We start from the raw sequence: 230686 nt of genomic DNA on the forward strand, positions 1-230686 counted from the left end.
AAATCGAAACGAATAGCAAGCGAAAAACCTTACAAATTAGCCGTTATTTAAGGGCTGCGCTATGGAAACCAGCGTATATCTGGATTCGAAAAATTGAAGGAAAAGCAGTCCCTTAATAAACAAATTGTCGTCGTTACTTATGCTCAATTGTAAAAAAAATCCAAATGGATGGAACCACCTTTGGTTAGGTATTTCCTTTTTTGGCTCTAAGCAGAGAAAACATTAAAACTGAAAATTCCAACAATATTTATGCAACACTAGTGATAATCAATATAAAGAAAAAGACTGCGGATTAAGTCCACAGCCCCTTCATTCATACTTCTATTTTCTTATTACTGCTTTTTCTACTTCTTCATATGCCCAATGATTTAATGTAACATCTGGGAAAGTTGGTATTTCAACGCTATACGGACTAATGTCGAATGCGTTGTTTAAAATAACGACCGATTCTGCTCTCGTTACATTTCCATTTGGACGGAAAGTTCCATCGTTGTAGCCACTTACAATATCTGCTTCTTTTACAGCTGCGATTTCTCGAACTGCCCAGTGTCCTGTAATGTCTTGGAAGGCATTTACACTATCATTCACTGTGCCTAGCTCTAGCTCAAGATACCTTGCCACAACAGTCGCAATTTCTGCTCGCTTCATTGGAGCATTCGGGTGAAACTGACCTTCAAGGTCTCCTCGCATTAAGCCTACATTTTTTACAAATTCAATCGAACCTGCTGCCCAGTGAGAAGTTGCTACATCTGGGAATGGCTTTTCTGTTGCAGTTTGTGAATCAACGAAGCCTAAGTTACGTGCAAACATCATCGCCATTTCAGCTCGAGTGATTGAATGGTTTGGTCTAAACGTTTCATCTTCAAAGCCTTTAATGTAGCCTCTTTCCATTGAATCATCGATCAATTCTTCCCAGCCTTCTAAATGAAGAATGGTAAACGTACTGAATTTGTTAACACCAAATTCTAAGCCTAATTGATCTTGCTTATAATCTACAACATTTGCACGAATGAGCTTTCTTTCACCATCACTGTGCTCTGCGAAAATCACCAAATTATTCAAGAAACGAGTTCTTTCTTGTTCATTCGTTGGTAGCTCTACATCACGTAATGGTAAAACAAGTGTGACTGGACGATTTTGCATATTCGTTTCAATCGTCATAGGACGCGCAACTACATTTACATCACGGTCTCTTGTAACTTCTTGAACTATCTGTTCGACTCGTGCTCGATTTTCTACTTCTTGGCGCTGATCCACTCCTTTCACAGGAACTAAACGGAAATAGAGATCCTCATCAAAATCATCTAGAGAAGACTCTGGAATGGTAATTCGGACATTTTCTGTAGAAATCTCTAAGTTTACATCTGAGTCTCCTAAATCTCTCATTGCCTCATTCGGAACAGAAAATTCGATCTCAGACACTTCATCATTTGCATCTGGTATCACAATCCGTGCTGTGTTTTGTTCTGCCTCTCTCACGGCTTCTATCGTTTCTCGGACTCTTTCTGATGTAAAACTGACTTGATCTCGTACTCTACCGTCTGTTTCTCTTGTTCTCGTAATCGGTGTTTCATTAACAACTATACCCTCATTCACAAGACCCGTTTCAACGGGAACTGTGATTTGTTCAGTGGTAGGTGCTGTTGTTCCACCACCTCCTCCTGAGCTTCCACCAGAAGACTGGTTCATTGTCCATTTCGCATAGATCGCTGTATCCCCAGTAACCGTAGTATCGAAATCAAAGGCTGTGGTATGCGTATTATCTGTAAACCAACCTTCAAACGTGTGGTTTGCTTTTGTTGGATCTGCGGGCTTACTAACTTTCTCACCATGTGCTACCGTTTGATCTGCTACTGTACTTCCACCGGATACTTCAAACGTCACTATGTGATTTACTGGTTTATCACCACTAGATACAGCTGCCGGTCCCGACACAAAGAACGTCAATGGGAAATCTAACGTTGATGAAGCACTTGAGCTAAAAGTCGATGTCACAATAATATATCGAGTATCTGCTGTTAATTCTAACTCTACAGCTGGACACCGATCTCTAGCTCTATCTGTATTCGTTTCTGTTTCTGGTGCACAGAACGCATCTTCTGGAACGTCACCACTCTGAAATTCAGGTGATGGATTATGATTATCATCATTAAATCCTACGAAATTATTTGCTGGTTGTTCGGGATCAAATTCTCCTTCATACACCAACATAACTGTATCGATAGATGCTTGACTATTTCCAAAATGATATATTCCCGATACAGACGGGATAAATTCTTGAGTAATATAACGAAACTCATTATCCCCTGAGCTTAATGTACTTGCGTTGGTATTACTTCTTCCTAAGGTGCTATTGCTTAAACTCATTGTGTCAATTTCTGCATCTCCACTATTTAAAACGAATGTAGTGGTTACCCACGTTTGAAACTCCGCAGTAACGTTAACATCTTCATTTACATCTGTATCTGTTCGTGGGTTATCTGTTATACCATCACTCCACCGTATAAAACGATAATTTTCGTTGGGTACAGCTGTAACCTCTGTTCCATTCCCACCTTGATTCACTGCTTGTGATGTTTCGCCTTCGATCGTGCCATTCTCAGGAGCAGAATAGACTAAAATAAATGTAGAATTAAGGTTTGCATTTACTGTATACGTTTTACTAGCAGTCCCATTCTGTGCCGTAACTACAACTGGAATCGAATTGTTTCCTGCTTGCAACGAAATTGTATCTGAGGTGGTAGGAGCTCCATTTATTGTAACACTAGCATTTGGCTCTGCTGGGATTGCTGTAATTGTTAACTGTGAAGTGTTTAAGTTAATTACATCATACGTTGTAGTATTTGCATCGAACTCAGAACTCAACTCCCCAGCACTTACCGTTAAGCTAGACAAGTTAGCATCATTAGAAAGTAGAGGTTGAGCAGATGGTGATAATTGCACCCCAGCTTCTGGTACATTTTCCATTCCTTCAGCTAATACACTTCCTGGCATCATGGAAATTTGAAACATGCTAACTAACATTATTACGATCAAAAACCATGTAAAACCTTTCTTGTTTTTCATTACATGTTATACCTCCATACCTCATTAAATTTTAACCAATATTTTGATAATACCCTTCTTTTATCTAGTTGCCTAGTTACTTTTAGTCATAATTTTATTTAATCGCATTAAATAAAATTCCATAGTCCCCTGAATGTCATCGATACCATAATAGTGATTTCACACTCAAAGGAAACTAACTCGACTTAATTTGCGACCATGGTGCTGCGAATGTATGGAAAAAGTGCCGAAATCGAACGTCAACCTTATCCAAAAGGAACGTTAAATTATCTATTTTTTATGAACTACCCTTTTTCTTCAAGTACGCAGACCATATTCACTCGTGTTCAAGTGGCAGAACTTATTTCAGGCAGTCAAGGTGTGAATTTAAAAGGTGACGATGCCATTAAATTCTTACTCGTAAATGATATAACCAGAGGAAAAGTAGAAAGTGCTCCAACAGTAGCTAACTACAAAGGTGGAGAGCGCCTAACAAGCGGTGGAGCAGTAGCATTCCTATTAAACGCTCGTAATAATGGAACAGCGGACTTGCAGCGTAAGCCAGAGCTTACTACTGATCTAACAGAAATCCACAAAAAATATATAACGAAATGATTCAAAGAATTATAGGCATTAAAAAAGTAAAGCGTTTTCCAATGGAAAAATAGACTATTTCCGCTCAGTTGCTTCAAAGTATAATTTAAGAATATAACCTTACACATCAACTTCATCTGCAATAATCGTTAGAAGTGGAGAGTCTTATATTATCTTAGACAATGCAACTACTCATATAACTATTGATAACCCAAACAAAGCTATGGCTGACGCTGTTCAAGAATTGTTAGAAAGACAAGGAATAGTATTCCTAGATAAGTTTTTATACGAAATGACGAAAGTAAATAGAGGTCACTTTATGGAAGCAAACACTGGCTCAGGCTTTTTCGTAGTTTCAAAGAGAGACAACATATCAACAATATATATTATCCGCGTTTTAAATGAAATTAGCATGATATTTTTTGGGAACAAAACCTAAATTTTTCTACGGTAAGCAGCAGAATTAGGGTACTATATCCCCTTCTTGTTTTCTAACTTTTCAATTTTTATTATACTAACTCACCATTCCTAAAAAAAACCTTACTGCTATTTCTAATTTATAATTTTCGAACTTCGTCTTTAAGATTTTCAATTTTTTGTTGCAGTTTTTTCACTGGCTATGAAATCCTAAAATTAAGCTACCAATAATTTCTACAATTCCACTAGTAAAATACAATAACAATGCATTATCAAACACATAGAACAACTACTAAGTTAAATTTCCTATACTTTGTATAAAATTCTACCAAAAAGGTTCATGTCTTCGACAATCTGGACCTATTGTTAAAGATCTTATAAACCAGCAACCCTATAATAAGCATTTTAATTTGAACCATCGGCTCTTCTTTTCTAAAAAAACTTTTGACTTTGACTGTTATTGATGGGGAAATACCCATCAATAACAGTCATTTAACCCATGAATACCCTAGGTTAAAATTATCTAATGGATCAATATTGTTTTCTTCTAAGTAATTTTTTATATTGGGTATCGATATATCAATTAACTGGTTGTAAAAACCGATTGGATAAAATATTTGCCAAGGTGCTCTTTGGGATTTTAGTTCACCTGATTCCAAATATATTTGTCTAAGTGGTACATAATGAGGCTCAGAGTTATCAAATAATTTGATTGAAATACCTGATGGTCTCATTTCATGGACTAAACTATTTCTTAACCTCCACATTAAATTACAATGTTTAAAATGACTTAATGTAATTTTCTTCACCATATTTCCTTTTAGCACTAACCCTTGAGGCCACAGGTTCTGAACTTCTTCAAATAAAGGATCGTATTTGAACGAGATCGGTTGAGACCTTGGCCAATCCAACATTTTATTTTCACAAAAACTTTTCAATGGACTTAATTTAGGACTATTTTCTACTTCTAAAGTTAATATAATTTGTTGCATACTAACTCTATTGGCATCTTCCCATTCACTAAAATTTTCAATGAAATGCAGAAACCTTTGTCGCTTACTTAAATTTTGACTACCATAAATTCCATTTGCTATCATCTCAATCAAATTAAAGAGTAATGACTTTTGATGATTTTCTAAATGCTTATCGCCCTTTAACAAGTTTATCGATGTTTGATATTCCTCAATTGCAGAAAAGAACCTCTTCCTATTTCCAATCAAAGATTATTCCCCCTAACCAATTGAAAAATAATTAAGGAAAAAGTACAACTCATCCTTAACTAAAGATTACTTCACCTGCTCCTCTAGCACCTCTTTTAAAAACTCGATCGTACTTTCTTCACTCGGATCATTAGTGCCAAGTTCGTCGCAGAAGCTTGGGAGGTGACGGACTGTTTATCAGTACTACTATTCATTTTACGTATTTTTACCAATACATTACCCTACAAGTCCTAACTTTTTCGCTTCTTTCTCCTGCCACTTTACTATTCGATCCACAACCCAATTTTCGCCTCTACAATTAATTTTAAATTTATCCGCTTCTTTCAATGCTTCTTTTGTATAGCCTGTTGTTGTAATGAACATAGCAAGTGGACAACTATGGTTACGCTTGGCAGAATTAAGTTCTCTAATTTCTTTAACTGTTATTTGATTACCTGAATTGATGTAGTGTTTTATCTGAATAGCCTCGTCTGCTTTGTCTCGGAAGTTATAAATGATTAAATCGACTCCACCATCTGCCCCTTCGGAAGTTTCCCTTGGTTTATATCCTCTCGCCTTAAAGTAGTGAAAACAGAGACGTTCAAATTCTCTCCATGATAATTTCTCTAAAGGGGTTATTAAAATCTCATTATCTGAACGTAACCGTTTCTGGGAGCTAGTGCTGGCTGAACTCTTTTTATTTTGGGATGCTTTTTTCTTTTTCTGTTTTTTTCAGGTATCAATTGGTGTACTAACAAGTGAATAATTAGAGGGCCCACAATTACTAAACCGAAAAAGAGAAATAAATTGTTACTCTCTAGAAGAAACCAGTACGTTGCAAGAGCAATAATCATGTATAGTCCAGTCAAAACATTTGAAAGGTTATTTTTTTCTTTTTTCGTCATCAAATCATCCTCCATATTGCTTTAATTTATTTCTGATTAATAAAACATCAATTACTTCCTTACACTTAATTCGACAATATCTCCCATAATCCTCCATATATTATTCTCTAAAATATAGTGACACCCAATAACCGAGAAATCCCACTCAAAAACTTTTTCTCCCCACCCAATCGCCGAGACGTTTATTCCCCTGAACAATTGACCATAATAACAAATAAAGGACTTGTCCAATGTTCTCAAGGGACAAGTCCAAATCCAGTTATATTACACTCGGTTATAAGGTAAATGCGCTATAGCGCATTTACCTTATGACCGAGAAAATTATTCTCGGTTATTTTTATTTTTGCCGAATAACCGAGAAATTGTTGCATATAAATAGCCACCATTTTAACAGGTGGCTAAAGAGGTAATGTTAATTGGTTTGACGCTTTTTTACGTTTGCTGTCAATTCGAAGTTGATATTCAACCTTATGTTCAGAATCAATTGTGATTCTCTTAACTAACGGAAGGAACAAACGCCTTAATGCCATTGAATCAATTTTATTTCGGTCAATCATGACATCATCAAGGATGACTTTCCAAGCTTGCCGTTTTAGTTCAGCATTTTGCTTAAGTTCAATTTCTTTATGCTTACTTTCCATAATATTGTTTGTATTGTCAATACGTCTGCTGGTGTCTTGGTTTAAGATGGACAGAATTTTAATTATCTTTTCTTGCTCATTATATTTGTCCTTATCTTTTGTTTCTCTATTTATTCTCATATAGTTTTGTAGGTTAGTTTTAACTCTTGATTGTTTTACTACATAATCAGACAGTTGCTTTTCTAGACTTTTAATATCTTCCTTAAGTTTGATAACTTCATTTTGAAGCTGAGTGCTAACTTGATTGTACACTTGTTCAAACGTCATTGTTCGAACGTCTAAAAGAATAGGGTCTGTAAGCTGTTTATCGATAGATGATGCATCAACCTTTAGTCCACAAGTGGAGCAAATGTAGAATTTACCTCCATAAACTTTACCCTTATTACTTTTTGTCCGTTGATCCTTTGTAGTAAATGTACAATTACATTTTCTACAGACTAAAAGATCCTTTAGCAAATAGCTTGTTTTTAATGATTTTGGACTGACCTTATTTTTTCTACGGTCCTGATAGATGTTCCAACAAAGTCGCCACTCTTTTTTTGTTATAACAGGCTCGATATAACTAGATGGTGATAAAACCCATTGGTCAAAGTCATTAATGGATGTTGTACTCCATTTACTTCGCTTATTCCAACTTACGTATCCAGCATAGAAGGGGTTAATGACAATGCTTTTTACTTTATCTTTAGTCCATTCCTTGCCTTTGTTAACTTCTGGTGGAAGTATCTTTGCTATTGAAGCAAAACCTTCACCTTTTTTATAAAGGTTGAATATTTTCTTTACTATTTCTAACTCTTCTTCATATGAATCAAATGCTCGCTTTTCTTTATTGTAACTAAAACCATATGGTGCATTACCGCCTGAGAAGTAGCCTCGTGCTACACGCTTTTCTAATCCATTATATGTGCGAGTTCGAATATTTTCTGCTTCGTACTTAGAAAAGCTATCCTGTAGTAGCTGCGAAAGGCTATTGATTTTAGTGTCATATTGAATTTCTGGTGTACTCATAACAATGGGGATATTGCAGTTTTGCATAATTAACTTTATTTGAATGTGTTCTAGTGGATCTCTTGCTAGGCGGTCAGAGTTTTGAACCGCAATAAAATCAAATTTATTAAATCTTGCATCTGTTAAAAGTCTCTGTAGTTGCACTCGTTCCTCTATCTTGTTGTTCATTGCTGATACACCAGCATCTAAATATCTTTCAATAATGGTGCATTTATATTTATTTACTAACATATCAACCGAATACATTTGTGTATCCATATCTTGCTGTTTAGTAGAATGGCGCCCATAAAAAGCACCTTTCATACCTGGTTTAAGAACGTCACTCAGCATCTTCTCTCGCCTCTTTCACTTGGAGAAATGGGTGTTTGAAGGTGATATCAATTGAAAATGGGCTGACTACTACTTTGTAAACAAGCTCATGTAGTAGTTCCAACTTTTCTTCAAATTCTAATTCTAAGAAGGAGGGGCGTATAGTCACGGTCCTATGTATAGAAGTTATCCTTTCTTTGACATCACCTTCTTTACTGAGCTGATTAAATAAATTCTCTTGACTAGCTTTTTCTAAAAGAAGTTTATCGTATAAGACCATTAACTTTGATTGATGAGATTGCTTGACTTGTTCGTTCATATCATTTTCAATCCATTTCTCAGCTTGCCTAACAATCTGATTATTAATCTTGTTAACCGTATCATCATGCTTTTTTAATGTCTGTTTCAAGGTAAGGAGATAATTTGCGTGGTATCTATCAAATAGTCCTTTAAAGTTTGATCTAATAAGACTTTCAAAAAAGTCGATGCAAGCAGCATACACAGTTTCTTCAATCTGCTCTTTATTAACTTTTACTTCTTTATGCTTACCGTTCTTACATTTATAAAGGATGTTTTCCTTTTTCCTTGCTTTATTAGGGATAAGGGGCTTATTACACTCTGAGCAAAACAGAAGATCTTTGAGAAGATAGTCTACTGATTTCGTATCATAGTTCATTTTGTTTGTTGCAGGAGAGATTGTCTCTAAAATCTCATTAGCCTTCTGCCATTCATTTTGAGTAATGATAGCTAATTCCTCGATGGGTTTTTCAAGTTTAACATTATTGATATTTAAAGTACGCAGTCCCATATATGTCGGGTTCATAATGACTGATTTAATCATTTGTACAGTCCATATATCACCATTCTTTGTAATACCAAAGTCACGGATCACTTTTTTGAGTTGATTTAAATTTTGATATTTTCCACTTAGTAGTTCTTTATAGATTTGCTTAATATCATTTAGCTCTTCTTCGTTTCGAATAATTACATCCTTTTGTTTGTCATGTGTATACCCATAAGGCAGGATTCCAATAGTTTTACCTGACATGAAATTTGCTTTTTTTGTAGCAATAAGACGTTCAACAATCTTGTCTCCTTCTTCGTGAATCATACTGCCCATAATCGTTTCAAGTATTTCACCAACAGCATGATAAACCATCGGTGGCTCATTATCAGCCGTAAAAATTACTTCAACATTATTCAGTTTTAGAATTCGATAAATTTTTAGGTATTCTAGTATGTTTCTAGCCAAACGGTCTCTTTTATAAACGAATAAGGTCTTCACTTTTCTTTTTTCAATGTCAGTTAATAATCTAGATAACTCTGTTCGTTTATTCATCGGTACCTTTCTAGCTGATACATTCCTATCTGTATAGTGATCATCAATAGGAAGTAATCGGTCAATTGCTTTATCTAGAGCCATTTGTTTTTGCATATCAATTGAGTTCTCTTGCAAATTAATCGAATTACGGTAATAAGCAACAGTTTTCATAGCATCCTCCGTTTGAAATTCTGATTAATAAAACCTATGCACTAGAAATTTGACTAGTCCTTATCTTTAGAAATTTGTTCCAGTAGTTCTTTTTTCACTATCTCCATGTAAGTTTCAAACCATTGCTTAGCTGCATCTGGGTCATGTACATAGCTGATTGTTTCAATTGTTATTTCTTTTTTTTGATGTTTTTTCACAATAACTCACCCTTTCTGGAGGTTCAAAAGATGAAACACATAGGACAAAAAATACGTACAATACGAATTCAAAAAGGAATCGGATTAAATGCATTGGCAGGAAAGCTCGAAGTATCGCCTGCGTATCTCAGTAACCTTGAAACGGGCAAGACAGAAACGATTCATTTAGAGTTCCTTGAACGATTACAGAAAGAATTAAACTGCACTCCCATGGATTTATTTACTGAGGTAAACAGTTCATTATCACAAGACTACAGTGAGTTTGATTATCGAATGGAACGGTCCAAACAGCTCCTTAAACAACTTCAGCAAACTGAGCCTAAATTTGCTGATTACTTGCTAGCTGTTATGGAAAAAGGGCTAGACCTATACTCAAAGAAGGAACTACTACAACCTGAAGAGCAGATTAAGGATTGTGATTATCATTAACGAAAATGAAGGGAAGTATTCATTAAAATAAATGAGTGTTTGTTTGAGAGAATAGGGTGGTGGGGAGTTATGTAAGAAAATAAAATTAGACCAAGGTAAATTAACCTTAGTCTAATTTTATGTTTAATTAAAAACGTTTGTATGCTATTTTTAGAGACACTTTTTTGTTTATAAATTACCAAGTAATATGAAATTGGAATTCATCTATATTTATCTCCCAATCATCTGAAGATCCATCTAAGTATAAAGTAAGTTCATTATGATCTTCGAATTCTGTTACAGGGAATGAAAGTATACCTTCAGAAGATACACCTGGACGAATATCAGACTGTAATTCAGGATAATCAGAATCCCAGTTATACTCTGTATCATATTGTTTACCATCTTGAACTAACTTAGCACTATGTGACCAAAAACTAATAGATGAATCAGAATCATTTTTAATAGTTACATAGACGCGAGTATCTTTTTCTCCAAATTCAATTTTATCAATAAGTACTGTATACCCTGACTGTTCTTGTTCTTGGTCTACAAGAACTTCATATCTTGTTGGAGAAATCGCATTAATATAATCTGTAATTTCATATTTGTTTGCTTCTATTAAAGGAACAATAAGTTCAGCTCCAAATGCATTTTCACCTTTAAACTCATCCTTCACCATACCAGTTATATGAATGTAATCTCCATCAGACACTTCAAAATTTGGATCTGGTATACCAACAATAGTGTTATGATCATTTTTCTCTGGGTCAGCCCATATTTGCAGATACGTACCATCCGCATCATGTTCGACTATAAAGACTCTCCCTATGTAGTCAACATATGAACCTTTGAAATTACCTGGATTACTAAGCATTTGTGAAAATTCTTGTGGACTTAATACTTCATCTAATTCAGCTTCCACTTTTCCATTGCCTTCAGAATTTACTTCGTTATCCTGATCCCCAACAGACGGATCAACTTCTGTGCTTGTATTTTCCCCACAGGCAGTTAAAAACAATAAAGCGGCTAAAGAAAACATAAATAGTTTTAGATAGTTCATTTGACACAAGCTCCTCCCCATAATTTACCATTTCATCATACCACAGTTTGGATTTATTTGGTATTTGTTTTGTCGATAAAAACCTTTACTTACTCGTCATATATCCCAACTCCATCGAACACATCCCACATATTAGCACCTTTTTAAACTCGACATTCCCCTCTGTATCTGGATGTAGAATATGAAACGCATCAAGCTCCGATTTACTAAAATAGTTGTTATTACGGTCAACATAATAATTTTCAATGTATGAATCAAATGAACCACATTTATTGCATTTTGTCATAATAATCACCTCTAAAACTTTTATTCTTTAATTATAAGGAATACGCAAACAAAATTACATATGTTTTCCAATTAAAGTCGATAATAGTGCCCATTTATTACAAAAAACAATTATTTATCCAAACGAATAATTTCACAAAAGAAAAGAGAGCCTAACCAATAATCATATTGGCAGGCTCTTTTGCTAATCTACATCTTTGTCATCTGTCTTACATAGATGACAAGCTACAACAGCATCAACAATCGTTCTTAACACAGGGTTTTTCCTCTCCCATTCTTGTTTATACCATTCTTTCTGTTCATCCTTGTCCATTTGGGCTAGTGGAGAGTGGATAATGACGGTCGAGTTGCCAAACTGGTACTCCTTCATATGAATTCCCCCTTGCTACATTGTATGCAGCTCGTTTGTTGGGACAACCCATAGAAATTCACGAGATAACCGACGCAATAAAACGAAATCAAGACGGAATTTCAACGAAAGAAAACGATTCTTACGCATAGTTATGGTAGTACATCCTTTATAGCTGACATATACCAGTATTTGAAACTAGCGATAGTAGGTGAGTAAATGTACCGTAAATACGACCTTGATGTCTTTTTATATCTTAGAAAAAGTCGAAAAGACCTTGAAGAAGAAAGGAAAGCACAAGATGAGGGGAGAGGGTTTGATACCCTTGATAAACATCGAAAGCAGTTACTAGATTTAGCAAAAAGAGAGCGTCATAACATTATCGATATATACGAAGAAATCGTTTCTGGTGAATACATTTCTGAACGACCTATGATGCAGAAGCTCCTTCGAGAAGTTGAAACAGGTATTGCTGATGCTGTCCTTGTGATGGACATGGACCGTTTAGGGCGTGGGGATATGGTTGACCAAGGTACCATTTATCGTGTGTTCCGATTTTCTGAGACTTTAATTGTAACACCCACTGAAATTATCGACCCAAATGATGAAAATCAGGAACTAACATTTAGTATTAAGTCACTTATTGCTCGTGAAGAACTAAAAGCTATTGTCAAACGGATGCAGCGTGGGAGGAGGGCATCTGCAAATGAAGGGAAATCAATTACAAAAGCACCTCCCTTTGGCTATCTTCGAGATGAAAACTTAAAACTATATCCAGACCCTGAAAAAAGCTGGGTAGTTAAAAAAATATTTGAAATGATGGCTAGTGGTCACGGGAGACAGAGTGTGGCACAGGAGCTTGACCGTTTATCTATTAAACCACCAGAGGGTGAATACTGGAATCCATCGACTATCTCTTCTTTTCTAAAAAATGAAGTCTACCTCGGTCATATCATATGGGGGAAAATAAAGTACATTAAACGTGATGGTAAATATGAAAAAAGAAAAGTTCCTACTGAACGCTGGCAACGACATGACAATGCCCATGAACCTATTATCTCAACAGAACTGTTCGAGCAAGCTAATACTGCTCACAGCAAACGCTGGCGTCCACCAACTGTTACAACGAAAAAACTATCTAATCCATTAGCAGGAATTCTTGTCTGTGAATTATGCGGACACTCTATGCTCTATCAACCAAGAAAAGACCGTCCAAACCCACAAATTCGTTGTGTACAACCATCCTGTAAAGGAGTACAAAAAGGAGCTTCTCTAAAACTTATTGAGGAGCGAATCATTCAAGGGCTGAAAGAAATAGTTGATGCCTTTGAAATAGACGCGAGTATGATTGAGAAGAAAAAACAAGTTACCAATGAAGCACCTTTAAAAGAGAAAGCTTTAGAAAAGAAATCAGCTGAATTCGAGGAGCTTCAAAAACAAAAAAGTAGCCTCCATGACTTTCTCGAGCGTGGAGTCTACGATATTGATACATTTATGGAGAGACAGAAAGCAATAGTTGAAAGAATTAAAAAGTCTGAAGAAGAAATTAGTCAACTACAAGAGGAATTAAACAAAGAAAAACAGCAAGAAGAGAACATTAACGAGTTTGTCCCTAAAATTAAAAGTGTTCTAGATGCTTACCATGCTACAGAAGATATAGAAAAGAAAAATCACCTTCTCAAGTCTGTACTGGAGAAAGTGACTTATTTGCGGAAGAAAGAGTGGACGAAAAAGGATGAGTTTACAGTTCAATTATTTGTAAGAATCTAAATAGGATTATTATTTAGGTTGGCACTATAAATATTTAACAATATAGCTAACGAGAACTTTCCGATATTTTAAAGACTTATAGCATAAAATATAGAAGGAACTAGGAGACTTTATCGTCTTAGTTCCTTCGCTTTTAAAGTTCTATAGTATCAAGTATTCAATTTAACAAACAATTTTTTCTTGAGTATAGGTATTTTACAAGTTTGCCTTAATAAACAAGAAACCCACCAACAAATCTACTTACGTTTTCTTCAATTTTGGGGATAATAGATTCATCAATAATCGGGTTATCTTGGACATTTACCTCAGCCAAATGCGGTAAACCGAGTAAAGCTCTTAGGTCACCAACCTCATTTTTAGACATTCCTAAGATCTGTATTGAATACAATTGACTTAAGGGACTAATATCGCTAATTTGGTTGTTAGAGAAATAAAGTGTATTCAAGTTTGACAAACCTCTAATAGGGCTCAGATCTCTCAACTGATTATTACTTAAATTCAGTCTAAAAAGCTCGGTCATTCCTGAAACAGCACTGATATCACCAATTTGATTATCCGAAATATTTAGTCTTGTTAATTGCCTCATTCCAGATAATGGTTCAATGTTATTGATTTCATTATTCGATATACCGAGTTCTTTCAGCCTCCCTAAATTTCTCAGTGCATCTATTACCTGAATATTATTACTTGCAAGGTCAAGAGATTCTAACTTTGTAAGACCTCTTAGATTATCAATATTTGATATCTTATTCGAATCTAATGAAAGAGTTTCTAAGTTAGTCAAATTTTTTAAAGGACTTATATCATCAATTTGGTTGTTGAAAAGCTCCAAGTGTTTTAAACTATTAAGCTCTTCTAATACACTAATATCTTTAATTGCATTCCCACTTAAATATAGGTTTTCAATACTCTTTACATTTCCTAAGGCACTTAATGAATTTATTTCAGTAATACCTAAGTTTGATAACGTAAGTACACGTAAATTTTGTGATTCTTTTAATGCTTCACTTAACATATCTACTTGGTGAAGTTTGCCACCTACTATTTTTAATTGTTCAAGGTTTTTTATATCTTCTAACAAACTGTAATCATCAATATACTCATTATTCAAACTCAAATCAGATAAACCTTTTATTTCTGTTATGACAGAAAGACCATTAACTGAACTACTATCTAAATAAAGACTTTCAAGATTTTCAGCGTACTGTAATCCTGAAATATCACTGATTGAAATAGAATCAATTGAAAAACCAGTGAGTCCCTTTAGATGCTCTTGTGTTATTGGACCCGAATGTCCTGTATGTGGGTTTGGAGTGTATACTCCCATGCTATCAAAAGACCCTGCCGGACCAAATAACTGATTTTTAATCATATCCTCCAAATGTGGATCAGAAAAATGAATGATTAATTTATTTCCTTGTTTTGTAGCGTTAACATGGACGGTCAAGTTTAATTCTTCTTTAGAAATTTGTACGACCCGCTTTTCTCCATCCCATGAAACATCTGCACCCAATGTTTCACTTACAAACCTAACTGGTACTCTTGTCCTTGAATGAAGTAACAATGGCGGTACATCAACTTCAATACTTTCCCCATTTACTAAGACATCCTTAGAACCAATTTGAAGTTCTACTACAACACCTTCTTGCTTAGCAGTTATAGTTTGTGTCGACTGATCCCAATTTACTGTCGCTCCTAATTGTTCAAAGATTTCTCTCATCGGTAACATAGTTCTATTGTCGATAGTAATACCATTATGTAATTCAACATTCTCAGCTGCTGAACTAGAAGAAGGGAACAGCATAGATAGAACTGACATACTGAATACTACATATAAAACTATTAGATTCTTCATAACATTACCTCCATTTATTTATTCATCAAGTAAAGATGCTACCCTATGGTATGTATTCTATTTGCATATCAAATTGTTTTACCTCTACTAAAAATCATTCTAAGATTAGTGAAAAGCTTTATGTATTAAATACCTCCTCTATACCACAATTGAATAAGAAACTATTTCTCGCATTATATACAAATAAATTTTTTTATTCTGAAATAGTATCTTATTGTTTAGGCGTAGTAATGCTTGTATACTTTTTTAATTAAGTTTAAAATCTAAATCCACTACTACTCTACCATATTTAGCCAAACAAAAAAACACTTCCTCCCAGAAAGTGCTCCCCGCCTAATCTCATATTCTATTTTGGGTATATGCTAGTTAACTATACTGATTCACTTCCCCATACCCAAACATGCTCGATACCTCCATCAGTTCATTCACTAGCTTTAAGCAACGTGCATTATCTGATGTTAGGTTATCCCCATCTGAGAAGTGGAATGGGTAGACATTATAACGTTTTGGATCATATTTATTCTCTATTAGTTCTAATGCTTTTCGGTAGGCTGATGAACAAATCGTACCACCTGATTCACCTTTAGAGAAGAAATCTTCTTCTGATACTACTTTTGCTTCGGTATGGTGAGCGATGAATTCGATATCGACTGTTTCATATTTCGTTCGTAGAAAACGTGTCATCCAGAAGAAGAAGCTACGTGCCATATATTTTTCCCAACGGCCCATTGAACCACTTGTATCCATCATTGCAAGAACAACTGCTTTTGATTCTGGACGCACTGTTTCATTCCATGTTTTAAATCGTAAATCATCATTATAAATTGGATTGAGGCCTGGTTTTCCTTCCAAGGCATTTCTCTTAATTGCTGTAAGAATCGTGCGGCGTTTATCAATATTACCCATTAGACCCTTTTTCCTAATATCGTTGAATTCAATATCTTCAACAATAATTTCATCCTGCTCTTTCTGTTGCAAATTAGGGAGCTCTAGTTCTTTAAATAACATTTCCTGTAGCTCAAGGATAGAAACCTCTGCTTCATAATAATCTTCACCTTTTTGATTACCTGCTCCTTGCCCTTTGCCTGGACCTTGCTGTCTGTTTTGTGGTGCATTTGGGTCTTTAGCTACTACATCCCCTACTTTACTGTCACCTTTACCTTGACCTACATGTTTGTTTTTGTCATAGTTGTAACGGATTTTATATTCGTCTAATGAGCGAATTGGTATTTTAATTACTTCTCTTCCATTAGACATGATGATATTTTCTTCACTCACAAGGTCTGGAAGGTTCCCTTTTATCGCATCCTGTACCTTTTCTTGGTGTCTTCTCTGGTCTTGGTATCCTTTACGATGGAGGGACCAATTCTCCTGAGAAATGACATAATTACTCTCGTTGTTCTTTTTCATAGCCTTTCCCCTCCTTAAGAAGAGTTGTATGATGGTGTCTTCTCTCGAAATAAGCTTTCCGTAATATCGAGAGAAATCTTTCTGAGCAAAAAGAGTCCTAGAATCGATTCATAGGTAAAAAAACAACCTCTTTGAATAACTTTAACTATTCACGCTTTTGAAGACTTTTCATATACTACTCTCGAGTCGACGGCTTAAACTTATAAAGGCTAAATCCAAATTAGAAAGTTTTAATAAAAGTAGAAACAAGTAGCTCTTACTCTATCCTATGCAGTGTACGAACAGAGTTGCTAATAAATTCTGACAAATTATCACTTATCCACTATTTGTACATGCCTAATTTTAACTGAAACTACTGTGTTGTCGTATGTTTCTACTGTTAGAATCTTTTACAAAGAAAGTATCCTATAAACAAGAGTTATTTATAAAAATAGAAAAGCCACTTCAACAGTGAAGCGGCTTTTCTCATCTATCCTCTATAACGATTAATACTGTGATTTGAACGGCATATCTGGTATGTTCTCTAATAAAAACGCTGTCACTTTTTCTACTTCTTCTTGACTACATACCCCAAGTAAGGAACATAGCTTCTCAGGTTCGTGAATGTCCTCTGAATCAAGGAGAGCTGAACGACCTGACTGTATACAAACGACAAGTGTTTTTCCAAAAAATAATGTTGTAAACACAATCGCAAAGTCATACCGCTTGTCATTGGAGATAAAACCAACATGATGCATATTCACTTCTTCGTGTTCAGCATACAATTTTTCATACATAATGACTTCCTCCTATTCTCAGGTTACAGGTTAATTACCCAATAGTAGACAAGCCTAAACATTTCGGTTAATAGATGGAGAGAAATTATATCGATAGTTAAAGGACTTTGGAATGTGCATGTTGTAATTAAATAGTGAAAGAATTATGTAACTTTTTCCTTTAAAGAACGTCTTATTATATTAATGGTCTATTATTACACATATTTTCATATAGTTTGTCGTTATCATATCAAAGAACTTAAGGATGGGATTTAAATGAGACTCTGTGTTTCAATTCTAATAGTCTTTTGGGGCTTATTTACACTTGGAGGCCTAGTCAGTCATGCAAATACAATTACTGAAGATGTTACATATTTGATAGAAGATGAAGAAATTAAATTATCATGGGGGGAGAAGCCAACAAGTGGTTACGATATTCAAATTCTTGACCTAGAATTTGAAGAGAATAACCTTTCTATACTTTACCGGTTAATAGAACCAAACCCTGATGAGCATCATCTAACAGTCATTACTTATCCTACAGCTACAGCAAAGCTACCTGTTGATAAAGAAAAAATAACACAGATCACTTTAATGGATGTGGCAGACTTTATTGAAAAAGCACAAACAAAAAATGTAGAAGCCTACAAAACATGGTCAATTACCTTCAACCAAGAATTAGATTATCGAGCAGTTACCCAAAATACATTATTTGTAGTTGATTCTGAAGGTGAAAGAGTCGACAATTTAGTCATTAATGAAGGAAAAACAATTCGAATTCATCCTCCATTTGACCATTATGAATACGGAGAAACATATACGTTATATGGCACGCAAGGATTAACGTCAGTATCTGGTAATCAACTAAATAATGGCTTTCGAATGAGCTTCACGATTCGAACTCCAAAACCAGTTCCATCAGAAGATGATGAAAATACTATTGTTCTTACCTATTCCTTTAATGATTCATTAGATGGATGGATTAGTGGGTTTTCTGATTTACCTGTGGATTATAATGAAGAATTATACGATTTACGATCGGGTCACGAAAAACTGCCAGAAGAGCTTCAAAAAAATAAGTATGGTTTCTTAATTAGCGGTCAAAATGCCAGTGACGATTTGTTTATGTTTTTAAAAAGAAAGGTAGGTAAAGATGAAGGGTTAGAGCCTCATACGACCTATGATGTGCGCTTTGAAGTACATTTTGCTACAAATGCCCCTGCTAATGCCTTTGGGATAGGCGGTGCCCCTGGTGAAAGTGTTTACGTAAAAGCTGGAGCCACAGTTGAGGAGCCTATTGTTGAGGCAGTAAATGGCTATTATGAACTATCTATTGATAAAGACAATCAAGCAGGTTCAGGAACAGATGCTATTGTAATTGGGAATGTCGCTAAACAAAGTGAAGAATTCAATGAATTGTATGAGCTAAAGACAACGGAAAACTTAACTTTACCAGTAACACTCACGACAAATGAAGATGGGGAAGCATGGATTATTGTAGGAACAGATTCTGGATTTGAAGGGACTACCGCCCTATACTATACAACAATAAAGGCTCTATTCACGAAAATTGAACCATCCTCAGTCAATTAAGGCTGAGGTTTTTTCTAGCAACAACTAAAAAGCGACCTTCTATCTTATTGCAGATAAAAGGTCGCTTACCCTATTTCTTCTTCAACCATTCTTATTTAAATTCCTTTCTTCTCAATTATGAGATTATTTTCAATGCTGCTCGGTTCCCGTGTATCAAATCTTTATGATACACTTCGCTCACCTACTTCATTGGATTCACACCCTTTCTTATCACTGATTTATGTACTACCGAAGAGGAACAAGCACTTCATCTTCTTTCTCCTCCCTTCGTTTATTATAGTTGTTGTTCTGGCTTGTCTTTATATTACTGAATATTTTATATTTTGTAAATATTCAAATAACTTATTTTTAGTCAATATTCCAATGATATCACTCTTATACTTCCTATTCCTTCAACTATCTAACTATTTCACAAGAACAAAATCCATAAAGTAGAATTTGTTGATGCTAAACAACAAAAATAAAGGATAGTCTCCTCCTTAACAGGTAGAAGCTATCCTTTATTCTATTACCTATTTAATAAACTTCCAACATAACGAATCAATTCATTAGCTGAGACAGAGTTGTAGCCATGCTCATCAATTAGTCTAGCAATAACTTCATTTACTTTCTTCAGCTGTGACTCGTCTGGAGTCTTTGATGACGTTGTAATCTTTACAATATCCTTTAAATCTGCAAATAGCTTCTTCTGAATTGCTTCACGTAATCGCTCATGAGAATTATAATCAAATTTCTTCCCTTTTCTCGCATAGGCAGAAATTCGAATTAAGATTTCTTCACGAAACGCTTTTTTCGCATTTTCAGAAATACCAATCTGTTCTTCAATTGAGCGCATAAGCTTCTCATCTGGGCTCATTTCATCACCTGTTAATGGGTCACGTAATTTGTTCTTATTACAATATGCTTCCACATTATCAAGATAATTTTCCATAAGAGTTTTTGCTGACTCATCATAAGAGTAAACAAACGCCTTCTGCACTTCTTTCTTCGCAATATCATCGTACTCTTTTCTTGCTACTGAAATAAAGTCCATATAGCGGTCTTTGTCTTCTTTAGAAATAGAAGCGTGATGGTCTAACCCCTCTTTAATGGAACGTAAGACGTCAAGAGCGCTAATAGACGTAAGCTGTTTACGAATGATAGCTGATGATATTCTATTAATGACGTAACGTGGGTCAATCCCTTCCATACCCTCATCAGAGTACTCCTTCTTCAGTTCCTCAACATCCTGGACATTGAATCCTTCTACCATTTCACCATCATAAAGTCTCATCTTCTTCACTAAATCTATACCCTGCTTCTTAGGGTCTTTTAACCTGGTTAAAATAGTAAAGATAGCTGCAACCTTTAACGCATGTGGAGCAATGTGTACATTCGCAAGGTCACTATCTTTTATCATCTTCTGATAAATTCTCTCTTCTTCCGATAACTTTAGATTATAAGGAACTTTCATAACAATAATACGAGAATGAAGCGCTTCATTTTTCTTGTTAGAGATGAAATTCTTATACTCCGATTCGTTTGTATGGGCAATAATCATTTCATCTGCTGAAATTAAAGCAAAACGCCCCGCCTTAAAGTTACCTTCTTGTGTAAGAGAAAGTAGATGCCAAAGGAATTTTTCATCACATTTAAGCATCTCCTGGAATTCCATAACCCCACGGTTTGCCTTGTTAAGCTCCCCATCAAAGCGATACGCTCGTGGGTCTGATTCAGAACCAAATTCGGCAATGGTTGAAAAGTCAATACTACCTGTTAAGTCTGCAATATCCTGTGATTTAGGATCTGATGGGCTAAACGTACCAATCCCTGTTCTCCTATCTTCAGAGAAGAAGATTCTTTCTACCATCACATCTTCAATCCTACCACCATACTCTTTTTCTAAACGCATCATATTTAGAGGTGACAAGTTCCCCTCTATTTTAATGCCATACTCTTCGTAAAATTCTGCTCGTAAATGCTGTGGAATTAAGTGTAGTGGGTCTTCATGCATTGGGCACCCTTCTATTGCATATACAGCTCCCTCATCAGTTCGAGAATATTTCTCTAATCCCCTTTTGAGCATTGTTACTAATGTTGACTTACCACCACTTACAGGCCCCATTAAGAGTAAAATCCGCTTTCTTACATCAAGACGTTTTGCTGCCGAGTGAAAATACTCCTCAACAAGCTTTTCAATCGATTCTTCTAGCCCATAAATTTCTTCACTAAAGAAATTATATCTTTTAACACCATCTACCTCTTCAACACCTGCATCTTTAACCATATTATATACACGTGAATGTGCAGTTTGAGCTACATTTGGACTTTCTCTAATAATTTCTAAATACTCCGCAAAGGTTCCACGCCATGTTAACCTTTCTTCTTCTTCCCTAAACTCTCTAACCTTACCTAGAATATCCATGTGTGTGCTCCTCCTTTCAAGTCTCCTCCAATGGGCTAGGCTTATTAAATCCTATGCACTAATACCCCTGAACATGCTCGAACTTTCTTGTAAAAAAAGTAAAACTCATGTAACAACCTTGATTCTCCATTTATACGTGATAGAAACGAGATATATAACTATTTCCAACCAAATAGTAATGACGGTATTTTTATTAAAATGGTAAAATAGAGTTATAGAATGTATTCAATTAGTGTTAAATTAACTGTTTTTATACGAAAATAAATTCTATTTAAACGAGTTCTATAAATAATTAATAAAGAAGGTTTGCTTGTGCGGATTTGGACTGGAGTTATTGTTACAATACTTTTTCTTTGTGGATTTTCATTTGTACTACTACAAGTGACTGCAGAAATGTCTCACGTAAAATCAATTAATCAAGTACTGGATGACCATGTGAAAATTGAGGATGTTCATCTATCCACTAATAGCTATATACTCGATCGTAATAATGAATTAATTTCAGAGATTTATCGGGATTACAACAGAATTTACTTACCAATAGAAGAAATCCCCCCTCTAGTCATACATGCTTTTCTTGCTACTGAAGATAGACGTTTTTTTGAACATAAAGGCTATGATGCATCGGCAATATTTCGAGCTTTCTTTACAAACCTACGAAGTAACTCAATTGAACAAGGAGCTAGTACTGTTACCCAACAGCTAGTTCGCAACTATTATTTAGGTCATGAGCAGACCTATGACCGAAAGTTAAGTGAGCTTCTTTACGCATATCAATTAGAAAAAGTTTATGACAAGGAAGAAATTATTGAATTATATATTAATACAATATTCTTTCAAAATGGCATTTACGGATTTGAAGCAGCAAGTAGATTTTACTTTAATAAGCCAAGCAATGAACTAACACTTGGAGAAATTGCTTTTCTAAGTGCGATCCCAAATAACCCTACTCACTATAACCCGTTAAAGCATAGTGATAGAACGATTGAACGTCAAAAATGGATTCTAAATAAAATGCTTGAAGTCGAAGTTATTTCAAACGAGGAATTCAATCTCGCATTAGAGGAAACAATTGAATTAAGCGTTACTAGAAAAGTAGATATGTATCCTGATTACGTAACCTATATTCATCACGAGTTTACACAGCTAGTGGCAGAAATAGACGGGTTCAATGAAAAATTACGTTCAGCAGCTACTGACGAGTCACGTAATGATATTCAACAAAAACTAACAATTCGTGTTAATGAACTACTAGAGTCTGGAGTAACGATTCACACAGCGTTAGAACCATCTATGCAGCAAAAAGCAATAAGTACAGTAGAAAGATACCTCCCACAAGGCGATATACAAGGTGCTGTTACTGTTATTGACCATCACGCACATGAGATTGTCGCGATTACTGGTGGGAAAGATTATAAAAAGTTTGATTTCCATCGTGGCTTTCAATCATTTAGACAACCAGGCTCATCAATCAAACCACTACTTTCCTATGGTCCCTATTTGGCTGAATATGATGTTCGACTACAAAGCCCTATTAATGCCAACAACTTTTGTAAAAATGGGTATTGTCCTAGAAACTTTGGTGGGGGACAGTACGGTGATGTGACATTAGAGACAGCCTTTAAGCATTCGTATAATACTCCAGCAGTTCGAATACTAGACCGAATTGGGATTGAAAATGGTTTTAGCTATTTAGAGAAGTTTTCTTTCAGTCAAGTAGAGTCAGGAGATTATCGACTCCCAGCTGCTCTTGGTGGCTTCACATACGGAATGTCATCTCTTGAAATGTCCAATGCCTATACAACCTTTGCAAATAATGGACAATTTCAGCCCTCTTACGGAATTCGTAAAGTAACAGACTCCATGGGAGATACCATCTATGAATGGAATCCAACTAGTAAAGAAGTTTGGGACATAGCAACAAACGATAGAATGAGAACCTTGCTGTCAAAAGTTCTCACCGAAGGTACTGGTCGAAATGCAGCAATTTCAGGAGGATATGCTGGAGGAAAAACAGGAACAACCAGCAGTTACCAAGACCTTTGGTTTATTGGTTTAAACGATAACTATACAACTGGAGTTTGGGTCGGGAAAGACAAACCCGCCAGCCTCCAAAACATCTACAGCCAAACCCCTCATTTATCGATATGGAGAGAAATCATGAGGTGAAGAGACAATTTTGAGTTATGAGTTATGAGTTATCAATTACATTAAAAAAAGTAAGCCAACTGGCTTACTTTTTTTGTTTCTATAATTCATCAATCATAAATCATAATTTATAATTCACTAAAGCGGTAAGCTCGCTATGAAGCTATTGTAAAGCTTCAATAGTGCATAGACTACAGTTAAAGTAAATGTAAACCAAAAAAGTATATGGAAGAAAATCATACCAACAGTTCCTACAAACGTTAAAGAGTCACTTACTCTGTATACAAAGTAAATAAAGTAAGTAAACGTACAAATTGCAAAAAGCGCTACGAGTAATGTTATGTTTTGAACAAGAGCTAAAGAAAGAGCACTTGAAATTAAATAAATCCATGAACCAGAACGAATTTTATGTAAATCATTTCCTTCTTCATCCTTTGAGAAAAATAGGAGAGAAATTTCTATCGTCGTATCAGCAATTAATTTTAAAGCAGAAAAAAGCATAAAAAAGAAAAGCCATAATAAAAACAAGAAGGTTAGTTTTATACCACCTTCAGAAAAGAACTCCATCATTCCATCATAAATCCCTAATTCTATTAGTATTCCAACAATATACCCCTCTGTAAATAGGGCAAATGAAATACTAAATAAGACAATTGAAAAAAGCGGGAAATGACTTGTTAAATAGGCATTTTTCATAATAATATTTCGTCTCCCACGTACATCATGTTATATTTTATCTATTATACTGCATCAACTAATTTTACATACCTAAATCATATGAGGCCGCTGAAAAAGTGTGATTTTCACTTATTTCAGCGGCCTTTAAGTAATGCGCGAAGCGTTGCCTCTTTTCAAAAGCGCGCTATGAGTGGTTTTCTCATAGCAAGCGCGCAACGTGCGGAGCCATTACCACTTCTCGAATCGTCTATATTGGACTTTTTCAGTGCCCTCAAATCATATAAGTGTCATTTCTCAAAAAATCAACAGGCATAATACTACGCCTGTTGATTTTTTAGATTATACTATTTCGACATTTGATAAACAACTTCATATGAATTTAATTCACTACTTGAAGCTGGTCCTTTTTCCTTTGATTCACGCTTTTCTTGATGTGCTCTTTTAAAGGAATCACTTTCCACCCATGCTTGGAATGATTCTTTAGAATCCCACTTTGTTAAAACAACTTGCTTTCCATCTTCATTTTCATTATTTAAAAATAGATATTCAATACAACCAGGAACCTTCTTCATATTCTCTGCACTTTTTTCAAAGCGCTGAATCATTACATCCTTACCTTCTTTTGGTACATTCAACTCATTCATAACAACATACATGCATTCTTCCTCCTTTATGTAACTTACCTTCATTATACACAAGCACAGATTCTTCACAAAATGAATAACGTTTTGCATTCACAGCCCAATCATAATACACTATAATAAAGATGGACTATTTTTGGACTAACTATGTAACAAGGGAGGCAGACATTCATGGGCACGTTATTAATTTTAGGTGTTTGTGTGGCGTTTTTATCAGCTATCTTTACTGCTGGTTATGATACTAACCCACGTAAAAATTAAATAAGTAAAATGCGTAGCATCATTTCTTAAAAACAATAAGTGAAGCCACTACTTCCTTTGAGCCTAACAGCAATTACTTTTTGCTGTTAGGCGTGTAGTGCGCGGATCCGTTTTCCCTTTTAAACTTATCTTCACGCCAAAGTCAAATCTCCTACTCTAATCCTTCAAACCCCTGTTGACGTATTGCCTCATAAATTACAATTGCAGCTGTATTTGATAAATTTAAAGAACGAACTTTATCAGTTTGTGGGATCTTTAAGCAAAAATCCTTTCTTTCCTCAAGTATCTCATTCGGTAATCCTGTCGTTTCCCTACCAAATATAAAGAAAATTTCCTTGTCCTTATCACTATAATCAAAGTCACTATAATACTTTGTCCCAACTGTTTCAATAAAGTAAAAGATCCCCTTTTTATACGTAGAAAACAGCTCGTCCATCGAATCATAATAATGAATTTTCACATCTGGCCAGTAGTCACAGCCTGCTCGCTTTAACATCTTATCGTCCGTCGAAAAGCCTAACGGTCGTATTAAATGTAGTTGTGTATTCGTTCCTACACACGTTCTAGCAATATTTCCTGTATTTGCAGGAATTTCAGGTTGATACAATACAATATGTAATCCCAATCTATTACACCTCTATTTCATTTCAATAAGTATTAATTTTACTAAACAATTTCCATATAACAAAATTATTATAGCACTGTTCTTATTAATTGTCGTAGGTCAAAGTAGACATCGAGGTTGTTTCGCAGTGAAACAACCTCGAAAAGCTAGACTATTTGAAAAAATTTATATTTAATATTTGGAGTCCATGCTGTTGAGTCTTCATACTTCCAGTAACGCATTCGGCTATTAGTCGTTTGTGCATTGACTAAAGGCTCTCCATTCGCATCTTTGTCTACGACAATCGTTGTATGTTGCCATCTGCCATCTCCATTAAAATCATAGCAAATCACATCACCTGGAGATAATTCCTTAGCAGAGTGCATTTCCTTTCCTCTTAACCCTGATGTAGCACCACTTAAATACCATCGTAACGAATGTGCCACAGACCAGCTAAAGCTCCAGTTATTATCTCGATACCACCATCCTTTAGAACGATTGGGATACCCTGTCATTGGTGCTCCACCAGCTCGTAAACATTGAGAAATAAAATTTGTACAATTATCCTGAAATTTTCTATACTGTGGATTATAATCATTCCACCAACGTTCTGCATATCTTACAGCTTCTCTTCTATCATAAGTGAATCGCTCTAGTCCCTCTTCAAAATCTTCCCTTTCAATCGTTCCTATTTCCTCGTCATACTCTTTAATAACTTCAATATCATCTTTTAGCTCACCATTCCTGAAAGTTGCTTTACGCTCTTGTTGGTATTCTTCAATATAATGTTGTTCATTTTTTTCTTTAATTAAATGTTGAAAATGAAGCAAATAACTTAACACTGTCTCATTATCAGTATGCTGTTGTGAAATAACCTGACCATTGACAATCGACTTAACAATGTTTGCATTCCTATTTCTACATTGTTTCTTTTTCCGAAGAAGACATTCATGCTCAGCTATATTTACATGCCTACACCTCTCTTCACTTTTATTAACAAACCATTGATTTCGTTCCTCAGCTAATTCTTTAATGATTCGTATATTCTGACTCATTCTGCCCCTCCATTCAATCATACTCATTACAAGATATGTAGATCTCTTCATAAAAAGTAGTCTCCTACAAAAAGAGGAAAAGCTCTAGATTATTCAATAGAACAAAATCCGCAGAGAACTTTTGAAAATTTTTCCTAAAGCAAAAAAGCCAACTCAACTTATTACGTTGAATCAGCTTTTCCTGTTACGATATTTTTTCTAATGCCCCTTCTAAATGAAGAAGCGTTTGCTTTTTATCAAGTCCACCACCATATCCAACCATCGCACCATTGCTGCCAATAACTCTGTGACACGGTATTATAATTGGTAATGGATTTTGGTTATTTGCACCACCAATTGCTCTCACTGCTTTAGGTGCACCTATGTTGAGTGCCACTTGCTTATAAGACTTTGTTTCGCCATATCCGATTTCTTGTAATGCTTTCCAAACTGTTTTTTGAAAATTCGTTCCAATTATATCTAATGGAAGGTCAAAGGAATATCTACCACCTAAAAAGTATTCATTCAGCTGTTGAATGACTGAACTATTTTTTTCAAAGTCTCGAATCATTTCTCCTTTGATTCCATGTTTCTTAAACCTGCCCTTAATTGTTGGAATTGTACATTCAGCCATACCAAAATGAATATGACAAAGCCCTTTTTCTGTGGACACAATCGTTAACTTTCCTATTGGGCTATCCATTTCTTCATAGTATAGAAATGACTGTTTTGTCATCCTACATCCCTTCCTTCCAAATCCTGTTTCCATGTTTCCATTTCATTCAGCTATTCGTCTATTATAGAAAGTCCCTTTTCAATTTCTCTTAGGACTTCTTCGTCTTTTTCTGTAGTCCTAGCTTCGTATAATGCTTCTTTAACCCCTTCACCACCAATAGTTCCAAGCGCCCACGCTGCTGTTCCTCTTATAACTGGTCGTGGATCTTTCTTTAATAGATCTTGAAGTGGGTTGATTGCATTTCTATCTTTATAATGAGCTAAAGCAATTATCGCATTTCTTTGAATTGGTTTCTTTCCTCTCCATGATCCTGATATATGCCCAAATTTCTCTTTAAATTCCCGGTTACTCATGGAAAGTAGTGGAATCAATACCGGTTTTGCTATTTCAGGATCTGGCTCCATTTCTTTATGAAGATGATAGTCCTTTCCCTTATTTTCTGGACAGACCTGTTGACATGTGTCACAACCATATAATCTGTTCCCTAACTTCTTTCGATATTGCTCTGGTAAAAATCCTTTTGTCTGTGTTAAAAAAGCGATGCATTTAGTAGAATCCAATTGTCCCCCTTGGATTAAAGCACCTGTTGGACATGCGTCCACACATCGATTACACGTACCACACTGTTCTGTCACTGGTGTATCTGGAGCAAAAGAAATCGTCGTTATTAGCTCTCCTAAATATACATAGCTTCCGAATTCTGGGGTTATGATGGCGCAATTCTTTCCACTCCAACCTATCCCTGCACGCTCTGCTACTGCCCGGTCTGCTAGTTCACCTGTATCAACCATAGAAGCTACTCTAGCATTTGGGACACGTGAAATGATAAACTCCTCAAGTAATTGAAGCTTCTCTCTCAATACGTGGTGATAGTCCCTACCCCATGAGGCCCGACAAAAAACTCCTCTACGGGATGCTTTCGTACTTTTCGGTGCATCATACATTTTTGAAGGATATGCTAATGCGATTGAAATGATTGATTTAGCCTCTTCTAAAATTTTTTCAGGATGAGTTCTCTTTTCAATATCTGGCTCTTCAAACCCTGATTGATAGCTTAGCTCCTGCTGTGTCTGTAAACGACTTTTTAATTGTATGAAAGGATCTGCACTGGCAAAACCAATTTTATCGATTTCAATACTTTTACTATATGCAACTATCTCTTCTTTTAATTGGGCATTCATCATTTCTTCTCCTCCTTTCACAAAAAATATTTATATTAGTACATAAATATAAATTAAAGGATTGTTCACTTTATATGGTAAAATAATGTCACAAAATTCTAATGAGGTGACACAATGCAAGATGTTTCTATAGGCAGTAAGCTTAAAGAGCTTATCCCTGGCTTCAAAATTGGATTTATTTATTATCATGATATCGTTATCGGAGCATCACCACAAATGTTAAAAGGAAGACTCCTTTTCTTTCAAGAAGAATTAGCTCTAACGCTACAGGACAAAGAACTGGCAAGTTTTAATGGGATTAATACTTGGCGCTCTATTTTTAAGAAGGTTGGTACGGATCCAGCTCGCTATCGTCCTTCCTCAGAAGCGTTATACCGACGAATAAAAAAAGGTCATACATTAGCTCCAATAAACTCAGCAGTAGACTTAAATAACTTCTTCTCATTAAAATACGAAATACCTTTTGGAATTTATAATCTTGATAAGATAACAGCACCTATTGAGGTACGTATTGGTTCGGAAAACGACCAGTATCTTGGTATCAATGAGCGAACAAATGATATGACTAACAAAATAGTATCAGCAGATGACAAAGGAGCATTTGGAAGTCCAATAGTTGATTCCCGAAAAACAATGGTCACTGATGAAACAACGTCTGCCTTACATATCGTCTATTTACAGCACACTATGGACGCTGTCGAAGCAAATGAATTATTGACTTCTGTTGCGAAAATGTTCACAGATGTACATGGTGGAAATTACAATATTTTGTTAAAATAAACCTATAGATTAAATGTAGCGTTATTCTCCCTACATGTTTACCTATAACCTTTTATGAAAAGTTGATTATACCATGTTTAACAATGCTTAATTAAGGTAAAAGTAAATTGAAAGTAATGGAAGGAAAGGTGATTATGATGAGTCAAGAAAAAGTATCTACAGTCATTAACAAACAAATCGCAAACTGGAGTGTTTTATTCACAAAGCTTCACAACTATCACTGGTATGTAAAAGGTCCTGCTTTCTTCACTTTACATGACAAATTCGAAGAGCTTTATAATGAAGCGGCTTTACACATTGATGAATTAGCAGAACGTTTACTTGCTTTAAAAGGAACACCTGTTGCAACTCTTAAAGAGTTTTTAGAGACTGCATCAGTTCAAGAAGCAAAAGGTGGAGAAACAGCTGATGATATGGTAGGTGAAATTGTTAAAGACTTCGATACAATGATTGAAGAACTAAAAGATGGTATGGAAGCTGCTGACTCTCTTGGAGATGAAACAACAGCAGACATGCTATTAGCTATCCATCAATCATTAGAAAAACACAACTGGATGCTACGCTCATTCCTAAAATAGAAAACAACTCGTTTTCTATTTGGACAAGCTACACAACTAACAAATGCCCCTCAGGATTTTTAATAATCCTAAGGGGCATTTTTATATCCTACTTACGCTCATATGAAAATTCACTCGTCGTAATTGTCAACTGTTCAACTGTTCCTACCATCTCCTGCATTCCTCCAGAAATTTGATTAAGAACAGAAGATACAAATTCTAACTCATCTTCAAGCATAATATTTTTTTCTTTATTGTTTTGCATATTATCTACTATGTTTTCAAAGTATTGATTAATCTCACGAATGCCATTTGTCCCCTCATCAATACCATTATGAATTAGATGAATTGAATTTGAAACATTAGATACTTGTTTAGTTGTCGTTTCACAGTATAGAACTATAGTCCCTACCTCTTTATATATTTGAAAGCTAATGAAAGTAATATTAAGATACATAATAGAAGGTTTTATTAGGAGGTTGGTTGAAATGAACAAACAACAAATTGGAGATTCAAGTTTATATGTAAGTGAAATCGGACTTGGATGCATGTCACTCGGTACCGATGAAGAAAATGCAAAAAAAATTATCGATACAGCTATTTCTAATGAAATTAATTATTTAGACACTGCCGATTTATATGATCAAGGTGTAAACGAGGAGCTTATCGGTAAAGCAATCAAAGGGAAGAGAAATGACGTGATCCTTGCAACTAAAGTTGGAAATCGTTTTGAACGAGGAAAGGATGGATGGGAATGGGATCCTTCAAAGACGTATATCAAATCTGCTGTAAAAGAAAGTCTCCGACGTTTACAAACAGATTATATTGATTTGTATCAGCTTCATGGTGGTACGATAGACGATCCAATCGATGAAATCATAGAAGCATTTGAAGAATTAAAAGAAGAAGGTATTATTCGCTATTATGGAATCTCGTCCATCCGTCCAAATGTTATAAAGCAATTTTGTAAGCAATCCTCTATAATCAGTGTCATGATGCAGTACAGCATTCTTGACCGACGGCCTGAAGAGCTATTTACATTCCTTAAAGAACATAATGTAAGTGTTTTAGCTAGAGGTCCTGTCGCAAAAGGAATATTGACTGATAAATCAAGTAATAGGCTAGGTAAAGACTATCTATCTTATTCTTCCCAAGAATTAAAAAACATTAGTTCAAGCATTAAAAACATTAGTAATAAGCATTCCCTTACATCAACTGCTCTACATTACTGTCTACACGATGAAGTTGTCGCCGCTGCAGTTGTTGGTGCAAGCTCAATAGAACAAATTGAAAAGAACATCAATGCTATTAACACGCTTACACTTGCTGACGATGAGTTAAACAAAATTAAAGAAATATCGAAAGCTTCTCTTTACGAGCAGCACAGGTAAATTTCTCATAGGCAGTTGACCAAATTAAATAAAATTAGGATAGATGCCTAACCATATGACGTAGTTCTACATAGACTTATAGTGTAGCTACTAAAAAAAGGAGGCATCCATTATTATGACATTCTATGGAGCACCACAACAATTTCACGGGTATCAAGGGTACACTGGTTTTCAAGGTTATCCAACTTACTCAGGAAAGGGAAGTAGCTTTACTTTAATTGTTGTACTATTCATCCTACTAATCGTAGTAGGCTCTGCATATGGTAAATAAGTCCCGATAATATATCGTTTAATAGGCCTCAGCAGATTGCTGGGGCCCCTTTTGTAATGAGTAAGTTGGTTAGGAAACAAAGCCATTTGTAGCTACTCTGTGTAGCTTTTTTTAGTCAATTGAGGGGAATACATAAAGAGCCGTCCTTCAAATTAGAAGAACGGCTTTACATCCAACAAAGACCGCTTTGCGGTTTTTGTTCCATAATATTTATAAGTGATTCTTATTTAAAAGAAAGTATAAAACTGTTGGTAGCTTATCCAAAGAAGGGCAATGGCGTCGCACACTACGCGTCCAGCGGGAAGGACACCCACTGGACTTAAAAGATGTAGTGGCTTTGCTCATTGGATTTATTTATTTCTTCGCTGGAGGGCTGTGGATTGCTTGATCCGACAATCCTTCAACTGCTTCTAAAAATGCTTCATTAAAGCTTGGGTGAGGATATAATGGGAATGTTAAGTCCTCATCACGTCCTACCATTTCTAATGCAACTGTACCTGTACTAATCATTTCAACTGCACCAGCACCAATTGCATGGAAACCAAGTAACATATCTGTTTTGCTATCTTTGATCACTTTTACGAAACCATCTTTTTCGCCAGTAATCATCGCATAGCCGTTTCCACCAAGTGCAAATTGACCAGTTTTCACTTCATAGCCAGCTTCTTTAGCTTCTTTTTCTGTTAAGCCTACTGTCGCAATTGGAGGGACAGTATGTACAACAATCGGTAAGAATGTAAGATCTACTTCACTAGCTTCTCCTGCAATTGTTTCTGCAGCAACTTTACCTTGCTTGATTGCTTTAATAGCAAGTGATTCTCCTTCAGTCGTATCACCGATAGCAAAGATATTATCTTTTGACGTTTTCATTGTAACATCCGTTACAACATATCCAGCTTCAGATACATCTACACCAATGCGGTCTAATCCTAATGAAGAGATATTTGGTTGATTTTTTGTTGAAAGGAAAGCGTGCGTTCCTGAAACAGTTTCAGCATCCTCACCTTTTTTACAAACAAACTCAACTCCAGTATCACTACCAGAAATCGTCTCAATTGTATGGCCTCTAAGAACTTTAATTTTTGATTTCTTTAACAGACGCTTTAACTCTCTGTTAATTGAGTCATCAAAGTTAAAGTCATCTTTCGCATCATCAAGAACGATTGTTACTTTCGCTCCAAGATAATGATAGCTAGATGCTACTTCTAATGAAAGATAGTCACTTCCATAGACAACTAAGTGTTCCGGTACTTCTGATAAGCTGTAAATTTCATGAGATAAAAGAATACGCTCATGAGATACATCTAAAGGACCCTCAGCAACTGGAGTCGCACCTGTTGCGATAATCGCATGCTTAAATTGAATAATATCAAAGTTATGACCTTCTTCTACTCCAATACGCACTTCAGAGATAAAAGAAGCTGCTCCCTTTAAAATTTCAATTTTATTTGCTTGGCATAAAGATTCTACACCTTTACGTAAGTTTGTAACTACTTTCTCTTTGTATGAAGAAAGCTTACCGAAATCAAAAGATGATTCTTTAGTTGAAATTCCAATATCCTCAAGCTTCGATAATGTTGAAAGTTGTTTTGCCGCATGAGTGTGAACTTTTGATGGAATACAACCTTTGTTTAGACAAACTCCACCCATATCAGCTTTCTCTACAAGTGTTACTTGCAAACCTAATTGAGCTGCACGGATCGCCGCATTGTAACCACCCGGCCCACCACCGATAATGACCAAGTCGCGCTCTTGTACGATATCACCTACAACCATTTATACCAACTCCAATAATAGCTTTTTCGGATTTTCGATTAGATCCACGAAACGATTTGTAAATGCTACAGCCGTTGCTCCGTCAGCTACACGGTGGTCAAAGCCCATTGACATTGTCATCATTGAACGAATCGCAATTTCATCATTCTCGATAACAACTGGCATTTTCTTCGTTTTATGGAAAGCAATGATTCCAGTTTCAGGGTGATTAATGATTGGAGTTGCTCCAATACTTCCAAGTGGTCCAACATTACTAATTGTAAATGTTCCACCCTTCATTTCATTACCTGATAACTCACCAGCGATTGCCTTCTTCGTTAATTCTTTCATTTCATCATTAATTTGTTTTAATGACTTTTGGTTTACATTGTGAAGAACTGGTACAACTAATCCGTCTTCAGTATCTGTAGCTAAACCGATATTGTAATCCTTCTCTAGCTTAATCACTTCATTTACTTCATCTAGTTTCGCATTGAATACTGGGAAGTCTTTCAATGCAATAGCAATTGCTTTAATGAAGAATGATACAACTGAAATATTTACGCCAGTTTCCTTTAATTCACTTCTGAACGCTAGTAAGTTCGTTAAATCAGCTTCTTCAAAGTGAGTAACGTGTGGAATTGTAAATGCTGATTGCGTCATCTTCTTCGCAATTTGTTTTCTTCTTCCACGGAACGGAATTGTTTCTACTTCTCCTGCAGTTACAGGTGCTGTTGGCGCTGACACTGATGGTTTTGCCGTAGTTGTTGCTGTCTTCTCAGTTGCTACTTCTTGTGCAGGAGCTGCTTGTTCACCGTTAATAAAACGTTGAACATCCTCATCGGTTACGCGTCCTGCTGGGCCTGTACCAGCAACTTGCTCAATATCTACACCATTTTCTCTTGCAATTTTACGAGTATATGGTGCAGCAAGAACTCTACCTGATCTTGAAGCTGGTGCTTCTACCTTTTTCGTATCTGTAACTGGCCCTTTATTCTTCTCCTCTGATGGTGCTTCTGAAGCCGCTACTGGAGCAGGTGCTGCAGCACTACCTTCTGCTTCAACAATTAACAAAGTTGTTCCTACTGATACAGTTTCTCCAGTAGGGATAATAATTTCTTTTATCGTACCAGCCGAAGGTGACGGAAGTTCAGCAACCATCTTATCTGTTTGTACTTCAACAAGTGGTTGGTCCACTTTAACTGTATCTCCTACTTTTACAAAGTAATGGATAATTTCGCCTTCTGTCATTCCTTCACCGATATCATGAAGCTTTACTTCTACCATTTTTTCCCCTCCTAAAACTCTACTACTTTCTTAATTGCATGCATTACTCTTTTTGGTGTTGGCATATAGTGATCCTCTAATGCGAAGAACGGTACTGGTACATCGTAACCTGTTACACGTTCGATTGGTGCTTTTAAGTATAAGAATGACGTATCATTAATAACTGATGCGATGTCATTGCTTAAACCACCAGTTTCATGTGCTTCATGAACGATTACGACACGACCTGTTTTTTGTACTGATTCAGCGATGATGTCTTTATCTAATGGGTAAAGTGTACGTAAATCAATTACATCACACTTAACTCCTTGCTTCTCATATTCCTCAGCTGCCTTAAGTGCTACAGGCATCATTGCTCCCCAAGAAATAAGTGTTACGTCTTCACCTTGTTTTACATACTTACCTTTACCAATTTCAACTGTGTATTTTCCTTCTGGAACCATTTCACGAGTTGCACGGTAAGTTCTCATTGACTCTAAGAATAGTACTGGATCCGGATCCTCAATTGCAGCAATTAAAAGTCCTTTAGCATCATATGGTGTTGATGGACAAACAACTTTAATTCCTGGCATATGAGTGAATAAAGCTTCCGTACTATCTGAATGAACTTCAGGTGCTCTAATCCCTGCACCATAAGGAGCACGAATTACCATAGGAACTGTGTAATGCCCCATCGTTCTCATACGAATTCTTGTTACGTGAGTCATAATTTGCTCATAAGCTGGATAAATGAAACCTAAGAATTGCATTTCAACAATTGGCTTAAATCCATTAACTGCCATACCTACTGATGTACCAACAATACCAGCTTCACTTAATGGTGTATCGACCACTCGATCCTCACCAAATAATTCCTGTAAACCGTCGGTAGCACGGAATACCCCTCCGTTTTTACCGATATCTTCACCTAGTAAAAGAACACTTTCATCTTCTTGTAGCATTGTTCTTAAACCATCCGTTACTGCTTGAACAAGCGTCAATGAGTTTTCTTTTCCTTGAGATTTCACATTTTTCAACTCCTTTTCCTTTTGAGCCAACATTTAAGCCTCACCTCGTAGCATTTGGAACTCTTCTTTTTGCTTTTTAATTGTCCACGTTGGTTCAGCAAATACATGATCAAATAAATCGTTAGTATCTGGTTTAGGGAATTTCTCCATATCTTCTACAGCTTTTTGAATTTCTTGCTCTAATTCTCCCATGATCTTGTTAACCCATTCTTCATCCCAGAAACCGTTCTCTTTCATAAAACGTTCTAATCTTCCAACTGGGTCTTTCTTTTCACGAGAATTCTCATATTTTTCTTGGTCACGATATTTCGTTGGGTCATCTGCTGTAGTATGTGCACCAAAGCGTTGTGTAACAGACTCAATTAATGTTGGACCTTCACCATCACGAGCTCTTTCTAATGCTTTCTTAACCGTGAAATAAACTGCAAAAATATCGTTACCATCAACACGCTCGCCTGGCATACCATATGCTACGCTCTTTTGAGCTACTGTTTCTGAGTTCATTTGTTTTGTAATTGGTACTGAAATTGCATACCCATTGTTTTGGTTAAAAAATACAGCTGGTGCTTTGAATACACTCGCAAAGTTTAACCCTTCATGGAAGTCACCTTCAGATGTTGCACCATCTCCAAAGTAAGCAATTGCTGCGTTTTTTGTACCTTTACGCTTTTCAGCTAAAGCAGCACCTGCAGCATGTGGTAATTGTGTTGCAATTGGTACAGCTGGAGGGAAAATATTCTTTCCTTCAGGTGGTACACAACCTTCAATACGACCATTCCAGTATAGGTACGTTCTTGCCATATTAGCACCGAACGTTAGCGTAGCTCCATGATCACGATATGTTGGGAACAACCAGTCGTTTTCTCCTAAAGCTAGCGCGCTTCCTACTTGTGAAGCTTCTTGTCCTTCAAAAGGAGCATATGTCCCTAAACGTCCTTGACGTTGTAAAGCAATCGCCTTTCTATCAAAGGTACGAATTCTCATCATGTTAAAATAAAAATGTTTAACAAGCTCTTCAGTTAACTCTGATTTAAAATCGTCGGAAACTAACTTTCCTTCTTCATCAACGATTTGAAAAATTGGGTAATCCTTTTCACTCATGCTTGTTCACCTCTCATTGAATATTTATCTTTTTAATATCTCTCTTACAAACCTTTTACATACAGTCACCATCTAGCAGTTTTACAGTCATTTTATGCATATAGTAATTTAAATAGATAATATTTTACTAGTTTAACTATTGTGATGTTTTTCTAAAATTCAAAATTATCTCTCTTTTACCACTTTAACATACTAAAAAGCGTCACTGTATATCTGGTTTAACACTGTAAAATTTAGAGACTTTACAGTATAAAAGCGATAAAGTAAACGCTTACAACGCGTGCATAAAAATACCTCCAAAACGGTCATACAGCTAGACTTTTCTTCTTGAGGGTAACATAGTTATAATCTTAATATAACAAACTTATCATCTATTTTATAAATTATCAACTACTTTCTCACGTTAAAGTAACTCAAGTATAGTAATAAGTACGTTAAACGCAAAAAGTTCTTTTTTTCTAAAAATACAGACTATTAACTAAGGAAAAATGACACCACAATTGATGTCATTTTAGGGATTTTTTTCAATTGGGATTTTGGTAGTAATTCCCTTCTTCTTCACCAGATAATACCCTTAAGGCACCAAACGCTAACGCTTCTAACTCCTCTTCCCCGGGTTGAACAAAAACAGGTGCCAAAAATTGTATTTTCTTTCTAAGGCGATTAATAATAAACTCTGAGTAACTAACTCCGCCTGTTAGTATAATTCCATCTATTTCACCATTTACTACAGTAGACATTGCCCCAATCTCTTTTGCTAATTGATATATCATTCCCTCAAGTATTTTTTGAGCGTGTATATCACCTTGTATAGCTCGCTCTTCAGCCTCTATTACACTTTTTGTTCCGAGGTACGCGTATAGGCCACCTTCCTTTGTTACTTTGCTTATCATTTCTTTTTCCGTGAATTGACCTGAATAGCAAAGGTGTATAAGCTCTTTAGATGGCAGACCTCCAGCTCGCTCAGGTGAATATGGCCCCTCATTGTTCCCATTGTTTACATCAATAATCCTGCCTTTTTCCATAGCTGCGATAGATATACCTCCACCTATGTGAGCAACTATAAAGTTAAAACACTCATATGGTCTACCTATTGTATTTGCTACTTTTCTTGAGACCGCCTTTATATTCAACGCATGGAGATGGCTTTTCCGTTCAAGCTCAGGAATACCAGAAAGTCTCGCCATATCTGTAAGCTCATCTACAACAATCGGATCGACAATAAAAGCTGCTATCCCAACACTACTTGCCAAATCATAAGCTATGATTGCCCCTAGATTAGAAGCATGTTCTCCATACTTTGCTGTTTCTAAGTCATGAATCATTTCGTTATTTACAATATACGTACCACTCTTTAATGGAGATAAGAACCCACCACGCCCAACAATCCCATCAAATTCTTCTAATAAATGGCCTTCATGGACCAGTAATTTCTCTAACTGCTGCATCCGATAGCCCTTCTGTTCTATTACTGAAGAAAAACCAGCTAACTCCTCATCTTTATGGCGAATTGTCTCATTTAAAATGATGATTTCTCCATGATAAATTGCCAGCTTGGTAGAAGTGGAACCAGGATTTATCGCTAATATTTTTAATGCATTCATGTTAGTATTTTCCTCTCTGCCGTTTATGATTCAACTAATTGATTGGAAACTGCCGTAGTCGCAAGAGCAATTGAAGCTAGTTTCGCTAACGATGAGTCAGATCTCGAGTTTAAAATTAATGGTACTCTAGCTCCTAAGACAATTCCCGCCATTGTACCACCAGCATAATACGTAATCGCTTTTCCTAATATATTACCAGCCTCGATAGTGGGAACGACCAACAAATCCGCCTCCCCGTCCACTTTACTTTCAATCCCTTTGTGGTGTAGTGACTTTTTGCTTATCGCTAAATCTAACGGTAGCGGGCCGTCAATTATTGCATTAGGATACTTACTAGATAACGTCTTTACGAGTTGAGAGCTATCCTGAGTCACAGGCATCTTTTCATTAATTCTTTCATTTGCAGATAAAAGAACGACTTTTGGTTCCGCTAACCCTAAATCTGTTAAAAACTCAATTCCATTTGAAACAATGGCTTCTCTCTCTTTTTTATTTGGAGCAATATTAAGCCCACCATCAGTCATATACGTTAGGTGGTCAACACCTGGTATTTCAAATGCAGACAAATGACTTAATAATTTATCAGTGCGTAATTTAAAATCAGGGTGCAGTACTCCCCTTAGAAATGGGGTACTATTTACTAACCCTTTCATAATAATCTCTGTCTTACCTTGTTCAGCAAGACTTGCTGCTAAGAGCGTCATTTCTTCTTCTGACTCTGTATGATGTATTTCATAAGAACTAATATCAAACTCTAGCTCCCTTGCAATTTCTTCAATTTGAACTTTGAATCCTATAAAGAACGGAGTAATCATGCCCAAATCAACAGCATCTTTCACTGCCTTCATTACATCTTCATCATGTGCTGCAGCAATACTTATGTTTACAGGAGTCCCCTTCTGCGCTTCTTTAATTACTTGTTTAAAGTTTGCATACCTCATATTCATCTCTCCATTAAATTAATTCTCTTTTGACTTATCTTACTGTACCTCCTTAAGCCTTTGCTATGAGATTTATCACACTAAAAAAATACAAGATTCATAGTTTAAAAAGTAAATCTACGGGTAATAATAGTTAGTATAAAAGAGATTAATATAAGATGACTTACATATAAAACAAATAAAAGGAGGACTTAGATATGAGTTTACAGGAGTACATAGCTAATATTAATAAGATGTTAGAAGAGGCTAAGGAGCAACTCTCTCAATCAGCAGAGCTAGACGATTATTGTAATTCATAAACTAAGCACTTACGTTCCTGTATATAAAAAATCCCCTAGAAGAGTCTAATTCTAGGGGATTTCTTTTTATATTACATCAATTGTCAATTTACCTATTTTCGTATCTTTATCATAATCAATCAATGTAATTTCCTTTCCATTTATTCTGACACTCGTCACTTCTTCTAACTGATGAATAACTAATTTCCATTCTTTCCATGATGGAGTGAAGGTTGTGTTTACATTCTCAAGTGTAATTTCAACACTTTGTTTAGAAGCTATACAACGAATCGTACTTTCGAACGACTTTCCTTTTTCATAATCAAAGGTCTTGCCATCATCTTCATAGAAATGATAACTTATTTCTTCACCCTGTTTTGGATATATATGAATCGTTACTTTCTTATCTGGGACCTCAGTTGAACGCTTAACTGAACCATGTGGAAGAATAGCACCTTCCTTCACGAAAATTGGTAATGTTTCAATGTCTGCATTTATGAGATGATGTTGCTTTCCTGTAAGCTTTTCATCGGTCCAGTAATTAACCCAGTTACCTTCAGGCAAGTAAACAACACGGTGAAAAGTATCTGGCGTTAAAATCGGTGCAACAATAACTTGCTCACCAACCATGAATTGATCAGATAAGTTAAATGTATTTTCATCTGTTGGGTATTCCATTACTAGTGGTCGCATAACTGGTACACCTGTTTTACTTGCTTCTTTAAAAAGTGTATAGAGGTGTGGCATCCAAACATACCTTTGTTCAATATATTTTTTTACGTTTTTCTCTACTTCTTCTCCAAATGACCAAGGCTCTTGTCTTACTGTATCTAGTGCACTATGATTTCTAAAATAAGGGGTAAACGTACCAAACTGTGTCCAACGTGCTAATAGCTGCCCTGTAGCATCATGAGCAAAGCCTCCTACATCAGGACCACAGAACGGAACACCTGACATCCCCAGGTTCATACACATCGGCAGTGCCATTTGCAAATGCTCCCAGAAGCTTCGGTTATCACCCGTCCAAACTGTTCCATAACGTTGAACACCAGCATAACCAGCACGTGTTAATAGAAATGGACGCTTTCCGTTTAACTGTTTTTTCAACCCTTCGTACGTGGATTCGCCCATAAAAAATCCATATACATTATGTAGCTCACGATGTGTTTTTGGTTGGCCATCGTTTCCATGCATCACTTTTACATCCATTGTTTTTGTTTCGTTAAACACAGCAGGCTCGTTCATGTCATTCCAAATGCCCTCTATTCCTAACTCAGTATAAAATTTATGCTTCTCTCCCCACCATTTTCGCACATGTGTATTAGTGAAATCAGGGAAAGCACTGTTACCAGGCCACACCTCACCAAAGTAAATATTTCCTTCGATATATTTACAGAAGTTATCCTTCTGAATTCCCTCTTGATAGATTGAATACTCAGGATCCTCTTTCACACCAGGATCTACAATCGGCACAACATGAATTCCTATATTCTGTAAATCTCGAATAAGAGCTTCTGGATTAGGAAAACGCTCTTCATCAAATGTAAACACACGATACCCGTCCATATAATGAATATCTAAGTATACAGCATCAATAGGAATTTCTTTTTCAAGAAATTGACTTACAAGTTCACGTACTTCCTTCTCCGTTTCATAGCTATAGCGTGATTGATGATAGCCAAGAGCCCACTTAGGAGGAAGAGGCATTCTACCTGTAATCGTAGTATATTGTTCAAGCACGTCTTTTGGACTTGGACCTAGAAAGACATAATAATCTATCTGACCACCTTCAGCCCAAAATGAGTACATTTCCGTAGATGTTTTCATATCAAATGCTGTTTTAAACGTGTTATCAAAGAAAATTCCGTGTGCTTTTCCATCCCTCACCGTCATAAAGTATGGAATTGATTGATATAATGCATCAATTTCAGGATTATGTGGTGCAAATACATCCGAGTTCCACATCGTCATTTTCTCCCCACGTTTATCAAGAAAACTCGTCTTCTCTCCAAATCCATAGAAGTGGTCATCCTCGTCCATTTCTTTAAAACATATTACTTCCTTCTTTTCATTAAAGCCCATCCCGTGCTCATTCTCACTTACTAATAGCCTACAAGCATCATTATATATTGAAATTCGTAGAGGAGACTTTGTTACTGAAAGCTTTAATTTTTTACTATGAATTTCGACTAAACCTTTGTCTTCTTGAATAGAAAAGCCAATACTCTCTGGTTCTTTAATTACGGCAAAACTCGTAGCTAACGATGGCTTTTCTTTTGGGTTCATGATAATACGTACAATGTCAGCACGAATAAAGAAAATTGTAACAAACCCATTCTCACATACAATCTGAACGGACTGATTTTCTTTTTTATACGAAACTAATGCTCCAACATCCTGATAATTAGTTCCTTTAAGCTGCTTTTTCTTTCCTGGGTGTATGGCGAAGCTTGAATCTTCCATTGCAGTTCCTCCAATCACATCACTTACATAGTAATTTACACATAGTGTATTCGATTACCTTGTTAAATAATTACTTTAGAAAAGAAAAGAGGCTAGGACAAAAGATTCTTTTGACCTTTTGTCCTAGCCTCGAAGCGATTAGCGGAGTCTCTACATCTTTTAAAAGGCTTGAAAGGAGTGATTTTCTCCTTTCAAGGCGCGTAGTGAACGGAGTCATTGCATCCTCTATTGAAGACTTGTGTCCCAACCTTTATTAGCTTGAATGCTAGTTTTATTTGTCAGAATATACTTCTTCAAATATTCCTACTACATCTTCAACTGTTAGTGAATGCGTACCTGCTAAGACCCCCGATTCACCCCCACCGATACGAATCGTTTCTTCTGCCATTAGGCGAATGTCGCTAAGGTTTATACCTACATTTTCAAGCGTATCATATCCATTCAATTCCTTAAACCAATGAACAACCGCTTCAATTGTTTTTTCTGCAGCCTGTTCATCGTGTTCAGCACTATCACAGCTATGTGTAAGATATCAAATTCAACTACAAGAGTAAAATAACATGTTTTTTACAATTCAAAAGGAGAGTAGATCACTACTCTCCTTTTGAACGATTATTTTAAAATGTCATGGTCAACATAACGTTCTCCATTAAGCTGACTAACTACATTAAATGCAACCTTTGCTCCATCACCAGCAGTAATGATTGTGTGAACACTAACTCCTGCTACTGTACCCGCTGCCCAAATTCCTTCAACATTAGTTTTACCTTCAGAATCTACATCAATTACAGTCTTTATTCTTGGTTCACTACCATCTTTCGTACTAACTCCTACTGATTCTGCTAGATTAACTGCAACACCAGTAGCTATAATTACATGCTTTGCTTCGTACGATTGGTCTTCTGTTTCTACTTTAAATCCACCGTCTGTTTTTGAAATTGATTCAACAGTTGTCTCTACTAATTCAGAACCAAACTTAGTTGCTTGTTTCTTCCCTGTTTCAAGTAAATCAGGACCTGAAACTTCCATTACTCCATAATGATTTTCTACCCAAGCTCTTGCTGTCATGCTTTTGTTATTATCAACTAATAAAGTCTTCTTTCCTGCCTTTGCAGTAATAAGTGCAGCACTTGCCCCAGCAGGACCTGCGCCAATAATTGCGATATCGTACATAAACTAACACTCCTTTTTCTTAATAAAGTGAGATACTATAATTAAAACTTAGCAGCTACTTTTGCTGCAGTTTGTAACCCTTCTTCAATAATTGCTTCTGCTTTATCAGGGAACTGATTATGACCTTCAATAATTACATCCGTTGTCTCTTGAACTCCCCAGAAGTTAAACATAGTTTTCACAAAATTTACTGCCATTTCTGCAGATTGAGCAGGACCTTCTGAGTACACTCCACCTCTTGCATTTAATAGAGCAACCTGTTTATCAGGTATTAGACCGACTGGACCTTCAGCTGTATATCGGAATGTCTTACCAGCTTGAGCTAAATAGTCTAAATAAGTGTGTAATACAGCAGGCACCGTAAAGTTCCATAGCGGGAATGCAATTACTACCTTATCTGCTTCAAGGAATTGATTTAAATATTTTATTACTAAATCAGTTGCTTCCTTCTCTGAAGAAGTTAAATCTATCCCATTAGCAAGCTTATACATACCATTAATCTTATCTGTATCATAGTAAGGTAGATTTTCTTTAAATAAATCAAGTTCAGTTACAGTATCTTCAGGGTGTGATTCTTTATAACTTTCAAGAAAAGCTTGATAAAGCTTTACACTCACCGCTTGTTCAATTGGTCTTGAATTAGCTTTAATAAATAATACATATGCCATTAAAAATACCTCCAGTAATATAATTAAGTTGTTATAGCAACCTTATAGCTCCATTAAGTTGTCATAGCAACTAAAATAGATAAATGTCCAATTATCTATTAGTTTGGACATTTATATTAATTTTTGAAAGAATTCGTTCTAATTCATCTAACTCTTCTTTTGAAATACCATTACAAACTACCTCATTAAACTCTTCTGCGATAGGAATTATTTCTTCACCAAGTTCTTTACCACTTGGAGTAAGATAGAGTCTTACAGAACGACGATCATCTTGACAATTGCTTCTTCTAATGAAGCCTTTTTTCTCAAGACTAGAAGCCATTCTTGCAATATTCGTCTTATCCTTAGCAAGCTTTTCTACAAGTTGATTCTGAGTCAAGCCATCCTTTTCCCAAAGAAGCATCATAATCAAATTCTGCTCTGGAGCCAGATTGAATTCAGCTAACTTACTTTTAATAAAGCTAGTAAGGAACAAATCTGTTTTATGAATTTTAATACTTATATAGTCTTGTAAAGATAATTTCAAATGAATCCCTCTCTAAAAATAGTTGCTATACATACTATTTATATGGTTTAGTATAATTAATGGCAATACCGTTGTCAATTAATAAGACTCTCGTAGTGTTTTCTGTTTTTTTAATTACCTAGTTCCACTGTTTTATAAAAGCAAAAAAACCTCTAAGCAATAACTTTATCGGAAATAAAATTAGTTCAGGTATGAAAAATAGTACATCTAGGACCCAATCCCATTTCCCTTCCTTCCTATTTTTCCTTTTCATTATCTCACCCCAACAGATGATTTATTCTCCAGAATAAGCTCAATACTACCTAATTATATTACCATTTATAGGTTATTTTAAATAAAAAAGAGCCTCAGCAATATCCTGAAACTCTTACTTTTAAACAAAATTTATTTAAAAATTTAAAAATGAACAACCTTTTGAATTCCTTTTTGGATACGAGCAGCTGTCGGTATATAATGTTTCTCTAATGCCCAAAAAGGTACATGAACATCTGCCCCAGTTACCCGCTCTACTGGTGCTTTCATATATAAGAATGACGTGTCATTGATAATAGATACAATATCGTTTCCAAGGCCACCCGTTGACTGTGCCTCATGAACGATAACACAGCGTCCTGTTTTTTGAACTGATTCTGCAATTATGTCTTTATCAATTGGGTACAATGTACGTAAATCGATTACATCGCAAGATACTCCACCTTTTTCCGCCTCTTCGGCAGCTTTTATCGCAATTGGCATCATCGCACCCCATGCGATAATAGTTACATCTTCGCCTTCTTTTACTTTTTCTCCTTTTCCAATTTCAATAGTATACTTCCCTTCTGGAACATCCCCACGTACTGAACGATAAGAATGAAGTGCTTCTAAAAACAATACCGGGTCAGGGTCTTCAATCGCTGAAATTAATAAACCCTTTGCATCATGGGGAGTTGATGGACAAACAACTTTAATTCCCGGCATATGAGTAAATAAAGCCTCCACACTATCAGAGTGAATTTCCGGAGCACGTACACCAGCTCCATAAGGGGCACGAATTACCATAGGAACTGTAAATTCTCCTAATGAACGATAACGCATACGTGTTGCATGAGTCATTATTTGTTCGTAGGCAGGATAAATAAAGCCAGCAAATTGTATTTCAGCAATTGGCTTCATTCCATTCATCGCCATTCCGATCGATGTACCAATAATGCCTGCTTCACTTAATGGCGTATCAAATACTCGCTCCTCACCAAACTCTGCTTGAAGTCCATCAGTTGCACGAAATACGCCCCCATTCTGTCCAACATCTTCACCTAAAATGATTACTTCTTCCTGTTCTTGAAGCATTACACGCATACCATCTGTAATTGCTTGAATAAATGTTAGCTGTTTCGTCTTTGCCATCGTTACCATTTATACTTCACCTCGCAAATGCTTTAAGTACTGTTCCTTTTGCTCTTTGATAGTCCAAGTAGACTCTTCAAACATATAATCATAGATATGATTTATATCAGGTGGTGGCATCGTTTCCATTTCTTTAACCGCAGCGTCCACTTCTTTTGTCGATTCATCTTGTACTTGTTGTGCGTAAGCTTCTTCCCAGTACCCGTACTCTTTCATGAATAATTCTAGGCGTGTAATTGGGTCATTTTCTCTCCGCTTTTCACTTTCATCCTGGTCACGATATTTACTAGGGTCATCTGCCGTTGTATGCGCACCATATCTCCAAGTCATCGCTTCAATAAGAGTTGGACCCTCACCATTACGAGCACGCTCCACTGCCTTCTTCGTTTCAAAATAAACAGCAAAGATATCATTACCATCAATTCGAACACCAGGAATTTCATAAGCAACTGACTTTTGTGCAATCGTACTTGAATTCATTTGCTTCCAGATTGGCAGTGAAATAGCATAATTATTGTTCTGATTAAAAAATACAACAGGTGCTTTAAAGACACTAGCGAAATTTAACCCTTCATGGAAATCACCTTCAGATGTAGCTCCATCACCAAAGTAAGAAATAGCTACTTGACCAGTACCTCGTTTCTTCGCTGCCATTGCCGCACCTGTTGCTAATGGTAATTGAGTCGCAATCGGAACAGATGGAGGTAAAATCTTCTTTCCTTTAGGTGGTACATTCCCCTCTACTCTTCCATTCCATGAAGATAAAATAGAATAAGAGTTTCCAAATGTAATACTTGCAGCATGGTCTCTATAGGTAGGAAACATCCAATCATTTTCATCTAATGCATAGGCACTACCAACCTGAGCTGCCTCTTGCCCTTCAAATGGAGGATATGTACCAAGACGTCCCTGACGCTGAAGACTTTTTGCTTTCCGATCGAATATTCTCATACAAACTAACTGACGGTAGAACTTTTTAACTAACTCCTCAGAGATAGCGCTTTTATATAAATCTGTGACAAACTTACCTTGATTATCAATAACTTGAATGATAGGAAATTGAGTATTATAATCTGTACTATTTGTAGCCGGTCGAATTTTTGTTTCAGTCAATTCAAACACCCCTTCGTAATCAAAAGAAAGAATTTTCAAAACCTTGTGATTACAAATAGTAATACAAATAAAAAATTCTCGCAAATACCTAATTTAAAGCTTTTAAACTTTTAGGTAGTAAACTAGCGCAGTGGGTAGATAACCCGTTTTATGAATTAGAGAATTTCGACAAAAAAAGCACTCACATCGATGGTAAGTACTTCCCTCTTACTATATAGTCATAACTATATAACTGTTCACCTTTAAAATATGCAGTACTACTTAAGTATCCTTGAAAATTTATTGACTGATATCCTCAGAAGAGTTAAACTATACATAGGCATGAGTGGTTTATCGGGTAGGTGCAAGTCACCTCGAAGGTAGGGTGCTCTTTTTTTATAGCTACTATTTTAAAATGTAATGGTCGGTTTTAAATTACATTGACACTTATTGAAGAAACTGATATTATTAATTTTGTTAGTTTAAATATGCCGGTATGGCGGAATTGGCAGACGCGCACGACTCAAAATCGTGTTCCTTCTGGAGTGTCGGTTCGACCCCGACTACCGGTACCATTTTTATACATAACTACAATAGCATATACAACGCCTTTCTACATATGTAGAAAGGCGTTTTTTGGTTTATAATTTACCAAACTGTCTATATTAGTAGTTACCATTTTACTTTCTATTTACTAAAGTTGTAATAACATAGGAAAACATTGCAGTTATGAAAATCAAAGCAGGTGTGTAATGTAAAACAAGGAAATCAAACCAATAAGGGTCAAACATCGAATGTCCCACAACTCGATGTTGTCTATAAAACCATACTACAACAATTCTTTCGAATATTACTACAATAGAAATCGGTAGAAATAAAAACCAAAATGTGTACTTACGAAATAAATTGTACATTTATTAATCCAACCTTTATCGTATTAAATTTATTAGAGTACTTTTTGCTGTTCTTCGACAAATGGTACATTACTTAACTTTAAAAAACTACTATCTATTCTTCCATATCAACAAAAGTAATATGATTTGATAAATTTTTGACCACAAAAAAAAGACAACTCATTAAGAGATATTGTCTTTGTCTTTTATGTAAATAAATGGTACCGAGGGCCGGACTTGAACCGGCACGATAGTCACCTACCGCAGGATTTTAAGTCCTGTGTGTCTGCCAATTCCACCACCCCGGCTAGGACTAATTATGTATATGGAGGCGGCACCCGGATTCGAACCGGGGGATAAGGGTTTTGCAGACCCGTGCCTTACCACTTGGCTATGCCGCCTTCTTATTTTAAAAATTGGAGCGGAAGACGAGATTCGAACTCGCGACCCCCACCTTGGCAAGGTGGTGTTCTACCACTGAACTACTTCCGCTTATATGGCTGGGCTAGCTGGATTCGAACCAGCGCATGACGGAGTCAAAGTCCGTTGCCTTACCGCTTGGCTATAGCCCAATATTGGCAGGGGCAGTAGGAATTGAACCCACACCGGAGGTTTTGGAGACCTCTGTTCTACCTTTAAACTATGCCCCTATTGAGTTAAATGGTGGAGGGGGACGGATTCGAACCGCCGAACCCTAAGGAGCGGATTTACAGTCCGCCGCGTTTAGCCACTTCGCTACCCCTCCATAATTAAAAATACATTATATATTATACCATATGAATCCAGATTAGAAAAAGTGATAATTAATTATAATTCTTCTTTTTTATTTATAGTGGTGCCGGCAAGAGGACTTGAACCCCCAACCTACTGATTACAAGTCAGTTGCTCTACCAGTTGAGCTACACCGGCAATAAAATGGTGGCTCAGGACGGAATCGAACCGCCGACACATGGATTTTCAGTCCATTGCTCTACCGACTGAGCTACTGAGCCATATCTGCATTAAAGAATTAAATGGCGGTCCGGACGGGACTCGAACCCGCGACCTCCTGCGTGACAGGCAGGCATTCTAACCAACTGAACTACCGGACCAGATAAATTTTAGTGAAATCGACGATGTAGGATTTGCTCCTGCGGTTACTCGTCGCAAAAAACTACAATGATGCTTAATCAGGAAGCTTACGTTTTTGGTTGCGGGGGACGGATTTGAACCGCCGACCTTCGGGTTATGAGCCCGACGAGCTACCAGACTGCTCCACCCCGCGTCGTTATTAGTATGAAATATGGTGGAGGATGACGGGATCGAACCGCCGACCCCCTGCTTGTAAGGCAGGTGCTCTCCCAGCTGAGCTAATCCTCCGAAGTATTGATGAAGTCAAATCAGAGTAGACCCCTGTTTCTTCCTCTTCTAATTTAATCAAGTTGTCTATGCGTCGAAACAACTCGTAGAATATTCTATGAAGTAATGCTCGTAGCTGAGCTAATCCTCCATATTTATATGGTGACCCGTACGGGATTCGAACCCGTGTTACCGCCGTGAAAGGGCGGTGTCTTAACCGCTTGACCAACGGGCCATCTAAATTAATAGTAAATCCTGGCGGAGAGCGAGGGATTCGAACCCTCGAGACGGCTTTTGACCGCCTACACGATTTCCAATCGTGCTCCTTCGGCCAACTCGGACAGCTCTCCAATTGGCTCCACAGGTAGGACTCGAACCTACGACCGATCGGTTAACAGCCGATTGCTCTACCACTGAGCTACTGTGGAAAAATATAAACCTAGCAACGTCCTACTCTCGCAGGGGGAAGCCCCCAACTACCATCGGCGCTGAAGAGCTTAACTTCCGTGTTCGGCATGGGAACGGGTGTGGCCTCTTCGCCATCATCACTAAGTCAACCACTCTGTGATACTTCCTCGCAAGACTTGCGACGAGTAACCGCAGGAGCAGATTTCTTCGCTGAAATTGCTTTCAACTGAGAGTTGTTCTCTCAAAACTAGATAGTGTTATATATGCAGGTCGTCGAATTCATTTCAACCTTAGAAAATTGGATAAGCCCTCGACCGATTAGTATCTCTCAGCTCCACATGTCACCATGCTTCCACCCGAGACCTATCAACCTCATCATCTCTAAGGGGTCTTACTTACTTAACGTAATGGGAAATCTCATCTTGAGGGGGGCTTCATGCTTAGATGCTTTCAGCACTTATCCCGTCCACACGTAGCTACCCAGCTATGCTCCTGGCGGAACAACTGGTACACCAGCGGTGTGTCCATCCCGGTCCTCTCGTACTAAGGACAGCTCCTCTCAAATTTCCTACGCCCGCGACGGATAGGGACCGAACTGTCTCACGACGTTCTGAACCCAGCTCGCGTACCGCTTTAATGGGCGAACAGCCCAACCCTTGGGACCTACTTCAGCCCCAGGATGCGATGAGCCGACATCGAGGTGCCAAACCTCCCCGTCGATGTGGACTCTTGGGGGAGATAAGCCTGTTATCCCCAGGGTAGCTTTTATCCGTTGAGCGATGGCCCTTCCATGCGGAACCACCGGATCACTAAGCCCGACTTTCGTCCCTGCTCGACTTGTAGGTCTCGCAGTCAAGCTCCCTTATGCCTTTGCACTCTACGAATGATTTCCAACCATTCTGAGGGAACCTTTGGGCGCCTCCGTTACTGTTTAGGAGGCGACCGCCCCAGTCAAACTGCCCACCTGACACTGTCCCCGAACCGGATCACGGTCCTAGGTTAGAATTTCAATACAGTCAGGGTAGTATCCCACCGACGCCTCCACCGAAGCTTGCGCTCCGGTTTCCAAGGCTCCTACCTATCCTGTACAAACTGTACCAAAATCCAATATCAAGCTACAGTAAAGCTCCATGGGGTCTTTCCGTCCTGTCGCGGGTAACCTGCATCTTCACAGGTAATATAATTTCACCGGGTCTCTCGTTGAGACAGTATCCAAGTCGTTACACCATTCGTGCGGGTCGGAACTTACCCGACAAGGAATTTCGCTACCTTAGGACCGTTATAGTTACGGCCGCCGTTTACTGGGGCTTCAATTCAAAGCTTCTCCCGAAGGATAACCTCTCCTCTTAACCTTCCAGCACCGGGCAGGTGTCAGCCCCTATACTTCGCCTTGCGGCTTCGCAGAGACCTGTGTTTTTGCTAAACAGTCGCTTGGATCTTTTCACTGCGGCTCTCTCGGGCTTGCACCCTAACAGAGCACCCCTTCTCCCGAAGTTACGGGGTCATTTTGCCGAGTTCCTTAACGAGAGTTCTCCCGAGCGTCTTAGAATTCTCTTCTCGCCTACCTGTGTCGGTTTGCGGTACGGGCACCTCTCACCTCGCTAGAGGCTTTTCTTGGCAGTGGAGGATCAGGAACTTCGCTACTATTATTTCGCTCGCCATCACAGCTCAGCCTTTACGATAAGCGGATTTTCCTACTTACCAGCCTAACTGCTTGGACGCACATATCCATCAGTGCGCTTACCCTACCTTACTGCGTCCCCCCATTACTCAAACGGTGAGGAGGTGGTACAGGAATATCAACCTGTTGTCCATCGCCTACGCCTTTCGGCCTCGGCTTAGGTCCCGACTTACCCTGAGCGGACGAGCCTTCCTCAGGAAACCTTGGGCTTTCGACGGAGGGGATTCTCACCCCTCTTTTCGCTACTCATACCGGCATTCTCACTTCTAAGCGCTCCACCAGTCCTCTCGGTCTGACTTCGCAGCACTTAGAACGCTCCCCTACCACTGACACCTAAGGTGTCAATCCATAGCTTCGGTGATACGTTTAGCCCCGGTACATTTTCGGCGCAGAGTCACTCGACCAGTGAGCTATTACGCACTCTTTAAATGGTGGCTGCTTCTAAGCCAACATCCTGGTTGTCTGTGCAACTCCACATCCTTTTCCACTTAACGTATACTTTGGGACCTTAGCTGATGGTCTGGGCTGTTTCCCTCTTGACTACGGATCTTAGCACTCGCAGTCTGACTCCCGAGGATAAGTATTTGGCATTCGGAGTTTGACTGAATTCGGTAATCCTGTGGGGACCCCTAGTCCAATCAGTGCTCTACCTCCAATACTCTCACCTCGAGGCTAGCCCTAAAGCTATTTCGGGGAGAACCAGCTATCTCCGAGTTCGATTGGCATTTCACCCCTACCCACACCTCATCCCCGCATTTTTCAACATGCGTGGGTTCGGGCCTCCATTCAGTGTTACCTGAACTTCACCCTGGACATGGGTAGATCACACGGTTTCGGGTCTACGACGGCGTACTGTAATCGCCCTATTCAGACTCGCTTTCGCTACGGCTCCGCATTATCTGCTTAACCTTGCACGACATCGTAACTCGCCGGTTCATTCTACAAAAGGCACGCCATCACCCGTAAATGGGCTCTGACTACTTGTAGGCACACGGTTTCAGGATCTGTTTCACTCCCCTCCCGGGGTGCTTTTCACCTTTCCCTCACGGTACTGGTTCACTATCGGTCACTAGGGAGTATTTAGCCTTGGGAGATGGTCCTCCCAGATTCCGACGGGGTTTCACGTGTCCCGCCGTACTCAGGATCCACTCTGGAGGAAACGAAGTTTCGACTACAGGGCTGTTACCTTGTTTCGCGGACCTTTCCAGGTCGCTTCATCTACTTCGTTTCTTTCTTACTCCGTATAGAGTGTCCTACAACCCCAAGAGGCAAGCCTCTTGGTTTGGGCTATATTCCGTTTCGCTCGCCGCTACTCAGGAAATCGCATTTGCTTTCTCTTCCTCTGGGTACTTAGATGTTTCAGTTCCCCAGGTCTACCTCCACATACCCTATGTATTCAGGTATGGGTACCATCCCATTACGGATGGTGGGTTCCCCCATTCGGAAATCTCCGGATCAAAGCTTACTTACAGCTCCCCGAAGCATATCGGTGTTCGTCCCGTCCTTCATCGGCTCCTAGTGCCAAGGCATCCACCGTGCGCCCTTTCTAGCTTAACCATGACAAAACATAATTGCTAATTGCAAATTACGAATTGCTAATTAAAACCTTAAAGGTTCGTCAGCGTGTAATCGCTAAGGCGATTACACTTAAATGAATTCTTGACTTCTCAAGTAAAACTCAATCGATAAACGATCAAATTATACTAGTTGCATATATAAATCACTATCTAGTTTTCAAAGAACAAGGCTACTACATTGAGTAGCTTCTTTGCTGCCTTGCGACGAGTAATCGCAGGAGCAAATGTATTTGTTGAGAGATTTATTCTCTCAAAACTGAACGACAAAAGTCCGAAGCGTCGAACAACACATAATGTGAAGTCCGTCGACTAGAGTTAAATACTCCATAGAAAGGAGGTGATCCAGCCGCACCTTCCGATACGGCTACCTTGTTACGACTTCACCCCAATCATCTGTCCCACCTTAGGCGGCTGGCTCCAAAAGGTTACCCCACCGACTTCGGGTGTTACAAACTCTCGTGGTGTGACGGGCGGTGTGTACAAGGCCCGGGAACGTATTCACCGCGGCATGCTGATCCGCGATTACTAGCGATTCCGGCTTCATGTAGGCGAGTTGCAGCCTACAATCCGAACTGAGAATGGCTTTATGGGATTGGCTCAACCTCGCGGTTTCGCTGCCCTTTGTACCATCCATTGTAGCACGTGTGTAGCCCAGGTCATAAGGGGCATGATGATTTGACGTCATCCCCACCTTCCTCCGGTTTGTCACCGGCAGTCACCTTAGAGTGCCCAACTGAATGCTGGCAACTAAGATCAAGGGTTGCGCTCGTTGCGGGACTTAACCCAACATCTCACGACACGAGCTGACGACAACCATGCACCACCTGTCACTTTGTCCCCCGAAGGGGAAAGCCCTATCTCTAGGGTGGTCAAAGGATGTCAAGACCTGGTAAGGTTCTTCGCGTTGCTTCGAATTAAACCACATGCTCCACCGCTTGTGCGGGCCCCCGTCAATTCCTTTGAGTTTCAGCCTTGCGGCCGTACTCCCCAGGCGGAGTGCTTAATGTGTTAACTTCGGCACTAAGGGCATCGAAACCCCTAACACCTAGCACTCATCGTTTACGGCGTGGACTACCAGGGTATCTAATCCTGTTTGCTCCCCACGCTTTCGCGCCTCAGCGTCAGTTACAGACCAGAGAGTCGCCTTCGCCACTGGTGTTCCTCCACATATCTACGCATTTCACCGCTACACGTGGAATTCCACTCTCCTCTTCTGTACTCAAGTCTCCCAGTTTCCAATGACCCTCCACGGTTGAGCCGTGGGCTTTCACATCAGACTTAAAAGACCGCCTGCGCGCGCTTTACGCCCAATAATTCCGGACAACGCTTGCCACCTACGTATTACCGCGGCTGCTGGCACGTAGTTAGCCGTGGCTTTCTGGTTAGGTACCGTCAAGGTGCCGCCCTATTTGAACGGCACTTGTTCTTCCCTAACAACAGAGCTTTACGACCCGAAGGCCTTCATCGCTCACGCGGCGTTGCTCCGTCAGACTTTCGTCCATTGCGGAAGATTCCCTACTGCTGCCTCCCGTAGGAGTCTGGGCCGTGTCTCAGTCCCAGTGTGGCCGATCACCCTCTCAGGTCGGCTACGCATCGTCGCCTTGGTAAGCCACTACCTTACCAACTAGCTAATGCGCCGCAGGCCCATCTTGTAGTGTTAGCCGAGGCCAACTTTAAGATAACACGCATGCGCGAATTATCTAACATCCGGTATTAGCTCCGGTTTCCCGAAGTTATCCCAGTCTACAAGGCAGGTTGCCTACGTGTTACTCACCCGTCCGCCGCTAACGTCCGGGAGCAAGCTCCCTTCAGTCCGCTCGACTTGCATGTATTAGGCACGCCGCCAGCGTTCGTCCTGAGCCAGGATCAAACTCTCCTTAGAAAGTGTGATATAAGCTCACTGTCACAAACGTGACGTTTCGATTTTAAAAAATCGAGAAAATTAACGAGATGTGTTTACATCTCTTTTACGCTTGGCTTTTGTCTTGTTCAGTTTTCAAAGAACAAATGATTAACCGCTCGATAGCGACTTTAATAATATAACACTTTAATCATTTTGTGTCAAACATAATTTTGATTTTTTTAAAACCAAAATCACCTCGTCTTTTCAGCGACGCTTATTAATATAACATGTCGAATACTCGCGGTCAATACTTTCTCTTTTTTTATCTACAATAATATTTTCTGTGATAAATACCTTTCGCTTTTGTTTCCTTTAACGTAGTCTGAATCTTATTCTTTTGAACAAGATATTCAATAAGAAGTTCTAGGTCAACACTGTAATCCTTTAATTCATAATGACTCATCAATTCATTAATCGACCACGACTCTTCCTTAGTCTTCATAATGTCAATTATATGTTTACACCCCAAATCCATCTTCGTTCCAATGGTAAATTCATTAGCAATTAATAGTAGCTCGACTCTTTTTTCTATCGGTTCATTCCCCACAATTAATTCATGGTATAGCTTATATGTTTCTGGTTCGATATGCTTAACTTGTTTCCATACCGTCACTTCCGGATAAAACCCACTTTCTATCACTGCCAACCGAGCTTGGTGGTGTAAGGCATGCATAATACTATTAAAAGCATCTAAATAGTTCCCCGAGTGATAAAAAGACTTACTATCTTCAAAACGTCGAACAAGCTTCGCGAACTCTATCCCTATTTTTTTCTTCCTGTCTCCTACAGGGAATTGTCTTACCCTATCCTTCATTGAAGCAACTGTTTCATTTCGGTCGAATAAGATCTTCCCATTAAAAAACCAGTCAATAAATCTACGATTGCTTCCAGATATACCCCAACAGTTAATCGTATTTCGGTCAACCTGATGCATCGCAACCTTTTTATCTTCGTACTTATAATGTTTAACGAACCATGGATCCTCTACTATGTCCTTTACAACAATCAATATTACATCAAAGCGGTCAGTAACAGATTCGCATAAAAACTCCCTCTCTACCATTAGAATACCAAGCGTATCCGTTTCTCCTGCTTTATCTTGGTATAATTGTCTTAGTAGTGATTCCATTGTTACCTGCTCCTCTCTAAGTTAAAACAAAATTCTTCGTAAATAATTTTCTATGAGGGATAATTTCGACACAAAAAAGTAGAACCCTCTTTTCATTTTTAGTAGTGCATTTTATAGCTTCAATTCTGTAAGAATAATCATAAAAAACTTCGTTACTTATTTCGACACAGACTCGCACCATGGTAATTAATATCGTTTTTCTCTTGTCCTACTGTATGCTATACTGTTAATCAGGAGGGAATAACTCTATGGGAATAAAATATACAAACAAAATAAATAAAATACGCACGTTTGCATTATCGCTAGTTTTTATCGGTATCGTCGTTATGTACGTCGGCATCTTCTTTAGGACTTCTCCACTAGTGATGAGTTTAACAATGTTACTCGGTTTCCTTTTTGTCATCGGTAGTACAGTTGTTTACTTTTGGATTGGTATGCTCTCAACAAAAACAGTACAAGTGACATGCCCTTCTTGTAGTAAGAAAACTAAAATGCTTGGACGAGTTGATGCTTGCATGCATTGCGACGAACCATTAACATTAGACCCTTCCTTAGAAGGAAAAGAATTCGATGAAAAATACAATAAAAAACAAGTAAAAAGCTGAACCCAACTTGGGCTCAGCTTTTTTTCAGAAAATTAATGTGTCTCTTTTCCATTACATTCCGTACAAGTCCCATAAATCTCCATTCGATGAGAACTCACTTTAAATCCAGTTACATGCTCTGCAAGAGTCTCAACCTCATCTAAACCTGGGTAATGGAAATCTACAATCTTCCCACAACTTTCGCAGATAACATGATAATGATCTGAAGTCACACAATCGAACCTACTTGAAGAATCACCATATGTTAATTCTTTGACAATCCCAACTTCTTTAAACACTCTAAGATTATTATACACCGTTGCCACACTCATATTTGGGAATTTCCCTTCAAGTGCCTTATATATTTCGTCTGCTGTAGGATGCGTCATTGATTCAAACAAATATTCGAGTATGGCATGACGTTGCGGGGTCATGCGAACCCTTGTACTTTTCAGAGAATCAATCGCTCCTTGCAAGCGATGATTAGACATCGTCATGCACCTCACTTTCAAGAAGAAAACAATTCTTATTTTATAATGTTTATAATTAGTATAATCGGGTAATCGTGTATTGTCAATGTTTTCACTATATACAACAAAGAAACGAACCCTACTATATATCTATGTCCTAATTACTTTTTCATGCTAGTCAAGTTTATTTAGAAAGGGTGCAACTTGAGTTGCGTTGACAACAAACGATGTAAGCCTACTTTCACTACTCCGCTTTTTACCCTTAATTTTCTCAACGTCTAAACACGCCTTCTTTATAGAACCTTTCAACTCCGCAATATCATCCTCTAGTACTCCAAAGAGAAAAGTAGTACTTCCTTTTTTCAAAAATCCACCTGTACTAGCTAACTCAGTCATACGATAACCTTTATTCTTGAGCTGCCTTTCAATCTCTTCCTTGTAATAATCATTCACAATACAAATCATGAACTTCACTACAATCTCTCCCTTACTATTATTTGAATAAAATACATCACTATCCCCTACCAATATCTTCATTACTATATGACATCAAATCATGATTCCTATATAAAAAGATTGCTCCAAAAGAATAAGCTTGACCTTCTGGAGCAATCTCAAAGTATGATTATGACAAATTATCTTTTATGTAATTCAACGCTTCCTCAACATGGTCTTTAACACGAACCTTTCTCCATTCTTTCAAAAGGTTCCCTTCCTTATCAATAATGAAGGTAGAGCGTTCAATTCCCATGTATTCTTTTCCGAAGTTTTTCTTTAACTTCCAAACTCCATAAGCTTCAGATACCGTATGATCTTCGTCAGCTAATAGCAGGAAAGGTAACTCATGTTTCGCAATAAATTTTTCATGACGCTCTATCGGGTCTGGACTAACTCCTAAAATAACCGCGTCTACTCCCTCAAAATCATTATGACGGTCTCTAAAGTCACACGCCTGTGTTGTACATCCAGGAGTCATATCTTTCGGATAAAAATAAAGAACAACATTCTTACCTTGAAAATCAAATAGCTTAACTTCTTTTCCGTCATTTGCCTTCAATGTAAAATCCGGTGCTGTTTGTCCTACTTCTACTGTCATTTAAAACCCCTCCTAATATACCTAACATTAGGTACTTTTTATTAGAGTATCGAATTTTTCACACTATTACAACTGTCTTGAAGGTCTCTCGTAATAAATAACAGTAGAAACAACAAAAGCAGCAGGAATAATATACCCAATAAGTGCTTGAAACATCGCAATGAGTCTCCCCCAACCTAATGGGGTAATATCTCCATACCCAACAGACAAAAGGGTAACAGCACTAAAATAAGTCGTGTCCTCAATTAAATGCATCACATGTCCACCAACGTGACGACTACCTTCTGTCAGAACTGTATAGCCCATCAACTCCAAAGCCATATAAATTGCACTAAAACCAAAAATAATTGTCAAATACACTAGGAAAAGTACAACGAAATTACGAAAGGATACTCGCTTCCCCCTGACAGGTCGATCTTTTATTAATAACAAGAGACTAACACAAATCCCCATAAATGCAACCGTCATGATACACCCTATTATAATGTCTCCCAAAAACACCACCTCACCATAAATGTATGTCCACACCTACAAAAACTTTCTGAGGTTTATTTAAAATTTTTGTATAGAAAGAAAAAAAGCAGAGATCACAAAAAGTAATCACTGCTTTACTCGTTAATTTCCAGCCCCACGGTACTTAGTAACTCCTTTATTCCAAACAATAATAGCAAGGAAGAAGAAAAGAACTCCCATAAACGGTGTTAACGCCGCATACACATACCATTCTTCTTTACCTAAAAAGTACGCTGATGGGTAAACCCCAACAAAAGCGAAAGGTAAAATCCATGTAAGAACGAAGCGAATAACTGGATGATAAATATCTACTGGGTAACGTCCATAGTTCCCGATATTGTACATCATTGGCATAATATCTGTTCTACTATCCGACCAGAAGCTAATCGATGCAAGCATGATAAAAACCCCACCATATATTAACGCCCCGCCAACTGCCATTATAATGAAGAGAAACGGATCATACCACGCAAATGATAAGTCCAGGTGCATCGAAGCATATATCATAATCGCTATTCCTGTTATCGTTCCAAACAATGATTCTAACTCCATTCTTTCTAGAACAATTTGAAATAAACTATGAATCGGCCTTGTAAGAATCCGATCCATCTCTCCCTTTACAATATACCGTTCATTAAAGTCCCATATATTAAAGAATGATGAGAAAATAGAAAATGGCACTAGGAAGAAGCCGTAAATAAAGATAATTTCTTCTCTAGTCCAACCTGCTAGAAATCCGGTATGACCGAAAACAACAAGGATAAATATTAAATTTACCGCTTGAAACAGCAAATCAGATAAAATCTCAATGACTGTATCCACTCTATATGTAAGCCTTGTCTTCAAATATTGAGAGGCATATTGCATAAACATTGATAAATAATACATTTATTAGCCCCCCTGTACCACAAGTTGTTTTTTCGCAATCAACCATAATGCTTGAACAGGAACAATTAAGATTAATGCCCATACTAATTGAAATAGCAATGCGTTATAAATCTCCACTCCTGCAAATCCCTCAGTAAATATCATTGAAGGTATATAGCTAATCGCCTGGAATGGGAGGAAGAACATCGCTTCTTGAGCCCATAAAGGGTAGAAACTAATAGGCAGTAGAAGTCCTGAAAACAAGTCAATAACAACCCGCTTTCCACGAATAATCCCATTATTGTTCATTACAAAAAATGTAATTAAACCCGTCAGTAGATTTATTTGTGTATTGATAATAAAGCTAAACATTATCGAGATTAAGAAGAATAACCATACTGATAATTCAGCAGAGAAGCTTATTGGAAACACAAGCCAAACTATTACTAACCCTGGTGCCGAAAAGAAAAATAACCGGAATAGCCCCTCTCCTAGACCTTGCATCGTCTTCATAATAAGATAATTATAAGGTCGAATCATCTCAATCGCTACTTTGCCCTCTTTAATTTCTTGAGCTATTTCTCGATCAATATTATTAAAGTAAAATGCCCTAGCCATCCAAGCAACAGCAACGTACGTAGTCATTTGTAAAACAGATAATCCTTGAATCTCTTCCTGACCACCATAAATAGCAGTCCAAAGAAAATAATACGCTCCAATATTGATACTGTATATTAGTATTCCACTATAATAATTTGTCCTGTAGGCCAGCATCATCAGGAAGCGTATCCGAATCATTTCGATATATTTACTTGCCATGCATGACACCTTCTTCATATATATTACGAATGATTTCTTCCGTCGACACTTTATTTACTTGTACATCTAGAATGTCACATTTTGCAGCTACTCTGCTTATGACAATTGAAACTAGAGACTCTTCCTCGACTAACGCTCTCCAAACATTTTCTTTCTCACCTTTTTTCCATTGAACTGCTTCATTTCCAGTTACTTCTCCTAGCTCTCGTTCAGTAATAGGCGTCGAAAACTGAAACTGTACCTCTTTTCCACTAACCCAGTTCTGCTGAAGCTCAGCAAGTTCACCGTCATAGATGATCTTACCTTTATCTAGCATAACAACACGACTACACAAAGCTTCAATATCCGAAATGTCATGCGTAGTTAATAAAATTGTCGTTTGGTATTTTCGATTAATCTCTTTTAAAAATTCTCGTATCTTTAGCTTAACTAGTACATCAAGCCCAATCGTCGGTTCGTCTAGAAACAATAGTGGAGGATTATGAATTAGAGCTGCTGCCAACTCACACCTCATTCTTTGCCCTAACGATAATTTCCTCACAGGCTTATCTAATAGCGGCTCTAAATCTAACGTTTCAATAATTTCTTTCATATGAGCTTCATATTGCTCATCAGGGACTTTGTAAACTTTTTTAAGTAAACGAAATGATTCTTGTACAGCAATATCCCACCACAACTGTGAACGCTGACCAAAAACAACTCCAATAGAACGAACAAATTGCTCACGTTGTTTATGAGGATTCATTCCATTTACTGTTACTTCGCCTGATGTCGGCGTTAAAATTCCCGTCAGCATTTTAATACTTGTTGATTTACCAGCACCATTTTCTCCAATATAACCAACCATCTCTCCCTTTTTCACTTCAAAGGAGATATTATCTACCGCTGAAAGTATTTTATAGTTTCGTGTAAATAAATCTCTGAATGCTCCTTTAAGACCAGCGCGACTCGAGTGCGATTTAAATTCCTTTGTTAGATTTTCTACCTCTATCATATTCATGTAGGTCTCCACCTTTTTTTTCATTCATTAGTTATATGTCCATGAGTTATATAAAACAAATATACAAAGAACTTATTTAGTGTAACGAAAGGGATGCAAATGCTCAAGCAGTTTGCACATAATACAAATACCTAATTGACTCCTATTTTTGCTACTATACTAGACATGAATTATTATATAGACTAGATACATTTATACTGAAGAAACTCTATTCATTACATACTTACATCATTAGGAGGATTTATATGGAATTCACGAAATCTGAACGATTATATGAAGAAGCGACGGAACATATACTTGGAGGCGTCAACAGCCCATCACGTTCTTTTAAAGGAGTTGGCGGTGGCTCACCTATCTTTATGGAAAAAGCACATGGAGCTTACTTTTGGGATGTAGACGGAAATAAGTATATCGATTTTCTTGCGGCATACGGTCCAATCATCACAGGACATGCTCATCCCCATATTACAAAAGCGATTACAAAGGCGGCTGAAAACGGTGTACTTTACGGAACACCAACGAAGTTAGAGAATCAATTTGCACAGATGCTTAAAGAAGCAATCCCATCGATGGAACGCATCCGCTTTGTTAATTCAGGAACAGAAGCAGTAATGACGACAATCCGAGTTGCAAGAGCCTATACTGGCCGAGATAAAATAATTAAGTTTGCTGGCTGTTATCATGGTCATTCTGACTTAGTATTAGTTGCTGCAGGTTCTGGTCCTTCTACATTAGGAACACCAGATTCAGCAGGAGTGACGAAAAGCATTGCTAAAGAAGTGATTACGGTGCCTTTCAATGATGTTGATTCTTTTAAGGAAGCAATTGACAGTTGGGGTAATGAAGTAGCTGCTGTTTTAGTAGAGCCTATTGTAGGGAATTTTGGCATTGTGGAACCAGCACCTGGGTTCTTAGAGAAAATAAATGAAATTACCCATAACGCAGGAGCTCTAGTTATATATGATGAGGTGATTACGGCATTCCGTTTTATGTACGGAGGAGCACAAAATTATCTCAACATTGAACCAGACATGACTGCTCTAGGTAAAATTATCGGTGGCGGTTTACCAATCGGCGCCTATGGTGGGAGAAAGGATATTATGGAGCAAGTTGCTCCGCTCGGTCCAGCATATCAAGCTGGTACAATGGCAGGAAACCCAGCGTCCATCAGCGCTGGTATTGCATGTCTTGAAGTCCTAAAAGAAGAAGGTGTATACGACAAGCTTGATGCTTTAGGAAAGAAATTAGAAGAAGGTCTTTGGAAACATGCTGAGTCATACAATATCCCAGTCTCCATTAATCGCTTAAAAGGAGCTTTAACGCTATATTTTACGAAAGAAAAAGTGAGTAATTATGAACAAGCAGAAAATACCAACGGAGAATTATTCGGTAAGTTTTTTAAACTAATGCTAAAGAATGGTATTAACCTGGCACCCTCTAAATATGAGGCTTGGTTTTTAACAATCTCACATACCGAAGAAGACATACAAGAAACTTTACAAGCCGTAGAAAAATCGTTCAAAGAATTACAAAATGTATAAATATACAATGAGCATGCGAAGGATTTCTGACAAATTCTTCGCATTTTCTTTTTGTAAAGTTCTGAAAACGCTTACAATAGCAAGATAATCTAACATACTCCTATCTCTACACAAGTTACATTTCCATTATTACCAATCACATAAATGAATAAAAATAATTGATTTTATTCAAAATGCGTGCTAAGATAGTAATATACTATTCTGACAATTGAGCTGTCAGGTCATTTCTCAACGTGTGGAAAACCAATTAATTAAATTGGTTTTTTCTCACCTAAAAGAGTGTTCGAAAAGTTAACAAACAGAAAAGAACGTGCCTCTTCTTTATAACTGGCTTTTCTAGTCACTTAACTTAACACATTTTTCACCCTTTTAATCCGCACTAGTCCGGGGGATTTTGTCAGATTTCCTTCCTCAACTAGTTTGCCAACTTTTCGAGCACGACTTTAAATTACAGGAGGTGAAGGTCAATTTATTGACCGATTAGAATGAGTAAATGGAGTCCAAGTACTTTTAAAGATTTTAGAAACCAAGAACACGATGCTTGCGGTATCGTATCTGTAATGGAAAAAAAGCGTGTACCTACTAAGAAAAATATTGATGACTGTATACAAGCACTCTGTACAATGAATCACCGTGCTGGTTTCATAAACGAGGAAGGTGACGGTGTTGGTATTCACATCGATATCCCTCGCCAACTTTGGAAAGAAAAGCTTGAACTAGCAAACCAAAATTCCAATGTGGTTGAACGCCCTGACTTTGTAGTTGGACATATGTTTATCGACCAAACGGCTGATAAGGACCAAACACAAACTACGATTCGTTCTTTATTTGAAAAGCATGGATTCACTGCAATCTTTGAAACTGACAATGTAACTGAATCATCTGCTTTAGGCCCATTAGGTCGTAAGGAAGAGCCAGTATTCTGGCAAGTAGCTTTGTTACCAAATGAAGAAAAAACATCATTAAGTAAAGACCTGTATGACTTAATGCTTGATATAGAACTGGACAAACTTGTTCACGTTGCCTCACTTAGTAATTATTTTGCTATCTATAAAGTAATGGGAGCTGGAGATGTTCTCCCCCGCTTCTATCATGACTTAGCTAACCCTCTTGTTGCTTCAACAATGACTTTAGGACATAACCGTTATTCTACTAATACATTATCTACATTTTTCCGCGTTCAGCCTTTTAGTGTGCTAGGACATAACGGAGAAATTAATACAATTGCAAAGCTTCGTGATGAAGCACGTATGATTGGTGTTCCATTAGTAGACGGTGCTAGTGATTCACAAGATTTAAACCGTGTAATCGAAACACTAATTAATCGTCATGGGTATAGCCTTTTTGAAGTTATGGACATTCTATTCCCACCTATCGTTAATGAAATTAAATCAATGCCAGAGCACCTTCAAGACTTATATGCATACATCCGCGAAGCTTGGGGCCATTTTGCACAAGGACCAGCTGGAATTATCTCACGTTATGCTAACGAGGCTGCCTTTAGTGTAGATTCTCTTGGTTTACGCCCTGTATGGATGATTGAAAATGAATCTTCTTACTACTTTGCTTCTGAACAAGGAATCATCTCATCTAGCGAGTTTGTTTCTGAGCCTAAACCACTAGCTCCAGGAGAAAAGGTTGGATTAAAGTGGAATGAAGATGACACATTAAGTGTCTACTTCCAAAATGATTACCAAGAAGAAGTATATAACCGTATGAGTAAGCGATTAAATATTACAGGCAGTCGTTCTCGCCTAGACGCTCCTACTCTACCAACTGACAATTCAGTGACGACTTTACAAACAAAAGTAACGAACGGACATTATGCTGCTTTTGGTTGGGACCGCGAGCATGTACAAATGATTGAGCAAATGGCTGAAAAAGGAATTGAACCAATTCGCTCTTTAGGCCACGATTCTCCCCTTGCTGCATTACATCAAGGGCGTAAAAACATTGCTGACTTCATTAAAGAAAGTGTAGCTGTTGTAACAAACCCAGCCATTGACCGTGACCGTGAAATGGAGCATTTCTCTACACGTGTTATTCTTGGTAAACGTCCTTCATTATTTGAAAATGAAGCAGAAAATACTAATATTGAGCTTAGCTCACCAATCGTAATCGAAGGAGCTGACGGTAAATTAGTTAGTACAAACGTAGCTCATCCTTCATATGAACAAATCTTAACTTATTATAAATCTCTTGATGCAGTTTACTATCTATCTTCTACTTTCACAGAAGACGAAACAATTAGTGATGCACTAACTCGTTTAGTTGATGAAGCTGCGACTGCTGTTACTAATGGTGCTCAATTAATCGTGATTGATGATGAAAAGTCTCATACAGATAACAACCTTTGGTTAGATCCACATCTAGTAACATCTGCAATTGACCAGGGACTAACTGAAAAACAAATTCGTCGTAGCTGTTCAATTGTTTTACGCTCTGGTGCTATCCGTTCACTTCATGATGTTGCAGTAGCATTCGGTTTAGGAGTTGATATCATTAACCCTTACATTATGTTTGCTACAGTACAAGATGAAGATGCAACTGGTGCTACAAAACTATTTGAAGCTATGAACAAAGGATTAGAAAAAGTTATTTCTACACTTGGAATTCACGAGCTTAGAGGTTATGCACGACTATTTTCTTCAATCGGCTTAAATAACAGCGTATCTGATGTTCTGAATATTGTTAACTTCCTAGGTTCTGATGAGCTTAGCTATGGTTACGATGAAATGAAAGCAGATGCATTAGCACGTAAAGAAGAACTCAAAGACGATAAAGCAAGACCAGGTAAATCATTCCACCTATTCCCTCGTATTTGGAAAGCAATCGGAGACATTGCCTCTGGTTCTGCTGAATACAGTAGTTATGGTGACAAACTTAAAGAGCAAGAAGAGAAAAATCCAGTATCTATCAGGCACTTAGCTGATCTTAAACAGGTAGAATCCAATGTATCTCCTGAAAAAGTTGATTTAGGTATTAAAAATCATAATCTACCATTTATCATTAGTTCAATGTCATTTGGTTCGCAAAATGAAACTGCCTTCCGTGCATATGCAGAAGCAGCTGAGCGCCTAAATATGATTAGCTTCAATGGTGAAGGTGGAGAAATTAAAGATATGCTTGGAAAATACCCGAACACTCGAGGTCAGCAAATTGCTTCTGGTCGCTTCGGTGTAAATGTTGAGCTATTAAACTCTACAAATTTACTAGAAATTAAAATTGGTCAAGGAGCTAAGCCTGGTGAAGGTGGACACTTACCTGGATCAAAAGTTACAGATAAAGTTGCCGCTGCTCGTAATGCAACAACTGGCTCTGACTTAATCTCACCATCAAACAACCATGACATTTACTCAATTGAAGACTTAGCTCAAATCATTACAGAAATCAAAACTGCTAATGACCAAGCAAAGGTTTGTGTAAAGGTCCCTATCGTTCCTAACATCGGAACAATTGCTGTTGGTGTAGCAAAAGCAGGTGCTGACTTCATTACATTAAGTGGTTTCGATGGTGGTACTGGTGCTGCTCGTGTTCACGCACTTCAACACGTTGGTCTTCCAGTAGAAATCGGTGTAAAAGCAGCTCACAATGCCCTAATTGAGTCTGGTTTACGTCATAAAGTTGAACTTTGGGCTGACGGTGGAATTAAAAGTGCCCTTGATGTTGTAAAAGTAATGCTTCTTGGAGCGAACCGTGTTGGCTTCGGTACATTATCAATGATCGCTGTTGGTTGTACAACATGTCGTGGGTGTCACTTAGACACATGTCATGTTGGTATTGCTACACAAATCGAATCAGAGGCTCAAGCGAAAGAGCATGGCTTACGTCGTTTCGTCCCTCGTCAATTCGATATGGCAGTTAACGGCTTAACAAACCTATTTACTGCTATTGGTAAAGAAGTTCAAGCTCTTACTGCTTCTCTTGGCTTAAATAGCGCACAAGAACTAGTTGGACGTTCTGATTTACTTATTCAAGCACGTGGAAAAGAATTAATGAGCTTGGATAACATGCTTAAAGTACTACCTGCTCAAGATGTATCTCACCTATCACAGCTTGAAGTGGCAGCATCTAGTGAAGAACAAGGTCTTGCTGTAGCTGTTGGTGCAGAATACCTTGACTATAATGTAGAAGATTTAACAAAATCACGTGAATTCTCATCTGTAACTGCTGAGCAACGTGTACTAGGAAGCCGTGTATCTTGTCACCGTGTAAGAGGAAAATTAGATGGTTCTTATCGCGAACTTCCTGAAGTACGCTTAAGCTTTAAAGATGGCTCTATCCCTGGTAATGGGTTAGGGGCTTATAATAGTGACGGTATCGCTATCCATGTCGATGGTGGTGCACAAGACGGTATTGGTAAAACAGCATTTGGTGGTCAATTCATGATCTTCAAATCTAAGGGTCAAGACGGTAATTTCTATAACGGTTCAGTTGGTAAAGGTGCTGGTTATGGCGCTCAGAAAGGTATCTTTATGATTCAAGGTAACGCTGATGCTCGTGCAGGTATTCGTCTATCTGGTGCAGATATGATTTTCGGTGGTCGATTAACTTCTCCATTAAAAGAAAATCACTATGCAAACCTCGGTGTTCACTCTAACATCAAAGGATTTGCCTTTGAATATATGACAAATGGTCGAGGTGTTGTCCTTGGAGATCCTGGTCCATGGATGTGTGCTGGTATGACTGGTGGGGTTGTTTATCTACGTCATCAACCTGACATGGGACTTACAAAAGATGCACTAGAAGCAAGAATCGCAAAAGGTGCAAAAGTAGAAATTCAACCTTTATCTTCTAAAGGTATTGAAGACCTAAACGAATTACTTTCTCTTTACATCGAGCGCCTAAAAGAGTACGGTCAAGATGAGGAAGCTGCGGTAGTCGAAGAACTTCTAGCAAATCCAGAAGAAAACTTCCTACAAGTTAACCCAATGAAACAACAAGCTGACCCATCTGTATCAACAGAATAATGTTCAAAAGAAAAAAGGCTGACCTTAGCGGTTCAGCCTTTTTCGTTTGAAAATGTAGAATGGAAAATTGCGAATTATACAAGCACCAAACCTTTACTAGAAAGTAGCTACAATGGACTAACAACTAAGGTAATCAAACAAAGCCCAATCAAACTACCCATTAGCAATTTGAAATTTGCCATTGGCAATTGCTCTTAATTCATAATTCATAACTCATAACTCAAAATTCCCCTTGAATAATCCCCCATAACGGTGTATAGTTTCATGTTGTTATTGTTTAAATAGGAAGTAAATGTGGAAAAGTGATATGATAGAACATCTCGAAAGGATTATAGCTATATGAAGCTTGGTGCTCGAATTTTTAAAACAGGGTTAGCAATTATGCTTTCTCTTTATACAGCAATGTTTTTTGACCTTCATCCTCCTATGTTTGCAGCACTTGCGGCTACATTTGCTGTACAGCCATCTATCCATCGTACATTTCAAACGATATTGGAACAGGTCCAAGCAAATGTAATCGGTGCCGTATTAGCTGTTATTTTTGTACTGACCTTTGGCCATGAACCATTTGTCGTTGGTGTCGTAGCAGTTCTTGCGATTGCGATTATTTTAAAATTAAAATTAGAAGCAACGACTATCCCGTTAGCGATTGTAACAGTGATTATCATTATGGAAAGTCCCGCTGAAAACTTTATAGAGTTTGCTTCACTCCGCTTTGCTCTAGTTCTTATTGGGGTATTTGCAGCATTTATTGTTAATTTATTTTTTATTCCACCCCGCTACGAAACAAAGCTCTATCACAAAATTGTGTCTAACACAGAGCATATTATTCAGTGGATTATGCTTGTTACTAGAAAAGATGCAAATCGAAAAGCATTGAAGAAAGACATAAGTCTATTAAATGATAAGATGATTAAAATTGAAAACATTTATTTATTATACAAAGAAGAACGAAACTATTTTATGAAGAGCCGTTATGGTAAGGCAAGAAAGGTAGTTCTATTCCGACAAATGCTATTTACATCAAAAAAGGCATTAATGGTACTAAAGAATTTAGAACGACGGGAAAATGAATATAGCCAAATGCCAGAAACTCTTCAAACCCTAATTGAAGAGCACCTTCAAAGATTAACAACCTATCATGATCGAATTCTTCTACGATACGCTGGAAAGGTTACAACTCAGCCAACTGATGAGGTGTTAGCTGAATTCGAGAATGGAAAAAAAGCACTGACTGATTCATTTATGGACCTCTATCCTAATGGAATTGAACGGGAAGCATGGACTCACTTTTTACCAATCATCTCACAAATCTTAGAATACCATGAGCAACTGGAACATCTTGACCATTTAGTTGATAGTTTCTTTAGCTATCATCAAGCAGAAAACAAAGTTAAGGTCAACATTCCAGAGGATGAATAACTTCTCTAACGCTTCAAAAGAACAAACCGTAAAAGCGGTACTTGTTTATAGCAATGTGTGCAGCCATTGCTCTTCTTTGATTATCCACATTAATGTATTCTTAGTTTCCTAAACTACAAAAAGAGGAAGGTTCAAAAGGCAAAATCCCTTTGAATCTTCCTCTTTTTAATTTAGATGCTGAACCTCAAATAACTTCTGATAACTGCCATTCTTATTTATTAGCTCTTCATGATTCCCTACCTCTGTAATCTCACCATTTTCGATTACAACGATTCTATCTGCATGAGTAATCGTTGATAGTCGATGAGCAACAATAAACGTTGTTCGGTCTTTTGCTAGCTCTTCAACCGCCTCTTGAATTAAATGCTCACTCTCTAGATCTAAAGCTGAAGTTGCTTCATCAAAAATTAAAATGGGCGGATTCTTCAAAAACACTCGAGCAATAGCTATTCGCTGCTTCTGTCCACCAGATAATTTCACTCCTCGTTCCCCTACTTCCGTATCATAACCATTTGGTAGGCTCACGATAAATTGATGAGCATTTGCTGCTTTAGCTGCGGCTATAACATCTTCATCAGATGCACCTGGATTCCCCATTAAAATATTCGTTTTAACTGAATCACTAAATAAAATATTATCCTGAAGCACCATTCCGATATTGTCTCGTAACGACCTCACTTTATAGTCACGAATATCCCTACCATCAAGAAGGATCCTACCGCCCGTTACATCATAAAAGCGGGAAATCAAACTAATAATTGTACTTTTTCCTCCACCACTCATTCCGACAAAAGCAATTGTCTCACCTTTTTTCACGTCTAGGTGGAAATCTTTTATGACTGGTTCTTGCTCCTCATCATAGTGAAATTTCACATGATCAAAGGTAATTGCTCCATGAGCACCTTTCAGCTCAATTGCTTCCTTTTTATCTTGGATATCGTATTTTTCATCAATAAATTCGAAAACACGATCCATCGAAGCAATTGATTGCGTTAATGTTGTAGAAGAATTCACTAACCTTCTAAGTGGATTGTATAGTCGCTCCATGTATAAAACAAAGGCTGTCATCTCCCCAACCGTTAAAGTACCCGTTATAACAAAGTAACCAGCAGCAAGGATAACAAGTAATGGTGCCAGGTCTGTTATTGTATTAACAACAGCAAATGTTTTTGCATTCCACTTAGAATGATCAATCGCCTTATCAAGAAAATTTTTATTACGTTTTGAAAAGTTTTTTTGTTCATGATCTTCAAGAGCAAAGCTTCGGATAACATTCATCCCGTGTACTCGTTCATGAAGATGCCCTTGTACTTCTGCTAATGCTTGCGAACGAACTCTCGTTAATTGCCTTAATCGACTATAAAAATATTTAATTGAGAAGCCATAGAAAGGAAACATTGACATTGCAACTAATGTAAGCAAAGGATTCATATAAAACATGATGGCCAACACTATAATGATCGTAGCTGCGTCTAACCAGATGTTCATTAGCCCTGTGACAACAAAGTTCTTTGTTTGCTCAACATCATGGATAACCCTCGAGATAACTTCCCCTACTTTTCGATTAGAATAAAAACGCAGGCTTAGCTTTTGGATATGCTCGAATAGTTGATTTCTAATATCAAACAAGATTCTACTAGCCGTCCATTGGGCAAAGTACTGACGCCAATACTCAATTGGTGGACGTAAAATTAAAAAGATAAAGAGCATGAATCCCATTATCTTAAGTAGTTCTGATAATTTTTCAGATTCTGTTAGCCCTGCTCCACCGATAATATTATCAATTACATGCATTAAAACCAATGGAGTCAATAATGGTATACCGAATTTAAGAACACCAATAAGGACTGTTAAGATAATAGCCTTCCAATATGGCTTAACAAACTGCATATACCTCTTAATACTTCCCAAGCATATCATCCCCTAAATTACAGACACAATAAAACATTTGTTCAAAAACAAACTGGGCATTCTCCATTTACACGGGGAATGCCACTTCACTAATTTATGAGTTATGAGTTATAAATTATGATTGTTACACTCATAATTCATAACTTGTAATTCGTCATTACTCTAAAGTCTATATTGCAAAAATCTTTCATACCACATCTCTACAAAATGAGGAGCAAAAGGACCCTTCCGTTGGTGAATCCATGAAATAAGCTCATCAACACTATTTTGTACAATATTTTCAATTTCCTTCGGATAATTCATCTGTTTTTTATGAAGTGAAAATTCATCTTCATCTAATAACTTAAACGTCATGTCTGGGAATACTTTAATATCTAGGTCATAGTCTATATACTTCAAAGCTTCATCATCCCATATAAAAGGTGAGCCTAAATTACAGTAATAATAGATGCCATCTGAACGAATCATGCCAATTGAATTAAACCAATGTTCCGCATCAAAATAACAAATAGCAGGTTCTCTTGTTCTCCAATTTCGTCCATCAGCTTCTCTTACTAAAATTTTATCATTACCACCAATTACAACTTTGGACGTCCCCTTTAATACGACTGTTTCCTCCCAAGTGCGATGAATTAATCCATTGTGTTTATAACTCTGGACTTGAATCTTGCTTCCTGTTTTGGGGAAACTCATGTTCTGCTCCTTTCCTCTCCTACGAATTCGGACGTCGGTAAGTTACCATATTGTCGATTGCATCAAGGTAAAGGGGCGTCTTCGGTTGCTCGTGTAAATATTCCTTTATTCGGAAGTAACTAATTTGCCTGTCTGGACCATCTATAACGGGATACTCTCCTGTTTCAGACACGAATTGATCTACAGCCTTCTGCACTCGATCAATATCCTGAGCATGTACCTGGTCTTCAAAAATTTCAAACGTTTCTTTTGACATATAAAAGGTTTGATTCGGAATACCTTTAAAGTTAGGCTTTAACAAGTCAAAGTTAATTGAATGGTCGTCATTTATATACGTCCGTAACGACACTCCAAGTGGTAAACTATTCGCTCTGTCTTTAACAGCTTGTCTAACCTCATCTAAAGAAACATCTATTGCAGGTAGCTCCTCCTCTTTTTTCTTTTTTTTCTTCCATGGAAACATCAGTCAACCACCCCTTTCCTCCACAAAATCTCTTTGATATTACCGATCCTAAAAAATATGACACATTTATTATTTCTATCCCTACTATTATACAACTTCTCCATTCATTTTGAAATGATGACGAGACCTAAATATTCGTTAATTATAAGTTATCAGTTATGAATTATAAATTTTCAATTCACTCAGCTTCATTTAAAAGCTGAATTGAAGTATAGCAATTGGATATGAATTCATAATTCATAACTCATAATCCATAGTTCTAAAAAAAGCACTCTCCACCGGTTTGGTAGAAAGTGCTTTGTTTTGTTGCTATTATTGTTGTTGTTGGTTGCTAGACGCTTGCTGCTTGTTTTGTGCAGATTGAGCGTTTTGACGCTTCACTTCTTGCACATCAGTTTCGCTAGCAAATTCCGTGTTTTGGCTTTGCCCTTGTGCAGACTGAGCGTTTTGTTGTTTTACTTGTTGTGCATTTGTTTTAGACGCTTGGTTTTGTTGTTTATTGTTCATTAGTATCACCTCCACAAACATTAATGTAACCAGGAGATGATCCTTTTATCCAAAAAATATTGCTTTCTTAAAAATAAATTTCATTTAAGCTAATAACGAAATTCCACCATCGATGATAATTGTTTGTCCACGTATCATACTTGCTTCCTCTGATAGTAGGAATAACACACCATTTGCTAAATCGTCAGGTTCCACAATTCTGCCTGCTGGTGTACGGTCTGCCGCATCCTTTAAAAGTTCTTCCCTATTTGGAAAATGACTTAAAGCGTCTGTATCGACAGCACCTCCTGATACAGCGTTTACAACAATATTCATTGGTGCTAACTCGACAGCTAAATAACGAGTTAACGCCTCAACCGCTGCTTTCGAGACACCAACTGTTGTGTAATTTTTAAGATATCGAATGGAACCTAATGAGCTTAAGCTGACAATGTGACCGCCACCTGTTTTGTCCATTCTTTTTGCTGCTTCTTGTGCACAGAAAAGTAGTGCCTTTGTATTTATATCCATTGTCCAATTCCAATGGCTTTCTTCAAGCTCCATTAATGGACGTAATACACCAGATGCTGCATTGTTAACAAACACATCAAGACGTCCGAATGTCTCGTCAATTTCAGCAAACATCTCCTTTATCTTATCCTGCTTACCAACGTTTGCTTTTACAATCAGTACCTTACTCCCTAACGCTTCAATTTCAGCCGCTGTTTCTTGGGCAGCTTTTTTATTTCTTGCATAATTAATAACGATGTCATAGCCTTTTTTAGCTAACTTAATTGCTATTTTCTTACCAATTCCTCTGCTACTACCAGTTACTAGTGCAACTTTTCGTTCCATCTAAAATACCTCCTCTAATATTCACTTATGTATGTATCTACAATACCATGTACAAATTATATCATGAAGTGATTTGAAAGGAGGTCTGCTAAATGTTTGTCGGTAGAGATATGACTGAGCTCTCAATGATGTCAAAGGCTGACTGGACAGATAAAGAATTAGCCTATTTTCATAAAAATTTACAACAAGTTACTCCCTATTTAAATTCAGAAGGTGTGACGATTCACCGTGAGATTATTAGGGAAATAGAAAATCGTGGTGGCTTTAAGCAAGAAGCGAGCTATGAAACTGGCTCACAAATCCATTATGATTAGAACAATGTAATTTTCTATAGCCTTATGAAGAGTGTATCTATTTTCGATACACTCTCTTTTTTTACCCTCTTTCGTCAAAACGATATTCATTATCTGAAATTTCATATAAAATGATTATGAGAACACTTTTGGAGGGGAATTTATGATTGAACCATCATCACGATTAAAGAATTTAGCAACTAGTGTTTTTAGTGATTTAGCAGAGAAAAAACGTGAAAAGTTAGAACAAGGACTTGATATGATTGATTTAAGTATCGGGAGCCCTGACCATGCACCTCCTCAATTTGTTCGAGACTGTTTAGCTGAGGAAGTGAAGAAAGCTAGTCAATACGGCTATGCGATTTCAAGTACACAGGAATTTAAAGAGGCTGTATGTCACTATTACAGAGCAAGATATGACGTACCATTAATACCAGAGGAAGTTCTTCAACTAATGGGCTCTCAAGATGGGCTTGCTCATATTGCCCTCGCATATCTAGATAAAGGAGACGTCATAATCGCACCTGACCCTGGATACCCAATCTATTCTGCTTGTGCCCACTTAGCTGGAGCTGAGTTATATCTTCTTCCACTGAATGAAGAAAATAATTTTATGCCAAACGTAGATGACATTCCTGAAGACATACGCAGACGAGCAAAAATCATGATTACTAATTATCCAGGTAATCCAACAGCAGCTCTAGCAAATGAAGACTATTTTAAAAAATTAATACAATTTGGATTGAAAAATAAGGTTCTCATTCTACATGACTTTGCTTATTCAGAATTAATCTTCGATAACAATAAGCCTTTAAGTATTTTACACGTAGAAGGGGCTAAGGAAATAGCAATTGAATTCAATTCATTATCAAAAAGCTTTAACATGGCTGGAGCTCGTATAGGGTATGTTGTCGGTTCGCCTACACTACTAGCACCACTAGCCATTGTAAAATCGCATGTAGATTACGGAGTCTTTCAACCAATCCAAAAAGCAGCATCTGTTGCCTTAACAAGTGATTATCAATTTTTAGAAGAGCACCGCAATACATATGAAGCAAGACGAAATGTATTTGTGAACACCTTGCATGAGATTGGATGGAACGTTCGAAAGCCTGATGGTGGGATGTTTGTTTGGGGTAAAATACCTGAGCAATTTACTTCATTAGATTTTTCCCTTCGATGTATTGAAAATGGGGTCATTGTCACGCCCGGTCATGCTTTCGGAAGTGTTGGAGAAGGCTACGTGAGAATTGCACTAGTGCAAGAGGAAGAAAAATTAATTGAAGCAGCAAATCGACTTAAACCACTAATCTAAAATAATTGGAGGTCTACTATGAAAGCAGTTGTTTACAAGGAATATGGCGATCCATCTGTTTTACAAGTTATTGAAATGGATAAACCAAAAATTAACGAAAATGAAGTTCTTGTGAAGGTTGGAGCTAGTGGGATTAACCCAGTAGATACATATTTCCGCTCTGGCATTCGCCAAGTCCCATCATTTCCCCATATCCCCCACTTTGATGTTGCTGGGACCGTTGTAGAAGTTGGTTCAGACGTTAGTAAGTGGAATGTTGGCGACAGAGTATGGGGAACTAATGTTAAAGGGTCAGCAGCAGAATATATTACAGCTAATGAAGAAGTACTATTTCCACTAAGTAGTCATTTATCTGAAGAGGAAGGTGCAGCTATCGCAATGGCCTTTGCTACTGCTCATATAGCCCTATTCTTCCGAGCAGAATTAGAATTGGGTGAAACAGTGTTAATTTACGGAGCAGCAGGAGCTGTTGGAAATGCTGCTGTTCAACTAGCAAAAGCAAAAGGCGCACATGTAATAGCTACTGCAAGTTCCGAGGAAAAGGCTGCAGTTGCAAAAGATGCTGGAGCAGACGATGTTATTATTTACACAAAGGACAACATTTCAGATAAAGTGTCAGAACTTACTAATTCAAATGGGCTCTCAGTCATTTTGGATATGTCAGTCAGTGAAAATATTGAAAAAAACCTAGAAATGATTCAAAACGGTGGCAGAATCGTTACTATAGGCTCCCCTAAAAATAATACACCAACATTGCCTTGGCGATTATTAAACCAAAAGAATGCAAACTTACTTGGGGTTCTTCTTTTTACTGTTCCTCCCAAAGAACTTCAACGTGCAGGAGCAGAAATTTCTTCATTATTCAAAGAGAAAAAGTTAAAAGCTCATTTAGCTAAAAGCTTTTCATTTGAAGATGCAGCACTTGCTCACCAAGCGATAGAGAATAAAACATATAGCGGTAATATTGTTTTAACTCCTTAATGAAAACATGAAATGGCACTGATAAGGTAAATCACACTTTTTCAGTGCCATTTTTGTATTTGATTACAATTAATTGCAAAAGCTATCAATATAAAGAATTACTGATAGGAGTGAGGGTAATGGAAGAAAAGAAGAAGTATTATGTCAATCTTAACCCAATTAGTATGGATGCAATTAGTAATGTGAAAGTTGACGACCCACAATTAATCCAATATGAGATAGAAGTTACAGATGAGGAGTTAAAAGAGGTTCAGCACTTGCTTACAGAAGTTCAGCACCATGACCTAGAGCTTCAAAATTTGTTTTCCTTCCGTCACTTTGACGAGATGAATAAAGTTGAAGACGATAATGAAACCCGAGATGGAATGGAACATATTTTACAAACCGTATATAAGTATGGTTCACAAGAAACGAAACAGGTTTTAGAGGAAATTCATTTTAAGAGACATTAAATCTAAATGGTAGTCTTTACCTAAGCAGTTCGTGTAGCACATTGAGGTATCAAAAAGGTGAATACCACCTTTTTGATATCGTCTATCCTAAGAATATTGCACCGTACACTAGAGCTCCTGAAATCACAATAGCTGGGTGTACTTTTACTTTTTCTAATAAAATATAACTGACAATAATAAGTGTGATTGTTTGAATAACTCCTACATCAAAATACGATGATGCAAAGAATCTATAGGCTAATAACCCAAGTAAGACTGCTATCGTTGGGCGAATTAGCATTGTCATTTTTTTCACTTTAGGTGAGTTTTTAAATTTAAATAAAATACCTAATAAGAAAATCATGAGTGCTAATGAGGGAGCAACTGTTGCAAATGTAGCAACAAAAGCACCTGTGACTCCTCCCTCAATAAAGCCAACATACCCCGCCATCTTGGTCGCTATTGGTCCTGGTAGCGCATTTCCTAACGCTAACACCTCTGCAAATTCATCGACAGTTAACCAACCATAGCGTTCAACAACCTCGTATTCAATTAACGGAATTGATGCAGGTCCACCGCCGTACCCTACAATTCCTGGAATAAAGAAAGCTAGAAAGAGTTCGATATAAATCATGATGCCCCCTCCTTCTCTTCATTAGGATCCTTTTTTACTAGAGCATACAAAAGGAGTGACCCAATTATTATTCCCGGATGAATTCCTGCAAGGGCTAATAATACGAAACTAATAATTAATAATGGAATACTAAACTTCCAGCCTAGTCCTTCTCTAGACTTGTCAAAAAACTGCCACGCTAATACAGCCATCATTACACCTACTACAGGAATAACTGCTCTCGTCATTCCTTGTACCCATGGTTGATCTTTATAGGCTGCTAAAGACGTTAGAAAGACTATCATTAAAATAATTGTTGGTACGATTGAAGCTATAATTGCGTTCGTCATACCGACATAACCACCAACTCGATATCCAATATATCCTGCCATCTTTGTAGCAATAGGTCCTGGTAGTGTATTTCCGATTGCTAAAACATCCGCAAATTCGTCATTATCCATCCACTTGTATTTATCAACAACTTCCTTTTGGACCAGGGGTATAGAGGCTGGTCCTCCTCCATACCCGAAAATTCCTACTCGAAAGAATGCTAGAAATATATTTAGTTGCTTCATAAACTACCTACCAAGCAGCAATGGCGCCATCAGTTCTTGCTTCGGTACCACCTGCTAATACACCAGTTTTGTGATTTCTCCATATAATCTGCCCGCGCCCAAAGCTACCAGAAATATGCTCAATTTTGACATCATGTCCTTTTGCAGCTAGCCCTTGGGCAATATAAGAAGGTACTGAATGTTCGAGAGCTACTGTTTTTCCTTCCATCCACTGCCATCTAGGTGCGTCAAGAGATGCTTGAGGATTTAAGCCGAAATCTATCGTATTCATAATCATTTGCATATGACCCTGTGGTTGCATAAAGGCACCCATTACACCAAATGGACCAACTGCCTCGTTTCCTTTTGTTAAAAAGCCTGGAATAATTGTATGATACGTACGTTTCTTTGGCTCTAGGCAGTTGTCATGCTCTTTGTCTAAAGAAAATGTATGAGCTCTATTATGTAAAGCGATACCTGTTCCAGGAACAACTAGTCCTGAGCCAAATCCCATGTAATTGCTTTGAATGAAAGACACCATGTTTCCTTCGCCATCAGCAGTAGCTAAATAAACTGTACCACCTTTAGTAGGCTCTCCCGCTTCCGGTACCATTGCTTGATCTGTTATTAGGCTACGTCGTTTTGCTGCATAGTCTTCATTCAAAACCTGTTCTGCTTGAACAGACATATTCTTTGGCTCTGTAATATATTTCATACCGTCAGTAAAGGCAAGCTTCATTGCTTCAATTTGCTTGTGAAATGTATCAATAGAATCTCTATGTGTAAAATCAAATCCTTTGGCAATGTTTAATGCATGAAGAGCAACTAACCCTTGACCATTTGGTGGTATCTCCCAAACATCATACCCTTTGTAATGGACACTGATTGGCTCTACCCACTCCGGTTTATAAGCGGCTAAATCTTCTTTTCTTAGAAACCCATTGTATTGCTTTGAGAAAGCATCCATTTTATCCGCTAATTCTCCCCGATAGAAAGACTCTCCACCTGTTTCAGCGATAGAACGAAGTGTATCAGCATGACCTTGCGAACGCCACATTTCACCAGCCTTGGGTAACTTTCCATTAGGAGCAAACATTTCGAACCAATGTGAGAACTCTTCACCACTTGTAGATTCCTTGTAGCTGTTATATGCTCTTTCCCAATAATAAGCTAATGTCGGTGATAAAGGGAATCCATTTTCAGCATAAGCAATTGCCGGCTCTAACACTTCTATAAGAGAAAGATTTCCAAACTTTTTCGACAATTCAGCCCATGCCCCTGGTGCTCCAGGTACTGTAACAGGAATCCAACCGAAATTCGGCATTTCTTCATGTCCTCTTTCTTTTACAGCGTCAATCGAAATTGATGCTGGGGTGGGACCGCTAGCATTTAAACCATGTAGCTTATTTTTTATCCAAACGAGGGCAAAAGCATCTCCACCAATTCCGTTAGAAGTAGGCTCTACTACAGTTAAGCATGCAGCAGTAGCAATAGCAGCATCAACTGCATTGCCCCCTTTTTTTAATATATCTAATCCTGCTTCAGCAGCTAACGGTTGTGACGTAGCTACCATCCCTTTTCTTGCATATGTAACCATTCTTTGAGATGAATAAGGATATTCCAAACTATTAAATTCCACCATTGTCGTTTTCCCCTTTTATATCATTTAGAAGTTTGAATTAGATTGACCTCCGTCAACATTCAACGTTGCACCAACAACCCAAGATGATTTTTTCGATGCTAAAAACACGACAACATTTGCTACCTCCTCAACAGTACCAAATCGCCCTGCAGGTATTTCCTCTTCTACAAACTTATTAATCTTATCTGGATTTTCATCTAAACGCTTTTGCCAATTACCTGTTGGGTGTATTATTGAGCCTGGTGCTACCCCATTCACTCTAATACCATCTTGTATTACTTCATCTGCTAACGATTTAGTAAAGCTAATCATTGCTGATTTAGCGGCGTTGTATGTAGGCTTTCCACCTGATTCACGACCAAATATTGAGCTAATATTGATAATCGAACCGTCTTTCTGTTCCTTCATATATGGTAGAGCTAACTTACTAAAATGTACTGCAGAAAGAAAGTTAAAATTCATCGCCTCTTCAAATAGTGATAAATCCGTTTCTTCTATAGTCCCACCGTTACTTCCACCAACATTATTAATTAACACATCAACTGTTCCAAAAGTCTGAATTATTTGCTTGAAAACTTCTTCTCGACTCGCCTCTTTAGTTAAATCACCTTGAAAAATATGTACGTTACCTAGCTCTTCTTTTGCAGATTGCAAGGCGTCGATAGAACGAGCAACTATCGCAACCTTTGCTCCTTCTTCTAAAAAAGCTTTTGCAATGCCCTTACCGATACCTTTTGAGCCACCAGTTACTAGGACAATTTTTTCGGATAAGTGTAGATTCATATGTGTTCTCCTTTTAAATAATTATTCGAGCTACATAAAAAAGGTAAAGTTCAACCTTTTTCTGATGAACAATTGCTTCGCTCACTGCGCGTCTACTATGAGAAAACCGCTCATAGTTACTAAAAAAAGATAAAGTTCAACCTTTTTCTGGATGGCAACTACTCCGCTCAATGCGCGCCAATTATGAGAAATCCACTCATAATTGGCTTAAAACCAAGCAGTGGCTCCGCTGTTGCTTCGAGCTACATAAAAAAGGTAAAATTCAACCTTTTTTCAGTAATTCTCCAATAATCTTCTGGTGTGAGACTGGGAATGGGTGGTTTTCTAGGTCTTTTTTTTGTACCCAGCGGAGGTTTTCTCCTGTGCTTCCTTTTTTAAGTACTGTTCCTTTATAAACGGTTATATGCCAGATGAGATGGGAAAATACGTGCTCTACTATGAGAAAGTTCTCTTCAACTATACCTTGTACATCATAGGATTCATGAAGAAATTGTTTTAGCTCATCCTTTTGGTTTTCCGAGTGTATAGTTTCATGGTTAGGAAATTCCCAAAGTCTTGCGAGTAATCCATCTTCCCCTCTGCGATGGATGAGGATATTCCCTTCTCCATCTTGTAAGACAATCGCAGCCATTTCTTTTTTCTTAGGTTTCTTCTTTTTCGCTTTGATTGGTAACTCATTTTGTACACCTTCATGATAGGCTCTGCAATGCTCACGAACTGGACAGAGTAAACATCCTGGTGAAGTTGGCGTACAAATTAATGCTCCTAGTTCCATTAACCCTTGATTAAATTGAGAAGGTTTTTCCTCTGATATAAGTCCAGAAACGGCTTCTTCAAAAATCTTTCTCGTTTTTACTTTAGCTATATCTTCTCTTACAAGTAGAACCCTCGATAAAACCCTCATCACATTTCCATCAACTGCATGCTCTGGCTTACCATAAGCAATACTTAGTATCGCCCCAGCTGTATACGGTCCGACTCCTTTTAACTTTGAAATCTCTTTCCTAGTATTCGGAACCTTCCCGCCGTATTCTTCCTTCACTTCTTTAACAGCTGTCTGTAAATTTCGAACACGAGAATAGTATCCTAACCCCTCCCACGCCTTTAACACACGTTCTTCATCTGCTTCCGCAAGTGCGTCAATTGTCGGGAACTGTTCAACAAAATTATTGAAATAAGGAATCACTGTTTCAACTCTTGTTTGCTGAAGCATAATCTCTGAAACCCATACTCGGTAAGGGTCTTGATTTTCTCTCCACGGTAAATCTCTTTGTTGTTGTTCAAACCAAGTAATTAAATTATCTTGGAATCGATTGATGTTAAAATCTAACAAAAGATTACTCACTATTATCCCTCTTATCTGTTACTCCACTTTTTTCTTAAACGCCCAACAGTGAATTTTTTCACAGCCACCTTCGACCATCGGGGCAATTTTGCTAAAAATATGATGGTCATTACACTGGCGTAATTTTTTCAATGCATGATAATGACTATCTGTAGGAACTTCAAACATTTCAACATATAAATCATCTTGGTCTGTAGCTACAAACCATTGTATATTGGATGCACCAAATTCAGGTAGCTCCTTAAGAATTTCTTCCATTGCCTTCTCATAATCCTGAATGTTTTCTTGCTTGACCTTATACTCCATGAAAATTTGTAAATAATTAGACATTATCGCCTTTCCCCCTTTTTAATCATGCTAATTTCGGGTATAACTAAAGTATGATAAAATCAGGGAGACCCCTGCCACAAGGAGGTATGCATATATGGATACAGGTACCCACGTAGTCATGGGCATTGCTCTTGGTGGCCTTGCTACACTGGACCCAGTAATTGCTGGTGATCCAACAATGAAACAAGCTATTATGGTAGCAACATTAGTTGGCTCTCAAGCGCCTGATTTTGACACGGTACTTAAACTAAAGAACAACGCAGTCTACATTCGAAATCATCGTGGAATGACCCACTCAATTCCTGCAGTACTCCTATGGCCCTTCCTAATTTCAGGAGGAATTTTATTTTTTTATCCAGAAGCAAGTTGGCTTCACCTATTGTTATGGTCTTTTATTGCCGTATTCTTGCATGTTTTTGTAGATATTTTTAATGCATATGGAACAAAAGCATTGGCTCCAGTAAAAAATAAATGGATTGCTTTAGGCGTCATTAATATATTTGACCCATTTATTTTCTTAACTCATCTGGCTGCGATCATCTTATGGCGTTACGGGGCTGATCCTGGTTATACATTCTTAGGTTTATATGTCATGTTAACTTTTTATTATATATGGCGTGTTCAAGTAAAGAGAAAAGTGGTAGCACATGCAAAGTCTATTCATCCAGATGCTACTCATGTATTCGTGTCCCCAACTTTTAAATGGAATCAATGGCATCTTGTCATTCGGACCCCAGACACTCTTTATGTAGCTGAATCACGAAACCATAAGATTAATATTTTTGAAAAATACCCTTTTGAGCCTATACCTGATGTACCAATAATTAATGCAGCAAGAAAAGATGATAATTTATCAGCCTTTCTCTCCTTCTCTCCTACATATAGGTGGGAAGTGACGTCAACGGACGGTCATCACGAAGTTCGATTTATTGATCTTCGTTATCGCACTAAAGGTCATTATCCATTTGTCGCTATTGTTCATATGGACGAAGATTTTTCTATTACAGGCTCCTACACTGGCTGGGTATATAGTGAGGAAACCTTACAAAGAAAATTAGAGGTTTCAACTCAGCCTTGACTTTAATCAGGGAGGCAGTCCTAACGGACTGCCTCTTTAATGTTTTAAATGGTCATCTTCATTTAAATACTTAAATTTTTCATTTTTAGTTGCGTATTTATCTAGATAAGGTCCATAGTTATTAATCCATTGCTTAACAATTTGTTCTGTGACCTCTTGTCCTTTATATTTTCGTCCAGCCTTTGCATAGGTTGCCTCAAAATCTTCCCACATTCCTTCAACCCATGATCGTGCTTGTCCGTAGGTAAGCTTTGAATTTTTCTCAAGCAATGAATTTGCTAAGCGTTCATATACATCATTCATTCTTCCACCTCTAACATTAATTGTGAAACATAATAAGTTACGATAAATCCAATACTATCACTGTACCAATCGAAAGGAGGTTTCGCCGAATGCGTAACAAAGAAAAAGGCTTTCCAAACCGAATCTCTTTTGATGGCGAACCACGAGCAAAAGAAGAATATTCTTCAAAACGTGCAGATGGTACAATTCGTGACCATCCTCAAGAGCGTATGCTCGAATCAAATCAAGCCCGAAAAAAGTAAGATATTAGCCTATTCTTAACCCTTTCTGGAGGTGCTTTGCCATGAGTAAAGGAAACAGATTGAACAGGTATCACGATCCATTCCAATCTCCTAGGTCTAACCCTAAGAAAGCATTTCACCAAGTAAATGGTGAAACGGAACGAAGCCTACACAATTATGTCCTAAAAGTCCAAACGCGAAAACGCTCATAGGCAATTTTGAGGCTGAATCTAAGATTCAACCTCAGGCAATGGCATTGTACGTTGTACAATGCCATTGCTTTTTCCTACATTTTTAACAACGAAATTGGTACAGCTTCTAATTCAGAACTACCATCACGGTATCCCCAGGCAAATCGACCATTCAAGTAAGATACTTCAAATGTAGAATTTCCTTCTAATAACTCATACGTTTTATTCGTTTCCACTTGTTCTGGGTCTAATAAATACGACCTTGCTAACAAAATCTTTCTTTCGTAAACAGCAAATTCACTTGCCATTCCCATCTGTTCCGCCTTTTTTGACTTTTCATTAAGTTGTGAGATTTCTTGGTGCAATTCAAACTCTGACATTTCACTATATCTTTTTTCCTGCATTCTATTTCGCCTCCATGGCTTAGATAAAAGGCTGTTCTAAAAGCCAATACTTTTAAAACAACCTCCAACATTGCTTGTATTAAATTTAAATATCTTCTATTATATTATAATTGATTTCAATTTTGAAAACAAAAGAAAGGACACTTACTAAATGCCACTATAAAATCAAATAGGCGAAGAGTAGACCTAATAATCCGGAGAAGATTGAATAATAAAACATAGGCAACAGTGTAAACCTAATGATTTTTCCTTCCTTCCCTAATAACCCGACAACAGTCGCAGCTGCAACAACATTTAGTACACAAATCATATTACCTGCATTTGAACCTAGCACTTGTAATGCTAAAATTAAAGTTGGTTCGACACCAATCTGATCTGCTACACTAAATTGAAACAGGGAAAACATCATATTGCTAAACGTTGCACTACCAGAAATAAATGAGCCTAATGCCCCGATAAAAGGAGCAACTAATGGCCATGTACCACCAAGCATGGCTGACGCTGTATTTGCTAACTCAATCGGCATACTTTCTAAACCTGAAGTATTTATTCCTGAGTTAATAAAAATACGTACCATAGGCACTGCTGTGAATAACGTAATCGCACTGCCTACAATCGCATTGGATGATACTGCAATCGAACGTCCTAATTCTGAGAACGATAACTTATGGATTACAGCTGTTATCAGGACAACAATTATAAATATAGTACCAGGTAAGTAGAGTGGCTCTAATGCAGTACTAATATTTGTTCCTAGTATATTGACCCATGAAATCTTTACGCTTTGTAACATTGCCTTTAATGGAAGTATCTCAAGTCGAGTTAATACTAAAAATAAACCAACTAATAAATATGGTACCCAAGCAAGCACTAGTGATAACTGTCTTTTAGAGCTTTTATCATCTGTTGAACTTGAGATTACCTTTCCTACCCAATCCTCAGCCCAGCTTGTTCTAGGTGGAAAATCCCACTGTTCCTTTGGTAGAAAAAATCCACGTTTTGCTGCTGGTACCACGATTGCTAAACCAATTAAACCTCCAAATATAGATGGAAACTCTGGTCCTAGGAATGTTGCCACAATAAGAGCTGGTATCGTGAAGCTAAGTCCAGCAAAAATGGCAAACCTCCAAAGTTGGAACCCTTCTTTCCAAGACTGATTTTCCCCAAAAAAACGTGTAAGGAGCACCACAAGAATTAATGGCATAAAAGTACCAACAAAAATATCAATTTGCATAACTTGAGCCGCTACAACTCTCATATAGTCGCCCATATCCATTGTGCCTAAATAAGTTGCTACTACTGGTGCGATTTGAGACCCTTCTTGCAAACCTTGGTCAACCCCTACAATAATAGGCGTCCCTACAGCTCCAAATGAAACAGGACTACTATCTGCAATAAGGGCTAACACAACAGCTGCTAATGGTGGAAATCCTAATGCCACTAATAACGGAGCAGCAATTGCTGCAGGTGTACCAAATCCAGCTGCACCCTCAATGAACGCGCCAAACAACCATGCAATAATGATTAATTGAACTCTCCTATCTGCACTAATACCTAGAAAGCTATTTCTAATCGTATCAATTGCTCCACTGTTTTTGAGGGTATTTAATAATAAAATAGCTCCAAATACAATATAAAGAATAGAAATGCCAATAATAACACCTTCAAGTGAAGCTGCAATTAATTGAATGAAAGGTACCCGCCAATAAAAATATGCTAATATACCTGTAGCTAATAAACTGATCGGCATCGCCTTCATAGCCGGCATACCGAGTACAACTAAGAACAATAAAACTGCAAGAATTGGGGTTAAAGCAATAATCGTTGTCATCTATGAAGTTCCTTTCGCAATGTCATGTAACATTGCATTAGTCACAAATAGTTTTTCGAATAACTAAGTAATAGCCCGTATGTATCGAACTTTTCTATTACTCTTCCCTTCATCTTCCAAAAATATTTTTTGTAACAGAGTACTTATCGTACCCCCATACTATTCATTAAGTTGCCTCCACCTATAGCATGTAACTACTGCAAAAGCTTTCAAATATGGGAAATCCCCTCATGAAGGATTGTTCTTTTTTTCCTCTAAGTAACGTTCAACTAATTCTGAACTAAAGCCTTTCCTATATAAAAACTGTTTCAGTTTCATTTCTTGTTCCCAAGAAGAATTACCCTTTAATTTTCTCTCGTATTTAGAAGCTTGATACTCTAGCGCATCTAATTGTATGTTTGTATCCGTTGTTACTTCTACAAGTTTCCACGCTTCATCTATTATTTGAAAAGAAAATCCTTTCGCAACTAATCTGTTACTTATTTTTTGTTTCACTGCAGAAGCTGATTCTCTGCTAGATGGCTTCCCTTTTTTCTCTAAATAATCCTTTACCTTTTCAAGTTGGTCGTCAAAAGTAAATTGTAAAAGCGCCTTTTCAATATATTCTCTCTTTACTCCTTTTAGATCTAGTTCTTGACGAATAATATTAGGGCCCTTAACAGTTGTGTTCATTCTCGTTCTTACAAAAGCCATCGCAAATTCTAAATCATCTATGTACTTATAGTTATGTAGTTTATTAATAATGACCGAGATAACTTCTTCCTCCATCTCTTTGCCTAATAAATAATCTTTTATTTCTTTTTCCGTTCGAATTCGATAAGAGAGATATAAAATTGCCAAATTATAAGCTTTTTTTATATTGTCTTCATAAAAAATATCCTTTAAATCATCTTCATTTAATTCTTTTCCTTTTTTTATCCCTTTAGATATCAGAACATCCTGATCAACACTAAATCCATACTCTTCGCCTCTTCCACGATCTATAAATACATTAAAGCGCTCCTGTGTTCTTTTTTGGGTTGTAATTTTCGTTACCTTTATCATAGAACTATCACCTCCACACCTTTTATATTTTTAATTTTAACAAATTAAGAGTTAGGGTAAGTACTAATAGAGGAAATTAAACTAAGGTAGGTTATACTTATAGTGAATTTTTCTTGAACAGAAGATAGACAATTGGGAGGAGAGATGTAACATGAATATAGTCATTGCAGGAGGAACCGGTCTTATCGGTACTGCTTTAACAGAAAAATTAACTAGAGACGGACACCATGTTTATATATTAACGAGAAAAAGTAACAAGTCAGATAAAAAATATGTTACGTACGTTGATTGGCTTACACCAGAGAGTAAACCAGAAGAACATTTGCACAATATTGATGCTGTTATTAATCTTGCTGGTGAGTCAATTGGAGCTGGCCGTTGGACGGACAAACAAAAAGAACGTATTCTAAATAGCCGTATTGACTCAACTAAAGAAGTTATCAATTTGATGAGTAAATTAGCTAACAAACCATCTACCTTTATAAATGGATCTGCAACTGGATATTATGGTAGTTCTTTAACAAAAACATTTACGGAAACTTCCGAACCCTCTGGAACAAATTTTTTAACGAAGGTTACAGAAAAATGGGAAAAGGAAGCCAGTTCAGCAAGCTTTTTAGGAATTCGAACAGTTATCCTTCGTACTGGAGTCGTTTTATCGGAAAAAGGTGGAGCGCTTGAACGAATTATCTTACCATATAAATTTTTCGTAGGTGGAACGGTTGGTTCTGGAAGGCAATCGGTTTCTTGGGTTCATATAGATGATGTTGTAGGATTAATAAACTTTGCACTGACACATGAACACATTAATGGCCCACTCAACTTAACAGCACCAAATCCAGAAATGATGAGCGATTTTGGTAAAACAATTGGTCGTGTAATGAAAAGACCTCACTGGTTACCAGCTCCTTCATTTGCATTAAAGTTGCTGCTTGGGGAAATGAGTCTTCTTGTATTAGAAGGACAAAAAGTATTACCCGAAAAAGCGATGGATAACGGGTACACATTTAAATTCCCTTCTTTATACGGTGCATTAGAAGATATTTTGAACTAAAAAAATATAGAAATATAAAGAGTGTTCAAAAAGGGAATTTACTCCCTTTGAGCACTCCAACCTCTTCTAAAATTCATCAAATAAGACAAGTCCTTCTGCTAATATAACCTTGTAAATTCTACATACCTATTCTTTAAAAAACTAACAAAAATTTCATCAAATTTTCATAAAATATTTGTTTCTTTTTTAGCCCATGTATCATATTATATAAAAGGGATTAAGAGTATTTTAGTGGATTATATGATTAATTCCTTAAAAAGAAGTAATAACACCTTAATTTGATGAAATTTCAAACAATTTAATGATTTTTTCTTACTGGGAAGACAATTGGTGCGTCACCAGCAATGCTGGTCCTAGTGGGTTCGATTCCCACCCCGAATTTGATTTGCAACTTAATTAAATTCGAGGGTGGGTTATTTGTGCCTGCCCTCATTAAAGGGAGGACTTTTACGATGTTAAAAAAACGAGAACTAGCTGATTGCCACCAATTGTATGAATTACTTGTAGACCCTGCAGTATTCCCATTCGTAAGACAAAAAGCATCCTCTTATGACGAGTTCCTGTTCTTAACTAAGCAAACAATTGAAGCAGAAGAGCGTGGAGAATTAATCTCTCGCACCATTACAGATGAATGGGGTGCTCCAATTGGCACGATTAACTTATATGATATTGATGAAGGAAATGGATTTTTAGGCACATGGATTGGTAAGCCCTACTTCGGAAAAGGCTATAATGCCATTGCAAAAAATGTCTTTTTTCAGGAACTCTTTTTTGAACAGGACATTCAAACGATTTTCATGCGTATTCGTAAGGAAAATACTCGTTCGGTGAAAGCAGCACAAAAACTAGAGTACTGTATGATTGCTAACGAATTACGCTCAGATATTTACAATAAATTAAACGAGCTAGGTCCAATCTATGATTTATTTCAAATCGAAAAGGACCAATACCATTTACACATGATGCGTACACAATCACACGAAGAGGCAATCGAGATTAAAGAAGCATAAAGGACCTAGTTTCCATCACTTGGTTAACGGCTACTGAAAAAACTTTTTTCAGTAGCTTTTTTATTTTTACAAGTGGAATAATTTCACAAGATTTTCTCAATACTAGTAATGGATGATGTACATCCTTTATTACATAGTAGAAAGCGAGGAATTGCCTATGGAAAGCAAAAAAAGACGCGTAAAAGAAGAAAAGAAAACTCTAAACAAAACGCAAGAAGTATTGTATCAACATGAGTTTCGTGCTGCTGACCGAGCTGCAAGGAGATAAGCTGTCGTTACTGTCTTTTGATTAATTATTCTAATTATGAACAGAGGAGACGATACACATGGGCAAGAAAAAACAAAACAATCAACAAACTAATAGACCTGCAAATGATGTGGAGTATTCAAGAGAACTTGCAGATTCTGAAGATATTGAAGCAAACGCAAGGGCGGCTGCTGCAAACCGAAGAGCTGCAGAAAGAAAGAACAATAAATAGAATGGCTAATTGTTAATGAACAATGATTAATTAAAAAAATAAGTGTCCAATTGTCTGATGACAATTGGACATTTTCTATTTCGATTCATTGATACTAACTGCTATGTAAGCAATTTGAAAGTTCTTGTTTTTATTTGACGAAAACTATTGAAATATTTTTATCTCTTTATATCTCTTCATATCTCACTCTATCTCACTCGCACGAAACACCTGATACAAAAGGCTTTTTAAAGACTTTTAAAACTTAGGTATTCAACCAATATTTATCAAATCTTTAGAAAACATCATTATACGAGAGGAAATAGAAAGACTAACTACCTTAGTGACTGCTATCAATGGTCAATCTAAATTATCGTGATTAATCACGTTCACACTCGTTTGCGAAAAGTTGGCGACCCCCTTATCATTATTTATGAGCTTAAAATAAAAACGGTTTTAAAGGAGGAAATTGCTATTAGTACTGTCACAATTTCGGAAGGTGATACCCATGAATAGCGACATTGCCACTTTGACAAATACAACGACAACTGACACCCTTACCTTTGATAAGCCCAAGGTAGAAGATGGAGCAGCAATGTGGGAGTTAGTGAATAATTCAACATTAGATACAAATTCATCTTATAAATACATCATGATGTGTGAATTCTTCGCAGAAACTTGTGTTGTTGCAAAAGAAAATGACAAACTTGTTGGGTTCGTAACTGCATTTATCCCTCCTGAACGACAAGATGTTGTTTTTGTTTGGCAGATTGGTGTTGACCAATCTCAAAGAGGAAAAGGTCTAGCTTCAAAAATTTTAAATGAGTTAATTTCTCGCACAGGTTGCAAAAATGTTAACTATTTAGAAGCGACTGTTACCCCTTCAAACAATGCATCACAATCGTTATTTAGACGCTTAGCTAGAGATCATCAAACAGAATGTGAAATAAAGGAATGCTTTGGAGAAGAGCTATTCCCAGGTGATGATCATGAAGAAGAGTTAACGTTTCGAGTTGGACCTTTTAATAAATAAGTGTTCTTATAAATCTAAGGAGGATAAATTAATATGACTAAAAATGACCTAAGTATTTTCGAACAATTAGAATCAGAGGTACGCAGTTATGTACGCAGTTTTCCAACAGTATTTACAAAAGCAAAAGGATATACACTATGGGACGAAGCAGGAAAAGAGTATATTGACTTTTTCGCAGGTGCCGGTGCATTAAACTACGGACACAACGACCCAAATATGAAATCAAAACTTGTTGATTATATCTTAAATGATGGTATTACTCATTCTTTAGATATGGCTTCAACAGCAAAGGCTGAATTCCTTAAAAAGTTAAACGATGTAGTCTTTAAACCTCGTAATCTAGAATATAAGGTGATGTTCCCAGGACCAACTGGAACAAATACAGTCGAAAGTGCTTTAAAATTAGCTCGTAAAGTAACAGGTAGAACTGATGTAATCAGCTTCACAAATGGTTTCCATGGTATGACAATCGGTGCATTGTCTGTAACAGGTAACTCATTTAAACGTAAAGGTGCTGGAATCCCACTTCAAAACGTGGTAACAATGCCATATGATAGTTTTGTTAATGATGAGCTCGACACTCTGGAGTATCTCGAGCAGTTTTTAGAGAATGATGGTAGTGGTGTGGAAATACCAGCTGCTATGATACTCGAGACAGTCCAAGGTGAAGGCGGCTTAAATGCAGCAAGATTCGAGTGGTTAAAGAGAGTTCAAGACATTTGTAACCGTTGGGAAATTCTCTTAATTGTTGATGATGTTCAAGCTGGTGTAGGTAGAACTGGTACATTCTTCTCGTTTGAAGAAGCTGGAATCGACCCTGACATCGTTTGTTTATCAAAATCAATTGGTGGATATGGTCTACCACTAGCCCTTACATTAATTAAACCTAAATATGACATTTGGGAGCCAGGTGAACATAACGGTACATTCCGTGGTAATAACATGGCATTTGTTACAGCAACAGAAGCTCTAACTAATTGGGAAGATCCTCAATTTGAAAAAGACATTAAAGCAAAATCAGCGAAGATTACTAAGTTCTTAGAAAAAATGATTGCAGATTATCCTGAAATGCAAGGTTCATTACGTGGACGTGGTTTCATGCAAGGTATCTGTTCTGAAGTTGAAGGGTTCTCTTCAAAAGTAGCTGCTGCAGCATTTGATCAAGGTTTAATCATGGAAACTGCTGGACCTAGTGATGAAGTATTCAAGCTCTTCCCTCCATTAACGATTGATAATGAAGGATTAGAGAAAGGGTTCGCTATTATTGAAGAAAGTATTAAAACACTTGTAAAAGAAAAAGCTAGTGCATCATCATAATTGCCTACTAACAGCGGGGCTCACCCGCTGTTAGTCATTTAATCACTAAACAAAAACGATTAGACATGGAGGAAATGAACATGAAAGTAGTTAAATTAGCAGATATCATCGGTACAGGTAATGAAGTAAAAGGTGAAAACTGGACAAGTCGTCGTCTTCTATTAAAGAAAGATAACATGGGATACTCTTTACATGACACACTTATCCATGCTGGTACTGAAACTCATATTTGGTATCAAAACCACCTTGAAGCAGTATACTGCATTGAAGGTGAAGGTGAAGTAGAAACATTAAAGGATGGTAAAATCCACCCTATTAATAAAGATACTGTATATGCTCTTGATGAGTATGATGAGCACTTACTTCGTGCAAAGACAGACATGCGTATGGTATGTGTATTCAATCCACCAATTACTGGTAAAGAAACACATGATGAAAACGGTGTTTACCCATTAGTTGAAGATGACGAATCAGTTGAAGCTTAAATTGTAATGAGCAACTCCTTTTACGAGGAGTTGCTTTTTCCATCTTTATGTAGCTATGGCACTTCTCTTTCCTTCTCTTTCCTCCTCCCTCCTAACACTCTTCTATGTTATATCTTAAACTTAGCTAGTAAATATGACATCCCAAGAAATGCAATAATTACAATTTATGGTACTGTCGGTGTTGGTAAATCAACAATCACAAAATCACTTGTGAGTGCACTTCAATTTCGCACATTCTTTGAAAATGTTGAAAATAATCCTTACTTAGTTGAATTTTATGGGGATTTTGATCGATGTAGAAGGAAGTATTGAGGATATTTTAGCAAGGCTTGAAGACGTGTTCGCCCAATGGAGCAACAGGGTATGAAATTGACTTTTTGCACTCTTTACAGCAAACAATAAATCAACCAGTTACATCTTATATAAACAATATATATAATAGAAGTATATTGATTTACTTGAAAGGAGCTAACAAACTGTGATTGAATTTGCCTCTTCATTTATACTACTTTTTCTTTTTTTCGGGTTGGGTATATTCCTACTAAACATTCTAACTAGCATATGGGCATATAGAGATTCCATCCGTAAAGGAAATAGTAAGGAGTATGCGATTATTGTCTTAGTAGGTACATTGTTCTTCCCTATCCTTGGATTAATTGTTTACCTTATCATTCGAAATGATTAATTAAGCAGTACAGTCTCAAAGTTAACTGCTTCACGCTCTACACCTAGCTTCTCTAAAAAATCATACACTTCATCTAATGTCTCTGCAGGATATGTAAATTTAGTAATATGATCAGTTTGCTTAATATTATCTACTAAAGAATCTCCTTCCTTCAGCTTATCCTTTATAGATAAAAGAAAACCAATCATCTCTTCATCCTTCTCAAAGCTTAGTATCCCTCTTGTTTTATTATAGGATACAACAAGGGGGACATTTGTATAAGGATGAAGGAAATATGCCTTATATAATTTATTATCCATAATACAAACTCCTTCCGTTTACTATCACTGTATTAACTGTATATTTTACCAGTACTTTTTGCAATTTAAAAGCTTGATACAAAAAAGGATGTGGAGAAAAAGGTCAAACCTTTATGCCACATCCTTTTCTATTTATTATTTATTTAATACGAACATTCATTGTATCTTGTAATCTTGTAGGGTAATCAACAATTTCTAGAATGATCCGCTCTTCCTCCAGTCTTGGAATACTAAATTTAGTTTCCATTATGCGACCATCTGGATTACTAGTTCCAATAGAATTAACAGAAGCGACCTCTTCCCCCTCCTCATTCATAATTAGGCTACTTAGTACTTGATAGCTATGGTTCATGCTATCAAACTTTTCATCTAGCTCAATATGAAAGATAAAATGGTGCATGTTGTTCGTTGTCTTTAATTCCTCTAAATGGAGCCCACTTGGTGCCTTTATTAGCTTACCATTGGTCAGGTCAATGACAACCTTTCTATCTGCATCGCTTAATGCTCTCACTTGAGATGCTTCTAAGTAAAGTTCTTCTGATTCATGAAAATAACTGCTCTCTAAATACAAAATTTGTTCATACTCGCTAATATAATTAGCTATTATCCCATTAGTGGATGTACTCCACCTTTCTCCGTTTTCATTCACTACCATTAAATCTTCGAATCGAAAAATCTTATAAAGGTTTGTTTCATCGAATTGAACTTTAAGTGACATTCTTGTAGGATAAATCGTAGCTTCTTTAAATATCATCCGTTGATTTGCAAAATACGTTTCTTCATTTATCTCATATTCCTCTTTCAACCCGATAAAAGTTTCTTTATTAATAGGAAATGTGACGCTCCAATTTATATTTTCTGTAGTAACATAACTAGACTTATCTCTTAATTGAAATTCAACTTCAACTGTTAGTTCATCCGGAATCGATGTATCTTCCATAAAATTAACATCGATTTTTCCATAACTTATTTTTTCATCAGCTAATTGGTCGTGAAAATTACCATATGATACTGAACCGATACTAAACCCTTCTCCTAATTCATTAGTAAACGATATCTCCCTCATAGAAGCACTAGTGACATCCCCCATATTTTCTACTGAATAAAATAATACCATCCTAGACTCATCTATCGTCATCCCTTCTACTGTCCATTTAAGGTCAAGGTGTTTATCTGACTCATTAATCGGTGTAGCATAATCATGTTCAATTGCTTCCTTTAACCCTTTATCAAAATGAACAAGCTCTACAAAATACTTCCCACCAGGTAATTCCCCTATATAGTTCGCAAAGACAGGAGATACTCGGACTGTTGTCACCATAGTTATAAGAAATAAACATGCAACAGCAACTGTCCATTGCGCCTTTCTTTTTCGTACTTTTTCAAATCGTGCCTTTTCAATACCCGATTGAATAAACATATCTATTTGTTCAGGTACTTCTTGATTTCTTTTCTTTTGACCGTACCTTTTTAACTCTTGCTCATCCATCAAGATCACCTACCTTCATTTGAACTTTGAGCTGTTTTAAAGCTTGATGTATCCATGTTTTAATCGTTCCCTCTGGTCTTTTAAGAATATTTGCTATTTCACTAATCGGTAGCTCTTGAAAATATCTTAGAATAATAACATGCTGATACTCCGCTCGTAGTTTAGCAATCTCTTCTTCTAACTCAAGCTTCATCTGTGAATGTTCTTCTATCTGATTCACAGGTTCCGAAAACTGTACGACCATTCGTTTCTTTTGCTTAAGTTCATCGCTACAATGATTTATTAAAATTCGGATAAGCCAAGTTTTAAAATACTTCGGTTCCTTCAACTTTTTACAACTTTTAAAGGCAAGGTATGTTACCTCTTGAATAGCTTCAAGAGCATCAGACTCATTTTTAACATATGAAAAGGCTATCTGATAAAGCTGTTGTTTATAGGCTGCAATTAGCTCATAAAACGCTTCACCGTCTCCCTTTCTGGCACGCCTAACTAATTCCTCCGTGTTCACGTAATTCCTCCATTCCGTATAACAAACACATCTACCTATTAGACTGCTAACAGCTTAGAAACGTTTTACTAAAAGAAAAAAAACCGCTAAGCGGTCTTTTGTTTAAAGCAATGTGCGGAGCCATTGCCCTTCTTTGAATAAGCTTTCACTTATCCATAACTTAAGTATTTTTTATTTTCCTAAAAAAAGAATAGAGAAAACTTAATTAGTTTTCTCCTATCCCATTCACATTTTATACTTCTTGACCTTTTCTGCATTCTATTACTAGCTTTAAATATTCCTCATCAATTTCTGCTTCCTCTGCTAATTCTGGAACCTTTGAAATATCTTTACCACAATGGGGACAATTCCAGTTATGTTTATCATAAGCAGGAGAGAATGAGAGATGTAAACAACTACAACACACCTTTTTCAACATTGTCATCGCAATACTACCTTTCTTTTAATTAATAACCATCACTGGAATTTTTGATAGGTTCATAACTCCGAGACTTACACTCCCCATAGCATATGAATTATAATCAGATAAGCCACGGCACCCTATGACAATTAAATCAATCTCCTCGTTTGCCGCATAATTTATAATTTCATATTTAGGTTCACCTTCTAGAACCTTCCCAACTTTCTCAATCGGATAATCAGCGAAATATTTGATACTCTTTTCAATTATTTGAGAGCCTTGCTTTACTAAATGCTCTCTAATATTAGGATATATTTTCATTAAATCCTCTGATTCAGGTATAATATGAACGAAATGAAGTGATGGTAAAGAAACGAGAAAATGCTGTTTAACAAAGTCAAATGCTTTATATACATATTTGGAATCATCTGTCGCTATTAAAATTCTCATATGTTTCTCCTACTCTATATTGACTATTTACTAGATTTGAACTGCTTTTAACATATATTGATGATCATTCAACATTTTCTTCCAAATAGTTTGACAAATCAGTCCAAAATTCTGTAACGGAGGATAAGGATACACATCCCTATCCTCCGTTATGGTCATTTGCTTTTTAGAAAGTGTTTGTCTTGATAAAAGTAATTCGGTTTCATTGTTTCATTTTCATATGGTTTATGAAAAATATGAGTTGTTGCAGGAGAAACTGGCGGAATAAGCCATGTCCAATCTCCTGTTACATGCCGGTTACACTTCTCTTCTCTTTCCTCAAAATGCTTAAACTGATTAGCTGCTGTATGATGATCGACAATACTTACACCATCTTCTTTAAAAGAGTGCAGAACCGCCATATTTAATTCTACTAATGCTTTATCTCTCCACAAAGTTGATTCTCGACTAGAGTCAATCCCCATAATTGATGCGACTTTTGGTAGCATATTATATCTGTCCGTATCTGCAAAATTTCTCGCACCGATTTCTGTTCCCATATACCAACCATTGAAAGGTGCTGCTGTGTACTGTATTCCACCAATTTCAAGCATCATTTCCGATACGATCGGAACAGCGTACCACTTTAGATGTAAATCCTCAAAGCTAGCAATTTCAGGATGACGAATTTCTACCTCTAAAACTATTTCCTTTGGAATCTCAAAGAACTTTGGCTCCTTACCCTCAATCTCTATTACTAGTGGAAGAATGTCAAAATGAGTTCTCTCTCCTTCCCACCCTAACTCCCTACAAACATTTGTGAATTCAATCGAACCAGGATCACCTATAATTCCATGGTTTGTTTCGTATCCTGCGTATCGAATGAGCTGATAATTCCATATCCGTACTCGCTTTTTTGTTGCTGGCTTTAATATTGTAATTGTCGGTAAAATCTTACCATTATTTGTTGCATATTCAATATGTCGAATGAGTGCTTGTGCCATTTCCTCTTCCGTTTCAAGCGCACGTTCATCTAAAATATGTAATGTATCCCAAAATAATCGACCAATGCATCGATTACTATTTCGCCACGCCATCTTTGCTCCGTGCTCTAACTCTTCATTTGTATGCTCATAAAAGCCACTATCATTTATTTGAGATTTCACTTCAGATAATCGCTGTTCTGTCTCTTTTGAACCTTTTCCAAGCTCGGCATAACAAGTCATAATGAACTGTACTGCTTCTTGAAGTACTTGCTCTTTTGAATACACGATACTCCACCCCATTATTGTTGTAGCTTCTAGTATGTTCAGCATATGTAAATTTTACTACTAAAACCATTATAGTTTAAATTTTTCGATAGTAGTTTTTTGTTAGTAAGCTTTCATAAAAAGGACACTTTTCAACAGAAGCTGGCATAAACAATTATAAGCTTCAGTTTGAATTTTTGGGATTCCTTACTTATAAGTGGTAAAATCATATCGTCATTTACTATTTATAAGGGGTTATACTATGGATTCAGTCACACACACACTTTTTGGCTTAACAATTTACGGAGCAATTGATAAAAAGGAGATGACTCCAAAAACAAAAAAAGCCTTTTTTTTAACGGCAGTAGTTGGAAGTCATTTACCAGATATTGATGTTATCTCTCAACTTTGGGATACAGAAGGAAATTACCAAATGTGGCATCGTGGAGTAACACATTCACTTTTCATGGTACCTGTCTGGGCACTGCTTCTTGTATTTCTTTGCTACATTTTATTTGGAGTAAAAGATAGACGCCTATTTTATGTAGGTTTGTTAGCTGTATTTATACATAGCACAATCGACCTTTTTAATGCGTGGGGAACTGGCTATTTTGAACCACTTTCCTCAATTCGCATAACCTTTGGTACACTACCGATTGTTGACTTAGTAATTTGGGCTATTATTCTTACTGGCTTTTTAGTGAGACGATTAAATAAAAACTCAACTTACCGCGTATACCGCTATGTAGGAATTGCCATTGCATTACACGTTCTTATCCAATCAGCTCAGGGATATGTCATCTATCATAAATATACTGACCAATATGAACAACATACATTATCAGCAAGCTTCATCCCTTGGCATTTTACTGTTATCGGTAAAGAGGAAAATGAAATAGAAATACTAAGCACAAATCTATTTGGTTACGAAGAGCAACAGTATTTACTAACTTCCGCTGAAGATACGAATCTAGAAGAATTATTTGAACAACGCCCAGAAGCAAGAACCTTATATGAATGGTCCCCATTTGTCGTCATCGTAGACGAAGACGACACACTCGGCGTATACGACCCAAGATTCTACCGAAACGGACAATCGTTTTTATTTGAGTATATAGAAAGAGCAAACTGACACAAGGAAAGTTTGCTTTAAAGCGATGAGTGAAGTCGCTGTCATGTTTTAAGCCGTCTAGGAGTGGTTTTCTCCTAAACGGCGCACAGCGAACGAAGCCATCGCCCTCTCTGACTAAGCTTAACTTTTTCTTTATTCACTCACTTCACATATACAAGCTAGCCAAAAAAATTCCCAGATTTTGCTGATAAATTGTGTCAAATTGAGATATAGGAAGTGGATTTACTCCTCTTCCTAACTCAACTGTATACGCAGGTATTTGCCATTCTTGTATAATCCAATCCTTATAGCCTGCAAAACTATCGACGTAACGAATCGGCCAATATCCACTTACTCTTGCAAATTCACTTACTATATCTTCAGCGATTGGTGGCTCTAGTCCTTGGAATCCCCAGTAAATTACACTTCCTTGAGTATGATACGCAAGTACTCGGTCAAAGCCACTCTCCTCCGCTAATTCAGCCATCGCAACTGCTTCCGGCTCAGTTAAAGGAGCGTATCCTGGGAAGTCTCTTGGAGCTGGTGAAGAAGGCTTCCTCTCCGCTTCCTCCTCCCAAAGGGCAGGGTACTGATTATTAAGGTCTACTCCTCTAATATTTGCTTTCCAATCAGAGAAATCAGTGCTTCCATCATTAATTGCTAATACTGTACTTCTATAAGGTTCTTCTGGAAGACCTTCCACTAGTAAATCTACACCATCTGGATTGACCATTGGAACGATTGATAATGTTACAGAATCATAGTATGGTGGCATAAATAATCCTCGGATTGAACCTTGATTCGTTAACGAAAGAAGATATTCATTTAACGTCTGCATTAAAATAGGTGTTGTAATCCACTCATGAGCATGAAAAGAACCATTCATATGGACTCGTTTATTTCCTCTTCCTATCTGAAGCTCAATAAGATCTTTTCCCATGACAGAGTTTCCAATAATCCTTGTTGTAATAAAAGGATATATCTCCGTTAATTGATTTATCTCTCGTACCATATCTGAATAACTATATGCTCGTTTGCCTACAACGATTGGATTAACAACACGTACAGGAATATTAATTTGTTGCCCTATTTGCAAAGCGTAAGGGCTAACGGTAGGATTTACTGCCATTAGCGCATCAACAGAAATTCCTCTCTCATTTGCTATTCTCCAAAAAGATTCACCAGGCTGTACTTGATAAAAGCTAATAAAATGGCCAGGAATGCTCACCACTTGACCAATTTGTAATGCATTAGGGTTAACATCTGGATTTGAATCAACGATAAGTGTCACAGGCACTTGAAACAACTGACTGTAATACCAAAAGCTATCTCCTTGCCTTACTCTAATATTCAAGTTATCATCCCTTTTCGTTTTTACCTATTAGAGAAATCTTTAGCTCTCTTATTTGTATGAAAGAAAGGGACATTTATATGATATTAAAGGTTAGTTTTTTCCTTTTGACTACTGGTCAGATTATTGAAAGACTTTTGTAGTTCACTTATTCCAGATTTACAAACTCCATAGCTTAGCCAGGAGCAATCCCTACATAGGACGTCTAGATCATTCGGATTTACCCTTTCAGCAGTCAGTTGAATCAGAGATTGCTTATCATAGCTCTCATTCGGCTTAATCCCAATATGAGAAAGTACCCTATCGTCCATCGCAACAATTCGCTCATCGGCTCCAATACTCGATTCACATTTATTAACCCCATGATGAGGGCATGTCATGCATGCTTCATCTAAACTAGCTACTACTCTAATATCAAAATTCTTCTCTCTATCTTTTACATCTGAGACGATTTGTCCCATTTTACGAATAAACTCAGGGCTGTAGCCCATCCCTTGAAATCCATGAATACATAATAAATGATGACCACGTAGCGTTATCGACATCTCTTCCCTCCTGACTTCTTTACTTTAAATGATAAAAGTCCACTACTTCTCCAGTTGTAAGACGAACTTTAGGTCGTACTGGTTCTTCGGCAAAATTAGTGAAGCCAATAATCATTCCTTTTTTCTCTTTCGGTAAGCGAATTGTCTGTCCCAAGCGATACAACGTCATCCGGAATACAAATGCTTTAATAATCGACTCATCGAATTGCATTCCTTTTCTATCCCAAATAAACTGTCGAGCTTTCATTTCATCTAAGCTAGTTTCAGCTAAATACCCACCCAATTTTTCATCATAAGCTTGGGCTATAGTAATAATTCGTCCAAACAAACTAATCTGCTCTTTCTTCTTTCTATTTGGCATTCCTGTACCATCAACATATTCATGATGATCAAGAATTGCTTGAATAATTGTTTTCTTATTCCCATTATTAGATGAGCTAATTAATTTAATAGATTCTCTAATATGCTCGTTAACCATCGCACCCTTATTCCTACCAGTGTTTAAATACTGCACAAAGTTATCTCGCTTCATATTCACAAAACCACTATCTGCAAAAAGCGTCGCAATCGCCAAATCTAATAATTCATCATCCGTTAGCTCTATCGATAAACCTAATAAGATCGAAATAGTTGTTGTGTTGATCGCATGGATATAAAGTCCATCATGATAATCCTTCATTTGCTTAGTTAAACTAACCAGTTGCCTATCTGTTATTAATCTCTTAAGGAGTTTATTTTGTACTTTTTTCACACGTTCTTTAAAATAAGTTGACTCTATCTTTTCCTCAAATATTGACCATAATGGTGATAGAAACAGCGGTTTTATTGCTTCAGCTTGGCCTGTTTCCTTTTCTTCCTCCGCTTGTACTTTAGGTGCTTCCTTAGTGACTATTCTATTATCATAGTAAACAGCTTCTTTTACAGGAAATGCTAATTTCTCGCAATAGAATGTCGTGACCTGATGTAACTTTTGTAAAAAATCTGGTGAATTATATAGTTTTTCATTTTCAAATATCTCTAGTTCTTTATCTGTTTTTACTATAATAATTGGAGCTGATGATCCTACTTGTTTTTCTAGATGCTTCAATACTGATTCTGTAATTGATTTATAGCGGTTAATAAGTAAATAACCATCTGGTCGGTAAATAGGATGAAGAGTTATATCTCCCCTCTTAAGCTTATTAATTTCTGTTAGCCACAATGTAACGTTAGAACTCACGACGTACACCTACTTTTTTAATACAATTATTACCCTTGTTCACGAATATTGTAAACAAAAGATTAGTAGGGTCTTAACGTCACAGACACACCAATCTTCTTACAGATTGTTAAATAGTGCATGAACGTTAACACAACTACACCAGTGTTCATCCCTAGAATAATTCCGTTCATTTGCAGTTGCTCCATTGAACCTAATACAAACATCAGGACAAAGGAAACAAATGTTGACCAAACAGAATGGAAGAACGCTTCTTTTACAAGCCCTAGCCCAATTAAATAGGCTTGCATTGGAATAACAAAAAAGTGAAAAAAGAAATATGGAACTAATATTTGTAAATAACCAATTGCCGGTGATGCCTCAAAGAATAGACTTGTTAAAGGTTCCGCATAGAAATAAAAGATTAGCACCGATGGTACCCCATATGCTAGCGTCAGTAGCATCACTTGCCGTAAGAGATTTTGTAGCTTTGGTAAATCTCCCTTTGCGTATGCTTCTGAAACTGTTGGTATTAACACAATTAATAAAGAATGGGCAATAAAGGCAGGGAAGAAACCTATGGTAAAGGCTACCCCTGCAAGCTTTCCGTACTGAATTAAAGCCAGAGACTCCGTTAACCCAGCACGCATCAATGCGAATGATATTAAAAATGGTTTTATCGCAAATGTTGCCGCATGGAAAATTCGTAATCCTGTGTATGGTACAGATACCGCTAATAGATGTTCCCTTACCTTTTTCCCACTCATCATCGCACTTGGTGTATACTTTAACTTTTGAACTTTAGTAAAAAATACTGAAATGATATAAACGACCATCACCAATTCACTCGCTACTAGCGTACATAAAGAAATAAGAATAGATACTTCTTGTTCAAATTGAAAGAACTGATAAACAACAACTAATAAAGCAAGCTGCACCGCTTTTCGTAAAAAGCCCGCAAAGGCAATTTTACCCATTTCATGTGAGCCCATTAAATAGCCTCTAGCAATTGATGAAAAGGAAATCATCGGGATTAGCAAAATAACAAGCCACTGAATTAGCGGATGATAGCGATCAAATATCGGTAACTGTGGTAAAACAAAAACAGCAGCAACAACAAATATAGCTGTAAAAGCTAACACAAACCGAACCGCATGTTGTAGCATACTGCGATGGTACTTCTTGTCCTTTTCTGCGATAAATTTAGAAATCGAAATCGGTAACTCCATACTAGCCAAAACAGCTATAAAGATGATTGATGGAAAAATAGACATATAGAGCCCTAGCCCTTCCTCACCTAACTCCCTAGCTAGTACCATATTAATAAAGAATTCAAGACACTCTCCGATGAATGCCGCGATAACTAACAACAGTGCTCCCTTATAAAATGTCTTCATCTTGACTCCCCTTATCGAAACAGCATTACTAAATAAGTATGAGACAAGTCTGGAGATTATTTTAAAAAAGTGTGGGAAAACGGAATTTCTGGAAATGCATTTAGAAGAATCAAGTTAGCAAATTTTGTTTAGTATTGTCGAAACGTAAATATAATGAGGATTTTGCAAATATAACGTCAAAAAAAGCTTGAGGACAATTTCCTCAAGCTTCCTTCGTTTAAACTAAAATAGACCTAGTGCTTTTCCATCTGCATCTACATCCATTGCTAATGCAGCCGGCTTTTTTGGAAGACCAGGCATCGTCATTACGTCTCCTGTTAAGGCAACGATAAAACCAGCACCGATTGATGGTCTTAGCTCTCTAATCGTAATTGTAAAATCTTTTGGTCTACCTAATAATAATGGGTTATCTGATAACGATTTCTGCGTTTTTGCCATACAAACTGGTAACTCACCCCAGCCATTATCGGTAAACTCTTTAATTTGCTTATTCGCATCCGTTGAGAACTCGACACCATTAGCACCGTAGACAACCTTTGCGATTGTTTCAATTTTTTCAACTAGTGTGGACTGTAAATCATATAGATGAGAGAATTGATTTTCCTTCGCCTCTATAACTTTAATTACTTTTTCGGCTAGTGTTATGCCTCCCTGGCCTCCTAGCTCCCACACATTAGATAGAGCTACTTCAATTCCTCTTTCTTTACACCAGTCTCCAATGTATGCCACTTCTGCGTCTGAATCTGTGACAAATCGATTAATTGACACAACAAAAGGAACACCGAATGCTTGAATTGTTTCTATATGCTTTTCTAAGTTTTCCATTCCATTAGCAAGTGCTTCTAGGTTCTCTTCAGTTAAGTTACTTTTTTCTACTCCACCGTGCATTTTAAGTGCTCTAATCGTTGCAACGATTACAACCGCCTCAGGTGTAATACCACCTGCACGGGTTTTTATATTTAAGAATTTCTCTGCCCCAAGATCAGCACCAAAACCAGCTTCAGTAATTACATAATCTCCTAGCTTACTTGCTATCTTCGTTGCGATAACACTGTTGCAACCGTGAGCAATATTTGCAAATGGTCCTCCGTGGATAATCGCCGGTGTGTTTTCTAATGTTTGAACAAGGTTTGGCTTAAGCGCCTCTTTTAATAAAAGAGTTAACGCTCCCTCCACTTGTAAGTCTGCAACAGTAACAGGCTCGTTGTTGTAATTGTAGCCAAATACAATGTTAGAAAGTCTCTTTTTCAAGTCTGCTAAATCAGTAGCTAAACAAAGAATCGCCATAATTTCCGAAGCGACTGTAATGTTGAAACCGTCTTCTCGAGGCATGCCATGCTTTGTTCCTCCTAAGCCAACAACAACATTTCTTAATGCTCTATCATTTAAATCGACAGCTCGTTTCCAAGTAATTCTTCTAGGATCAATTTGTAATTCGTTTCCTTGAAATATGTGATTATCAATAAAAGCAGCTAGGGCATTATTTGCCGTCGTAATTGCATGGATATCTCCAGTAAAATGTAAGTTAATATCCTCCATAGGTACAACCTGCGAATAACCACCACCACATGCTCCACCTTTAATTCCCATTGTTGGACCTAAAGATGGTTCACGTAATGCCACTACTGCATTTTTTCCGATTTTATTCATTGCTTGACCTAGACCTACAACAACGGTAGACTTCCCCTCACCAGCCGGAGTAGGATTTATCGCAGTAACAAGAACAACTTTCCCATCTTTCTTCGATTTTAATCGCTCCATTACATCTAATGAAACCTTTGCTTTATATTTTCCATAAGGCTCCCACTCATCATTCGTTAATGAGAGCATGGATGCGATTTCGCTAATTGGTTTCATTTTAGCTTCCTGTGCTATTTCAATATCAGATTTATAAGTTGTCATAGTAATCTCCTAACTGCAGATGCTTTTGTTATTGTATTGCCTACTCATTAAAACGTTTTCTATAGCCACATTTTCTACATAGTTCTTCTACAACTTCTCTTCTCGAAAAGCCTTCTACAATATTAGTTGCTCGCTCACCATCGATGATAACAGAAAAGTCATCATTGTTAATATTCCCAAGGTCAATTACCCCTTCACCATCAAGACAGCATGGAATTACTGTTCCATCTACTAATATACCTGCTTGGTTTCGTAATCCATGACAAAATCCTGGTCCGTTATCCTCTTCTTCATGAAGCGCCGGCCATTGAAATTCATGGTCTTGATTTAAATAGACTTGGTCCGCTAGTTTGATTCCACTTCCAGGAACAACCTTTTCTTCAATAAAAAAGTCAAGTTCAAACTCTTTTTCAATCATTTCAAGAACTTCACGATTTCTCTTTTTCTGTTGATTTGTAGCATTGTCAGTACCTAAATTCCACAGTCTCAATGAAATTATCGTATCGGTATTAGTCGTTGCTTCCCTTACAAAAGAAAGAATATTCCCGATATAGCCTTCCTTATCAGTGGATCCCTCATGACCATCAAAACTATGAAGAGAGAAGTTTACCTGTCTCAAAGCTGGCTTTAAGATTTTATGTTTCGCTTTATTAATTAACGTTCCATTTGATGTGATATTGACTTTGAATCCCTTTTCATGACTTATATCCAACAGCTCATCTATTTTCGTATGGAGAAGGGGCTCTCCTTTAACATGTAAATAGATATAATCCGTATATGGCTTAATTTGATCTAAAATATTACGAAAAGCATCTACTTCTATAAACTTATATGCTCGCTTAGTTGGCGGACAGAAGCTACAAGCAAGATTACAAATACTTGTGATTTCAATATAAAACTTTTTAAAACGCTTTGTTTTCATCGTATCGTCTACTTCCTCACTAAAATAACATTACTGTGTCAATTATAGATCGTACATATTCACTGTACAATCTGTTTATTACATCCATCCACTTCACAATAGATTTTCTGATAAATTAGATATTTTAATTGACACAAACCTCACTGTGTTATATATTATAAACAACAAACAAAAACTGTTATAAAACAGATAACAAACGGAGGTATTATTAATGAGCCCAATGGATAGATTTTACGATGCTTGGAACTGCTATATTTCGCAATGTGAAAGACATGGAATTGAAGTACGAATTCGCTATGCTGATTTTAAAAAATCAATTACTGAAGAACAAGCTGACTTACTCCGTGCCCAAGTAAGATAACTAAATAAAGAGACGAGGTAGTAATGATGAATGATGATGTCGCCGTCGTAGCAACGACCTAACCCCATCCAGTAGCCATATAAAAGGCACTTGATGGGGTTAATTACGTTAATATATATATTATAATCTACTTAAACCAACCTTTCTCCTTAAATCGAGAAATAGCTTCAATACGATTCCCTACATCTAATTTATCTAAAATAACAGATATATAATTTCGGACTGTACCATTGGTAAGTTCAAGTTCGTCGGCAATTTCATTTGTGCTCTTCCCTCCAGCAATAAGCTCAATTACTTGCATTTCTCGTTTAGTCAGAGGGTTTTCATTATTGCTATATGCTAAGTCGACTAATTCAGGTGCATACACTCGTCTTCCATCCATAATAATACGAATCGAGTTCGCTAGCTCCTCACTCGGACTGTCCTTAAGTAAATATCCGCTGACCTCTGCTTTTCGAGCACGTTCAAAATAGCCTGCTCGTGCAAACGTAGTTAAAATAATGACTTTACATGGGTCATGAATAAGTTCTTCAGCCGCATCTAGGCCACTTTTAATTGGCATTTCTATATCCATAATACAAATATGAGGCTTGTGTTGCTTAACTAGAGCTAATGCCTCCTCCCCGTTTCTTGCTTTACCGACCACTTCCATATCATCTTCCAAGTCGAGTAAAGAACCAAGTGCTCCAAGCAGCATTCTCTGGTCCTCGGCAATGACAATTCGAATCAACTCAATCCCTCCTCCTATCTTATTTGTTCATTTGTTGAATAATATTCGGAACCCGAATATCGAGAGTCGTTCCATTTGAATTAATAATATCTAAGCTTCCATTTACAAACTCTAATCGTTCTCTTATCCCTCGTAGACCATTTCCTCTATTATAATCTGAAATACCTATTCCATTATCTTGGACGAGTAGTTGTAATTCTTCAGTAGAGTCGTTGATTACTATCTTACAAGCTGTTGACTTACTATGCTTTACAACATTTGTAACTGCCTCTTTCAAGCACATACTAACAACATTCTCGACTAATAAAGGAGTATTTGTTAAATTCGCACTACCCTCTATTTCTAATTCAATTTCCGCAGCTTTCAAAATTTGCTGTATATGAATAACTTCCTCGTCTAAACGAACGCCCCGCATATCTGATACTAGCTCACGAACTTCTTTTAAAGCAGTTCTTGCTGTTTGGTGTATATCCGTTATTTCGACTTTTGCCGAATCTGGATTAATATCAACGAGCTTTCTGGCCAAATCACTTTTCAAGCCAATTAATGATAATTTCTGACCTAATGTATCATGTAAATCTCTTGCAATCCGCTGGCGTTCTTCTATTACGATCAGTTGAGAAATTTTTTTATTTGCGTCCTCTAATTGTCCTTCAAGCTTTTCACGCTTGTTTCTATTATACGAGTTAATCGGTAAGAGAATGACACCTATAACCGATAGTATAATGAATGGGAACTGAGAGAAAAACAACTCAGTTTGTGTAAAAAATCCCATTGTTACAGCTAGGGTCGTAGTTAAAAGGTGGACTATATAAAGTGAGAAAAAGCCGACTTTACTTTCAATATTTCCTATAAAAAATGCTAAGAAAAGAGCAAAGTATACGTATCCATAAAATACGGTCATTATAATACTTATCGCCATCTCAATTCCGACCCAAAGGTAGACAAGCTTTCCTTTAGAAATAAATGATAATCGATACGAACCAAAGAATAATAAAATCATGATGATGCCGAAGATAATCTCTAAAGCAGATGATAACCTAAAGATAAAATAAAATGGCAATAAACAAAATATTATCCATATGTAAATACTTAGTCCTGTATTCTTAGGAAAGATGTTATACCAACTTTGCATAATAGCCCCCTCTCTCTAACTTATAATGTTGTAGAGATTGTATCCTCTTATCATACACTATCATTTTTTCGTTCTAGAAATGAAATAACCCTCGTGTTTGTTGAATGAATTTAGGATTCGTTATTCGAAAGAATCCCCTAATTTAGAACGTTATTTTGACACAGGATCCTTTATTTCTTGAGAATCTTACAAAAACAACACTCTTCCACTCTATTAACGGAACCACTGTCCTTCAACTTCTGTAATCATTACATTTTCTATAATTAAAGGAACTGAAGTCGTTCCTTTTTATAAAGTAAAAAATCGCATGTGATTTCCCTTATGAAAACCCATGCGATTTTATTCAACTGTCTGTTAATTACTTTAAGCTTGCATGCCTTCTCTTAATTGCCAAATCTGATTTCGAATTAGGAAGCAGATGCTTAACATCTTTAAAGCTAACGAACGTCCTATTCTTCTCATCATATAAGCGAAAATGAATCGCTTTTAAGCTTGAGCCGATCGTAATTGTTGTTGCCTCTTGTAACGGAGGAGTAGATTCATGTACCTTCTCCAAATTATAGTTTGGAACTTTAGGACTTAAATGGTGAACATGATGGTAGCCAATGTTCCCTGTAAACCATTGCAATACTTTTGGAAGTTTATAATAAGAACTTCCGTCGATTGCCGCTTTTACATAATCCCATTCTTTTTCATCTTCAAAGTAAGCATCTTCAAATTGGTGCTGTACGTAGAATAACCAAATTCCAAGTAAGCCTGAAATAAATAGAATTGGCGCTTGAATAAGAAGAAACGCCTGCCAGCCAATTGCCCAAATTAATAATGAGTAGATAGCAACAATTGAAACATTTGTTACATACACGTTCAATCGTTCTTTCTTAGTCGGGTCTTTACGGTTGATACGATTTAAAACAAGTAACAGATAAATTGGCCCTAATCCAAACATAACTAAAGGATTACGATACAGACGATAAGACAGTCTTTCCTTAAATGAAGCATTCACATATTCATCTACAGTCATAATCGAAATATCACCAGTTCCACGCTTATCTAAGTTACCACTTGTTGCATGATGAATTGAGTGCTCACGTTTCCACTTTTCATAAGGAAATATCGTCAAAATACCGGTAATAGTACCGAGGATATTATTTGCTTTTTTATTTTTAAAGAACGAACCATGACAACAATCATGAAAAATAATAAAGATTCGAACGAGGAACCCTGCAGCTACAACTGAGCATGCCAGTGTTAACCAAATCGAAATTGAAAGACTTTGGTAGGCAAGAAACCATACTAAAATAAATGGAATAATTGTATTAAATACTTGTAATACGCTAGATTTTGTATCGGATTTCTCAAAAGGTTCAATGCCTTTTTTTAAATGGGTTAATTTTTGTTTACTCATGTTATCCCCCTTGAAAGAACTAATTAACTACATTATAAAAAAAGCTCATGCTTCAAAGTAGTCATGAACGTCAAGTGCCCGATATGACAAATGTCATATAACTTGGACTTTCTCCACATTAACAATGTACAGGTTGCCCTACATTTAACCAAAGAATACTAAGAAAACCATTTTTCTTCACTTAAAAACTGGCTCCACTATCATAGCGGGGCCAGTCAAAACGATTAAAGTTTAAATTGTCTAATTAAAGAGTTCAACTCATCACTTAATTCATTTAACGATTCTGCCTGTTCAGAGATAGTAGTAATTGCATCTATTTGTTCTTGGACTGAAGCTGTTGCTTCCTGTGACGATGCAGAAGTTGTTTCAGCCACAGCCGACATGTTTTGTACCCCAGTTAGTAGATGTTGAATGGAGCCATCAACTGACGCTATTGTTTGGCTACTCTGATTAACTGCTTTTACAATACTATTTAGTGTGTCTGAAATGGTGTTAAATTGTGTTTCTGTATCAGTAACTGCACTATTTAAGTTCTTTGAGATTTCCATAGTAGTCACCATTTCTCTCACACTAATTTGAGTCTCATTTTCAATCGATTGAATCATATGTTGTATTTCAGATGTTGCGTTGTTTGTTTCCTCAGCGAGCTTACGTACTTCGTCTGCTACAACTGCAAACCCTTTTCCGTGTTCTCCCGCTCTTGCTGCCTCTATACTTGCATTTAGCGCAAGTAAATTTGTTTGATTAGCAATTTGTTGAATGGTTGTTACGATTCCTGATATGTCATTTACACGGATACTTAACTGATTGACGGTTTTTTCTATCGTATTTAACGCATTATTAGACTGAGAGTTTGCTTGTTGTAACGTAAGTACTTGAGATTGACCGATTTGAATTGCTTGATTACTTTGATTAGTTATTTCGATAATGTCTTTATTTTGGTTTGTTAATTCCTTCATTGTATCTGCCACCGAAGCCGTTCCCTCATTCATATTCTCTATATCTGAAGCTTGGGTAACTGCTCCGTTTGTAATTTCGTTAATGGCACTTCCAATAACTTCACTAGAGGCAGAAGTTTCTTCTGATAATGCTGATAACTCAAGAGAGGCTTGAGATGTTTGTTGTCCTACTCCTTGTATATTCTCTACAAGAGTTTTCAGTTGTCCCGTCATTTGGTTAAACGCTTTGGCTGTTTGAGCGATCTCATCGAAGCCATTATAACGAACCTCTTCCATCGTCAAATTACCATTTGCTACTTCTGTTATAGATTTTGTAACAGTTTTTAAAGCTTGCAACTTCTTTCGCAGCAAGAAATAAATAATAACTCCAGCTAATAGAACAGTAGAAATCGAAATTACGATTGTGATTAACCCTAATGTCTGAATCGATTCATAAAATTCATCTTCGTAGGCACCTATTATAACTGACCAATCCCACGGTTCGAAATATGTAGCATAAGCAATTTTATTACTAGATTGTGTTTCGCCTGTTTTAGGAAATGGAAATTCATAAAATCGTTCTCCAACATCTTGCTTTATACTCGCTTCATACAAATCAGCTCCAAGAAACCTTCCATTTTCAGCTTGAAACTGTGACATATCCTGTCCAACAGGTAGAGACGGATGAACTTGTACGCTCGATTGGGAATCATAAGCAAATATGTATCCTTCATCACCATACGTAAAAGGTGATTTTGAATACTCATATAATAACCCTTCACTATTAGATGTACGTGGACCATTCAAATGTAACCGAGCTTGCTCTTGAGCTTGTTCCAACGTTAAATTTCCCTTTTGCACCTCACCATCTAATTGTTCCAAGAGAGGAATTGCCGTCTCGACTAGATGCATTAAGTTCATTTCACCGCTAGCTTTTAATTCTTTTTGAGCAACCCAGTAGCTAGTTCCTCCTAATACTGCAGATACTAGTAGTATAAGCGCTGTTGTAATGACAATAATCTGAGTAAATAAATTTTTCCTGAATGACATGGATAAAGCTCCTTTTCTATTAATGTAAATTATTATTCTTTAGCTACATATTCCTCGGTTTTTTACTTAAGAAATCTACTACTACCATGACAAAATTCGCATAATACCTAAACATCTAGTTTATTTAACATTTTGTAAATTCATTATAATATACTATCTTCCAATAATGTAGAATTTTCTTCATATTCAATATAAAAACGTTAGAAACTCCTCTATAAGAGTGACTACATACACCTTTTTTATCAGGATAAATAGTAATCTGTCGAAACATGTTTAAAAATCTACAAAAGTGGTATCTAATAAATATACCGTTACTACTAAAGGAGGAGTTAAACATGAAGAAAGCCACAAGAATAATCACACCTATCCTAGGAGTCGGATTAGTCTTTGGGGCTATCGGCGTATCAGCATCCGAAACAGTAACAGTAGAAAGAGGAGATACGTATTGGGGACTAGCTCAAGGCTATAACAACGTATCAGTTGAGGAGTTAATCGGGGCAAATGATTATCATCCAAATGAACTTCAAACTGGTGTAGAACTAACAATTCCTACTAATGAGGATACTACTTCAAATGATGAAGTAGTAACACATGTGATTCAACCAGGTAACACCCTTGCAGAAATTGCTGAAGCCTACGATGGTGTCACCGTAGACGAATTAATTAGACTAAATCCAGGGATTAACCCTTATGAATTAACCGTTGGGTCGGAAATTTTAGTCGCTACAAATGGGAATGAACATGGTGAAGATTACGTGTATCACACAGTTCAGCCTGGTAACACCTATTATGAAATTGCCAATGCATATGACGGTGTTAGTGTAGATGACTTACGAGAAGCTAACCCTAATATAGACCCGTATGAGTTACCTATTGGCTACCAAATAATTATTCCGATAAACTAGTATTCTACTAAAAAAACTCCTGTATCAAAGACGATACAGGAGTTTTTTTATGTTTCCCTGAATGGAGTAGTTTGTGGTTCTTATTCAAATTATTTGATTATTTAGATGCAGTTTATTTATTTTATCTACGAATAAGGATTATAATGAGACTGTCAAAAATAGGAGGTGACTACTTTGAAGGAAATAGCAATCGGTATCTTAGCATCTATGTTTTTTGCCGTTACGTTTATTTTAAATCGCTCAATGGAGCTTTCTGGAGGAAGCTGGGTTTGGAGTTCATCATTACGATTCCTCTTCATGGTTCCCTTCTTATTTCTAATTGTTCTTTTCAGAAAAAACGTCAAACAAGTATTTCAAGAAATGCTTAAACACCCCTTTCAGTGGTTCTTATGGAGCACGGTTGGATTCGTTCTATTTTATGCCCCTATTACATATGCAGCGGCTTATGGTCCTGGGTGGCTCATCGCCGGAACATGGCAACTAACAATTATTGCTGGAGTATTGTTAGGGCCATTATTTTTTGAAACGATACAATCTAAAAACGGACCAATGAAGGTGAGACATAAAATTCAGCTTCGTGCTCTTTTTATCTCCCTCCTTATATTGGTTGGTGTGTTGCTTATTCAATTACAGCACGCAGAGGCTTTAACACTTAATATGGTTCTCGTTGGTATTCTACCTGTCGTTATTGCTGCGTTCGCCTACCCATTAGGAAACCGAAAAATGATGGAAATTTGCGATGGAAGATTAGATACGTTCCAACGAGTACTTGGTATGACACTAGCGACTATTCCAGTTTGGCTAGTCATCGGAGCATACGGTATTGTCAGTGTAGGGCCACCTTCTTCTGACCAAGTCGTACAATCTTTTATTGTAGCGATTTGTTCTGGTGTTATCGCAACCACATTATTTTTTATAGCAACTGATAGAGTGAGAGAAAACCATGGAAAATTAGCAGCAGTCGAAGCTACACAATCTATCCAGGTGTTATTTGTTATTATTGGGGAAGTCTTACTACTATCAAGCCCTCTACCAAGCGGATTGGCAATGGTAGGTATTTTAATTATTATGTTAGGGATGCTGTTGCATAGCTACTATTCACAAAAGATAGCTACCAAAAAGATACAACTGCCTCCAGTGATAAAAAGTGAGCAAAAACTGTAGATAAAGTAGGCAAGGAGCTTCAGTCGTAAATAACTGAAAGCTCCTTTTTATTTCTTGCGCCTTTTTCTTATATTTATTTAGTAAAAACAATGGCCATTGGCTAATCAATCGCGATGTAGGCTTGTCGAGTTTACTCACCTGAATTCACCTATTTATTTTTAAATGCTCCACCATGCAGTAAACTAATATCAACTGTAATATCAGCTAGTGTAACCTCTTCAAATAACTCGGTTACGTCTTTCCAATTTTTATTATGTTCCCTATATAGTTGATGCTCAATATTAAAAAAATCTGTTTCATTTTCAACTCCCAACTCATATAAACCTTTCATTTGCTCCCTTATACTTTCCTCTGTTTTCTTCTCCATTTCCTGAAGATGGTCCAAACTTAATAGGTTACCTACACTTCCTTCAGCATCCATCACAACGTCAAATTGAAATTTTTCATTATGGCGTTTTAAGACAACTTCTGTTTTTGGGTTTTCAATTACTGCTAGAAAATCCGGCTTCTCCTTATCAGGAACCAATATCGAGGCACGCATGGTATCCGGTTCTAGCCAGCGTAGTCCCGCTAATTGTTCTAGTGTATAAAAGCCTTTATATTGTTTGTTTTGAATGAAATATGCCCCCTCCAGAGCTAACTTAACTTCATTTTCATTGTTTTTAGACCATTGTGTATCATTAATTGCCAAGGAAGGTACATATGTTGTTCGCCCTGGTTCAAAAACCTCTCTAGCAAATTCATGTAATTTTATTGGCCTTACCATTGAACTTTGCTCATGTATTCTCATTGGATTGTGCAAAAGAGTTTCTAATGCAGATTGATTAAAGAAGCCAAAAGTAGATAATACATCCTCTAGCGGTTCCTTCGTTGCAAAAATCCACGGTGTTAATCGAAATTCATAATATCTCGTAATCCCATCATAAATATGTTCAAACCCTTCTTGTAATGCTGCTTCACTAAGTAAAATAGCTGAAATATGTGCCCATACAAACCTTGTCTGCCCGGTTTGATACACTTCAAAGAAAGCATCAATAAATGTTGACCCAGTTGATTCTGACACCAAAACTTGAGGACTTGTGACACCTCCTTCTGTCTTAGCCACCGAATTAAAATCAACCATTTGTATATAAATATTGTATTTCCCATCCTTATAATCTACACCTATCGCCGTTGCATAATTTAAATTTTGGATTTCCTTTATATCCATTTTACAACCAGTGAAAAATACTAATATAATCACACTGCAGCAAATTCCTTTGACTAACCTATTCATGATTACCTTCTCCTTTTATTAAGCATCGTTGATGTGTAATTCTTCCTATTAAAAGGATTGGTCATGAATGCCTTAAGAAAGTCTTTATAATTTATTGATGAAATTGGCTCAAGGTATGCAAGTTTAAACGATTCTAATTGAGACAAGTAAATAACAATACTTAACAAACTAATAAAAAATCCATATACCCCCAAAAATGTTGCGATAAGCATAGAGTAAGCACGTAAGATAGTAACAGTCCCTGTCAAAGATTGATTAACTAATGTATATGTTGCAACTAATGATAAAGCAATTGTAACAAGTAAAGTAGGAGAAGCAATTCCCGCTCGAATAGCTGCATCACCTATAATTAGCCCACCAACAATCGAAATTGTTTGTCCTATCGCTGTCGGTAAACGAATTCCTGCCTCCTTAAGAAGCTCAAATAATATTAAAATAAAAAACGCTTCTAAAGGTAGTGACAATGGTAAGCCTTCTCTAGAAATAACAATCGTTGCTAATAAAGAAAAAGGAAGTTGGTCCAAGTTCACATTTGTTACCGCAATATAAATCCCGGGTAAAAAGATCGCAACTTGTAACCCCACTATCCTTAATAGTCGTTGGAGGGCTACAATATGAAAAGGAAAGTGAACATCTTCCGGGGACTTAAGCAAAGCCAAAATATTAATCGGACCAATTAAAATCATAGGAGAGCCATCGACTATGATTAAGAAGCGTCCACGTAACAAAGATTCAACCGCAAAGTCTGGACGAGTAATGTAATCAAAATGAGGAAAGAGAGAAAAAGAACGGTCGGCAATCCATTGTTCTAACTGACCAGCACTAATGAGGCTTTCTGTTTCTATCTTCTCTATTCGCTTTCGAACTTCTTCTATTGTGTCACTATTACTTTTATCACCAAGGTATAACAAAGAAACCTTCGTCTGACTAAGTGAGCCTACATCAAATGTTTCATTGTAGAGCTTAACTGTCTTTAATCTTTTCCGGATAAGAGAGACATTCACATTGACTTCCTCTGTAAATCCATCTCTCGGGCCTTTTAATGAAACTTCTGTTTTTGATTCCTCTGGCTTTCTTTGAGGTATTTCAGCAATATCGACACTATAGAAAAAAGAATCCTCTTCTTTATAAAAAATTAAAAAACCTGAAAATAATTTTTCCGTCATAGCTTCCATTGTAGAAATTCTACTTATAGGAGGTAAATGATTCGTGCCCGTTTCGCTATCACCGCTAATATAGGCTAGTACGACATGAAAGTATTCGTTAAGCTGAACTGTATCTGACATCCCCTCGCAATAAAAAGCCGTCATATTAGTGTAGTTATCAGTTGAAACAAATGTAATATCAGAATGTAGTTTAAGATACTGTTTTATTTCCTCTTCATTTAGCAGCCCATTTTGTAATGATTTTTCCAGTTGTTGATTTTTCTTCATGCGCTATGAGTTCCTTTCTTTACTGGCAAATAACTAATAATGACTAGAAGCAAAGTAACACATATTCCAAACAGTAAAACAGAAGGATAAAAGTAGTTAATTAGTATCGTTTGGATCCATATATCACTTATATGAATAAGCATCCCTACCGCAAGAACGGTTGCAAACAGTATAATTATGGCTCTTTTTACCTTAATCGATTGAACCTTCATTACATCTGGAAGCAAATAGAAACATAAAGATACCCTAATAATCGCTCCTGATATTAGTTGAAAAACTGCTAGAGCATCGACATGGGAGATATGCTCTCCAATTGATACTAACCTCCATTGTTCAAACGCAGGGAATCGTAAGTCTGCTGCAACAAATGGACCAAACGCTGTTATTGAACCGATCGTAGGACCAATTACAAGCCCCATCAAAAATGTGACAAGAAGAAATAAATACAAATATGAGACCGGTTTCTTAAAATACTGCTGAAGCAAGAAAAGAAGTAAAAGGTCTACACTCCCCCCTAATATGATGACAACCCCTTTACTAATAGATGCTTCGTCGTCAGCTAATATGGGGAAAAGATAGGAATAATCTTTTCCATCCATTGTAGAAAAGGCAACGAAATGACCTAGTGCCCAAACAATAGGTAATAGCAGTGCAGATGTATAGACAATTGTCTTTATACTAGTTGAAGCCGCCCAAATAGATAATAAAAGAAAAGGAATTACAACTACCCACGTTGGTGTTAATGGTAGAAAGTATATTTTTACAGAGACTATAAAATCGAAAAATGCAATAAAGGCAATCAGGATGATATACGCCATAAATAAAAAAATAATTATCTTTGACACTACCTTACCTGCTCTAAATTCAATCCAAGTAGATAGAGGTTGTCTCTGTTTATTCCGCGAAAAAATAAATGAATAAACCCCTATCCAGAGTAAAAGAACGCCGTAACTTATTAACACACATAACCAAGCATCACGCTTTGCCGCACCTAGTAGGTGAGGAACGATTAACACATGATTGGAAATTCCGATAAACAAAAGAAGTACAAAGAGTATTTGAATTCTAGAGAAAGTCATATAAGACCACCAATTTTATTTGTTTCTGCTATTATTTGTATACCCTTCATATCTATTCCTCATATTTTTTGCTGTAAAAAGGTTTTCTCCAGATCAAATGAATTTTTTTGAATGACTGTGACGCCCCACTCAATAAAACAAGGCTAAGATTTGACATAACACCACATTCTCATACAATGCTACCACTCTTTCCCGCTTCGGATATTTCTCATTGATTTCTAAGCATTTGAAATATTAGCAGACTAATAATTTCAGACAATACTAGTTGCGTTATTATACTATTTTCTGTAAAATAACGTAAGGTAATTACTTAGGAGGCTAACTAAATGGAGCGGGCTATAGATAATAGAGTGGGATACAATATTGGAATTGTAGGACACTTAATTCAAAACCTTTATAATGAAAAGTTGAGTGATCATGGATTAACTGTTGCCCAAGCAAAAGTAATTTATTTACTTAACTGTCATGGAACTCAACTTCAAGTTGACCTTCAGAAGAGTCTCTATATTAAAGCTTCTACAATGAACGGAATCATAGACTCTATGTTAAAAAAGGGCTTAATCGAGAAACAGGATAATGAGATTGATCGCCGAAGCAAAACTATTACTCTTACAGAAAAAGGGAGAAAACTTGAAGAAACACTTTGGATAGAAATGGGCCATGTTGAGAAGAAATTAACAGAAGGCTTTACTACAGAAGAACAACAAGTCCTAATTATTTGGTTAAAAAAATTAGCACATAATTTACAGTCATAGAACGGAGGAACAACCTTGAGTCAGAAATTTCAAAGCGAACGACTAGGAACGGAGCCAATACCTAAACTATTAAAAAGCCTATCTATTCCAGCTATTATTGGTATGGTCGTTATGGCTATTTACAACGTTGCAGATACAATTTTCATCTCCTATGCAGTTGGAATTACAGCCGTAGCAGGTGTGACAATCGCCTTTCCGTTAATGATGATTATGATGGCGATATCCGCTGCAATGGGAATAGGTGGAGCTTCCGTTATTTCACGGATGCTTGGAGCAAAAAAAGAAAAAGAAGCTAATAAAGTATTCGGAAATGTTGTTACAATGATATTCCTATTAAGTATTATTGGATTCATTGGTGCATTTACCTTTCTTGAACCTGTGTTACGATTATTTGGTGCGACTCCTGAAGTTCTACCATATGCAGTGGAATATATGTTTCCTATTATGTTAGGAACCTTATTTTTCACATTTGCTTTTTCAATTAATAATATCGTTCGGTCTGAAGGGAACGCTCGATTTGCCATGATCACGATGGTAGTTCCAGCCGTATTAAATATTATTTTAGATCCAATTTTTATTTTCGTATTAGATATGGGTGTTCGTGGTGCTGCTATTGCTACTGTAATTTCACAAGCAACCGTGTTTATTGTGCTAATTCAATACTTTCTTTCAGGAAAAAGTAGTTTATCTATCACCCCAGCTGACTTAAAACTTAAGTTTAGTGTTGTGAAAGAAGTAACTGTTGTTGGTCTACCTGCCTTCGTTCAACAAGCTACGGGAAGTCTAATGATGATTGCTATTAATGCTATGCTTATCCGATTTGGAACAGATTTCTATGTAGGGGTATTTGGAATTATCCAGAGAATTATTATGCTCTCATTCATGCCTATGGCTGGGATTATGCAAGGAATGATGCCAATAGTCGGCTATAATTATGGCGCGGGAAATATAGCTCGCTTACGAGAGACAGTTATGCTTAGTCTCAAGGCTGTTTCAATAATAGCAGTTGCTGTTTTTGTTATCGTAATGCTTTTCCCACATTATCTAATGAGAGCATTCACTACTGATGTGGCAGTTATTGAAGCCGGGGCAGATTCTATGCGCGTCATGTTCGCCGCTGTATTTTTAATTGGAATTCAAATTGTGAGTGGTGGGCTATTCCAGGCGTTAGGAAAGGCAAAACTAGCCTTAATCTTAACATTATCAAGACAATTTTTATTTTTAATCCCACTAGTCTTGATATTGCCTCATTTCATCGGTGTAAAAGGCGTGTGGCTCGCATTTCCGATAGCTGATGCATTATCCTTTGTATTGGCAACCTACCTTCTATACAGGCATCGAGGTACTTTCTTTGTGGATTTAGGTAATCATACTGAAACTAAGGAAATAGATAACGCAACAGCCCAAAATGGCTAAGAAAAACGCCAGAGCGCTTCATTTACTAATCTCGTCGTTATGTAATACATTTTCAATAAGCTAGGTCCTACCGGAGTTTTCAGGTAAGGCCTAGCTTTTTCTATGAACTGCCATTTGAACAATATGAACAAAATAAACTTATTACGCATTATTTAGTTTATTCTCATAATCTATCTCCTCTATTTCTTGTATGGTAAATTATTAAACATATCAGAAAACTTCAAAAAAGAGTTATATGCTTACTGGTTTTGAAAGCGTTTTATTTTACCGGTTTCTTATAAATTCTTTTAGCTTTTTCATAAGGAAGGGGAGAAATTAATGCTTAGTATCATAGGATTTGTAACGATTTTAACTATTGTCATATTACTTTTGAAAGGACGTATATCTCCAATTATTGGGCTTGTACTAGTTCCAATCATTGGGGCATTAATTGCCGGATTTGGTATCGCAGAAATTGGTGTTTTTTTCAGTGAAGGTATAGATAGAGTTATCAATGTCGTCATAATGTTTATCTTTGCTATTCTCTTTTTTGGAATTATGCAAGATGCTGGACTCTTTGATCCTATTATTAATAAAATGATTGCAATTTCAAAAGGAAATGTTGTTGCCGTTGCAGCTGGTACGGTCATCATTGCTGCAATTGCACACCTAGATGGTTCTGGAGCATCAACTTTTCTCATAACAATACCTGCATTATTACCCTTATATAAGCGATTAAAAATGAGCCCATACCTATTACTTTTATTAGTAGGTACAAGTGCAAGTATTCTAAATATGCTTCCATGGGCTGGCCCACTTGGACGGACAGCTGCGGTACTTGGAATGGACCCTACAGAATTATGGAGACCACTTATTCCATTACAAGTCATCGCCCTTATTATCTTAGTTGGTATGGCTGTAATTCTAGGATTACGTGAAAAAAGAAGGATAGCTATAAAAAATGAAACAGAAAATGCCTATTCCGAGGTAGCTGCTTCAGAGGAAACTATCGAAAACAATTCATACAAACAAGAAAAGGACCAATCATTAGAGCGTCCAAAATTATTATGGGTTAACTTATTGTTAACGTTAGGTATGATCGGAATGCTAGTTTGGGGTATCATTCCTGCTGGATTTATCTTTATGATTGCCCTAAGTATCGCGTTACCTTTAAATTATCCTAAAGTAAGTGACCAAATGGAACGTATAAAAGCACATGCACCGAACGCTCTTCTAATGGCTAGTATCATTTTAGCAGCAGGTTCTTTCTTAGGAATTTTAAGTGGCACAGGTATGTTAGATTCAATTGCTGTCGATATGGTAAAAATACTACCAGTATTTATCATACCATACTTACATCTTATTATCGGTGCCCTTGGTGTACCTTTCGAGTTAATCTTAAACACTGATGCCTATTACTTTGCCTTACTCCCTGTAGTAGAGCAGATAGTGACAAGTCATGGAGTAGATACGTACTCTGCAGCTTATGCTATGATTATTGGTAATATTATAGGAACATTTGTCAGTCCATTTTCACCAGCTCTTTGGTTAGCTCTAGGGCTAGCAGGATGTGAAATGGGGAAACATATCCGTTATTCTATATTTTGGGTATGGGGTTTTAGTTTAGTCTTAATGCTTGTAGCAATTGTCTTAGGAATTATTGTACTATAAGAAAAATACGTTAGTGTCTTCTTAACAGCAATTCGCAAAGCCATTGCCCTCTTCGCCTAATCCATTATAGTTTATAAAAAACAAAACCTTCATTTGAGATTATCCACTCAAATGAAGGTTTTATATATTAAGAGAGTTCTAGAAAAGCAATTGCGCTATAAATACAACAATCGCTACAGTTACACTACTTAGCAATGTTGAAATGAGTACCGTTTGAGCTGCCAACTCAGGATGGTTATTAAACTCTAAAGCAAACTGCGCACTGTTACGAGATGAAGGATACGAGCTAGCGATAAACAACGCCTGTGCAACGATCCCTTCTATTCCAAATAAAAATATTAGTCCTAACGCTATCGCTGGCGCAACCAGTAATCTTCCAATACAACTTAAAACTATTACTCTATGAATCTTTCTAATTTTAATGTATGCAACCTGGGCACCTAGAATTAATAGAGCAATCCCAATAAAGGCATCCGAAACATTCTGAATCGGTTGCCATAAGAACTGAGGGATGTTTACATTCAATGACTGTAACACTACCCCTAGTAGTAACGCGTATAATATTGGTACCTTTAAAAATTCAGAAATAACCTTAAGCCCTTGGTTATTTACTGAAACTGAATTTATTAGTCCATATGTGAAAGTCACAAAGGTTTGGATAAGCGTTACAATGATTTGAACCGTCATACCTAAAGGATTTTGTTGGAATACAAGTTGACTGACCGGTAAGCCATAGTTTGCCGAGTTAAGTAACACAACACTATTTTTAAACATTGCTGACATGCCTTTATCTAATCTAAATACTTTGACTAGTAGTGAACAAATGACCATCATGATAATTACTAAAACAAGTTGATAACTTATTACTTCTAATAAAATCTGACCATCAATATTACTTTCATAAACATTGACAAAGCAAATTGTTGGTAATAAATAATACGTAATAATTTTTGATAACGTTCGTAGATCAAAGTTAAACTTCCGATGTAAATAAGCACCTGCCCCTATAAGGAGGAAGACTGGTGTAATTACATTAAGTATAATGACTACAAAAAGCTCCATTCCAATCAGTCCTGTCTTAAGCTCATATGCTTCTGATGCTTACTTGATAAGATAGCGACGTTCAGGCCTTCCAACATCACCATATATTAATTCAGCCTTTACTTGCTCAATTGCGACTAGATACTCTAAATAACGTCTTGCTGTTGAACGGCTCGCTCCAATTTCTTTACTTAACTCCACTGCTGTAAATCCTTCACTATCATTATCCTTTAGTACAAGAATAATTTTTTCGAGCGTCAATCGGTCAATCCCCTTCGGAAGCTCTGATCCTATTTGGTCTTTTTCAACAAGAATCTGGGGGAATCCCCCCATCATTGTGTCGAGCTCTTCCTGTGTCATTTCTTGCTTACTTCGGAATAGCTTTTGTTTTTCTACATACCTTTGGAGAGTTTTCTTTAACCTTTCAAAATCCACTGGTTTAATAATGTAATCTAAAATTCCCCCACGAAATGTACGTTCAATTGTATCTACTTCATTTGCAGCAGTTATCATAATAATCTCAATATCATTATATTTTTTACGTATCTCCCACATTAATTCCAATCCTTGTACATCAGGAATGTATACATCTAATAAAACCAGATTAGGTAATTCGTTGTGTGCTCGTTCGAGATAAGAAAGTGCATCTTTACCAGTATGAACAACTCCAACAACCTGAAAGCCCTCAACCTGTTCAACGAATTGTTTATTAATATTGGCTACTCGAAAATCATCCTCGATAATAAACACATTAAATGGTTTTCTCTTCATTATTGTCACCTTCTACCCCTTTCTTAGGTATAGCTAATATAAAGCAAGCACCACCTAAATCACTTGATTCAAGCGACAAAGAACCATCGAGTTCTTTAAGCGTTTCATGAACTAAAAATAATCCTATCCCTCGATGTGAACCTTCCTTCGTTGTATAACCTTTATCAAAGACTTTCTCTTCATTAATAGGTGATATGCCACGTCCGTTATCATCGATTTCAAATATAATTTCATGCCCAATATCAGTAAAGAAAATGTTAACCTTATGCTCTCCTTTTATCTCTAGCACAGCATCATAAGCATTCTCCAGTAGATTTCCTAGTATTGTTACCAATCCATCCCTTTGCTTCTCTGTAAGAGGAGTTAATAATTCACTAGTAGAATCAATCGTCATCGTTATTCCAAGCTCATGAGCACGGTTTAATTTACCGAGCAACACAGCACTCACATACGAATCTGTTACACTATGAATTAAAAAGTGAATCCACTGTTGTTGCTTCTTACTTTCTTTATTTATAAACTCAATTGCTTCTGATATTTGATTAAGTTGCAATAACCCTGAAATTGTATTTAGTTTATTAGAAAACTCATGTGTTTGAACCCTAAGTGCTTCTGAGTATTGCTTAACCTTAGATAGTTCTTTAGCAAGTCTTTCAATTTCCGTCCGGTTTCGAAATGTTGAAACAGCTCCGATTATTCTTTCCTCATAATATATTGGTACTCGGTTCACAATATATCTCTCCTCATTCACCCATAATTCTTGGTTAAATTGACTTGAACCTGTATTTAATACTTCCATTATTTGAGTATGAGGTAATAAATCCTTAATGTGTTGACCTATTCCTTGGCCATCATCTACATTTAATACTTGTTGTGCGGTGTGATTGTACATGGTCACATATCCTTCTTTATCAACCGCAATAATCGCCTCATGAATCGACTGAAATACTTTTTCCCTTTCCTGATAAAGCTGACCGATCTCTTCTGGCTCAAGTCCTAGAATTGATTTCTTCACATGGAGAGAGATTAACGTAGCTCCAATAACCCCTAGGATAATGCATAAAATTATCCAAAACCATATATCTGCCACGTAGGTACCAATCGTCATTTCCACATCATCTAGTAAAAAGCCGACTGAGACAACACCTATAATTTGCCCATCATTTGAGAAAATCGGTACTTTCCCTCGTATCGAAGGACCAAGTGAACCTATTGCCTCCGATATATAGGACTCACCCAAAAATAAAGCTCGTTCATTGTCATCCCCTACCATAACCTTTCCAATTCGTTCTTCAACTGGGTGAGAATAACGTACTCCTTCTCTATTACCAATGACAATAAATTCAGATCCTGTTTTTAATCGTATCGCTTCTACAATTGGCTGAATTTGGTCAGTTGGATTTTCAGTATAAAATGCTTCTATCACTTCAGGAATTTCAGATACTGCTTGTGCTACATTAAGGGCTCTAATTCCTATTTGTTCACTAACAGTTTCAGAATACTTTGTATTTGAATAAATTCCTAAGAAGATTAACATTAATACAATTAATGAACAAATAAGTACAATCATTTTTGTAAGTAACGTTACACGATAAGATGGTATTTTATTTAATAGATGAAACTTCTTCTCATATTGTTTCATAAGTTATCCCCTTTTGTTTACAATGATCAAAGTTCATCTTAATTATTAAATTTATCTGAACAAATACAAGCAATAAACATTCTGATGATAAGTTTTATTTTGTTCATTTTGTTCACGATTGATGTTCTACTGTAAAAAGTTGAAATATCGGCTTTGACTACGTAAAGTAATGACTAAATGTCTCTTTTTAAGACAAGAGGGGTATACGTTATGATTATGGAATATATAGAGGAATTAATTCAGCAAGCAGATGAGCTTTTATCTAAAGTTAAATACCAAGGGAATAATGATATTATTAGTTAAAAACGTATGTAAAAGGCACAGGGATTATCAATCTCTGTGCCTTCGACTAATTCTAGATTTATTTACTTACACCTAAGTCCGTGCTAACGATTGATTGTTCTACTGCTGCTAACGCTTCAACTTCGTCAGCACCATCAGCTGTAATTATTACTTCTGCACCACTTGGTACTCCAAGAGACATAACGCCCATAATTGATTTTAAGTTGACAGCCTTACCTTTGTACTCAATCGTCACTTCACTTTCGAAATTACTAATTGATTGGACAAGAACTGTTGCTGGACGAGCGTGTAATCCTGAATCTGCTGTAATACTAAATGTTTTTTCTACCATTATAATCACCTTCCAAATTTATTATAAGTTGCTGTCTCAAGCATTTCTCTGAGGCAGCCTCAATTTAATTTATTCTTTCGCATCCTTTTTCCATAGACCTAGCATTAATGCTGTTACTAGAGCACCAATAGCTATCGCTACTAAATATAATAATGCGCTTCCGTATACTAACGGGATAACAAACACTCCACCATGAGGTGCTGGTAAACCAATACCGAACATCATCGTTAATGCACCCGCTACTGCAGAACCTACAATGATTGAAGGAATTACGCGACCAGGGTCAGCTGCTGCAAATGGTATTGCTCCTTCGGTAATAAATGAAAGTCCCATTACATAATTTGTTTTCCCTGCGTCCTGTTCTTTCTTTGTGAACTTCTTCTTAAAGAATGTTGTTGCTAGAGCAATACCTAATGGAGGAACCATTCCACCAGCCATAATTGCTGCATGTGGTGCAAAGTTTCCTGCATCAATCATCGCAATACCAAACGTGAATGCTGCTTTATTAATTGGACCACCCATATCAACTGCCATCATTCCACCTAAGATTAGTCCAAGTAATACAAGGTTTCCTGTACCCATTCCACCCAACCATGACTCTAAACGAGTATTTAGTGCTACAACTGGATCGATAATAATATACAACATCACCATACCTGTAATTAAAATACCGAATACAGGATAAAGTAATACAGGCTTAATACCTTCTAATGAACGTGGTAAACCACTGAATGCTTTTACTAAACCTAATACAACATAACCTGCTAAGAAACCTGCAAGTAAACCACCTAAGAATCCAGCACCACCACTGGCAGCCATCAGACCACCAACCATACCAGGTGCAAAACCAGGACGACCAGCAATACTACTAGCTATAAACCCAGCAAGGACAGGAATCATAAGACCAAATGCATTTCCACCACCAATGGTCATTAACGCATCAGCAAGTGGATGATATGACTCATGGTCAGGATCAACTGCATTGATACCAAAAATGAATGAAAGTGCGATTAGAATACCGCCCCCAACTACGAATGGAAGCATGTTCGAAACACCATTCATGATGTGCTTATAAAAGCCTGACTTCCCTTTACTTTCACCATCATCACTTTGTTGTTTTGAACCATATGCGCTATAGATTGAAGCCTTTTGGTTACTAGCCTTTTCAAGCAACTCAGCTGGCTTACGTATCGCCTGAGCAACAGGCACTTGAATGACATGCTTGCCATCAAAACGATCCATCTCAACTTGAGTATCAGCAGCAACAATAATTGCGACGGCATCCTTAATATCTGCTGCTGTTAACGCATTACCTACTCCACTAGAACCATTTGTTTCTACCTTAACTTCTAAGCCCATCTCTTTTGCTTTCTCTTTCAAAGCATCAGCTGCCATATACGTATGAGCAATTCCAGTAGGACATGCCGTTACAGCTAAAATTTTCCCCTTGCTTGAAGTTGTTGGTGTTTCCTCTTCAGTATCTTCTTCTGCTTCCTTCGCATTGATAGCTTCAATAACTTCATTCACTGAATTTGCGCTTTCAAGCTTTTTACGGAATTCTTTATCCATTAAAAATGAAGATAAGCGCGATAATGTTTGTAAATGTGCATTATTTGCTCCTTCACTTGCTGCAATCATGAAGAACAAATGACTAGGTTGTCCATCTAGTGCTTCATAATCAATACCGGCCTTTGAACGACCAAATGCAATCGCAGGAGTTTTCACAGCACTTGTTTTTGCATGAGGAATTGCAATCCCTTCTCCAATTCCCGTTGTGCTCTGTGCTTCTCTTTCTAAAATTGCATCTTTAAATTTTCGTCTATCTTCTAGCTTTCCTGCTGAATCTAGCTTTCTAACTAATTCATCAATAACAGCTTCTTTTGAATTTGCCTGGAGGTTCAGTTCAATCGTTTCTGCTTTTAACAAATCTGTTATTCTCATAATTAACGTCCCCCTTCTCTAATAGTTTCAACCTTAATTTCTGGTAAAAGCTGTTCGACTATATCTACTTTTGCCAAATCTCCTGAAAATGCTGTTCCACTTCCTGAAGCGATACTATACTTAAATGCTGCTAAAAAATCATTCTCTTGTATATACGAAGCGAGAAAGCCAGCAACCATAGAATCACCTGCACCAACAGAGTTTTTCAATTCCCCTTTTGGAACATTCGCAAATGCAGTTATCTCTTTATTAATAAGTAGAGCTCCTTCGCCCCCTAAAGAAACGATGATATTTTCAGGACCCATATCAAGCAATCTCTCACCATACTCTATCGCTTCCTCAACAGAGGAAATTTCAGCGTTAAACAAATCACCTAGCTCATGTTGGTTAGGTTTAATTAAGAACGGACGATATGGTAGCACTGCTTCTAATGCCTGACCTGATGTATCAACGATGAACGGAATGTTCTTATCTTTACAAAGTTTGATAAGTGATAGATAAAAGTCTATCGATATAGATGAAGGTAAACTGCCCGCAAGGACGAATATATCTCCATCCATTAATTCGTTGACCTTTGCAAGTAACTCATCCTGTTGTACTTCATTTATAGAAGGTCCTTGACCGTTAATCTCCGTTTCTACACCTGTTTTCAACTTAATGTTTACTCTTGTCTGTTGTTCAGTTGCAATAAACTGCTCCTGAATTCCCTCCGCTTGTAGGAAATCACGTATATACCCACCAGTGAAACCACCTATATAACCTAATACAGTACTTTCCTGCCCTAAATTCTTTAGCACTCGTGAAACATTAATTCCTTTTCCACCTGGATAAAATGAGGTCGCTTTTGTCCTATTTAACGCACCTAACTGTAGTTCATCTAATTCAACAAGATAATCTATTGAAGGACTTAAAGTACATGTGTAAATCATGATGTCACAACCTTTATCGTTGTAAGTTGTTTAAAGTCAGCTAAAATTTCTGTGTCCGTTTCATCTGTAATAATGGTTGATTCTTTAATGCTCGCTATTTTAGAGAAGGTAACCTCATGCAATTTCGTATGGTCACCAAGGATATAACTCTCTTGCGATAAATCAATTGCTTTTTTCTTAATTAACGCTTCTTCTGGGTCTGGTGTTGTATAGCCATATTCTAAATGAACACCATTCACACCGATAAAGCTCTTATCAAATCGATACTGGCTAATACCTTCCATTGCTCCCCTACCAATTAGTGCCTTCGTTTTTTGCTTTAGATAGCCACCAATTAAATAGGTTTCAATCCCTTTTCCAAGCAATGCCTCTAAATGCGTTATACCATTTGTTACAACTTTAATATCATTAGCATCAATATAAGGAATCATATGAAAAGCTGTCGTACCTGCATCAAGATAAATGCAATCACCATCTTGAATGAGAGAAGCAGCATATTTAGCTATTTGTTCTTTTTCTTGTAAGTTCTTTGTTGATTTTTCAGCAATACTTAGCTCAATTCCCTTTTGATTTAAAAGGGATGCACCACCATGAACTCTTTTTAGTTTCTTTTGGAGCTCAAGCTGACTTAAATCTCTTCGTATTGTCGATTCTGATGAGTTCGTCGCATCAACAAATTCTTGTAATTTTACAACTTTATTTTCCTGCAGTAATCCTAATATTATTTGGTGTCTCTCTTCCGTTAGCAAAGAATCACCTCCTGTGAAAATCCTTTAACTTTCTTATGAGCTAATCATAACGTAAGCCCTTACAAAAATCAATCATAATCATTCAAAATCAATCAAATATAGTCATCAAATTATTAGAAACAACCACTAACAATCAAATTAAACTACAAACTATTAAAGAAAACTAAAAAAGAGTTATCACCATATCATTGGCAATAACCCTTCCTTATAAACTTATTCTAATGCTCCTTCGATTGCTTTCGCCATTTCAGAAACTGAAACTAATCCACCACCAGCTAAATACCAGTAGTTAGGGTCTAAGTACGTAATGTTTCCATTTTGAAATGCTTTTGTATTTTGTACTAATTCATTTTCAATTGTGTCTTGTGCAGCTGCATCTCCACCTTCAACAACAGCACCTCTATCTACAACAAATAAATGATCAGGATTTTGTTCAACAATGTATTCAAAAGAAACGTTCATACCATGTGTAGATACTTCAATGTTTTCATCAACTGCTACTAAACCAAATACATCGTGAAGAATTCCAAAACGTGAACCAGGACCATATGCACTAATGTTTCCTTCGTTCGCTAACACGACTAACGCATTACCTGCAGACGTTGCTTTCTCTTGTACATTAGCGATAGTAGCTTCAATTTGAGCTAATTCACTTTCAATTTCTGCTTCTTTGTTGAAGATTTCACCTAATAATTCCATATTGTGAGTAAAAGATTCCATATAATTTGCATTATCAATTGCCATATAAACTGTTGGACCAAGCTTCGTTAATTCACCATATAATTCTTGTTGTCTACCAGAGATAACAATTAAATCTGGAGAGATTTCAGCAATTTTTTCAAAATCAGGCTCTTTTAAGCTACCTACATTTTCATACTTTGCATCTTCATATTGTGATAAATATGGAGGAATGTTTGCTTGTGGTATACCTACTACATCTACACCTAATTTATCTAATGAATCTAATACACCAAAGTCAAATACAACCACTTTTTCTGGATTAATAGAAACGGTTGTTTCACCTAATTGGTGTGTAATTGTTAATTCTGTTGGTACGTCATCAACTACTTCTGTTTCTTCTTCAACTGGCTCTGGAGCTTCTTCGCTTGTGCCCCCTGTTTCTTCTGAACCGCAAGCAGCTAACATTAACGTTACTAGCATTGCTACTAGGACTAATAATAAATTTTTCTTCATTATTCCTACCCCTTATAAATATATTTTTTATTGTAAAGTTACTTTGTAAGATTATTTGATTGAATAAGTGATCAGGTTATTCAATCATTAACCCTTCCAAACCAACAATTTACCAAGTTAATACACTATCAAAAGATTGAAAATGAATTCCTAAAACAGATAATACTGAATATCATTATCAATGTTTAGTAAAAAAAATAAGAGACATTATTCTCCATTGATAGACGGTGTAAATACACCGCTTCTGAAATATACTTCGCTTTCAGCGGGAAGCTGTTGCCTCTTTTCAAAAGCTTGCTATGAGTGGTTTTCTCATAGCAAGTTCGCAACGTTCGGAGTCATTACCGCTTCTTGAATCGTCTAGATTGGACTGTTTGTTTCAGTGCCCTCGCTAGCGCACTGTGGGGTCTCAACGTTGCTTTTCATCCCACAGGAGTCTACGTATATTTCATCCGCTAAGTCTGTCCTTCGTTCTTTTTCTCGGCTAAAAGATAAAAGGCCTTTTTTTAGTTACTTATGAAAGTATTATCACTGATGGCAATGGCTCCCTTCGTTGCGCGTTACCTGACAAGAAAAACACTTATCAGATAACTTAATACATGGCAACGACTTCGCTCATTGCTTAGTACATAAGAAAAAGGTACAAACCAACCTTTTTTAGTTACTTATGAAAGTATTATCACTGATGGCAATGGCTCCCTTCGTTGCGCGTTAACTGACAAGAAAAACACTTATCAGTTAACTTGAAACATGGCAACGATTCCGCTCATTGCTTAGTACATAAGAAAAAGGTACAAACCAACCTTTTTCTAATGTACTAAAAATACACACAGATTCTATTTTGGTTGATGTTCTCGATGTGAATGTCCATATCATAGATGTCCTTAAGGACGGCTGGATTAATGATTTCAGGTGTTGTTCCTTGAGCTACAATCTTTCCATCTCGTAATGCTACGATATGGTCCGAATAACAGGATGCAAAGTTAATATCATGTATAACGATGATAACTGTTTTTCCAAGCTCATCTACTAGTTTCCTTAATACTTGCATAATCTGGACAGAATGCTTCATATCCAAGTTATTAAGTGGCTCATCTAAAAACACATATTCAGTATCTTGTGCAATAACCATTGAGATGAAGGCTCTTTGTCTTTGGCCTCCACTTAATTGGTCGAGAAATTTATCCTCCATATCTTGCAATTCCATATACTTAATTGCTTGATTCACATGCTTCCAATCTTCTTGCGTCAAATTCCCTTGTGAATATGGGAATCTACCAAAAGAAACTAAATCCTTAACCGTCAAACGTACATTCAGGTGATTGGACTGTTTCAGAATTGATAATTTTTTCGCAAGGTCACTACTCTTACAGTCACTTAATTCCTGATTATCAATATAGATTTGACCGTTGTCCTTTGAAATCAATCGGCTAACCATAGATAGAAGTGTACTTTTTCCAGCACCATTCGGACCGATAAATGAAGTAATTGTTCCTTTTTTCACTTCTACGGAAACATCCTCAACAACTTTCTTGTTTCCGTATTTTTTTGTAACTTCTTTAACAACTACCATGATTTATTCCCCCTTAGTAATAGGTATATGAAATACACACCACCGATAAAGTTGATAATGACACTGATTGTTGTGGAGAATGTAAATACTCTTTCTACTAGAAATTGACCACTTACCAATGCCACAATACTGACTAAGATAGAACCAACAATGAGATAGCTATGTTTATATGTTTTCAAAAATTCATAGGTTACATTCGCCACAAGGAGTCCTAAGAATGTAATAGGACCAACTAAGGCAGTTGAGATAGACACTAATACAGCGACTACAATCAGAAGTCGTTTCACGACATGTTCGTAGTCAACGCCTAAGTTCACTGCTTCATCTCTTCCTAACGATAGAACGTCTAGAAACTTGATATATTTCCATGAAAGAGCTGTTACTAATGCAAAGATAATAATTGTTAACCACAAAATATCTGTATTAATATTATTAAAACTAGCAAACATACGGTCTTGCACAACAAAGAATTCATTAGGGTCAATTAGTACTTGCATGAAAGTAGAGATACTTGAAAATAACGTACCAAGTACAATCCCTACTAATAGTAAGAAGTAAATGTTCCTTCCCTCTCTATTAAATAGTAGCTTGTAGAACAAACTAGCAAATATCACCATTAGTACAGCAGAAATTAGGAAATTAACATGTTTATTCATCACTAGAAAACTAGCAGAACTAAATACAAAGATTAAAAATGTCTGAATTAATAAGTAAAGTGAATCTAACCCTATGATACTTGGTGTTAAGATACGATTATTTGTTATTGTTTGAAAAACTACGGTTGAAAATGCAATCGCAGCTCCAGTAATAATAATCGCAAGGACAATCGCTCCCCTTCTCGGAAGTATATACGCTAAATTACTACCAAGGTTATAGAAGATAAATAGTCCCGAAAACAGTAATGCTAATATGAAGAGAATGATTAATTTTGTTTTGTTACTCATAGGCTTTTCTCCTCATAAGTAAGTATAGAAATATGCCACTTCCAATGACGCCTACCGTTGTACCGATTGGTATTTCATAAGGATAAATTACCAAACGTCCTAGTACGTCACAGAATAAGACGAAGACAGCACCTAGTAAAGCTGTATGAGGAAGGTTCTTCTTCAAATTATCTCCGTTATAAATGCTTACAATATTAGGAATAATCAACCCAAGAAACGGGATCATTCCTACAGTTAGTAAAACAACAGAAGTGATAGCAGCAACAATAATTAAACCAATGTTTACGACTCTCTTATAATTAAGCCCTAGATTAATAGAAAATTCCTCACCCATCCCTGCAACCGTAAACCTATTGGCATAAAGGTACGCAATGAGCATGAGCGGAATACTTATGTATAAAAGTTCGTACCTTCCTTTAATAATTAGTGAAAAGTTCCCTTGTAGCCAAGATGACATGTTTTGGATCAAATCATTTTTATATGCAAAAAATGTTGTAATCGATCCTACGATACTTCCAAACATGAGACCAACAAGAGGGATGAAAATAACATCCTTATATTTCACCTTCTCCAGAATCTTCATAAAAATAAGCGTACCTGCTAATGCAAAAGCAAAAGCAACTAACATTTTTACAAATGGGCTTGCTGAAGCAAAAAGCATAAGTGAAACCAATACTCCTAATCTTGCAGAGTCCAGCGTACCTGCTGTCGTTGGAGAAACAAATTTGTTTCTCGTAAGCTGCTGCATAATTAACCCACAAATCGCCATACTAACTCCGGCAATTATAATACTTGCTAAGCGAGGAAAACGACTAACAAATAAAATTTGAGCTTGCTCTTCACTTAAATTAAAGATGTCTAATGGACTTACATTCGTGACACCTATAAATAAAGATGAAATAGATAGAATGATTAATGCGATGACTAAATAAGCTATTCTCATAATTCTCCTACGCTTTCTTGTACAGAAATTTACTATTACAAGGAGAAAATGATAATTATTTTTGAATGCAAAAATTAGGGGTTTACACATCAAATCATTGATAACAATTATCATTATCTCAATTGAAATTATATCTCCGTTGATAACAATTGTCAATATCATTTATAAAACTTATTGTTTAGACAACTACTTTTTAAAATTTATTAACGTAATTAAGTACTGATAAATATAGATATATCTTATTTCAACACAAATAAATTTAATTGATAACAGATATCATTGTTTAAGCAATTACTATTGAGTAGAAAAATAAATAAAAAACACTCTACGCTTCAATTGAAGCGTTAGACTAACCTAAATTATTGGGACACTATAAAACACCTTCGAAATGGTACACTTAAAAAAAGTACTATTCGGAGGTGTTTTTTGCATGGGCAAAAACGTATATTCAAATGAAGTGAAATGGGCAGTTGTTAAAGATAAGATGAGTGGGCAATTCACAAATAGAGAAATCATGGAGAAGTATGGAGTTAAAAATGTCTCTCAAATTAAAACATGGATGAAATGGTATCGTGAAAATCAGGTTCATAGATTCGATCAGCCGATAGGCAAACAGTATTCGTATGGTCATGGGCCTGACAATCAAAATGATGAAGAAAGAAAAGAACGACAAATGATGCATTTAAAACAAGAGAATGAAATCTTAAAAAAGTATTTGGAGATCGAAAAGGAGTTGAAAAAGAAATAGTCCTCCAACTAGTAGATACATTACGCAAAAAATATACTGTTTCAGCCATCTTATTAGCTTTAAATGTTCCAAGAGCTACTTATTACCGCTGGGCTTCTTCACAATCAATCAAATTGTCCGTGGAGGAGGAAACGATTATTTCCCTTTGCGAAGAAACGAAATATCGCTATGGGCATCGTAAAATTAAAGAGCTGTTAAAGCGTAAGTACCATATAAAGTTAAACCGTAATACAGTTCAACGGATCATGCAGAAGTATCACTTGCAATGCAGAGTAAAGCAGAAGAGGAAGTGGAAATCTCAAGGAGAATCTGTGATTGTGGCTCCGAACTTATTACAACGAGAGTTTTATGCAATCAAACCTAACCAAAAATGGGTAACCGATATTACCTACATTCAATATGGTCCAAACACTCTGTATTTATCAACAATAATGGATTTATTTAATAACCAAATCGTCGCTTACAAGATCTATACTCACCAACAAATCCCTTTAGTTGTCGATACATTGAATGAAGCATTACAAAAAAGAGGAAACCCAAAAGGGGTTATCATTCATTCAGATCAAGGAACTGTCTATACTTCCTATGCTTATCAAAACCTAATAAAAGAGAAGAATTTAGTGAGTAGTATGTCACGTAGGGGAAACTGTTGGGACAATGCAGTAATAGAATCTTTTCACTCTAACCTAAAATCAGAGGAATTTCAGTATGTTAAATTTAATTCGTTATCTTTAGAAGAAGTTAAAGAGCGTGTAGACGAATTTATGAGGTATTATAATGAAGAGCGTATCCAAGAGAAGTTAGGCTACCACACACCAAAAGAATTTGGTAATATGGCAGCCTAAGAAGGTGTTTTATTACTGTCTCAAATGACTAGGTCAGTCTACGTAGAGTGTTTTTTATTCTGAGAGATTACTATCTATCCTAGCCAGAACGCTGAGAAAAATTCCTAACTCGTCCTCATTAATTCCTGAGGATATTTGTTCTATCGTTTTTTGTGCTTGTTCGATTAACCCTACTTGCAACTTCTTCCCTTTAGGTGTTAGAAAAATCATATTCGTCCGCTTATCCACAGGATGCGGTACACGCATAACCAATTCCCTTTTCACCATATTATTAATTAACCTTGAAATACTTGGTGAATCTTTTTTGGTTAACGTAGCTAATCGGTTTTGAGTTAGTCCATCCTCTTCCCATAACCGAATCATAATTGACCATTGGTCGTGTGTTACAGGCAGATTATTATCTTTAAAGTTTTTATTCAAGCGATTTGTTACTAATCGAGCTGTATTATTTATCCTATAACCAATTGATTCTGCCAAGATATAGTCGCGGTAATCCATATGATTCCTCTATTCTATCACGATTTATTATCTTGATCGTACATGAACGATTATCTATCTTCAAGTAGTATTTAAAAGGATGCCTAATTAGGTAACTCTCTCCTAAACAGGCATCCTCATTCAAACTCAAAATACTGTTATAAAACTTAATAACAACCCACCAATGGCGCCAGTTAATACGATTACCCAAGGTGGTAGCTTCCAGAAAACTAGCATGCTAAATAATATAGCTCCAAATACAAAATCGATTGTAGTTAAGATAGAACTAGTCCAAATCGGTTGGTAAAGAGCTGCAATTAAGATACCGACTACTGCAGCATTAACACCCATTAGTGCACCCTTCACTTTAGTATTGCGGCGCAACGTATCCCAAAATGGTAACGTTCCTAAAATAAGAAGAAATGCTGGTAGAAAGATAGCAATTGTCGCTATTAATCCGCCTTTCCATCCATTCATCACCGCTCCAATATACGCAGCAAATGTAAAAAGTGGACCTGGTACGGCTTGAGCAGCACCATACCCTGCAAGGAACTGTTCCTCACTCAACCATCCAGTTGGAACAAATTCACGTTCAAGCAATGGTAATACAACATGCCCTCCACCAAATACAAGAGAACCAGCACGATAAAAGCTATCAAACATAGCTACCCAGCTTAGGGCTGTCGCTTCTCTAACAATTGGAAGTAAGATAAGTAATCCGAAGAATAGAGTTAAACAGATACTACCGAAACGTCGACTGACCGGAAATTTCACTTCAGACTTATCATCTACTGGCTGTTGTTTATATAAAAGATACCCAATAAATCCAGCTACTAAAATTACAGCTACCTGAGTAAAAGCAGTCTGCCATAGTAACGTTAGCACAATTGCACCTAAAGCAATTGTCTTTCTTTGTAAATCAGGGGTTAAATTTTTAGCCATCCCTAGTATTGCATGAGCAACAACGACAACTGCAACAATTTTTAACCCATGAATCCAGCCTGCATCTGTAAATCCAAACGACTGAAGTAATAAAGCGAAGATAATAAGCGCTACAACAGAAGGTAGTGTAAACCCGATAAAGGAAACAATCCCTCCTACTATACCAGCCCTCATCACTCCTATACCGATTCCGACCTGACTACTAGCCGGTCCAGGTAAGAACTGACATAAGGCAACTAAGTCTGCATAACTCTTTTCATCCATCCACTTTCTTCTGCGAATATACTCATCATGAAAATACCCTAAATGTGCAATTGGTCCACCAAATGATGTGAAACCGAGTCTAGTTGATACTATTAAAATTTCAAGTAACGACTTGATGCTTATATTTTTCTGTCGAGGTTCCATGTACGCTCCTTTCAATTTTTATCACACCTATAGTATAATCTTTCTTCTCTTGTTGTATCAAACTAAGCTATCTTGTTCAACTAGTTATAAAAATTCTTAATAAAATCTTTATAAACTTCACAAACTTATTTCATATAAAAGCAAAATATTCATGTTGAAATATGTTTTTTTATAAAAAAATATCTTAATATTCCTTATTCACTGTGCACTAAGCTTCATTCCTGTTATTATGACAGTGCAAATGCCAAATCATCTGAGGAGGTCTTCTTTGTGAAAAAGCTTTTACTTACTGGAGCTATGACATTATTCGCTACAAGTTTACTAGTAGGTTGTGGAGATACAACACCAAATAATGAACCAGATGAAAGTGATTTTTTAGATGAATCAGAGGTTGAGGTTGAAGTATTTGATTAAACGTGGATTTTGAAGATATTTGTGTCCCTCATAGTATTGAGGGACTTTTTCAAGTGTAATTTTGACGTTTGTTTGTAGGATTTTCTGTCGCACCGAATGATTTTTCTCCACTTTACTAGTACATTTAAGACGTACTGTACTGACACTTTCAAAATTATAATACGTATGGAACCGGAGGAGATATTCATGTCTGTTGAAGTCGGAACTTATGCAATCCATAAAGGTGAAGAAGGTATTATTCTTTGGGATTATCATAATGGACAGTGTGAATTTAAGGAAATTGATACAAACAAAATAATTGTAGTTAATGTAATTGATTTAATTTCTTAATCCCTTTGTTATCACTTTATTCCTAAAAAAGGTTTGTCCCAATAGGTTAATTTATACCTTTTGAGACAAACCTGAGCCGATGTATCATACGGAGCTATTACTATTATTTTCATTTTTATGGCTCTATTTCTAGAAGCTATAGTTTATACTTTTTCGTCTCTTCCTGAAGCTCATCAGCTAGGTTCGTTAAGGAATTAGCCGACGACGTTATTTCTTCCATTGAAGCCAACTGTTCTTCTGAAGCAGATGATATGCTTTCTAAACTCGTCAAGCTATTTTGAGCAATATCTGAGAAGTTATCTACCGCTTCTACCGCACGAAGTGAATCGGCAGAAATCGAACTAGATAAATTAGATACTTCCTTAATTTGTGTAGCTACTTTACGAGCTGCATCTTGAATTTCTTCAAATAATTGACCCGCATTATTTACACTTATAATTCCTTCATTCACTTCTTCTGTCGTCTTTTCATTTGCTTGAACAGCCTCTTCAGTCTTACTCTGGATCGTTCGGATAAGACCAGTGATCTGTTTCGCATTTTTTGATGAAATTTCTGCTAATTTACGTACTTCTGATGCAACGACCGCGAACCCTTTACCGTGCTCACCTGCACGAGCAGATTCTATTGCAGCATTTAAAGCAAGTAAATTCGTCTGTTCTGAGATGTTCGTAATAACACCAATGATTTGACCGATTTCCTGTGAGTATTGCCCGAGTTCAGAGATCGAATCCCCTAACCCTTGAACTGATTCATTAATGTCTCCCATTTTTCTAACCGCTGTTTGGATAGATTGCTCACCCTCAGAGGACTTTTCAGAAGCAAAATTAGCTTGAGTGGAGGAAGACTCTGCATGTTGAACTACATTAGAAATCCTCTCATTCATGTTATTCATTGTCTCTGATAGTTCATTAACAATTCTTACTTGCTCATCTACCCCTAACGAAATTTCTTCCATCGAATTAGATACTGCTTCCGTTCCTAATGTTGTTTGCTCAGCACTTGCTGTAAGCTGTTGCGCCGAACTAGCCAAGTGATCCGATGAAAAGCTTACTGAATTAAGAATTGAGCTAAAGGAATCTAACATTTTATTAAAACTAGATGCAACAATACCAATTTCATCATTTGACTTACTAATTGCACGTACTGACAAATCGCCATTACTAACTATTTCCGATACTTCCTTTAAATGATCTAACGGTCTTGTAATGGATTTTATAACAAAGTTTGCAATAATAATTCCAGCAAAAATCGCACTAATAATAACCACCATCGTAGTATTAAATATAGGAGCTGCACTTTGTTCGATTTCATCTTCATTGATTGTACTTCCCACAGTCCATCCTGTTAATTCATTCGTGACAAATGTACTTCTCTTAGATTGTCCATTATGATTCACATAATTAAATTGACCACTATCACTTGCAGTAATGTATACTCCCCAATCGGCATCGATTGGTTCACCAATTTCAAGCTCCGGATGAACAACTGGTACATTATTATGATCGAGAATATAGACAAACCCTTCCTCACCAATTGTTATACTAGATACAATCTCTTGAAAGTCTGTTAAATCCATTTGTAATCCAACAACTCCGGATAAATCGTGAATTGCTTTAGAAATAGTGATTACCATACTTCCTGTAGAGATTGCTATGTATGGGTCTGTAATACTCACTGAATCAGGTGCATTCATCGCTCCTTCATACCATGGTCGAGTACGAGGATCGAACCCTTCCGATTCTGGCCCAGGATTTGGTTGACGAATCATTTCTCCTTCTTTAGTTCCTAAGTAAGCAAAGTCAAGTTGAGGATGATTGACTACATAGTCATCTAATATTTGACGAACCTGAGGGCTTTCCCAACCATTATAAAGTTCCTCTTTTATTAATTTTGACAAAAAATCGGCTTCTGCCATCTTACTTGAAATCATTTCATCCAATTTTTGACTAACTATATTCGTATTCCCCATTGCTCCATCCATCATTTGATGTTCCAATGTATCTTTTGCAGTTTGATAAGATATCGTTCCAATGACTAGCGATGGAATAATCAATAGTAATAAAAATGTTAATAGTAATTTCTTTTTTAAGTTCACTCTAATCTCTCCCTTGTTGAATACACATAGCTTTTCTTTCTAGTATTCATTATTAATAGTACATGAGTTATGAATGTTGTTATGTGATTAATCTCACGTTTCGACAAAAATTTATATTTTTTTCAAACATTACTAATGTTCTTTTACAACCTTTTACTAATGAATTCTTTTTATAATTGGTAATAAAGCAAAATAAATAGGCTACCGGAAAAGCATCCGGTAACCTATCAAGCAAGACTTTTTACTGTTTGTTGTTAATATAACTATATTTATCTTCCGTAATAAATTTATTCTTCTGAACGAGTGTTATATTATGCGATTGAGCCTTTAGTTGTTTTACTAATGAGTCAAGATGCGCCCTATCACTTTCTTCTATTATAAATTCAAAGCCATATAACTTCGTGTTACCTACATCCTCTTTCGCCCACACTACATGCCCTAGTAAGGTAATTTCTTCTCCTACTATAGTGGTTGAAATCCCTAGTATAATTTCTCTACTAATTGAGAATTGCAAGTTAGAAAGAAAGCGTAGTCCGCCAGTCCCAATGTCTTCTATTAAAATTAGATTCGTACCAATACTTACTTTCTTGTCTCCAATTAGGGTAATAGTGATATTAGCCTCGAGTGGAGATGGTAAGTTCACACGAAAGAACTTTCTTTGATCATAGAATGGAATTTCCTCTTCAGTAACCGCTTGTTTGTCGATTACTTTCTTTTCCAATAATAATTTAAACGAGCATTCATCAACTGGCTTACTATATAAGTACCCTTGAATCTCATCACAATTCATTCCACGCAAAAGAGCTAGCTGGTCGGTCGTCTCGACGCCTTCCGCAACAGTTTTAAGTTTTAACTTTTGAGCTAGTTGTAACACCGCTTCAATGATTTCTCTACTGTTGTCATTTTGATCAATATCCTTTACAAAATGTCTATCAATCTTAATGACGTCTATATCATATTGATTCAAATAAAATAGTGATGAATATCCTGTTCCAAAATCATCAATAGCAATGCTAAAGCCAAGACTTTTTAGCCCTTGAATCGTCATTCTAAAAAGCTCTTCGTTTTCAAGTAATGTTGTCTCAGTTATTTCAAATTCAAGAAATTTTGTATCGATATTATTTGTTTTAACATAGGTTTCTATATTTTTTATGAAATCCTTTTGTAAAAACTGAATTGGTGACAAATTAATGGAAAGCTTAATCAGTGGTAAATTTTGCGCCTTCCAATTTAATTGTTGTTCACACACCTTCTTAAATATCCAATCTCCTAACGGAATAATTGCACCACTTTTCTCTGCTAGTGTAATAAACTCAAACGGAGAAACTAGGCCCCATTTAGGATGATTCCATCTAACTAATGCCTCTGCCCCAATAATTTCATTAGTCTTACCATGAATACGTGGCTGGTAAAAGACTTCGAATTGCTCCTTCTGTATGGCTCTTTTTAAATCATTTAAAAGACTATACGCTTTATACGTTTCTATGTTTTTGTTAGGGACCCAAATGTAATAACAGTTCTTCCCATTTTTCTTCGCTGTATCTTTTGCCAACTTAGCATTTCTTATTAGCTCATCTAACGTAGTCGTAGGTTCATACAGCGTACTAATCCCTACACTAATTGTGATATCTAACTCATAGCTTTTTACAATAAATTCGTCAACGAACAAATCTATTAACTGCTGGGCAAAGCTTTCTATATCAATTGGTTTATTCACTAATATTATAAAGCGATCACCAACTTCCCTAGCGACAAATACATTTTGTTCAACAATCGTATTTAATCTATAAGTCACTTGCTTTAAAATTTCATCCCCTAACGATAGTCCGAGTAAATCATTAACAAACTTAAAATTATCAAGGTCTAAGTAAAATAAAACTATAGAAGATTCATTTCCTTGTTTTGTTACCATTTTATGAAAATAGTCTTCAAACTGTTTTTGGTTAGGTAATCCCGTCAAATTGTCATAGTAGCCAAAATGCTGGATCATATCCTGCAGTTTCTTTTTTTCTGTTATATCACTATAATTAACCACTATCCCTCTTACACTTTTAACATTTAGTTTATTTTCAACAACTACATTGCAGTAGCACCATTCCCCTGTTGCTTTCTCTATCATTAATTCACATTCGAAGGGAAACCCAGGTGTTTTTAATGCTTGTTGAAATACACTCTGTGCTTTTTGAATATAATTAGGATGAATCATATCAAAACAACTCTTACCAAGTAAATCTTCTAAATTATAACCAAAAACCGGTTCAAGAGACTCGCTTTGATATGTGATAATACCATTTTCATCTAGAAGGGCAATGACTTCATGAGAATTTTTTATTAAATTATTAAATTGTTTTTTATAGTTTTTAATTCTTTCTATCTTTTCAATCTCTTCAAGTTTTTTTTGTTCTGTTATATCTGTACGGATCGATAGATATTGATATGGCTTGCCTTCCTCATTTAGAAAGGGGACAATGACAGTATGAACCCAATAATATGTACCGTCCTTAGCCTTATTCTTTACCTCACCCTTCCAAATTTGCCCATGACTAATTGTTCGCCATAAGTCTTGAAAAAATTCTTTCGAGTGATAGCCAGAGTTTACAACTTTATGCGTTTTGCCTATTAACTCTTCTTTAGTATATTTGGATAACTTACAAAATTTTTTATTTACATTAATAATTACACCCTTCGCATCAGTTATTGCCACTATTGACGCTTGGTCTAGCGCGTATTTTATATCTTCAAGTTCATTTATCTCTTTTTTGTTTTCGACTTTTTTTAGAGAGTCTATGTTTTTCACTATTTTTTTTTGTAGTTTCGAACTTGCTGTTTTTACTAACGTCTTTACATAGTTTTGCATAGTAGCCCTCCGAAAAATATTTACCTTTTTCACTATACATATAGTATAAAACATTTTTTGTTTATCACAATAGTTTTTTTGTAAGTTTTTGTCGCTTACTGATATTTCTTAAAATTAATCACACTTTTTAAGGTAAAGGATATATTAAAAAGAGCTATATACAAGATAACGATTGTATATAGCTCTAAGTAAAGTTTATTTAACTAAAAGATTATACGTTATTACCATCTTCTAGTTCTTCTATATTCTTAATTAATCCTTTAACCTCTTTATTTGAATTAGTAATCATTTCTTCGATTCCCTCTTGAATAGATGTGTAGTCTTGAAGTAATGATTTATTCCTTGAAATACTTGTTTCTTTTGAGTGTTGAGTGATTGCTGAAATTTCCTGTGAATTAGCTGAAATTTCCTCCATCGATGAATAAACGTCATTGATATTAATTGAGAAGCTTTGCATTTGTTCTAGTATTTGATCAAGATTTTCATGAACAGCAGAAAACATTTTACTTCCTTCTTTAATCTCATCTCTGTCATCTTTCATTGAACTAGCAACAAATTGTACATCCTTATTGACTGAATTAATTGTTACTGATATTTGATTTGTAGCATCAAGTGAATGCTCCGCTAGTTGGCGTACTTCAGCTGCAACAACAGAAAATCCTTTTCCATGCTCACCAGCTCTTGCGGCTTCAATACTTGCATTTAGCGCTAAGAGATTTGTTTGGTCAGCTATCCCTTTTATTAAATCAACGATACTTTCAATTTCCTTCATTTTAGTTGTAAGGCCCCTAACAAGCGTAGCTGTGCCTTTGGATTCATTTTGTATTGTGTCGATTTGTTCTGATATATTCTGTAATGACTCCTGAATTGTTGATGCAAATTGACCAGTTTTTGTTGAACTATCATTAATACTTTCAATAGTAAAAGTTGTTTTATCTATTGCACTTGAAATATCTAGCACGATTTCACTCGTTTTATCAAATGTGTCAGTTACTTCCTCGTTACTTTTACTTAAAGATTCAAATAGCTTACGCTGATTAGTATTTTTATCTTTTAGTTTGTCAAATTTTTCTTTAAACGCTTGGGATTTTTCTACTACAATAGTAGATTGCTGATGAGATTCTTCCCGATAATGGTTTAAATTATCTGCAAGAGCTGATACATTCTTTGCCAGCATACCTACCTCATCATCCCACTTATCTTTCAACCTTACTACATTAAAGTTACCTTTATTAATTTCATTAAGTGAGTTATTAATCTTGTCAATCCTTTTTGTAATAAAAAGGTTCGAAAACACTAATACCAATATTGGAATTGTTAATAGCTGTATTAGTAGATTTAAGCTAGCAACCAGACCACCATTAGTGACTTCGTAATAACTTAGGAGTGTATACAAAAAACCAGATATAGGTGCCCCAATCAAGCTACTAACAACTACAATAAGAAGTAATTTAAAACGAATTGTTTTTATAAATTTTATTTTCTTTAATGATAAATCCATATATACACAATATCCTTTCAATTTTAAATCTAGTAATGATTATTTTTCGTTAAATAGCGTTCTATATCATCATGTGATAATGGCTTACTATAATAGTAGCCTTGCACCTCATCACAATCTAATTGCTTTAAATATGCAAGTTCCTCTTCAGTCTCAACACCTTCTGCTATAACGCTTAACCCAAGGCCTTTTCCCATTCTAATAATAGCTTCTGTGATTGCTTGATTATCAGTATTTTCACTAATATTTTGTATGAAAGAACGGTCGATTTTAAGCTTATTAATAGGGAATTTTTTTAAATAATCAAACGAACAATACCCTGTTCCAAAGTCATCGATATTAACTTTAACTCCCAACTCTTTTAATGACTGAAAACAATCGATAACATTTTCTTTAGTCCCTAGTGCTGCAATTTCAGTAATTTCAATCTCTAACAGAGTCGGATCTAGTCTCGTTTCATTTAATATTTCTTTTATCTTATCAACTATATTTGGTTGTTGAAATTGTTTAGCAGTGAAGTTTACAGACATTTTCAACGGAGTAAATCCTTGATCTATCCATGATTGATTTTGTAAACAGGCTGTTTGTAGCACCCATTCACCAATAGGTAGTATTAACCCAGATTTCTCTGCAATCGGAATAAACTTTGCTGGTGAAATTGCACCTAATTCAGTATGGTGCCAACGAATTAATGCTTCAACACCAATAATTTTTCCAGCCTTTACTTCTATTTGTGGCTGATAATATAGAAGAAAGTCTTCCTTTTTTATTGCATTTCGCAGTTCATTTTCGATAGTAAAGAGGTTAAAATTTTGATGAGACATAGTAGGAGTGTAGAATTTATAGTTACTTCTTCCACTTCTTTTCACTTCATATGTTGCAGTATCAGCTTGTTGCACTAAAGATTCTGCATTATTACCGTGTAACGGATACAAACTAATTCCAATACTCATTGTCAAATAAACCATTGACCCGTCAATCTCAAAGGGTTCTCTGAATGCAGCAACAATTTTTTCAGCCACCAGTTCTGCTTCTTGTTGATTAACGTTAGGAAGTAAAATAGTAAATTCATCACTGATATTTCTACTTAATGTTACATTTTCCGAAAGACAACCTTTTAATCTTTTACTTACTTGTACTAATAATGAGTCCCCTACTTGATTTCCAAGGGTACTATTGATTTTCTTAAAGCCATCGCAATCACAAAACATTACAGCCAAATTTTGATTATGTAATTGTGCATAGGTCATTGCAAGACTAAGTCTTCTATTAAATAGGACTTTATTTGGTAAACCTGTCAAATCATCATAAAAGGCAAGAAACTCAATTCTCTCGTCTTTCAACCTACTCTGTGTGATATTTTGTAATGATATCATTTGTACAATAGAGCCTTTTAATGGGTAAGGACTAGATTTCATCTTGAAATAAATATTTGTACCATCTTTCTTCATACCGACAAACTCATGACTTTCCTGTTGTACGCCCATTTGTAAGAGCTTTTTCACCCTTTCCTTATCAGTTGGTGCAACAAAGTCAAAGAACGATCTATTTACTATCTCTTCAAGTTTATAGCCAGTAATCCCCAAGAATGTATCATCAGCTTTAATGACTTTTCCTTTATCATGAATAATAATGCCATCGAATGTGTTTTCTAATACCGTTTCTAATTGAAGCTTCGTTTCACTGTTTATTTCAAATTTTGTTGTACTCCCCTTTTTGTTATTCATTTTCTAACTCTCCTCGGATCATTTATATACTACTTTATTACTATTATACTATACTCACAGTGTAAATACCTTTTTTATTCATTTATCCTAATATACTGAATGTTTCAAGGCATATTCATTTTTAATAAAACTGGAGTCATTAATTTAAACTGTGTGCATAGATATAGTAATCTACCAAAAAAATCCAAATGTTATTCTAATAATGAAAAAGTCACGGGGGGAATGAATCATGGAAAACAACTTAGACTCAGTAAAAATAGAGACTGGAGATATTATCTTTGTAAAACAAAACGACCTTACTAGCCTACTAATACGTTGGCTAGAAAAATCCCCCTATTCTCATGTTGCTATAGCTATCAACTCAAATGAAATTATAGAGGCTGATATTCTCAGAAGAGTGAAAATCAGGAAAATGAAGTACACTTCTTTCAAAGTCATGAGAGTCGATTTAAATGTTAGTCAAAAAAAACTGCTTATTTCTTGTGCAAAAACCTTTATTAATAACAAGTATAATTATAAAGGTGCTATTAAATGGTTTTTTAGATTGATTATAAATAGAAAGGATGATAGAGATTTACCACAGCGAGTTTATTGTAGCGAATTGGTCGATTATATATATCGCTGTGTAGGAATCGTATTTTATCCTGAGCGAGCTCCTGGTGATGTTCTGCCATCAGATTTATTAAATTCTCCTTTAGTAAAGGAAGCCGCACGAGAAACAAAAAAGTAAGTGAATTGGTACTCAATACACCGGTTCACTTACTTTTTTTATTATACTTAAATTTATAGAAAGCTTTCCAATAATTAAAATAGCGTTAATAGCTGGATATATAACAAACCAACAATAAGTAGACTTACCCCAAACAGTATATTCCAACGAAAACCGTTTTCTGCTACACTTCGCCCATTTAAGCTGCTTATTAGAAGTAACGGAACTGTGACTGGCGCAATCACTAGCGTTACTGAAACGCCTAAAAGTAAGGATAGTGCTATTAAATCTGGTGGATAGCCACCAGGGATATTAACTAAAATACCTGAAAGTAAAATCATCGCAGGGATAGGTGGAAAACCACAAAAACCTAGCAATATAACAATGAACGTTAAAGCTACAAGAATATTGATATTCAGTAACTCTACCCCAGCCAGAAAGTATTCAAATAAGACATGGCCATATCCTGTTTCCTTTAATGTTCCAACTAATAAACCAGCTGATAATATAAGTCCGATTTCCTTTTTCTTTTTCCCTATGTCAACCTTCACCAATTTAACCCATAGGCTTTTATATTGAGACATTGATTTACTACTTATGAAATAAAGAGTTGTTACGATGACTACTACAACAGGTACAGCGAGAAGTATATCCATATGTAACAGCTGATTAGACATGAAAATACCGACCATTAAAAATGATAGCCAGAACAAGAACTTCCCTACTAACCCATCGAGGCTTTCACCTGATTTAATCGTGAGGTCAGGTATCACATCTACTGTAATTTGTTTACGTTTTAATTGCACACGATAGATAAGAATGCTTATTACAAAGCCAATACAAGCTAATCCAAATCCTTTAACAACTGTAGGTAAGAGGGGAGCATTTGTTCCTGCAATCCCATAAGCAAATGCTGGGTGGACAACTGTCCATAATACAGTGATTGTAAAGCCCTGCATGATTGCAGTCCCCATTGTAAAATCCCATGCGTCTTGTTCTACGGATGGCTTTTTCTCATCACGAAACATTTGATAAACAAAAGCAATCCCACCTAACGTCATAAATGAAGCAATGAAATGGGTTAAGCCCGATACAATAGCAAAAAAACGAACAGGTGTTGTAATCCACTTCTTTCCTATATTCATAAGTGCTTTCACATATGGTCTATGCCCGATAATCCAACTTACAAGGCTAATCAAAATAATTAACGGAATAATAGCACTCATTTCCCGTAACCCTATCCATAAAACAATAGGAGAAGACGAGGTAATATTAATTACTAAGACAGACAATCCTATTAAAATAATTGGTAGAATTAGATTGCGTTTCGGTATTACTAGAAAAACAGAAACTAGCAGAAGGAATCCCATCATTGATACTAAACCAAAGATAAATGGTTCCTTCCATATGGTTGATACGAAATATAAGCCAATAAACGATACAAGTGCAGCAATAAATAGTTTATTAACAAACCAAACTAATCTACTTTGCCCCTCACTCATCTCTTCCACTTCTTCCTATGATTAATTCAAACTGATTTTTCCTGTTCTTCAGATGTTATGCCTTCCAAACTTAGTTTAGTCAATCTTTCGACTAATAGAAAGTGTTACGACTTGGTTGCGAGTGACTGTAAAAGTGTGGTTTTCACTTTTTCGGTCCACTTAAAGTAATGCGCGTAGCCGATGCCTCTTTTAAAAAGCTTGCTACGAGCGGTTTTCTCGTACCAAGCGTGCAACGCGCGAAGCCATTACCACTTCTTGAATCATCTATTTTGTACTTTTTCAGCGCCCTCCTTGGTTGCTTCTTTGGTTATTTCAAAAAGACATGGCAACTGTCGACCAGTTAGCATGTCTTTTTAAAGCAGTAATTTAGTTATTCTATATCCTCTATATGCGTCGCACAGTTTCTTCCGTTTGACTTAGATGGATAGAGCGCTTTGTCTGCTTGTAACTTATTTATAATCCCTCAAATAACTCTTCAACTAACAAGTCTGCTGCCATTTGTTTATCCATGAATAAAAAGCTGAAAAAATTAACATTCTAATTATAGGATGTGGTTTTATATGGAACAAGAATGGAATACAATCATCGAACTTCGTAAACAAACATGGGAACTACACTATAACTATTGGCTTACTGAAACGTTATTCTCTTTTAACTGGTGGTTACTTTTAACGACGACGTTTCTATTCTTTATAATATGGATTTTTGTATTAGACAAAAGTAGACTATTGGAAATTATGACTTATGGTCTTCTAGTTTCAACCATAGCATTCATATTAGATTTAATCGGAATTACCATGGTGTTATGGTCATATCCTGATCGCTTGACACCTCTTATGGCACCTATCTTAGAAATTCATAAAATGCATATGCCTGTTATCTTCATGATAATTTATCAGTATTTTCACAGTTGGAGATCATTTATCACTGTTATGACGTTAACTTCTGGCATATTTGCATTTGCTTTAGAGCCACTATTAATATGGCTACAAATATACGAAATACATAATTGGCGTTACATCTATTCATTTCCTCTTTATATTATTATAGGAGTATTCCTTAAATGGCTAATTGGTAAATTAAAGAGTGTTGAAAGTAAGCATAAACTCCTATAAAGCAATTAATTGCTGTTGAAGAGGCCGCTGAAAAAGTGTGATTTTCACTTTTTCAGCGGCCTTTAAGTAATGCGCGAAGCCGTTGCCTCTTTTCAAAAGCGTGCAACGTGCGGAGCCATTACCACTTCTCGAATCGTCTAGATTGGACTTTTTCAGTGGCCTCCGTTTTTGACCTTCTGTCCCAACCTCACTTTTTTTACTTATTCACACCCATATTTTTAACTACCGCAATTCCTTTTGAATAAATCTTTAATTCCTCAATCATTTGTCTTTGTAACACTTTATCACTGATGAAATCGACTCCATACGAATAATCACCACTTATATTTTCTTTTTTCCATGCTAAAAGACCAGTTATTTTCAACTCATTATTATTTAATATAAAAACAACCTCAACTTTAATTTCCTGGTTTAAAGGTATCGAAATGGGGGTAGTCAGTTTCAGACCGCCTTCGCTTAAATCATATATACTAGCTTTCCCCGGTTTACTTTGAACATCTTTGTTTCCGACCTTTAATATTCGAAACGAACAAGCAACAGGCTCTTCAAATTGATATCGAAATCCGTCTTGTCTTCTATATCTCATATCCAAACTCCCTATATATAAAGTTTTTTCTTTCTGAATTATAATTCTATTTTCACTGTTTGATTAGTGACTTTTAGTCATTGCTAAAAAATAGCACTTATTCATCTGGTTAGAACGTACTAATGACATGAAATATGAATTTTGTTATTATGTACTTAAAAAATTCTATATGTTATAACAATTGTCCTTAAACCTATTTCTATAAAGCAAATTCAAAAAGAAAAGGAAAAAATACGTACCATTATTATAATTAATAAAGAGGTGGTTCCAAAAGTCATGATGACTTTTAGGACCACCCCTTTTGTATATAATCCCTTTCACAACATGTTGGTAGATTACTACTTAGACTTACTAGTGAACTATTTTCAGGAAAAGCAAAGCTTTTTTTCATATACCTTACACTTTAATTTTTTTAACAAAGTTTGATATATTATCTTCATTATCTCTTCGTATTTTCCTTGATAAAAGTAAGGATTCGTTGCTCTGCTTTTTCAGGATGTACCCATATATCTGGCTGAATTCCGACTGCTTCTTTCTCCAATAAATCAGGATTGTAGTTAAAATATGTAGGAACTGACATTGCTACGTTCGTATGAGGTAGTTGCCATATGAGGGCGTTCCCACTAATTATCGCTCCCTTTGTATTCATCCCTATAACTGTGGTATTGTTTGCTTGCTTTAATTGTGCGACTAAATGTTCCGCTGCTGATGCTGTATTGTTATCGATTAATATAAAAATATGTGTGTCATTATCTTTTACTGTTTTGAACGGCTTTTCTTCTACTTCCCAATAAGGTTCTTCTAACGAATCAAATTTCTCCACACGAAACAAATCAGTAAAGTCATCCTCAAATGTCTGTGAAGCAACCCCTTGTTCCTTTAAATAATCGATTGTATCTGTTACAAGTGCCAAATTCGTTTTTGAAAACAGGTGATTCGATTGTGAACTCCAGCTTATAGGCTCTCCAAAAAATTCCTCTAACCACTTTTCTACTAGAATTACACTCCCACCTTCATTTCCTCGTACATCCAAAACAAAATAAGGCTCACGACTTAAGTGCTTGGCAGAATCTATGATATCGTAATAATCAACTGGAGCACCTTCAAAAGCAAACATCGTTCTCAATTGAAACCATGGTACGCCCTCTTTTTCTGATAAAGAAAGACGGTCTCCTAACCTAAAGTTCGGTAATGCCTTTGCCTCTGGCCTCAGCCTAATTGTCTCAATCTGGGCGCCATCTCCCTCTTGAAAAACGATTTCCCACACTCTTTCAGAATCAGTTAAATAGCTTGAGAAAGCCCCTGGTATATACACTATCTCTCCGTTATCATTTAGACTTGGTTTTAAATAAGACGAAACCTCTTCGTCCCCATTAATAGAAGCTAGTTTCACAGCTTCTCTTCCTATTAACCAAAACTCACCACTGGTATCTTTATTAAAGCGAAAGTGCTCGGACACAAAAAAGGAATAGTCGTTACTTTCCATAGGAGAATGGTTAATCTGAAGATGTGTGTCACTTATAAAATCATAATGACTTCTTAATAGATTACTAAATTGAATCGAAGACAACTGCACTCCATCTTCTAACTCTCTTAAATGGTCAATTAAGCCATCTCTAGCATCTTGAAAAGCTTTGTCTCCACCCATATATTCATATAAAGCATACATATATTTCATAGCTAAATGAAAGACTTCAACATCCTCTATCAATTGTTTCTTTGTAAAGGAAGAGTCAGTATTACTATTCGTAATTCGTAAGTTTTGTATCATCTCTTCTGATAATTCATCTTCATCATTCATTAAAAAATCATATCTTGGGTCTGGTAACTCATCAAAAGAATGCTCTGTATAAAAGCGGTTATGTTCCGCAACCAATTCTAAAGATATAAGTGCATCATCGTTTAACGGTGGATTACTTGAGCAACCAACAAGTAATAGAGAAATTGATCCTACTACTAGATTACGTAATTTCCTCATTCAATCACCTCTTATTAGTCCATCTAACAATAAAATTTATTATTCAGTGATAGGAAAACCTCAAGATAATTTTAGCATAATTATAGCTAAATTGTTGTTTTATAGGAAATCAACCTATTTATTGTATGAAATCAGAAGAACAAATTGATGCTTTTGGTGAATTAACCCCAACACATAACCACCGTTTACCACAAATCTTTACACAACAGAGAAGTTCACTCTCACTAAAATATACACAACAATGCCCAAGTGTCATTTTACACTTGGGCATTGTTTATACAATCTCTTTTAACTTCCTTACAGCCTCTTCGACAATCTGCTTAACTTCTACTTTTAAGTCTTCTTCTATATCTCTTGAAGGTGCAAGGACAGTTGTTGAGATATCTATATTTCTAAATCGAATTGCTTCTTTTACAATACTAATAAATGGAGATTCTATTTTATATAACAAAGGAACAGGAGCAAGGATTTGATGAAGCTGAACTGCTTTTTCGTAATCTTTCTTCTCGAAAGCTTCATAAATTCCTACCGTTAGCTCTGGTAAAAAATTTGCACTTGCTGGAATTACACCATCTCCACCTAAACCTAGTGTATTAAATAGGTGCTCATCAAAGCCTGCCAACACAGAAAATTCAGGATATCTTGATTTAACTTTAAGAATCATTTCTCTAATATGTCCCGCAGAGTCTACCGTGTCTTTTATTCCAATGATGTTTCTGTACGTATCCGCTAACTTGACGACGATTTCAGGCGTTAAATCCTGACCTGTTAAAGCTGGGAAATTGTAAAGAATGATAGGTAAATCGGTAGCTTCAGCAATTTCTGCATAATGCTTAATAAGATTTTGCTCCGACAACGTCCAATAATAAGGGTTAATTACAACAACAGCATCTGCTCCTGCTTCTTTAGCATGGTCATTAAGTTCAATTACTTCTCTTGTATTTGAACTACCTGTTCCTATTAACACAGGTAACCTTCCATTTACGTATTTAATGGCAAAATTAGTCACATCTTTACGTTCCTCTATAGACATTTGACTGAATTCTCCACCTGTACCTAGAAAAAATAACCCCTGTACGTTCGAATCAATTAGAAACTCAATTAACGTCCCCATACCTTTTTTATCAAGCTTTCCGTTAGCATCAAAAATCGTCGAAACTGGAGGAATTACCCCATGGAATTTGGCTTTTTCCATACTTTTTTATGACTCCTTTTGTTTCAATTGTACTTTGTTAGTAACTTCTCTGTTAAATAAATAAGTTGGGTAATATCCACTTAACACATCTACTACATTTTGAGCCGTTTTCCGCTTTAATTCTAATTGAGCTTCTTCTGAATACCAAGCTACATGTGGATTAAGAATGACATTTTCCATTTTTAATAGGGGATTATCTTGTAAAATCGGTTCATCTTCTACTACATCAAGAGCAGCTCCAGCAATCTTATCAGATTCTAACGCACGAATTAATGCGCTTTCGTCAATAACTGGTCCACGTGCTGTATTAATAATAAAGGCTTCTTTTTTCATTGCATCAAATTGAGAGTCACTAATCATTCCTTGAGTTGCTTCAATAAGTGGAGCATGAACAGAAATATAATCAGATTGTGCACACATCTCATTTAGATCAACCAATTCTACATTAATTTCTTTCGCTACCTCAGCAGGTACATATGGATCGTATGCTAGAATCTTCATACCAAATGCTTGTGCTTTCTTAGCCAAAGTTTGCGGGATCCGGCCTAAACCTACAAGCCCTAATACTTGACCACGCAAGCGATATATTGGCACTCCAACTTTATAGTCCCAATTCCCTCCTTTAACAGCCTCATTCAGCATGACAACTTTACGAGCGCTAGCAATTAAAAGGGCAAAAGCATGGTCAGATACTTCATCCATACAATAGTCAGTGACATTACCAACAATTACACCGTTTTCCGTCGCTGCTTTAACGTCAATAGTATTTACACCTACCCCATAGCGTGAGACAACTTTCAGATTAGGTAAATTTTCAATCACTCGTCTAGAAATAGGTGCATATTGATTTAACAAAGCCTCTGCATCCTTAGCTGCTTCAATAACTTCCTCTTCTGTTTTACATTGTGCACGTACAAATTCCACATCTATTTGTGAAAGAACTTCTTCCTCTGGAGCTAACGTAGCAAATTCATAATCCGTTATAACAACTTTATACGTCATCTCTATGCCCTCCTGTATTCTTAATAAGTTGTTAGTATGTACATTGATTAATACCTGCCTATTTTCTCCCGAACAGCCTATTCTTATTAATTAATTAGGTCAATACAAAAAACCATTCTAACTATAAAGTCAAAATGGTTAGTTTAGTCTCTCACCTTTATAACTATTTATGTTCCACAATATGTTCGATACATGCCTGTTGCTTGTGGAACATTCATGTAGTCTTCTTGCTCAGATTTATGAGCGTAAGGGTTAGCCAAAGCTTGTAGTAGACGCTCCATTACACTGAAATCACCTTCATTTACCGCTGCCTCTAGCGCCTCTTCTACTCGATGATTGCGTGGAATGACCGCAGGGTTTGAGTTTCTCATTAGCTGTTGCGACGATTCTTTAGATTCCTTTTGTCTGTTTAGCCTTGTCTGCCACTGCTCGTACCATTGATTAAATTCCTCTGTATCAAACAATTCTAAGCCTTCTATTTTTTCAAACGTTAATGCACGAAACGTGTTCGTATAGTCTGCTTTATACTTCTTCATCATACTAAGTAGAGACTCGAAAAGAGATTCATCATCTGATTCTTCATTAAATAACCCCAGCTTGCATCTCATTCCAGCAAGCCAATTCGAACGATACTGTTCTGGAAAATTAGAAATTTCATCCTGTGCCATTTTCAGAGCCTGTTCCTGATCCTCATGTAACAATGGCAATAACGTTTCTGCAAACCTTGCAAGATTCCATCCAGCAATAGGAGGCTGATTACCATAAGCATAGCGACCTTGAGTATCAATCGAACTAAATACCGTTGCTGGGGCAAACGTATCCATAAAGGCACACGGACCATAATCAATTGTTTCTCCACTAAGTGCCATATTATCCGTATTCATCACACCATGAATAAAGCCAACCAATTGCCATTTAGCAATTAACTTTGCCTGACGCTTCGCCACTTCTTGAAGTAAGGAAAGATACTTATTCGAACAATCTTCACTGCTTGGAAAATGTCGTTGGATCGTATAATCAGCTAATTCCTTAAGTTCCTCTATGGTGCTCCATTTTGCAGCATACTGAAAGGTACCTACACGTAAATGACCGTCTGCCACACGAGTCAATATCGCACCAGGCAATTCTGTTTCACGAATAACTGACTCTCCTGTTGTCACCACTGCTAGACTTCGAGTTGTTGGAATACCTAGTCCAAACATTGCTTCACTAATAATGTATTCACGCAACATCGGTCCAAGTGTTGCTCGACCATCGCCCCCTCTGGAATAAGGTGTTCTACCTGATCCCTTGAGTTGAATATCAAACCTCTCATTTGTAGGAGTCATCTGCTCACCAAGAAGGACAGCTCGACCATCCCCTAGCATATTGAAATATCCAAATTGATGCCCAGCATAAGCTTGAGCAAGTGGGGCAGCACCTTCAGGAATATGATTTCCCGCAAACACTTCTACCCCTTCTTTACCTTGCATCACTTCACTGTTTAAACCAAGTGACGTTGCTAATGTATGGTTAAAAATAATCAACTTTGGCGAACTAACTGGTGTCGGGTTTAGACTAGAGTGAAATTTTTTTGACAACCTAGCATAGCTGTTATCAAAGTTCCAACCTGATTCTTTTACATCTTTTTTCTCTGTCATCGTATCTCCTTCTCTTTCTTAGGCTTTTATATTTTTGTTTTCTTTATCTATCTACGTTCTATATCAACATAATACATCCCTTTTAGTTTCTTACTGTTACATCTTATTATTCGCTCCTTACAGATAAAACAGTATTCTGTTCAGCTTTATAATACGTGTTGCGGTTTAAGTTTTTTATGGAAATTTACCCTATATAAAAATAAGTAAACATTTCATTACTTTTTTCCTAGTCGTATTTTGTAATATTTTTTTTATTTATCTATTGATATTTTGAATAGATGTTGATAATCTAGAGAAGCATTAAATTGGAAAGCTACTTAATGATTATTTCAGGCCTTTCCAAGCAGATAATTTTTGACCACTTCCTCAAGGAAGTTAAGGCCATACGGACAGCTGAGTCAAAAGCCGATTGGCAACTTTAGTTGCCTTATTGATTGAGTTAAAAGCTCAAATTTTATAAGTTGGTTACTTTACAACCAGTGCATTTGCACATCAACTTGTGAAACGGTCAATAAGAGTGCTAAGAAGTAATTATTTGCTATATAGACTCTGAGCCTATTAAGATATATTTTGATTTTTAAAGAGCTACGTATCCATATTATATTTGGACTTCTTTTAGTCTCCGAAACATATGGGTATCTTTACGCTTTTTTAATTATGATGATTATATCCTAGCAAGTGTTGTGCGCACCAATGCGTTTTACACTTGTTTTTTTGTTGTCTTTTTAAGGGGTAATGAAATAATTCGTTTTCCTAAAGGTACACTAGTTGTTACAACTAGCTAAGACGGTACGGACTTCCCCTTTATTTTTGTAAAATCTATTTAGTTAGGAGATATGAGAATGGGAAAAGCACTTATAATTGGTTGTGGTGGAGTGGCTACAGTAGCCATCCATAAATGCGTTCAAAACAGCGAGGTATTTGAAGAGATTTGTATCGCTAGTCGTACGAAATCAAAGTGTGATGAATTAAAAGCAAAACTAGATGGTGGGAAAACGAAAATTACAACTGCTCAAGTTGATGCTGATAATGTAGATGAGTTAATTGCTTTAATTGAAGAAGTAAAACCAGATGTTGTTATGAACTTAGCATTACCATACCAAGACTTAACGATTATGGATGCTTGCTTAGCAACTAAAACAAATTACTTAGATACTGCGAACTACGAACCAGAAGATACGGCAAAGTTTGAATACAGTTGGCAGTGGGAATACCGTGAGCGCTTTGAAAAGGCTGGTATTACTGCACTATTAGGTAGCGGCTTTGACCCAGGTGTAACAGGGGTATTCTCTGCACATGCACTAAAGCATCACTTTGATGAAATTGAATATATTGATATTCTTGACTGCAACGCAGGAGATCATGGGTATCCTTTCGCTACGAATTTCAATCCTGAAATCAATATCCGTGAAGTTTCAGCTAATGGACGTTACTGGGAGAATGGCGAATGGATTGAAACAAAACCGATGGAAATTAAACGAGTGTACGATTTCCCAGAAATTGGTGAAAAGGATATGTACTTATTATATCATGAAGAACTTGAATCTCTTGCAGTAAATATCCCTGGCATCAAGCGTATTCGTTTCTTTATGACATTTGGGCAGAGTTATTTAACTCACCTAAAATGTCTTGAGAATGTAGGGTTAACATCAATTGAACCGATTGAATATCAAGGGCAACAAATCGTACCACTTCAGTTCTTAAAAGCATTATTACCTGACCCTGCTTCACTTGGGCCTCGTACTAAAGGAAAAACAAACATCGGTTGTATCTTTAAAGGTAAAAAGGACGGAAAAGAGAAAACGTATTATGTTTACAATGTTTGTGACCATGAAGAGTGCTTTGCAGAAGTAGGTTCTCAAGCTGTATCTTATACAACAGGTGTTCCTGCAATGATTGGTGCTATGATGCTGATGACTGGAAAATGGAATAAACCAGGCGTATATAATATAGAAGAATTTGATCCAGATCCATTCATGGATGCATTAAACAAATGGGGCTTACCATGGAAAGAAAGCCTAGACCCAGAACTTGTAGATTCGGAGCCTATCAAAGAGCCGGAGTCAATTCGTTAAAATGAAGTTTGAAGAGTTACCAACACCAAGTTATGTAGTAGATGAACGTCTTCTAGAGAAGAATCTTAAAATCCTGAACGGAGTCATGGAACGTACAGGGGCTAAGATCATTTTGGCACAAAAGGCCTTTTCAATGTTTAGTATGTACCCACTAGTTAGCAAGTATTTAAGCGGCACAGCTGCGAGTGGCTTATACGAAGCAAGACTAGGCTATGAGGAAATGGGCAAAGAAAATCACGTCTTTGCCCCTGCCTACCGTGAAGATGAAATCGATGAAATAATTTCTTATTGCGACCATATCATCTTTAATTCGTTTTCACAGGTTGAAAAGTTTAAAGATAAGGTTCTTCAAGCTGGTAAAAGTATAGGCTTACGCATTAATCCTGAATGCTCTACTCAGGTAGGGCATGATATCTACAACCCGTGTGCAACAGGTTCGAGATTCGGAGTAACAATCGAACACTTCCGTCCAGATTTACTAGATGGAATTTCAGGGTTACACTTTCATACACTTTGCCAACAAAATTCGGATGACCTAGCCAAAACGCTTGACGCTATTGAAGAAAAGTTTGGACCGTGGTTATCTGAAATGGAATGGATTAACTTTGGTGGTGGACACCACATCACTAGAGAAGATTACGATATTCCGTTACTTGAAGAATGTATTAAGAGAATGCAAACAAAGTATGGACTAAAAGTATATCTTGAGCCAGGTGAGGCTGTTGCTCTTAATGCAGGCTATCTAGTGACAACTGTACTTGATACACTTCAAAACGGAATGGAAATTGCGATCCTTGACACATCTGCATCTTGTCATATGCCGGATGTGTTAGAAATGCCTTACCGTCCCCCACTATTTGAGTCAGGGGAAGCGGGCGAGAAGCCATTCACGTATCGTCTTGGTGGTCAAACGTGTCTATCAGGAGATACTATCGGGGATTATTCATTCGACCAACCACTTAAGAGTGGCGACCGTTTAATCTTTGGTGATATGGCAATTTACACTATGGTGAAGAACACTACGTTCAACGGCATGCCATTACCAAGTATCGCTGTTCAAGATAAAGATGGAGATTGTCACATTGTCCACAAGTTCGGTTATCAAGATTTTAAGATGAGACTCTAGTAACAGAAGCATCGAGTTAGAATAGAAACCAGATTCTGAAAATAGGATCTGGTTTTTGGTTGGGAACAAACTAGATTGCAAGACTGACCAATCTAATCCCACGTTACTATATTAAAGAGCCAAGCAAAGTGAGTTTGCTTGGCTCTTTAACTCTATTGATTTCCTTTTTTCACCCATTCAGCAATTGTAACCGTTCGCTTCGCTTGGTGTTTAACTGCTGCTTGCACATCTTCAACCATGTTCCCTCCTTGGTCGACTGTTACGCTGACTCCGTAAGGGTTGCCTCCAGAAGTAAATTGAACTGGGTCCGTATATCCAGGTGAAGCAATAATTGCGCCCCAGTGATGCATAGTAGTGTAAAGAGAAAGAATTGTTTGTTCTTGACCACCATGAGAGTTTTGCGCTGAAGTCATCGCACTAACCACTTTGTTCATTAGTTTACCGTTAAACCATAATCCACCTGTTGTATCTAAAAATTGCTTCATTTGAGCTGGCATATTTCCAAAACGCGTCGGTGCACTGAAGATAATTGCATCTGCCCACTCAAGATCATCTAATGTTACTTCTGGTACATCTTTTGTTGAATCAACATGAGCTTTCCAACCTTCATTTGCATCAATAACTGATTGTGGAGCTAATTCAGGTACTTTTAATATCTTAACTTCAGCACCTGCTTCTGTAGCACCTTCTTCAGCCCATTTTGATAATTGATAGTTTGTTCCACCCATACTATAATAAACTACTGCTAATTTTACTTTTGACATGTTATTCGTCTCCTTTGTATTTCCGAATATTTTTTTTAAGAAATCCACACTAATACACCCACTTTTCTTAAGTAAAATTTAATTACCTCTTCTAATTCAGAACCACCTCCATTGAAAATAAAAGCCACTTAAGTTCCCCCTTAAACTCTTTATCTTGAATCCAAATCTCTTTAGTTCGAGATAATTGTATATAAAAAAAGAACTCTGTCTCAGCCCCTCTAAGGGACCAAGACACCCCCAACCTTACATCCTTATTGATAAGTTTCTAGAATCATTACTATTAATCTTTATTTTTTCATTTCTATTAATAAAATGTGTGATGTTTTATCTGAAGTAATTGTAATTTCTTCTTCAACAATTTCCATACCATCTCTTTCTGTTAACTCGATGTCATTGATTGTTGACGTTCCTTCTATTTGAATTAAATACGCTTGCCTTCCTTCTTTTACTGGGAAACTTATATTACTCCCTTGCTGCAATTCAACGGAATACACATTAACATCTTGATTGATTTTAATTGGTGCATCTCCCTCTACCCCTGATACCATATGGAGCCAATTGTTTTTTCGTTCTTCCCAATTAAATTTGTAATCTCCATAGTTTGGTTTATGTCCCGTTAGGTCAGGTAATATCCAAATTTGCAAGAATCGTAATGTAGTTTCTCCTAAGTTGTGCTCACTATGAAGTACACCTGTTCCCGCGCTCATGTATTGGATTTGCCCTCGTGAAATCGTAGCTTGATTTCCCATGCTATCGGCATGAGTCAGCTCACCGTCTACGACATATGAAATGATTTCCATATTTCGATGAGGATGTGTATCAAATCCTTTATTCGGTTCAACTAAATCATCATTAACTACACGTAAAGCTCCAAATTGAATATTGTCTGGATTATAATACTCAGCAAATGAGAAATGAAACTTACTCTTTAACCAGCCAAGATTACTAGATCCCATGTTTTTACTATCTAATTTTCTTAACATTATTTTCTCTCCTATCAAATTGAAGATATCTATTTTCTCGAATACAAGTTATGAATTAATATATTCTTAATTCGAGATATAAAACCGTAAAAATATGTTTTTATTACGTAACAACCCTTTTATCTTGAATTCGAGATAATTATATAACAGTTTATTTTCTCATGTCAACCGACTGAAACTAATTAACTGCTATTTAATTTTCAGATTATGCACTCATCTACTTAAAGGGAGCGTTACAGCTATTTCTCAAAAACACTCCCCAGTCCACTTCATCTATTTAGTATTTTTTCAGCGCTCTCTTATATCACCACATCATAGATAGAGCTTACTCTTTTCCAAAGTTATTTTCTAAAAGGATAGAATCCCCTTGTTGGTGATTTTAATAATAATATTTGCTAATTCTTTTGGTGATTTATCTAGGTCATTTTCTAGCCAACATTTTATAACATTGATACAACCACTGACAACAAAAATCCCAACATACTCAGAAATATCCGATTTTTGCTTATTTGCAGTCAGCCAGTTTTTTACCGTAAATCGATGGGCAATATTCATCACTCTATTTTGAAATGAAGTGTCACCGTTCTCACTTAATAATGTTTGACAGATATCTCTATTTTCAGCTATGTACTCAAGCATTTTTTCTGTCATCTGTAATGCTTCTTCCTCCACAGGGAATTCATACTTATTTAGTGTTACTAGCATATCCTCAATAATTTCCTCTTCAATTTTATAAAGAAGTTCATACTGATCTGAATAATGCGAATAAAAAGTAGATCGGTTAATATCAGCAAGTTCGCATAATTCCTTTACTGTTACAGATGAAATTGCCTTATCCTTTAAAATTTTCATCAAACTATTTTTTAATACCATTCGTGTATATTTTTTTCGTCTATCGAGCTTTGAAGTCATGATTTCTCCCCTTCCAGTACATAATCCAACAAAGTTACGTTTTCTGTTGTGTACTAAACGTTCCGTAAAAAACTGTTTGTTGAATAAACAACACTGTGTCTATATAATGATAAAGTGCAAATGAAGATTATGCAAGAGAGGGTGTTTATTATAGATATTTCTGCACGGATTATTAAGCATAAAAAAATAGTTCTCTTCACATTTCTCCTTATTGCAGTAATCTCTACCGTGGCGCAGTTTTTTGTGTCAGTCAATTATAATATGACTGATTATTTGCCTGATGAGGCTCAATCCACTAGAGCGATTGAGATTATGGAAGAAGAATTTACTTCATCTGTTCCTAATACGAGAGTCATGATAACCGACGTATCAATACAGGAAGCCTTATTATATAAAGAACAGCTAGCAGCTATTGATGGAGTGTCTGATGTAGTCTGGCTAGACGATGTCATTGACTTGAAAACACCTCTTGAGGTTGCCGATGCGGAAACAGTTGAGTCTTATTTCAAAGATGACAAAGCGTTGTTTTCATTAAGTATTCATAGTGGTGAAGAGGTAGTTGTTACAGATGCCATTTACGAATTAATCGGTGATGATGATGCAATTGCTGGAGAAGCACTTGATACAGCAACGTCACAAAAGATGGCGGGCACGGAAGCCTTTTATGCAGCAGCATTATTAGTCCCGATCATCATTTTGATTCTTGTACTCTCTACGACATCGTGGATTGAGCCTGTGTTCTTCTTAACAGCGATTGGAGTTTCTGTACTAATTAACCTAGGAACGAATATTTTTATAGGCGAAGTGTCATTCGTTACACAATCTGTTGCTCCAATTTTACAGCTTGCGGTATCTCTAGATTATGCAATATTTCTTCTTCATAGTTTTTCAGATTATAGGAAGAAAACAAATAATCCAGGAGAAGCGATGCAACTGGCGATGAAAAAATCATTCCCAGCTATTACAGCAAGCGCGGCAACAACATTCTTTGGCTTTACAGCACTTATGTTAATGCAATTTGAAATTGGTGCAGACCTAGGATTAAATCTTGTAAAAGGAATTCTACTAAGTTACATCAGTGTGATGGTGTTTTTACCAGCTTTAACGTTATGTTTCTTCAAATGGATGGATAAAACACAACATAGAAACTTTGTTTCAAGCTTTAAAGGTATTGGCAAAAACATGGTTAATATTAAAATTCCTAGTTTACTCATTGTCTTTGCTATTCTAATTCCAAGCTTTTTAGCACAAAGTAACACAAACTTTACGTATGGCCTCGGTGACCAACCAGAAACTACACGTGCCGGTATTGATATTATCAAAATTGAAGAAGCCTTTGGTGAATTAACACCGATTGTGATTTTAGTACCTAAAGGAGATTTAGTTAAAGAAACAGAACTAGTTCAAGAACTGAAGGAGTTAGAACACGTTACTAGTGTCATATCTTATGTAAATACAGTTGGGACAGTTATCCCACCAGAATATCTTGAGGAAGACATTACAAGTGAATTCTTCTCGGAAAACTATAGCCGAATCATTCTTCATACGAATACAGCAAAAGAAGGTGAGATACCTTTTGCTCTGGTCGATACGGTACAGAAAAAAGCAGCTAGTTATTATGGTGATGACGCCTTTACTCTCGGGGAAAGCGTTACATTGTATGATATAAAAAATACAGTCATGAGAGATAACACTGTAGTAAATATTATGACCGTCGTAACAATCGCAACCGTTTTAATAATTACATTCAAATCAATTTCAATTCCATTAGTTTTACTTATTACGATTCAAGCCGCTGTTTGGATCAATTTATCAATACCGTACTTTACCGACACCTCCCTCGTATTTGTAGGGTATCTCATTATAAGTACTGTACAATTAGCAGCAACAGTAGATTACGCTATTTTACTAACTGAAACTTACAAAGAAAAACGGAAAGAAATGCCTGCTGTAAAGGCAATTAAGAAAACATTAGATGAAAAAACGTTTTCTATTTCTATCTCTGCTGCAATCCTTTCAAGCATTGGCTTTATCTTATGGTTCACCTCTACAAATCCAATTGTTTCATCTATTGGGTTATTGCTTGGAAGAGGCGCATTACTAGCGTTTGTAATGGTCGTATGTTTCTTACCAGCATTACTACTGATATTAGATAAATTTATTAGTAAAACTACCTATAAAGCAAACTTCTATGATGAGGAGAAATGATTATGAGAAAAAAACAATTACTATTAATTGTTCTTGCTTTACTATTAATCTTACCTTCTTTTCTTGTTGGTGCTGCCCCTAATAATAGTTCAGTCTCTGAAAAATCGGAAACTAAGAATGTAGATGGGACACTAGCCTCTAAGGATGAGGTCGTATATGCAAATTTAAGCGCTAATGGAAACCTCGAAGAAATATATGTAGTGAATACGTTAGATGTTACAAAAGCAGGTACCATTATAGATTATGGCAAGTATAGCAGTATAAAAAATCTAACAAATCTTTCTGAAATCGAACAAACTGATCAAACTATCCGTATCAATGCTTCTGAAGGGAAGTTTTATTATCAAGGGAACATAAAAGACGAAAATGAACTACCTTGGGACTTTTCCATCTCCTTTACGTTAGATGGAGATGAAATTGCACCTGAGGAGCTTGTAGGGAAAGACGGACACGTTGGAATTAGTATCGACACAACTCCGAATGAAAATGGAGAATTAGCTTTCTTTGAAAATTATCTATTACAAGTCTCTCTCCTACTTGATCCTGAAATTTATAGCAACATTGAAATATCTGACGGGATGATCGCAAACGTAGGGAAAAACAAGCAAATTACATTTACTATTATGCCCGAACAAACAGGTGAGCTTAGCCTAAAGGCTGATGTTATCGACTTTGAACTTGAAAGTATTGAAATCGCAGCAATTCCTTCATCGATGTCAATTGATACACCTGATATTGATGAAATGACTGATGATATTAAGACCCTAACAAATGCAATCGAAGAGATAAACAATGGTGTTGCCGAATTAAGTAGTGGAGTTATTGAATTAAACAACGGAGTAAGTAGCTTACGTAACGGTTCTGAACAATACAATAATGGTATGGCTGATATAAATAATGCATCCTCTGAGCTTGTTCAAGCATCTAGTTCGATTGAAAAAGCGCTTGCAGAAATTAATAACAATCTGAATGTTTCAGGTGAAATGAATTTCGGTGAATTACACGAACTACCAAATGGATTAACACAAATAGCAAATGGTTTAAATCAAACAGCCAATGGTTTGACAGCTTTAAGAGAAAACTACCTAGTAGCATACAACACGCTACAGGAAGCAATAATAGCTATTCCCGACTATCAAATTACAGAAACTGAAATACAAGAATTATATATGAGTGGCACTAATAGTGCAGTTATAGATAGATTAGTCCAAACATATTCTGCTGCCCAAACTGCCAAAGGTACATTCTCAAGCGTAAAAACTGGCTTCGATGCAGTCGATGTGACATTAAAGGAAGTAAGTAGCTCAATCAGTGAAATGGCTAGTACCCTTTCTTCCATTGCCAGCGATCTTTCTACATCACTAGAAAATATGGATGACCTAAACGCATTAAATCAATTGCAAGATGGTTTGACGACATTGCATACTAACTATGAAGGGTTTCATTCAGGGCTAGTAAGCTATACAGAAGGTATCAGCCAATTATCAAACTCATATAATGAAATTCACTCAGGAATTGTTGAGATATCAAATGGTACTGGTGAATTAAAAAGTGGAGTGGCAGAGCTTCATAATGGCACAAATGACTTAACTGAAGCAACTAATGATTTACCTGACCAAATGCAAGAAGAAATCGACAATATGATTGCTGAATATGATAAATCTGATTTTGAAGCAGTATCCTTTGTTTCTTCTTCTAACAACGATAAAATCAATGCTGTACAATTCATCATCAAAACATCAAGCATTAAGAAAGAAAAAGTTGATACAAGTGAAGAACATGTAGCAGAAGAAAAAACATTCTGGACTCGCCTAGTTGATTTATTTACTAGAAATTAACCTTGAATTTTAAAATAGTGAACTTCAGTTTTAAATGAAGTTCACTATTTTTATGCCTGAGAAGTAAAAATTAACTCCACAAATAGCTAAAGGGTTGTGCCTAGTTAGCACGACCCTTTAGTTACTATGTGAAGAAAGTTTCTCATCCAACACATTTTTTCATTTAGTTGTTTTTAATTTCTAACGCACGGTCATACATTTCTTGAGCTGGTACACCTTGTGCTTCCATATCTGCAATCCACCCATCAATAATCGGTTGGAAAGCTTCTTCCCAAGCAGCTAACTTTTCACCTTCTAGCTCAATGAATTCAACGCCACTTCCAATTCCAGCTTCATATCCTTTTTCAATTCCTCCGTCAAATACTCTTCCAGCATGCATGGACATTTCTAATTGTGTTAAATTATCTAGAATTTCTCTATCAGAATCTGAAAGACTATTGTAAACATCTGTGTTTATAGTAGCAAAGAAAGGTGTTGCAGAGAAGTTCCCCATTGTTACATATTTTACAACCTCATGGAAGCTGTAATCTGCAAGTTGAGAAGATGGAACCATAGCTGCGTCAACTGCTCCTCTTTCTAATGCTTCAAATACTTCACCCATAGGCATTGTTACCGGTGTTGCCCCTAATGCTTCTAACATTTGAGCTCCTGCTGGTGAAGGTGTACGTACACGTAAACCTCTTAAATCTTCAGGTGTTTCAATTTTTTTGTTAGGACTTAAAAGTTGAGCCGGTTCAGCAGTGAATAAGAATAATGGAGTTGTTTCACCATGCTCTTCTTTTAACACGTCAAACTCTTCATATAATGTCCAGAAAATTTCTCCACCCTTTTCAGCAGATTGTACTAAGAAAGGTAAATCAATAATTGTTGAAATCGGAAACCTACCAGCTGAATAAGCATGTACACTCAGTGCAATATCAGCTTCACCAGTTACTGCCATATCATAATGTGCACCTGGTGCACCTAATTGGTTGTTATCGTAAATATCTGCAGTAATTCTTCCATTTGTTTGTTCACTTAATTCTTCAGCAAACGGTACTAGTACGCCCGTATGAATATCATGATTAGCCGGTAAAAAGTGCGAAATCATCAAGTTATGAGATTGTCCTTCATCTCCAGCCCCATTACTATCACTACCGTTATCGTTACTTGTTTCTGTTGAACCACATGCAGTAACAATTAGTAATAGAAAAGACAACGTTAAAGATAATACTAAATACTTTTTACTACTCATTTTTTACCTACCCCTTTTTATCTATCTGTATAAAAATTCTGACTACGTAGAATAATATATCATTTGTCGAATTATATTAAAAATATTTAAAATATTTGTTTTCTATACGAAAAAAGTATATGTTAGTATTAATCTAGGAAGAAGAGCTTAGTTTTAACAGATTTTATCTAGCATCTCCTTCTTTAATAAGTAAAAAAAGTAGAAATTAGACACTTATTAATATAACAATACATTCTTTTTTTACTTTTTCGGGAGGTTCTATTCTATGGATATTCGACAATTACGTTATTTTTCTGCAATAGCTGAAGAAGGTCAAATTACACGAGCAGCAAAAAAGCTTCATATCGCGCAACCTCCACTCAGTGCCCAGCTGAAATCATTAGAGCAAGAATTAGGTGTACTATTAGTTGAAAGAAATGGTAGAAATATAGTGTTAACAGAAGCTGGTAACAAATTGTATCAGAAGGCGAAGAGTATACTACAGCAAATGGATGAAACGATTTTAGAAATTAAGGAAATAGATGAAGGTTTAAAAGGAACACTGACAATCGGTTCTGTGAAGTCAGCTTTTTCATATATACCGAAAAGAATGCGATTGTTCCGTGAAGAGCACCCTTTTGTAAAATTTCATTTAAAAGAAGGAGATTCTTCTCGTTTAGCTGAGGAAATTATTAATAGGGAGATAGAGCTTGCGATCGTAAGACTTCCCCTTAATATGAATACATTTAATTACTTATTATTACCAACAGACACTTTCGTTCTAGCAGTTCCTGAAGAATGGAATTTACCTAGTACAATAAAAATGAAAGACATCTCTGAGATTCCGCTCATGTTATTACATCGAGTAAGTGGGACTGGACTTTATGAACTTGTTTTAGAAGAATGCAAAAAACATCAGGTTGAGCCAAATATTATTTGTGAATGCCCAGATGCAGCTATGCTACTATCTTTAGTTAAGGCGCGAGTAGGTGCTTCTTTACTACCAAAATCAACAATTCATACCTTGCCTCTAAATGGCATAAAACTAATAGATATTGAGGATACTAATTTAAAAACAGAAGCTGCTGTAATTTGGTTAAAAGATCGCTACTTAACAAAAAATGCTACACGTTTCCTTGAAACATTTAGAAACGTAGATTAATTCATACATGTGGGATGCGTTTCTCCTATTATAATACTTATTCATTTGCTTTACTTCTTTTCTATTATTCATTTTCAATAAGAACATCTACCCTATCTTCTTTGTTCTATCCATTAATATATGTTTATAAATATAGGTATAAGATATACTCATGACTTCATTTGTTAAGGAGGCTACATTGGACTAGTTTACTATCATCTTTAAACATAATTATTTACTCTATGAAAATTAGTAAATAATGTTTTAATTCTCAAGTCTTTTTTCTTTCAATTTAAGTACTAGTTTATTATAATTACAATATAATAATAATTATTGTTTTATAGTTTGTAAGTTTCTTACGCCTTAAGGCAAAATTATTTTCTACTTACCTTACACTGAAAGGGGAATTTAATATGGATACTAAAAACAATTCAAACGCTGGAGGCTGCCCGTTTAGTCACGGAGCCGCAACTAGTAACCAATCTAGTGGTACGACAAATAAAGACTGGTGGCCAAATCAGTTAAACTTAAATATTTTACATCAGCATGATAGAAAATCTAACCCTATGGGAGAAGACTTTGATTATACGGAAGAGTTTACTAAATTAGATTACGATGCACTTAAGCAGGACCTTCACGATTTAATGACAGATAGTCAAGACTGGTGGCCTGCTGATTACGGTCATTATGGTCCATTCTTTATCCGTATGGCATGGCATGCAGCAGGTACTTATCGTACAGGTGACGGCCGTGGTGGCGGTGGAACTGGTGCACAACGCTTTGCTCCACTTAATAGTTGGCCTGACAATGGTAACCTTGATAAAGCTCGTAGACTACTTTGGCCGATTAAGCAAAAGTATGGAAACAAAATTTCTTGGGCTGACTTACTCCTTCTAACAGGAAATGTTGCGATTGAATCAATGGGTGGCAAGACAGTTGGTTTCGGCGGAGGACGCGCAGACATTTGGCACCCTGAAGAGGACATCTACTGGGGTAATGAAACTGAATGGTTAGATGATAAACGTTATTCTGGCGATCGTGAACTTGAAAATCCACTTGCAGCTGTTCAAATGGGTCTTATCTATGTTAATCCAGAAGGCCCTAACGGTAATCCTGATCCCCTTGCAAGTGCAAAAGATATTCGCGAAACGTTTGCCCGTATGGGAATGAATGATGAAGAAACAGTTGCACTAACTGCAGGTGGGCATACTTTCGGTAAGGCTCATGGTGCAGGAGATGCTGCTCATGTTGGTCCAGAACCAGAAGCTGCTCCTCTTGAAGCACAAGGCTTCGGTTGGGAAAGCACACACGGTAGCGGTAAAGGCCGTGACACAATCACTAGCGGAATTGAAGGAGCTTGGACTGCTAACCCGACACAATGGGATAATGGTTACTTTGATTTATTGTTTGGATATCAATGGTGGCTTACAAAGAGTCCAGCAGGTGCCTATCAGTGGCTTGCAGTAAATCCTGATGAAAAAGATCTTGCACCCGATGCAGAAGATCCATCCGTTCGTGTTCCGACTATGATGACGACAGCGGATATGGCATTACGTTATGACCCGGAATACGAAAAGATTTCTCGACGTTTCCATGAGAACCCAGAGGAGTTTAAAGATGTATTTGCTCGTGCATGGTTCAAACTATTACATCGTGACATGGGTCCTCGTGAAAGATATCTAGGGCCAGAAGTTCCAGAAGAAGATTTTATCTGGCAAGATCCTATACCAACTGTTGATTATGTATTATCAGATGCAGAAGCAAATGAGCTTAAAGAAAAAATCTTAAACTCAGGACTTTCTGTCAGCGAGTTAGTGTCTACTGCTTGGGCTTCTGCTAGTACGTTCCGTGGTTCAGATATGCGTGGTGGTGCGAATGGTGCCCGCATCCGTCTTGCTCCACAAAAGGACTGGGAAGTTAATCAGCCGGATCAACTTTCAAAAGTACTCACTGTACTAGAAGATATTCAAAAATCTCTAGATAAGAAAGTAAGCTTGGCTGACTTAATTGTTCTAGGAGGTAGTGCCGCAGTTGAAAAAGCAGCACTTGACGCAGGCTTTGATGTAACTGTTCCATTTGCTCCTGGACGTGGGGATGCTACTCAAGAACAAACTGATGCAGAAAGCTTTGACGTACTAGAACCTGTCGCTGATGGATTCCGCAACTATCAGAAAAAGCAGTATAGTGTAAGTGCAGAAGAACTACTAGTAGACAAGGCACAACTACTAAACCTTACTGCACCAGAAATGACTGCACTTATTGGTGGTATGCGTGTTCTAGGTACTAACTACGGTGATACACAACACGGTGTATTCACAGAACGTGTAGGCACACTTTCTAATGACTTCTTTGTTAACTTGCTTGATATGGGTATAGCTTGGAAGCCTGTAGACGCTAACGTTTACGAAGGACGTGACCGTAAGACTGGAGAAGTCGTGCGAACGGCAACTAGAGTTGACCTAGTGTTCGGTTCAAACTCCGTACTACGTGCGCTTGCAGAGGTTTATGCTCAAGACGATAACAAAGGTAAATTTGTAAGTGACTTTATCGCTGCCTGGGTTAAGGTAATGAACGCAGACCGCTTCGCCCTTACTTCTGACCTTAAAAAATCTCAACTAACAGGTAATTAATTGTACGAGGTAACCGCCATCATATTGATGGCGGTTTTTCTTTCAATAATATAAAAAAGAAGTCCATTAATGAGCCGACTGAAAAAGTGTGAACTTCACTTTTCCAATCGGTTTTAAGTAATGTGCGGAACCGTTGCCTCTTTTAAAAAGCCTGCTATGAGTTAAACCGACTCATAGCAGGCTTGCAACGTGTGGAGCCATTACTTCTTCTTGAATACTCTACCTTGGACTTTTTCAATGCTCTCCATTAATTGAACTCCTTTTCGGTAATTAGTAAATTCACTTCAAGCATTCTTCCAATTTATTTTATATTCACTTTTATTACAAAATCAAAAAGTTAATGAACTGTCATTAGATTTATTATCTCAAAAGGGATCAAGAATAATAAAAGCTTAAGATAATAAGGATTTTCCTTATTATCTCAAGCTATAAAATCAATCCGAAAATTTTAATGGTGATAATGCTTTTGTTTCATCAATAAACACAAAAGCATTGTAACGCTCAGACATTTGTGAAGGAACATAGTTACCATAATGTTCAAATTCAGGATGATAAATAACCCCAATCGCTCTATGCCCAATCGTTTCATTAAACTCACCTTTGTTATCTTGATCAAACAGCAGGATACAGTTTCCATTGTTGGCTTTATGAAGGTAAGCTTCAAAGCTTTCATCATGAGCTTCAGGAACGGTCATTATTTCATAGGAATGCCCCCATTTTGTTGAAGCTATGACCGTTCCTTGGTAAGTACCAAACCCAATCGCATAAACCTTATTTTCTCCAAACTTTTCTCTAGATAGTTGTCCTACATTCACAAGCCCTTCCTTATTCATATCGGTTGCCCTAGCATCACCGATATGTGTATTATGTTCCCATACAACACCTTTGGCTTTTTCACCATAGTAGTTAGAGATATATTTTAGGACCTCTACCATATGGTGATCACGTATATTCCAGGATTCATTATCATTGGTAATCATAGTGTGATAATAGTGCTCAGCATTAGATGTAACGAGAGTATTTACCGCTAAATTTAATGAATCTTCATCATTATATTGAACCCGGTTATGTAGTACGGATTGTAATAGCTTTGAAACTTCCTCCATACAATCCTCCCCATAGAGAGCTGCCGATAGACCGTATTGTTCTGGCTTCCGGTGAAAAGGCTCAAAGCACTCAAAGGCGGCTTTAGCTTTATCCAGTATAGGGGATTCTGTTTGTTCTAAGTGCTGAATGACTGTTTCCATAGACTCCCAAAGACTATAAACATCGATACCGTAAAAACCAACTTTTACTTTCTGGGTCTGGTTATACGATTTAAGCCATTCAATCAGTTCTATCATTTCGGTATTAGCCCACATCCAGGAAGGCCAACGGTTGAAACTAGTTTGTAATAACTCTTTTGCACTGGAGTATGAGTTTTCATACCCCTTAATATAACAGTTTACCTCAAAGCACGCAGGCCAATCACCTTCAACAGCAATAAAATTGAACCCCTTTTCCTGAATCAGTATTTTTGTTAGTTCAGCTCGTGTTGTATAAAACTCACTAGTCCCATGAGTTGCTTCTCCTAATAATGCATAATTAACTTCCCCCACAGCTTCGATAAGTGGGCGTATATGATTATTTTCCTCATAGGGCAATGAGTACTTTTTTATATTTTCTATTAAATTTTTTGTTATGAACATGGTCATCCTCCTAATAAAACTAACCACTTAATTTTTGATTGATAATTTTAATTTCTCCAAGGAGTAATAGAATTATGACCTTTGGTTCCAGGAAAAAACGTGTTGTTTTTTTAAAAAACGGGGAAAAGAGCGGAGAAAATGTAACTTGGGAAACATTTATTTATTTACTTTCTTGTTTATACTAATGTTTCCGTAGTTTGCATAGCTGCAAGTTCTTAGTCTTGTTCCCACCCTTTGACGACCAGCTTTGAATAAAATAAGTACACATAAGTTGATGCGATTCATTTTTTCTCTAACTTTTTGAGAGTTACATCATTTCACTGTCCTCATCGCATCAACATTCTTTTTCAAAGTTATCAAGCAATGCACGCACTTCATCTGTTGATTTAGTGTTCATCAATTGATTTCTTAATTGACCAGCTCCATGAAATCCTTTGACATAAATTTTGAAAAAGCGATGAAGTCCAGTGATTGAACGTGGCAGTACTTCCGCATATTGGTCTTGAAGATCAAGCTGCAGTCTTAATAAATCAAGGTATTCTTTGCTGCTATGCTCTTGGGGATCTTTTTCAAAAGCAAACGGATTTTTAAAAATACCTCGCCCGATCATAACGCCATCAATACCATATTGTTCAGCTAGTTGCAGCCCAGTTTGACGGTCAGGAATGTCTCCATTGATTGTTAACAGTGTATTGGGTGCAATACGATCACGTAATTCTTTAATTTGTGGAATTAGCTCCCAATGCGCATCTACTTGGCTCATTTCCTTTCTTGTACGTAAATGAATAGAAAGGTTCGCAATATCCTGTTTTAAAATATGCGTTAACCACTCCTCCCACTCATTTACATCCGTAAAGCCAAGTCGTGTTTTCACGCTGACAGGCAGTCCTCCTGCTTTTGCTGCTTGAATAAGTTCTGCCGCAACGTCTGGAAGCAGAATAAGGCCACTACCCTTCCCTCTCGATGCCACATTCGGTACAGGGCAGCCCATATTAATATCTATGCCTTTAAATCCTAGCTCTGCCATACCAATACTCATTTGACGGAAATGTTCAGGATTATCTCCCCAAATATGTGCCACCATTGGCTGTTCATCCTCTGTAAAAGTCAAACGACCACGCACGCTTTCCATACCCTCTGGATGACAATAGCTATCCGAGTTCGTAAACTCTGTGAAAAATACATCAGGTCGACCGGCTGCACTTACTACGTGGCGAAAAACAACATCTGTTACATCTTCCATGGGTGCAAGTACAAAAAATGGTCGTGGTAATTCACGCCAAAAATTATCTATCATTTCAAACTCAAATCCTCTCATCATGGATAAATCTCCTAAATCTTAGTTAAAAAGGTAAAGTCAAATATTACTTCTTTTACACTTATATTATGCTTAATAATTTATTATCAAACACAACTACATTTGGACATTTATATCTTTTGAAAATCAGCAATATTTATTTTAACGAAGGTGGGGCTTGAATGGTACTTTTATACACAAAAAGCAGGTGGTATAGATCTTTCTATATCAACTGCATTTCTATTATACCAACTCCAACCGAGCTAAACACTCTACGTGTCCCGTATACAAAACATTACCTTCTAACCCTTAGATTCTGGATAAAAAAGCTCTTTACGTAGAGTCACATCCCGATGTTTCAATGATTCTCCCATAAAACGCAACCAAATTCGTCATCTGCCATAACACCATGTGTTTTACGGACAATAGCCCAGCGATTATAGCTATTTAAACCAAGGGATGCGAGTAATTCATCCGCATTCACTCTTGTTTCTGGAAACACACGCCACTTAAGCCCTTTTTCTAATTCTATTTTCGTAATATCGGTAACTAGTTTATTAAGTTACTTCCTTATTTGAAAAAGAGCCCGAACGGGGCTCTTTTTCAAATAAATCAATTAGTTCTCAAGTTCGATCAACGCGACATTTTCTATGTGAGCCGTATGTGGAAACATATCCACCGGCTGTACATACTTCACCTTAAATCCTGCTTTCATCAACTGCTCACAGTCCTTTGCAAGTGTCGAAGGGTTACAGGAAACGTATACTAGTCGTTTGGGTTTTGCTTGGATAATTGATTTTAATAGCTTGTCGTCGCATCCTGTTCTTGGCGGGTCGACTACGATTACATCTGGTTTCCAGCCTTCTTCATTTATCCACTTTGGTAGCAACTTTTCTGCTTTTCCTACTACATAAGAAGCGTGTTCGAAGCCATGTCTTTTAGCATTTTTCTCTGCGTCTTCAATTGATTCAGCAATGACGTCCATTCCTCTGATTTCTGCTGCTTGTGGTGCAAGCCATAGACCAATTGTTCCAACTCCACAGTAAGCGTCTACTACTTTTTCTGTTCCTGTTAACTGAGCAGCTTTTTTCACTTCATCATAGAGCTTGACCGTCTGTACTGGATTAAGCTGAAAAAACGCTCGTGCCGAGAGCTCAAACGATAAATCACCTAACGTTTCTTGAATAACCTCTGCTCCGTGAAGGTGGATCGTTTCGTTTCCGAAAATGAGGGATGTTTTTTCTCCGTTTACATTTTGGAGAATCGATGTAACTTCAGGAATCCGTTTTTTTAGTTCTGCCACTAGTAGTTCTTTTCGAGGGATTTCCTCTTGGGATGTTACTAGCACTAATTGAATTTCTCCTGTTGCAAAAGCAACTCTTGTCACAATCGTTCGGATTAATCCTCTTCGTCTTCGTTCGTTATATATCGATAGGTTTAAATCCTCTAATATAGTCTTTACCTTTTGTGTAACTTGGTTCGTATTCGGATGTTGAATTGAACAGTCTGATATGTCCACTAACTTATGCGAATTAAGACCATATAATCCAGCTAATACCTTCTCTTTATTCTTACCTACTTGAAGCTGGCTTTTGTTTCGATAATGCCATGGTTCTTCCATTCCTATTGTTTGTTTTAACGGAAACTTGTCCCCTTTTAGTGAGGAGTGGCGTTCAAATGCTTGCTGTACAATGTCCTTCTTTTCCCTTAATTGTGCTTCGTAGCTCATATGCTGTAATTGACAGCCACCGCATTGTTCATAGACTGGACAGGTAGGCTTTATTCGGTCAGGTGATTTCTTTCGTATTTTGTTGATCTTTGCTTCAGCAAACTTCGGGTTTACCTTTGTTACTTCTGCTACTACTTCCTCATTCGGTAGTGCCCCTGGTACGAAGACAACCTGTCTTTTGAAGTAGCCAACTCCCTCACCGTTGATACCGAGCCTCTTAATTGTCAGTGGAAACTTCTGCCCGATTTCCATCTTTATTGTTTGATTTTCCTTATTTTGATGCCTATTATTCGACCTTTTCATGTCTTCAACTCCGTACAATTGGTTTACCTGACTATTATAGCATGATGCTATCTCAAATTCCTAAACTTACTAGCTCAATAAGGCGTTGCAATCTGCTAAAATAATAACAGTAAGAAAAGCGAAGGAGAGATTTTATGTCGATACCAACAGATGTTGCTTCATTACAAATTATGGCCCAAGTTTTCAAGAAGGAGAACACTCAATCTATTTTTGATAAAACAGTTGAAAGTCTAGTAGCTGAAGTTCCGTACATAGACTGGGTTGGGATTTACCTTTTAGAGGAATCAGATAGTAAGTTAGTTGCTGCTTCTGATTTTGATAAAGATTTACAGTGGGAGTGTAATGGGGAGTTAAAGTTCCCAATTACCAATTCAGTTGACGAACAAATTGGATTAATGGTTGTTAGAAGTAAGCAACCAATTGCATTTGATGTAACTGACGTTAGTACGTTGGAAACAATCTCAAAGGCGATTGGCGAACAAAGCTTTGCAAACTAATCGTTAGATAATATAGAGGTTGTTCCAAAGGCGTAGATTGCCCCTTGGAACTGCCTCTTTTTATTTATCCTCTTCAGAAAGACCATTCACAAAGTCTCCTACCATTAACTCATCAAGGCTTTTAAATACATACCCTTGCTTACGGCATTCATCGATGACTCTTCCAAGAGCCTCAGCATTATCCCTTGATACTGAATGAAGGAGCATAACTGCACCGGGGTGAATACGCTTCATAATTTGGTCATAAGCATAGTTGGCACCCTTCTGTTTATCTACTTCCCAATCCTTATAAGCCATAGACCAAAAAACATTTGTGTATCCAAGCTTTCTTGATAAGGCAAGAGACTTATCACTAAAAGTCCCTCTTGGCGGTCTTAAGTAATTCATTTCCTTAACGCCAGTTAACTCTGTGAACTCATTCTTTAAGTTATTCAATTCTCTCTTGAGACGGTCATCATCTACTGCTGGAAGACTTGGATGATGATACGAATGATTGCCGACGATATGACCTTCGTTTACCATACGCATCACTAAGTCTTGCTCAGTACTTAAGAAATGTCCTGTTATAAAAAAGGCTCCAGCAACCTTTTTCTCCTTTAATACATCTAATACTTGATTTGTATAGCCATTTTCATAACCATTATCAAATGTTAGGTATAACTCTTTTTTATTTATATCACCAATGAAAACCCCATTATGCTTATTAAGCAATTCTAAATAATGCGGCTCTGTTGTAACTGGTTTATTATCTTTTTCCGGCTTATAATTCCAGCTATATTCTTTAGTCTCATATGCTGCCTCTACGCCCTGCATTGATACTAGTGTTGTAACGAATACAACAATAAAAGCCATCAAAATAAAACGATATTTTCCCATGCATTTCAAACTCCCTTACTCATTATTTGAGATTGGTTTCTACCCATAGTTAAAACATGATTTTATTTATAGTCTTTCAAAAAAGATGGGAAATATCCTACATTTTCAATTAGAAAAATAAACCATCGTGGCTTTCTAAATAAGTCGTAACAATCGGCGTAGCAATAATTTTTGTTAATAACTCTTTATCTACCTTTTCCCGGTTTATGTCTATTATGTCACCATGAAAATTGCTAAAACGCTCTAACGCTTCTGTTGGGATACCGCCAATGCGTATAAAAAGTAGAAAATCATTATTTCTGTCTGTTACTGTTACTTCTCCTACTGTAGTTGCATTTACAACTGCAATCAGTTCGTCATCTTTTCCATAGATGTGGAGCATATTTTTCGTCCAAGATTTTTCTCGCTTGTAATAAGACAACAATGTACCATGACTATCAAAGACTCCAAAGCCTTTTTTTATTCCTCCGTGCTTTGAAATTATATAATGTTCATCTCCAATTACAAAATCAAACTGCTGTGGAAGAACATTAGCTACATGAACAAGGTTATAAAGAAGCCTCGTTAGCATTTGGCCAAATGTTATCTGTTCTCGTCCTCGTGCAAGTATCTCACCCTTGAGAGAATAATATGTATAGGTCTGCTTAATCCCAGGCTTTCGCCCAAACATCACACGGCGCTCATTATATATTGATTCCTCCATCCTTTTAATCCTCTCCTTTATTGTTCTAATTCTATAGTTCCCAAAGATTTTTTCCAATTTTCTATCTGTATCCATTACACATCCTCTAAGCCACATACCATCTTAAATTTCCAGTACTTACAAATCATCTTAAAACTGATTGAAACAAACACTTAAGAAAACAAACTATTGAGGGATTGGGTACATGAATAATTTTAAAGAAACAAATGACAGTGAACATTGGTTCTTACAATCCAGTGTAAAGTTAAAGTACAAGACATTTTTATTAATACTTTCTAGATGGATTTTATGGGGAAGTATTATCGGTTTAGTTATAGGCTCTACTACTGCTTTTCTATTAACAACAAACGATTTTCTCGGTGAGGTACGAGAGGACAATTTATGGCTAATTTGTTTTCTTCCTCTAGGGGGTATCGTCATAGGTTACATATATATGAATTACGGTAAAAACTCTGGATATGACTCTGCTAAAGGAAATAATCTCGTTATTGAAGGGGTTCATAATAAAGCTAAAGTTTTACGGAGAATGGGTCCTATCGTCTATTTAGGGACGTTTATTACAGTCTTATTTGGTGGGTCTACAGGAAGAGAAGGGGCCGCAATCCAAATGGGAGGCAGTGTAGCGGAGGCAGTGAACCGATTCTTTAAAGTAAATATATTCGATAAGAAAATTTTACTAATGAGTGGTATAAGTGCTGGTTTTGGAGCAGCATTTGGTACACCGATTACTGGGGCTATTTTTGGAATGGAAATGTCCGCATTAGGTAAAATGAAATACGAAGCATTTGTCCCCTGTCTTGTATCAAGTTTTGTCGGTCATTATATTGCTACAGTAGCATGGGGAATTGAACATGAAGAGTTTATTCTACAGACAGTACCAGAGCTATCCTTACTTGTGTTTATAAAAGTAATCATTTTATCCATTATTTTTAGTCTTGTAAGTGTTTTATATTGTCAATTAAGACACGGTATTCAAAGGGTTTCTGAAAAATATTCTAACAAGAATCATATGTTAAGAGCCTTTGTTGGAGGAATTATCATTGTCGCATTAACTTTTATCATAGGTTCCACAGAATATAATGGTCGTAGTTTAGATATGCTTGAACATTCCTTTTCAGAAAATGTCCCCCCCTTTGCTTTTCTAGCCAAACTCGTATTAACAGCAGTTACACTAGGTACAGGATTTGTCGGTGGGGAAGCCATTCCTCTGTTTTTCATTGGAGCAACTTTAGGTAATACTTTATACAATACAATATTTGATTTACCTTTGTCTTTTCTTGCTGCATTAGGACTTATTGCTATATTTTGTGGTGGTGCTAATACTCCAATAGCTGCCTTTCTGTTAAGTGTTGAAATGTTTGATGGAAAAGGGATTGAATATTTCTTCGTTGCATGTCTAGTTAGTTATATCATTTCAGGGCATCATGGACTATGGCCTGCTCAGACAATCTATGAGCCAAAAAGCAGGTTATATAATATAGCGAATGAAGAAACCATTGGAAACGTTGAAAAGAAGAAAGCATTAAGAAATCTTGTTTATCCCACTCCTATAAAAAAACGCTAGGGGCTTTAACAGAGGCCGCTGAAAAAGTGAAAATCACACTTTTTCAGCGGCCTTAATTTAACACCCTAGCGTTTATTCATTCACATTTAACTATAATTAAAATACACGCTCTTTGAATTGCTCAAGCTTTTCAAGAGATGATTTATCTACGTCAGCATGAAGGCTGTTTCCGTGAGAGTCCATTGTTACAATCGCAGCGAATCCTTCTACTTTTAGGTGCCACATTGCTTCTGGAATACCGAATTCCATTAGGTCTACTCCTTCTACCTTCTTAATACAGTCAGCATAGTACTGAGCTGCTCCACCTATAGCGTTTAGGTACACTCCACCATGCTCTTCAAGAGCTTTAAGTGTTTTTGGACCCATTCCACCTTTACCGATAACAGCGCGGATACCAAACTTCTTCATAACATCACCTTGATAAGGCTCCTCACGAATACTTGTTGTTGGTCCCGCTGCTTTCACGTGCCATTCACCTTGCTCATCTTTCAGCATAACTGGTCCACAGTGATAGATGATTTGGCCATTAAGGTCGATTGGAGCATCATGGTCCATTAAATGATGGTGAATAGCATCACGACCTGTATGCATCATACCGTTAATAATAACAACGTCTCCTACTCTAAGGTCCCGAATTTGCTCTTCTGTTACAGGAGCTTCTAATACAACTTCACGAGAACCTTCACTACTTGCTGCTACTTCCGCTTCTGTTTCTTTACTAGCTACATTTAAGTCAACATCTTCTCCATCTTGGTATAACCATTCTGTCACTGCACCCGTTTCTGGGTTAATCTTCACTCCAAGACGACGGTATGCCCAGCAATTATATGCTACTGATACAAAGAAGCTTGCGGGAAGACGGTTCATAACACCAATTTTACAGCCAAGTAGAGTCGCTTCTCCACCAAAGCCCATTGTACCGATTCCTAATTTATCAGCGTTATCCATTACATAATCTTCAAGCTTACGTAAGTCTTCAATCGGATTAACGTCTTCAGTGGTACGGAATAATTGTTCTTTTGCTAGTGCTGAACTTGATGTACGATCTCCACCAATACCTACACCAATGAAACCTGCACTACAGCCTTGACCTTGTGCTTGGTATACAGAGTGCATGATACATTTACGAATACCATCAAGATCACGTCCTGCACGACCAAGCCCCTCTAACTCAGCTGGTAAACTATATTGGATATTTTTATTTTCACAACCTCCACCTTTTAAGATAAGGCGAGCGTCAATATAATCTTCTTCCCATTGTTCAAAATAAATCGCAGGTGTACCAGGTCCTAAGTTGTTTCCACTGTTTTCACCAGTTAATGAATCAACTGAGTTTGGACGTAATTTTCCATCCTTTGTTGCTTGTTCCATAGCTTCATAGATTGCTTTCTTCATTTCGATTTGATTCACGCCAACTGGTACTTTGAATTTAAATGTTGGCATACCTGTATCTTGACAGATTGGTGAAACATTTGTATCTGCCATTGTAATATTATCTGTAATCGTTGAAAGCGCTAATGCAGAACGTGTCCCTGCATTTTCTTTTGCCTTTGCTTTAACAATTGCACGACGAACATCTTTTGGTAGATTAGTAGATGTTTCAACGATCAGCTTGTACATACTCTCTCTTAAATTTTCCACTTCTCCCAACTCCCTTTTTTATAATAAAAAACCGGATAGTAAATATACACAATCTCTATTATATCGTTTGTCAAAACATTTCGAAAGAGCTTTTGAAAACGTAACCAGAAAATCTATTACCAATTGGTGTGGTTATTACATACTATATAAATTTTGTATGTCCATTTTCCCTTCTAAATGAGTACAGTTATTTATGTAATGAATGATTGGCTTTCTAGTAGGCTGCCACTCTATCAATGTCATACTCGTATTATCAATTTTAAATGGACGGTGATGTCGATACCATTCGTCCCCTAGCATTATATACATTAATAGAATACTAATTAATCCTCCATGTGAAACAATTGCGACCTCTTGTCCTTGATGCTTCGAAAGCAGCTCAACGAGTATGTCTCTACAACGATATGTAATTTCTTCTATTGTTTCCGTACCTTGTACCCCAGATGTTAATATCGATGTTGCCTTCGTTTCTGGAAAGGCAACATGAATCTCATCTTTCGTTTTTCCCTCTAAAGGTCCTAACTTAATTTCTCTAATTTTACTCCACTTTTTTACTTCGGTAGATTGAAGGTCTGTAATTGAAACTGCTGTTTCATACGCTCTCGTTAAATCACTACTATAAATGGCATCAAAAGTGGTAGTTGAAAGGTAACTACCAACTAATTGAGCCTGCTTCTTTCCAGTCGGAGAAAGTTCAAAGTCCTGCCAACCTTGAATTTTGCCAAGACGGTTCCCCATTGATTCACCATGTCTTATGATATAGAGCTTCATGGTTCGTTCTCTCCCTACTCTGATTTACGACCTTCAAATTCTTTACACTTACCTTCTAATTCATCAAGCATTTCAATCATACGATCAATATCTTCAAGTTCAACTACTTCTGGATCAATCGCATCTAAAACATCGCCTAACATTTTCAAGCGTGTGTTCAAATATTTTATTTGGTCATCTTTATTATGAATTGGCTTACCCATGGTCTTGCTCCCTTCAGTTCATCCTTATTATTAGTAGTTCAATTCTAACATACCTTTTTTATTTCTTATTTAAAAATGCACACGTTTCTGAAAGAAAGTTCGTTCAATGTCCTCTTACGATTATTAACGAAATATTGCTCTAATATATCTACAATTTTTTCCTTATTCAAAACCATCCATTCTAACCTTCCATTATTTCCCTTACTATGAATCTCTTTTTCTTATGTTTAAATTACGATATGATTAAGAATAGTACTTCGATTAGACAAAAGGAGTTAACCTATTTTGATTAAGAATAAACAATTACCAATTACCCCTTCTCATGACCCTTGGGAAGCCTATATGGATATAAATGAATATGGTGAACTTCAGCTTTCCAATATTGAATTTACCACAACAACTCTTTGTAATATGAGGTGTGAGCATTGCGCAGTTGGTTATACCCTTCAAACGAAGGATCCTGAACCATTGCCTCTAGAGCTATTCATTAAACGCTTAGAAGAAATTCCTCATTTACGTGCATTAAGTATTACAGGGGGCGAGCCTATGTTATCTATGAAATCTATAGACAACTATGTCGTTCCATTATTGAAATATGCACATGAGCGAGGGATACGAACACAGATTAATTCAAACCTTACAGTAGAACTTGAAAGATACGCGAAGATTACCCCATATTTAGACGTTCTACATATCTCCCATAACTATGGAAGTGTAGATGATTTCTCTGAAATTGGTTTTGCGGTGATGGATAAGAAGCCAACTTTTGAGCAAAGAGCGAAATACTTTGAGAGAATGGTGGAAAACGCGAAAACACTTACAAGTGAAGGAATCATCATCTCTGCTGAAACGATGTTGAATAAGCGTACCCTTCCACACTTAGAACGTATACATGAACAGATTGTTGAAATGGGTTGTCAACGCCATGAGGTGCACCCTATGTACCCTAGTGATTTCGCAAGTCAACTAGAAGTTGCATCCCTGGAAGAGATTCGCTCAGGTATCGATCGTTTATTAAAATGTAGAAATGAAGATGTTTGGATGCTATTTGGTACACTTCCTTTTTATCCATGCAGTGATAACGAGGAAGATTTACAGCTATTCCAACGTCTATTGGATGCAAAGAATGTGACAGTTAGAAACGATCCAGATGGTCGCTCTAGACTAAACGTGAATATTTTTGATGGAGAAATCATCGTGACTGACTTTGGTGATACTCCACCACTCGGGAACGTTCAAGACACATCACTGATGACAGCTTATAAACGATGGATTGAATCTCCAATCGCTAAAGAATTAAGTTGTCATTGTCCTTCTGTAACTTGCTTAGGACCAAACATTCTTGTAAAAAATGCGTACTATCCTGAAATCGATTTTAAAAAACGTACATCTAAACTAAAATAACTGTGAGGGTGCCCCAAAAGGTATAGTTTCACCTTTTGGGGCACCCTCCTTTTACTAGCGAGGCTGGTTAGCAGATAAGAATCTAAATGACATATAATCCTGAACAGGAATCCATGCACCAATTCCTTGCTGTGTCACATTCTTAACTTCTAGATGTTGCTTACCACCTTTTATTGTAATATACACTTCTCCGTACGTAACTTTTCCTTTTTCGTTCGCAGCAGGTACATACCCATATAAGTAGCCTACATTTTTTGGAGCTACATTATATGAGTGGTCTTTTTTCGTTCCATGACCGATGATTGTTTCAAAGCCTAATGGAAGTCCGGTATTTTCAGCAGCTTTGATCATCATCATCTTTTTTACTGCTTCACTATTAGGAACTTTCGCTGTTAAATCACCAGATACTTTCTTTTGCTGTTCTTGAGTGTATTTAAGCTTTTGAGCACTATTTCCACCACGATTGTCAATATAGTTTGTATTCACCTTTTGATACTCCCAATTAACATTCGTTTCAGTTGAATCATAAGACAGAGGCCATTCGCCTAAATAAATAGATGCTTTAAAACCAAGAGCTAATTTTGAATTGCCGATGCTTGATTCATTAAGCAATCGAATAAGTTCAGGATTCTCAATTTTCACTTCAGATTCAGATAAAAGCTCCTCAGCTAAATCACTTGGTTTTAAATGCGGCAAGTCTTGGGTTGGGTTATGATACGTATTTTCCTTTGAGATATTTAATACATAGTCAGGAATCTTTGATCCCTTTTTCTCTTCTTTAGCATCCTCTTCAGCCAGTGTATGTAATGGCAAAAGAGTCAAAAACAATGCAAGCATAATAACGGACAACTTCTTCATGTTAATGCCTCCCTAAGTTCTGATTGTACATAATGTTATAGTTATGAGTAGTTTTTTCGAACTTTAGGGAAATTATCCGTATGTTTCACTTTCAAGAATGATTCTTTTTTGTTACGGTAATGATTAGTTGAATGAGGAATTAAATTTTGGATTATGAAAGGATGTAAAGCATGAACAAACAACGAATCTTATTTATAGGAGCAGGAAGAATGGCCGAGGCTATTTTTTCAGGCTTACTTAAAAACAAGACCAATATAGACAATATCATAATTTCAAATCAAAGTGACGAGCAACGCCTAATTGACATGAAAGGGAAATACGATGTAGACACTACTAGCGATTGGAAATCAGCAATCAATCATTCTGATGTTGTTGTGCTAGCTTGCCCACCTTCTGCACATGAAAGTGTTTTAAATGAAATGAAGTCTCTTGTGACTAATCAATTTATCATTACGGTAGCGGCAGGAATGGGTACAGAACGTCTAGAAGCTGCATTACCTGATGGAACCCCAGTTGCATGGGTCATGCCAAATACATCAGCTGAAATAGGAGAATCTATGTCTATCTATACTTATGGTCAACATGCTACAAACGAACACCGACAAATTCTCGAAATGATTCTTTCTTCTATTGGTACATATGAAGAGTGTAAAGAAGAGCAAGTCCATCTTTTAACAGCTATTACAGGTAGTGCACCGGCGTTTTTATATTCATTCTGTGAAGCGTTAGAAGCTGTGGCAGTTGAATACGGTATGACTGAAGAAAAGGCAAGAACACTAGTCTCGCAAATGGTATATGGTAGTGGCTCAATGCTAAAGAATGGTGGTAATCCATCAGTACTTCGTGAACAAGTCACTTCACCTGGTGGAGCAACTGCTGCTGGACTAGAGCAACTTAAAAATGGCAACTTTAATCAGCTGATAGTTGAAGCTGTTAAAGCAACAAATGCCCGTGCAAAGGAATTAGGAAAGGGAAGTTCAGAAGGTTAATCAACCTTTTGAACTTCCCTTTATCATTTGATCGTTATTACCTTACCTTCCACAAGATGTTCTATCTTTGGAAAGAAGAATTGAATTAATGGTCCAATGAGCAATGTAACTATGATCGTACCTATCCCAATCGGCCCTCCTACAAAGAAAGCTAAGACAAGGGCAACAAGTTCAGCCGTTGTTTTTGCGACCATTAATTTGAAACCAAAAAGCTTTTGAAGCGTAAACATAAACCCGTCAATTGGAATAACAGCAAATTTCCCTTGAAGATATGTCGCAATTCCAAGTCCCATTGTAACGACACCAATAAGTAAAATCGCTAGCTGAATCGCAAAACCCTCAAATCCAACATCTCGAAAAACAAACAAAAGCCAAAAATCAATGAAATAACCTAATAGAACAACTGTAATGATAGCCAAAAAGTCCGGCCTTGCTTTTTGTAGTATCGCATTGACAATAATAAGTATGATACCAACCAGGATAACCCAATTACCGACTGTCAACCCAGTAATACTAGCTAAACCAACACTTAGCGCATCCCAAGCACCTGTACCGAGCTGAGAAACGATTGTGAGTGTTATTCCTATAGCGAGAATAAATAAACCTAAAAGGTAACTTATTCCCCTTCTTATTTTAAGTTCCATTTATTAATAACTCCTTTAGCATAAACCATTTCTAAAAAAGGACAATCTCATTATATTATGGTGTAATTCTTTATAGAACATGTAAAAACATATTACTTTCCAAATCATTTTGAATATTTTTCTAATAAATTTGGAAATGTAAGACTTGAGAGAATGATAAGGAGGGATATGATTTGGACCTACACTTTATTTGGAAGGCAATTTTAATTGTGTTTGTTGGTATCACAATTTTGCGAATTGGAGGTAGGAAGTCAATTTCTCAATTAACTGTCTCTCAAACAGTTATCATGATTTCAATCGGGAATTTAATGATTCAGCCTGTTAGTAATCGGAATATATGGGTCACTTTTTTAATAGGCTTATTACTTGTACTTACACTAATATTTATTGAGTTTCTTCAATTAAAGTTTGATAAAGTTGAGAACTTTATGACCGGTAAATCAAATATTGTTATTGAAAATGGAAAAATAAACGTTGAAAATTTAAAAAAGATGAGACTAACAGTTGATCAACTGGAAGTACGTCTTCGTCAAGAGAATGTGCAGAGCATTCTCCATGTGAAATGGGCTACTATTGAACCTAGTGGACAGCTAGGGCTCATTTTATCAGAACCACAACAACCTGCTACTAAACAAGACATCCAAACACTAATTAATTATGTCCATATGAAAATTCCAGCTGGTGCCAAGCCTCCATCGATCGTCCAGCCCTCACAAGAAGATTTATTTATCGAAGTCCAACAGAAAAAAGACGCAAAACCTCATAAGGAATTTCTAGAATAAAAAAGTGTGTTTGAAAATGGAACGAACCTCTTTTTAAACACACTCCTTCTCATTTTTTCAATAATCTGCTTCTTGTCCCAATTACCATAAATATAATATAAAGCTAGTATTCCAGCTGATATAGCCATCATTGACAAGCCAGATGGAAGACCTAATTTAATAGTGCCCTTAGCTACTTCTTATTAAACAACAAAAAAACTGCTACAATAAGCAGTTTACATTATGTATCATAATTAGTTATATGGTGCGGGTGAAGGGACTTGAACCCCCACGTCATAAGACACTAGATCCTAAGTCTAGCGCGTCTGCCAATTCCGCCACACCCGCATTGAAATGGTGAGCCATGAAGGATTCGAACCTTCGACCCTCTGATTAAAAGTCAGATGCTCTACCAACTGAGCTAATGGCTCTTGAAGTTTAAACTGTAAGTAGTTCATGATGTTTACGGACGATGTTTCGCTCCGCAGCTTTTCTGTCTCTTCCTCTACTAGAGAAATGCTTCTATGTTTATCCGTCGAGACAACTCGTAAAATATTCTGAGAGGATTTGCTCGTAACTGAGCTAATGGCTCTTGAATCTAAAAAGAATGCCGGCAAGAGGACTTGAACCCCCAACCTACTGATTACAAGTCAGTTGCTCTACCAGTTGAGCTACACCGGCGTACTATGGTGGAGGATGACGGGATCGAACCGCCGACCCCCTGCTTGTAAGGCAGGTGCTCTCCCAGCTGAGCTAATCCTCCGAAGTATTGATGAAGTGAATCAGAGTAGATCCCTGTTTCTTTCTCTTCTAGTTTAACCAAGTTGTCTATGCGTCGAAACAACTCGTAAGATATTCCATGAAGTATTGCTCGTAGCTGAGCTAATCCTCCATATTTATGGTGACCCGTACGGGATTCGAACCCGTGTTACCGCCGTGAAAGGGCGGTGTCTTAACCGCTTGACCAACGGGCCATAAATGGCTCCACAGGTAGGACTCGAACCTACGACCGATCGGTTAACAGCCGATTGCTCTACCACTGAGCTACTGTGGAATACTAATACTTGTCCTATTTACTACCTGAATAAATGGTGGGCCTAAGTGGACTCGAACCACCGACCTCACGCTTATCAGGCGTGCGCTCTAACCAGCTGAGCTATAGGCCCATTTTAAAATGGTGCGCCCTGAGAGATTCGAACTCCCGACCTCTTGATTCGTAGTCAAGCACTCTATCCAGCTGAGCTAAGGGCGCAAATGATATTATAGCTTACTTAATGAAGTAAATCATGCTCCTGCGATTACTCGTCGCAAGCTAGCAACGAAGTAAACCAAGAGTAATAAGCTTTTGGTGCCGAGGGCCGGACTTGAACCGGCACGATAGTCACCTACCGCAGGATTTTAAGTCCTGTGTGTCTGCCAATTCCACCACCCCGGCAGGCAGTATAAAAGATAATGCTTGGAGGCGGCACCCGGATTTGAACCGGGGATAAGGGTTTTGCAGACCCGTGCCTTACCACTTGGCTATGCCGCCAAGAACTACATTATACTTTGTTTCTCTGGAGCGGAAGACGAGATTCGAACTCGCGACCCCCACCTTGGCAAGGTGGTGTTCTACCACTGAACTACTTCCGCTTATAAATGGCTGGGCTAGCTGGATTCGAACCAGCGCATGACGGAGTCAAAGTCCGTTGCCTTACCGCTTGGCTATAGCCCAATACTAGTTATTTAAATGGGGCGACTGATGGGAATCGAACCCACGAATGCCGGAGCCACAATCCGGTGCGTTAACCACTTCGCCACAACCGCCATAATTACATATATTATTGGCAGGGGCAGTAGGAATCGAACCCACACCGGAGGTTTTGGAGACCTCTGTTCTACCGTTAAACTATGCCCCTATTGAGTTAAATGGTGGAGGGGGACGGATTCGAACCGCCGAACCCTAAGGAGCGGATTTACAGTCCGCCGCGTTTAGCCACTTCGCTACCCCTCCATCATAAAAAAAGACAGAAAAAATGGTGGCTCAGGACGGAATCGAACCGCCGACACATGGATTTTCAGTCCATTGCTCTACCGACTGAGCTACTGAGCCATATCTGTATTAAAGAATTAAATGGCGGTCCGGACGGGACTCGAACCCGCGACCTCCTGCGTGACAGGCAGGCATTCTAACCAACTGAACTACCGGACCAGATAAATTTTAGTGAAATCGACGATGTAGGATTTGCTCCTGCGGTTACTCGTCGCAAAAAACTACAATGATGCTTAATCAGGAAGCTTACGTTTTTGGTTGCGGGGGACGGATTTGAACCGTCGACCTTCGGGTTATGAGCCCGACGAGCTACCAGACTGCTCCACCCCGCGTCGATATTATAGAGTACGGATGATGTAAATATCCGTAGCATTAACTGTTTCTTCCTCTACAAGCTAACTCATAGAAATTAATGCGTCGAAACAACTCATAGATATTTCATAGAAGTATCGTTCGTTGCTCCATCCCGCGTTAATAATAATTAAAAGATAAATGTGGCGGAGGAAGAGGGATTCGAACCCCCGCGCGGTTTAACCCGCCTGTCGGTTTTCAAGACCGATCCCTTCAGCCGGACTTGGGTATTCCTCCGCATTGTTAGATTGTACTAACGTATATAATTGGTGGAGCCTAGCGGGATCGAACCGCTGACCTCCTGCGTGCAAGGCAGGCGCTCTCCCAGCTGAGCTAAGGCCCCGATGTATTATTGATGATTAACCTTTGTAGACCCTGTTTCTTCCTCTGCAAGCAAGGCTTCGAAATTAATCCGTCGAAACAACTCGTAGCTTTACAGAAGAAGATTTGCTCGTAGCTGAGCTAAGGCCCCAAAATATAAACCTAGCAACGTCCTACTCTCGCAGGGGGAAGCCCCCAACTACCATCGGCGCTGAAGAGCTTAACTTCCGTGTTCGGCATGGGAACGGGTGTGGCCTCTTCGCCATCATCACTAAGTCAACCACTCTGTGATACTTCCTCGCAAGACTTGCGACGAGTAACCGCAGGAGCAGATTTCTTCGCTGAAATTGCTTTCAGCTGAGAGTTGTTCTCTCAAAACTAGATAGTGTTATATATGCAGGTCGTCGAATTCATTTCAACCTTAGAAAATTGGATAAGCCCTCGACCGATTAGTATCTCTCAGCTCCACATGTCACCATGCTTCCACCCGAGACCTATCAACCTCATCATCTCTAAGGGGTCTTACTTACTTAACGTAATGGGAAATCTCATCTTGAGGGGGGCTTCATGCTTAGATGCTTTCAGCACTTATCCCGTCCACACGTAGCTACCCAGCTATGCTCCTGGCGGAACAACTGGTACACCAGCGGTGTGTCCATCCCGGTCCTCTCGTACTAAGGACAGCTCCTCTCAAATTTCCTACGCCCGCGACGGATAGGGACCGAACTGTCTCACGACGTTCTGAACCCAGCTCGCGTACCGCTTTAATGGGCGAACAGCCCAACCCTTGGGACCTACTTCAGCCCCAGGATGCGATGAGCCGACATCGAGGTGCCAAACCTCCCCGTCGATGTGGACTCTTGGGGGAGATAAGCCTGTTATCCCCAGGGTAGCTTTTATCCGTTGAGCGATGGCCCTTCCATGCGGAACCACCGGATCACTAAGCCCGACTTTCGTCCCTGCTCGACTTGTAGGTCTCGCAGTCAAGCTCCCTTATGCCTTTGCACTCTACGAATGATTTCCAACCATTCTGAGGGAACCTTTGGGCGCCTCCGTTACTGTTTAGGAGGCGACCGCCCCAGTCAAACTGCCCACCTGACACTGTCCCCGAACCGGATCACGGTCCTAGGTTAGAATTTCAATACAGTCAGGGTAGTATCCCACCGACGCCTCCACCGAAGCTTGCGCTCCGGTTTCCAAGGCTCCTACCTATCCTGTACAAACTGTACCAAAATCCAATATCAAGCTACAGTAAAGCTCCATGGGGTCTTTCCGTCCTGTCGCGGGTAACCTGCATCTTCACAGGTAATATAATTTCACCGGGTCTCTCGTTGAGACAGTATCCAAGTCGTTACACCATTCGTGCGGGTCGGAACTTACCCGACAAGGAATTTCGCTACCTTAGGACCGTTATAGTTACGGCCGCCGTTTACTGGGGCTTCAATTCAAAGCTTCTCCCGAAGGATAACCTCTCCTCTTAACCTTCCAGCACCGGGCAGGTGTCAGCCCCTATACTTCGCCTTGCGGCTTCGCAGAGACCTGTGTTTTTGCTAAACAGTCGCTTGGATCTTTTCACTGCGGCTCTCTCGGGCTTGCACCCTAACAGAGCACCCCTTCTCCCGAAGTTACGGGGTCATTTTGCCGAGTTCCTTAACGAGAGTTCTCCCGAGCGTCTTAGAATTCTCTTCTCGCCTACCTGTGTCGGTTTGCGGTACGGGCACCTCTCACCTCGCTAGAGGCTTTTCTTGGCAGTGGAGGATCAGGAACTTCGCTACTATTATTTCGCTCGCCATCACAGCTCAGCCTTTACGATAAGCGGATTTTCCTACTTACCAGCCTAACTGCTTGGACGCACATATCCATCAGTGCGCTTACCCTACCTTACTGCGTCCCCCCATTACTCAAACGGTGAGGAGGTGGTACAGGAATATCAACCTGTTGTCCATCGCCTACGCCTTTCGGCCTCGGCTTAGGTCCCGACTTACCCTGAGCGGACGAGCCTTCCTCAGGAAACCTTGGGCTTTCGACGGAGGGGATTCTCACCCCTCTTTTCGCTACTCATACCGGCATTCTCACTTCTAAGCGCTCCACCAGTCCTCTCGGTCTGACTTCGCAGCACTTAGAACGCTCCCCTACCACTGACACCTAAGGTGTCAATCCATAGCTTCGGTGATACGTTTAGCCCCGGTACATTTTCGGCGCAGAGTCACTCGACCAGTGAGCTATTACGCACTCTTTAAATGGTGGCTGCTTCTAAGCCAACATCCTGGTTGTCTGTGCAACTCCACATCCTTTTCCACTTAACGTATACTTTGGGACCTTAGCTGATGGTCTGGGCTGTTTCCCTCTTGACTACGGATCTTAGCACTCGCAGTCTGACTCCCGAGGATAAGTATTTGGCATTCGGAGTTTGACTGAATTCGGTAATCCTGTGGGGACCCCTAGTCCAATCAGTGCTCTACCTCCAATACTCTCACCTCGAGGCTAGCCCTAAAGCTATTTCGGGGAGAACCAGCTATCTCCGAGTTCGATTGGCATTTCACCCCTACCCACACCTCATCCCCGCATTTTTCAACATGCGTGGGTTCGGGCCTCCATTCAGTGTTACCTGAACTTCACCCTGGACATGGGTAGATCACACGGTTTCGGGTCTACGACGGCGTACTGTAATCGCCCTATTCAGACTCGCTTTCGCTACGGCTCCGCATTATCTGCTTAACCTTGCACGACATCGTAACTCGCCGGTTCATTCTACAAAAGGCACGCCATCACCCGTAAATGGGCTCTGACTACTTGTAGGCACACGGTTTCAGGATCTGTTTCACTCCCCTCCCGGGGTGCTTTTCACCTTTCCCTCACGGTACTGGTTCACTATCGGTCACTAGGGAGTATTTAGCCTTGGGAGATGGTCCTCCCAGATTCCGACGGGGTTTCACGTGTCCCGCCGTACTCAGGATCCACTCTGGAGGAAACGAAGTTTCGACTACAGGGCTGTTACCTTGTTTCGCGGACCTTTCCAGGTCGCTTCATCTACTTCGTTTCTTTCTTACTCCGTATAGAGTGTCCTACAACCCCAAGAGGCAAGCCTCTTGGTTTGGGCTATATTCCGTTTCGCTCGCCGCTACTCAGGAAATCGCATTTGCTTTCTCTTCCTCTGGGTACTTAGATGTTTCAGTTCCCCAGGTCTACCTCCACATACCCTATGTATTCAGGTATGGGTACCATCCCATTACGGATGGTGGGTTCCCCCATTCGGAAATCTCCGGATCAAAGCTTACTTACAGCTCCCCGAAGCATATCGGTGTTCGTCCCGTCCTTCATCGGCTCCTAGTGCCAAGGCATCCACCGTGCGCCCTTTCTAGCTTAACCATGACAAAACATAATTGCTAATTGCAAATTACGAATTGCTAATTAAAACCTTAAAGGTTCGTCAGAGTGTAATCGCTAAGGCGATTACACTTAAATGAATTCTTGACTTCTCAAGTAAAACTCAATCGATAAACGATCAAATTATACTAGTTGCATATATAAATCACTATCTAGTTTTCAAAGAACAAGGCTACTACATTGAGTAGCTTCTTTGCTGCCTTGCGACGAGTAATCGCAGGAGCAAATGTTTTTGTTGAGAGATTTATTCTCTCAAAACTGAACGACAAAAGTCCGAAGCGTCGAACAACACATAATGTGAAGTCCGTCGACTAGAGTTAAATACTCCATAGAAAGGAGGTGATCCAGCCGCACCTTCCGATACGGCTACCTTGTTACGACTTCACCCCAATCATCTGTCCCACCTTAGGCGGCTGGCTCCAAAAGGTTACCCCACCGACTTCGGGTGTTACAAACTCTCGTGGTGTGACGGGCGGTGTGTACAAGGCCCGGGAACGTATTCACCGCGGCATGCTGATCCGCGATTACTAGCGATTCCGGCTTCATGTAGGCGAGTTGCAGCCTACAATCCGAACTGAGAATGGCTTTATGGGATTGGCTCAACCTCGCGGTTTCGCTGCCCTTTGTACCATCCATTGTAGCACGTGTGTAGCCCAGGTCATAAGGGGCATGATGATTTGACGTCATCCCCACCTTCCTCCGGTTTGTCACCGGCAGTCACCTTAGAGTGCCCAACTGAATGCTGGCAACTAAGATCAAGGGTTGCGCTCGTTGCGGGACTTAACCCAACATCTCACGACACGAGCTGACGACAACCATGCACCACCTGTCACTTTGTCCCCCGAAGGGGAAAGCCCTATCTCTAGGGTGGTCAAAGGATGTCAAGACCTGGTAAGGTTCTTCGCGTTGCTTCGAATTAAACCACATGCTCCACCGCTTGTGCGGGCCCCCGTCAATTCCTTTGAGTTTCAGCCTTGCGGCCGTACTCCCCAGGCGGAGTGCTTAATGTGTTAACTTCGGCACTAAGGGCATCGAAACCCCTAACACCTAGCACTCATCGTTTACGGCGTGGACTACCAGGGTATCTAATCCTGTTTGCTCCCCACGCTTTCGCGCCTCAGCGTCAGTTACAGACCAGAGAGTCGCCTTCGCCACTGGTGTTCCTCCACATATCTACGCATTTCACCGCTACACGTGGAATTCCACTCTCCTCTTCTGTACTCAAGTCTCCCAGTTTCCAATGACCCTCCACGGTTGAGCCGTGGGCTTTCACATCAGACTTAAAAGACCGCCTGCGCGCGCTTTACGCCCAATAATTCCGGACAACGCTTGCCACCTACGTATTACCGCGGCTGCTGGCACGTAGTTAGCCGTGGCTTTCTGGTTAGGTACCGTCAAGGTGCCGCCCTATTTGAACGGCACTTGTTCTTCCCTAACAACAGAGCTTTACGACCCGAAGGCCTTCATCGCTCACGCGGCGTTGCTCCGTCAGACTTTCGTCCATTGCGGAAGATTCCCTACTGCTGCCTCCCGTAGGAGTCTGGGCCGTGTCTCAGTCCCAGTGTGGCCGATCACCCTCTCAGGTCGGCTACGCATCGTCGCCTTGGTAAGCCACTACCTTACCAACTAGCTAATGCGCCGCAGGCCCATCTTGTAGTGTTAGCCGAGGCCAACTTTAAGATAACACGCATGCGCGAATTATCTAACATCCGGTATTAGCTCCGGTTTCCCGAAGTTATCCCAGTCTACAAGGCAGGTTGCCTACGTGTTACTCACCCGTCCGCCGCTAACGTCCGGGAGCAAGCTCCCTTCAGTCCGCTCGACTTGCATGTATTAGGCACGCCGCCAGCGTTCGTCCTGAGCCAGGATCAAACTCTCCGTAGAAAGTGTGATATAAGCTCACTGTCACAAACGTGACGTTTCGATTTTAAAAAATCGAGAAAATTAACGAGATGTGTTTACATCTCTTTTACGCTTGGCTTTTGTCTTGTTCAGTTTTCAAAGAACAAATAGTCACTTGTTTCAGCGACATTTACTACTATAACACCACCACAACTTAATGTCAACACTGCTAAAAAATTTTTTAAAAAAACAAAAGTTAGTATTATGTGAGCAATAAGAGCGACAACTTCTATAATTCTACACAGGAACAAATAATATGTCAATAACTTTTGTTATTTGTGCAAAGAAAAAAATTAAAAGGTTGTCACAGAAGCTAGACAACCTCTTTTTTCATAAATACATTATTACTCTTTTGTAGAGTAATATACGATCTATAAATTAAATCAATTACTCTTGTTGCGATCAGTTGACTCACAAGAGCATAAATAAAAATCATCCACCCTATCGTTACTGCAGTCCCTAGAAAAATCACTATATTTAATACAAATAACACTTTTCCAGGCATTACCCCAAACACTCTATGAACAACGTGGGCTATAATTGCTATACCTCCGGAAGAAGCCCCTTTACAAAATAACAGACCTACTCCTATTCCAAATATGCAGGCACCTATTATTAAATCTAACCACACATAAGAAAATGGATTATCCACTAAAGGAGATAATATAGATATTGTAAACGATGTAATGGTCACAGTAAAAATTGTCCGAAAGAAACTAGAAACGCCTAACCACTTTAATGAAAGGACTAATAATGTAAAGTTCAAAATCCAAAGTGTCCATTCATACCCAAGGCTATAATGGTACTCCATAAGAATAGCTACTCCTGCAGCTCCTCCTGAAGGAATAGCATGAGGAAATAGAAAAAGAGTCATAGCTATCCCCTGAAGGATTGCTCCAAAACTAAGCCATAAATATGAAGATAATTTTTCAATCATTCTTTTATTACTTCAAACGACTCTGTTACCTCAATACTATCTTTCACTGATTGAACCATTGAACAGTTCTTTCTCGTTACTTCTAATGATTTTTTAATTTTTTCTTCTGTCGTTTCAACACCTGATAAAATAAAGTGAAGATGGATACTTTTAATTTCCTGCGCACCTTCTGGATTACGAGCTACATCTGCAGTTACTTTAATATCGTTATACCCAATTCTCTTCTTATCTAAAACCTTCCTTAATACCCCTCCACTACATACCGCAACAGACGAAACTAAAAGTTGGTATGGACGGAAGCCGTATTCATCATTACCTGACACTTCTAACTCACCAAAGCCCACTTTTGTTGTGAAGCTATTTTCTTTCATTATAAATTCCATGTGTATACCTCCCTATTTCTTCTTTTATCTTTTTTACGCCTAATGTTCATTTTAACGACAATTTTGTATTTCGTCACGTTGTAATCTTTTTATGCTATACGATTTATTTCGCATTCCTAATATTCTTCTTGCATAATTTCTAACAAGCATTACAATATGTATTGAATTTGGCTGATTGGAGATGTGTTACATGGACACACAAATTCCGAAAGGGACAGAAAACAATCCAAAGTATCGATTTTTTATTTTAGTTACAATGGTAATGATTGCGGGCTTTTCTCAAGGTATGCTTCTACCTTTATTAGCAATCATGCTAGAGCAATTAGGAGTTTCTTCTTCTTTAAATGGTCTGAATGCCGCTGCACTTTATATTGGGATATTACTTGCCTCACCTTTTATTGAAAAACCAGTAAGAAAGTACGGTTACAAGCCCGTTATTACTATCGGATTAATTCTCATTACCTTATCTTTGTTTCTGTTTCCATTATGGCAAGTATTTTGGTTCTGGTTTATTTTACGAATCATTGTAGGTATTGGGGATAATATGATTCATTTCGCTACACAAGTATGGATAACATCAACAAGCCCAAGAGAAAAAAGAGGAAGAAATATTTCCTTATACGGTCTTGCATTTAGTCTAGGTTTTGCTATAGGGCCTACCATGACTCGGTTATTATCGATAAATGAATACTTACCATTTATCATTGCATCCGCTACTAGCTTCATCTCTTGGCTATTTGTATTGCGACTTAAAAATGAATGGCCAGAAAAGGAAATAGAAACAGCTACTAAAACTGGTACGTTAAAAAGATATAAACAAGTCATTTCACTTGCTTGGTTTGCCTTGTTACCAGGATTTTGTTTTGGCTATATAGAAGCGTCAATACACGGAAATTTCCCTGTATACGCTTTACGTTCCGGTATGACAATTGATATGGTTACAATCTTATTACCCGCATTTGTTATCGGAGGATTGATTACTAAACTCCCTTTAGGTCTATTAAGTGATAGGCTCGGCAGAAGGAAAGTTCTACTAACTGTCATATCACTAGGTTCTGTGCTATTTTTGAGTATGATATTTATTGAGAATTACCCTATTCTATTACTTATCACTTTCATCTTAAGTGGGTGCTTACTAGGTTCGCTGTATTCTTTAGGGATCATGTATCTAGCAGACCTACTACCCAAACACCTACTACCGACAGGAAATGTGATGACTGCCGTTAGTTTTGGACTAGGAAGTATTTCCGGTCCTCTTATTGGTGGGTTTTTAATCGATATATTCCCTAATGGGAGTATCTACTATTCAATAGCGGGAATCCTTGTCGTTGTCTGCGTGGCAGGGATTATCTTTAAAGAGACCACTAACAACAGAGAAGAAAACAGTCTTGCTTCTTAATAAATAAGTAAAAAGAGTTCACCACAGAGAGGTGAACTCTTTTTACTTATGCGTATACTTCTGATACAACTTGATGAGACTTTTTTGAATAGAGGTTCTTTGGAATTGATTTAATTATTTTTGTACGTAAGTATTTCTCAATGGTTTTTGTCATCTCCGGTTGCCCAACAATATAGACACCTTTCCAACTATTATGCTTTGCCTGCTCATCAATTTTAGGAGCTAAGCTTTTCATCCAACGTTGAAAGTTCGCCTCGACTCGCTGTTCAAATTCATCTCGATGATTCGCACTTGAAGCAATTCGCTCCGACGCTGCAATGCCCTCTTTCTTTCTCCAGTCCTCTTCTTCTAGGTTCCACGTATATTGGTATTCCCCTTGCAACTCACCTAAGCTCACATTCAATGCAATTACATCCTGTTTTTGAACGAGAAGAATTCCCGTTTTCGGATATCTCTCTGCTAGTTCCTCTAATTGATGTAGAACAGGCTTCTTCTCCCAATGGAATGAATTCTCTACGTCTAATTGTAAGTGCTTAACAAGAAGAAGTTCATCCTTTAAGGACGCAAAAATTACGACACTATTTTGTAATTGCGTTTGTTTATCACGAAAAACATTATTTACTTTTCCTTTGATTTTCTTGAATGCCTTTAGTTCCTCTTCATCACCAGAGGCCATAATATATTCTTCAAGCTTCTTCATTCCATTCTTTAATCGGATTCTCCATTCAGACTTGCGCTTGTTATGAATTGACTGAGACGTATTTAAATAGATAGACAATACTCCTCTTTCACATTCAAAATTTCGAAGTTGTTTCAGCTCATTAGTTAATCCCATCGTGCTAATCCCCCTTCATATAATCGCTTGTCCTTGTACTATTGAAGCTCTAATGCTCTATATTCTATCTATGTAAAAAGTAAACATACTATTCCACTTTATCAAAATAATTTTAATTATTCAGTTTATTTAGATGTCGTTAAAATAAAAAAAGCTGTATGAAGAATAATCTTTACATTCTTCATACAGCTTTCAAATTAATGATATCCGTTAGATTTGTTAGCAGAACTACTTGTCTTGTGGTTATTAGCACCCTTGTGCTGTGTGTTATTCTTGTTTTTCTTATTGTGTTTGTTATTACTCATTCGTGTCACCTCTTAGTTGTTAGTTATAACGCCTGACACTAAATAGAAAGAAAGAAGGTGACCAACGAATGATGGTCACCTTCAAACCAATGCCATTCAATCATGCTAAGAAAAATATTCAGGTGTAACCTCTGGGGTCGTAACGGTCATTGTTTTTCGTAAACACCTCATTTCACTGAGATAAAATCGCTAACAATCTACTGACGCATATAAATTGTCCACTCTAATCACCTCTGAGGGTTCGGTTAAAACAAAAACGTTATCCTAATGGAACTGAATATAAACTTAGTTGTAACTTAAATGGCTTGGTGAGGAGTGGCTCTCGCCGTCCTCGTTTATTATGATGTCCGATTTTTTTTTAGTTATACAAGGTTTTTAATTTTTTTTTGCTTTTTTTGAGTGACATTAGAAAAAAACTTACTTTAAGTGCTTTAATTCATCTGCCGCTTCCTTCGTTACCTTTATAATTTCTGAAGAGCTTTCTTTTATATGTACAGCGCTCTCCGTCAATTTCTTAATATCGTCACTAACATCTCTTACTACAGTTGATATCTCTTTTGATGTTTCTTTAATTTGGTCAAATAACTCATGACGATGATCTTTAATAAAAAGAGCAACCTCTGATGTCGTTTCTTTAAATTCTTTTGCACCATTAAGTAATTTCTTACGGGATGTTGAATTAGCAAACAGGGCAACTGCTCCTATTATTCCTCCAATAACCATTCCTTTATAAATCGTATTACATGTTTTCTTGTCCATTCAATCATCTCCTCTTAGGTATGTAGTGTTATTTTCATTTTACCAATAATCACCTACAAGAGAAAGATCAGTGTTATGAGTGACTATTCACTCAATCTATTTCGATAATAAATTATACCTTCTACTTTTTCAACCTCTACCTTTTCCCTTTGTTCTAGCAAGTCTAAATGCCCTAAAACCTCAGAAAACGTTAATGCAGGTTGCTTCATATACATTTTTGGAAATAGCTTTTGAACAATATCAAAGCAAGTTGTTTTTTCTTTTCCAATAATTGTTTGGATTGTTAGCGCACGTTCTTCGTTTCCTTGTAAACGCTCATCAATTAATTCAGTTCCATTCACAATCACTTGACCATGACCTGGATAATACTTACTCACATCAAGCTCTTTACAGTATTTGAGAGCATCACGATATTGTATAAGAGTTTTTTCTCTTTCTTCTCCAGCCTCATATGGTGCTTCAATAATCGCATTAGAGGATATTTTAGCAATTAGATGGTCACCTGCTATTAATTCTCCCGTTGTTTCATTATGAAGAGAAATATGCGATTGAGCATGACCTGGTGTCTCAATTACCTTCCAACCAGCCAACCCTTGAACTTCATCGCCTTGTCCAACTTCAATATCTACATCAGAATGACATGAATAGGTCATATACATTTCTTGAGTTTGTTTAATTTTAGTAAACAACTCATTCTCTAATCCATGTTCTGTATAAAGCTTCTGGAAGAAGTCATACATATTTTCCCTAAAACCCTGATCCTGTGTTAACCATGGACGGTTTTTAACATGTCCTATGATTGGTACTTTATCAGAAAACACATCCACCAACCCTACATGATCAGGGTGGTGATGGGTAACGACTACTTGCTCGATGTCAGACAGTAAATAACCAAAACTTGAAAGTTGTTCTTTCATACTATGTAGTGCTTCGTCTGTCTTTGGACCGGTATCAACTAATGTCAATGCTTCCCCTTCCACGAGATAGACATTTACTGGACCAACAAGAAAAGGGGTTGGAATTTCCAAGCATTTTACTTTACCCTCCAAGATACCTCTCCTCCTTATATAATTTTGTTTGACTTTAATTGATTAATCTGTTCTTCCGACAGGCCAAGTACACTTGATAGCACTTCCGAATTATGTTCTCCGAGTGCTGGTGCTTTTTCAATCTTACTTTCATTAAATTCCTTATCATATGATGTAGCAACCTCTATATGACCAAGTGCTGACCTATTAATTAAATTCCTTTCTATTATATATGGATAATTCTTCAATTCACCTATTTCTAACACAGGTGTTAGACAGCAGTCAACTTTTTGGACAAAGTGTATCCATTCTTCTAAAGTATAGCTTTTAAAGAGCTTTTTTAATTGACGATAAACTTTGTTTTCCTCATTAGCATTTGTTACATGTGAAGATATCCATTCTTCCTTACCTACCCCATGGCAAAAGTTTACCCAAAACTTTGGTTCTACAGCAGCAAGGCTCATATAGCGCCCATCTTTCGTTTCATATAGATGATAGGAAATGACATCTCCAGATAATTGTGCGATACCTTGTTCCCCTTCCTTTTCATCAGCCAAAAGAACATGATTATTCATCATAGAAACCATAACATCCGTTAAGGATATATCTAAATAGGCTCCTTTTTTCTTGATCGAACGTTGTACCAATGCTCCCATAATTGCCTCTGAAGCTGAAATACCGCCGATTAAGTCAGCAAAGGTAATTGTAGGGTGAACGGGGCGACCGTCACTATCTTTTAATTGTGATAATGTCCCGCTTAGAGCTACATAATTTAAGTCATGACTCCCAAAATGACTGATTGCCGTATTTTGTCCATAGCCAGTAATCGAGCAGTAAATAATTTTCTCATTTACCGCCTTGACCTTTTCATAACAAAGTCCAAGTCTCTCCATTACACCCGGTCGGAAGCTTTCAATTACTACATCAGCCTTTTTGATTAGGTTTAAGGCAATGTTACGGCCCTCTTCTTCCTTCAAATTCAGTGTGATACTTTTTTTATTTCGATTATTCGCTGAATATAACAACGAAACACCATTCTTTTTTCCAATTGTACGAGCTGCATCTCCACTTAAAGGCTCAACCTTGATAACTTCTGCCCCTATATCTGCTAATCGTAAACTCGCATACGGCCCTGGTAAGTACTGAGAAAAATCAATGACTCTAATTCCTTCTAACATAAAATTAACCCCCTCTTAGGTTTTCATTAAAGTTGAAAAGAGGCTGACCCAAAAGGTACTTTACCATTACCTTTGTAAGTCAACCTCCTATCCATTGCATAAAATCTCTGCCAATTTGTATCTCATTCAATAAATTAATTTTCGCATCACTATTAATGAACAGCAAGATTAATTATAAACTTCAGTTAAGAACATATCTGTATCAAGCTTTTCAAATCCATCACGTTCTACCTTCTTAAGCTCACGTAGTTCAACTGTTAGCTTTTCAATTTTCTTTTGCATCTCTTCTAAAACTTTCACTTCAACTGTCACTGTCATAACGATCTCCCCCTACATAATATATTAGAATATTCAGATAATTAAAGCCGGAACTTAGAGTAATAACCCACTAAACACAAACTGAACGAACGATTGTTCAGCGCTTGGTTAGAAAAGAATTTTAATTAATTTAAATTTAAGAATATTCTATCAACAGTTTTTTTGTTTGTAAACCACTTTTTCTAATGTAACCGTTTACAGTGCAAAAGAAATTTTTTCCTGTTATTTAACTAGCGAAAAGAAAATAATCCACAGCTATATGTTGATACTGTGGATAAAAGATGTTAGAGCTTATAAGAACAGGTCTTACTATGTGGATAATTTTTGTGTATAACTTGAATAAGAAATGTGGATTATGTGGAAATTTCCCTTTTCTCCACTAAACTAAGTGAATCATAATGTGGATAAAGTGCTCATTGTAAACTAGTTATATACTCAAGGAGTTCCTTAGCTCGTTCTTCTTTTCTAACTACTACAATGAGTGTGCTGCGATATTCATATAGTTCCTCGTAAAGATAACTTACCCTTTCTATTCTTATGTTCTGACGGGTGAGCTCTTTCCTTATTCCCTCTTCATATGTTTCTGGGCGTTCAAACGTTTCAGAGTCTACACTAGGCATTTGTCCTACTATTTGAAAATAAAGCCACTTGTAGTATTGTGAATTTTCGTATCTAATTTGAAGTACATCTTGAATATACTCTTTCTCCTCTTCTGTAGGAGCGAGTACCTTAAGGTAGTCTAGTGTGATAACATCCGTACTTTCTCGCTTTAATAACTGTATAATTTTATTTTGTACTTCTGTCGTTCTCCTTATAAGCCAGTAATATTGATGATTATACCAATACGTATACAATCCCTCACCTACTCATTATGTTTAATTTCTTTATATATATGAATAAAAGGGAATTACACTACTAATATTTAAATAAAATTAATTATTCTTAATATTGTAACAAATAAAACGTTTTAGATAGAAGTAACGCCTTATAATAAAGGAGGGTTAAATAAAACATAAAGGGTATGATACCAAATGAGAAAAGTTAGTCCTACCTTTGAAGAATTAGTCGAAGAAAATAAAAGGGAACTACTAAAGGATTCTGAAGCAATTAATCAGATTGAAAAAAGAATCGAAGAAAGAAAAGCAAAAGAATTCGCTGATTCAACTAAAAAAAGCGAACAATAATGAAAAAACCGCAAAGCGGAATTTGTTATCCACATGGAAGTATTTAGTTTCCTAACAACAAGAAGATGAGTGAGCCATCTACGATGATTCACTCCTTTTTTCTTCTTCTAGTAAGATATCCACAATGTCTATTTCTCGTATCACCCTTAAATCATAATATTTCCCACCAACAGATACTATTTACAGACTATTACAGGACACTTTAATTCCTCTTAAAGTTACTACTCGTCATCTCTCGTTTTTCATGGCAAAATAGAATTAGTTAAAAATCAATTAAAGGAGCTGTGATTTATGGAGAAAATTATGTTTATCGAAACGGGAATGGGAATAGATGTGCATGGTCAGAATGTAACAAAAGCTGCAATTCGTGCTGTCCAAAATGCTATTCACTTTAATTCAATGCCTGGTCTTCGTTCCATTCTTCCTAATAACGACATTAATAACATGAAGGTCCATGTTAAATTAGCAGTACCAGCTGAAAAGGAAACCTTAAATGAAGAAGAAGTCAAAGCTGTCCTTCCTTTTGGAGAAGTAACAATAGAAGTAATGGATGGTGGAATGGCTACAACTAGTGGGGTTATCTTGGAAGAAAAGGGAGACAAGAACGACCTAATGTATATCGTAGTAGCATCAGTGGAGGTAGGATACTAAGTAATAATCTGCTTTGAAAATGTCTAGTGGCAAGTTAGCACTTACCACTAGACATTTTTTAGCATCATCTCATTAAACGATTGACCCAATTATATCGTAGAACGACAATATTTGAATCCTTATCAATGACATAGAAGCGGACATACTTACGAAATAGGTATGCTGAGATAGCATAAACAATTAGAATAAATGGAAATGGAATAATCGTTGAATGAATAAGACCATTTTTCACCCCTAATGCCACATGGTTAACTGTAGAAGATAAATGAAAAGCTAAAAAAGTAGAGCCATACATCATCATCAATATTAAAAGGTTAACTACGTGAAATGAAAAGATTGTCTTATGTCCATCTGTATGCCTTTCTAGCTTACAGTGAAAGAAAAGAACAACCACCATCGTAACTAGTGTTACAGCTACTGGAAAAAAATAAGTAAAGCTCCATTCCCACGCTTTCATTTGTCCCCACCTCATACTTTTTCCCATAGTATGTCCCGGAATTTAAATTTAATGGGTTGATTCCTAATTTTTTCTGCCGCTCTAGGTTGATTTTCTTATATTCTTTCCTGTAATAGCCTCTAGTCCTTATTTACACTATCGAAATAGTAAATATATTCTCTTTTTATTGTGTAATGGAAAAAATAACTAAAATTAGTACTAATATTTTCATTATCCTTTTAAGTACTTAAAACGCAAGCTAAGTACTTGTATAAGTAAGTTACTATCAAAGTAATACCTAAAAAGGGAACCTATCCTAATTGCTATTACTTTTTAAAAAGGTATAGATTATAAGCACATTTTCCTCAAAGCTTTAATGGTTATCATTGGACTGATGAGCACGGAAAACAAAGAGCTGTATTTAACCATAGTGTTATTACTGATAACAATGCACAATACGCGTATGTATCAATGTGGGATTTAGGGACAGTTATCTTTGATATTAAAGATCCTGAAAACCCTGTTTACTTAGGGAGAACTGATTATGCTTCTCATCAAAAAGGAGCAGCACATTCAGCAGCACTTGCTAGAGGTGGTAACATTTTAATTGAAACAAGGGAAGTTTCAAATCCAGTTGGAGCTGGTTATGAAAATGCATACGGTTATACTCGTATCTTTGATATTAAAGATAAAACGAATCCTACCTTATTAAGTGAATTTAAAACTGATTTAACACATGATATAGACCCTGAAAATCCTGTAGTCACTTTTGACAATACCGTACATGATCCTAAAGTACACGGTAATACATTATACTTATCCTACTATTCTGGCGGAGTTATAAGTGTAGATATTACAGACCCTAGTAACCCAACTGAAATTGGACGCTATACTCCTGATCGTTCAAATGTTTGGGGTGTCTTTGTCGATAGAAATTATGTATTAGCTTCAGATATGGGACAGGGATTAAAGGTTTTATTGAAAACTAATACGAATGGAAACATTCGTCCTTAATCATTTACTTTACAGGAGATGGTGTTGAATAATTCCACTTCATACTTACTGAACTACTATTTAAAAAAGGATGTCACACACATTTATTAACCACTACTTGTGTGTGACACCCCTTTTTTGTTAGGATTAAACGATGACTTTATCCAACTGCTCCCTTAACACTCTCGTTAAAATGGACATTCCTTCTTCAATTTTTTCTGGTGTAGAATGAGTAAAGTTCAAACGTAATGCATTTTTCTTTTTTTCTCCTACATAAAACGGTTCACCTGGTACAAAGGCGACTCCCTGTTCTACTGCTATATTCAATAATTCTGTTGTGTTAATTGATTCATCTAATTCTATCCAGAAGAACATACCACCTTTAGGCTCTTCATAGGAAAGACCAGGCAAATTCGCCTCTTCAAGCTGGTTTAACATTACCTTCATTCGAATATGGTACACATTGATTAAATTATCAATATGACCATCTAAGTCAAAATCACGACATAAATAGTATAGTGCCTGTTGGGCTAATGAATTAGAATGTAAGTCACTTGCTTGTTTTGCTTGAGACATAATTCGAATGATTTGATGTGGACCTGCTATCCATCCCGTTCGTAATGCAGGTACAGCTGTTTTCGAGAATGTACTCGTATAAAGAACATTTTCACCATCATCATAGGATGCTATCGGGCGATAAGATTCCTCTTTATTAAATTGTATGTCTCCGTATGGATCATCTTCAAAAATGATCACATGATACTTTTTAGCCAATTCTAATAACTGTTGACGACGCTCTTCTGTCCACACTTTACCTGCTGGGTTAGAGAATGTTGGAACAACATAGATACACTTTGGACGATACTCCTTAATTTTCTCTTCTAGTTGTTCTGGTAGCATGCCATCTTCATCTGACTCAACAGGGATTATATTTGCCTCATATGATTCAAATACTTGAATTGCTGCTAGATACGTTGGGTCCTCCGTTAACACGACATCTCCTGGATTAAACATAACTCTCGAAAAGAGGTCAATTGCTTGTTGAGAACCTGTCGTCACTAACACATCGTCTGTCGTAAAGTTGGAAATCCCCTTTCTCCCCATTCGCTCAATTAATACTTCTCTTAAAGGTAAGTATCCCTCTGTTTCGGCATACTGTAGAGCCTTCTTTCCTGATGCAAATGTAGTATCAAAGGCTTGTTTTAATCCATCTAGAGGAAACAAATCATCATCTGGTAATCCCCCTGCAAAGGAAATAACGTTTCCTTTGCTAACAACCTTTAAAATATCACGAACTGCTGATGATTGAATATGTCGTACACGCTTAGCAAATGCATATTTCATTTCTTACACCCCAATTTTATTTATAAGTTACACCTTATTTATTTTTAGAATATTATAAAAATATTACCCTACTTTCTTAAAAAGTCAATTATCTTTAGACATTTATCTGTTTTTTCAGTTAATTTTATCTTGTATCTCACACCATTACGGTAGAAAATTATGCTATAATAGGTAAAATCATTAAGTTGAGGAGTGTTAGTCAATGAACAATGAAGAAATGTTCACATTGTTGATGAAAGAAATCCTTGAACTGAAAGTGACCGTAAAAGAACTATCAGAATTAAAAACATTATCTAAAGAAATAAAAACAATAGCTATTATCGTGAAAGAAATGAAAACTCAAATAGAAACACTAGATTTAGAACATCAAGAAACGATACTTTCACTACTTCAACAAATAGATAAAAAAGTAGATACTCTACTTACTGAAAACTCATCTGAGAGTAATAAAGCGCCTAGCACTAATCATTAATTTATATACACATATAGAGCAGCCAGACTACGAATAATCGTTTTTGGCTGCTCTTTCCTTTTATTTAATTAATCGTACTTGAAGGGTCCTTTACAGTGATAACCATCGCAATTTCATCACAGTTATGAAGCTTAGGACAGTGAATACAATCCTTCCAAACCTTTTGAGGAAGCTCATCTTTATCTACAATCTCAAAACCTAACTTATGAAAAAATGCTACTTGGTATGTTAATGAAATAAGCCTTTCTATTTCGAGATACCTCGTTTCTTCAACCACTCGTTCAACAAGTATTCTTCCTATCCCTTTACCTTTCATCGAAGGAGTAACAACTAACGATCGGATTTCAGCTAACTGGTCACCTAGTATATGCAGACCTGCTGCACCATATACTTCGTCCCTCTCTCCTACTACTACAAATATATTTTGTAAGTTTTCAATTAAGGAGCTTCTCTCTCGCGGCAGGAGAAGACCCTCTTCTGCGTATGCGTAAATCATGTCATATATTACTTCAACATCGGTCATTTTAGCTTTTCTCACATTCATGAATGTTGTTCCCCTTTAAAACAAAAATAATGTAATTCTAATCTTACCTGATCCATGTGACCTGTCAATATATTTATTAATATTATTATAATGTCATTGTATATTTATTAGATAATAGATAGGTATTCTTCTTATTTTATGTATATTAAACCAAAAGTCAAAGCATTCACATAAATTATTTAGCATTTCAACTCTCTAACAATTAGACTATTTTTCATTAAAATCTCATTATTTAAACAAGACTACTAAAAACTACTAACTTTTCTCCGTTTAATGATAAGTGCTTTGCTATAATATTCATATACACAGAGAAAGTGATTTTCTACAGATAGAAAAATCTAATTCATGCAAGACCTTTAGGGAGGGTATTTTAATGAATGCACTAGAACAGCTTTTAGCAGTTGCACCAATGATTAAGGAGTTATTTAAAGAAGATGACAATATGGTAGCCATTAGTGATACTGAAAAAATAGTATACTATGTACCTGGTAAAACATTAGATTTAGTAAACCTGGGGGACACCTTAGTACAAGGTGATGGTTTATATGATTGTATTAAAGCACGCAAAACATTACGTGCTACTGTTCCAAAAGAAGTGAAAGGACTACCTTTCCGCGCAATTACAACTCCAATATACGGTGAAAGAAAAGAAATCATTGGCGCATTTGGTATTGCCTATAGTCTCGAATATAGCCAGCGAATCAATGAGATTTCTGAGACATTGGCTTCATCTATCCAACAAATCTCAGCTAGTGTAAATGAGATTGCAAGAATGGCACAAGAATCTTCCACTGCTCAAGAATCAATGACAGAATCAGCTGTCGATATGAAAAAGCACGCTGATGAAACAACTACAATTACAAATTTAATTAAAAACATTTCAGGCCAAACAAATCTACTTGCATTAAATGCTGCAATTGAAGCTGCAAGAGCTGGTGACCACGGTAAAGGCTTTGCTGTAGTAGCAAATGAAGTTCGAAAATTATCTACTGATAGTAATGTCGCCGTTAATAATATTGAACAGTCACTAAATGAAATGAAATCCTCCATTGACAGTATTCTTTCTCAAATTGGCGGTACATCAGATGCAGTACAATCACAAGCAGCTGCTACAGAAGAAATTACTGCATCAATTCAGTCACTTCACTCAATAGCTGATGAGTTATTAGACCTGACAAAACAATTTAATAAGTAAACAAAATCAAAGCTGCAAAAATAATGAGTGATATCAGAGAGCACACCAAAGTTTGTTTTTCACTTTGGTGTGCTCTTCAAATTGTCTATTTTTAAATTTTTCAGGGCCTTCGAAATTCATTCTTCACGAGACAGTTTCTTCACTTTTTCTTCACTTGATTTAACAAAAAAATTCCACTAACCTTAGTGAGAAAGTTATGATTTAAAGTAGCAGATTGAGTCTTTTTTAGTAAAACACTCACTCACCCAACTAAGGAGAGATTAATTTGATTAATGCTTTTCACAAGACCCTAGAAGAGATTGCCTCAACCCTTAATAATTATGATTTAGAGGCGGTAATTTGTTATGAAGAACCTGGTCGCGTATGCATTCGTATCAATGAATATATGAAAGACCCTGGTTTTGGCTACGATAATACACTTTTACACGTTTTTATGGATGAGCGAGACCGTTGCATGTTTATTGGCTTACTCCGAATCCCTAGACATTTACGAAAAACAGGGTTAGGCTCTATCGTCATTAGTAACATTATGGAATTTGTTAATAAGCATCACTTCTTTATTTACCTTGATGCTTGCAACGATTCACAGCGTTTCTGGGCAAAGCATGGATTTAAGCATATGTTCTATGATCCTAATCAATTCGATATTATGGGTTACTCTGCTGATCAGTGGGACATCTTCTGGGAATGGGAAGACTTTAGGAAAACAAAGGTATTCCAAACATTCCTAGTAGATCATGACTTCGAAAGCGCTTGAAAGTAATCCAGCCTACATCCATTTCTACCTAAATAAAAGGGTATGTCCCAAATGGATAAACCTTTTGAGACATACCTCTTCTTTAATGATTGCACTTTGTATCTTTTCCAACCTTAATTAAAATTAAGCTTGTATCTTTAACTGCTCGTAATTCATGCATTTCTTTTGGGCTCATATAGAGAACAGTTCCATTTTCTAATGGTACTGCCTCACCCTCAACCCCAAAGATAACTTCCCCACTTAGTGGTACAACAATGACTTCACACGGAGCAAAGTGGCGGTCTATCTTCTCTCCTGCCCCAAGCTGTAAATTCATTGTTACTCCTTCACCAAAGGAAAATAACTTCTCCACACTAACCTTTTTTGTATCTAAGCGATTTTCTATCTTCTTTACTAACATAATCAAAACCCCTTTTCCATAGGTTTTAAGTTCCTATAAATAAAGTAACATAGCTGTAAAAAAGAATATGTGATTTCGGTCACCAACTTCTTATTCTAGAGAAAATAATTTTTAATGTTGTCTCCACTTTTACTCGTAGTAACAAAGGTACAAAAACATTTAGTATACACTTTAAAAACCTAATACTAGTTACACACCAAACCTGGTGCTTCTATCAAAGCACTGGTTATTTATGTGGATAATATTATTTTATTCACAAGTTACACACAGGTCAATTGTGGATAATGTTAATAACTTCTGTCTTATCCCCAGATTTTTGTCTCACTTACTCTCTTTCCCTCTCACTTATCCACTGAAACATGCCTTTTACCGCTTTATTATGTACAGGTAGTGGGTAATGATGTCCATAGTCTGAATATTTTTGGATATCAACTTCTTTATCTAAACTGTTCAATTGATTATACATCTTTATCCCATGGCTATATAAAACTTGTTCATCCTCTGTTCCATGAATAATAAGAACAGGACACTGTATTTTTTCTACTAGCTTAATTGGAGAACGTGATTGATATGAATCTGGAAGTTTATTTGGCGTACCCCCAATAACTCGTTTTAACATTCTTCGTAAATCTACTCTCTCTTCATACGTATCTGTTAAATCAGAAACGCCACTCCAAAGGATTAAATTACGTATTGTAGGCTCTTTAATACTAAGTAATGTTGCATTAATAGAACCTCGCGAAAATCCCATTACTGAGATATCGCTCGAGTCGATAAATGAAAAGCTTTGAAGAAGCCTATACCCAGCAAAGACATCCTCCCTATCAGCCCCACCAAATTCATCTCGCCCTTCACTACCTTCATTACCTCTATAGGTTGGTGCAAACACTATATAGCCATAGGATGTATATTCCTCTACCCACTCCATTTTCACACGTCCATACTTACCTATCCCGCCTCTACAATAAATTAGCACAGGCAATGAAGCATTATCGATAGTTTCTGTATTTACTCGTATAGAATTAGATATGACCTTCACAGTTAAATCAGAACGTTTATAAACTGTTTTTAGATGTTCTCTTAGTTCTTTAATTGAAAGACTATATGTACTTGGAATACCTAGATATCCCTTTACCTTTAACCCATCAGATATATATGTAAGCTCGTAAATCATCGCAACCAACCTTACTTTTTTTATTTTTATTATAATAGCCAGTTTACCTACACAACTATTCGCCATAATAAAAACTAGCGCTCTCGATATGAGGGCGCTAGCTATTCTTATTTATTGTTCTCAATTTCTTCTACAAGTAAAGAGAGTTCTTCCCAGCGTTCCATCGTCTGATTTAGTGTTTGCTCAACTTCTTCTTGCTCCTTGTAAAGTTCCTGAATACGGCCAAAGTCACTACCTGCCGCAACAATTTCTTGCTCTAGCTCTTCTTTCTTCTCTTCTAGTGCCATAATCTTATCTTCTATTTCATTCCACTCTTGCTGTTCTTTGTACGATAGTTTCTTACGTTGTTCCTTTTTAGGAACTACCTCTTTTAGTGCTGGCTTTTCTTTCACTTCTTGTTCCTTTAATTCCTTTTGCTCTTCCATATAATCTGAGTATGCCCCTTGGAAGCGACTGACTTCACCATTTCCTTCAAAAACAAGAAGCTTATCTACCACTCTGTCTAGGAAGTACCGATCATGGGATACGGTAATGACAACTCCAGGGAATTGATCTAGATAATCTTCTAGTACACTTAGAGTCTGAGTATCTAAATCATTCGTAGGCTCATCTAGAAAGAGAACATTCGGCTCTGCCATTAATACACGTAATAAGTACAAGCGACGTCTTTCTCCACCTGATAATCTTCGAATGTACGTCCACTGCATTGAGCGTGGAAACAAGAACCGTTCAAGCATCTGTTCTGCGGTAATAACATCATGGTCAACAGTGTACACAACTTCCGCTATTTCTTTGATGTACTCTATTACACGGAGGTCACCATTAATTTCTTCATCCTCCTGAGTATAATAGCCAATCTTCACCGTTTCTCCTATTTTTACAGAACCATTATCCGGTTGAATTCGTCCTGCTAACATATTTAATAGTGTCGATTTCCCTGTGCCATTCGGTCCGATAATGCCTAGTCTTTCACCTGGTACAATGAGATAGCTTAATTCATTAATAAGTGTTTTCTCTTCTATTGACTTTGAAATTGCTTCAATTTCAATTACATCGTTTCCAAGTCTCGTTGATCCTATTGCAAAATCTACATTTTGCTTAGATATCGAACCTTCTTGCTCTTGTAAAGCTTCCGTTCGCTGAATTCGAGCCTTTTGCTTCGTTGTTCGAGCCTTGGCTCCGCGACGTAACCAAGCTAGCTCTCGACGTAATAAATTTTGTCTTTTCTCTTCTGTTTGCTCAGCTATTACTTCACGTTCTGCCTTTTTCTCTAGGAATGTTTCATAATTCCCTTCATATATATATAACTGTCCACTATCTAACTCATAAATTCGGTTCGTCACTCTATTTAAAAAATATCTATCATGAGTAACGAGTAAGATGGCTCCTTTATATTGAGATAAGAATCCTTCGAGCCATTCAATTGTTTCATTATCAATATGGTTCGTAGGCTCATCTAGTATAAGAATGTCCGCTGGCTGAATTAATGCTTTCGCAATGGCAACTCTCTTCTTCTGTCCACCCGAAAGATGCTTCACTGATTTAGTAAAATCAGTTATACCAAGACGAGTCAGTACTGTTTTCGCGACCGTATTTGCTTCCCATGCTTCAGATTCATCCATCTTTTGCTGCATAACAAGTAATTTCTCTTGTCGCTTCTCGTTTGTTGGATCTCCTTCTAATTCTGCTAATGCCTTTTCATAGTCGCGCATCACTCGCATAATGAGAGAATCTCCGTAATATATTTGTTCTAGCACATTTAAGTTTTCATTTAGTTCTGGTTGCTGTGGTAAGTATTCAATATGCAAGTGATTAGCATGAGACATCTCTGCCTTATCAGCACTTTCTTGACCAGCAAGAACTTTTAGTAATGTTGACTTACCTGTTCCATTAATGCCGATTAACCCAATTCGTTGCTTTTCAGAAATTGTAAAGGAGATATGGTCAAATAAAACCTTTTCCCCATAAGTTTTATATAAATCTTCTACTAATAAGATACTCATATTTTGTACCAATCCTTATCCTTGTGGTTACCTTCATTGTATAGTAAATGGTTTACTTGAGCTAGTGTAACCTAGAACAGGACTCGGTTTTCTTCTTCCTTCAAAGTAAGCATCTATCTTCCTTAATATATTTTTTTGTATATCTTCTTTTTCATTTAAGAGTTGGTGCTTGCCACCTTTAACAATCTCAATATAGCTATTAGGAAACTTACGATTGATAAACTGAAGATTATACTTCCAATCAACCGTTTTGTCCTTATCCCCTTGTATGACAAATACCTCTTTATCGCAAGTCGGAAGCTGCATCATTGTTTCTTTTTTCCATTGAATCATTGAATCAACCCACTTAATTGGTAGCTTATTATACTGAAGGGGATCATGACGAGTAAACTGCAGGTACTGTTGGTTATAGGAGTTAGGTGTATATAGTCTTTTCACTTCATGAATAAATGGCTTGAGTAATGAAATTCCCATCTTTGCTATTCTCCAACAATGACAACGAACTAACGGAGCAACAAGTACTATTTTCTCTATGGTTTCAGAAAGCTCACTCGCATTTTGTAAAACAATCCCCCCACTCGTACTATGAGCGACAACATATGCCGGTTGAGTTGTAGAGGCAAGATATTTTTCACAAATTATTTTTAACGTATTACTATATTCACTAAAGTCTTCTATAGAAGCTCTTTCTCCACTCGATAACCCATGACCAGGCATATCATACGAAATAACATGGTACTGTCGCTCGGTTAAATAATTAATCATACTTCGTAATGAGCCAGTATGGTCTAAATATCCATGTAAGACAAGAGCAACCGCCTTCGGATTGTCTGGTCGAAAAGACTGTACACTGATTAGCTTACCTTTACACTCAACTACATCAAATTGATGAGTAAGGTGTTTAGTTTCAAATCCATAATAATTTAGATATTTTCTTTTTTTTACTGTCTTATCTGTATCGTACTTAAAGGATAATAGTGACTGCTTTAAATCATTTAATGTGTTACACATTTCACTCATTAGTACATCCCTCACCACTATTTTTGAGTTTAGCTTTCCCTAAGTACTAGTATTTGTATGATGATATTAGGTAAAAAGGTTCCTTACTACTTTTCTTAATTAAACGTTTAATTAATACAGGTTCCACCCTTATCCTCCATTACTTCTCTATATACACTCCCTTTCTTACAATCAAACTTCAAACTTCCTCTTAGGACAATGTCCCAATTTCTATTCATCTACATACATTGTTTTTGATTGCACTTTATTAAAGGAGTTGGATTTATGTATACTCATCACCATCTTGATAAAATAGCTCAGGACGCTGCTAAATATGATTTATTAGCTAATTTCTATAAGTACATTGACCCTGCAAAACATATCTACTTCTATCAAATGCATTTCATGTGTATGCAACAATTAGCTTGCGCTCAACAAATACCGATGCAACATATGCCAATGAATCAAGCACAATTTTCACCGCAAGCATGGCATAGAGAAGCTGGAAGAAATAACTCTGCAAAGGTGCGCGTATTCCATGCATCACCTGATGCTCCTGCCGTAGATATTTATGTTAATGGTGAAAAAACAATTTTCGAAAAGGTTACTTACTATCAATTAACTCCTTACATCGATCTCCCAGCAGGTCGTGCACAAATTGACGTCTACCCTACAGGACAAACAAATAACCCGGTCTTAAGCGAAACAGTGACCGTGCAAGAAGAAACAAACTATACAATTGCAGCTGCTGGACTTCTTAATGAAATTCAATTGGTAACAGTAGTAGACGGCGAAGGCGCTCCTAATCAATCAAAAGTTCGCTTCTGGCATTTATCACCGAATGCCCCAGCAGTAGATATCGCAATACAAGGTGGAGATATCCTATTTAGAAATGTGTCTTTCTCTCATGCGAGTGACTATTTACAGCTACCTCCATCAACACAAGACATTGAAGTACGCCAAGCAGGGACAGACAATGTTGTCCTTACTTTAAGAGATATCAATTTAAGAAGAAATGAAGTTTATACAATTGCAGCTATGGGCTTACTAGACGGACGTCCTAGACTTGAAGCTGTTGTCATTCAACCTTAATAATTACTTTATACAAAAAGGCTGTTCAAAAAGGTTCCAAATACCTTTTGAACAGCTTTTTCTAACTGGTTGAAGTGGCTTACTTGCTCTAGACTTTCACACTCTTTCACTTTCCGTTACAATAACATCAAACTACTACAAGGAGATGAGTGACTATCGTTAAGGAAAAGTTAGTCCTGATTGGCTTTGCAATGGCAGCCTTGACTGTATTGATTTTTTCATTTGAATACAGCTCATCCTATCCTTTTCTGATGGCTGTCATTATTATTTTTACCCTATCGCTAATGTGCTTCTTTACATTTATGAACAATGTCAGCCGTGCATGGTTCGTAAGAGGCTTCATTACAAATGTCGTGTTAATTACACTATTACCCATTATTGAGGGTATGGAACTTATCTTAATTAGTGTCATTTTATTAGCCGTTCTTGCCTTCACCCAATTTGCTTACATTATGCTACAAAAAAAGAGATAAAGGCTTTGAAAGAAAGTACTGAAAAAGTGGGTTTTCACTTTTTTAGTGCTTTACAAATCGTCTGTTTAAAGCTACTCTTTTTTTCGATTTTTCATAATCCCCGAAATAACCATTGTTAGGAACATAACAGCAAAAAATAAAAAAAGATTCCCATACCCTAGACTACCCTCGACAAATTGGTTATAAGAAAATAGCCCCATTAGTATTGAATTAATAAATAGTGCTAGTAAAATTAACGGATGAATCCTAACATTCTTAGCCATATTCTTCACTTCCCAATAGTTTTAACTTAATAGTAGCAAAGATCCGCCTTTATTTCTTCTATTTAGTAACACTTTCATAGTGTATACACAAATATGATTTTAACCTTGGTGCTAATAGCCGAAGCAAAAGTATAGTATACTAATAGGAACTATGGATTCAACAGGAGGATTTCTATGTTCGGCTTTCTCAAGAAAAAAACACCAAATGCACCTCTCAAGCCCAAAAGCAATACCACTATGTATATGTCAAATCATGTGACACCACAGGATTTAACATATTTACACCATAAATTACCTAGTAATGTTCATTTCATCGTCTTTGATAAAGGCGAATTTGATATTAATGGCAAAAACATGACTGAACGAAATATCACGTTATTTGAGGAATTAACCCCGCAGCATATGAAGCAAATCATCAGCCTCGCTGAAACAGGTGACCCAATACTCCTATTCCCAGAGATGCGAGTATCCAGAAACGGCCGAGTCATGAAGGTTTATCAAGAATTTGCTTTAATAGCAAAAAGACTTGAAGCAACTATATATCCTATAATTATTGAAGCACCAGAACAAAAAACAAATGCAATCCAATCACAAATTGGCAATTTTTTAGACAAAACACCATCAATACATATTGGAAGACCCTTCTCTCTAGACTCCGATGATAAAGAAGTGAACGCAGGAACAATTTATCGCCAGCTTACAACACTCTATGTCAATAATACTCTTAAAAAGGGACTTAACCTCTTCAATGAGCTATTAGAAAAAACAAAAAGGTTCGATCAACAAAAGATTATGGTCAAAGACCCAACAAGTGAACTTTCCTACAGAAAGCTCCTTATCGGAATTCAAGTACTTAGCTCAAAACTTGAATCAACACTCACTGATAAACAAGTTGGTGTTCTGTTACCGAGTGCAATTGGTCATGTCGTTACCTTGTTTTCTTTATTTAAAATTGGCATAACACCTGCGATACTGAATTTTACGATGGGTCATCGAACAATGCTTGATTGCTGTGAAACAGCTAACCTCAAAACGATCCTTACTTCAAAGCAGTTTATTGAAAAAGGCGAATTACACGAACTAATTGCTGTATTAAAAAAAGAAGGTCTACAAATTATCTATTTGGAAGATATTAAAGAAGGCGTTAGCTCTAAGGATAAGCTTATTGGTCTGAAAAACTATGCAAGCTCTCAACGTGCAGTTAAATCAGAAAATGAAATCATTCTTTTTACATCTGGCAGTGAGAATAAGCCTAAAGGTGTTGTGTTAACTCATGACCAGCTATACGCCAATATTGAGCAAGCGATGGCTGTCATGGACTTAGGTACACACGACCGTATGCTTAACCCATTACCAATGTTTCATAGCTTTGGATTAACGATAGGAACATTCTTGCCAATACTATCAGGCATACCGCTTGTTATCTATCCATCACCGATTCAATATAAAGTCATTCCGGAGCTGATTTATCAAGAGGATATTACACTTCTCTTAAGCACGCCGACCTTCCTTAACGGGTACGGTAAAAATGCCCAGCCATTCGATTTACATACACTACGCTATGCGATTGCAGGTGCAGAATCAGTTAAAGAGGAAACAAAGGAACTATTCTATAATAAATTTGGTATTCGGATTCTAGAGGGATACGGAGCAACTGAAGCCTCGCCACTAATCGCTTTAAACACACCGATGTTTACGAAGGCTGGCTCCGTTGGTAAAGTTATTCCGACACTTGATTACAAAGTTGAAAAAGTCGAGGGAATTGAAAGTGGTGGTAGTCTTCATATTAAGGGTCCAAATATTATGAAAGGTTATCTCATTCACGGAAAAGGATTCATCCCTCACGAAGGCTGGTACAACACCGGTGATGTTGTAGACTTGGATGAACACGGCTATATTACGATTAAATCTCGACTTAAGCGCTTCGCTAAGATTGGTGGAGAAATGATTTCACTAAACTTAGTTGAAAATATCGCAATGGAGTGCTACGACGATATAGGCTTTGCAACCGTAAGTATTCCAGATAAACGTAAAGGTGAAAAGATTATTCTTTTTACTAGTGTAGATGATGTTCAAGGAAAAGAACTAAAACGCTTTATTAAAACCCATAAGTATTCAGCAATTCTACTACCTCAAGAAGTTATAAAAGTAGAAGAAATTCCATTGCTAGGTAGTGGGAAAACAGATTATGTTTCGCTTGAAAAAATGGCAAAAGAACAGTTTCAGTCGTAAAATTATTTCTAGTTAAAAATAACAAAGAAGCTGAGATAAATATCTCAGCTTCTTTGTTATTTTTTTATTATATCAAATGGACACACATTAATTCATGTTCTCATATAATTAAAATAGGAGGAAATTCCTAATTGGAAGACTCGACACACAGATTGTCTACTCAAACATTCAAGAAAGGAGACTACAATGGAAAACCTACCCTTTAAAGCTATTTTCACTATATTCGGGACGGGCTTTTCATATTCCTTTGGTGGTTTAGGTTTAGCAGTTTCTATTCTGATTATCATGATGGCCTTAGACTTCATTTCTGGGTTATTAGTCGCTATAGTAGAGAAAAACATACGTAGTTCAGACGGACTCAAAGGGGTTATCAAAAAAATATATGTATTAATTTTAATCGGTGCTGTGTACTTATTAGAAAAAGCTGTTTTCGGTACTGGACATGTAGGAGACGGTATAGCAATTGCCTACATTACAATAGAGTTTATCAGCATCGTTGAAAATGGCGGAAAACTAGGTGTACCAATCCCTCATAGAATTAGTGCAATTCTCGCTCAATTAAAGGGACGTAACTTTGAAGATGATGAAAAGAAAAAAAAGGGGAATAAAAAGTAAACTACAACCCAATTGTTTGAGCAATTGGATTGCAGTTTTTGAAAGTACTTATTTAAAAATATGTTATGGAAGCGTTAGAACTTTTTTTACTAATACAAGGATAGGTACCAAAAGAACGAATATGGCATCCGATTTCTTGAATCTTATTACAGGCTTGTTTGAACAATAATTCTTTATCGTTCCCACTGGTTTTAAAGTCTAAAAAATAGTAATAGTCTCCCATCGCTGTCTTCCTTGGAGCTGATTCTATTTTTGTTAGATCTAGCTTATTTTCTGCAAATATCTCTAATACTTGATGAAGCATAATATTCTTTTCTTTAGGTAATGAAACAAGAATTGAAGATTTTCTATCACTACTAGTAATAGGTAACTTTTTATTACTTAAGAATAAAAAACGAGTTGTGTTGGTTTGATAATCTTCAATATTATTTTCTAATAATGATAAACCATATATTTTCTTGGCTTGCTCGTTAGCAATTGCAAGCCAAGGTTCTTCAGGGTTCTCCATTATATGCTTTGCCCCTTCTGCAGTACTTTCTACATATACCACTTTTGCATTTGGTAAGTTATCTCTAATATATTTGCTACATTGCCTTAAAGCCTGAGGATGAGAGAAAACCTTTGAGAATTTCTCCCTCTCAATATTTTTGTTTTCCTCATGCGCTAAAAGGTGTTGTTCTATAGGTATTCTTACTTCCCCTTGAATGGGAGTACTAATCTCGTGAATAAGCCAATCAAGAGTTAAATAAACTGAACCTCCAATTGAATTCTCAATCGGAACTACAGTATAATCTGTTTGATTTTGATTAAGTGCATACAAACATTCAGGTATCGAATTAAAAGGAATTGAATTTACCGTATCTAATTTAAATACTTGCTTTACTGCCATTTCTGTAAATGTTCCTATAGGGCCTAAGTAACCAATGATTTGTTTACCTTTTTCCGTATTCACTTATTCACTAATTCCTTTTTCTTCATAGTATTTTTTTGCTCCATCATGAATTGGGATTCCCGCTGTATCTGTCATCGCCTCATTAATGTCCATATGTCCAGCAATTGAATGTGAAGCTTCTAACTCATCGAGGTTTTCCCAAAAGACTTTCGTTAACTCATAGACAAGATCATCAGATAAAGAAGCATCTACTATTAACATCATCTTAATTCCTAAAGTATCAATATCTTGATCTTGATTATCGTATGTTCCAGCTGGTATTGTAAACTCTGAATACCAAGGATACTTATCCATTAAAGACTGTCTGATTTCTGGTTCAATACCGATAAGCTTACCATCAGCTGTTGATGTCATCTCAGTTACCGCTGCAGTTGGAATACCCGCTTGAATAATCGCACCTTCTACTTGATTATTTCTCATTAAATCAATTGCCTCTGTAAAACCAACATACGTTTCATTAATGTCATCAGGATAGTTAATACCATACTCTGGTAGTATAATACTAGATTCCACTTCAGGAGTGCTTCCTACAGCACCTGGTACAAACCGTTTACCTTTAATATCTGCAATACTATTGATATCTGCAGAATCTCTTACAACGAACTGGTTAGGGTTAATATATAAACCTGCCATTATTCGTAGGTCTTCATATTGTCTACCTTCAAATGTATCTTCACCATTATAGGCTTCCCACATAATACCAGTCGTCGCAAAAGAAATGTGTCCTTCCCCATCATTAAGAAGATTTAAGTTGTTAACCCCACCATTAGACGCCTGCGAGTTTACTCTAATTCCTTCAATATTGTTATTCCATATATTGGACATAGTAGCTCCTAAAGGATAGATTGTACCTGACGTACCTGCTGTTGGAAACCTTAATTCTTCAATTTCTGAACTTGAATCACCACTCGAACAACCTACCAGTACCAAACCTACTATTGCACTTAAAATTAAACTTTTAAACCTTTTCATAATTACCCCCTAAATAATTAAGTTTATATAACTATTGCACACCCTTGATATTAGTTTGCTTCACCCCCTAATAGCAGTTTCTGAATTACTATTTTTATCCCTTAACATTAAAACTACTTGCCAAATAATAATTAGGAGAAACAAACTAATTCCTATGAAATCCATTAAAAGAGTAGGCTCTATCATGAGAAAAGCAATAATAATCAATAATCCCCTTTTTATCCAATTAACATTAGTTAGTAACCAACCTTGTAAACCACTGGCTAAAGATATAACTCCTATTATTGCTGTAGTGACTGCTAAGAGAAATCCTCCCGTAAAAGAACCGTCGAATAACAATACTGGATGATAGATAAAGAAAAATGGTATGATAAAACCTGTTAACCCAAGCTTCACTGCTGTATATGAAACTTGGTTCTCATTTGTATTAGCTATACCTGCCGCTACATATGATGCTAAAGCAACTGGTGGTGTTATGTTAGAGAGACATGCATACATAAGTACAAACATATGAGCAGCTATCGGTGTAACACCAAGTTGTATTAAAATTGGTGCAGAAACTGTTGCAACGATAACATATGCCGCAACTCCCGGAACCCCAAGTCCTAAGATAATACTCATCAACATGACTAATAACCCTGCTAGTAATAAACTTTCATTTACATATTGTAAGATTGTATAGCCAAGTGTTAATCCTAACCCTGTTAAGGATACTGTCCCAATTACAACTCCAATCGTTGCACAAGCCACACCAACCCCGACTGCACCCTTTGCACCCTCTTCTAAAGCCTGTATAATCTTTTTTAATCCCATTCTTGTTTCTTTTCGGAGCCAAGTAGAAACAATACAAGCAACAATAGAAAATACAGCAGCATATAAAGGGGTATATCCCATTAACAATAGTGTAATAAGAACAACAAGGGGGATAGACAGATGCCCTTGTTTCTTTAAGACTTCAACTACATTCGGTATATTTTCCTTCGCTATTCCTTTCAATCCAGAACGTTTAGCCTCAAGGTGCACAATCGTGATTACGCTTATATAATAAAGCAGCGCCGGTACAATCGCGGCTAACATTACAGTCGTATATGGTACACCAAGGTATTCTGCCATTACAAAGCCCGCTGCGCCCATAATCGGCGGCGCAAACTGACCACCAGTAGAAGCTACAGCTTCTACTGCTGCTGCAAATCTAGCCTTGTATCCATTTTTCTTCATTAGTGGGATGGTAATCGTCCCTGTAGTAGCTACATTGGCAAGCGCACTGCCATTTATCATCCCCATTAAACTACTAGCAAGTACTGCCACTTTTGCAGGACCACCTGGTGAACGGCCAGCTATCGTTAAAGCAAGATCATTAATAAAGTTACTAAATCCACTAATTCTCAAAAATGCTCCAAACAAAATAAATAAAAAGACAAAAGTAGAAGATACTCCAATTGCAATACCTAAAATCCCTTGACTTCCCCAAAACATATGGTCAATAATACGTTTAACTGAAAATCCACTATGCCCAAAATCACCCGGAATAACAGGTCCTATAAAGTTATAAAGGAGAAAAATTAGTGCTAATATAGCAAGATTACCTACTATTCTTCTAGCAGCTTCAAAAACCATTAGAAGTCCTATTGCACCAAAAAAGTAATCAATTGTTTCTAAATATCCACCACGTAATACGATAGTGTTATAGTTTAATAATAAGTATCCAAAAGAAGTAATACTTAAAATAATAAAGACAATATCTAAAATTGGTGGTCTCTTCAGTTGTAACTGGGATTTCTTTGTCACAGGGAATAACAAAAATGTCATGGTTAAAAGAAAGATTATGTGAATAGCTCTTAAGCGTATTGCATCAATAGTTCCTGTACCTGCAGAATAAATTTGAAATATTGACCAGAAAACTGCAATAAATGCAACCAGTAGTGCCATTTTGCCAATATATTTCCTTAAGCGAGATTCACTATCATGATTTAATAAAAGCTCTTCACTTTTCTTATCCAAGGTCGTCTCTTTTGACATACGTACCTCCTGTGTTAAGATAGTGTAATTTTATGTTATAACTGTTGCCATACTATAAATAGTTTTTAAACAAACATACTTCTATGTATATTAGTTAGTTGTTGTTATATTCATGTTTGTACAATTTCATTTTTACATGTGGAGAAGCTCTACTCGATATGCAATTATCTAGCCAAAACAGTCATAGTACACTATTCCACGGTAATGAACATCTAACAATTACAATCTGACAGACAAAAGCACTTGGATTTAATCCAAGTGCTTTTGTCTTATCAATTAATAGGCAAGATTATAGATCAAAAACCTCTCATTCGGATTTTCCTCATACAAACCTTTTAATTACCTCGTATTGTGAAAATAGTTGTTCAAGTGCGCTATATGGTGTTGGTTCATAACGATGATAATGCAATGAATCATGAAACCCCTTTTGCTTTTCGCATGTATTTATATTAAATAATTCATCATACTTTTCTTCCATTGATACCCTCCTGGTAAAAAAAGGATTATAAATTGATAGTACCTCCTTATAGAATAACTTGAATACGGAATCTTAGTAAAATCTGATTCCATAGTTTTGTTTCTATATAAGAAGGTTTTTAAAGCTTTATGCGAAATAATATAAAGTAAAAACTTTTTATTATACTAACGTATGTTTAAGGAGGTACTGATGAATCAGTTAGAAATATTGCAGAGATTTACACAGCTTCAGCACCCATTTCTTGATCCAATAGCAGCAGTCCTTACATTTTTAGGAAATGAAGAATTTTACTTTATTATCTTGCCACTAATCTATTGGTGTGTTTCCAAATCAATCGGATTTAGGCTATTTTACATTTTTATCTTCTCTATCTATATTAATTCGTTATTGAAAATTAGTTTTGCCGTGACAAGACCTATAGGAGTTGAAGGTGTAAATTCATTATTTGTAAGTTCTGCAGAAGTAGGTAGTCATTTTCCACACGACTCCTTTCCAAGTGGACATGCACAAGGCTCTGCAACACTTTGGGGCTATCTAGCATACATAAGTAGATCGACTGTATTTATTACCTTTGCAGGTAGTTTAATTCTGCTTATCTCTCTATCAAGGCTTTACACAGGAGTACACTGGCCTTCAGATATTATCGTTGGGCTTGGTTTAGGGTTAGCTATTATTCTTATCTCTATCTATGTTACTAAATTTTTATCTAGCATTAGTATTGGTCTTCAATGGGTACTAGCAATTATCTTTCCTATTTTACTTGTATTCCTGTTCCCTGCAGAAGAAGGCTATAAATATGCAGGACTATTACTAGGGGCTGGTATTGGATACCTACTTGAAGGTAAATTTGTAAAAATGGAAATTAGCTCTAGTCTTACTCGTAAGGGATTTGCCTTATTAATTGGACTAGGAGGTATGTTTGCTATCCAAATCGGTTTAAAAGTGATTTTCCCTGAAGCATTTATTTATGATTTTATCCGTTATGGTTTTATTGGTTTATGGGGTTTATTTGTCGCTCCTTTACTATTTGTCCTTCTTCATATTTATAAAGACGAGCAAAAAACGTTCCCGATGTATACTACTAGGTTATAAGTAAATAATACAAAAGAGAAGGCTCATTACATTACTGTAAAAGCCTTCTCTATTTGTATTATTTGTTGTTTTCCTAACTCTTACTTACCTAACATCTCATCTACTTTATCACGGTTTTCATCAACCCATTGTTGAGCTAATTCACTAAACGGTGTTCCATTTTCTTCGTTTTCAAACATCATTTCTTCTAAATCTGCAACATCGATACTCCATCTTGATAAGATTTCATATGCTTCCGGGTGTACCTCTTCTACACCTTTATAAGAGATAACATACACATTATCTGATTTAAAATAATCCCCTTGGCCTTCTAAGAATTTAAGGTCAAATTGTGTAAACATTGAGTGAGGTCTCCAACCTAGAAAGACGATTGGATTTTCATTATTCAACGCACGCTTTGCTTCAGCCATCATAGCAGCTTCATTAGCAGAAACATACTCAAGACCATCTAAATTTAATTCCTCCATCATTTGTAGTGATGTTTCAGTCATTCCAGAACCAGCACTTAAACCAACGACACGATTATCATATTCTGCTTCGTTTCCAATTAAATCTTGAATTGAATCCTCTTCTACATATGATGGTACAACCCATCCTAATGGAACATCCTCATAACTTGTTGCTACTTTTTGCAAGTCATCTTCATATTGCTTCCATAGCTTTTCTTCCGTATATGGTAACCAAGCATCCATAAAGAAGTCGATTTCGTTATTTTTCATACCTAAGAAAATGATTGGTTGTTCTGCTTGACTCTCTGCTGTTTCATAACCAGCTTCTTCAAGGATTAACTTGGCAATCTCTGTAGGAGCTTCTGTACTTGACCAGTACGACATCCCGAAAGTAACAGTTCCTTTTGATTCTTCCCCTGTTGTTCCTTCTGAACCATTACTTGTATCTTCATTTCCACAACCTGCAAGTACAAATGTTAATGCTACTGCTGAGTACAATATTTTTTTAAACTTTTTCATTATAAATTCCTCCTAATATATTAAATCGATTATTTTTGTTTGATGAGTGTTGCTTCATTATTTAACTTCGCAAATACATCTCTCATATTCTCTGGTGTAAAGTGCAACTCATCAGGTCTTGTTGATTCCCAAACGTAGTAGTCTTCACCTTTCAAGTTTTTGACCATTTCAACTGCGTCATATATTTTAATCCCGTATACCCAATTAGCCATGATTAGGATAGATGACATGTGTGCTCCTTCATTCGTGGTTGCGCATATATCCTTTACTAGATTTATTTCGTAATCTCTGAAGTATCCATCAAATACAGTCGTCATTAAACAACCATCTGTTACAAGTCCTCCAACCATTACATGCTCTACATCTAAGCTTCTTAATATAATATCTAAGCTTGTCTCATAGAAGCTGCTCCAACGAAACTTATCTATCACTACTTCTCCCTCATTAGGAGCGATTTCATCCATCACTTCAATTGCGTCTGTACCCGTACAATAGAAAACTGGTTTTCCATCTTCTTTTCTTGGATCTTTATACGATAAGCCCTTGCCATCTGCTCTGTTGATGTGACGAGTGTAGATTACCGGAATGTTTTGAGAACGACATGCCTCTATTAGGTGCTTTGAATTTTCTATTACACTTTCAAGGTTTTGCACTCCGTATTGACTTTCTTTCTGGATGTCTATTAATACAAGTGCTGATTTTTTTAGATTCATACCGCACTTCCTTCCCTCACTACTTTAATAATAAAACTTTTAACTATAAATCTTTTAACCCCGTTGTCCTATTCCTTGTGTAATTCTATCTAAAATGATTGCTAATACTACAATTCCTAATCCACCAACTAAGCCTAACCCTACATTAACACTTGAAATTCCTGCAAGAACGACTGTACCTAGTCCTGGTGCTCCAATCATTGAAGCGATAACTGCCATAGAAAGTGCTAACATAATCGTTTGGTTAACACCAGCCATAATTGTTGGTATTGCCATAGGAAGCTGAACTTTAATCAACATTTGCCATGAAGTTGCACCAAAAGCACGTGATGCTTCTACTACATCTTCAGGAACCTGCTTGATTCCTAGTGCTGTCATACGAACAGCAGGTGGAGCCGCGAATACAAATGTTGAAATAACAGCTGGAACTCCTCCAAGTCCAAATAATAAAATTGCTGGAATTAAATAGACGAAACTTGGTAGAGTTTGCATAAAGTCTAAAATCGGTCTTACAATTGCATCGACCCTTTTGGACTTTGCACTAAAGATTCCTATAGGAATACCAATAATAACGGCAAACAGCGTGGCGGTAATGACTATAGATAACGTTTGCATTGCCGGTATCCATAAATTTACTGCCCCTAAATACAATGAACCTATTAATGTGAATATCGCAATTCCTCTTCCTGCAAATTTCCAAGCTAAGAATATAAGAATAATAGCCATGATTTCTGCCGGTATGAAGGTGAAAATATCTGATACGCCATTAATGAACCACCCAATAATGTTACTTAGTACATTAAAGAATCCTCCTAACAACGGAATTACCCAATTATCTACAAAATTGTTTGTCCACTGTTCTAACGGTAAATAAAAATAATTCATTCATTATTCTCCCCTATCCAGTTCTTTTCCTAAAGCAAGTCCTGATAAAATGGATACTCTTACTATAATACCCATTAATTTATTGTTATCGACAACTGCGATTGGGTATTTAGTTTCTGCTGCAATACCGATTAAATCATTTAAAGGTGTTTCAAGTGATGTTGTTTCAAAATCATTTTGAAGAACATCTTCTACCCATTTATCTTCATTTAGAGCTTTAATAGCAGCATCAATAGTTAAAAGACCTTTAAGATTTTTTTCCTTGTCGACTACAAAAATACTAGATAACCCTGCCTCTTCCATTTTTCTAACTGCTACACGAGGGCCATCTTTCCAAGTTGTAATGACATCAGGTTTTTTCATTACGTTTGAAGCTTGTAATACCTTTGAACGATCCACATCTTCAACGAAGCTTGAAACATAATCATTTGCTGGATTTTCAAGAATCTCCTCAGATGATCCGATTTGAACAATTGAACCATTTTTCATTATCGCAATTCGGTCCCCTAGCTTAAGGGCTTCATCTAAATCATGTGTAATAAAAAGAATTGTTTTTCCTAGTTTATTTTGCAAATGTAATAGTTCATCTTGCATTTCTTTTCGAATTAACGGATCTAGTGCACTGAATGCTTCATCCATTAGTAAAATATCGCTATCATTTGCTAAAGCACGAGCTAGCCCAACGCGTTGCTGCATTCCACCACTAAGCTCACTTGGATAGCTATCTACATATCCTTTTAACCCTACATCCTCAATTGCCTTTTGCGCTTTCGCTTCTCGTTCTTCTTTTGGAACCCCTTGAACTTCTAAACCAAAAACAACATTTTGCAGGATTGTACGGTGAGGGAATAAAGCAAACTTTTGAAAAACCATTCCTAGCTTTGACCTTCTCGTTTTCATTAAATCTTCTTTATTCATTTTCGTGATGTCTTTACCGTCTATTAATACCTCTCCACCAGTAGGTTCAATTAAACGATTAATTAATCGTATTAACGTTGATTTTCCACTTCCAGACAGTCCCATAATCACAAAGAATTCACCAGGCTTAACTGAAAAAGAAGCTCGATTTACACCTACAGTTAATCCTGTTTCTTCTAAAATTTTATCTTTGTCTTGCCCATCTTCTAATCTTTTAATTCCTTCTTTAGGATTAGAACCGAAGATTTTTGTTAGATTACTAACTTTTATCTTATCCATGAAACACGCCCCTTTCAGTCCATAAAATTACAGTATTCTTATATATAAACTTGGTTTAATTACTAGTAGAGGTTTCTAAAAAGTTTACTAAACCTTTTAGACAACCTCTTCTACTTTTTCTCTCCTTCAATTGGAAAGTACTTAAATAACTCTCCACTTTCCATTGCATCAATAATTCGTTTTGTCCAGTCAAAGTAGATAAGCGTATCATTCATCAACTTTAAATCATGTAAAGCTTCTTCCTTCGCTTCCTCTGATTCGGTGTTATGAGCAACATCTTCTAATAATGGCTTGACCTTATCATTTGCCTTCATAATGATATTTCGTTCTAACCTAATATTTTTAACAAAGAAACTAATAAAGTTTTTCACAAAGTCACGTTCGGCAATATAATGGTCTTTTCTGTCACCTTTTTTCCAAACTTTAATTATCATCTCTGTATCTAGTAATTCTCTTAAGCCTGTACTTACACTACCTTTACTCATCGCAACTGCATCTTTTATTTCATCCAATGACATAGATTTTTTTGAAAAATATAAAACACCGTATATTCGACCTACTGAAGGTGTAACACCATAAATGACCATCGTTTGTGCAATTGAACTGATTAGTACATCTCTAGATTCTTCAATCTTTTCAAGATCATTTTGCAATAGTATACCTCCCTTCAGGATTGTTCATTTATTTTAATTTGTTCAGTTTGTTCAAAACAAATTGAACATCTTGTTATATAGTATAACGTTTTGTTTATCTCGTCAAGTTTTTACAAAATATTTTCTCCCAACTCCAACAAAACTAATCATAGGTGTTTAAAAAGGATCTATTGTAATCAATCCCTTGTGACTACATATGTCAAAGTAATATATTTTCGCTTATTTCAGGTTCGTTTATTCATTAAAAAAAAGAAGAAGTAGGAACCAATTGGCTCCTACTTCTTATGTTAATTCTAATTGAACAACCGCTTCACAATGGTTTGTATGTGGGAACATGTCTACAGGTTGTACTTTTTTTGTTTTGTAGCCACCTTCTTCAAGGATATGTAGATCTCGAGCCAATGTCGCTGGGTTACAGGACACATAGACAATGCGTTTTGGCTTCATTTTCAGCATCGTTTGTAATAGTGCCTCGTCACACCCTTTTCTTGGTGGGTCTACAACAATGACGTCTGCCCTGATACCTTGAGCGTACCACCATGGAATAACTTTTTCAGCTTCTCCTACTGCAAAATCAACATTTTCTATGTGGTTTAACTTTGCATTACGCTTCGCATCATCTATTGCTTCTGGTACAATTTCAACGCCGTATACATGCTTTGTACGTTGAGCTAGAAATAAAGAAATTGTCCCTATTCCACAATAGGCATCAATTACGGTTTCCGTTGTAGTTAGGTTTGCATACTCTAATGCTTTGTCATAGAGTACCTTCGTCTGTTCAGGATTTACTTGATAAAAAGAGCGTGCTGAAATAGCAAACTTAATATCTCCAATGTAATCATAGATGTACTCTTCACCAGAAAGAACAATCGTTTTCTCACCAAATATTACATTTGTTCGGCGATTATTAATGTTTTGCACGATTGACTTTACTTGAGGTAATCGTTCTTGAATTTCTGCAATAATCTTCTTTTTGTGTGGAAGATCTTCACCTTTAGTTATAAGAACGACCATAACATCGCCAGTTACTAAACCATAGCGAGCAACAACATGTCTTAATGTGCCACGATGCTTTTGTTCATCATACCCACGAATTCCATTTTTCTCAGCAATATCTTTCACAGCTTGTACCACTTTATCATTCTCTTCATGCTGAATTAAGCAACTATCCATATTTATAATATGGTGAGAACGTTCTTGGTAAAATCCTGCTACAAGCCCTCCCTCTCTATCAGCTACTGGTACTTGTGCTTTATTACGATAACGCCAAGGGTCTGTCATACCAAGCGTAGGATGAACAGTAACATCTGTGATTTTCCCGATTCTTTCCAATACATCTCGTACTTGCTTCTGCTTTTGTACAAGCTGAGCTTCATAGCTCAGATGCTGTAATTGACAGCCACCGCACTGCTGATAGATTGGGCATGGTGGCTCCGTTCGATCGGTACTCATCTCGCTATATTCCATCACTCTACCAAAGCCGTAGCCCTTTTTTATTTTTACAACTTTGACCTTTGCCTTTTCACCAGGTAACGCTTTAGGAATAAACAGCGTAAATCCGTTCACCTTCGCAACCCCAGCCCCATCATGGGTTAAGTCCTCTATTGTAACTTCAACTATTTGATTTTTTTCTACAGGAGTTCCTTGTTTACTCATTTTTCTCTTCCTTTATACGTCCGTCATTTGCTTACATGATTTTAGCACATTTTTTACTTAGAATAAAATCTTCATTAGACTCTTACCTATAGAGTGCATAAAAAATAGGAGTACAAATCATTTCTGTTGATTCGCATCCCTATCTAATCAATTCATTTAGTTATTTCTTGACTGGAGCTAACATTTGAAAATGTTGATACAAATTAACAAATTCGACTGGTAGCATACCACCGTACTCACCATCTAAATTAAGCTGCATGTTTCCTTCCACAAAAACTTTAATTCTGTTTGCTTGTACATATTTCATCTTTGGATGACCAATATGTTCTCCGCGTAAAGCCTGACTGCCGATACGCACAAACTCAGGGAAGGACATTTTTTCAATAATTATTAAATCAAACATTCCATCTTCTAAATCCGCTTTAGGAGCTAACTTCTCAAAGCCTCCAACAGAATTTGTATTACAAACTAAGAAGAGCATTATTTCTCCCTCATAAAGCTTACCATCATAC

The 230686-nt window shown here is 36.9% G+C and carries 201 protein-coding genes, 35 tRNA genes, 6 rRNA genes and 6 pseudogenes (2 of these 248 cut by a window edge); 66 read left to right on the forward strand and 182 right to left on the reverse strand.

Features of this window, described 5'->3' with window-relative positions; all coding sequences use genetic code 11:
* Nucleotides 1–116, forward strand: the end of a protein-coding gene (locus CD003_RS13430) for an IS4 family transposase (protein WP_096200279.1). Its footprint begins 1000 nt before the window's first position; the window shows 116 of its 1116 coding nt (coding positions 1001–1116); its start codon lies off the left edge, out of view; it ends in the stop codon at nt 114–116.
* A 205-nt stretch (nt 117–321) separates the two neighbouring features.
* On the opposite strand, the gene CD003_RS13435 is transcribed toward CD003_RS13430, so the two are convergent.
* Complete coding sequence (locus tag CD003_RS13435; protein ID WP_096201610.1) at nt 322–3066, reverse strand: S-layer homology domain-containing protein; 2745 nt, start codon at nt 3064–3066, stop codon at nt 322–324.
* Between the two features lie 210 nt (nt 3067–3276).
* Here CD003_RS13435 and CD003_RS13440 point away from each other — a divergent pair, with 210 nt between their 5' ends.
* Nucleotides 3277–3660 carry a hypothetical protein gene (locus tag CD003_RS13440; RefSeq protein ID WP_096201611.1) on the forward strand — a complete coding sequence of 128 codons (384 nt, stop codon included), beginning with the start codon at nt 3277–3279 and terminating at the stop codon, nt 3658–3660.
* A gap of 884 nt (nt 3661–4544) precedes the next feature.
* Here the strand turns inward: CD003_RS13440 and CD003_RS13445 are convergent.
* The 6 genes from CD003_RS13445 to CD003_RS21925 all read right to left on the reverse strand — a co-directional run bounded on the left by CD003_RS13445 (nt 4545) and on the right by CD003_RS21925 (nt 9807).
* Nucleotides 4545–5276, reverse strand: a complete 732-nt coding sequence (locus CD003_RS13445; RefSeq protein ID WP_096201612.1) for a hypothetical protein — start codon at nt 5274–5276, stop codon at nt 4545–4547.
* Nucleotides 5277–5492: 216 nt separating this feature from the next.
* Nucleotides 5493–5900 carry a restriction endonuclease gene (locus tag CD003_RS13450; RefSeq protein WP_096201613.1) on the reverse strand — a complete coding sequence of 136 codons (408 nt, stop codon included), beginning with the start codon at nt 5898–5900 and terminating at the stop codon, nt 5493–5495.
* Nucleotides 5894–6160 carry a hypothetical protein gene (locus tag CD003_RS13455; protein ID WP_096201614.1) on the reverse strand — a complete coding sequence of 89 codons (267 nt, stop codon included), beginning with the start codon at nt 6158–6160 and terminating at the stop codon, nt 5894–5896. The genes CD003_RS13450 and CD003_RS13455 overlap by 7 nt, the downstream gene beginning before the upstream one ends.
* 398 nt (nt 6161–6558) lie before the next feature.
* On the reverse strand, nt 6559–8139 hold the full coding sequence (locus CD003_RS13460; RefSeq protein WP_096201615.1) for a recombinase family protein: 1581 nt from the start codon (nt 8137–8139) through the stop codon (nt 6559–6561).
* Nucleotides 8129–9610 carry a recombinase family protein gene (locus CD003_RS13465; protein ID WP_096201616.1) on the reverse strand — a complete coding sequence of 494 codons (1482 nt, stop codon included), beginning with the start codon at nt 9608–9610 and terminating at the stop codon, nt 8129–8131. The genes CD003_RS13460 and CD003_RS13465 overlap by 11 nt, the downstream gene beginning before the upstream one ends.
* 53 nt (nt 9611–9663) lie before the next feature.
* A complete protein-coding gene (locus CD003_RS21925; RefSeq protein ID WP_179295552.1) occupies nt 9664–9807 on the reverse strand; it encodes a hypothetical protein in 144 nt (47 codons plus the stop codon).
* 30 nt (nt 9808–9837) lie between these two features.
* Between CD003_RS21925 and CD003_RS13470 the strand changes: the two genes are divergently transcribed.
* Nucleotides 9838–10236, forward strand: coding sequence for a helix-turn-helix domain-containing protein (locus CD003_RS13470; protein WP_096201617.1), 399 nt, complete (start codon nt 9838–9840; stop codon nt 10234–10236).
* Between the two features lie 175 nt (nt 10237–10411).
* Here CD003_RS13470 and CD003_RS13475 read toward each other — a convergent pair whose 3' ends face one another.
* The 3 genes from CD003_RS13475 to CD003_RS13485 all read right to left on the reverse strand — a co-directional run bounded on the left by CD003_RS13475 (nt 10412) and on the right by CD003_RS13485 (nt 11933).
* Nucleotides 10412–11278, reverse strand: a complete 867-nt coding sequence (locus CD003_RS13475; protein WP_179295553.1) for a DUF4352 domain-containing protein — start codon at nt 11276–11278, stop codon at nt 10412–10414.
* An 85-nt stretch (nt 11279–11363) separates the two neighbouring features.
* Nucleotides 11364–11564, reverse strand: coding sequence for a hypothetical protein (locus tag CD003_RS13480; protein ID WP_096201619.1), 201 nt, complete (start codon nt 11562–11564; stop codon nt 11364–11366).
* 183 nt (nt 11565–11747) lie between these two features.
* The gene (locus CD003_RS13485) at nt 11748–11933 is read right to left on the reverse strand and encodes a hypothetical protein (RefSeq protein ID WP_096201620.1); all 186 of its coding nucleotides are present in this window, start codon (nt 11931–11933) and stop codon (nt 11748–11750) included.
* Between the two features lie 198 nt (nt 11934–12131).
* Between CD003_RS13485 and CD003_RS13490 the strand changes: the two genes are divergently transcribed.
* Nucleotides 12132–13682: a recombinase family protein gene (locus CD003_RS13490; RefSeq protein ID WP_096201621.1), complete on the forward strand. Its 1551-nt coding sequence runs from the start codon at nt 12132–12134 to the stop codon at nt 13680–13682.
* 208 nt (nt 13683–13890) lie between these two features.
* On the opposite strand, the gene CD003_RS13495 is transcribed toward CD003_RS13490, so the two are convergent.
* From CD003_RS13495 to CD003_RS13505, 3 genes and pseudogenes are all read right to left on the reverse strand, one after another.
* Nucleotides 13891–15537 (reverse strand): leucine-rich repeat domain-containing protein, encoded by a 1647-nt coding sequence (locus CD003_RS13495; protein WP_096201622.1) that lies wholly within the window; start codon nt 15535–15537, stop codon nt 13891–13893.
* Nucleotides 15538–15906: 369 nt separating this feature from the next.
* A pseudogene (gene yhbH / locus CD003_RS13500) lies at nt 15907–16947 on the reverse strand (sporulation protein YhbH); the annotation flags it as partial.
* A 485-nt stretch (nt 16948–17432) separates the two neighbouring features.
* Complete coding sequence (locus CD003_RS13505; protein WP_096201624.1) at nt 17433–17723, reverse strand: DUF3055 domain-containing protein; 291 nt, start codon at nt 17721–17723, stop codon at nt 17433–17435.
* A 255-nt stretch (nt 17724–17978) separates the two neighbouring features.
* On the opposite strand from CD003_RS13505, the gene CD003_RS13510 reads away from it, so the two are divergent.
* A complete protein-coding gene (locus CD003_RS13510; RefSeq protein ID WP_096201625.1) occupies nt 17979–19295 on the forward strand; it encodes a protease complex subunit PrcB family protein in 1317 nt (438 codons plus the stop codon).
* A 508-nt stretch (nt 19296–19803) separates the two neighbouring features.
* On the opposite strand, the gene CD003_RS13515 is transcribed toward CD003_RS13510, so the two are convergent.
* Nucleotides 19804–21699 (reverse strand): PrkA family serine protein kinase, encoded by a 1896-nt coding sequence (locus CD003_RS13515; protein ID WP_096201626.1) that lies wholly within the window; start codon nt 21697–21699, stop codon nt 19804–19806.
* A gap of 312 nt (nt 21700–22011) precedes the next feature.
* Between CD003_RS13515 and CD003_RS13520 the strand changes: the two genes are divergently transcribed.
* Complete coding sequence (locus tag CD003_RS13520) at nt 22012–23868, forward strand: transglycosylase domain-containing protein (protein ID WP_257008316.1); 1857 nt, start codon at nt 22012–22014, stop codon at nt 23866–23868.
* Nucleotides 23869–23985: 117 nt separating this feature from the next.
* On the opposite strand, the gene CD003_RS13525 is transcribed toward CD003_RS13520, so the two are convergent.
* The 6 genes from CD003_RS13525 to queG all read right to left on the reverse strand — a co-directional run bounded on the left by CD003_RS13525 (nt 23986) and on the right by queG (nt 28985).
* Nucleotides 23986–24543, reverse strand: a complete 558-nt coding sequence (locus CD003_RS13525; protein WP_096201627.1) for a DUF5366 family protein — start codon at nt 24541–24543, stop codon at nt 23986–23988.
* A 326-nt stretch (nt 24544–24869) separates the two neighbouring features.
* Nucleotides 24870–25181, reverse strand: a complete 312-nt coding sequence (locus CD003_RS13530; RefSeq protein WP_096201628.1) for an antibiotic biosynthesis monooxygenase family protein — start codon at nt 25179–25181, stop codon at nt 24870–24872.
* 397 nt (nt 25182–25578) lie between these two features.
* Nucleotides 25579–26052: a tRNA (uridine(34)/cytosine(34)/5-carboxymethylaminomethyluridine(34)-2'-O)-methyltransferase TrmL gene (trmL, locus tag CD003_RS13535; protein WP_096201629.1), complete on the reverse strand. Its 474-nt coding sequence runs from the start codon at nt 26050–26052 to the stop codon at nt 25579–25581.
* A gap of 146 nt (nt 26053–26198) precedes the next feature.
* Nucleotides 26199–27086: an amidase domain-containing protein gene (locus CD003_RS13540; RefSeq protein WP_096201630.1), complete on the reverse strand. Its 888-nt coding sequence runs from the start codon at nt 27084–27086 to the stop codon at nt 26199–26201.
* Between the two features lie 184 nt (nt 27087–27270).
* Nucleotides 27271–27801 (reverse strand): methylated-DNA--[protein]-cysteine S-methyltransferase, encoded by a 531-nt coding sequence (locus tag CD003_RS13545; RefSeq protein ID WP_096201631.1) that lies wholly within the window; start codon nt 27799–27801, stop codon nt 27271–27273.
* Between the two features lie 50 nt (nt 27802–27851).
* Entirely contained in the window at nt 27852–28985 is a 1134-nt protein-coding gene (queG, locus tag CD003_RS13550) for a tRNA epoxyqueuosine(34) reductase QueG (protein WP_096201632.1), read from the reverse strand.
* Nucleotides 28986–29096: 111 nt separating this feature from the next.
* Here queG and CD003_RS13555 point away from each other — a divergent pair, with 111 nt between their 5' ends.
* Both CD003_RS13555 and CD003_RS13560 read left to right on the forward strand, forming a co-directional pair.
* Entirely contained in the window at nt 29097–29762 is a 666-nt protein-coding gene (locus CD003_RS13555) for a B3/B4 domain-containing protein (protein ID WP_096201633.1), read from the forward strand.
* Between the two features lie 137 nt (nt 29763–29899).
* Nucleotides 29900–30340 carry a Dps family protein gene (locus CD003_RS13560; RefSeq protein ID WP_096202354.1) on the forward strand — a complete coding sequence of 147 codons (441 nt, stop codon included), beginning with the start codon at nt 29900–29902 and terminating at the stop codon, nt 30338–30340.
* An 88-nt stretch (nt 30341–30428) separates the two neighbouring features.
* On the opposite strand, the gene CD003_RS13565 is transcribed toward CD003_RS13560, so the two are convergent.
* Nucleotides 30429–30776, reverse strand: coding sequence for a hypothetical protein (locus tag CD003_RS13565; RefSeq protein ID WP_096201634.1), 348 nt, complete (start codon nt 30774–30776; stop codon nt 30429–30431).
* A 31-nt stretch (nt 30777–30807) separates the two neighbouring features.
* On the opposite strand from CD003_RS13565, the gene CD003_RS13570 reads away from it, so the two are divergent.
* Nucleotides 30808–31710, forward strand: coding sequence for an aldo/keto reductase (locus CD003_RS13570; protein ID WP_096201635.1), 903 nt, complete (start codon nt 30808–30810; stop codon nt 31708–31710).
* A 115-nt stretch (nt 31711–31825) separates the two neighbouring features.
* Complete coding sequence (locus CD003_RS13575) at nt 31826–31981, forward strand: YjcZ family sporulation protein (protein WP_096201636.1); 156 nt, start codon at nt 31826–31828, stop codon at nt 31979–31981.
* Nucleotides 31982–32335: 354 nt separating this feature from the next.
* On the opposite strand, the gene lpdA is transcribed toward CD003_RS13575, so the two are convergent.
* The 13 genes from lpdA to pdhA (CD003_RS13635) form a co-directional block, all read right to left on the reverse strand.
* Complete coding sequence (lpdA, locus tag CD003_RS13580; RefSeq protein WP_096201637.1) at nt 32336–33757, reverse strand: dihydrolipoyl dehydrogenase; 1422 nt, start codon at nt 33755–33757, stop codon at nt 32336–32338.
* Nucleotides 33758–35023: a dihydrolipoamide acetyltransferase family protein gene (locus CD003_RS13585; protein WP_096201638.1), complete on the reverse strand. Its 1266-nt coding sequence runs from the start codon at nt 35021–35023 to the stop codon at nt 33758–33760.
* 11 nt (nt 35024–35034) lie between these two features.
* A complete protein-coding gene (locus CD003_RS13590) occupies nt 35035–36063 on the reverse strand; it encodes an alpha-ketoacid dehydrogenase subunit beta (RefSeq protein ID WP_096201639.1) in 1029 nt (342 codons plus the stop codon).
* Nucleotides 36064–37131: a pyruvate dehydrogenase (acetyl-transferring) E1 component subunit alpha gene (gene pdhA / locus CD003_RS13595; RefSeq protein ID WP_096201640.1), complete on the reverse strand. Its 1068-nt coding sequence runs from the start codon at nt 37129–37131 to the stop codon at nt 36064–36066.
* A 524-nt stretch (nt 37132–37655) separates the two neighbouring features.
* A complete protein-coding gene (gene buk / locus CD003_RS13600) occupies nt 37656–38735 on the reverse strand; it encodes a butyrate kinase (RefSeq protein ID WP_096201641.1) in 1080 nt (359 codons plus the stop codon).
* A 23-nt stretch (nt 38736–38758) separates the two neighbouring features.
* Complete coding sequence (locus CD003_RS13605; protein WP_179295554.1) at nt 38759–39676, reverse strand: phosphate acyltransferase; 918 nt, start codon at nt 39674–39676, stop codon at nt 38759–38761.
* 365 nt (nt 39677–40041) lie between these two features.
* Nucleotides 40042–42417 (reverse strand): glycoside hydrolase family 31 protein, encoded by a 2376-nt coding sequence (locus CD003_RS13610; protein ID WP_096201643.1) that lies wholly within the window; start codon nt 42415–42417, stop codon nt 40042–40044.
* Nucleotides 42418–42688: 271 nt separating this feature from the next.
* A complete protein-coding gene (locus CD003_RS21930) occupies nt 42689–42862 on the reverse strand; it encodes a hypothetical protein (protein WP_179295555.1) in 174 nt (57 codons plus the stop codon).
* Nucleotides 42863–43029: 167 nt separating this feature from the next.
* Complete coding sequence (locus CD003_RS13615; protein WP_096201644.1) at nt 43030–43590, reverse strand: FAD-dependent oxidoreductase; 561 nt, start codon at nt 43588–43590, stop codon at nt 43030–43032.
* Between the two features lie 41 nt (nt 43591–43631).
* Nucleotides 43632–44258, reverse strand: a complete 627-nt coding sequence (locus CD003_RS13620) for an FMN-dependent NADH-azoreductase (protein WP_096201645.1) — start codon at nt 44256–44258, stop codon at nt 43632–43634.
* A 91-nt stretch (nt 44259–44349) separates the two neighbouring features.
* On the reverse strand, nt 44350–44784 hold the full coding sequence (locus CD003_RS13625) for a MarR family winged helix-turn-helix transcriptional regulator (RefSeq protein WP_096201646.1): 435 nt from the start codon (nt 44782–44784) through the stop codon (nt 44350–44352).
* Between the two features lie 396 nt (nt 44785–45180).
* Complete coding sequence (locus tag CD003_RS13630; protein WP_096201647.1) at nt 45181–46176, reverse strand: alpha-ketoacid dehydrogenase subunit beta; 996 nt, start codon at nt 46174–46176, stop codon at nt 45181–45183.
* On the reverse strand, nt 46177–47280 hold the full coding sequence (gene pdhA, locus CD003_RS13635) for a pyruvate dehydrogenase (acetyl-transferring) E1 component subunit alpha (RefSeq protein WP_257008317.1): 1104 nt from the start codon (nt 47278–47280) through the stop codon (nt 46177–46179). It lies immediately after the preceding gene.
* A gap of 469 nt (nt 47281–47749) precedes the next feature.
* Here pdhA (CD003_RS13635) and CD003_RS13640 point away from each other — a divergent pair.
* Nucleotides 47750–47834: transfer RNA gene (locus tag CD003_RS13640), tRNA-Leu, on the forward strand.
* Nucleotides 47835–48371: 537 nt separating this feature from the next.
* On the opposite strand, the gene CD003_RS13650 is transcribed toward CD003_RS13640, so the two are convergent.
* From CD003_RS13650 to CD003_RS13735, 18 genes are all read right to left on the reverse strand, one after another.
* A tRNA-Leu gene (locus CD003_RS13650) sits at nt 48372–48460 on the reverse strand.
* Nucleotides 48461–48478: 18 nt separating this feature from the next.
* Nucleotides 48479–48553 (reverse strand) — tRNA-Cys (locus CD003_RS13655).
* Nucleotides 48554–48569: 16 nt separating this feature from the next.
* Nucleotides 48570–48644: transfer RNA gene (locus CD003_RS13660), tRNA-Gly, on the reverse strand.
* Nucleotides 48645–48649: 5 nt separating this feature from the next.
* A tRNA-Gln gene (locus tag CD003_RS13665) sits at nt 48650–48724 on the reverse strand.
* 4 nt (nt 48725–48728) lie between these two features.
* Nucleotides 48729–48802, reverse strand: a tRNA-Trp gene (locus CD003_RS13670).
* Between the two features lie 11 nt (nt 48803–48813).
* A tRNA-Tyr gene (locus tag CD003_RS13675) sits at nt 48814–48897 on the reverse strand.
* An 88-nt stretch (nt 48898–48985) separates the two neighbouring features.
* Nucleotides 48986–49061 (reverse strand) — tRNA-Thr (locus tag CD003_RS13680).
* A 7-nt stretch (nt 49062–49068) separates the two neighbouring features.
* Nucleotides 49069–49144 (reverse strand) — tRNA-Phe (locus CD003_RS13685).
* A 22-nt stretch (nt 49145–49166) separates the two neighbouring features.
* A tRNA-Asp gene (locus CD003_RS13690) sits at nt 49167–49243 on the reverse strand.
* 96 nt (nt 49244–49339) lie between these two features.
* Nucleotides 49340–49416: transfer RNA gene (locus CD003_RS13695), tRNA-Met, on the reverse strand.
* Between the two features lie 19 nt (nt 49417–49435).
* Nucleotides 49436–49511, reverse strand: a tRNA-Val gene (locus CD003_RS13700).
* 139 nt (nt 49512–49650) lie between these two features.
* Nucleotides 49651–49725 (reverse strand) — tRNA-Glu (locus tag CD003_RS13705).
* 21 nt (nt 49726–49746) lie between these two features.
* Nucleotides 49747–49840 (reverse strand) — tRNA-Ser (locus CD003_RS13710).
* A 3-nt stretch (nt 49841–49843) separates the two neighbouring features.
* Nucleotides 49844–49918, reverse strand: a tRNA-Asn gene (locus tag CD003_RS13715).
* A gap of 9 nt (nt 49919–49927) precedes the next feature.
* Nucleotides 49928–50043: ribosomal RNA gene (rrf, locus tag CD003_RS13720) — 5S ribosomal RNA — on the reverse strand.
* A 153-nt stretch (nt 50044–50196) separates the two neighbouring features.
* Nucleotides 50197–53136 (reverse strand): 23S ribosomal RNA (locus tag CD003_RS13725).
* Nucleotides 53137–53486: 350 nt separating this feature from the next.
* A 16S ribosomal RNA gene (locus tag CD003_RS13730) occupies nt 53487–55038 on the reverse strand.
* Together the 16S, 23S and 5S rRNA genes with 14 tRNA genes alongside form the textbook arrangement of a ribosomal RNA operon.
* A 283-nt stretch (nt 55039–55321) precedes the next feature.
* Nucleotides 55322–56188, reverse strand: a complete 867-nt coding sequence (locus CD003_RS13735; protein WP_096201649.1) for a nucleotidyltransferase-like protein — start codon at nt 56186–56188, stop codon at nt 55322–55324.
* A gap of 248 nt (nt 56189–56436) precedes the next feature.
* On the opposite strand from CD003_RS13735, the gene CD003_RS13740 reads away from it, so the two are divergent.
* Nucleotides 56437–56793 carry a YgzB family protein gene (locus CD003_RS13740; RefSeq protein WP_096201650.1) on the forward strand — a complete coding sequence of 119 codons (357 nt, stop codon included), beginning with the start codon at nt 56437–56439 and terminating at the stop codon, nt 56791–56793.
* Between the two features lie 32 nt (nt 56794–56825).
* On the opposite strand, the gene perR is transcribed toward CD003_RS13740, so the two are convergent.
* The 7 genes from perR to CD003_RS13775 form a co-directional block, all read right to left on the reverse strand.
* On the reverse strand, nt 56826–57263 hold the full coding sequence (gene perR / locus CD003_RS13745; RefSeq protein WP_096201651.1) for a peroxide-responsive transcriptional repressor PerR: 438 nt from the start codon (nt 57261–57263) through the stop codon (nt 56826–56828).
* 153 nt (nt 57264–57416) lie between these two features.
* Complete coding sequence (locus CD003_RS13750; RefSeq protein WP_306453961.1) at nt 57417–57707, reverse strand: cyclic-di-AMP receptor; 291 nt, start codon at nt 57705–57707, stop codon at nt 57417–57419.
* A gap of 160 nt (nt 57708–57867) precedes the next feature.
* Nucleotides 57868–58338 carry a thioredoxin-dependent thiol peroxidase gene (gene bcp, locus CD003_RS13755; RefSeq protein WP_096201653.1) on the reverse strand — a complete coding sequence of 157 codons (471 nt, stop codon included), beginning with the start codon at nt 58336–58338 and terminating at the stop codon, nt 57868–57870.
* A 66-nt stretch (nt 58339–58404) separates the two neighbouring features.
* Nucleotides 58405–58839 (reverse strand): potassium channel family protein, encoded by a 435-nt coding sequence (locus tag CD003_RS13760; protein WP_257008365.1) that lies wholly within the window; start codon nt 58837–58839, stop codon nt 58405–58407.
* 114 nt (nt 58840–58953) lie between these two features.
* Nucleotides 58954–59739, reverse strand: coding sequence for an ABC transporter permease (locus CD003_RS13765; RefSeq protein ID WP_096201654.1), 786 nt, complete (start codon nt 59737–59739; stop codon nt 58954–58956).
* Between the two features lie 3 nt (nt 59740–59742).
* The gene (locus CD003_RS13770; protein WP_096201655.1) at nt 59743–60537 is read right to left on the reverse strand and encodes an ABC transporter permease; all 795 of its coding nucleotides are present in this window, start codon (nt 60535–60537) and stop codon (nt 59743–59745) included.
* Nucleotides 60527–61537 carry an ABC transporter ATP-binding protein gene (locus CD003_RS13775; protein WP_096201656.1) on the reverse strand — a complete coding sequence of 337 codons (1011 nt, stop codon included), beginning with the start codon at nt 61535–61537 and terminating at the stop codon, nt 60527–60529. Before CD003_RS13775 ends, CD003_RS13770 begins: the two co-directional genes overlap by 11 nt.
* A gap of 245 nt (nt 61538–61782) precedes the next feature.
* Here CD003_RS13775 and CD003_RS13780 point away from each other — a divergent pair, with 245 nt between their 5' ends.
* The 3 genes from CD003_RS13780 to CD003_RS13790 all read left to right on the forward strand — a co-directional run bounded on the left by CD003_RS13780 (nt 61783) and on the right by CD003_RS13790 (nt 69470).
* A complete protein-coding gene (locus tag CD003_RS13780; protein ID WP_096201657.1) occupies nt 61783–63078 on the forward strand; it encodes a glutamate-1-semialdehyde 2,1-aminomutase in 1296 nt (431 codons plus the stop codon).
* 485 nt (nt 63079–63563) lie between these two features.
* Nucleotides 63564–68048, forward strand: coding sequence for a glutamate synthase-related protein (locus tag CD003_RS13785; protein ID WP_096201658.1), 4485 nt, complete (start codon nt 63564–63566; stop codon nt 68046–68048).
* A 339-nt stretch (nt 68049–68387) separates the two neighbouring features.
* Nucleotides 68388–69470, forward strand: coding sequence for an FUSC family protein (locus CD003_RS13790; protein WP_096201659.1), 1083 nt, complete (start codon nt 68388–68390; stop codon nt 69468–69470).
* A 165-nt stretch (nt 69471–69635) separates the two neighbouring features.
* Here the strand turns inward: CD003_RS13790 and CD003_RS13795 are convergent, their stop codons facing one another.
* The 5 genes from CD003_RS13795 to fabL all read right to left on the reverse strand — a co-directional run bounded on the left by CD003_RS13795 (nt 69636) and on the right by fabL (nt 73878).
* Nucleotides 69636–71381 carry an ABC transporter ATP-binding protein gene (locus tag CD003_RS13795; RefSeq protein ID WP_096201660.1) on the reverse strand — a complete coding sequence of 582 codons (1746 nt, stop codon included), beginning with the start codon at nt 71379–71381 and terminating at the stop codon, nt 69636–69638.
* Nucleotides 71382–71543: 162 nt separating this feature from the next.
* A complete protein-coding gene (gene ntdP, locus CD003_RS13800; protein WP_096201661.1) occupies nt 71544–72074 on the reverse strand; it encodes a nucleoside tri-diphosphate phosphatase in 531 nt (176 codons plus the stop codon).
* A 19-nt stretch (nt 72075–72093) separates the two neighbouring features.
* Nucleotides 72094–72537 (reverse strand): DUF3939 domain-containing protein, encoded by a 444-nt coding sequence (locus CD003_RS13805; RefSeq protein ID WP_096201662.1) that lies wholly within the window; start codon nt 72535–72537, stop codon nt 72094–72096.
* Between the two features lie 312 nt (nt 72538–72849).
* Nucleotides 72850–73044 (reverse strand): gamma-type small acid-soluble spore protein, encoded by a 195-nt coding sequence (locus tag CD003_RS13810; RefSeq protein ID WP_096201663.1) that lies wholly within the window; start codon nt 73042–73044, stop codon nt 72850–72852.
* Between the two features lie 84 nt (nt 73045–73128).
* The gene (fabL, locus tag CD003_RS13815) at nt 73129–73878 is read right to left on the reverse strand and encodes an enoyl-[acyl-carrier-protein] reductase FabL (RefSeq protein WP_096201664.1); all 750 of its coding nucleotides are present in this window, start codon (nt 73876–73878) and stop codon (nt 73129–73131) included.
* Nucleotides 73879–73970: 92 nt separating this feature from the next.
* Here fabL and CD003_RS13820 point away from each other — a divergent pair, with 92 nt between their 5' ends.
* The 4 genes from CD003_RS13820 to CD003_RS13835 all read left to right on the forward strand — a co-directional run bounded on the left by CD003_RS13820 (nt 73971) and on the right by CD003_RS13835 (nt 76919).
* Nucleotides 73971–74192 (forward strand): cytosolic protein, encoded by a 222-nt coding sequence (locus CD003_RS13820; protein ID WP_096201665.1) that lies wholly within the window; start codon nt 73971–73973, stop codon nt 74190–74192.
* A 142-nt stretch (nt 74193–74334) separates the two neighbouring features.
* The gene (locus CD003_RS13825; RefSeq protein ID WP_096201666.1) at nt 74335–75486 is read left to right on the forward strand and encodes an LL-diaminopimelate aminotransferase; all 1152 of its coding nucleotides are present in this window, start codon (nt 74335–74337) and stop codon (nt 75484–75486) included.
* Between the two features lie 18 nt (nt 75487–75504).
* The gene (locus CD003_RS13830) at nt 75505–76467 is read left to right on the forward strand and encodes an NADPH:quinone reductase (RefSeq protein WP_096201667.1); all 963 of its coding nucleotides are present in this window, start codon (nt 75505–75507) and stop codon (nt 76465–76467) included.
* A 119-nt stretch (nt 76468–76586) separates the two neighbouring features.
* Entirely contained in the window at nt 76587–76919 is a 333-nt protein-coding gene (locus CD003_RS13835; RefSeq protein WP_096201668.1) for a hypothetical protein, read from the forward strand.
* A gap of 82 nt (nt 76920–77001) precedes the next feature.
* Here CD003_RS13835 and CD003_RS13840 read toward each other — a convergent pair whose 3' ends face one another.
* The 6 genes from CD003_RS13840 to CD003_RS13865 all read right to left on the reverse strand — a co-directional run bounded on the left by CD003_RS13840 (nt 77002) and on the right by CD003_RS13865 (nt 82165).
* Nucleotides 77002–77532 carry a chromate transporter gene (locus CD003_RS13840; protein WP_096201669.1) on the reverse strand — a complete coding sequence of 177 codons (531 nt, stop codon included), beginning with the start codon at nt 77530–77532 and terminating at the stop codon, nt 77002–77004.
* Nucleotides 77529–78086, reverse strand: a complete 558-nt coding sequence (locus tag CD003_RS13845) for a chromate transporter (RefSeq protein WP_096201670.1) — start codon at nt 78084–78086, stop codon at nt 77529–77531. The genes CD003_RS13840 and CD003_RS13845 overlap by 4 nt, the downstream gene beginning before the upstream one ends.
* Before the next feature lie 7 nt (nt 78087–78093).
* Nucleotides 78094–79707, reverse strand: coding sequence for a gamma-glutamyltransferase family protein (locus CD003_RS13850; RefSeq protein WP_096201671.1), 1614 nt, complete (start codon nt 79705–79707; stop codon nt 78094–78096).
* Between the two features lie 24 nt (nt 79708–79731).
* Nucleotides 79732–80490, reverse strand: a complete 759-nt coding sequence (locus CD003_RS13855) for an SDR family NAD(P)-dependent oxidoreductase (protein ID WP_096201672.1) — start codon at nt 80488–80490, stop codon at nt 79732–79734.
* 262 nt (nt 80491–80752) lie between these two features.
* The gene (gene mutY / locus CD003_RS13860) at nt 80753–81835 is read right to left on the reverse strand and encodes an A/G-specific adenine glycosylase (RefSeq protein WP_257008318.1); all 1083 of its coding nucleotides are present in this window, start codon (nt 81833–81835) and stop codon (nt 80753–80755) included.
* Between the two features lie 18 nt (nt 81836–81853).
* Entirely contained in the window at nt 81854–82165 is a 312-nt protein-coding gene (locus CD003_RS13865) for a hypothetical protein (protein WP_096201673.1), read from the reverse strand.
* A 94-nt stretch (nt 82166–82259) separates the two neighbouring features.
* Between CD003_RS13865 and CD003_RS13870 the strand changes: the two genes are divergently transcribed.
* Nucleotides 82260–83243, forward strand: a complete 984-nt coding sequence (locus CD003_RS13870; RefSeq protein WP_096201674.1) for a metal-dependent hydrolase — start codon at nt 82260–82262, stop codon at nt 83241–83243.
* 36 nt (nt 83244–83279) lie between these two features.
* On the opposite strand, the gene CD003_RS13875 is transcribed toward CD003_RS13870, so the two are convergent.
* The gene (locus tag CD003_RS13875; RefSeq protein ID WP_096201675.1) at nt 83280–83546 is read right to left on the reverse strand and encodes a YfhJ family protein; all 267 of its coding nucleotides are present in this window, start codon (nt 83544–83546) and stop codon (nt 83280–83282) included.
* Between the two features lie 89 nt (nt 83547–83635).
* Here CD003_RS13875 and sspK point away from each other — a divergent pair, with 89 nt between their 5' ends.
* Together sspK and CD003_RS13885 are read left to right on the forward strand one after the other, a co-directional pair.
* Entirely contained in the window at nt 83636–83788 is a 153-nt protein-coding gene (gene sspK, locus CD003_RS13880; RefSeq protein ID WP_096201676.1) for a small, acid-soluble spore protein K, read from the forward strand.
* Between the two features lie 41 nt (nt 83789–83829).
* Complete coding sequence (locus tag CD003_RS13885) at nt 83830–83979, forward strand: YpzG family protein (RefSeq protein WP_096201677.1); 150 nt, start codon at nt 83830–83832, stop codon at nt 83977–83979.
* A gap of 74 nt (nt 83980–84053) precedes the next feature.
* On the opposite strand, the gene CD003_RS13890 is transcribed toward CD003_RS13885, so the two are convergent.
* From CD003_RS13890 to recX, 3 genes are all read right to left on the reverse strand, one after another.
* Nucleotides 84054–84362, reverse strand: coding sequence for a YfhH family protein (locus CD003_RS13890; RefSeq protein WP_096201678.1), 309 nt, complete (start codon nt 84360–84362; stop codon nt 84054–84056).
* A 157-nt stretch (nt 84363–84519) separates the two neighbouring features.
* The gene (locus CD003_RS13895; protein ID WP_096201679.1) at nt 84520–86193 is read right to left on the reverse strand and encodes an L-lactate permease; all 1674 of its coding nucleotides are present in this window, start codon (nt 86191–86193) and stop codon (nt 84520–84522) included.
* Between the two features lie 228 nt (nt 86194–86421).
* Entirely contained in the window at nt 86422–87237 is an 816-nt protein-coding gene (recX, locus tag CD003_RS13900) for a recombination regulator RecX (protein ID WP_096201680.1), read from the reverse strand.
* Nucleotides 87238–87388: 151 nt separating this feature from the next.
* On the opposite strand from recX, the gene CD003_RS13905 reads away from it, so the two are divergent.
* The 9 genes and pseudogenes from CD003_RS13905 to CD003_RS13945 all read left to right on the forward strand — a co-directional run bounded on the left by CD003_RS13905 (nt 87389) and on the right by CD003_RS13945 (nt 93279).
* Nucleotides 87389–88291: a TIGR01777 family oxidoreductase gene (locus CD003_RS13905; protein ID WP_096201681.1), complete on the forward strand. Its 903-nt coding sequence runs from the start codon at nt 87389–87391 to the stop codon at nt 88289–88291.
* Between the two features lie 452 nt (nt 88292–88743).
* Nucleotides 88744–89301, forward strand: a complete 558-nt coding sequence (locus CD003_RS13910; RefSeq protein WP_096201682.1) for a GNAT family N-acetyltransferase — start codon at nt 88744–88746, stop codon at nt 89299–89301.
* 157 nt (nt 89302–89458) lie between these two features.
* Nucleotides 89459–89569: a YfhE family protein gene (locus tag CD003_RS13915; RefSeq protein WP_142302874.1), complete on the forward strand. Its 111-nt coding sequence runs from the start codon at nt 89459–89461 to the stop codon at nt 89567–89569.
* Nucleotides 89570–89627: 58 nt separating this feature from the next.
* Nucleotides 89628–89780 (forward strand): YfhD family protein, encoded by a 153-nt coding sequence (locus tag CD003_RS13920; RefSeq protein ID WP_096201684.1) that lies wholly within the window; start codon nt 89628–89630, stop codon nt 89778–89780.
* 487 nt (nt 89781–90267) lie between these two features.
* A complete protein-coding gene (ectA, locus tag CD003_RS13925) occupies nt 90268–90792 on the forward strand; it encodes a diaminobutyrate acetyltransferase (RefSeq protein WP_096201685.1) in 525 nt (174 codons plus the stop codon).
* 33 nt (nt 90793–90825) lie between these two features.
* Nucleotides 90826–92109: a diaminobutyrate--2-oxoglutarate transaminase gene (gene ectB / locus CD003_RS13930; protein WP_096201686.1), complete on the forward strand. Its 1284-nt coding sequence runs from the start codon at nt 90826–90828 to the stop codon at nt 92107–92109.
* Between the two features lie 80 nt (nt 92110–92189).
* Nucleotides 92190–92594 carry an ectoine synthase gene (locus tag CD003_RS13935; RefSeq protein ID WP_096201687.1) on the forward strand — a complete coding sequence of 135 codons (405 nt, stop codon included), beginning with the start codon at nt 92190–92192 and terminating at the stop codon, nt 92592–92594.
* Nucleotides 92595–92705: 111 nt separating this feature from the next.
* Nucleotides 92706–92888: pseudogene (locus tag CD003_RS22335) on the forward strand (deoxynucleoside kinase); the annotation flags it as partial.
* Nucleotides 92889–93072: 184 nt separating this feature from the next.
* The gene (locus CD003_RS13945; protein ID WP_096201689.1) at nt 93073–93279 is read left to right on the forward strand and encodes a PLDc N-terminal domain-containing protein; all 207 of its coding nucleotides are present in this window, start codon (nt 93073–93075) and stop codon (nt 93277–93279) included.
* On the opposite strand, the gene CD003_RS13950 is transcribed toward CD003_RS13945, so the two are convergent.
* The 6 genes from CD003_RS13950 to CD003_RS13975 all read right to left on the reverse strand — a co-directional run bounded on the left by CD003_RS13950 (nt 93276) and on the right by CD003_RS13975 (nt 97690).
* Nucleotides 93276–93578: a hypothetical protein gene (locus CD003_RS13950; RefSeq protein WP_096201690.1), complete on the reverse strand. Its 303-nt coding sequence runs from the start codon at nt 93576–93578 to the stop codon at nt 93276–93278. The two genes, CD003_RS13945 and CD003_RS13950, sit on opposite strands and share 4 nt — an antisense overlap.
* A gap of 139 nt (nt 93579–93717) precedes the next feature.
* The gene (locus tag CD003_RS13955) at nt 93718–95067 is read right to left on the reverse strand and encodes a DUF4179 domain-containing protein (protein ID WP_096201691.1); all 1350 of its coding nucleotides are present in this window, start codon (nt 95065–95067) and stop codon (nt 93718–93720) included.
* Nucleotides 95060–95575 (reverse strand): sigma-70 family RNA polymerase sigma factor, encoded by a 516-nt coding sequence (locus tag CD003_RS13960; protein WP_096201692.1) that lies wholly within the window; start codon nt 95573–95575, stop codon nt 95060–95062. Before CD003_RS13960 ends, CD003_RS13955 begins: the two co-directional genes overlap by 8 nt.
* Before the next feature lie 232 nt (nt 95576–95807).
* A complete protein-coding gene (locus tag CD003_RS13965; RefSeq protein WP_096201693.1) occupies nt 95808–95999 on the reverse strand; it encodes a hypothetical protein in 192 nt (63 codons plus the stop codon).
* An 18-nt stretch (nt 96000–96017) separates the two neighbouring features.
* Nucleotides 96018–96425: a universal stress protein gene (locus CD003_RS13970; protein WP_096201694.1), complete on the reverse strand. Its 408-nt coding sequence runs from the start codon at nt 96423–96425 to the stop codon at nt 96018–96020.
* Nucleotides 96426–96580: 155 nt separating this feature from the next.
* On the reverse strand, nt 96581–97690 hold the full coding sequence (locus tag CD003_RS13975) for a nitric oxide synthase oxygenase (RefSeq protein ID WP_096201695.1): 1110 nt from the start codon (nt 97688–97690) through the stop codon (nt 96581–96583).
* 226 nt (nt 97691–97916) lie between these two features.
* Here CD003_RS13975 and CD003_RS13980 point away from each other — a divergent pair, with 226 nt between their 5' ends.
* Nucleotides 97917–98786 carry a metal-dependent hydrolase gene (locus tag CD003_RS13980; protein WP_096201696.1) on the forward strand — a complete coding sequence of 290 codons (870 nt, stop codon included), beginning with the start codon at nt 97917–97919 and terminating at the stop codon, nt 98784–98786.
* A gap of 145 nt (nt 98787–98931) precedes the next feature.
* On the opposite strand, the gene CD003_RS13985 is transcribed toward CD003_RS13980, so the two are convergent.
* From CD003_RS13985 to CD003_RS14010, 6 genes are all read right to left on the reverse strand, one after another.
* A complete protein-coding gene (locus tag CD003_RS13985; protein ID WP_096201697.1) occupies nt 98932–100119 on the reverse strand; it encodes a M14 family metallopeptidase in 1188 nt (395 codons plus the stop codon).
* Nucleotides 100120–100202: 83 nt separating this feature from the next.
* Nucleotides 100203–100661, reverse strand: coding sequence for a DUF1284 domain-containing protein (locus tag CD003_RS13990; protein ID WP_096201698.1), 459 nt, complete (start codon nt 100659–100661; stop codon nt 100203–100205).
* Between the two features lie 19 nt (nt 100662–100680).
* Nucleotides 100681–101880: an HD-GYP domain-containing protein gene (locus CD003_RS13995; RefSeq protein ID WP_096201699.1), complete on the reverse strand. Its 1200-nt coding sequence runs from the start codon at nt 101878–101880 to the stop codon at nt 100681–100683.
* A gap of 62 nt (nt 101881–101942) precedes the next feature.
* Nucleotides 101943–103256 carry a polysaccharide biosynthesis protein gene (locus tag CD003_RS14000; RefSeq protein WP_096201700.1) on the reverse strand — a complete coding sequence of 438 codons (1314 nt, stop codon included), beginning with the start codon at nt 103254–103256 and terminating at the stop codon, nt 101943–101945.
* Nucleotides 103257–103478: 222 nt separating this feature from the next.
* Nucleotides 103479–105158, reverse strand: a complete 1680-nt coding sequence (locus tag CD003_RS14005; protein WP_096201701.1) for a formate--tetrahydrofolate ligase — start codon at nt 105156–105158, stop codon at nt 103479–103481.
* Between the two features lie 40 nt (nt 105159–105198).
* Nucleotides 105199–106080 carry a radical SAM/SPASM domain-containing protein gene (locus CD003_RS14010; protein WP_096201702.1) on the reverse strand — a complete coding sequence of 294 codons (882 nt, stop codon included), beginning with the start codon at nt 106078–106080 and terminating at the stop codon, nt 105199–105201.
* A gap of 211 nt (nt 106081–106291) precedes the next feature.
* Between CD003_RS14010 and CD003_RS21935 the strand changes: the two genes are divergently transcribed.
* The gene (locus tag CD003_RS21935; protein WP_179295557.1) at nt 106292–106441 is read left to right on the forward strand and encodes a hypothetical protein; all 150 of its coding nucleotides are present in this window, start codon (nt 106292–106294) and stop codon (nt 106439–106441) included.
* A gap of 127 nt (nt 106442–106568) precedes the next feature.
* Here the strand turns inward: CD003_RS21935 and CD003_RS14015 are convergent, their stop codons facing one another.
* The 4 genes from CD003_RS14015 to CD003_RS14030 form a co-directional block, all read right to left on the reverse strand.
* A complete protein-coding gene (locus CD003_RS14015) occupies nt 106569–107171 on the reverse strand; it encodes a response regulator transcription factor (RefSeq protein ID WP_096201703.1) in 603 nt (200 codons plus the stop codon).
* Nucleotides 107172–107190: 19 nt separating this feature from the next.
* Nucleotides 107191–108306, reverse strand: coding sequence for a sensor histidine kinase (locus CD003_RS14020; RefSeq protein ID WP_096201704.1), 1116 nt, complete (start codon nt 108304–108306; stop codon nt 107191–107193).
* Nucleotides 108307–108664: 358 nt separating this feature from the next.
* The gene (locus tag CD003_RS14025) at nt 108665–109711 is read right to left on the reverse strand and encodes a fatty acid desaturase (protein ID WP_096201705.1); all 1047 of its coding nucleotides are present in this window, start codon (nt 109709–109711) and stop codon (nt 108665–108667) included.
* 224 nt (nt 109712–109935) lie between these two features.
* Nucleotides 109936–111699 (reverse strand): methyl-accepting chemotaxis protein, encoded by a 1764-nt coding sequence (locus CD003_RS14030; protein WP_096201706.1) that lies wholly within the window; start codon nt 111697–111699, stop codon nt 109936–109938.
* Nucleotides 111700–112034: 335 nt separating this feature from the next.
* On the opposite strand from CD003_RS14030, the gene CD003_RS14035 reads away from it, so the two are divergent.
* Nucleotides 112035–112604, forward strand: coding sequence for a LysM peptidoglycan-binding domain-containing protein (locus CD003_RS14035; RefSeq protein WP_179295558.1), 570 nt, complete (start codon nt 112035–112037; stop codon nt 112602–112604).
* 174 nt (nt 112605–112778) lie between these two features.
* Nucleotides 112779–113768 carry a DMT family transporter gene (locus CD003_RS14040; RefSeq protein ID WP_096201708.1) on the forward strand — a complete coding sequence of 330 codons (990 nt, stop codon included), beginning with the start codon at nt 112779–112781 and terminating at the stop codon, nt 113766–113768.
* Between the two features lie 148 nt (nt 113769–113916).
* Here the strand turns inward: CD003_RS14040 and CD003_RS14045 are convergent, their stop codons facing one another.
* Genes CD003_RS14045 through CD003_RS14055 form a run of 3 tightly spaced genes read right to left on the reverse strand, consistent with a single transcriptional unit; the run spans nt 113917 to nt 117556 of the window.
* Nucleotides 113917–115044 (reverse strand): Ger(x)C family spore germination protein, encoded by a 1128-nt coding sequence (locus CD003_RS14045; RefSeq protein WP_096201709.1) that lies wholly within the window; start codon nt 115042–115044, stop codon nt 113917–113919.
* A gap of 2 nt (nt 115045–115046) precedes the next feature.
* The gene (locus tag CD003_RS14050) at nt 115047–116477 is read right to left on the reverse strand and encodes a spore germination protein (RefSeq protein WP_096201710.1); all 1431 of its coding nucleotides are present in this window, start codon (nt 116475–116477) and stop codon (nt 115047–115049) included.
* Nucleotides 116474–117556 (reverse strand): endospore germination permease, encoded by a 1083-nt coding sequence (locus CD003_RS14055; RefSeq protein WP_096201711.1) that lies wholly within the window; start codon nt 117554–117556, stop codon nt 116474–116476. Before CD003_RS14055 ends, CD003_RS14050 begins: the two co-directional genes overlap by 4 nt.
* Before the next feature lie 326 nt (nt 117557–117882).
* On the opposite strand from CD003_RS14055, the gene CD003_RS14060 reads away from it, so the two are divergent.
* The 3 genes from CD003_RS14060 to CD003_RS14070 all read left to right on the forward strand — a co-directional run bounded on the left by CD003_RS14060 (nt 117883) and on the right by CD003_RS14070 (nt 121377).
* The gene (locus tag CD003_RS14060) at nt 117883–118311 is read left to right on the forward strand and encodes a MarR family winged helix-turn-helix transcriptional regulator (RefSeq protein WP_096201712.1); all 429 of its coding nucleotides are present in this window, start codon (nt 117883–117885) and stop codon (nt 118309–118311) included.
* 15 nt (nt 118312–118326) lie between these two features.
* Nucleotides 118327–119727 carry an MATE family efflux transporter gene (locus CD003_RS14065; protein ID WP_096201713.1) on the forward strand — a complete coding sequence of 467 codons (1401 nt, stop codon included), beginning with the start codon at nt 118327–118329 and terminating at the stop codon, nt 119725–119727.
* 318 nt (nt 119728–120045) lie between these two features.
* Nucleotides 120046–121377 carry a CitMHS family transporter gene (locus tag CD003_RS14070; protein WP_096201714.1) on the forward strand — a complete coding sequence of 444 codons (1332 nt, stop codon included), beginning with the start codon at nt 120046–120048 and terminating at the stop codon, nt 121375–121377.
* Nucleotides 121378–121515: 138 nt separating this feature from the next.
* Here the strand turns inward: CD003_RS14070 and CD003_RS14075 are convergent, their stop codons facing one another.
* From CD003_RS14075 to CD003_RS14125, 11 genes are all read right to left on the reverse strand, one after another.
* Nucleotides 121516–122439: an AEC family transporter gene (locus CD003_RS14075; protein WP_096201715.1), complete on the reverse strand. Its 924-nt coding sequence runs from the start codon at nt 122437–122439 to the stop codon at nt 121516–121518.
* 39 nt (nt 122440–122478) lie between these two features.
* Nucleotides 122479–123189 carry a response regulator gene (locus tag CD003_RS14080; protein WP_096201716.1) on the reverse strand — a complete coding sequence of 237 codons (711 nt, stop codon included), beginning with the start codon at nt 123187–123189 and terminating at the stop codon, nt 122479–122481.
* Nucleotides 123170–124831 carry an ATP-binding protein gene (locus CD003_RS14085; protein WP_096201717.1) on the reverse strand — a complete coding sequence of 554 codons (1662 nt, stop codon included), beginning with the start codon at nt 124829–124831 and terminating at the stop codon, nt 123170–123172. The genes CD003_RS14080 and CD003_RS14085 overlap by 20 nt, the downstream gene beginning before the upstream one ends.
* Before the next feature lie 361 nt (nt 124832–125192).
* Nucleotides 125193–125465 carry a phosphocarrier protein HPr gene (locus CD003_RS14090; RefSeq protein ID WP_096201718.1) on the reverse strand — a complete coding sequence of 91 codons (273 nt, stop codon included), beginning with the start codon at nt 125463–125465 and terminating at the stop codon, nt 125193–125195.
* Between the two features lie 69 nt (nt 125466–125534).
* Nucleotides 125535–127406 (reverse strand): PTS fructose transporter subunit IIABC, encoded by a 1872-nt coding sequence (locus CD003_RS14095; RefSeq protein ID WP_096201719.1) that lies wholly within the window; start codon nt 127404–127406, stop codon nt 125535–125537.
* 2 nt (nt 127407–127408) lie between these two features.
* The gene (gene pfkB / locus CD003_RS14100; RefSeq protein ID WP_096201720.1) at nt 127409–128335 is read right to left on the reverse strand and encodes a 1-phosphofructokinase; all 927 of its coding nucleotides are present in this window, start codon (nt 128333–128335) and stop codon (nt 127409–127411) included.
* The gene (locus CD003_RS14105) at nt 128332–129084 is read right to left on the reverse strand and encodes a DeoR/GlpR family DNA-binding transcription regulator (RefSeq protein WP_096201721.1); all 753 of its coding nucleotides are present in this window, start codon (nt 129082–129084) and stop codon (nt 128332–128334) included. The genes pfkB and CD003_RS14105 overlap by 4 nt, the downstream gene beginning before the upstream one ends.
* 213 nt (nt 129085–129297) lie before the next feature.
* Complete coding sequence (locus CD003_RS14110; protein ID WP_096201722.1) at nt 129298–130278, reverse strand: siderophore ABC transporter substrate-binding protein; 981 nt, start codon at nt 130276–130278, stop codon at nt 129298–129300.
* Nucleotides 130279–131095: 817 nt separating this feature from the next.
* Nucleotides 131096–131851 carry an iron ABC transporter ATP-binding protein gene (locus CD003_RS14115; RefSeq protein WP_096201723.1) on the reverse strand — a complete coding sequence of 252 codons (756 nt, stop codon included), beginning with the start codon at nt 131849–131851 and terminating at the stop codon, nt 131096–131098.
* Entirely contained in the window at nt 131845–132795 is a 951-nt protein-coding gene (locus CD003_RS14120; protein ID WP_096201724.1) for an iron chelate uptake ABC transporter family permease subunit, read from the reverse strand. The genes CD003_RS14115 and CD003_RS14120 overlap by 7 nt, the downstream gene beginning before the upstream one ends.
* Nucleotides 132788–133738, reverse strand: coding sequence for an ABC transporter permease (locus CD003_RS14125; protein ID WP_096201725.1), 951 nt, complete (start codon nt 133736–133738; stop codon nt 132788–132790). Before CD003_RS14125 ends, CD003_RS14120 begins: the two co-directional genes overlap by 8 nt.
* 430 nt (nt 133739–134168) lie before the next feature.
* Here CD003_RS14125 and CD003_RS14130 point away from each other — a divergent pair.
* Nucleotides 134169–135331 (forward strand): IS3 family transposase gene (locus CD003_RS14130; RefSeq protein WP_096199207.1). Its coding sequence is split into 2 segments (ribosomal slippage): nt 134169–134445 and nt 134445–135331, totalling 1164 coding nucleotides; the frame shifts between segments, so codons are not numbered across the junction.
* A gap of 54 nt (nt 135332–135385) precedes the next feature.
* Here CD003_RS14130 and CD003_RS14135 read toward each other — a convergent pair.
* Together CD003_RS14135 and CD003_RS14140 are read right to left on the reverse strand one after the other, a co-directional pair.
* Nucleotides 135386–135829, reverse strand: a complete 444-nt coding sequence (locus CD003_RS14135) for a MarR family winged helix-turn-helix transcriptional regulator (RefSeq protein WP_096201726.1) — start codon at nt 135827–135829, stop codon at nt 135386–135388.
* Nucleotides 135830–135955: 126 nt separating this feature from the next.
* Nucleotides 135956–137158, reverse strand: coding sequence for a chromate transporter (locus CD003_RS14140; protein WP_096202358.1), 1203 nt, complete (start codon nt 137156–137158; stop codon nt 135956–135958).
* 270 nt (nt 137159–137428) lie between these two features.
* Between CD003_RS14140 and CD003_RS21940 the strand changes: the two genes are divergently transcribed.
* Both CD003_RS21940 and CD003_RS21945 read left to right on the forward strand, forming a co-directional pair.
* Nucleotides 137429–137572 carry a hypothetical protein gene (locus CD003_RS21940; protein WP_179295559.1) on the forward strand — a complete coding sequence of 48 codons (144 nt, stop codon included), beginning with the start codon at nt 137429–137431 and terminating at the stop codon, nt 137570–137572.
* 186 nt (nt 137573–137758) lie between these two features.
* Nucleotides 137759–137902, forward strand: coding sequence for a hypothetical protein (locus CD003_RS21945; RefSeq protein WP_179295560.1), 144 nt, complete (start codon nt 137759–137761; stop codon nt 137900–137902).
* Between the two features lie 136 nt (nt 137903–138038).
* Here CD003_RS21945 and CD003_RS22715 read toward each other — a convergent pair whose 3' ends face one another.
* The 5 genes and pseudogenes from CD003_RS22715 to CD003_RS14160 all read right to left on the reverse strand — a co-directional run bounded on the left by CD003_RS22715 (nt 138039) and on the right by CD003_RS14160 (nt 146082).
* Complete coding sequence (locus CD003_RS22715; protein WP_373558575.1) at nt 138039–138986, reverse strand: methyl-accepting chemotaxis protein; 948 nt, start codon at nt 138984–138986, stop codon at nt 138039–138041.
* Nucleotides 138987–139886 (reverse strand): annotated as a pseudogene (locus tag CD003_RS22720) (cache domain-containing sensor histidine kinase); the annotation flags it as partial.
* Between the two features lie 352 nt (nt 139887–140238).
* Nucleotides 140239–142854 (reverse strand): EAL domain-containing protein, encoded by a 2616-nt coding sequence (locus CD003_RS14150; RefSeq protein WP_179295561.1) that lies wholly within the window; start codon nt 142852–142854, stop codon nt 140239–140241.
* A gap of 211 nt (nt 142855–143065) precedes the next feature.
* Entirely contained in the window at nt 143066–144355 is a 1290-nt protein-coding gene (locus CD003_RS14155; protein WP_096201729.1) for a methyl-accepting chemotaxis protein, read from the reverse strand.
* A gap of 29 nt (nt 144356–144384) precedes the next feature.
* Nucleotides 144385–146082, reverse strand: coding sequence for an EAL domain-containing protein (locus CD003_RS14160; protein WP_096201730.1), 1698 nt, complete (start codon nt 146080–146082; stop codon nt 144385–144387).
* Nucleotides 146083–146311: 229 nt separating this feature from the next.
* On the opposite strand from CD003_RS14160, the gene CD003_RS14165 reads away from it, so the two are divergent.
* Complete coding sequence (locus tag CD003_RS14165) at nt 146312–146812, forward strand: YiiX/YebB-like N1pC/P60 family cysteine hydrolase (RefSeq protein ID WP_096201731.1); 501 nt, start codon at nt 146312–146314, stop codon at nt 146810–146812.
* 74 nt (nt 146813–146886) lie between these two features.
* Here the strand turns inward: CD003_RS14165 and CD003_RS14170 are convergent, their stop codons facing one another.
* On the reverse strand, nt 146887–148293 hold the full coding sequence (locus tag CD003_RS14170; protein WP_096201732.1) for a hypothetical protein: 1407 nt from the start codon (nt 148291–148293) through the stop codon (nt 146887–146889).
* A gap of 560 nt (nt 148294–148853) precedes the next feature.
* Here CD003_RS14170 and CD003_RS14175 point away from each other — a divergent pair.
* Complete coding sequence (locus tag CD003_RS14175; RefSeq protein ID WP_096201733.1) at nt 148854–149408, forward strand: CBO0543 family protein; 555 nt, start codon at nt 148854–148856, stop codon at nt 149406–149408.
* 196 nt (nt 149409–149604) lie between these two features.
* Here CD003_RS14175 and CD003_RS14180 read toward each other — a convergent pair whose 3' ends face one another.
* The 5 genes from CD003_RS14180 to CD003_RS14200 form a co-directional block, all read right to left on the reverse strand.
* Nucleotides 149605–149994: a PilZ domain-containing protein gene (locus CD003_RS14180; RefSeq protein ID WP_096201734.1), complete on the reverse strand. Its 390-nt coding sequence runs from the start codon at nt 149992–149994 to the stop codon at nt 149605–149607.
* 439 nt (nt 149995–150433) lie between these two features.
* Nucleotides 150434–151972, reverse strand: a complete 1539-nt coding sequence (locus tag CD003_RS14185; protein WP_096201735.1) for a S41 family peptidase — start codon at nt 151970–151972, stop codon at nt 150434–150436.
* Between the two features lie 274 nt (nt 151973–152246).
* Nucleotides 152247–153167 carry a dihydrodipicolinate synthase family protein gene (locus CD003_RS14190; protein WP_096201736.1) on the reverse strand — a complete coding sequence of 307 codons (921 nt, stop codon included), beginning with the start codon at nt 153165–153167 and terminating at the stop codon, nt 152247–152249.
* Between the two features lie 6 nt (nt 153168–153173).
* Complete coding sequence (locus tag CD003_RS14195) at nt 153174–154169, reverse strand: C-terminal binding protein (protein ID WP_096201737.1); 996 nt, start codon at nt 154167–154169, stop codon at nt 153174–153176.
* Nucleotides 154170–154336: 167 nt separating this feature from the next.
* Nucleotides 154337–155809 carry a protein adenylyltransferase SelO gene (locus tag CD003_RS14200; protein WP_096201738.1) on the reverse strand — a complete coding sequence of 491 codons (1473 nt, stop codon included), beginning with the start codon at nt 155807–155809 and terminating at the stop codon, nt 154337–154339.
* A gap of 842 nt (nt 155810–156651) precedes the next feature.
* On the opposite strand from CD003_RS14200, the gene CD003_RS14205 reads away from it, so the two are divergent.
* Both CD003_RS14205 and nspC read left to right on the forward strand, forming a co-directional pair.
* Complete coding sequence (locus CD003_RS14205; protein ID WP_096201739.1) at nt 156652–157884, forward strand: saccharopine dehydrogenase family protein; 1233 nt, start codon at nt 156652–156654, stop codon at nt 157882–157884.
* Nucleotide 157885: 1 nt separating this feature from the next.
* Nucleotides 157886–159010, forward strand: coding sequence for a carboxynorspermidine decarboxylase (nspC, locus tag CD003_RS14210; RefSeq protein WP_096201740.1), 1125 nt, complete (start codon nt 157886–157888; stop codon nt 159008–159010).
* Between the two features lie 152 nt (nt 159011–159162).
* Here the strand turns inward: nspC and wrbA are convergent, their stop codons facing one another.
* From wrbA to CD003_RS14225, 3 genes are all read right to left on the reverse strand, one after another.
* Nucleotides 159163–159774, reverse strand: coding sequence for an NAD(P)H:quinone oxidoreductase (gene wrbA / locus CD003_RS14215; protein WP_096201741.1), 612 nt, complete (start codon nt 159772–159774; stop codon nt 159163–159165).
* 287 nt (nt 159775–160061) lie between these two features.
* Nucleotides 160062–160757, reverse strand: a complete 696-nt coding sequence (locus CD003_RS14220) for a pirin family protein (RefSeq protein ID WP_096201742.1) — start codon at nt 160755–160757, stop codon at nt 160062–160064.
* A gap of 348 nt (nt 160758–161105) precedes the next feature.
* The gene (locus CD003_RS14225) at nt 161106–161669 is read right to left on the reverse strand and encodes a TetR/AcrR family transcriptional regulator (protein ID WP_096201743.1); all 564 of its coding nucleotides are present in this window, start codon (nt 161667–161669) and stop codon (nt 161106–161108) included.
* A gap of 120 nt (nt 161670–161789) precedes the next feature.
* Between CD003_RS14225 and CD003_RS14230 the strand changes: the two genes are divergently transcribed.
* Both CD003_RS14230 and CD003_RS14235 read left to right on the forward strand, forming a co-directional pair.
* The gene (locus CD003_RS14230) at nt 161790–163877 is read left to right on the forward strand and encodes an efflux RND transporter permease subunit (protein ID WP_257008319.1); all 2088 of its coding nucleotides are present in this window, start codon (nt 161790–161792) and stop codon (nt 163875–163877) included.
* Between the two features lie 2 nt (nt 163878–163879).
* Nucleotides 163880–165715, forward strand: coding sequence for a YhgE/Pip domain-containing protein (locus CD003_RS14235; protein ID WP_306453951.1), 1836 nt, complete (start codon nt 163880–163882; stop codon nt 165713–165715).
* A gap of 163 nt (nt 165716–165878) precedes the next feature.
* Here the strand turns inward: CD003_RS14235 and CD003_RS14240 are convergent, their stop codons facing one another.
* Nucleotides 165879–166949, reverse strand: a complete 1071-nt coding sequence (locus tag CD003_RS14240) for a TRAP transporter substrate-binding protein (RefSeq protein ID WP_096201745.1) — start codon at nt 166947–166949, stop codon at nt 165879–165881.
* Between the two features lie 265 nt (nt 166950–167214).
* On the opposite strand from CD003_RS14240, the gene CD003_RS14245 reads away from it, so the two are divergent.
* Together CD003_RS14245 and katG are read left to right on the forward strand one after the other, a co-directional pair.
* Nucleotides 167215–168090: a LysR family transcriptional regulator gene (locus CD003_RS14245; protein ID WP_096201746.1), complete on the forward strand. Its 876-nt coding sequence runs from the start codon at nt 167215–167217 to the stop codon at nt 168088–168090.
* Between the two features lie 392 nt (nt 168091–168482).
* Nucleotides 168483–170699, forward strand: coding sequence for a catalase/peroxidase HPI (gene katG, locus CD003_RS14250; RefSeq protein WP_096201747.1), 2217 nt, complete (start codon nt 168483–168485; stop codon nt 170697–170699).
* Between the two features lie 434 nt (nt 170700–171133).
* Here katG and CD003_RS14255 read toward each other — a convergent pair whose 3' ends face one another.
* From CD003_RS14255 to rlmD (CD003_RS14270), 4 genes are all read right to left on the reverse strand, one after another.
* Nucleotides 171134–172387, reverse strand: coding sequence for an erythromycin esterase family protein (locus tag CD003_RS14255; RefSeq protein WP_096201748.1), 1254 nt, complete (start codon nt 172385–172387; stop codon nt 171134–171136).
* Between the two features lie 334 nt (nt 172388–172721).
* Nucleotides 172722–173684: a tRNA dihydrouridine synthase gene (locus tag CD003_RS14260; protein WP_096202360.1), complete on the reverse strand. Its 963-nt coding sequence runs from the start codon at nt 173682–173684 to the stop codon at nt 172722–172724.
* 358 nt (nt 173685–174042) lie between these two features.
* Nucleotides 174043–174186 (reverse strand): hypothetical protein, encoded by a 144-nt coding sequence (locus tag CD003_RS22340; RefSeq protein WP_257008320.1) that lies wholly within the window; start codon nt 174184–174186, stop codon nt 174043–174045.
* A 114-nt stretch (nt 174187–174300) separates the two neighbouring features.
* Complete coding sequence (gene rlmD, locus CD003_RS14270; protein WP_096201749.1) at nt 174301–175716, reverse strand: 23S rRNA (uracil(1939)-C(5))-methyltransferase RlmD; 1416 nt, start codon at nt 175714–175716, stop codon at nt 174301–174303.
* 134 nt (nt 175717–175850) lie between these two features.
* Between rlmD (CD003_RS14270) and CD003_RS14275 the strand changes: the two genes are divergently transcribed.
* Nucleotides 175851–176213 carry a GAF domain-containing protein gene (locus tag CD003_RS14275; RefSeq protein ID WP_096201750.1) on the forward strand — a complete coding sequence of 121 codons (363 nt, stop codon included), beginning with the start codon at nt 175851–175853 and terminating at the stop codon, nt 176211–176213.
* A gap of 60 nt (nt 176214–176273) precedes the next feature.
* Here CD003_RS14275 and pdaA read toward each other — a convergent pair whose 3' ends face one another.
* Nucleotides 176274–177089: a delta-lactam-biosynthetic de-N-acetylase gene (gene pdaA, locus CD003_RS14280; RefSeq protein WP_096201751.1), complete on the reverse strand. Its 816-nt coding sequence runs from the start codon at nt 177087–177089 to the stop codon at nt 176274–176276.
* 109 nt (nt 177090–177198) lie between these two features.
* The gene (locus tag CD003_RS14285; RefSeq protein WP_142302875.1) at nt 177199–177792 is read right to left on the reverse strand and encodes a hypothetical protein; all 594 of its coding nucleotides are present in this window, start codon (nt 177790–177792) and stop codon (nt 177199–177201) included.
* Between the two features lie 184 nt (nt 177793–177976).
* On the opposite strand from CD003_RS14285, the gene CD003_RS14290 reads away from it, so the two are divergent.
* Nucleotides 177977–179356, forward strand: a complete 1380-nt coding sequence (locus CD003_RS14290; RefSeq protein WP_096201753.1) for a voltage-gated chloride channel family protein — start codon at nt 177977–177979, stop codon at nt 179354–179356.
* A gap of 96 nt (nt 179357–179452) precedes the next feature.
* On the opposite strand, the gene CD003_RS14295 is transcribed toward CD003_RS14290, so the two are convergent.
* The 3 genes from CD003_RS14295 to CD003_RS14305 form a co-directional block, all read right to left on the reverse strand.
* Nucleotides 179453–180976, reverse strand: a complete 1524-nt coding sequence (locus tag CD003_RS14295) for a fumarate hydratase (RefSeq protein WP_306453962.1) — start codon at nt 180974–180976, stop codon at nt 179453–179455.
* Nucleotides 180977–181132: 156 nt separating this feature from the next.
* Complete coding sequence (locus tag CD003_RS14300; RefSeq protein ID WP_096201755.1) at nt 181133–181768, reverse strand: histidine phosphatase family protein; 636 nt, start codon at nt 181766–181768, stop codon at nt 181133–181135.
* 14 nt (nt 181769–181782) lie between these two features.
* On the reverse strand, nt 181783–181971 hold the full coding sequence (locus CD003_RS14305; protein WP_096201756.1) for an SE1561 family protein: 189 nt from the start codon (nt 181969–181971) through the stop codon (nt 181783–181785).
* Nucleotides 181972–182256: 285 nt separating this feature from the next.
* Here CD003_RS14305 and yfkAB point away from each other — a divergent pair, with 285 nt between their 5' ends.
* Nucleotides 182257–183375, forward strand: coding sequence for a radical SAM/CxCxxxxC motif protein YfkAB (yfkAB, locus tag CD003_RS14310; protein ID WP_257008321.1), 1119 nt, complete (start codon nt 182257–182259; stop codon nt 183373–183375).
* 54 nt (nt 183376–183429) lie between these two features.
* Here the strand turns inward: yfkAB and CD003_RS14315 are convergent, their stop codons facing one another.
* Entirely contained in the window at nt 183430–184233 is an 804-nt protein-coding gene (locus CD003_RS14315; RefSeq protein ID WP_096201757.1) for a YfkD famly protein, read from the reverse strand.
* Between the two features lie 170 nt (nt 184234–184403).
* Between CD003_RS14315 and proC the strand changes: the two genes are divergently transcribed.
* Entirely contained in the window at nt 184404–185222 is an 819-nt protein-coding gene (proC, locus tag CD003_RS14320) for a pyrroline-5-carboxylate reductase (protein ID WP_096201758.1), read from the forward strand.
* Between the two features lie 23 nt (nt 185223–185245).
* Here proC and CD003_RS14325 read toward each other — a convergent pair whose 3' ends face one another.
* Nucleotides 185246–185866, reverse strand: a complete 621-nt coding sequence (locus CD003_RS14325; protein ID WP_096201759.1) for a YczE/YyaS/YitT family protein — start codon at nt 185864–185866, stop codon at nt 185246–185248.
* Between the two features lie 173 nt (nt 185867–186039).
* Here CD003_RS14325 and CD003_RS14330 point away from each other — a divergent pair, with 173 nt between their 5' ends.
* Entirely contained in the window at nt 186040–186648 is a 609-nt protein-coding gene (locus CD003_RS14330) for a DUF421 domain-containing protein (RefSeq protein WP_096201760.1), read from the forward strand.
* Nucleotides 186649–186890: 242 nt separating this feature from the next.
* Here the strand turns inward: CD003_RS14330 and CD003_RS14335 are convergent.
* The 25 genes from CD003_RS14335 to CD003_RS14455 form a co-directional block, all read right to left on the reverse strand.
* A tRNA-Leu gene (locus CD003_RS14335) sits at nt 186891–186975 on the reverse strand.
* Nucleotides 186976–186982: 7 nt separating this feature from the next.
* Nucleotides 186983–187058, reverse strand: a tRNA-Lys gene (locus CD003_RS14340).
* Between the two features lie 177 nt (nt 187059–187235).
* Nucleotides 187236–187308 (reverse strand) — tRNA-Thr (locus CD003_RS14345).
* A gap of 6 nt (nt 187309–187314) precedes the next feature.
* A tRNA-Val gene (locus CD003_RS14350) sits at nt 187315–187390 on the reverse strand.
* 136 nt (nt 187391–187526) lie between these two features.
* Nucleotides 187527–187601, reverse strand: a tRNA-Glu gene (locus CD003_RS14355).
* A gap of 5 nt (nt 187602–187606) precedes the next feature.
* Nucleotides 187607–187681 (reverse strand) — tRNA-Asn (locus CD003_RS14360).
* Between the two features lie 35 nt (nt 187682–187716).
* Nucleotides 187717–187793, reverse strand: a tRNA-Ile gene (locus CD003_RS14365).
* 9 nt (nt 187794–187802) lie between these two features.
* Nucleotides 187803–187879 (reverse strand) — tRNA-Arg (locus CD003_RS14370).
* 94 nt (nt 187880–187973) lie between these two features.
* Nucleotides 187974–188062: transfer RNA gene (locus CD003_RS14375), tRNA-Leu, on the reverse strand.
* Between the two features lie 22 nt (nt 188063–188084).
* Nucleotides 188085–188158, reverse strand: a tRNA-Cys gene (locus CD003_RS14380).
* Between the two features lie 26 nt (nt 188159–188184).
* Nucleotides 188185–188259, reverse strand: a tRNA-Gly gene (locus CD003_RS14385).
* Between the two features lie 7 nt (nt 188260–188266).
* Nucleotides 188267–188341, reverse strand: a tRNA-Gln gene (locus CD003_RS14390).
* Between the two features lie 16 nt (nt 188342–188357).
* Nucleotides 188358–188433: transfer RNA gene (locus CD003_RS14395), tRNA-His, on the reverse strand.
* An 18-nt stretch (nt 188434–188451) separates the two neighbouring features.
* Nucleotides 188452–188525 (reverse strand) — tRNA-Trp (locus CD003_RS14400).
* A gap of 11 nt (nt 188526–188536) precedes the next feature.
* Nucleotides 188537–188620, reverse strand: a tRNA-Tyr gene (locus CD003_RS14405).
* 23 nt (nt 188621–188643) lie between these two features.
* Nucleotides 188644–188719: transfer RNA gene (locus CD003_RS14410), tRNA-Phe, on the reverse strand.
* 22 nt (nt 188720–188741) lie between these two features.
* Nucleotides 188742–188818: transfer RNA gene (locus CD003_RS14415), tRNA-Asp, on the reverse strand.
* Between the two features lie 96 nt (nt 188819–188914).
* Nucleotides 188915–188991, reverse strand: a tRNA-Met gene (locus CD003_RS14420).
* Between the two features lie 163 nt (nt 188992–189154).
* Nucleotides 189155–189247, reverse strand: a tRNA-Ser gene (locus CD003_RS14425).
* 30 nt (nt 189248–189277) lie between these two features.
* Nucleotides 189278–189353, reverse strand: a tRNA-Ala gene (locus tag CD003_RS14430).
* 138 nt (nt 189354–189491) lie between these two features.
* Nucleotides 189492–189607, reverse strand: a 5S ribosomal RNA gene (gene rrf, locus CD003_RS14435).
* Nucleotides 189608–189760: 153 nt separating this feature from the next.
* Nucleotides 189761–192700: ribosomal RNA gene (locus CD003_RS14440) — 23S ribosomal RNA — on the reverse strand.
* Between the two features lie 350 nt (nt 192701–193050).
* Nucleotides 193051–194602, reverse strand: a 16S ribosomal RNA gene (locus CD003_RS14445).
* Between the two features lie 331 nt (nt 194603–194933).
* Nucleotides 194934–195557 carry a YitT family protein gene (locus CD003_RS14450; RefSeq protein ID WP_096201761.1) on the reverse strand — a complete coding sequence of 208 codons (624 nt, stop codon included), beginning with the start codon at nt 195555–195557 and terminating at the stop codon, nt 194934–194936.
* Complete coding sequence (locus CD003_RS14455) at nt 195554–195940, reverse strand: OsmC family protein (protein ID WP_096201762.1); 387 nt, start codon at nt 195938–195940, stop codon at nt 195554–195556. The genes CD003_RS14450 and CD003_RS14455 overlap by 4 nt, the downstream gene beginning before the upstream one ends.
* Before the next feature lie 190 nt (nt 195941–196130).
* On the opposite strand from CD003_RS14455, the gene CD003_RS14460 reads away from it, so the two are divergent.
* Nucleotides 196131–197339: an MFS transporter gene (locus CD003_RS14460; protein ID WP_096201763.1), complete on the forward strand. Its 1209-nt coding sequence runs from the start codon at nt 196131–196133 to the stop codon at nt 197337–197339.
* 46 nt (nt 197340–197385) lie between these two features.
* Here the strand turns inward: CD003_RS14460 and CD003_RS14465 are convergent, their stop codons facing one another.
* The 6 genes from CD003_RS14465 to CD003_RS14485 all read right to left on the reverse strand — a co-directional run bounded on the left by CD003_RS14465 (nt 197386) and on the right by CD003_RS14485 (nt 202616).
* Nucleotides 197386–198174 carry a VLRF1 family aeRF1-type release factor gene (locus tag CD003_RS14465; protein WP_096201764.1) on the reverse strand — a complete coding sequence of 263 codons (789 nt, stop codon included), beginning with the start codon at nt 198172–198174 and terminating at the stop codon, nt 197386–197388.
* Nucleotides 198175–198896: 722 nt separating this feature from the next.
* Entirely contained in the window at nt 198897–199238 is a 342-nt protein-coding gene (locus CD003_RS14470; protein WP_096201765.1) for a YtxH domain-containing protein, read from the reverse strand.
* A gap of 83 nt (nt 199239–199321) precedes the next feature.
* Nucleotides 199322–200287, reverse strand: coding sequence for an MBL fold metallo-hydrolase (locus tag CD003_RS14475; protein WP_179295562.1), 966 nt, complete (start codon nt 200285–200287; stop codon nt 199322–199324).
* A gap of 14 nt (nt 200288–200301) precedes the next feature.
* The gene (locus tag CD003_RS14480) at nt 200302–201444 is read right to left on the reverse strand and encodes a CaiB/BaiF CoA transferase family protein (protein ID WP_096201767.1); all 1143 of its coding nucleotides are present in this window, start codon (nt 201442–201444) and stop codon (nt 200302–200304) included.
* A 168-nt stretch (nt 201445–201612) separates the two neighbouring features.
* Nucleotides 201613–201762, reverse strand: coding sequence for a hypothetical protein (locus tag CD003_RS21950; RefSeq protein ID WP_179295563.1), 150 nt, complete (start codon nt 201760–201762; stop codon nt 201613–201615).
* Between the two features lie 413 nt (nt 201763–202175).
* The gene (locus CD003_RS14485) at nt 202176–202616 is read right to left on the reverse strand and encodes a hypothetical protein (protein WP_096201768.1); all 441 of its coding nucleotides are present in this window, start codon (nt 202614–202616) and stop codon (nt 202176–202178) included.
* A 177-nt stretch (nt 202617–202793) separates the two neighbouring features.
* On the opposite strand from CD003_RS14485, the gene CD003_RS14490 reads away from it, so the two are divergent.
* Together CD003_RS14490 and CD003_RS14495 are read left to right on the forward strand one after the other, a co-directional pair.
* Nucleotides 202794–202946, forward strand: coding sequence for an FbpB family small basic protein (locus CD003_RS14490; RefSeq protein WP_096201769.1), 153 nt, complete (start codon nt 202794–202796; stop codon nt 202944–202946).
* 291 nt (nt 202947–203237) lie between these two features.
* Entirely contained in the window at nt 203238–203597 is a 360-nt protein-coding gene (locus CD003_RS14495) for a Lin0512 family protein (protein WP_096201770.1), read from the forward strand.
* Between the two features lie 64 nt (nt 203598–203661).
* Here CD003_RS14495 and CD003_RS14500 read toward each other — a convergent pair whose 3' ends face one another.
* Nucleotides 203662–204054 carry a hypothetical protein gene (locus CD003_RS14500; protein WP_096201771.1) on the reverse strand — a complete coding sequence of 131 codons (393 nt, stop codon included), beginning with the start codon at nt 204052–204054 and terminating at the stop codon, nt 203662–203664.
* Between the two features lie 345 nt (nt 204055–204399).
* Here CD003_RS14500 and CD003_RS14505 point away from each other — a divergent pair.
* A pseudogene (locus tag CD003_RS14505) lies at nt 204400–205047 on the forward strand (LVIVD repeat-containing protein); the annotation flags it as partial.
* A 126-nt stretch (nt 205048–205173) separates the two neighbouring features.
* On the opposite strand, the gene CD003_RS14510 reads toward CD003_RS14505, so the two are convergent.
* A complete protein-coding gene (locus CD003_RS14510; RefSeq protein WP_096201773.1) occupies nt 205174–206370 on the reverse strand; it encodes an aminotransferase-like domain-containing protein in 1197 nt (398 codons plus the stop codon).
* Between the two features lie 202 nt (nt 206371–206572).
* Between CD003_RS14510 and CD003_RS14515 the strand changes: the two genes are divergently transcribed.
* A complete protein-coding gene (locus CD003_RS14515; RefSeq protein WP_096201774.1) occupies nt 206573–206842 on the forward strand; it encodes a hypothetical protein in 270 nt (89 codons plus the stop codon).
* Between the two features lie 64 nt (nt 206843–206906).
* Here CD003_RS14515 and CD003_RS14520 read toward each other — a convergent pair whose 3' ends face one another.
* Nucleotides 206907–207386, reverse strand: coding sequence for an N-acetyltransferase (locus CD003_RS14520; RefSeq protein ID WP_096201775.1), 480 nt, complete (start codon nt 207384–207386; stop codon nt 206907–206909).
* Between the two features lie 877 nt (nt 207387–208263).
* Here CD003_RS14520 and CD003_RS22725 point away from each other — a divergent pair.
* Together CD003_RS22725 and CD003_RS14530 are read left to right on the forward strand one after the other, a co-directional pair.
* Nucleotides 208264–208581, forward strand: a pseudogene (locus tag CD003_RS22725) (methyl-accepting chemotaxis protein); the annotation flags it as partial.
* Nucleotides 208582–208846: 265 nt separating this feature from the next.
* Nucleotides 208847–209338: a GNAT family N-acetyltransferase gene (locus CD003_RS14530; RefSeq protein WP_096201777.1), complete on the forward strand. Its 492-nt coding sequence runs from the start codon at nt 208847–208849 to the stop codon at nt 209336–209338.
* An 82-nt stretch (nt 209339–209420) separates the two neighbouring features.
* On the opposite strand, the gene CD003_RS14535 is transcribed toward CD003_RS14530, so the two are convergent.
* The 4 genes from CD003_RS14535 to CD003_RS14550 form a co-directional block, all read right to left on the reverse strand.
* A complete protein-coding gene (locus CD003_RS14535; RefSeq protein ID WP_096201778.1) occupies nt 209421–209738 on the reverse strand; it encodes a cupin domain-containing protein in 318 nt (105 codons plus the stop codon).
* Nucleotides 209739–210063: 325 nt separating this feature from the next.
* On the reverse strand, nt 210064–210912 hold the full coding sequence (locus CD003_RS14540) for an alpha/beta hydrolase family protein (RefSeq protein WP_096201779.1): 849 nt from the start codon (nt 210910–210912) through the stop codon (nt 210064–210066).
* A 107-nt stretch (nt 210913–211019) separates the two neighbouring features.
* Nucleotides 211020–212915 carry an ABC-F family ATP-binding cassette domain-containing protein gene (locus tag CD003_RS14545; protein ID WP_096201780.1) on the reverse strand — a complete coding sequence of 632 codons (1896 nt, stop codon included), beginning with the start codon at nt 212913–212915 and terminating at the stop codon, nt 211020–211022.
* 33 nt (nt 212916–212948) lie between these two features.
* Nucleotides 212949–213935 (reverse strand): alpha/beta hydrolase, encoded by a 987-nt coding sequence (locus CD003_RS14550; protein ID WP_096201781.1) that lies wholly within the window; start codon nt 213933–213935, stop codon nt 212949–212951.
* A 264-nt stretch (nt 213936–214199) separates the two neighbouring features.
* Here CD003_RS14550 and CD003_RS14555 point away from each other — a divergent pair, with 264 nt between their 5' ends.
* Nucleotides 214200–215006 carry a DUF4397 domain-containing protein gene (locus CD003_RS14555; protein WP_096201782.1) on the forward strand — a complete coding sequence of 269 codons (807 nt, stop codon included), beginning with the start codon at nt 214200–214202 and terminating at the stop codon, nt 215004–215006.
* A gap of 149 nt (nt 215007–215155) precedes the next feature.
* Entirely contained in the window at nt 215156–215479 is a 324-nt protein-coding gene (locus tag CD003_RS14560; protein ID WP_096201783.1) for a hypothetical protein, read from the forward strand.
* A gap of 71 nt (nt 215480–215550) precedes the next feature.
* Here CD003_RS14560 and CD003_RS14565 read toward each other — a convergent pair whose 3' ends face one another.
* Nucleotides 215551–215742, reverse strand: coding sequence for a hypothetical protein (locus CD003_RS14565; RefSeq protein WP_096201784.1), 192 nt, complete (start codon nt 215740–215742; stop codon nt 215551–215553).
* Between the two features lie 174 nt (nt 215743–215916).
* On the opposite strand from CD003_RS14565, the gene CD003_RS14570 reads away from it, so the two are divergent.
* Nucleotides 215917–217974, forward strand: a complete 2058-nt coding sequence (locus CD003_RS14570; protein ID WP_096201785.1) for an AMP-binding protein — start codon at nt 215917–215919, stop codon at nt 217972–217974.
* A gap of 186 nt (nt 217975–218160) precedes the next feature.
* Nucleotides 218161–218589, forward strand: coding sequence for a phage holin family protein (locus tag CD003_RS14575; RefSeq protein ID WP_096201786.1), 429 nt, complete (start codon nt 218161–218163; stop codon nt 218587–218589).
* A gap of 52 nt (nt 218590–218641) precedes the next feature.
* Here the strand turns inward: CD003_RS14575 and pheA are convergent, their stop codons facing one another.
* From pheA to CD003_RS14595, 4 genes and pseudogenes are all read right to left on the reverse strand, one after another.
* Nucleotides 218642–219541, reverse strand: coding sequence for a prephenate dehydratase (pheA, locus tag CD003_RS14580; RefSeq protein ID WP_096201787.1), 900 nt, complete (start codon nt 219539–219541; stop codon nt 218642–218644).
* Nucleotides 219542–220513, reverse strand: a complete 972-nt coding sequence (locus CD003_RS14585; protein WP_096201788.1) for a TAXI family TRAP transporter solute-binding subunit — start codon at nt 220511–220513, stop codon at nt 219542–219544.
* A 60-nt stretch (nt 220514–220573) separates the two neighbouring features.
* Nucleotides 220574–222532, reverse strand: coding sequence for a TRAP transporter permease (locus CD003_RS14590; protein ID WP_096201789.1), 1959 nt, complete (start codon nt 222530–222532; stop codon nt 220574–220576).
* A gap of 340 nt (nt 222533–222872) precedes the next feature.
* Nucleotides 222873–223010: pseudogene (locus CD003_RS14595) on the reverse strand (SAM-dependent methyltransferase); the annotation flags it as partial.
* Between the two features lie 189 nt (nt 223011–223199).
* On the opposite strand from CD003_RS14595, the gene CD003_RS14600 reads away from it, so the two are divergent.
* Nucleotides 223200–224102 carry a phosphatase PAP2 family protein gene (locus CD003_RS14600; protein ID WP_096201790.1) on the forward strand — a complete coding sequence of 301 codons (903 nt, stop codon included), beginning with the start codon at nt 223200–223202 and terminating at the stop codon, nt 224100–224102.
* Nucleotides 224103–224182: 80 nt separating this feature from the next.
* On the opposite strand, the gene CD003_RS14605 is transcribed toward CD003_RS14600, so the two are convergent.
* The 7 genes from CD003_RS14605 to CD003_RS14635 form a co-directional block, all read right to left on the reverse strand.
* Nucleotides 224183–225070 (reverse strand): glycine betaine ABC transporter substrate-binding protein, encoded by an 888-nt coding sequence (locus tag CD003_RS14605; protein WP_096201791.1) that lies wholly within the window; start codon nt 225068–225070, stop codon nt 224183–224185.
* A 29-nt stretch (nt 225071–225099) separates the two neighbouring features.
* Complete coding sequence (locus tag CD003_RS14610; RefSeq protein WP_096201792.1) at nt 225100–225783, reverse strand: cysteine hydrolase family protein; 684 nt, start codon at nt 225781–225783, stop codon at nt 225100–225102.
* 54 nt (nt 225784–225837) lie between these two features.
* On the reverse strand, nt 225838–226668 hold the full coding sequence (locus CD003_RS14615) for an ABC transporter permease (RefSeq protein WP_096201793.1): 831 nt from the start codon (nt 226666–226668) through the stop codon (nt 225838–225840).
* A 3-nt stretch (nt 226669–226671) separates the two neighbouring features.
* Nucleotides 226672–227865 carry a quaternary amine ABC transporter ATP-binding protein gene (locus tag CD003_RS14620; RefSeq protein WP_096201794.1) on the reverse strand — a complete coding sequence of 398 codons (1194 nt, stop codon included), beginning with the start codon at nt 227863–227865 and terminating at the stop codon, nt 226672–226674.
* A gap of 110 nt (nt 227866–227975) precedes the next feature.
* Nucleotides 227976–228518 carry a GbsR/MarR family transcriptional regulator gene (locus tag CD003_RS14625; RefSeq protein WP_096201795.1) on the reverse strand — a complete coding sequence of 181 codons (543 nt, stop codon included), beginning with the start codon at nt 228516–228518 and terminating at the stop codon, nt 227976–227978.
* A 282-nt stretch (nt 228519–228800) separates the two neighbouring features.
* Nucleotides 228801–230174 (reverse strand): 23S rRNA (uracil(1939)-C(5))-methyltransferase RlmD, encoded by a 1374-nt coding sequence (gene rlmD / locus CD003_RS14630; protein ID WP_096201796.1) that lies wholly within the window; start codon nt 230172–230174, stop codon nt 228801–228803.
* Between the two features lie 160 nt (nt 230175–230334).
* A protein-coding gene (locus CD003_RS14635; RefSeq protein ID WP_096201797.1) for a diacylglycerol kinase crosses the window boundary here: on the reverse strand, nt 230335–230686 show its 3' end. The gene runs 539 nt beyond the window's last position; the window shows 352 of its 891 coding nt (coding positions 540–891); its start codon lies off the right edge, out of view — the gene reads right to left on this strand; its stop codon occupies nt 230335–230337.

The organism is Bacillus sp. FJAT-45350 (assembly GCF_002335805.1).
In the GTDB taxonomy this organism is placed as follows: Bacteria; Bacillota; Bacilli; order Bacillales; family NISU01; genus FJAT-45350.

Coding starts and splice junctions, on each gene's coding strand:
- CD003_RS13435 (WP_096201610.1), bottom strand. CDS start 3,066: ATGAAAAACAAGAAAGGTTTTACATGGTTTTTGATCGTAATAATGTTA.
- CD003_RS13440 (WP_096201611.1), top strand. CDS start 3,277: ATGTATGGAAAAAGTGCCGAAATCGAACGTCAACCTTATCCAAAAGGA.
- CD003_RS13455 (WP_096201614.1), bottom strand. CDS start 6,160: ATGACGAAAAAAGAAAAAAATAACCTTTCAAATGTTTTGACTGGACTA.
- CD003_RS13460 (WP_096201615.1), bottom strand. CDS start 8,139: ATGCTGAGTGACGTTCTTAAACCAGGTATGAAAGGTGCTTTTTATGGG.
- CD003_RS13465 (WP_096201616.1), bottom strand. CDS start 9,610: ATGAAAACTGTTGCTTATTACCGTAATTCGATTAATTTGCAAGAGAAC.
- CD003_RS13470 (WP_096201617.1), top strand. CDS start 9,838: ATGAAACACATAGGACAAAAAATACGTACAATACGAATTCAAAAAGGA.
- CD003_RS13475 (WP_179295553.1), bottom strand. CDS start 11,278: ATGAACTATCTAAAACTATTTATGTTTTCTTTAGCCGCTTTATTGTTT.
- CD003_RS13480 (WP_096201619.1), bottom strand. CDS start 11,564: ATGACAAAATGCAATAAATGTGGTTCATTTGATTCATACATTGAAAAT.
- CD003_RS13485 (WP_096201620.1), bottom strand. CDS start 11,933: ATGAAGGAGTACCAGTTTGGCAACTCGACCGTCATTATCCACTCTCCA.
- CD003_RS13490 (WP_096201621.1), top strand. CDS start 12,132: ATGTACCGTAAATACGACCTTGATGTCTTTTTATATCTTAGAAAAAGT.
- CD003_RS13495 (WP_096201622.1), bottom strand. CDS start 15,537: ATGAAGAATCTAATAGTTTTATATGTAGTATTCAGTATGTCAGTTCTA.
- CD003_RS13505 (WP_096201624.1), bottom strand. CDS start 17,723: ATGTATGAAAAATTGTATGCTGAACACGAAGAAGTGAATATGCATCAT.
- CD003_RS13510 (WP_096201625.1), top strand. CDS start 17,979: ATGAGACTCTGTGTTTCAATTCTAATAGTCTTTTGGGGCTTATTTACA.
- CD003_RS13515 (WP_096201626.1), bottom strand. CDS start 21,699: ATGGATATTCTAGGTAAGGTTAGAGAGTTTAGGGAAGAAGAAGAAAGG.
- CD003_RS13525 (WP_096201627.1), bottom strand. CDS start 24,543: ATGAAAAATGCCTATTTAACAAGTCATTTCCCGCTTTTTTCAATTGTC.
- CD003_RS13530 (WP_096201628.1), bottom strand. CDS start 25,181: ATGTATGTTGTTATGAATGAGTTGAATGTACCAAAAGAAGGTAAGGAT.
- CD003_RS13540 (WP_096201630.1), bottom strand. CDS start 27,086: ATGAGTCAGAATATACGAATCATTAAAGAATTAGCTGAGGAACGAAAT.
- CD003_RS13545 (WP_096201631.1), bottom strand. CDS start 27,801: ATGACAAAACAGTCATTTCTATACTATGAAGAAATGGATAGCCCAATA.
- queG (WP_096201632.1), bottom strand. CDS start 28,985: ATGATGAATGCCCAATTAAAAGAAGAGATAGTTGCATATAGTAAAAGT.
- CD003_RS13555 (WP_096201633.1), top strand. CDS start 29,097: ATGCAAGATGTTTCTATAGGCAGTAAGCTTAAAGAGCTTATCCCTGGC.
- CD003_RS13560 (WP_096202354.1), top strand. CDS start 29,900: ATGAGTCAAGAAAAAGTATCTACAGTCATTAACAAACAAATCGCAAAC.
- CD003_RS13565 (WP_096201634.1), bottom strand. CDS start 30,776: ATGTATCTTAATATTACTTTCATTAGCTTTCAAATATATAAAGAGGTA.
- CD003_RS13570 (WP_096201635.1), top strand. CDS start 30,808: ATGAACAAACAACAAATTGGAGATTCAAGTTTATATGTAAGTGAAATC.
- CD003_RS13575 (WP_096201636.1), top strand. CDS start 31,826: ATGACATTCTATGGAGCACCACAACAATTTCACGGGTATCAAGGGTAC.
- lpdA (WP_096201637.1), bottom strand. CDS start 33,757: ATGGTTGTAGGTGATATCGTACAAGAGCGCGACTTGGTCATTATCGGT.
- CD003_RS13585 (WP_096201638.1), bottom strand. CDS start 35,023: ATGGTAGAAGTAAAGCTTCATGATATCGGTGAAGGAATGACAGAAGGC.
- CD003_RS13590 (WP_096201639.1), bottom strand. CDS start 36,063: ATGTTGGCTCAAAAGGAAAAGGAGTTGAAAAATGTGAAATCTCAAGGA.
- pdhA (WP_096201640.1), bottom strand. CDS start 37,131: ATGAGTGAAAAGGATTACCCAATTTTTCAAATCGTTGATGAAGAAGGA.
- buk (WP_096201641.1), bottom strand. CDS start 38,735: ATGAATGCATTAAAAATATTAGCGATAAATCCTGGTTCCACTTCTACC.
- CD003_RS13605 (WP_179295554.1), bottom strand. CDS start 39,676: ATGAGGTATGCAAACTTTAAACAAGTAATTAAAGAAGCGCAGAAGGGG.
- CD003_RS13610 (WP_096201643.1), bottom strand. CDS start 42,417: ATGGAAGATTCAAGCTTCGCCATACACCCAGGAAAGAAAAAGCAGCTT.
- CD003_RS13615 (WP_096201644.1), bottom strand. CDS start 43,590: ATGTACGATATCGCAATTATTGGCGCAGGTCCTGCTGGGGCAAGTGCT.
- CD003_RS13620 (WP_096201645.1), bottom strand. CDS start 44,258: ATGGCATATGTATTATTTATTAAAGCTAATTCAAGACCAATTGAACAA.
- CD003_RS13630 (WP_096201647.1), bottom strand. CDS start 46,176: ATGGTAACGATGGCAAAGACGAAACAGCTAACATTTATTCAAGCAATT.
- CD003_RS13735 (WP_096201649.1), bottom strand. CDS start 56,188: ATGGAATCACTACTAAGACAATTATACCAAGATAAAGCAGGAGAAACG.
- CD003_RS13740 (WP_096201650.1), top strand. CDS start 56,437: ATGGGAATAAAATATACAAACAAAATAAATAAAATACGCACGTTTGCA.
- perR (WP_096201651.1), bottom strand. CDS start 57,263: ATGTCTAATCATCGCTTGCAAGGAGCGATTGATTCTCTGAAAAGTACA.
- CD003_RS13750 (WP_306453961.1), bottom strand. CDS start 57,707: ATGATTTGTATTGTGAATGATTATTACAAGGAAGAGATTGAAAGGCAG.
- bcp (WP_096201653.1), bottom strand. CDS start 58,338: ATGACAGTAGAAGTAGGACAAACAGCACCGGATTTTACATTGAAGGCA.
- CD003_RS13765 (WP_096201654.1), bottom strand. CDS start 59,739: ATGTATTATTTATCAATGTTTATGCAATATGCCTCTCAATATTTGAAG.
- CD003_RS13770 (WP_096201655.1), bottom strand. CDS start 60,537: ATGGCAAGTAAATATATCGAAATGATTCGGATACGCTTCCTGATGATG.
- CD003_RS13775 (WP_096201656.1), bottom strand. CDS start 61,537: ATGAATATGATAGAGGTAGAAAATCTAACAAAGGAATTTAAATCGCAC.
- CD003_RS13780 (WP_096201657.1), top strand. CDS start 61,783: ATGGAATTCACGAAATCTGAACGATTATATGAAGAAGCGACGGAACAT.
- CD003_RS13785 (WP_096201658.1), top strand. CDS start 63,564: ATGAGTAAATGGAGTCCAAGTACTTTTAAAGATTTTAGAAACCAAGAA.
- CD003_RS13790 (WP_096201659.1), top strand. CDS start 68,388: ATGAAGCTTGGTGCTCGAATTTTTAAAACAGGGTTAGCAATTATGCTT.
- ntdP (WP_096201661.1), bottom strand. CDS start 72,074: ATGAGTTTCCCCAAAACAGGAAGCAAGATTCAAGTCCAGAGTTATAAA.
- CD003_RS13805 (WP_096201662.1), bottom strand. CDS start 72,537: ATGTTTCCATGGAAGAAAAAAAAGAAAAAAGAGGAGGAGCTACCTGCA.
- CD003_RS13810 (WP_096201663.1), bottom strand. CDS start 73,044: ATGAACAATAAACAACAAAACCAAGCGTCTAAAACAAATGCACAACAA.
- fabL (WP_096201664.1), bottom strand. CDS start 73,878: ATGGAACGAAAAGTTGCACTAGTAACTGGTAGTAGCAGAGGAATTGGT.
- CD003_RS13820 (WP_096201665.1), top strand. CDS start 73,971: ATGTTTGTCGGTAGAGATATGACTGAGCTCTCAATGATGTCAAAGGCT.
- CD003_RS13825 (WP_096201666.1), top strand. CDS start 74,335: ATGATTGAACCATCATCACGATTAAAGAATTTAGCAACTAGTGTTTTT.
- CD003_RS13830 (WP_096201667.1), top strand. CDS start 75,505: ATGAAAGCAGTTGTTTACAAGGAATATGGCGATCCATCTGTTTTACAA.
- CD003_RS13835 (WP_096201668.1), top strand. CDS start 76,587: ATGGAAGAAAAGAAGAAGTATTATGTCAATCTTAACCCAATTAGTATG.
- CD003_RS13840 (WP_096201669.1), bottom strand. CDS start 77,532: ATGATTTATATCGAACTCTTTCTAGCTTTCTTTATTCCAGGAATTGTA.
- CD003_RS13845 (WP_096201670.1), bottom strand. CDS start 78,086: ATGAAGCAACTAAATATATTTCTAGCATTCTTTCGAGTAGGAATTTTC.
- CD003_RS13850 (WP_096201671.1), bottom strand. CDS start 79,707: ATGGTGGAATTTAATAGTTTGGAATATCCTTATTCATCTCAAAGAATG.
- CD003_RS13855 (WP_096201672.1), bottom strand. CDS start 80,490: ATGAATCTACACTTATCCGAAAAAATTGTCCTAGTAACTGGTGGCTCA.
- CD003_RS13865 (WP_096201673.1), bottom strand. CDS start 82,165: ATGTCTAATTATTTACAAATTTTCATGGAGTATAAGGTCAAGCAAGAA.
- CD003_RS13870 (WP_096201674.1), top strand. CDS start 82,260: ATGGATACAGGTACCCACGTAGTCATGGGCATTGCTCTTGGTGGCCTT.
- CD003_RS13875 (WP_096201675.1), bottom strand. CDS start 83,546: ATGAATGATGTATATGAACGCTTAGCAAATTCATTGCTTGAGAAAAAT.
- sspK (WP_096201676.1), top strand. CDS start 83,636: ATGCGTAACAAAGAAAAAGGCTTTCCAAACCGAATCTCTTTTGATGGC.
- CD003_RS13885 (WP_096201677.1), top strand. CDS start 83,830: ATGAGTAAAGGAAACAGATTGAACAGGTATCACGATCCATTCCAATCT.
- CD003_RS13890 (WP_096201678.1), bottom strand. CDS start 84,362: ATGCAGGAAAAAAGATATAGTGAAATGTCAGAGTTTGAATTGCACCAA.
- CD003_RS13895 (WP_096201679.1), bottom strand. CDS start 86,193: ATGACAACGATTATTGCTTTAACCCCAATTCTTGCAGTTTTATTGTTC.
- recX (WP_096201680.1), bottom strand. CDS start 87,237: ATGATAAAGGTAACGAAAATTACAACCCAAAAAAGAACACAGGAGCGC.
- CD003_RS13905 (WP_096201681.1), top strand. CDS start 87,389: ATGAATATAGTCATTGCAGGAGGAACCGGTCTTATCGGTACTGCTTTA.
- CD003_RS13910 (WP_096201682.1), top strand. CDS start 88,744: ATGTTAAAAAAACGAGAACTAGCTGATTGCCACCAATTGTATGAATTA.
- CD003_RS13915 (WP_142302874.1), top strand. CDS start 89,459: ATGGAAAGCAAAAAAAGACGCGTAAAAGAAGAAAAGAAAACTCTAAAC.
- CD003_RS13920 (WP_096201684.1), top strand. CDS start 89,628: ATGGGCAAGAAAAAACAAAACAATCAACAAACTAATAGACCTGCAAAT.
- ectA (WP_096201685.1), top strand. CDS start 90,268: ATGAATAGCGACATTGCCACTTTGACAAATACAACGACAACTGACACC.
- ectB (WP_096201686.1), top strand. CDS start 90,826: ATGACTAAAAATGACCTAAGTATTTTCGAACAATTAGAATCAGAGGTA.
- CD003_RS13935 (WP_096201687.1), top strand. CDS start 92,190: ATGAAAGTAGTTAAATTAGCAGATATCATCGGTACAGGTAATGAAGTA.
- CD003_RS13950 (WP_096201690.1), bottom strand. CDS start 93,578: ATGGATAATAAATTATATAAGGCATATTTCCTTCATCCTTATACAAAT.
- CD003_RS13955 (WP_096201691.1), bottom strand. CDS start 95,067: ATGGATGAGCAAGAGTTAAAAAGGTACGGTCAAAAGAAAAGAAATCAA.
- CD003_RS13965 (WP_096201693.1), bottom strand. CDS start 95,999: ATGACAATGTTGAAAAAGGTGTGTTGTAGTTGTTTACATCTCTCATTC.
- CD003_RS13970 (WP_096201694.1), bottom strand. CDS start 96,425: ATGAGAATTTTAATAGCGACAGATGATTCCAAATATGTATATAAAGCA.
- CD003_RS13975 (WP_096201695.1), bottom strand. CDS start 97,690: ATGGGGTGGAGTATCGTGTATTCAAAAGAGCAAGTACTTCAAGAAGCA.
- CD003_RS13980 (WP_096201696.1), top strand. CDS start 97,917: ATGGATTCAGTCACACACACACTTTTTGGCTTAACAATTTACGGAGCA.
- CD003_RS13990 (WP_096201698.1), bottom strand. CDS start 100,661: ATGTCGATAACGCTACGTGGTCATCATTTATTATGTATTCATGGATTT.
- CD003_RS14000 (WP_096201700.1), bottom strand. CDS start 103,256: ATGAAGACATTTTATAAGGGAGCACTGTTGTTAGTTATCGCGGCATTC.
- CD003_RS14005 (WP_096201701.1), bottom strand. CDS start 105,158: ATGACAACTTATAAATCTGATATTGAAATAGCACAGGAAGCTAAAATG.
- CD003_RS14010 (WP_096201702.1), bottom strand. CDS start 106,080: ATGAAAACAAAGCGTTTTAAAAAGTTTTATATTGAAATCACAAGTATT.
- CD003_RS21935 (WP_179295557.1), top strand. CDS start 106,292: ATGAGCCCAATGGATAGATTTTACGATGCTTGGAACTGCTATATTTCG.
- CD003_RS14020 (WP_096201704.1), bottom strand. CDS start 108,306: ATGCAAAGTTGGTATAACATCTTTCCTAAGAATACAGGACTAAGTATT.
- CD003_RS14025 (WP_096201705.1), bottom strand. CDS start 109,711: ATGAGTAAACAAAAATTAACCCATTTAAAAAAAGGCATTGAACCTTTT.
- CD003_RS14030 (WP_096201706.1), bottom strand. CDS start 111,699: ATGTCATTCAGGAAAAATTTATTTACTCAGATTATTGTCATTACAACA.
- CD003_RS14035 (WP_179295558.1), top strand. CDS start 112,035: ATGAAGAAAGCCACAAGAATAATCACACCTATCCTAGGAGTCGGATTA.
- CD003_RS14045 (WP_096201709.1), bottom strand. CDS start 115,044: ATGAATAGGTTAGTCAAAGGAATTTGCTGCAGTGTGATTATATTAGTA.
- CD003_RS14050 (WP_096201710.1), bottom strand. CDS start 116,477: ATGAAGAAAAATCAACAACTGGAAAAATCATTACAAAATGGGCTGCTA.
- CD003_RS14055 (WP_096201711.1), bottom strand. CDS start 117,556: ATGACTTTCTCTAGAATTCAAATACTCTTTGTACTTCTTTTGTTTATC.
- CD003_RS14060 (WP_096201712.1), top strand. CDS start 117,883: ATGGAGCGGGCTATAGATAATAGAGTGGGATACAATATTGGAATTGTA.
- CD003_RS14070 (WP_096201714.1), top strand. CDS start 120,046: ATGCTTAGTATCATAGGATTTGTAACGATTTTAACTATTGTCATATTA.
- CD003_RS14075 (WP_096201715.1), bottom strand. CDS start 122,439: ATGGAGCTTTTTGTAGTCATTATACTTAATGTAATTACACCAGTCTTC.
- CD003_RS14080 (WP_096201716.1), bottom strand. CDS start 123,189: ATGAAGAGAAAACCATTTAATGTGTTTATTATCGAGGATGATTTTCGA.
- CD003_RS14085 (WP_096201717.1), bottom strand. CDS start 124,831: ATGAAACAATATGAGAAGAAGTTTCATCTATTAAATAAAATACCATCT.
- CD003_RS14090 (WP_096201718.1), bottom strand. CDS start 125,465: ATGGTAGAAAAAACATTTAGTATTACAGCAGATTCAGGATTACACGCT.
- CD003_RS14095 (WP_096201719.1), bottom strand. CDS start 127,406: ATGAGAATAACAGATTTGTTAAAAGCAGAAACGATTGAACTGAACCTC.
- pfkB (WP_096201720.1), bottom strand. CDS start 128,335: ATGATTTACACATGTACTTTAAGTCCTTCAATAGATTATCTTGTTGAA.
- CD003_RS14110 (WP_096201722.1), bottom strand. CDS start 130,278: ATGAAGAAAAATTTATTATTAGTCCTAGTAGCAATGCTAGTAACGTTA.
- CD003_RS14115 (WP_096201723.1), bottom strand. CDS start 131,851: ATGGTAGTTGTTAAAGAAGTTACAAAAAAATACGGAAACAAGAAAGTT.
- CD003_RS14120 (WP_096201724.1), bottom strand. CDS start 132,795: ATGAGTAACAAAACAAAATTAATCATTCTCTTCATATTAGCATTACTG.
- CD003_RS14125 (WP_096201725.1), bottom strand. CDS start 133,738: ATGAGAATAGCTTATTTAGTCATCGCATTAATCATTCTATCTATTTCA.
- CD003_RS14135 (WP_096201726.1), bottom strand. CDS start 135,829: ATGGATTACCGCGACTATATCTTGGCAGAATCAATTGGTTATAGGATA.
- CD003_RS14140 (WP_096202358.1), bottom strand. CDS start 137,158: ATGGAACCTCGACAGAAAAATATAAGCATCAAGTCGTTACTTGAAATT.
- CD003_RS21945 (WP_179295560.1), top strand. CDS start 137,759: ATGTCTGTTGAAGTCGGAACTTATGCAATCCATAAAGGTGAAGAAGGT.
- CD003_RS22715 (WP_373558575.1), bottom strand. CDS start 138,986: ATGTTAGATTCCTTTAGCTCAATTCTTAATTCAGTAAGCTTTTCATCG.
- CD003_RS14150 (WP_179295561.1), bottom strand. CDS start 142,854: ATGCAAAACTATGTAAAGACGTTAGTAAAAACAGCAAGTTCGAAACTA.
- CD003_RS14155 (WP_096201729.1), bottom strand. CDS start 144,355: ATGGATTTATCATTAAAGAAAATAAAATTTATAAAAACAATTCGTTTT.
- CD003_RS14160 (WP_096201730.1), bottom strand. CDS start 146,082: ATGAATAACAAAAAGGGGAGTACAACAAAATTTGAAATAAACAGTGAA.
- CD003_RS14165 (WP_096201731.1), top strand. CDS start 146,312: ATGGAAAACAACTTAGACTCAGTAAAAATAGAGACTGGAGATATTATC.
- CD003_RS14170 (WP_096201732.1), bottom strand. CDS start 148,293: ATGAGTGAGGGGCAAAGTAGATTAGTTTGGTTTGTTAATAAACTATTT.
- CD003_RS14175 (WP_096201733.1), top strand. CDS start 148,854: ATGGAACAAGAATGGAATACAATCATCGAACTTCGTAAACAAACATGG.
- CD003_RS14180 (WP_096201734.1), bottom strand. CDS start 149,994: ATGAGATATAGAAGACAAGACGGATTTCGATATCAATTTGAAGAGCCT.
- CD003_RS14185 (WP_096201735.1), bottom strand. CDS start 151,972: ATGAGGAAATTACGTAATCTAGTAGTAGGATCAATTTCTCTATTACTT.
- CD003_RS14190 (WP_096201736.1), bottom strand. CDS start 153,167: ATGGAAAAAGCCAAATTCCATGGGGTAATTCCTCCAGTTTCGACGATT.
- CD003_RS14195 (WP_096201737.1), bottom strand. CDS start 154,169: ATGACGTATAAAGTTGTTATAACGGATTATGAATTTGCTACGTTAGCT.
- CD003_RS14200 (WP_096201738.1), bottom strand. CDS start 155,809: ATGACAGAGAAAAAAGATGTAAAAGAATCAGGTTGGAACTTTGATAAC.
- CD003_RS14205 (WP_096201739.1), top strand. CDS start 156,652: ATGGGAAAAGCACTTATAATTGGTTGTGGTGGAGTGGCTACAGTAGCC.
- nspC (WP_096201740.1), top strand. CDS start 157,886: ATGAAGTTTGAAGAGTTACCAACACCAAGTTATGTAGTAGATGAACGT.
- wrbA (WP_096201741.1), bottom strand. CDS start 159,774: ATGTCAAAAGTAAAATTAGCAGTAGTTTATTATAGTATGGGTGGAACA.
- CD003_RS14220 (WP_096201742.1), bottom strand. CDS start 160,757: ATGTTAAGAAAATTAGATAGTAAAAACATGGGATCTAGTAATCTTGGC.
- CD003_RS14225 (WP_096201743.1), bottom strand. CDS start 161,669: ATGACTTCAAAGCTCGATAGACGAAAAAAATATACACGAATGGTATTA.
- CD003_RS14230 (WP_257008319.1), top strand. CDS start 161,790: ATGAAGATTATGCAAGAGAGGGTGTTTATTATAGATATTTCTGCACGG.
- CD003_RS14235 (WP_306453951.1), top strand. CDS start 163,880: ATGAGAAAAAAACAATTACTATTAATTGTTCTTGCTTTACTATTAATC.
- CD003_RS14240 (WP_096201745.1), bottom strand. CDS start 166,949: ATGAGTAGTAAAAAGTATTTAGTATTATCTTTAACGTTGTCTTTTCTA.
- CD003_RS14245 (WP_096201746.1), top strand. CDS start 167,215: ATGGATATTCGACAATTACGTTATTTTTCTGCAATAGCTGAAGAAGGT.
- katG (WP_096201747.1), top strand. CDS start 168,483: ATGGATACTAAAAACAATTCAAACGCTGGAGGCTGCCCGTTTAGTCAC.
- CD003_RS14255 (WP_096201748.1), bottom strand. CDS start 172,387: ATGTTCATAACAAAAAATTTAATAGAAAATATAAAAAAGTACTCATTG.
- CD003_RS14260 (WP_096202360.1), bottom strand. CDS start 173,684: ATGATAGATAATTTTTGGCGTGAATTACCACGACCATTTTTTGTACTT.
- rlmD (WP_096201749.1), bottom strand. CDS start 175,716: ATGAAAAGGTCGAATAATAGGCATCAAAATAAGGAAAATCAAACAATA.
- CD003_RS14275 (WP_096201750.1), top strand. CDS start 175,851: ATGTCGATACCAACAGATGTTGCTTCATTACAAATTATGGCCCAAGTT.
- pdaA (WP_096201751.1), bottom strand. CDS start 177,089: ATGGGAAAATATCGTTTTATTTTGATGGCTTTTATTGTTGTATTCGTT.
- CD003_RS14285 (WP_142302875.1), bottom strand. CDS start 177,792: ATGGAGGAATCAATATATAATGAGCGCCGTGTGATGTTTGGGCGAAAG.
- CD003_RS14290 (WP_096201753.1), top strand. CDS start 177,977: ATGAATAATTTTAAAGAAACAAATGACAGTGAACATTGGTTCTTACAA.
- CD003_RS14295 (WP_306453962.1), bottom strand. CDS start 180,976: ATGTACAAGCTGATCGTTGAAACATCTACTAATCTACCAAAAGATGTT.
- CD003_RS14300 (WP_096201755.1), bottom strand. CDS start 181,768: ATGAAGCTCTATATCATAAGACATGGTGAATCAATGGGGAACCGTCTT.
- CD003_RS14305 (WP_096201756.1), bottom strand. CDS start 181,971: ATGGGTAAGCCAATTCATAATAAAGATGACCAAATAAAATATTTGAAC.
- CD003_RS14315 (WP_096201757.1), bottom strand. CDS start 184,233: ATGAAGAAGTTGTCCGTTATTATGCTTGCATTGTTTTTGACTCTTTTG.
- proC (WP_096201758.1), top strand. CDS start 184,404: ATGAACAAACAACGAATCTTATTTATAGGAGCAGGAAGAATGGCCGAG.
- CD003_RS14325 (WP_096201759.1), bottom strand. CDS start 185,866: ATGGAACTTAAAATAAGAAGGGGAATAAGTTACCTTTTAGGTTTATTT.
- CD003_RS14450 (WP_096201761.1), bottom strand. CDS start 195,557: ATGATTGAAAAATTATCTTCATATTTATGGCTTAGTTTTGGAGCAATC.
- CD003_RS14455 (WP_096201762.1), bottom strand. CDS start 195,940: ATGGAATTTATAATGAAAGAAAATAGCTTCACAACAAAAGTGGGCTTT.
- CD003_RS14460 (WP_096201763.1), top strand. CDS start 196,131: ATGGACACACAAATTCCGAAAGGGACAGAAAACAATCCAAAGTATCGA.
- CD003_RS14465 (WP_096201764.1), bottom strand. CDS start 198,174: ATGGGATTAACTAATGAGCTGAAACAACTTCGAAATTTTGAATGTGAA.
- CD003_RS14470 (WP_096201765.1), bottom strand. CDS start 199,238: ATGGACAAGAAAACATGTAATACGATTTATAAAGGAATGGTTATTGGA.
- CD003_RS14480 (WP_096201767.1), bottom strand. CDS start 201,444: ATGTTAGAAGGAATTAGAGTCATTGATTTTTCTCAGTACTTACCAGGG.
- CD003_RS21950 (WP_179295563.1), bottom strand. CDS start 201,762: ATGACAGTGACAGTTGAAGTGAAAGTTTTAGAAGAGATGCAAAAGAAA.
- CD003_RS14490 (WP_096201769.1), top strand. CDS start 202,794: ATGAGAAAAGTTAGTCCTACCTTTGAAGAATTAGTCGAAGAAAATAAA.
- CD003_RS14495 (WP_096201770.1), top strand. CDS start 203,238: ATGGAGAAAATTATGTTTATCGAAACGGGAATGGGAATAGATGTGCAT.
- CD003_RS14500 (WP_096201771.1), bottom strand. CDS start 204,054: ATGAAAGCGTGGGAATGGAGCTTTACTTATTTTTTTCCAGTAGCTGTA.
- CD003_RS14510 (WP_096201773.1), bottom strand. CDS start 206,370: ATGAAATATGCATTTGCTAAGCGTGTACGACATATTCAATCATCAGCA.
- CD003_RS14515 (WP_096201774.1), top strand. CDS start 206,573: ATGAACAATGAAGAAATGTTCACATTGTTGATGAAAGAAATCCTTGAA.
- CD003_RS14520 (WP_096201775.1), bottom strand. CDS start 207,386: ATGAATGTGAGAAAAGCTAAAATGACCGATGTTGAAGTAATATATGAC.
- CD003_RS14535 (WP_096201778.1), bottom strand. CDS start 209,738: ATGTTAGTAAAGAAGATAGAAAATCGCTTAGATACAAAAAAGGTTAGT.
- CD003_RS14540 (WP_096201779.1), bottom strand. CDS start 210,912: ATGATTTACGAGCTTACATATATATCTGATGGGTTAAAGGTAAAGGGA.
- CD003_RS14545 (WP_096201780.1), bottom strand. CDS start 212,915: ATGAGTATCTTATTAGTAGAAGATTTATATAAAACTTATGGGGAAAAG.
- CD003_RS14550 (WP_096201781.1), bottom strand. CDS start 213,935: ATGAGTGAAATGTGTAACACATTAAATGATTTAAAGCAGTCACTATTA.
- CD003_RS14555 (WP_096201782.1), top strand. CDS start 214,200: ATGTATACTCATCACCATCTTGATAAAATAGCTCAGGACGCTGCTAAA.
- CD003_RS14565 (WP_096201784.1), bottom strand. CDS start 215,742: ATGGCTAAGAATGTTAGGATTCATCCGTTAATTTTACTAGCACTATTT.
- CD003_RS14570 (WP_096201785.1), top strand. CDS start 215,917: ATGTTCGGCTTTCTCAAGAAAAAAACACCAAATGCACCTCTCAAGCCC.
- CD003_RS14575 (WP_096201786.1), top strand. CDS start 218,161: ATGGAAAACCTACCCTTTAAAGCTATTTTCACTATATTCGGGACGGGC.
- CD003_RS14585 (WP_096201788.1), bottom strand. CDS start 220,513: ATGAAAAGGTTTAAAAGTTTAATTTTAAGTGCAATAGTAGGTTTGGTA.
- CD003_RS14590 (WP_096201789.1), bottom strand. CDS start 222,532: ATGTCAAAAGAGACGACCTTGGATAAGAAAAGTGAAGAGCTTTTATTA.
- CD003_RS14600 (WP_096201790.1), top strand. CDS start 223,200: ATGAATCAGTTAGAAATATTGCAGAGATTTACACAGCTTCAGCACCCA.
- CD003_RS14605 (WP_096201791.1), bottom strand. CDS start 225,070: ATGAAAAAGTTTAAAAAAATATTGTACTCAGCAGTAGCATTAACATTT.
- CD003_RS14610 (WP_096201792.1), bottom strand. CDS start 225,783: ATGAATCTAAAAAAATCAGCACTTGTATTAATAGACATCCAGAAAGAA.
- CD003_RS14615 (WP_096201793.1), bottom strand. CDS start 226,668: ATGAATTATTTTTATTTACCGTTAGAACAGTGGACAAACAATTTTGTA.
- CD003_RS14620 (WP_096201794.1), bottom strand. CDS start 227,865: ATGGATAAGATAAAAGTTAGTAATCTAACAAAAATCTTCGGTTCTAAT.
- rlmD (WP_096201796.1), bottom strand. CDS start 230,174: ATGAGTAAACAAGGAACTCCTGTAGAAAAAAATCAAATAGTTGAAGTT.